Here is a 217,404-nt window from a genome sequence, read left to right on the forward strand (position 1 = left end):
CCCGCTTCCGTCTGGCGACTACTGGCTGAAGGCGACCTTTTCCCAGCTCAGGACGTCGGCGCCCTTGGCGCTGTTGGCCGCCACCGTGAAGCGGACGTAGTCCACGGCGTTGCTGGCGCCGTCCACCGTGATGCGCTGCAGGTTGTCCGCGGCGTCCGAGCCGTAGATGTCCAGCCAGGGCGAGCCCGCGGCAAGGGGCTGGTTCTCGGCGAAGACGTGGCTGTCGCCGTTGATCAGGTAGACGGGGGCGTCAAAGCTGTTGGTCTCCTCGACGATTGCCCGCACAATCGCGCGGAAGCCGGAGACAGCCGCGGGATCCGCGGTTGCTGCCTCGAGCAGCGAGGGATCGAACATGTCCGCCTGCTGCATGAGAACCACCGCGCGGTCGTTGCTGCGGCGGGCGTCCGCGAAGGTCTGGCGGATCTGGGCGATCACGGCGTCCGTTCGGTGCTCCACCTCGGCCAGCTGCTCCGGGGTGGCCGTGGTCTTGCCCAGGCCGGTCCACGGGAGGAGGGAGTTGTTGCTGCCTTGGATGTTCAGGACGGAGAAGGCAACGCGGTTCTGGGTGAAGCGGACATCCTCGGGGAGGCCCAGGTTTGCCTGGCTTTTGACGGGCATGGTGGCGCCAAGCGTCTTGCCGGGTTCGTTGAAGAAGACTTCCCGCAGCTTGTCCAGCCGCTCCAGCGGGTTGTAGGCGCCGTTGTTGGTGCGGTGGCAGTCCACCCACTCGTTGTCGCCGGGCGTGTAGACCAGCGGGTGCGAGAAGGTGTCGAACTGGTCGCGGATGTAGGAGAAGTACTCGTCGGAACAGACGGAGGAGCCGTTCTTGAAATCGCCCACGTGTGCTACAAACTTCAGGTCCTTGTCTGCGTTCAGGTCCTGAACGCGGGATGGGAACTTGGCGATCTCGGCGGCGCCGTAGGGGATGTCGCCGATGGCGGCGAACGTGAAGGCCTGGCTGCTGCCACTGCTGCTGTCGCGTGTGCCGTCTACGGCGGTTTCGGCGAAGGCGGGCTGGGACGCGAGGAGGCCCAACGCCAGGGTGAGCGCCGCCGTCGTACTTTTCACTGTCTTTGAAGGCATGGGGATGCTCTTTCCGGTGGGGTTAGGCGCCGCGGGCGGTGAGGAACTGCTGGAGGCCGGCGAGGTCGTCGGTGTTGATGTGGTCCACTCCGGCGTCGGCGAGTTCGGTCCACACCGCATCACGGGCGTCGCCGGGCTGGTCCGGGGTGGCCCAGAAGCGGACGCGGTAGCCGTTGGCGTGTGCGGTCTCGACGTATGCGTGCAGCTTGGCCCGCTCCAGCTCCGGCATGGGGCCGACGCCCTGCCAGGTGAAGAGCTTGGTCCAGTTGTTGCTGACCAGCGGCATCAGGCTGGCGGGCATCCCGGAGGTGAGGTCGCTGGCGCGTCCGTCGTAGAAGCTGAAGCGCTTGTCCTGCGCCTGCATGGTGGCCAGCGGGCGGTTGCCGCTGATGACGGCGGTGACGGGGCCGGTTTTGACGTTGCCGTTGGTATAGCGGCTCATGATGTCGTGGTGCTCCGCCAGTTCCTGTTCGATGGCGGCGTAGGTGGACTCGCCCTCGCTCTTGATGTCGATCAGGAGCTGCAGGCTGCCGTCCCACTGCGGGTAGACGCTGTGGCCGGGCTGGCTGCGGACCAGGTCCTCCAGCGGATCGAGGTAGAGGCTTTCCAGGGTGACGCCCTGCTTGGCGTCGGCGAGGTCGTGGGCCACGCGCAGTTCCCCGTCCACCAGCCACACATCCGCCTCGACGCTGGTGAAGCCGTGCTCCAGGGCGTCGAACAGCGGGCGGTCATGCTCGTAGTCGTTGTGGGCATGCGTCCCGGCAAGGGGCTGGCCGACGACGACGGGCGCCGGCGTGGGTGCCTCAGCCTGGGCTTGGGCGGGGACTGCTGCTGTCCCGGCCAAGGAGGCAAGAAGGGTGGCAACGGCGAGGGTGCTTTTTACGAACACGGAGTACTCCTGGTACCTCGGGGATTTCTTGCCCTGCCGTGGCGGCCGGGCGGAAGGGTGCGTGAAAAGACTGGTCGACCTGCAGAAACGGTTCGCGGCTTAGTGGTTGCTGGCTGGTAAACGAGAGGGAACAACCTCATGGGGCGCGAGTGAGTTCGGCCTGTTTACGGGTATGGCGGCTGGGGAGGGTCTACCGGCGCGCAGCGCAGCAGAACAGCGCAGCAGAACAACGGCGGACGCACGCCCAGGCTGCGTCCATGCCTCCCCTGAGCTGTAAGGCCTCCCCTGACATGAAATGGGGAAGCTGCATCCCTAACAGGCAATGAGGTAGTCCACGATCGCTGCTTCCAGAGGGCTGGTTTCTTCCGGCAGGCACCCCGGCGGCCAAAGTGTCGGTTCCCGGTCCAGCTGCTCGGCGTTGTACTTGCGGCCGGTGGGTGAGATCCAGGCGGGTGGCTCGTTTTTGGTGGCCGGCCCGGGCGTCCAGCCTGTTCGATGTTTGAGTCGATGGTGTTTGGGGCACAGCTGACCCAAGTTGCTGATCCCGGTGGATCCCCCGTGCTCCCAGGCGTTGAGATGGTCCGCTTCGTTGTCCTGGCTGTGGTTGCTGCAGCCGGGGAAAGTGCATTTTCCATCGCGCATCCGCAGCCACCGCTTCAACGATTCCGGGAGCCGGTAGCTGGTGCGGCCAATTTCCAGCGGCGCCCCGTCGCGGGGATCCACCAGAACCCGGTAGAACGAACCGGCACCGTCCGCGACAAGCTTGCGTGCCATCGACGCCGGGATCGGCCCGTAACCATCAAGCTCTGCGGGCTCCTCCGTGACGTCGAGGGCGGAAAAGACCGGGACCGTGACCAGCACATCCGCTTTGAGGGACGGCCCGGACCCGGCGGAGTGGCCGGCGTTCCCCAGCAGCCGCTCTGCCGCTACGTCCGCCTTGATCTGTGTCAGGGTCCGCGGCTCATCCGGGCTCTGCATCCCACGCGCCACGGCGGACGTCCTGTTCCAGATGGCACAGGCCTTATCCGCGGCCAGGTACAGCGAAACCCAAGCCATCCCGTTGCGGTCCGGCGAGTACTCCATCCGCCGGTCCTCAACCGACTTCGCGTGCCTGGCCTCAAGGGACTCCGGATGGTGGCGTTCCCGCCAGGCACGCACCTTCCGCCGGAAGCGGGCCGGCACCAACTCCCCCGGCGCGGCACCCCTGGCCGCGTTCGGCGCCTCCGGGTCCAGGAAGTGAGCCTCCAGCGCAGCGGCGCCGGCAATGCCCATCCCGGTGGTTTCATCGACGATGATCCGGGCGTGCTGCCAGGAAATCTTGCCGGCGTGCAGGGCATCCAGCGCCGCCGGCAAGGACGTGGTCAGCGCGTGCGCCTCCCCCAAAAGTGCGGACGCGGCACGTTCCCCGACGGTCAGAGCGCAGGCAACCTCCGCCACCAGGCTCATTTCGCGCGCTGACGACTCGTAGGCAGTTTTCGCCGGCGCCTCCAGCGCGTCCACTGCCTGTGCATAGTTCGCCAACAACCGGACTTTTGCTGCGGCAGTGACGGCTTCAATCCGGGCCACAACTGCCAGCCCGTCCAGGCATGAACCGGCAACAGCCCGCAACGGATCCGCATCAGCATTGCGGGCACCCCGCTCCGAGGCGTCCGGCGAACAGGCCAGGATGGCGGCAAGCTCGTCAGTCAGTCGGGCGAGGGATGTGACGGCAGCGGCCAACCCGGCCTTGCCTCCCGCTCCGACTACCGCTGTCGTCTCCATAACCAAACCCTGTCATGAGGGTCTGACATTGTGACTTCGGCTGCCCGCACTGGCCAATGCGGGCAGCCTTGGGCCCGCCATCCCCCCCGTGCAGTTTATTGGGCAGGCGAAGATCGATCCGGGCATTGGCGCGGTCATCAGGCTGCAGCCTGCGGCGCGGCCGGCCTTCAACATCAGCCCAGCCTGACCATGCTGCTGAAGGCCCCGCTGCTCAGGGCCAGCTACTGAAGAAGATCGGCTGGAACATCATGCCGGCGGACACCCAGGCAGAAAATCCAATCAGCCAGCGCTTCGGCTTTGAGCGCCAGACCGGCAGGACCGCCGCCGCATACCCGCGCGGAATGACATCACTCCTGGCGGAAGGCTGAAATGCCCGTGACCCGCTGGCCCAGGATCAGTGTATGGACCTCGTCCGTACCCTCATACGTTCGCACCGATTCAAGGTTGTTTGCATGCCGCAACGGCGAGTAGTCCAAGGTGATTCCGTTTCCCCCAAGGATGGTGCGCGCCTCACGGCAGATGGCAATGGCCTCCCGGACGTTGTTCAGCTTTCCTACGGAGATCTGCACCGGCTCAAGTGTCCCGGCGTCCTTCAGACGCCCTGTATGGAGCGCCAGCAGCGTTCCCTTATGGATTTCCAGCAGCATGTTCACCAGCTTTTCTTGTGTGAGCTGGTAACCGGCGAGGGGCTTGCCGAACTGGAGCCGGTCCTGGGCATAGGCGAGAGCGGTTTCGTACGAGTCCCTCGCGGCGCCCATGGCACCCCAGATGATTCCGTAGCGGGCTTCATTAAGGCACGAGAACGGGCCGCTGAGCCCGCGGGCGCCGGGCAGGAGTGCAGAGGACGGCAGCCGCACCTCATCCAGGGCGATGTCACATTGGATTGAGGCGCGCATGGACAGCTTGGAGTCGATGGGCGTCGCGGTGAAGCCGGGGGTGTCCGTCGGGACGATGAACCCGCGGATACCCTCAGCGGTGTTGGCCCAGATGACCGCAATCTGGGCCACGGAGGCAAGCCCGATCCAGCGCTTTGCCCCGTTGATGACCCAACCGCCGTCTCCGTCGGGTGCCGCAAATGTCGCCATGCTGGAAGGATCGGAGCCGGCTGTCGGCTCGGTAAGTCCGAAGCAGCCGATCTTCTCGCCCCGCGCCATCGCGGGCAGGTGCTCGTTCCGCTGCTCCTCGGACCCCCACTTGTGGATGGCACTCATGGCCAGGGAACCCTGGACGCTGACGAAGGTCCGAAGCCCAGAGTCGCCGGCTTCCAACTCCATGGCGGCGAGGCCGTACTCGACGGCGCTGCGGCCTGGGCACCCGTAACCCTTCAGGTGCATCCCGAGGACCCCCAACTTCCCAAGCTCGGGAACAAGCTCGAGCGGGAAGCGGGCGTCCTCGTACCAGCCGGCAATGTTGGGCCGGATTCGTTCATCCACAAAGTTACGGACAGTGCTGCGCAATTCCAGTTCCGCGGGGGTCAGGAGGCTGTCGAGGTTGAGCACGTCGTCGAAGACCAGGGCGGGTGCGGGTGCGGTTACGGTCACAGTGGTTCTCCTGGCAGGTCAAGGGGGCTGGCGTCGGAACGGGCGTGATATGCACCACCCGGTGACCTGAACCACTGTGCCAGTCCGATTGCCCTCCGATCCAATACCTAATAATGGTTCCGCTTATGCCCCATAAGCATCAATCAACGGTCAGTCCGGCGACGGAAGGACCTCTTCCGAGAGCCGAAGGACCTCGCGCAGCGCCGGGCTGGTGTTGTCCTTCCGCCAGACCAGCCGCAGTTGGATGGCGTCAGCCGGGTCTTCAAGGGGAAGGAACACGACACCCGGGTGGCTGAAGTTTTCCGGCACGGAGGAAACTGTCAGGGCGACACCAATCTCGGCTGCCACCAGCGCCATAAGCGTCTGGGAATCCGGCGCCACCTGGGCGATCTCCACGACGTATCCCGCGGCACTGGAGAGCCTCCGAAGGTGGTCATGGAGGATGGCGCCCGGGTGCTCCGGCAACGTGACGAAAGGCTGCCCCGCGAGGTCTGCCATGCGAAGCGAAGCTTGACCGCTGAGAGGGTGGCTTTCATACAGAGCTACGACAAGGCGCTCGTTGGCCACGATCCTCGAGTCGAGGACAGCAGGTATGAAATTCCAGCGGCCCAGGCCGATTTCCATGGCCCCGCCCATGACCTTGTCCATGGCCGGAAGGGCGAAGTTGGAGCTGGACAGCTCGAAGTCGATTCCGGGGTGTACTTCCCGGACCCGCTTGGCGAGCCTGCCAACCATCACATGCGAGGAAACCCCGGCAAAGGCGACCCGCACGCGCCCGGTTTCGCCGCGGCCCACTGAGGCAACCGCGAGGCGGCCGCGGCGGCACCCTTCCAGAATCTCGCGTGCTGGGCCGATAAGCGCCTCACCGGCGGCCGTCAACTGCACCGTCCGGGTGCTGCGAATGAACAGCGGCGCCTTCAGCTCATGCTCAAGCCGCTGGATGGACCGGCTCAGCGGCGGCTGAGCCATGTGGAGCCGACGCGCGGCCCTGCCGAAATGCAGTTCCTCGGCTACGGCGAGAAAGGCCCGGATCTGGTGTATCTCCACTCCCGCTCAGCTCCTGCCGGGGTAAACGTCGTTGTTCATAAGCCCAACATACAGAAGGGAGACCCAGCTGACATTGATGGCGTTGAGGTATCAGTCCGGCACCCAATGTGTATTGGACGCGAATCAGTCCGCTTGGGAGGGTAGGTGATGCAGACCACAAAGCGGAGGAAGCAGATGACACAACCGATCAACGAACCGGTTTCCAGCGGACATAGTCGTCCCGCTGGCGGTGACGACAATCCTGCAGGTGACGTCCTGGGCCGGGCCAGTGCGGGTCCCCTCGCCGGCGTTGTGGTGGCAGATTTCAGCAGGGTGCTGGCCGGCCCGTACGCCACCATGCTCCTGGCCGACATGGGAGCCACAGTGATCAAGGTCGAGGGACCTGAGGGTGACGACACCCGCACGTATATGCCCCCTGTACGGGACGGCGAGGCCACGTTCTTCCTCGCGGTTAACCGCAACAAGCATTCCATTGCCCTGGACCTGAAAGACCCGGAGGACCTCAACGTTGCGCGTTCGCTGATCGCCAGCGCTGATGTCATGATCGAGAATTTCAAGCCCGGCAATATGGCGCGGCTGGGCTTGGATTACGCGTCCGCGGCCGAACTGAACCCGGACATTATCTATGCTTCCATCACTGGGTTCGGTACCGGAGCGGGCGCACATATTCCGGGGTATGACCTGTTGGTACAGGCCGCTTCGGGGATGATGAGCCTTACCGGGGACCAGGACACCCAACCGTACCGGGCAGGCATCGCGCTGTTCGATGTCATCACAGGCCTGCACGCTGCCATCGGCATCCTGGGGGCACTACACCACAAGGACCGGACCGGCGAGGGTCAGCTGGTGGAACTGAACCTGCTGACCTCGGCCCTGTCCGGCATGGTGAACCAGTCTGCAGCCTACGTAACGGGCGGTGTAGTACCGACCAGGATGGGGAACGAACACCCCAGCATGTATCCATACGCTCCGATGCAGACCGAGGACGGCACCATCATCATCGCGACGGGAAATGATGCCCAGTTCGTCCGGCTGTGCGAGGCGCTGGGGATTCCCGCAGTCGCCCGTGATCCAAAGTTCGTCACAACGCTGCAGCGCAACGCCAACCGTAACGAGCTGCGCGGCATCCTTCACGCCCAGCTGGCTAGCCAGTCAGCCGACGAATGGTTCCGTGAGCTCTCCTCGGCAGGGCTGCCCTGCGCTCCGATCCAGGATGTCCGCGGCGGTGTGGAGCTCGCTGAACAGCTGGGGCTGAACCCGGTAGTGATGGCTGGCGACGGGCCCCGGAAGATACCCACGGTCCGCCATCCTGTCGAATATTCCCTTACGCCGGTGGACTATTCGCTCGCACCCCCGGGATTGAACGAAAGCTCCCGCTTGGTGCGGGACTGGCTACTCCATCGGAAAGCCTTGGTCGATGCCTGAAACCTACCGGACCCGAGTCTGCCCACGCTGGTCCGACCAGGACCTCAACGGGCACGTCAACCACGCCGCCGTCGTCACGCTCCTGGAGGAGTCAAGAATCAAATGGCGGTCTTCGATGCCGGGCATACGCCGAGCCGAGGCGACCCCCACGGTGGTAGCCAGCCTCGAAGTGAACTATCGGCGGCCAGTCCACCACGGCGCAGACCTGGAGGTTGAACTCGCTGTGACCAGGATCGGCACGAGTTCGTTCAGCCTGGAATTCAGGGGCAGCCAATACGGGGAGGTCGCCGTCGACGGCCGTACCGTGCTGGTTTCGGTCCAGCCGGACACTGGCAAGTCCCGGCCCCTGGCGGAACACGAGCGTCACTGGCTCACCCTTTTCCAGCCTTCACATGGAACTACAGACCCGCAGGGCAAACAGGTCCCCGATCACACACCACTGGAGCTCACTCAATGACACCCGAAACGGCCGCGAACGGCACCGATTTTTACCTCATGGACGATTTCCTCAGCGCTGAGGACCGGGCGCTCCGGCTCAAAGTCCGCGCCTTCGTCGACAAAGACCTGCTGCCGGTCATCAACGGCTATTGGGAACGTGCCGAGTTCCCCTTCGAACTTGTACCCAAACTTGCCGGGCTCGGCATCGTCGGAACAACCATTCAGGGCTACGGATGCCCTGGGCTAAGCCGGCTTGCCGCGGGGATTGTCGCCGCCGAGGTGTCCCGCGGCGACGGTTCCGTCAACACCTTCCTCGGCGTCCAGTCCGGACTGGCGATGGGAACCATCAACATGCTCGGCAGCGAGGAGCAAAAGCAGCGCTGGCTCCCTTCCATGGCCGCCCTTGGCAAGATCGGCGCCTTCGCCCTGACCGAACCCGAGCACGGGTCTGATTCGGTGGCGCTTGAAACCAGCGCCCGGCGGGACGGGGACAGCTACATCATCAACGGGCGGAAGCGCTGGATCGGCAACGCCAGCATGGCCGACGTCGTCATCATCTTTGCCCGCGACGAAGCGGATGCCAAGGTCAAGGCGTTCGTGATGGAGCGTAACGAGGACGGCAGCTTTCCAGAGGGGTATTCCACGGAAGTCATCACCGGCAAGATTGGCAAGCGGGCGATCCTCCAACCGGACATCACCCTCGAGAACCTTCGGGTCCCTGCATCCAACCGACTCACGGAATGCCATTCGTTCAAGGACGTCACCAGGGTCCTCACTTCCACACGCAGCGGCGCGTCCTGGGAGTCCTACGGCCACGCAATGGCCGCATACGAGATCGCAGTGGACTACGCGAAGACCCGCCAGCAGTTCGGTAAACCAATCGGCAGTTTCCAGCTGGTGCAGAACAAGCTGGCCAACATGCTTGCAGAACTGACAGCCATGCAGCTGATCTGCTTTCGCCTTGCCGTGCTGGCCGAGGACGGGCGTATGACTGGGCCCATGGCCTCCATGGCCAAGATGCACACGGCCCGGAAAGCCCGCTGGATCTGTTCAGAGGCACGGGACATGCTCGGCGGCAACGGCATGCTGCTGGAGAACCACGTGGCGAGGCACATGACCGACATGGAGGTCGTCTCCACCTATGAGGGCACGGACTCGATCCAATCCCTTCTCGTTGGCCGCGAGATCACCGGCCTCTCCGCCTTCAGCTAGCTCCCGGGCGGGCCCGACGCGGGCTTGCCAAAGCACGCTCCAAACACCAGCAAAGGAAATCTCATGAGCAATTTCACCAACCGGGTGGCAGTAGTCACTGGAGGGGCGCAGGGGATCGGCGCAGCCACCGCGCTGAAACTGGCCAGTGGGGGCGCCACTGTCGCCGTCCTGGACCTCAACGAGGACCGCGCCAAGGACACTGCACAGCGTATCTCGGACCACAAGGACGTCGTGGCGGCGGGCGGAAAGGCCGTTGCCGCCCGCTGCGACGTCACGGATGAGGCAGCCGTAGACCGGGTATTCGATGACATCCACCGGGAGTTCGGCCGGCTGGACATCCTGGTCAACAACGCCGGGATCACCCGCGACAACATGTTCTTCAAGATGGAGCGGCAGGATTGGGATTCGGTCCTGGCCACGAACCTCACCAGCGCCTACCTCTGCACGCGGGCTGCACAGCGCTACATGGTTCCGGCCAAGTACGGCAAGATCGTCTCGCTCAGCAGCCGCAGCGCGCTGGGCAACCGTGGCCAGGCCAACTATGCGGCTGCAAAGGCCGGCATCCAGGGCCTGACCGCGACGCTCGCCATCGAACTTGGTCCGTTCAACATCACGGTCAATGCGGTGGCGCCGGGATACATCGCCACCTCAATGACTGCCGCAACGGCAGAGCGGGTGGGGGCCAGCCCGGCCGAGCACCAGCAGGCGGTGGCGGAGCGAACCCCACTGGGACGTGTAGGCCAGCCGGAGGAAGTGGCAGGGGCCGTGGCTTTCTTCGCCGGTGACGACTCCTCTTACGTCTCCGGCCAGACCCTTTACATTAACGGCGGGGCCCGCTGATGCCCGAGGCATTCCTCGTCGGGGGCGTCCGCACCCCGGTGGGCCGTCACGGCGGCGTGCTCGCAACGGTCCGTCCCGACGACATGGCCGCGCTTGTGCTTCAAGCCGCAGTGGACAGGGCCGGCGTCGATCCTGCCACCGTTGACGAGGTCATCTTTGGCTGTGTTAACCAGGCCGGTGAGGACAACCGTAACGTTGCCCGGATGGCCGCACTGCTGGCCGGGTTCCCGCACGCCGTACCGGCCGTGACCGTCAACAGGCTCTGTGCCTCCGGGCTAACCGCCATCAGCATGGCGGCGCAGTCGGTGCGCAACGGTGACGCCGACCTTGTGGTGGCCGGCGGCGTAGAGTCCATGACCCGCGCGCCGTGGGTGATGGCAAAGCCGGAGAAGCCCTACTCCAAACCGGGTGAACTCGCGGACACCTCAATCGGTGCACGTTTTGTTAACCCGCGGATGGAGTCGGGGGCACTGTTTTCCATGCCCGAAACGGCAGAAGAGGTAGCGAAGCGGGAGGGGATTTCCCGTGCCGAGGCGGACAGCTTTGCACTTCGCTCGCACAACCTGGCGGTGGCGGCGATCGACGCCGGCCGTTTCAGCGACGAGATAGTCCCGGTTCCGGTCACGGGCCGGCGGGGCGAAGTCTCGCTGGTGGACACCGATGAGGGACCCAGGCGTGGGTCAACCGCTGATGCCCTGGCCGCCCTCCGGCCGATCGTGGCGCCCCGCGGAGTGGTCACCGCTGGCAACTCCAGTTCCCTCAACGACGGCGCATCAGCTGTATTGGTGGCCAGTGGCGAGGCCGTGGAGCGCTACGGGCTCACGCCCCGGGCCCGCATCGTGACCAGCCAAGCGGCCGGTGTCGCTCCGGACGTAATGGGCATCGGCCCGGTGCCTGCGACGCAAAAGGCCTTGGCCAAGGCGCGCTGGGACCTGGCCGAGGTGGGCGCCGTCGAACTCAACGAGGCGTTCGCAGCGCAGGCACTGGCCTGCATGCGGCTGCTCGGAATGGATGCGGGAATTGTCAACAACGACGGCGGTGCGATCGCCCTGGGCCATCCCCTGGGCTCCTCCGGATCACGGATCGTCGTCACGCTGCTGGGCCGGATGGAACGCGAAGACGCCAGCCGCGGCCTGGCCACCATGTGCGTGGGCCTGGGCCAGGGCGTCGCCATGCTGCTGGAGAGGGTTTAGATGAGACTGTTCAAGGACGCCGCCGAGTTGGCCAGTATGGCTGGCCAGGAAATCGGGGTGAGTGGATGGCATACCCTGGACCAATCCCAGATCCAGGCTTTCGCCGACGCCACCCTGGACCAACAGTGGATACACACGGACCCGGAGCGGGCAGCAGGCGGCCCCTTCGGGGCCACTGTAGCCCACGGCTACCTCAGCTTGTCGCTGCTGCCATACCTGGCCGGCCAGGTCTACCGGGTCGACGGGGCCGCGATGATCATCAACTACGGTCTGAACAAGGTAAGGTTCCCGGCGCCGGCCAGGGTCAACTCACGCATCAGGGACCGGCTGACGCTGGCCTCGGTGAGCGAGACAGCCAATGGGCGGCAGCTGCAGTTCAATCACCTGATCGAACTGGAAGGCTCGCAAAAGCCTGCCTGCATAGCGGAGACTGTCTCCCTGCTCCCGAACTGAACTGCCCTTGAAGACCTTGCACCACCATCCGAACAACGACGTTTGCCTCCGGGCCTGCCGACAGGCTCTACACAAGGGAGAAACCCCATGGTCACAGAAAACCCGAACCTGAAGTATGCCGCCGCCGACCCCCAGGGCCTGGCATCGGAGCTGCAGGTAACGCCGGCTGAACTGCGCCGCACCTCCATTTCGTCGTTCCTTGGTTCCGCCTTGGAATACATGGACTTTACGCTCTACACCCTGGCGGCAGCGCTGGTCTTCGGGCCGCTCTTCTTCCCCAACACGGACCCGGCGATGGCATTGATGGCGAGCTTTGCCGCGTTCGGTTCCGGGTTTCTCGTCCGGCCCCTGGGCGGAATCTACTTCGGCTACCTTGGGGACAAGTATGGGCGGAAATCCGTCCTAGTCATCACCGTGGGGATGATGGGTATCGCCACCTTGGGAATGGGTCTGTTGCCCACATTTGCCCAGATCGGGGTCGCGGCCCCAATCCTCCTGGTGCTCCTGCGGCTTATCCAGGGCTTCGGCGCGGGCGCGGAGCTATCCGGGGCCTCGCTGCTGCTGGTGGAATCCGCTCCTTCCGGTAAGCGCGGCTTTTACGGCGCCGTGGTGGCACTGGGAACGGCGACCGGCGTGCTCCTGGCCAGCGGACTGTGGCTGCTGCTCTCGCAGATGCCCAAGGACGAGTTCCTTGCCTGGGGATGGCGTATTCCCTTCCTGCTCAGCGTCGGTACCACCCTAGTGGCGCTCTACCTTCGTCGCAGCGTGAGCGAATCACCGGTCTTCGAGGCGGTCAAGGCGCGGCGTGCCGCGGCACGTCTGGAAGCCAGGCAGCAAAGCATCTGGCGTGACGCCGCGGACGCCAAAAAGGCCTTCCTCGTCTCCCTGGGTATCAAACTCGGCGAAAACGGTTCGGTCTACCTCGTCAAGGGCTTCCTGATCGGCTGGACGGTATCGGTGGTGAAAATGGACGCAAACCTCGTCACCACCGGTGTAACACTCGGCTCCGTCCTGGGCGTGGCCACAGTCCTGCTGACCGGGAAGCTCACTGACCGATTCGGCCGCCGCAGGGTCTGGCTCTGGCTCTCCGGGTTCCAGTTCGCCTTTACGATTCCCGCGATGCTGATGATCGAAACGCGTAACCCTGTGCTGGTGGCCCTGGTCTTCGTCATCTTCGTTGGCGGTCCACTGCCGAATCTGTATGGCGTGGAGTCAACCTGGCTGGTGGAAATGTTCGGGTCCAAACGCCGCTTTTCCTTCATGACCACGGTCAAGGAAATCGGCGCGGTCCTGTCCGGCGGTCTCGGCCCCATCATCGCAGCCAGCGTCGTTGCTGCGACCGGGCCGGGGTGGATTCCGGTAGCCGGAATCCTCATGGCCTACGCTGCGATCGGTATTGTGGCAGGGTTCTTTGCGCCGGAAACCAGGGGCCGGGACCTCAATGCGGAGGCCGACGCGTTCTAAGCCGCGCCCAGGAGCCGGCCGATGTGAAGCCGACCTCGTTCCCGTGTTACAGGCGGACGATGACGGGACCTCCCGCCGTCGTCCGCCTGTAAAGCGTCCATTCGCGTCAGGCCTCAAACCTCCGCCACAGGAGCCGCGAACTGGGCCTCGTACAGCCGGGCGTAGGCCCCGCCGGCAGCCAGCAGTGACGCGTGCGTCCCCTGCTCCACGATCTGCCCGTTCTCCATCACCAGGATGAGGTCGGCGTCGCGGATCGTGGACAGGCGGTGCGCGATCACAAATGAAGTCCGGTCGCTCCTCAAAGCACTCATGGCCTTTTGCACCAGCACCTCGGTCCGGGTATCCACCGAGGACGTTGCCTCGTCCAGGATCAGCACCGACGGCTGCGCCAGGAACGCCCTGGCAATCGTCAGCAGCTGCTTCTCACCCGCGGACACGTTGGACCCTTCATCGTCCAGCACGGTGTCGTACCCCTCGGGCAAGGATTTCACGAACCGGTCCACATACGTAGCCCGCGCGGCCTCCAGAACCTCCGAAGAAGTAGCAGTAGGCCGTCCGTAAGCGATGTTGTCGCGGATGGTCCCGCCGAACAGCCACGTATCCTGCAGCACCATGCCCATCCGCGAGCGCAGGTCGTGCCGGGTCATGGTGGTGATGTCCACCCCGTCCAGCGTGATCCGCCCGCCATCCAGCTCGTAGAACCGCATCATCAGGTTCACCAGCGTCGTCTTGCCCGCCCCGGTTGGCCCCACGATCGCCACCGTCTGCCCCGGCTCCGCAACGAGAGACAACCCAGTAATCAGCGGCTTGTCCGGCGAATACGAGAACGACACGTCCTCAAACACCAACCGCCCCCGCGCACGCCCGTCCGGACTCTGCAAAACAGGAGGATCCGCAGACTGCTCCTCCGTATCCAGCAACTCGAACACCCGCTCGGCGGACGCAACGCCGGACTGCAGCAGGTTAGCCATCGACCCCAGCTGCGCCAGCGGCTGCGTGAACTGCCGCGAGTACTGGATGAACGCCTGCACATCGCCCAGCTGCATCGCCCCGGATGCCACCTGCAGGCCGCCCACCACCGCAATCCCCACGTACACCAGGTTCCCGATGAACGTCATGGCCGGCATGATCAGCCCGGAAATGAACTGCGCCCCGAAGCTCGCCTCATACAGCTCGGCGTTCTTCTGCCGGAACCGGTCCCCCACCTCCCGCTGCCGGCCGAACACCTTCACCAGCGCATGCCCGGTGTAGGTCTCCTCGATCTGCCCGTTCAACTCGCCGGTGTTCTTCCACTGCTGCACGAACAGCTTCTGCGAGCGCTTGGCGATCAGGGCGGTGATCCCCAGCGTCAGCGGGATGGTCACCAGCGCGATCAGCGCCAGCGTGGGCGACAGGATGAACATCATCACCAGCACGCCCAGCACTGTCAGCACCGACGTCACGGCCTGCGAAATGGACTGCTGCAGGCTCTGCGAGATGTTGTCCACGTCGTTGGTCACCCGGCTGAGCAGCTCGCCGCGCTGGATCGTGTCGAAGTACCGCAGCGGAAGCCGGTTGATCTTGGCCTCAATCTGCTCGCGCAACCCGAACACCGTCCGCTGGACTACGCCGTTCAGCACATACGCCGTCCCCCACATGAACGCCGAGCCCAGCACATACAGCACCAGCGCCCACGTCAGCACGCCGGCGAGGGCAGCGAAGTCGATCCCCTGCCCCGGCGTCAGCGTCATGGCGCTGAGCATGTCCGCCTTCTGGTTCTCCCCCGACGCCCGCAGCATCGCAATCAGCTGCGCCTGCGACATCCCCGGCGGCAGCTGCTTGGACACCACCCCGGCGAAAATCAGGTTGGTGCCCTCGCCCAGCAGCCGCGGCCCGATCACCTGCAGCACCACGCCCGCGACGGCCATCAGCAGCACCAGCACCAGCCAGAACCGTTCCGGCCGCAGCGTGCCCAGCAGCCGCTTGGCGGACGCGCCGAAGTTCATCGCCTTCTCCGCCGGGACGTTCATCCCGGCAAACGGTCCGCCATGCCCGGGGCCGCCGCGCGGCCTGGGAATGCGTACGACGTCGGCCTGGCCGCTTCCGAAGGCAGGCGCACCTTTGGTGCCGCGCGCCTGAGTGGGTCCGTGACTCATACCGTCTCCTCCGCCGCCAGCTGGGACGACACAATCTCGCGGTACGTCTCCGATGTCTCCAGCAACTCATGGTGCGTTCCGTGCGCAACGATCCTGCCGTCGTCAAGCACCAAGATCTGGTCCGCATCCACGATGCTGGACACGCGCTGGGCGATGACCACCATCGTGGCCCCCGCGATGTTGCGCTTGAGGGCCTGCCGCAGCCGGGCATCGGTGCCGGTGTCCAGCGAGGAGAAGGAGTCGTCAAAAATGTAGAGCTCGGGCCTCTTCACCAGTGCCCGGGCGATGGCCAGCCGCTGCCGCTGGCCGCCGGAAACGTTCGTGCCGCCCTGCGAGATGGGCGCGTCCAGCCCCTCCTCCATCCGCTCCACGAAGTCCCGCGCCTGGGCGATCTCGAGTGCGGTCCACAGCTCGTCCTCCGTAGCGTCCGGGTTGCCGTACAGCAGGTTGCTGCGCACGGTGCCGGAGAAGAGGTAGGGCCGCTGCGGCACCAGGCCGATGTGCCCCCAGAGCAGGTCCGGGTCCAGGTCCCGGACGTCCACGCCATCCATCAGGACCGCCCCGGAGGTGACGTCGAAGAGCCGCGGCATCAGGTTCACCAGGGTGGTCTTGCCCGACCCCGTGCTGCCGATGATCGCCGTCGTCTCCCCCGCGCGGGCGGTGAAGCTGATCCCGGCCAGGACCGGATGCTCGGCACCCGGGTAGGCGAATCCGACGTCGCGCATTTCCAGCTCGCCGCGCCGCACCGCGCTGCTGACCGGGTTAGCCGGCGGCACCACGCTGGAGCTGGTGCCCAGCACCTCGCCGATGCGGTCCGCGGACACCGATGCGCGCGGGATCATCACCGCCATGAACGTGGCCATCATGACGGACATCAGGATCTGCATCAGGTAGCTCAGGAACGCGATCAAGGTGCCCACCTGCATGGACCCGTCCTCGATCCGGAACGCGCCGAACCAGATCACGGCCACGCTGGAGACGTTCAGGATCAGCATGACCGTGGGGAACATCAGCGCTATCAGCCGGCCGGCGCGGAGGGCAACGTCCGTGACGTCTGTGTTGGCCCCGGCGAACCGCTCCGTCTCCATGTCCTCGCGCACGAACGCCCGCACCACCCGGATGCCGGTGAGCTGCTCGCGCAGGACGCGGTTCACGGTATCGATCCGGGCCTGCATTTTGCGGAACAGCGGCACCATCCGCGTAACAATCAGGCCGACGGCGATCAGCAGCACCGGGACGCACACGGCAATGAGCCACGAGAGCTGGGCGTCCTGCCGGATGGCCATGATCACCCCGCCGATGCTGAGCATGGGTGCGGCCACCATCAGCGTGGCGGACATCAGCACCAGCTGCTGGACCTGCTGGACGTCGTTGGTGGAACGGGTGATCAGGCTGGGCGCGCCGAACCTGGTGACTTCCTGCTCCGAGAACCCGCCCACCCGTTCGAAGATGGCGCCGCGCAGGTCCCGGCCCAGGCCCATCGCGGCCTTCGCCCCGAAGTACACGGCAATCACCGCGCAGGCGATCTGGGCCAGCGTGATCAGCAGCATGACACTGCCGGTGGACAGGATGTAGCCGGTGTCGCCCCGGGCCACACCCTGGTCGATGATGTCCGCGTTCAGGGTGGGCAGGTACAGCGACGCGATGGACTGCGCCAATTGGAAAATGACGACGGCGACCAGCAGCGCGCGGTGCGGCCGCAGGTATTCGACAAGCAGCTTCCAGAGCATGGGCGGCTCCAACGTGACGGGGTGTCCACAAAACCTGTGCGAAGGTCAGTGTACGTCCGTGAGCTGGGGATTGACCGGGGCATTTCACCGGAAAACTGCCGGTTCGCTGGCGGCGTACGAGGGCAGGTGCAGCTACAGCCCCGGCGCGTCTCCCAGCTCCGCACGGAGCTGGGACAAGCGAGCGTAGGCGTCGTCGCGGTAAGCGAGGAGGGCTGCCTTTTCTGCGGGGTCGATGTCGAGGAAGCCGTGGCCGCTCTTCAGCCCGATATTGCCTTCGTTGACAGTGGCAACGAGGGCCTCCGGGGCGGCGAACCGTTCACCGTACGCCTTCTCCAGGGTGCGGTATGCGGACTCGTACACGTCCAGTCCTGCCATGTCGCCGATGGCGAAGGGGCCGAACAACGCCAGTCGGAATCCGAACGTATTGCTGACCACGGCATCGATCTGGTCTGGTTTCGCAACGCCTTCTTCAACGATCCGGGCCGCCTCCTTGTACAGCGCGAATTGAAGCCTGTTCGCGACGAACCCCGGTGTGTCCGCCACCCTGGCCGGCGCCTTGCCCAGGCTGCGGATGAGCTCTTCGGCGCGGTCGAGGACAGCCGGGTCGGTGTCCTGGCCGGGAATGAGTTCAACTCCGGGGATGAACGGCGCGGGATTCATCCAGTGGACGCCCAGGAACCGCGCCGGATGCGTCACTGACACCGCGAGGTCACCGATGGGGATGGCGGACGTGTTCGTTCCGATGATCGCGTGGGGCGGTGCGGCGGCCGAGACCCTGCGAAGGATCATGGCTTTAAGGTCCGGCTTTTCCGGGACTGCCTCAGCGATGTAGTCCGCCGCCGCTACTGCCTCCTCGATGCTCGCGGCCGCGACGAGGTTCCCCTCGATGATGTTCGAGGCCCCCTCAGGCAGGAGCCCGTTGGCCTCAAAGTCCCGCGCCTGCTGCACAAGCCGGACGCGGGCACCTTCTGCCGTTTCGCCGTCGACATCGCCCAGCATGACGTGGTAGCCGTGCAGGGCCAGCACCTGGGCCATTCCGCCGCCCATATAGCCGCACCCCACGACGGCGGTGGTTGAAATGGTGTCTCTGGTGGTCATGAACGTACTCCTCGGAAGTATTTGCTGGGCAGCGGAACGCAGAAGGGGCCTATCAGCGGATGGTGTAGCCGCCGTCGATGGCCAGGGTGTGTCCTGTGATCAGTGAAGCGCCATCGCTCAGGAGAAACGCCACAGCCCCTGCGATGTCCTCCGGTTCCCCGAAGCGGCCGATGGGGATCCTGGACAGGAGTTCGGCTGCCCAGTCGGGGCGGCTGAGGGTTGAAGCGGTCAGTTCCGTGCGCACGAAGGTGGGTGCGACGGCGTTGACGCGGATTCCGGCTTGGGCCCACTCCAGGGCAAGGATCTTGGTGAGGTGGATCAGGCCGGCCTTGCTGGTGCCGTAGGCAGCCCGTTCCTCGATTCCGACGATTCCCGCCTGCGACGCAACGTTGACGATCGCCCCCCGGGTTCCGTTTTCTATCCAGTGGCGGGCCAGCGCGGTGGTCAGGAAGAAGCTGCCTTTGAGGTTGGTATCAAAGACCGTGTCCCAGTCGTCCGTTGTGAGTTCGAGCGCGGGCTTGGGCACGTTGACGCCGGCGTTGTTGACGAGCAGGTCGATGCCACCGCTTTCCTGCATGAGGTCGTCGGCGAATTCGACGATTTGCGCGGGTTCCCTGACGTCAACGGGAAAGGCGGGAGTCCCGTAGCGTTCACTGATGAGGCGTGCGCTTTCAGCGTCACGGCTGGTTCCGTAGACAGTCGCGCCGGACTCGGCAAGGCCATCGGCGATGGCCTTGCCGAGCCCGCGGGCTGCTCCGGTGACCAGTGCTTTCTTGCCGTCCAGGCGGAAATCGGGCACCGGTTCTTCCTAGTTGCCGAAGGCGTGGTCCGACCAGGGCAGGGTGGTGCCGCGGTACTTCGCCGCACGGACGTCGCCGGACCGTGCATGTCCTTCGAACCGTTCCACGCGGGCGGCACGTCCGCAGAGTTCGCCGAAGAAGGCGCTCGATTCGGTGTTGGTCACTTCCTGGTAGGTGACGGTGCGCAGGTACTTACCGACCCAGAGGCCGCCGGTGTAGCGTGCGGCGCCGCGGGTAGGCAGCACGTGGTTGGTGCCGATGACCTTGTCGCCGTAGGAGACGCAGGTTCCCTCGCCGAGGAACAGCGCACCGTAGTCGTGCATCTTCTCCAGTGCTTCGCGGGGGTTCTCGGTAAGGATCTGTACGTGTTCGTAGGCGTACTCGTCCGCCAGGACGTAGGCGTCGTCCAGGGTTTCAACAACGTGGACGGCACCCCAGTCGCGCCATGCCGCACCGGCGTAGTCGCGCGTGGGCATGTCCACGAGGATCGTATCGATGTGCTCAATGACCTTCCGGCCCAGCTCTTCACTGGTGGTGATCAGGACTGCGGGCGAATCGGGCCCGTGTTCGGCCTGGGAGAGAAGGTCGACGGCGACGATGAACGGGTCTGCGTGCTCATCGGCAACAACCAGGACTTCAGTGGGGCCGGCGAAAAGGTCGATGCCGACTTCGCCGAAGAGCTGGCGCTTGGCTTCCGCGACGAAGGCGTTGCCGGGCCCGGCCAGCATGTTGACCGGCTTGATGGTCTCGGTGCCGATGGCGAGGGCCGCCACGGCCTGGATGCCGCCGAGCAGGTAGATCTCATCAGCGCCGGCAAGATACATGGCGGCGACCGTAGCGTCGGGGACCTCGCCCTGGATCAGCGGGGTGCAGGCGGCCACGCGTTCAACGCCGGCCACCTTGGCAGTAATGATGGTCATGTGTGCGCTGGCCAGCAGCGGGTACTTTCCGCCGGGAATGTAGGCGCCGGCAGCCTGAACGGGAACGTTCCTCTGGCCAAGGAATACGCCCGGAAGGGTTTCAATTTCGAAGTCGGTCAGTGACTCACGCTGCTTCTGCGCCATGACCCGGACCTGCTCCTGGACAAACTTGATGTCCTCGATGGTCTGTTCGGGAACGCGGGCCAGGATTTCCTCCAGCTGCTCCTTGGTGAGCAGGAATGACTCGGGTGCGTACTTGTCGAACTTCTCCGAGTATTCGCGGACTGCCGCGTCGCCACGTTCACGGATGTCCGCGATGACGCCTTCAACGGTGGCGCGCACCTCGGGCGTGCTGCCCCGGTTCACGCTGTTCTGGGCCGGCTCTTTCAACATCACGGAGTTAACGGCCGAGCTGGTTGCTGTTGTGACGGTCATGAGCAATACCTTCCATCTTCATCGATGGGCGACTTATGGAGCGCCCCGGACCAGGCCAGCAGGCCTGCATGGGAAATGAGTGTATACGTATGCATCGGTCACGGCAAGACGTTGTCTTGTTGTCATGTTTACGTATACACTCCATGGCACGAGGTAGCTGATGTGGCTGCCGTCACTGTCCGGTCGAAGACAAAGGAGTCTCATAATGAGCACCCCCACGACAACCGCAGCGCCACCCGCTATTGATCCGAAGATGCGCCGCAAGGCCCTGGTCTCATCAGTCCTGGGCAGCTGCATCGAGTGGTACGACTTTTACGTTTACGGCGTCGCAGCCGCCATCATCCTGAACAGCCAGTTCTTCCCGAACGCGAGCCCCTTCGTGGGCATCCTGCTGTCCTTCAGCACCTACGCCATCGGCTTCGCTGCCCGCCCCATCGGTGGCTTCATCTTTGCCCACTTCGGTGACCGCCTGGGCCGGAAGAAAATGCTCATGATGACGCTGGGCCTGATGGGCGGCGGCACCTTCCTTATCGGCTGCCTGCCCAACTTCGCCACCATCGGCATGGCCGCCCCGATCCTGCTGGTGCTCCTGCGCATCGTCCAGGGCATCGGCGTCGGCGGTGAATGGGGCGGAGCAGCCCTTATGGCAACCGAGTTCGCCCCTGCCAAGCGCCGAGGCTTCTTTGGCTCCTGGCCGCAGATCGGCGTACCGGCAGGAACACTGCTGGCCAACGGCGCCTTCTACGTCATGGGCTTCCTGATCTCGCCGGAGGCTTTCATTTCGTGGGGCTGGCGCATCCCGTTCCTCGTATCGATCCTGCTGGTAGTGCTCTCCTTCTACATCCGCAGCAAGGTGGACGAATCCCCGGCGTTCGAGGAAATCAAGCGCAAGGGTGAGATCGAGAAAATGCCCGTGGTCAAGGTCATCAAGACCCGGCCGCTGACCATCCTCAAGGTCATCATGATGCGCTTCGCCGAAAACGCGAACTACTACATCTACACAACCTTCCTCCTCGCCTACGGTCCCGCTGTCCTGCTGGAGAAGAACACCATCCTGCTGGCAACCATGATCATGGCCGGCCTGGGAGTCTTCTCCATCCCGTTCTGGGGCTGGGTATCAGACCGCTGGGGCCGCCGCTACACCGTCATCGCCGGTGCCGCCACGATGCTCCTGATGGCGTTCCCCTTCTTCTGGGCCGTCCAGACCGGTGACTTCTTCATGGTCCTGCTCGTCCTGGTCCTGACCTGCAACGTTGGACGCGACCTCTGCTACTCCGTTGAACCGGCCTACTTCACCGAACTCTTCGAACCCAAGCTCCGTTACTCCGGGGCATCGGTCGGCCCACAGGTGGCTGCCGTCTTCGCCGGTGGCTTCGCCCCACTGATCGCCACCGCGCTGATCGGTCCGGAGTTTGACCGCTACTGGCTCGTCGCCCTCTACATGGTGGTCACGTCGGTCATCACCATCGTTGGTGCTCTCTGGTCGCCGGAAACCGCTCCCCAGGTTCGGCTCCGCAAGGGACTCAGCGCAGAACACGATCCCACAACATCCCGCTAACGAACCGGTTCCGCCGGCGCCCTCTGCACCCGGCCTTGAGTCGGATGCAGAGGGTGCCGGCAGACGTGATTGGCTAGTCTGAAAGCCCGCACGAATGCCGCCAAACAAGAAAAGAGGACGGAAACAGATGGTGACGAGCCGCGACGTCGCAGAACTGGCTGGAGTCTCCCAGGCGACAGTCTCCCGGGTCATGTCCTCGTCCCCCAAGCTGTCCGCTGCCACCAGGGCCCGGGTGCAGGCCGCCATGGAGACCCTGGGCTATGTGCCCCATGCCGGGGCCCAGGCCATGAAAACCAGGCGCACGAACACCATCGGAGTCGTGGTGGCAGACCTTAATAACCCTTTCTACTCGGAGGCCCTGGACGAACTCACCCGGGAACTCGATACCTCCGGTTTCCGCGTAGTCATCTGGAACGCCGGGGGCGGCAGCCACAAGGACGCGCTGAAGGCCATCAGGGAACACGCGGTGGACGGCGTTATCTTTACAACGGCAACCGAGGACTCAATCGAGTTGCAGACAGCGATTGAAAAGAACAGCCCCATCGTCCTGATCAACCGGGTGGTGGAAGGGCTTGACTGCGACCAGGTCACCAGCAGCAATGCCGACGGCGGCGCGGCAGTCGCCGACTATCTGCTGGCCCACGCCAAAACACGGGTGGCCTTCATCGGCGGCCCGGAAAGCGCCAGCACCACGCGGGACCGTGGGCGGGGATTCCTGGACAGAATGGCCGACCAGGGACAGCCAGTGCCCGAACACCTCCGCTTCAACGGCCAGTTTTCCCATGACATCGCGGCACAGATCATGAACAGGCTGCTCACGCGGTCCGACCGTCCACAGGCTGTCTTCTGCGCCAATGACCTGATGGCTTTCGGCGCCCTGGACGCCCTGCGCGCCCATCAGATATCGGCGGAGCAGTGCTGGGTCATCGGTTACGACGACGTCGACATGGCGGCCTGGGATTCCTTCAGCCTCACCACCGTCCGCCAGCCAAGCCGTGAGATGGCGCGAATAGGAGCCCGCATGATGGTTGAACGGATCATCACCCCCGGGCAACCTGCGCGCCAAGTAGTTTTCCCCTGCGAACTGATTGTCCGCGGAAGCGCACGCCAGCTCTGAGGCAGCGGGGTGGCCACCATGCGCGGGCCCTCCTCCAGTCACGCCACGGCGGTGGTTCGCTGGCGGCGTAGGCGTGACTTGCGCTGTCACCGGTGCATGTTCAAATAGGAGGGTTGACCGGCTGCCCGAGTCCAACCGCGGCCTCGGCCCAACGGAAGGAAGAAGCACATGACCGATAGCCAAGACCACCCCCCGGTTCCCACGCCCGCAAGCGCACAGGGAGTAGACCAAAAGGCTGAGGGAGGGTGCCCGGTGGCCCATGGCGGTGCCACCGCCCACGGCAGCGAAAGCGAAAACCCGGCCATCGATTCACCGCAGCCCAAAGGACACCGGCCGCGGACCAACCAGGACTGGTGGCCCAACCAGCTGGACCTCTCCGTGCTCCACGTGCACGGCCAGGAAAGCAACCCCCTGGGCCCCGGCTTCAGCTACCGCGAGGAATTCCAGAAGCTCGACGTCGAGGCCCTCAAGCAGGACATCACCCAGGTCCTCACCACGTCCCAGGAATGGTGGCCGGCGGACTTCGGCCACTACGGCGGCCTGATGATCCGCCTGAGCTGGCACGCCGCCGGCACTTACCGCGTCCATGACGGCCGCGGCGGCGCAGGGGACGGCAGCCAGCGGTTCGCACCACTGAACAGCTGGCCGGACAACGCGAACCTGGACAAGGCCCGGCGCCTGCTGTGGCCGGTAAAGCAGAAGTACGGCCAGAAGGTCTCCTGGGCCGACCTTCTGGTCCTTGCGGGCAACGTTGCCCTCGAGTCCATGGGATTCAAGACATTCGGGTTCGCCTTCGGCCGCGAGGACGTGTGGGAGCCGGAACAGATCTTCTGGGGTCCCGAGGACGCCTGGCTTGGCGACGAGCGCTACGTTTCCGAGGGCAAGATGGCGGACGACGTCGGCGCCACCGAGATGGGCCTCATCTACGTCAACCCCGAAGGCCCCATGGGCAACCCGGACCCGGTGGCCGCTGCTGCGTTCATCCGCGAGACCTTCAAGCGGATGGCGATGAACGACGAAGAGACCTTCGCGCTGATTGCCGGCGGCCACACGTTCGGCAAGACCCACGGCGCTGCTCCCGCCGACGGGCACGTAGGTCCCGAGCCGGAAGCTGCGAATCTTGAGGCGCAGGGCCTGGGCTGGCTCAGCACCTATGGCAGCGGCAAGGGCGGCGACACCATCACCTCCGGTCTCGAGGTCACCTGGACGGACAAGCCCACGCAGTGGAGCAACCGCTTCCTCGAGATCCTGTTCGAATACGAGTGGGAACTGGTCAAGAGCCCCGGCGGCGCCAACCAGTGGGTGGCCAAGGACGCGCCCGAGATCATCCCGGACGCCCACGACCCCAACAAGAAGCACCGCCCCACGATGCTGACCACCGACCTGTCGCTGCGCTTCGACCCCACCTACGAGAAGATCGGCCGCCGCTTCCGGGAGAACCCGGACGAGTTTGCCCTGGCCTTCGCCAAGGCCTGGTACAAGCTGCTGCACCGCGACATGGGACCTGTGGGCCCGCACATGCTCGGCCCCTGGGTGCCCGAGGCGCAGCTGTGGCAGGACCCCGTCCCGGCCGTCGACCACGAACTGATCGACGAACAGGACATCGCCTCGCTGAAGGCAAAACTGCTGGACTCCGGCCTGACCATCCCGCAGCTCGCCGGCACAGCCTGGGCCTCGGCCGCCACCTACCGCAAAACCGACAAGCGCGGCGGCGCCAACGGTGCCCGGATCCGGCTGGAACCGCAGCGCAGCTGGGAGGCCCACGAGCCCGAGCAGCTCTCCAACGCGCTGCAGGTGCTTGAGCGGGTACAGGAGGAGTTCAACTCCGCGCAGGCGAACGGCAAGAAGGTCTCGCTCGCGGACCTGATCGTCCTCGGCGGCGCCGCCGCCGTGGAGAAGGCAGCGGCCGACGCCGGGTTCCCCGTCACCGTGCCGTTCCGTCCGGGCCGGACGGACGCCGCGCAGGAGCAGACCGACGTCGAATCCTTCCAGTACCTGCAGCCGCGCGCTGACGGGTTCCGCAACTACCTGCGCGCCGGGGAGAAGCTGCAGCCCGAAACCCTGTTGCTGGACAAGGCGTACATGCTGGACCTGTCGGCGCCGGAAATGACGGCACTGGTGGGCGGCATGCGCGCCCTTGGCACCAACGTGGGCGGCTCCAGCCACGGCGTCCTGACGGACAAGCCGCAGGTCCTGACGAACGACTTCTTCGTCAACCTGCTCTCGCCGGGCACCAAGTGGAAGGCCTCCGAGTCCGAGGAGAACGTCTACGAGATCACCGACGTCTCCACCGGTGAACTGAAGTGGACCGCAACCCCCGTGGACCTGGTCTTCGGCTCCAACTCGCAGCTGCGGGCCCTGGCCGAGGTCTACGCGAGCGAGGACGCCAGGGAGAAGTTCGTCAACGACTTCGTGGCTGCCTGGGCCAAGGTCATGGAGCTGGACCGCTTCGACCTGAACTGATCGGCAAGGTGATACCGGGCCGGCCGCACTCCTCCAGCCGGCCCGGTATTGCCGCACCGCGGAACCAAAGTCTTCACATACGATCTTTGGATGGCCCATCTCATCACTCCGGACCCTGCACTGCATTCCTCCTGGCTGCGGGGGACTGACGAATTCAAAGGGGCACATCTTGACGGCGCCGGCGCGGAAGGATGGCCGCTGGAAGACCTCAGGGACCCCCAGGTCTTTCGCCGCTTCGTCGAGGTCCTGCTCAAGGACGCCCTCCCGGAGACGGTGCGGAAGCCCGGCTACGTACCGTGCACCTATCTCTGGATCGTGGAGGACGACTCGTTCCTGGGTTCGCTGGCCATCAGGCACAGGCTGAATGACTACCTCCTTAACGAAGGTGGCCACATCGGTTACAGCGTCGTGCCCTCGGCACGGCGACGCGGCCATGCGGCAAAAGCGCTGGCAGACGCGCTTCCGCTGGCACGGGCATTAGGGATCGAGCGGGTTCTCCTGACCTGCGACGAGGACAATGCCGGCTCGCGCGCAACGATCGAAAAGAACGGCGGCCTTTACGAGGACAGCCGCAACGGTAAGCGCCGCTATTGGATCGATACAGCCGAGCGGGAAGCGCATACCGGATGATCACCGAACACGCGCTGCTTCCGGTCATCCCCGGCCAGGAAGGGGACTTCGAGACCGCGTTCAACCAGGCCCGGACCATCATCGCGTCGATGCCGGGCTTTATCTCGTTGCGGTTGTCCCGGTCCATCGAATCCCCCAACACGTACCTGCTGATCGTGGAATGGGAGACGTTGGAGGACCACACCATCGGATTCCGTTGCTCCCCGGAGTACCAGCGGTGGCGCGGGCTGCTGCACCACTTCTATGAACCGTTTCCGGTAGTGGAGCACTACCGCATGGTGAGCTCCACCGAGCTCTGAGGTGTCTGGGGATTGGGGCGAAGCCCCCACGCGAGTCATGCTCCAGCGCGGGGGCTTCTGTTGCTTCCGTGTTCGGGGGAACAAAGTGGAAACAGGAAAAACTTACCGGCCAGTAGGCCTGCGACATTTCCGTTTCGCCCCATCTTGGCCAATCTTGATCGAACCTTGAGGCAGCCGGGGAACGAAGGGGAACTGTTAAGCCCCCGGCCCTGCGGTGGCGTCAGGATCCTCTTCGGGTTCAAAGGTGTTGGGCTCGGCGCCATCGGAAATCCCGACGCCGTCCTTGCCGCCGGGGATCCCGCCGTCGGCCTTGCCTTTGCCGGATCCTTCGATGCCGGCCGCACCCTCCTGCGGCTCGTCCTCCGGCAGTGAGTCAGGTGAATTGATGGACATCGCTCCTCCTTCGTTGGCTGGGCCTCCACGCTAACAGCCCCCGAGGCAAAAGGCGCCGGAAGAGGCGGGGATTTTCCGTCCCCCACGTCAGCTAACTGCCGGCGGCCGCAGCCCGCTGCTGCCTTAGGATGTAGCGCTGCAGCTTTCCCGACGGCGTCTTGGGCAGGTCCGCCACGAAGTGGATGCGCCGCGGATAAGCGTGTGCAGCGAACTGCGTCTTGACCACGGCCTGCAGTTCGGCCACCAGGGCATCGCTGCCGATTATCCCGTCCGCCAGGACAACATACGCCTCAAGGACTTCTCCGCGCAGTTCGTCCGGAGCACCCACTACGGCGCTTTCCAGGACCGCCGGATGAGTGGACAGGACACTCTCCACATCGAACGGGCCAATCCGGTAGCCGGCCATGATGATCACGTCGTCATCGCGGGAGGAGAAGAAGTAGTAGCCGTCCGCGTCCACCATGCCGGCGTCACCGGTCAGGTACCACGTGCCGTCGTCATTGAATCTTTCTGCCGTCTTCTCGGGTGCATCCTGGTATCCCGTGAACCACATCATGGGACTTCCGGCCACGTTGACGGCTACGCGGCCCAGCTCACCCGGCGCGGCGGGCTCGTCGGCGTTGTCCTTGAGGACGGCGCAGCTCCATCCCGGCAGCGGCCGGCCCATGGAACCGGGCCTCAGCTCCGTCCGCACGTCGTCATGCCAGGCATTGATGATCATCATGCCGTGTTCTGTCTGTCCGTAGTGGTCCCGCACCGGAACGCCCAGCACCTCCCGGGCCCAGCTGATCACCTCCGGGGTCAGCGGTTCGCCGGCAGATGAGGCACGCCGAAGGTGGAAAGGGCCCGTTCCGGCATCGGCTTTCGCGCGCATGGTGCGGTACACCGTAGGAGCGGCCGCGAAGTTGGTGACGGAGAACGCCTCCAGCGCTTTGAAGCTCAGTTCCGGGGAGAAACCGGGGCGCAGCAGGAGGTTCCGCCGGCCGGCCGCCATGGGACCCAGGATCCCGTAGTACAGGCCGTACGCCCAGCCGGGATCTGCGGCATTCCAGAAGACATCGTCTTCGCTGACGTCCAGGCCCAGTTCGACGTACTGGCGGAACGCCGCCAGCGCCCGGACCGGCACCGGCACACCCTTGGGGGCGCCCGTGGTCCCGGACGTGAAGATCAGCACCAGGGCACCGTCCCCTCCCACGGTTTCGGACGCGATCCCGGGTTGCTGCCTGGCCAGCAGCGGCGTGAGCGCCAGGTCCGGCTGGGCGGCTTCTTCACCGGCAACGACGACGACGGCCCCGGTTTCCTGGATTTTCGCCCGCTGGTTGGCGTCGGTGATCACAGCCTTTGCGCCGGAGGCTGTGAGGCGGAGTTCAATGGCCGGCCACGCAAAGGCTGTAAACAATGGAACGTGGACCGCCCCGCGCCGCCAAATGGCCAGGAGCATGACCACCAGGTCCGCCGACTTTCCCATCAGGGTGGCCACTGCGTCTCCGGGACCAACCCCGAGCTCCGCCAGGGCAGCCGCGCCACGTTCGGAGCGCTCCCGGAGCTCGCCATAGGTGATGTCCTCCGCGGAGAGGTCGGCTTCAACCACGGTGAAGGCAACGGCGTCGGGATCGTGGCTGTCGCACAGGAGCTCGGCTGCGCAGGCGTCCGGAGCGCCGTAGGTGGCGAGAAGGGCATCGACGGCTGGAACCGGACGGGACATTCATTCTCCTTTGAACAGTTGGCTTGCGAACAGCGGCAGCTAAAAACAACGGCACCGAGGAACAGCGGCCTCCGCAAGCACAGTGGAACAAACCTACTGCAAGGCGATGGCCGTCACACGCCGCGTCCCGCCGTCGTGTGCCCACAGGTCACCCTTTGGCGCCCGGCGGCCGGATGATCCGCCGCTGGGTTGCCGCGGCTATGGCGGCCGTCCGGTTGTCCACGCCGAGCTTGCCGTAGATGTGCACCAGGTGGGTCTTGACGGTGGCTTCGGAAATGAAGACCTGTTTGGCGATGGCCCGGTTGGACAGCCCCGTGGCCAGCAGCTCCAGCAACTGCACTTCGCGCGGCGTCAACGACATGCCCGGGTTGCTGATCCGGTCCATCAACAACGCCGCCGCCCGCGGTGCCAAGACCGTCCCGCCCGCCGCGGCCTGCAGGACGGCCTGCCGGAGCTGTTCGGGCGGTGCGTCCTTCAACATGTAGCCGCTGGCCCCGGCTTCCACTGCCGCGAGGATGTCGGCATCGGTGTCGTAGGTGGTGAGGATCAGCACGCGGGGCGGAGCAGGGAGCTTCCGGATGCCGGCCGTAGCAGTGACGCCGTCCATCCCCTCCCCCATCTGCAGGTCCATGAGCACAACGTCCACCGGTTCGCCAAGCGCCGCCAGCCGCGCCAGCTCCTTCAGGGCCGCTTTCCCGTCGGCGGCCTCCGCGGCAATGGAAACCCCCTCGATCCCGGTCAGCATGGCGCGCAGGCCGGCGCGGACCACGGGATGGTCATCAACCAGCAGGACCCGGACCTCACGCATGGGGCCCGTCCAGCGGCAGCCGGATGCCCACCACCGTACCCTCACCAGGCGCGGATTCCACCGTCAGCGATCCGTTTAACGCGGCGACACGCTCCCGCACCGAGCGCAGCCCGAACCCGCTGCCGTCCGGAGCATGAGCGGCGCCATCCGCAGTGGAGGGATCAAAGCCCGTGCCGTCGTCGTAAATGTCTATAGTCACCCCGGTTCCCAGGAAGGCGAGGGTGACGACGGCGTTCGCGGCCCGGGCGTGTTCGCGGACGTTCGCGAGGCTCGCCTGGGCTGCGCGCAGCAGGGCGACGCGGAGAGGCTGCGGCATATCCCGGGCCTCGCCGTCCACCTCGAGGCGGCAGCGCAGCGGCAGCCCGGACGCGGCGGCACCGGTTTCCGTCGCCGCACACAGCCGGCGCAGGGCCTCCACCAGCGAGGTCCCCTCCAGCTGCGGCGAGGACAGGCCGCGGACAAAGCTGCGCGCTTCGGCCAGGTTGTCCGCCGCGGTCTGCTGCACCAGCTCCAGCCGCGACGACGCCGTGACGGTGTCCCCGTCGGCGAGGGACTGCCCGGCCGCCCTCCCCAGCAGCACAATGCTGGACAGCCCCTGGGCCAGGGTGTCGTGGATTTCGCGGGCAAGCCGCTCCCGCTCGGCCAGCATGCCGGCCTCGTGCTGGGAGCGGGCCAGTTCCTCCCTCGTGCGGCGCAGCTCGTCCGCCGCGCGCCGCTGGTTTTCGGCCTCCCGGTAGAGCGCGGCATAGGCAAGCCCTGTGATCACGGAGAAGATGGCTCCCAGCAGGGGGCCCACGACGGCGGCCGCGTGCGGGACCGGCATGCCGCTGACAGCCCACTGCGAGGCGATGACGGCGAGGGTCATCAGCGCGATCGTCAGCAGCGCGGCGCGCCGTGGCAGCAGGTGCAGGTGGAGGAAGAAGATGGGGAAGGCCAGCCAGGCGAAGTCGGCGCTCCCGGCAAGCAGGAAAACCCACAGTGCCGTGACCAGTGCAAGCCATAGGAGCCCGTAGCGGCGTGGGTTGAAGGCAACGCGGCCTTCCGCATGGCGCTTCTCCAGGACAGTCCCGGCCAGGTAGACAGCGGCAAGGACGACGGCGGCGCCGGCCCACACCCAGCGCAGCGGACCGCCGGCCATCAGCATCCGGACCAGGGCCACGGCCAGGAGTATGGCGAATCCGGTGTGCAGGGTGACCCGCAGGATGCGAAGGATCGCCGCCGAGGACGCATTTTCCAGGGCGTTCAGGGGCCCCTTCGCCGGAACGCCGGCGGCCGTCGTCAAGGGTGGCGGCGGGGGCGTGGCAGGCATTTCTTCAGCTTATGCCGCGATCGGTTCCCCGGGATCAACCGAATGGTTGACTCCCGGACCAACCGTTCCATTCCAGGGGATCAACCGTATCCGTGATGGAGCGCGGAGTACCTGCCGGGAGAGTGGAAGGACGAAAAGAATCCACCCCTGCTGAGAGAAGAACAACGTGTTCCTGGCAATCCGCGATATCCGCTTCGCCAAAGGCCGGTTCGCCATGATGGGCGGCGTCGTAGCCCTGATCACCCTCCTGCTCGTCATGCTGTCCGGCCTGACGGCTGGCCTGGCGGAGCAGTCGACATCCGCCATCGGCAAGCTGGGCGCAGCAGCCGACAAACCGGTGGACACCATCGCCTTCGGCGCCCCCGGAACCGGCACCCCCAAGGCGTCGTACACGGAAAGCTCCGTCACGGCCGCGCAGGTGGAGAGTTGGCGGAACCAGCCCGGCGTCCAGTCCGCCGACCCGCTGGGCATCACCCAGACCCGGGCGCAGACCCCGGATGGTTCGGGAACGGCGAACGTGGCGGTCTTTGGGGTGTCGCCCGGCAGCGCCCTGGCGCCGGTTGACGTGTCCGCGGGGACCGCCGTGCTGGGTGCCTCAGTGGCGGAGGCCCTGTCCGTGGGCCAGGGCGGCACCGTGTCCTTGGGCGGTGTAGAGGTTTCCGTCGCTGCCGTGGTGCCGGACCAGTGGTACGCCCACACCAGCGTCGTGTGGACAGCCCTGCCGGCATGGGCCAAGGCGGCACACGTGTCCGACGGCAGCCAGGTGGCCACCGTCGTTGCCGTCACCTACGCGGACGGGGCCACGGTGGACGGCGCCGCCGCGGACGTGGCGGCAAACACCGTGAGCGAGTCCCGCACCGGTTCCTTCCAGGCCCTCGGCTCCTTCAAGAGCGAAAACGGCTCCCTGACCCTGATGCAGGCCTTCCTGTACGGGATCTCCTCACTGGTGATCGTGGCGTTCCTGACCGTCTGGACCATCCAGCGCACCCGCGACATCGCCGTCCTGAAAGCCATGGGCGCCCCCGGCTCCTACATCCTCCGGGACGCCATCACCCAGGCCGCCATCGTTCTGGCAGCGGGCGCCTCCGTCGGCGGGGCCATTGGTGTGGCGGCCGGGTTCCTCGCCGCCGAAGCCGCCCCGTTCCAGCTGAACCTGGCCACCACGGTGCTTCCCGTCGTCGGGATTGTCGCCCTGGGACTCGCCGGCGCCGCCCTCGCCGTCCGCCGCGCCACCAAGGTCGACGCGCTCCTGGCGCTCGGCGGTAACTAGTACCCGCACCGTTGAAAGGAAACTTCCCGATGTCCGCCCCCGTTCCCCTGTCCCTGGTCAACGTCACCCTCGAATATCCGGACGGCGGCGGGACCACAACCGCCCTGGACCGGGTCAACCTCACGGCCCATGCAGGCAAGGTCGTCTCACTCGTGGGGCCTTCCGGCTCCGGAAAATCGAGCCTGCTGGCCGTTGCCGCCACGCTGGTCCGCCCCACCCGCGGGCAGGTCGTCATCGACGGCACCGATACCGCGGGCCTCAAGGAAAAGGAACTCGCGGCGCTGCGGCGGGAAAAGGTGGGCATCATCTTCCAGCAGCCCAACCTGCTGCCCTCGCTGACCGCCGTCGAGCAGCTCATCATCAGCGACCACCTGCGCAGGAAACCGGCCAGGACGGCCCGGGCGAAAGCAGACGAGCTGCTGGACATCGTGGGACTTTCCTCGAGCGCGCGGAAACTGCCGCACCAGCTTTCCGGCGGGCAGCGCCAGCGCGTGAACATTGCCCGGGCACTCATGGGCAGTCCCAAGGTGCTGCTGGTGGATGAGCCTACGGCGGCGCTGGACCACGACCGCAGCGCCGCCATTGTCGGCCTGCTCCGGCAGGTGACCAGCGAATTTTCGGTGGCAACCGTGTTGGTCACGCACGACACCGAGTTCGTGCCGCTCACTGATGCGGTGGCCACCATGCGGGACGGCCGGCTCGCCTCGCCGGTCCTGGCGGGGGCCTAATACCTGCGCGGGTCACCCCAAATGATGAACAGTGAACGCCGTCAGGAAGCCTACGGCCGCCGTCAGCCCGGTGAGGTTGTGGTGCTCCTCGAAGGCCTCCGGAATCATGGTGTCCGCCAGCATGGCCAGGATGCCGCCGGCGGCCACCGAGGTAATAAATGCCACCAGTTCTTCGGGCGCATCCTCCAGTGCCACGTATCCCAGCAGCGCCGCCAGCCCGCTGAGCAGCGCGATGCTCCCCCACAGGCCGAATACGTAGCCCACACTCCGTCCGGCCTTCTTCATGCCCGCCGTTCCCGAGAGCCCCTCCGGTACGTTCGAGATGAAGACGGCGGCCAGCATGGCGGGACTCACCGCTCCCCCCGCCAGCAGGCCGACGCCAAGGACCACGGATTCCGGGACACCGTCCAGCAGCGCCCCGACGGCGATTGCGGTGCCGCTGCCCGGGTTGTCCTGCTCCGAGGGCTGTTGGCCCCCGGACCGCTTGCGGTGCTTTGCGCCCGCCCGGGACAGCAGCATGTTGGCCCCCACGTACACCACCGCCCCGGCCAGGAAGCCGGCCACCGTGGGCCATAGGCCACCGCCCTTCACGGCCTCATCCACGAGTTCGAACGCAAGGGCCGAGATCAGCACCCCGGCGCCGAACGCCATGATGGTGGACACGACTTTGGAAGGGATCGACCACCGCCACGACACAGCGGATCCCAGGACCAGGGCCGCGCCGGCACCAGTGCCCCATACGAGTGACATTAACCAAGTAGGCATAAGCCTTCCGTCCCCAGCTCCGCAGGAATGAAACAACGGCCGGTCAGGTGGAGGCTGCCGACCCGTCAAGACGCCAGACTATTCCCGTCACGCCCCACGCGCAGAATTGATGGGATCTTGCGGCAAACCTTGCGGCACCTAGAACTTGCACGCGCACGCTGGAGCCATCAGACAAACCAGCTTGGGGAGCAGGAAGTCATGGGACACCAAACAGCCTTGGACAGCGAAGTCACAACCATCGGCGGCGTGCTGACGGACCAGCGGCCGCTGGATTTTCACACCTTGGGGCTGGCGGGCTGCATCGACCGGCTCACCGCGCCCCTGCGCCACCGAGGGACGTCGGTCCACTGGGATACTCCACACTGGGGCATCGAGATCCCGGCGGACTGCGCGTCCCTCCTCTACCAGTCCGCCCGCGAGGCACTCAGCAACGCCTACAAATACTCCGCCGCGTCCTCGCTTAACATCCAGCTGGCCGCCGTTGACCACGGCATCCGCCTTGTAGTGTCCGACGACGGCACGGGCTTTGACAGCCAGCGCGCCACGTGCGGGCGGCACCACGGCTACGGACTGCGCCTCATGTCGGTGGCCGTCCAGGAGGCCGGCGGTTCCGTGGACATCTCCTCCGCCCCGGGCAACGGCACCAGCGTCACGGTGACGCTGCCCCTGGACTGATCCCGGCCCCCTGGTCCACGAACCAGAGCCCACACACTCGGATGCCCGCCGTTGCTGGGACGGCGGGCATCCGTATGCCTACCGGGACAGTTTGGCCGAATCCGGCTGCAGGTCGCCGATGTGGCCCGGTGCGTTCGCAGCCAGGACACGCGCCACGAACGCCGCGTACTCCTCCATGTAGTGCCCCAGGAACTTGGCGGTGGACTCATCCTTGACCTCGCCGTCGTCCCCGAAAGCGGCGGGATCGTACTTGACGTACGCCTCCGGGGCATTCAACTGCGGGGCGTCCAGGAAGCTCAGGACAGCACGCATGGAGGACTGCATGACGGCCGTGCCGATGCTGCCCGGGGATGCCCCGATGATGCCCGTGGGCTTGCGCGCGAAGGAGTTGGTGCCCCACGGGCGCGAACCCCAGTCGATGGCATTCTTCAGCGCGCCGGGAATGGAACGGTTGTATTCGGGGGAAACGAACAGGATGCCGTCCGCGGCTGCGATGGCATCCTTGAGGGCGCGCCCCTCGGGCGGAAAATCGGCGTCGTAGTCGTAGCTGTACAACGGTAGGTCCGTGATGGGGATCTCGATGAACTCCAGTTCCTCCGGTGCGAGTTTGATCAAGGCGTTGGCCAGGACCCTGTTGATGGAGCCCTTCGCCAGGCTGCCCACGAAGTACCCGATCTTGTACGTTGCCATGCGTGTTCCTTTCCAACAGCCGGAGCACGCCGGCTGGCTGTACGGTGACTGGAAACAGCACCGCCCCTGAACGGGAGTGGTGCCCACTGCCTCCCCAGTCCAACACAGACAGCCGTCCCCGACCAGAGCAGGAGCAAAGGCGGGAAGTGCTTGACAGGCCACGCGCCTGGGCGCTGAATGATGGGTAGCGCAACTCCCCAGGCTCTTTAAGGAGCAGCCATGACCGAAGACCATTCACGGGACGACGACGACCGGGTCCACGCCGAATCACCCGCAGAAGGCGATCCCGATGCGGACCCGGCCGACATCCGGGTGCACAGCCAGGACCCCGCCGAAGGACCGGACGACGACGGGGCCGAAGCGAAAAGCTAGCTCCTCCGTTCAGTGCCGGCTTCGTTGCGTCCCAGCACGAAGCCGAGGACTATCATCGCCACGCCCAGTACGGCATGGAGCCAGTTGTCCGCAGTGTTGACCGGGATGAAGTTGGCCGCCGATGCCTGGTCGATCAACAGGCCGTAAAGCCAGATCACCAGGTACACGACGCCGCCGCCGAGCAGGAAGTACCGGGACTGGGCTGCGGTCCGGCCCATGATCAGGCCCGCCGCGCCGAAGAGCAGGTGGACAATGTTGTGCAGGATGGACACCTGGAAAACACCCAGCAGCAGGGCGCCGGAGGCGTTACCCGCGAAGGCCAGCTGCGAGTAGTTCGTAGTGACGCCGGGAATGAATCCCAGGATGCCCACAAGGGCGAAGACCCCGCCGGAAACAAGGGCAGTGAGTTCGATTGCAGTGCGGTGGTGGCTCGCGCCAACGCCGGGATGCGCTGATGACGCAGACATTTTTGCTTCCTCAATGTGGTGCGGTGCTGGTTATGCGTACTCGGCGGATGCCGAAATGCAGTTAGCCCCGTTCCTGCAGCATTGCCTCGTACAGTTCCAGCTTCAACTCCCGCACTGCGCGGACTAAGAGTCTTTGGTCCCGAGGTTTTCCTGTGCGGCCAATCTTCTGGTCCACCCTTGCGGCACCTCCGCCTGCGGACTATTTTGAAACGTATCAGAAAACGCTTTCAAACAGCGGGCACAAGACAACGGAGTTGAAGCACATGGCGGAAACGCTCATCAGGTGGATCGACGGCGGGGCACCGGCAGGGATCAGCGGCGGAACCACGTGGGGCATGCCCTTCGCGCGCGGAACAGTCAGCGGGTCAGGCAGCCTGGCGGTGCAGGATGCCGACGGCAAACCCGTCACCAGCCAGGCGTGGCCCTTGGCCACGTGGCCGGACGGGTCCCTGAAGTGGGCGGGCATTGCGCTCGGCGCCACGGACGCACCCTCCGGCAGCTACCACGTGACGTTCGACGGCGGCGCGGCACCTTCCGGAGCCAGCCAGCCGGCGTCGTCCACTGCCCGGGTCACCGTCACCGAAGGTGCCGGCGCCCTCACGGTGGACACCGGCACCCTGCAGATGGAGATCAACCGCAGCGGCAGCACCCTGTTCAGCAGCCTTTCCCGGGACGGCCGGGAAGTTGCCCGCGACGCCCGGCTGGTCAGCCTGCTGCAGGACGGCGTCCCCGAAGGAGCCGGGACTGCACGCCGGGACGCCTTCACCGGCGAGGTCACCCACGTCGCCGTCGAACAGGACGGGCCGGTCCGCGCCGTGGTCCGGCTGGAAGGCCGGCACCGCCCGGATGCGCCCGGCGGCGGGCGGGAGTGGCTGCCCTTCGTGGTCCGGTTCTACTTCTACGCCAACGCCCGCAGCGTACGGATGGTCCACTCCTTCATCTGGGACGGCGACGCGGAGCGCGACTTCCTGGCCGGCCTGGGCGTCCGCTTCACCGTCCCGCTCGAGGCCGACCTGCATGACCGGCACGTGCGCATCGCCGGGGCCCACGGCGGCTTCCTCACCGAAGCTGTCCGCGGCCTGACCGGACTGCGGCGCGATCCGGGCGGGGCGGTCCGCGAAGCGCAGATTGCCGGCAGGCCCACTCCCCCGCCGGAAACCTGGAACCCGGAGGTCTCCGAACGGCTGCACCTTATCCCCACCTGGGGCGACTACACCCTCGCCCAACTCACCGCGGACGGCTTCGAACTGCGCAAGCGGACGGCTCCAGGCCATGGCTGGGTGGGTATTTCCGGCGGGACCCGGTCGGCCGGGTTCTGCGCGCTGAGCGATACCCGCGGCGGGCTCGGCGTTGGCATCAGGGACTTCTGGCAGTCGCACCCCGGGCAGTTGGACATCCGTGGCGCGGCCGCCAGCGAGGCCACCCTCACCGCCTGGCTCTACTCCCCGGAAGCGCAGCCCATGGACCTGCGTTTCTACCACGACGGCCTGGGCCAGGACACGTTCGAGGAGCAGCTCGAAGGACTGGAAGTCACCTACGAGGACTACGAGCCGGGCTTCGGCACTCCAACAGGCATTGCCCGCACATCTGAGTTAACTCTCTTCGCCTACAACAGCACCCCGCCGACCGAAAGCCTCGCAGCCGATGCCGCAGCCGCCGCCACACCGGCCCTGCTGCAGGCCACGCCGGAGTACCTCCACTCCGCGGGCGTCTTCGGCGACTGGGATCCGGTGGACCGCAGCACTCCGGCCCGGGCCAGGCTGGAGGACCGGCTGGACTTCCTCTTCGATTTCTACGCCGGGCAGGTGGAACAGCGCCGGTGGTACGGGTTCTGGAACTACGGCGACGTGATGCACACCTACGACTTCGACCGGCATGTGTGGCGCTATGACGTGGGCGGCTATGCATGGGACAACTCGGAACTCTCCCCGGACCTATGGCTCTGGTACTCCTACCTGCGGTCCGGCCGGGCGGACATTTTCCGGTTCGCCGAGGCCATGACCCGGCACACCGGCGAGGTGGACGTCTACCACCTGGGGCCGTGGAAGGGCCTGGGGTCCCGGCATAATGTCCAGCATTGGGGCTGCAGCGCCAAGCAGCTGCGGATCAGCACGCCCGCTTACCGGCGCTTCTACTACTACCTGACGGCGGACGAACGCACAGGCGACCTCCTCGCCGAACTGGTGGACAGCGACCAGAACTTCCTGGGCCTGGACCCCGTGCGCAAGGTACGGCCCGACGCAGCCACCTACCGCCCGGACCGCGGCGCCCTGGGCGTGGGACTCGGCACGGACTGGGGTTCCCTCGCGGCAACCTGGCTCACCGACTGGGAGCGCACCGGCAACCCGCGGTCCCGCGACCGGCTGCTGGGCACCATGGCGGACATTGGCGCCCTCAAGTACGGCTTCCTCACCGGCGAAGCCCTGTATAGCCTGGACACGGGCCGCTTCGATACCCGGCGGGAGCAGATTTCGGTGTCGCACCTGAGCGCCGTGTTCGGGCTGGTGGAGATCTGCAGCGAGCTGGTGGACCTGGTGGATGACCCGGACTTCGAACGGGCCTGGCTGCAGTACTGCCGGCTGTTCCTGGCCACGCCCGAGGAGCAGATCGAGGCCGTGGGCCAGCCGCTGCCGGGCATCTACCTCACCCAGGCGCATAGCCGGCTCACCGCCTATGCCGCCGCCCGACTGGGGGATCCGGAGCTGGCCGGGCGGACGTGGGAAAGCTTCGCCGAGGGCGGGGAGCACCTGAACCACGACTCGGCCTTCACGCTGCGGAAGATCCGGGCGCCGCATGTGCTGTTGCCGGTGGACGAGGCCCCCACCGTCTCCACCAATGACACCGCCCAGTTCGGGCTCGCGGTCATCCAGAACCTGGCGTTGGTGGGCAAGCACCTGCGCTGACATCCCGCCCCGGCCCCAAGTACGTAGCAGTAAGTGTCGTTTTGAGGGTTCGCAACGACACTTACTGCTACCCAGTTGGGTCAGGAATCAGGGTGGCGGCAGGGGCGGCCAAAAGGTATGTTGGTAAGCATGCTGATGATTTTTACTGACTCATCGGCTTTCCGGTAACACTGCGAAGGAGACGTTATGAGCACGAAGGTGGAAAAACGCATTCTGGTGAACGTTCCGGTAAGCACGGCTTACAACCAGTGGACCCAGTTCGAGGAATTCCCGCACTTCATGGGCGGCGTCAAGAGCGTGACGCAACTCAGCGACGACCGGCTGGAGTGGGTGGCCGAGATCGGCGGCGTCCGCCGCCAGTGGGAAGCAAAGATCCTTGAACAGGTCCCGGACCGCAAGGTTGCCTGGGCCGCCACGGAAGGCGCCACGAACGCCGGCGCCGTGGAATTCGAGGACGTGGGTGGCGGCCAGACGTCGCTGCAGCTGACGCTCGAATACGAGCCCGAAGGTTTGATTGAGAAGGTGGGCGACAAGCTCAACGTCGTGGACCGGCAGGCCGAAGCCGACCTGCAGCGGTTCAAGGAGTTCATCGAGGACGAAGGCTACGCCAGCGGTGCATGGCGCGGCGCCGTCAACCCCGGCGCAACGGTTGGATCGCCCGGCGTGGAGCACGCAGGGGCATCCCTGGGTGACTCCGGCAAGGCCGGCGTTTCAGGCAAGATGGCCGCAGGCCTTGGTGTCGCGGCGGCGGCAGGTGCCGCGGCAGCTATGGCCGCCAGCGGCAACAAGGAAGAAACCCGCGACGTGACGGTCACGGAAGCCACCCCGGTGGAGCCCGTCGTTCCTGCCGAACCGCTGACCACGGGGGCCACCACCGGCGCAGCATGGACCGAATCGGAGACCCCGGCGGCAAGCACTGCGCCAGCATCGGGCTCGATCGGCGACCTGGACGACGGTCGGATCGGCCACCCGTTCGACCAGACCAACGGCTTGGTGGACGCCACGGGCGAGTCCGACGAAACCCTGGAAGGCGAGAACCTGAGCGCCGGCGAGCGGCGCGAGGACGACCGCCGGTCCGACGGCGGACTGCCGCCAGTGGGCGGCAACCTCGGCGGGCACTAAGCCGGCCGGAGCGACCCCGCCGGATCGGCCCCGGCTTTAGCCGGTGAATGCCAAAGCGCCGCCCGCCTCTCCCCCGAGGCGGGCGGCGCTTTCGCGTCAACGGGAATGAACTACTTCGCGTCACCCGCGTAGAACACGGACGGCATGGCCGGGGCCTGCATGTCATGGCCGATGAAGAAACTGGGGTGCGGCGGCTGGTTGTAGCCCACGGTCTCCCGGGCAACGCCCGTCCGGTACATGGGATCGTGCATCAGGGTGCGGAGCCGGACCTCGGTGGGCGAGGTGGTGGTGTAGATCCGCAGTTCGGTGCTGTCAGCCGACGGGAAGACCAGTTCCTCACGCCAGTCGCCGAGGAGGTCCGCCTGGAGTGACGGGTTGCCCTTGGTGTGGTTGTTGGTGCGGGCACCGGCGGCCGTCAGGAGCCGGTCGCTGGTCTGGGTTTCCCAGTTCCACTTGGAAATGGTGGGCACGCCCATGCCTGCCCCGGCATCGAAGTCGTGGTCCACGATTTCCCGGAGGAGGTCGCCGTCCCACCAGGCCATGAAGTTGGCCGCCGGGATCTTGTCCCCGATCCGCTCGCCCTTGGCGGACATGAGGTAGCCCACCGGCGAGTTCCACGCGGCGTCGCCGCCCACGGCCCAGCTCTCGGAGCCCGGGAAGCGCGGGTCGATGTCGCCGGTGGCGCCGCGGCCGGTGTCCTTGACGGCGGGGATGCTCCAGAGCACCTCGCCAGTGGCGGAGTCACGGAACGTGGCGCCGCGGTTGCCGCTGGCGGACATGCTCTCGTGCACCGCGAACGTCTCCAGCCCCGGGCGGGACGGGTCGAGGTCGCCGGTGTGGATGGCGTCGCCGTGGCCGAGCCTGGTGTTGTACAGGGGGGTTCCGTCGTCGTCGATGGTCATGGAGCCGAAGACGAACTCGTCCCTGCCGTCCTGGTCCACATCCGCCACGGACAGGTTGTGGTTGCCCTGCCCCTTATACTCGGCGCCCGCCGCGTCGGAGTCGAACTTCCAGCGCTTGGCCAGCTTGCCGTTCACCAGGTCGTAGGTAACCAGGACGGTGCGGGTGTAGTAGCCGCGGCTGAACATCATGGAGGGGTGCTCGCCGTCGAGGTAGGCCACGCCCGCGAGGAAGCGGTCCACCCGGTTGCCGTAGCTGTCGCCCCACGCGGACACGGTGCCGCGCGGCGGGTCATAGGGGACGGTGTCCATGATGGTGCCGCTGGCACCGTTGAAGACCGTGAGGAATTCCGGGCCGGACAGCACGTAGCCGGCGCTGGTGCGGTAGTCCGCTGCAGGATCCCCGATGACCGTGCCCGCCGCGTCGGTGGTGCCGTCCGCGGTCTTGAACGCCACCTCGGCCTTGCCGTCGCCGTCGAAGTCGTAGGCCAGCATCTGGGTGTAGTGGGCCCCGGCGCGGATGTTGCGGCCCAGGTCGATACGCCACAGCTTGGTGCCGTCCACCTTGTAGGCGTCCACGTAGACGTTGCCGGTGTAGCCGGACTTGGAGTTGTCCTGCGCGTTGGTGGGGTTCCAGAGCTGGATGATTTCGTAGGTGCCGTCGCCATCCAGGTCAGCGACACTGGAGTCGTTGGCGGTGTAGCTGTAGGCCTGCCCGGCGGGGGTGACGCCGTCAGCCGGCTTGTCCAGCTTGATGGGCAGGTAGTTCTGCGCCAACGGGCTGAATTCGGCGGTGAGTTTGTCCTGCCCGTTGCCGTTCCCCACTGTTTTGATGACGTACTTGGAGTCCGCCGTCCCTGCCGGATCCACGTAGGTGGTGGTGTTCCGGATGGGCTCGTCGGTGATCTGGACGCCGTCCCGGATGACGTGGAAGCCCACGCTGTCCCTGTCCAGGCCCAGCATCCGCCAGCCGAGGTTGACACCCTGGTCCGTCAGCACTGCGACGGGCGCCCGGTCCAGGTTTTCCACCTGGCGCTTGGGTTGCGACTGCGGCGCCACTCCGTTCGCAGCAGGATTGGGTTGATCGGGGTCGGCCGCAGCGAGGGGAACACCGGTGAACACCAGTGCTGCCGCCGTCAGCGTGGCTGCGGCCCCGGCGGGCGCAGCCTTCCATGCCCGGCCAGCGCGGTTTCTCAAGGAACATATTGAGGGGTTTGCCAAAAGAACATCTCCTTTGATGCGGCGGCAGCTGAGTCTGCCGCACGCGAGTTTGGAACGTTTCAACCGCGCAGCAGCAACTCCCCTGACGTGTGATTGACATGGGGTCCGCTGCGCTTAGAAAGCGCTTTCCGCCCTCTAGGTTTATCAGCGCATGACAATCCTGGTCAAGGGTTTGACCGAAGTGATTGGGAGAAATTGTTCAGTTACGTTTGCTTGTGCACACACCGAAAACCACCGCCCGCGCTACCTCGCCGCCACCGCCTGCAGCAGCGGCACAGTCCTGGCGGGCATCACTTCCACCAGGGACATCGCCGTACTGGTGCGGACGACGCCGGCAATCGCCAGCATCGCATTGGTCACCCGGTGCAGGTCGGCCGGGTCTTTCGCGGCCACCTTTGCGAGCAGGTCGGCATCGCCCGTGGTGGCGTGCATCTCGATGATTTCCGGAATGTCCTGCAGCGCGGCCACGGCGGCATCGCTGGAGGACTGGCTGATGGAGATCGAGATGAAAGCGGTCAACGGAAGGCCCAGGGCTGCGGTGCGGACGCGCTGGCTAAACGGGGCCAGGCTTCCGTCGTTCACCAGCCGGCGCAACCTGGCGTGGATGGTATTGCGCGCCACGCCCAGCGACCTCGACAGGGACAGGACGGTCGCCTGGGGGTCGCGGTCCAGTGTGAGGAGGATCTCTGCGTCTAGGGCATCAATGAGGTGCATACTGAGCATTTTGCCACCGGATTACTTCGATGTACCCGGATCTGTCCTGCTGGGGAAGGCCGTGTTGCGCAGACGTCCTGCGTTGCCCCACCATGCTGTGCATGACCACCACCCTTCCCGAAACCGCCGTACCCGAAGTGCGTGCCGCCGTCGCCCAGCTCCCCGCCTACGTGGCTGGCAGGAGCGCGCAGACTGAGCTGACCGCGGCCCTGGCCTCGAACGAAAGCCACTTCACTCCCCTGCCATCGGTGGTGGAGGCGATCACCGCCGAGGCCGGCCGCATCCACCGCTACCCCAGCATGGGTGCCGTGGAGGCACGGGAAGCAATCGCGCAGCATCACGGCGTCGACGCCGATGAAGTTGCCGCCGGGCCGGGAAGCTCCGGTGTGCTGCAGCAGATCATCTCAGCGGTGTGCGGACATGGCGACGAAGTGGTGTTCGCCTGGCGGTCCTTCGAGGCCTACCCCATCCTGGTGGCTGTGGCCGGTGCGGTCTCCGTCCGCGTGCCGCTGCTGGCGGACGAACACCACGACCTCGATGCCATGGCCGCGGCGATCACGGACCGGACGCGCCTCGTGATCCTGTGCTCGCCCAACAACCCCACCGGCGTGTCCATCAGCGGGGATGCGCTGGAGCGCTTCCTGCGGTCCGTGCCGCCGCGGGTGCTCGTGGTACTGGACGAGGCCTACATCGAATTCCAGCGCGGCCCGGGCGTGGACGCGCTGGACTTCTACCGCCGCTACCCCAACCTCTGCATCCTGCGTACCTTCTCGAAGGCCTACGGGCTGGCAGGACTGCGGGTCGGCTACGCCATCGCGCGGCCTGACATCGCCGAGGGCCTGCGCCGTACCGCCGTGCCGTTCGGCGTCAACAGGATGGCGCAGGCTGCCGCGGTTGCGTCGCTGGCCGCCGAAGAGGAAATCCGTGAGCGGACGGATGCGGTGGCTGCGGAACGGACACGGGTTCTCGAAGCCCTTCGCGGCTACGGCTGGGACGTGCCGGACAGCCAGGCGAACTTCTACTGGCTTCGCACTTCCGATGAGCTCCGGGAACGGCTCCTCGCCGCCCTCGGCGAGGCCGACATCCTGGCCCGCGGCTACGCCGTGGACGGTGTCCGGATCACGCTCGCCGACCCCGAGACCAACAACAGGGTCCTGGCTGTCCTGGCCGACCGCGGGCGGTTCGGGCTTGCATCAGGCGCAGGGCAATGAGCACCGCCGTTACACCCGTTGCAGAAACCACGACGGCGGCAGGCGCCGCGACGGCGGCAGGCGCCGCGCCGCCGTCGGCCGTCCGGCATTCCGTGGTGGAGGATGTCCTGGGCATCCTGACCGGCACGTTCGCCGCCTCACTGGGGCTGTTCCTGCTCAAGTCCAGCGCCGCCGTCACGGGTGGAACCGCCGGCCTGGCACTGCTGCTCAGCTACACCGTTCCACTGCCGTTCGGCGTCATCTTCTTCGGGGTGAACCTGCCGTTCTTCGGGCTGGCCATCTGGAAGAAGGGCTGGAACTTCGCCCTTCGGACCGGCGCCGCCATCGCCTTGGTCTCAGTAATGGCCAGCCTGCACCCCGCCGCGCTCGGGTCGCTGCACATTGACCCCCTGTACGGTGTGCTGGGCGGAAACCTGTTGGCCGGCGTCGGGCTGCTGATCCTGTTCCGGCACAAGTCCAGCCTGGGCGGCTTCAACATCCTTGCCCTGCTGCTGCAGGAGAAACTGAAGTGGCGGGCCGGCTACGTGCAGATGGTGCTGGATGTGGCCATAGTGCTGGCCGCGCTGGCCTTGGTTCCGCCACTGATGGTCCTGCTGTCCGCGGCCGGTGCCACCCTGCTGAACCTCATCCTCGCGCTGAACCACCGGCCCGGACGCTATCTGGGAAAGTAGCCGCACGAGGGCCGGTTTATTCCCCAAAAGTGCCTGAAATATCCGCGCGAAGGCCGCTGTTGCCGCCCATATGACAACAATCGGAATCATCGGTGCAGGACATATCGGAAGCCAGGTTGCCCGGAAGGCGGTGGAACTGGGCTATGACGTGGTCATCAGCAACTCCCGGGGGCCGGAAACCCTGACGGACCTGGTGGCGGAACTTGGCCCGAAGGCACGGGCGGCCACCGCCGCCGAAGCGGCAGCCGCAGGCGACTTCGCCGTGGTCACGGTGCCGCTGAAGAACTACAAGGACATTCCGGTGGAGCCCCTCGCCGGCAAGATCGTCATCGACACGAACAACTACTACTGGGAGCGGGACGGCCGCATCCCCGCCCTGGACAACGGCGAGGCCACCACGTCAGGGCTGCTGCAGGAGCACCTCCCCGATTCCAAGGTGGCCAAGGGCTTCAACCACATCATGGCCAGGGACATCACCACCGACGGAAGTCCCGCCGGGACCGAGGACCGGCGCGCGCTGGCCACCGCCAGCGACTACCCGGAAGCGGCCGAACTGGTAACCCGGCTGTACGACGAGTTCGGCTTCGATACCGTGGACGTCGGCCCGCTCTCCGAGAGTTGGCGTGTGGAGCGGGACCGCCCGGCCTACGTGAAGCGGCAGACCGCCGGGGAGCTGAAGGACAACCTGGCGAAGGCGACGCGCACCGTCTGACGCTGCCGCCCACCAAACTGGCCGGCAGTCCGTACTGCCGGCCAGTTTCGCCCTTAAAGGTCGGGGTCGTGCGCGGGAACCAGGACCACCTCGAACGGGCTCGGCGGCTGGTTGAACTGGGCGTTCACTGCGGCCAGTGTGTTCCCGAACCGGGCCACAGTGGTGGGCACGTTGAAGTCCGGGCTCTTAATGGTGTCCCTCAGGACACCCGAGGACAGGTCGCTGGTCAGGTCGATGCGGGCGATCTGGTTCAGCATGTTCTGGACCGCCCACACGTCATCGCCATGCACCAGGATGCCGTCCACGAACGGGACGCTGACACCCTTGATCACGGCGCTCTCGCCCGTCTTCGGATTGACCGTGTACAATGCTCCATTCGTGGAATGCGCAACGATGAGCGTCTTGCCGTTCCCGGTCGCGGCGATGCCGTTGAGGTTGAAGCCCTGCGTGAGTTCGGCGGCCGGGCCGCTCAGCTTGAGGGTCTGGACCTTGCCGAGTTTGCCGCCGTCACCCACGGGCAGGAAGTAGAGTTCGGCGGCCATCGAGTTGGTGAACCACGCCCCGTCCCCGGTCAGCGTGACGTCATTGATGAACCCCGACCCCAGTTTGACGTCCGCCACGGGCTTGCCGGTGTCCGTGTTGTAGACGAATGCCTTGCCGGTGCCTGCGCCCGCAACGAACAGTAGGTCGTTGCAGGTGTCGGCTTTCATGCCGGCGGCGGCACGGCCCGCGGGTGCGTCAATGAAGCGGCTGGCCGTGCCTTTGCGGATGTCTCCGCGGAAAATGTCGCCGGTGGTGAGCTCGCCCGCATAGAAAGTCTTCCCCTCGCCCGCTGCGATGCCCTCGGCGGAGGTGGCGCCGTCGAGCTCTATGACGCCGGAAGGCGGGTCCGCCAGGGCCGGAAGGGCCGTGGGGAGAAGCAAGGCAAAGCCGGCCACAAGTCCCGCTGCGGCCCGCCGTCGTATTGATCGGCGCATGCTGGTTCCTTAGTCTGGTGCTGATGCGCGCGGGGCCCATCTGCGGCAGCTCCGCACGATTGGTGTTGCCAGTTTAAGCTCTGCAGAAAGGCCCGCGAAGGCATGGGGCTACCTAATCTGCTTACAATCGGAACCTCTGACCACTACCGAGGGACCCATGAAGAAATTCGCCACAGCCCTGTTTGCCGCCGGCCTCGTAGCTTCCGCCACGGCCTGCTCCGCTTCCCATCAACTGACCACCGCTGAGACCTGCGAGCGGATCCAGGCCGTTGTGTCGAACCCCGCCAACAACGCCGGCAAGACGGGCATGAACAACCTCGCCAACCAGATCCGCCCCATCCACGCGGTGGCCTCGGACGACCTCAAGCCCGCCCTGGCGTCCATCCTTGCCTACACGGACGAGCAGGCCAAGGAAAACCCGGACAAGGAGAAGCTGGCCGACCTCCAGTCCGGTTACCAGGAAGCCGGCAGCACCTACACCAAGTTCTGCCAGGCCGCCGGCTAGGACCCTTCGTGAACGGACCGGGCGCTCTGCTTTGCGGGCGCCCGGTCCCTTTTCCGATGGCCTAGAGCGTTGCCGGGTCCGTGTTGGCGCCGCAGAGGATGACGGCAACGCGTTCATCCTCCGCCGGCACGTACACGCCTGACGTGAGCGCCGCGTAGGCTGCCGCGGCACCGTGCTCGACGACGATCCGGTAGTCGTTCCACAACGCGGAGCGCGCGGCGGTGATGTCCACGTCGGAGACCAGGACGCTTTCGACGCCGCAGCGGACCGCGACGGAGAAGCCGATGCCGCCTATGCGGCGGGCCCCCAGGGAGTCCGCGGCAACGCCCGCCACAGCGACGTCCACAGGCTCCCCTGCCGCCAGCGCGGCGTGCAAGGTGGGGGCCGATTCCGGTTCCACGGCCACCACTTTGGCGAAATCTTCGACCGCAGCGGCAACGCCTGCCATCAGCCCGCCACCGCCCACGGCCACAAGGATGGTGTCCACGTCCGGAACCTGTTCGAGCAACTCGGAGCCCACGGTTCCGGCACCGGCAGCAATCTCGGGCTGGTCATAGGCATGGCAGTAAACCGCCCCGCTTTCCTCGGCGTGCACAATGGCGGCCTGGTAGGCGGCGGCATATTCGGCGCCGCCCTGGACTACGGTGGCACCGATCGCCTTCAGCTTGGCAACTTTGACGGCCGGGGCCGCTTCGGGGACGAAGACGGTGGCCGGCACCCCGAGCTGCTTGGCTGCATAGGCGTTGGCGAGCCCTGCGTTGCCGCCCGATGCCACCACCACGCCCACGTCCGCCCTTAGTTCCCCGCGCTCCTTGCTCGCCAGGATCCGGTTCAGCGCGCCCCGGGCCTTGAATGTTCCGGTGTGCTGCATGAATTCGCATTTGAACCACACCTGTCCCGGTCCGGTCCCGCTGTCTGCCGCCAGCACCGGTGTCCTGCGGAGAAGGCTGGCGGTCCGCTGCGCGGCCTGGTCAATATCGGCGCGGGTGAGCATGGTCAGACTTCGTCATCCCAGGTTCCGGACTCCTCCACGGCCTCTTCGGGCTTGTGCTCCTGACCCGCTGCGCCGCCTCCAACATACGACGCCGGCACGGTGCCGGCTGCATGGGCCTGCTGTTCCTCGCGGATGTTCGCTGCACCGGGCTGCTCGGGGTGCTGGCCGGACTGCGGCGCCTTCCTGGCAGCGTCCTTCGCCTCGTCCGGGTCGCCGGGCCCGCGAAGGTCTGCGGCGTTCTGGGGATCGTCACTGGAAACGGTCATGGTCCTGCCTTTCACCTGGGAACTGCCTTGCATGGCCGGGCGTGCACCCGGTCCGCTTTCCACCCTACGGTCTACAGGTAATCCGCTGCCCGTTCCCGGGCGATTTCCAACAGGGTTGAGTGGAAGGCGACCTCGGCCGGGGCGTAGACCTTGTCCTGCCGCTGCGCCAGGAGCACCCGGCGCAGCGGGGCTGCCTCCCCCAGGCTGAGGATCCGTACGTCCGGGTGCTGGAGTGCCACAGCGGTCTTGGGAACCATGGCCACCCCCATTCCCACGCTGACCATGGCCTGGGCTTCCTGGTAGTCGTTGGCCTGGAAGGCAATGGCGGGTTCGAACCCGGCGTCGTGGGCCGACCGCTGCAGTACCTCCACCACAGGGTGCGCCTCCGCTCGGACGATCCACGATTCGTTGCGCAGGTCCGCCATGCTCACCTCTTCCCGTTCGGCGAGCCGGTGTCCGCGGGCCACAAGCACCACGGTGCTTTCACGGAACACTTCGGTGACCCGGATGGCGTCGTCATGGAAGGGGTTCCAGGGGTAGTCCCACAGCAGGCACAATCCGGTCACCCCGGACTCCAGGTCAGCCACAAGCTCATCGAACCGCGCGCTTCGCAGCGACAGGCCAATGGCGGGGTAGCGCTTCTTGAATGCCCGGATGACAAGCGGCAGGAAGGAACCGGCCAGGGTGGGGAACGTACCCACGGTGAGGGATCCCCGCTTGAGGCCGGCGAGTTGGTTCAGGTCGGCCTGGGCTGCCCGCATCTGCCGCACGATCTTCCGTGCATGGGCTGCGAGCATCTGGCCCGCCTCCGTGGGCACAACACCACGGGAGCGGCGGTTGAGCAGGGGTTGGCCCACTTCCTGCTCCAGCTTGCGCAGCTGTTGCGAGACTGCGGAGGGACTGTACAGGCGCAGGTCGGCGGCGGCGGTAATGGACCCCTGTTCCACCACCTCCATCAGCAGCGAGAGCCGCCTGATGTCAAACAAATAGTCGTCGTCTTCCTGAAGCATCGCTTAACCCTCCTGCTGGATTGTTGAATCACCTGCAGGATCAGTGCAAGGACCCGGGAAAACAGCCAAAAATCCGGGCAAGCGACCAGCATTTTTGCCTTCGCTCACCTTCTGCTGCAAGTGATTGAAGCAATCCTACAACCCTCCACAAGTATCGAACATTGTCTTAATTTGTGAGCTGGCTCATTCTCGATGTAGGCGCCCCAGAGGAAACCAGGCACAAGGAGATGTGGGACAACAATGAGGTTTGAAGCGGAATGGATGCGCGGCGGCACCAGCAAGTGCTGGGTGTTTGAGGCTGGGCACCTCCAGGAAGGCGGCGTCGGCCTGGACGTGTTGCTGCCCCGCCTGTTCGGGAGCCCCGACTCCCGCCAGATCGACGGGGTGGGCGGAGCGACCTCCACCACCAGCAAGGCAGTGATCCTGCACCGCCCGGCCGAGGACGGTGTGGACATCGAGTTCACCTTCGCCCAGGTGGGCATCGAAGAGGCCGCCGTGGACTGGGGCAGCAACTGCGGCAACTGCTCCGCGGTGGTGGGACTGTACGCCATCGAGAAGGGGTGGGTGGTTCCCACCGGGGACGTCACCCGGATTGTCACACGCAACACCAACACGGGCCAGATCATCGTGCAGCGCGTGGCCACGCCCAACGGCGGCCTGCCGGACTCCCCCGCCGCGGAGATGCCCGGAGTCCCCTTCCCGGGCCACCTCGTGGGGCTCGGCTTCCAGGATCCGGCCGGCAAGACCACCGGGGCGCTGCTGCCCACCGGTGCTTCAACGGATGTGATCACAGCCGGCGGGACGCGCTGGACAGTCTCCATGGTGGATGCAGGAGCTCCCGTTGTGATGGTCCAGGCCGGGGAACTGGGCCTTGACACGGGCCGCTACGACAGCTGGCAGGCGGGCGTGGAGCAACAACTCGGCACGCTGGAACAGATCCGCCGGCAGGCAGCGGTCCGGATGGGACTGGCTCCCACCACTGCGGCAGCGGCACGCGCCATCCCCAAGGTCGCCATCGTTGGCCCGCGGACCGACGCGGACCCGGCATGCGATATCAACGTCATGATGCTCTCGATGGGCAAGCCCCATCCCGCCTTGGCCATTACCGGCAGCATCGCACTGACACTGGCCGCCCGCACGCCCGGCACGGTGCTTAACGCCATGACCATTGACGCCACTGGAAGCACGCTGCGCCTCCGCACTCCCGCCGGGGTGATCGAGACCTGGAGCGAGGAGCACGCCGGAAGCCTGCTCGTCGGGGTCGACCGTACCGCCCGCACCATCGCCACCACCATCATCCATCTGCCCGAGGTGTCCGGCAGCGACGTCGCTGCTTCCCTCGCGGGCGCTACCCTTTGAGGAGCCCATCATGACTAAGACCCTTCTGACCAAGGATGCGGAGCGCACCGCTGCGCCCGTAAACGACACACTGGACGAGCGTCCCGCACGGACTTCCTCCCGGCGCCGTATCCTGCTGTGGACGGTGGCCGGCGTGGCCATCCTGGCTGTAGTTGCCCTGTTCTTCGGCGGCGGCATCTTCAACCAGGCTGCCGCCACGAGTTCGGAGCCGACCATGACAGCCACCCAGATCATTCCGCTGGTCATCCTTGTGGTGATGTTCGTCGTCGCCACCAAGTGGCCGCTGAACATTGGTGTGATGGGGCTCGTGGCCTCGTTCGGCGTCGGCTACTTCATGCTGGGGATGTCGGACAAGCAGATCCTCGAGGAATTCCCCGCCAGCATTGTCCTGACCATTATCGGTGTCACCTACTTCTTCAGCATGGCCCAGCGCAACGGCACCATCGACATCATCGTCAAGGGCTGCGTGCGCATGGTCCGCGGCAAGACGCTGTTGCTTCCGTGGGTGTTCTTCCTGATCGCCGCGGCACTGACCGCGCTGGGCACCTTCTCGCCGGCTGCCATCGCGCTGCTGGCTCCCGCGGCCATCGGGTTCGCCTACGAGTCCCGCATCCACCCGGTGGTCATGGGCGCCTTCATCATCAACGGTGCCCACGCCGGCGGCTTCTCCCCGCTGTCCGTGGCCGGCGTGCTGGTTCACAACATTGCCCTGAAGAACGACTTCCCGATCTCCCAGGGCGGCCTGTTCCTGGCCAGCTTCGCCCTGAACCTTATTCTCTCCGTGCTGACGATCATCGTGTTCGCCCTGATCGGCAAGCTGCGTGACGGCGCCAGCGGCGTGCACGTGGATATCGACACGTCCTCCGCCGGCCGCCCCCACGGCCAGCAGATCCTGACGCTGGCACTGATCGCCGCGATGCTGGTGTGCACCTTGGGCTTCCGCATGCCGATTGGCTTCGTTGCCCTTTCCGCCGGCCTGCTCCTTGCCTTCATCAACATCAAGGAGCACAAGACCTTCATTGGCGGCATCTCATGGTCCACTGTCCTGCTGGTTGCAGGCATGATCACCTACGTATCCCTGCTGGAGCACGTGGGCGTCATCGATACCCTCGCCGAGCAGGCCCTGGCCCTGGGTGCGCCGCTGCTGATCGCCCTGGTCCTGTGCTACGTGATCGGCGTCGGTTCCGCTTTCGCTTCGTCCACGGCCCTGCTGACCGCGTTCATTCCCCTCGCCGGCCCGCTGCTGGCCACGAGCTCCCTCAGCGCCTCCGGAACCGTTGCCGCGCTGGCCATCGCGGCCACCGTCGTCGACGTCTCCCCCTTCTCCACGGACGGTGCGCTGGTGGTGGCCAACGCCCGCGACGACGACCGGCAGCGCGTGTACAAGCAGCTCATGTTCTACGCAGGTGGCGTGGTCCTGGTGGCCCCGGCGCTGGCCTGGGCTCTGCTGGTTCCCACCGGCATCATGTAAAGCACCTGCCCAGCAGCGCGAATCGACGGCCCGTCGGCGAAAGCCGGCGGGCCGTCGCCGTGCCCGCGCGCTGTGCCGAAGCTGTGAATTGCAGCTCATCCGGGACGTTGGGACGGCCCGCGCCGTTAAACCCATCGGCGAAAGGAGGCCGGGTGATCATTGTCCTCACGGGAATCGACGGATCGGGAAAGTCCACTGCGGCCCGCACCCTGGTGTCAGCGGTGAACGCAGGGGGCGGGCACGCCCTGCTGCTCAGCAACCACGCGGGCAGGCGGAGCATGGCCAACCTCTCCGCCCGGCTGGGACTGGCATTGCCTGGCCGCCTGGCTGACGCCGTCGAAAGCTCCCTTCGCGTGTGGAACGTGCTGGCCTCGCACCTGCGCGCATGCCGCTTCGACGGGCTGGTGGTCATGGACCGGCACCTGTACTGCCAACTGGCGCTCCGGACCGCCAGGGGCATGCCCCGGGGGCGCTTCATGCCGTGGCTGCTGGCCCGCCTTCCGCGCCCGGACGCGGTTTTCCACCTGGAGCTCGACCCTGCCGAAGCGCACCGGCGGATCACAGCGCGCGGCACGGACCGGGAAAGCCTTGCGGATCTCACCGCTTTCCACGCCGCATACCGGGAACTGCCGGAGTACGCGGGCTTCACGAAGGTCGATGCGTCCGCCCCTGCGGCGCAGCTCGCGGAACAGTTGGCGGGGCTCGTGGGACTGTCCGCGCCAGTCACAAAACGTTCCTAGGCATTCCGTCATACGGAAATGGAATTCCCTCTTGCGGAATGAGTGTGACCGGGATTACGTTGGACTTAGCCCCGCAAACGGGTTGTTCCCAATTGATAGGCAAAGGTCAATGAAGATCCCAAACCCTGAGGCACTGAAGGCGAGTTCGGTGCCCGCGAAGAGGAAGCCGCTGTATAAGTCGCTCTTCTTCCAGATTCTGATCGCCGTCGTGGCAGGTGTCCTCATCGGGCATTTCTGGCCGGACCTCGGATCACAACTGAGGCCGCTCGGAGATGGCTTCATCAAACTCATCAAGATGATCATCGCGCCGCTGATCTTCCTGGTGATCGTTACCGGAATTTCGGCCGTTGGCGACGTCAAGGCGGTTGGAAGGGTTGGGGTCAAGGCCCTGCTCTACTTCACGGCGGCAACACTGTTCGCCCTGGTCTTCGGGCTGATCGTGGGCAACATCGTCCAGCCCGGCGCGGGCCTGCACATCGACCCCGCCACCCTGTCCCAGGCTGACCTGGATGCCAAGACCGGCTCGGGGGCCCCGAAGGATGCCGCGTCCTTCATCCTGGATGTCATTCCCGCCAGCGTCATCGGCGCGTTCGCCAGCAACAGCCTGCTCCAGGTCCTCTGTTTCTCCGTGTTCTTCGGCGCAGCCATCGTCGTGATCGGCCGCGAGCGCTGCATGCCTGTCATCAGCCTCATGGAGACCGTCCTGGAACTGGTCTTCAAGATCATGGCCTGGATCATGAAGGTCGCGCCCATCGGCGCGTTTGGAGCGATGGCATTCATCATCGGCCAGTACGGGCTGGACACACTGAGCACCTACGCGCTCCTCATCGCCGCCTGCTACGGCGCCGCGGTGGTATTCATCGGCCTGTTGTTCCTCGTTGCCTGGGGTTTCGCCCGCGTCCCGTTGTGGCATTTCCTGAAGTACACCCGCGAGGAATTCCTCCTGGCCCTCGGCACGGCTTCCACCGAGGCCGTCATGCCCAGAATCATGACGAAGCTGACCAACGCCGGCTGTTCCCGGGCCACCACCGGCCTGGTAGTCCCCACCGGCTACTCCTTCAACCTTGACGGCGCGGCAATCTACCTGTCCATCTCCCTGCTGTTCCTGGCGCAGGCCTTCGGCCACAACCTGGACCTGGGCCAACAGCTGGCCGCCCTCGGCGTGCTGCTGCTGACCTCCAAAGGCATGGCCGGCGTTCCCGGCTCCTCCTTCCTTGCCCTTTCGGCAACCGCCGCAGCACTGGGCATCTTCCCTGTTGCCGGCGTCGCGCTCCTCCTGGGCGCCGACCGGCTCATGGACTCCATGCGGGTGGTGGTCAACCTGCTCGGCAACTGCGTCGCCACGTTCATCGTCTCCAAGTGGGAGGGCCAGTTCGACCGCAACGTCATGCTGCGCGCCTTCAGGGGCGAGATCACCAACCACGATTCGGCGATCCTGCTGGGCAAGGAAGAGGATTTCGAGGGCCAGGAGCTCGAGCGGCTGAGTGCGGGACAGGATCCGTCGCCGAAGTTCCGCGGCGCACCCACCCCCGAGATGGTCACCGAGCTTCCCGTCGTCAACAGCAACCGCGTGGGACTCGGCAGCAAACCCGAGTAGGCACCCCACAACGCAGAAAGGGAGGGACAGGACCATAAGGTCCTGCCCCTCCCTTTCTTTGCGCCCGCTACCGGGAAGCGCTCGGAGACGGCGAAGTCCCCACTCCCGAGGACATCGTCGACGAAGCCGTGGCCGAAGCCGTGGACGTGGCACTCGGGGAGGATGTGCCCATTGAACCGCCGGAAGAGCTGGTGGCGGTGGAGGTTGCGCCGCCCCCTGCCTTCGCCAACACATCGTTGATGAGGTTCTCAAGCTCCTTCTGGTCCTTGTCACCCAGGTCGGTGCCGCTCTTGGTGGCAACCACGAGCAAGCGTCCCTGGGCGGCGGAAACCTGCATCAGCTTCTGCTGGTTGTCCCCGCTCCGGGTGCTGACGGTGCCGAACGTCTTGTCCGCGTCGGTCTCCGCCTTCAGTTCTTCGCTGGAAACGTCGTACTTCTGGCCGAGTGCAGACACCGAGAACTTTGCGCACTGGCCCATCTTGCCACTGATGTCCTCCAGGGTCTTCACCGCATCCGGGCCGCTGCCGCCGGACTGTGCGGAGAGCGTGCGGGGCTGGTTGCCCTGGGAGAGCGCGACGGCGACGTCACCGTTCTCCACTTTGTCCAGCAGGCCAGCGGTTGCGATGTCCTTGCACTCCTTCGGATCGATGGTTGCGGTACTCATCAGCAGGTTGGCGATGTTCCCGCCCTGGTCCACCTGCTCCTTCGAGTAGAGCTTCAGCTCGTTGCCGTCATCGTCCTTCATGCCCGAGATGAGGTTGCGGAGCTCGTCCTCGGAGTACACCTTGGCTTCGGCGGTCTTGCTGGCGGACGCAGACGCCGTCGCCGTACCGGAAGGGCTCGCGGAGCCGCCGCCACCTCCCGAGCAGCCGGCCAGGGCCAGCAGGGCCGCGGTCATCACGCCAAGCGCGGAAACTTTTCGCATCAGGTCAACCTCCAGAATTAGAAAGCATGCTTAGTGTTTCCACTGTAAAGGGTTACCGGGAAGACGCAAATAGCTGGGGAACCATATTTGGGCGCGCCCCGAAGGCGAAGGCGCATCACCAGCAGCCGCGATGGCGCATCTCCGGAACGGCCTCATGTGGAATAATCCGAGAAAGTGGTCCTAACCGGACCGCTCCAGACAAAGGAGAGGCTGGGATGTCCGCCACACCAGGGAGCACGGCGCAGGCGGCAACCGCGCCCATCAACAACTCACAGATCCCTAAGCACGAACAACTCCGCCTCATCATCCTTAAGCTCGCCAAGGAAGAACTGGAGCCCGGGGCCAGGCTGCCCAGCGAACGGACCCTCATGGACGCCTATGGCGTCAGCCGCATCACCGTCCGGGCCGCGATCGGCCGACTGGTCAACGAGGGGCACCTGGTGCGCGTCCCCGCCAAGGGCACTTTCGTGGCAGACTCGCCCGTCCAGTCCACCCTGCACCTTGCCTCGTTCACACAGGAGATGGAGGCGCTGGGCCACGTTCCCAGCACCGTGGTTCTGGTGGCCGAGCACGCCGCAGCCCCGGAGGACACAGCGGATGCGCTCAGCCTTGCTCCGGGCGCGGAAGCGTACCACCTTAAGCGCCTCCGCCTTGCGGACGGCCGGCCGGTAAGCGTGGACGACGCCTGGTACAACCCCCAGCATGCGCCAGGACTGCTGAATATCGATCTCACCGGCTCGGTCTACAAGGCCCTGGCCGCACAGTTTGGGCACCAGATCGACCGGGCACGCCAAAGCGTCCGGTCCGAGGGAGCCCCGGCTGATGTCGGGGCGCTCCTCGGAACGGGAACGGGGGCACCGGTGCTCGCGTTTGACCGCGTGTCCTACTCGGGCACCCTGGCCATCGAACATTCGCGCTCCTGGTACCGCTCGGACCGCTACTCACTCACCATGGAAGTCAGGCTGTAACCGGCGGCGTCAGCCGAGCGAAAACAGCAAAGCGCCCGTTGCCACCGCTCCGGCGGCCAGCAGGGTGGCGGCGTCCGGCTTTGTATCCAGGACGACGACGGGACTCACCATCGAGTAGCCCGCGGCCAGGGCGGCGGTGGGGTCGACATGCATGACAGGCTCACCCGCTGCAACGGTGTCACCTTGGGCCACCAAAAGCTTGAAGCCTTCACCCTTGAGCTTGACGGTGTCGATGCCCACGTGTGTAAGGACGCCCCTGCCGGACGACTCAACCACCACGAAGGCGTGGGGCAGGAGCTTGACCACTTTCCCCGCTACGGGGGAGACGACGTCGAACGCCACACCCGCCGGGGGTTCCACCGCCGCGCCGGAACCCACCATTTGGCTAGCGAACACGGGATCCGGCACGTCGGACAGCGGAACCACGGACCCGCCGATCGGGGCATGGACCATCAAGGACTGCGCCACTAGAGGAGGTCCTCGATGTCCTCGGCGAGGGTGTCTGCCTCGGGGCCAACAATCACCTGCACGGCAGTGCCGGCGGCCAGGACGCCATGGGCTCCGGCAGCCTTGAGGGATGCTTCATTCACCAGCGATGAATCTTTGACTTCAGTGCGAAGCCGCGTGATGCACGCCTCTACTTCCACGATGTTCCCGGCCCCACCCAGGCCTTCAATGATCTTTTCTGCTTTGGACATTGCTGCCCTTCCTGCCGGTGCCCGTACGGAGCACATCATCCAAAACCCCGGCCGGCGGCCTGGGGTACGACCAATGATGGCTTCATCTGCCGCCGGCCGGCTTGCCGTGGAAGGAATATCCGTTCCTTGACAGCGACCGTGGGATGAATCACACTGAACTGGTCATAACCAGACAGTACCGGCTGGAACCGCTCTTCCACAAGCCCCCACCCATACCCCGCAGAGGTGCAACCATGACAACTTCCGAGACCACAGCCCTGGCGCCAGAAAAGAAGCCAAACAGGGTCTTCGCCACACTCCAGCGGCTGGGCCGCTGCCTCATGCTCCCCATCGCCGTCCTTCCCGCCGCCGGCATCCTGCTGCGCATCGGCCAGGCCGACCTGCTCGGCGCGATCCCCGGCTTCGAAGGCGGCGCCGCCGTCATCTCCGCGGCCGGCAACGCAGTCTTCACCTGGCTGCCGCTCATCTTCGCAGTCGGTATCGCCGTTGGCTGGGCCAAGAAGGCCGACGGCTCCACCGCCCTCGCGGCAGTAGTGGGATACATGGTGATCGACGGGGTCTTCAAGGCCATGTCGCCGCTGGTCCTGGCCGGCCAGCTGGACCCTGCCGGCAAGCCGGCCATGATCAACTACGGCGTCCTCGCCGGAATCGTGGTCGGCCTGCTGTCGGCCGGGCTGTGGCAGCGGTTCTACCGCACCAAGCTGCCCGACTTCCTCGGTTTCTTCAGCGGCCGGCGCCTGGTGCCCATCCTGACGTCCGTGACCAGCCTGGTGGCCGGCGTCGTCCTGGCCCTCCTGTACCCGCTCTTCAACGCCGGCCTTTCCGCAGTCGGCCAGGCCGTGGCGGGCAACGCGGTGGTGGGTGGCGGTGTCTACGGCTTCGCCAACCGCATGCTGATCCCTGCCGGCCTCCACCACATCCTGAACTCCGGCGTCTGGTTCCTCATCGGCGACTACACCGATGCGTCCGGGCACCTTGTCCGCGGCGACCTGAACCGCTTCTTCGCCGGCGACCCCAGCGCGGGCATCTTCATGGCCGGATTCTTCCCCATCATGATGTTCGGCCTGCCCGCCGCGGCCCTGGCCATCTGGCGCCACGCCAAGCCCTCACAGAAGAAGATCGTTGGCGGCATCATGCTCTCCACCGCACTCACCGCCTTCTTCACCGGCATCACGGAACCGCTCGAGTACTCCTTCATGTTCGTTGCTTTCCCGCTCTACATCGTCCACGCCGCACTGACCGGCACCTCCATGGCCCTGGTGAACGCGCTGGGCATCCACCACGGCTTCACGTTCTCCGCCGGCCTGATCGACTTCGTCCTCAACTTCGGCAAAGCGCAAAACGCGTGGCTGCTGATTCCCATTGGCCTGGGATACGCCGTGGTGTACTACTTCCTCTTTTCCTTCGTCATCAAGCGCTGGAACCTGCGCACGCCGGGCCGTGAGGACGATGAAGTCACGGTGGAAACCGAAGCCGCGAAGTAACCCGCCCGGGCAACAGACCTCCAACCGAAAGCACATCCAGCATGGAAATCATCATCCTTCCCACCCCTGACGACGTGGCACGCACGGCCGCGGACGCCATCGAGGAGCAGGTCCGGCGCGGGCCGTCCGTCCTGGGACTGGCCACCGGTTCCACACCCCTGGGCACCTACCAGGAGCTCATCCGGCGGCACCAGGAAGACGGACTGAGCTTCGCCGCCGCGCAGGCCTTCCTGCTGGACGAGTACGTGGGCCTGCACGCGGCGCATCCGCAGTCCTACCACTCGTTCATCCGGAAGGAGTTCACCGAAAGCGTGGATTTCGGCGACGGTACAGTGCACGGACTGGACGGCCTGGCAGGCGATCCCGCGGCCGAGGCAGCCCGATACGAGGCCCGGATCGCGGCTGCAGGCGGCGTGGATATCCAGGTCCTGGGCATCGGCACGGATGGCCATGTGGGCTTCAACGAGCCCATGTCCTCGCTCGCCTCCCGCACGCGGATCAAGACCCTGACCCGGCAGACCCGCCAGGACAATGCCCGTTTCTTTGCTGCCCTGGAGGATGTCCCGGACCATGTGCTGACGCAGGGGCTGGGAACCATCCGGGAGGCACGGCACCTGCTGCTGCTCGCGATGGGCGAGGCCAAGGCAGAGGCGGTGGCTGCCGCCGTCGAAGGTCCCGTCGCGGCCGTGTGCCCGGCTTCTGCCCTGCAACTGCACCCGCACGTTTCCGTGCTCGTGGACGAGGCCGCGGCCTCGCGGCTCGCCCACCGCGGGTACTACCAGGACACGTTCGGCCGGAAGCCGGCATGGCAGGGACTCTGAGCGCCAGCCGGCTGCCCACGGCCACGGTCCCGCAGCTGGAGCTTGCGGTGGAAAACAGCGACGGAGTCCGGCTGGCCGCCGCCGTTGGCGCCGCCCGCGTGGAACTGTGCGCCGCGTTGGCAGAGACAGGGGGCATCACGCCGGGGACCGGCGCAGTGGAGCAGGCGTGCAGCCTGGGCTTTCCCATCCATGTCCTGGTGCGGCCACGGCCGGGAAACTTCACCTATTCCGCCCCCGAGCTGGAGGTGATTGAGCGGGACGCCACTGCCGTTGTGCGTGCCGGCGCTGCGGGCGTCGTGGTTGGTGTGTTGTCGCCCGACGGCGGCCCGGATGTTTCGGCCATCCGGCGCATCGTGCAGGCCGTGCGGTCGCTGCGGCCCGATGCCGAGGTCACCTTCCACCGCGCGTTCGATGCAGCCCTGGCGTCCGGCGCGGATCCGGCGGCGGCCCTGTCCCGGCTGGAGCAGGCCGGCGTGGACCGGGTCCTGACCAGCGGTGGCGGCCCCGACTGCGCTGCAGGCCTGGAGATGCTGCGCCGGCTTGTGGAAGAGGGACGCCGGCACGCGCCCACCGTACAGATCATGGCCGGCGGGGGTGTGACCCTGGGGCTGGTACCGTCGCTGCTTGAAGCGGGTGTCCATGCCGTGCACACTTCGGCGCGCCTCCGGCACAGTGGTGCTTCGGGCGGGGGCCGGGCCGGCGCAGCAGACCCCGGCCTGGCCGCACGGATGGCCGCCGCCGTCGCCGCTGGAGCATCGATGACGGGAGGGGTGTAGCAGTGGGCAATGAGCTGGCTCTTCGGGGACGGATCGTCTCAGCCTCGCTGGACATTGCGGACGGGGTCTTGGCGGTCGACGGCGGGCTGGTCACCTTCGCCGGGCCGGCGTCGGATTTTCCCGGGGTGCTTCCAGCGGAAGCACCGGCCGGCCGGGTCCTGGTCCCGGGGCTGGTGGACCTGCACTGCCATGGCGCTTACGGTTCGGACTTCTCGGAAGGCTCATTGGACGGTGCGAAGCGGGCGGCGCACTACCTGCACAGCCGGGGAACCACCACCCTGGTGGCCAGCCTGGTCACGGGAAAGCCAGCGGACCTGGTGCGGAACTTAACGATGTTGCGGGAGCTGACGGGCCTGGGGCTGGTTGCAGGATCCCACTTGGAGGGACCGTTCCTCTCCACGCTGCAGTGCGGCGCCCACGACCCCGGGCTCCTGCTGGAACCCGACATGGCAGTGGTGGCGGAACTGCTCGGCGCGGCGGGCCCGTCCCTCGCGTCCATGACGGTGGCGGCCGAACTTCCCGGCGCCGCCGGACTGGTGGAACTCCTCGTTTCCCGCGGAATCGTTCCGTCGCTGGGGCACACGGCGGCGGACCATACGACGGCGGCGGCGTTCCTTGCGAAGGCAGCCGCGGGCCTGGGTGCGCCAGGACATTCCGCCGGCAGGCACCGGCCCACGGTCACCCACCTGTTCAATGCGATGCCTCCCCTTCACCACCGCTCCCCCGGGCCGGTGTCGGCCAGCCTCGATGCGGCGCGGGCGGGAACGGCAGTAGTGGAACTGATCGGTGACGGCGTCCACCTGGCACCCGAGACCGTCAAGCTCGTGTTTGATCTGGTGGGGCCGGACAACATTGCCTTGGTCACCGACTCCATGGCTGCCACCGGCCTGGCCGACGGCAAGTACCGCCTGGGCTCCCTGGCGGTGACAGTGGACCAGGGGGTTGCCCGGGTGGATGGCACCGGTGCAATCGCCGGTGGAACCGCGACTCTGCTGGACGTTGTCCGGGCCACCGTTGCCGCCGGCGTTCCGCTTCGTGACGCCGTGGTGTCCGCGTCAGCAGTCCCAGCCTCCGTGCTGGGAGTCGCCGCGCGGGTGGGTGACCTGCGCGAAGGGATGCGGGCCGACGTCGTGGTCCTTGACCGGGACCTGAACCTGGCCGGAGTGCTGCGCGGGGGGAAATGGGCCGCCGCACCCTCCTGACCTCCGCCTCGTGGCAGGGCTCCTGCCGCACTTTGCCACATCAGCGCTCCTACGGCTGCAGGCCCCTCTTGGCCAGCAGCCCGACGAGCCTTTCCCATGCGGCCTTGGGCGCCCCCGCCCGCTGGCCCAGCCGTTTCCGTTGCCTCCGCCTCCCCGCAGCCAGCCCCCGCAACCGCGGAGCAACAGCTAGGGCCAGCGGCTGTCCATGACCTGGCGCCAGCAGGGCGGGGCCGAGGTTGGCGAGCGAAGCAATGGACTCCACCGCGGTCTTCCAGTTCCAGGTGGTGTAGCGCGGCGGACCCGCCAGGTCGGGCGTTCCCAGCAGGATCCCCTGGAGGGTGTTCAGGTTGACGGTCACCACCGCGTCGCCGGTAATCAGGACCCGGTCGCTGGAACGCCAGTAGGCAACATGGCCTGGGGTGTGTCCGGGTGCGGAGACGGCGACCCACCCAGGCATTCCCGGTACTTCGCCACGGGGGCCCAAGGGACGCACGACATCGGAAATGTCACCGGCAGCCTCGATCCCGCGCCGCCTCCGTGCAGGCAGCAGGCGCATCAGCGGCGCGGTGATCCATCGGTCCAGCGGCATCGAGAACTCGGGAAGATACTTCCCGGCGGCCATCGGCAGCTCCGCAGGATGGACGTACACCGGCACCTCCCACAATCGGGACAAGGCGCCTGCACCGCCGGAGTGGTCGGGATGGATGTGCGTCAGCGCTATCGCGACTGGTTTTGCATCGGGCCCGAGCAAACGCTCCACTGCCCGGCGTACCGGTTCCGCAGTGCCCGCCCATCCAGTGTCCACCAGCATACAAACGGGGCCGGAACGCACCAGGTACAGGTTCGAAGCCATCGGCCCCGTGCCTGCGGTGAGGAGAAAGACGCCGGGAGCGATCTCGCGGGGTTCGCTGACACGCATCATCGTGGTCCCGCTTCCCTTACGACGCCCATGGCTGGCCCTTTCCGTGGCCGCCCTTATCGGAATTCGAGGACTCGGACGGGGCCAATCCCGGCCGGACTGTTGATGGCGGCCGTCGCTGGAGCAGCGCGGAAGCAATCACAATCCAGATCAGCGGGGGGAAGTTGGCGATGACCACCGGCCCCCACCCGGCAGCGTTATAGAAACCCGCGGGTTCGGCCGGACCGGCATACATCGAAGGCACGGCCGCCGCACAGAGCAGCACTGCCCCGTAGGCCACCCATCGGGTCCATGATGGCAGGACGCGTGCAGCGGCTGTTCCGTATCCCGCGGAACCGATAAAGAGGGCGGTAATCACGAAGGCCACGGAGCTGTTGTAGATGAGGACGTAGCCCATGGTCAACGCCCTGTTGACGGAAGGGTCCGGTTCCGGCGCCTGGGCGTCAAGAGCGAGGCCGCCTTCGAAACCGTTGGCTACCAGCGTCACCCCCAGCCAGACCGACATGGAGGCCATCACCAGCGATGCTGCCCAGCCGTGGAGGGGATCCGCACGGCGGATCAGGTGCGCCAGTCCTGCGGCGAAAACCATACCCGATGCATACAGGAAAAGGTCCAGCAGCACCCGGGTGAAGATGACATTCCGCAACCGCAGCGCCTCTGCGGAGCCGGCTGCACCGTCATACATCCCAATCGATGGATCCTGCATGAGATAGAGCGGGAACTGGGCCAATGAAAAGGCCACCATTCCCAGGCCTGTCCATCCTGCAAGTCTTCGAACGCCCCCGTCTGTCATGACCTCCCACGTCCTCACTGGTGGCCGTGCAGTCACGCCACAGGGTGGCGGATCAGAGTCCGCAGCTTCTCCGGCGCGCTGCGGCGCGGGTCGCCCAGGTAGATCTCATGGTGCCGCCCCCTGACTTTGAGCCCCGCCGCTGTTATAGCCGCATCCAGCGTGGCGATCGTGGGACCTTCGTCGGCGTAGGGACCCACGTGCAGTGTCTGCGCGCAGCGGCCTTCTTCCCATCGTTCAAAGCCCAGCAGGTCCAGCGCCGGCAGTGCCTTGGGCCTGGAATCCTGCACCGCCCGCTCGAGCAACGCTTCGTCGATAGGCTCAGGCTGCACCATCATGGCCTGCCACCGCCACGATTCCCGCCCACCGGACATGCCCGCGAAGCCGGCAGCGACGGCTTCGACAGGCTCCCCCTGGGCCGGATCGTCAAACCACCACAGGGCCTCGAGGGGCATCATCTTCGTGACGGCGCCGGACTCCTTCTTCACGCGGAAGTGCGCCGCGTAACTGATGGTGAAGAGCGCCTGCAGAGCTTCGGCGAAGGCCGGCCCATTGGGGTCGCCCTCGCCGCGCACCACCGCGTAAAGGAGCAAGGGAACGTCAACGAAGTCAACGGATCCCTTGCGCGCCTTGTAGAGGTCTGCGGTGTCCTGCCGAAGATTGCTCACGGTGCATGCACTCCCTTGGACCCCGCCATGGACCCAGTGTGACGCGGCACCACCACAGCCAGTAGGGCCGAACGGCCTTTCTACCCGTCCGCGCCGGGAAGGCACACCTCGACGACGTCGCCGCGCACCCGCGTTTCGAAACGCGGCTGCCTGGCAGTCGCGGGTCCGGCCTTCACTTCGCCGGTGCGCAGCGAAAAGGTGCTCCGGTGCCAGGGGCAAACGACGCACGGGTCCCCGCCGTCGTCCTTGATCTTGCCTTCGTGCAGCGGCCCGGAAAGGTGGCTGCAGACGTCGGACAGCACGTCCACCGTGTCTCCGTCGCGGCGCACCAGCAGGGGGATCCCCGCCACGTCACGCTTCTGCAGCTCGCCCTGGGGCAGCTCCGACAGCGGCGCGAGAGGGTGCCAGCCGGACGGGAAGCGGTGCGGGATTTCCTCGCTGTGGTTCACGCCGGCCGCCTGCCGGTAGGTGAGGTGGCCGCCCAGGAATCCACCGGCACTCACTGTTGCCAGCCCCAGGTACGCCAGCACCTTCCCACTGCCCTGGCTTCCCCGGGCCCGCTGCACCAACGAGGCAACATACAGGCTGGTTGCCGTCACGTTGGCGGCGGCGTGCACCAGTCCAACCCGCTGCTGCTGCGGGTGCAGCTGCGACCAGTCGGTAAAGCCGGCCAGCGCGGCCGGCAACACGCTCGCGGTTCCCACGCCGATCAACAGCCCCGCAGCCTTTTCACCTCCCGGGACGGCGTCGAGCACGCCGGCGGAAACCCAAGCGCCGATCGGCACCTGGACCGCAAGCGGGTGCACGGGGTGACCAATGGGAACGCCGTGCAGGACATCGCGTGCCCAGCGGGCCGGAATGGCCATCTTGACGATCTTCCGGACGCTCTTGGCCAACGGGTCAAGCCATTCGGCGTCCTCGAAACGGGTGACGAGCTCAAGTGCAGGCAACGGTTTCATGTGCCTCCCTTACCCCGTTTGCCGCGATCCACTCGCACGCCGCAACAACCTAGCCCAGCAGCGAGGGCATGGCGTCGGCAATGGCAGCCCGCGTGCTGTCCAGTTGGAGGGCAAAGGTCAGGGGGACGGTCCGCGGCAGGGCGCCGACAACCCAGGGAAAGGCTAGCGGGCCACCGCCGGCCCCGCAGGTGCAGGCTCCGCCGGTGCGGCCTCCGAGGCCACGGCTCCATCCATTGCAGCTGCAGAGTCCCCCGCAAAGGCGCGGAGCATGGCGCTACGGTCGAACTGGCCTTCCCATTTGGCCACCACGAACGTGGCCACGCAGTTGCCCAGCAGGTTCACCACCACGCGCATGGAGTCCATCAGCCGGTCGGCACCCAGGAGCAGCGCGACGCCGGCCACCGGGAAGATGCCCAGGGCACCTGCGGTGGCGGACAGGGCGAGGAAGGCGGAGCCGGGTACCCCTGCCATGCCCTTGGAGGTCAGCATCAGCACGCCGAGGGCCGCGAGCTGCTGGCCCAGGTCGAGGTTGTAACCGAAGGCCTGGGCCAGGAAGAGCAGCGAGATGGAAAGGTACAGGGCGGCACCGTCCAGGTTGAAGGAGTACCCGGTGGGAACCACCAGGCCCGTGGTGGCGCGGGAGCAGCCGGCGTTGGTCAGCTTGGTCATGATCCGCGGCAGCACGGACTCCGTGGACGCCGTGCCGAGGGCCAGCAGGAATTCCTCCCGCGTGTACTTCATGAACTGCCAGAGCGGCACCCGCGGGTAAGCCCACGCCACCACGAACAGCAGCCCGATGAACACCACCGCGGCGCCGTAGCAGGCGGCGATCAGCAGAGCGTACGTGCCCAGGGAACCAAGCCCGTACTGGCCGATAATGAACGCCATGGCGCCGAACGCGCCGACCGGTGCCATCCGCATGACCCACCCCATGATCTTGTAGAACAGCTCAAGGACGGTCTCCAGCAAGGTGATCACCGGCAGGCAGCGTTCGCGTCCGACGACGACGATCGCGGCCCCGAAGAACACGGAGAAACAGAGGACCTGCAGGAGGCTGTTGCTGGCGAATGCGCCCACCACGCTGGTGGGGATGATCCCCAGCAGGAAGGTGCCGGCATCCTTGGGCGGGGCCGTGGAGGTTTTCGCGTTGAGGGCGTCCTGGGACAGGCTGGCGGGGTCGATATTAAGGCCCGCGCCCGGCTGCACCAGGTTTCCCACCACCAGGCCGAATACCAGCGCGAACATCGTCGCGGCGGTGAAATAGGCCAGGGCCTTGATACCCACCCGGCCGACGGCCTTGACGTCGCTGACAGCCGCGATGCCGGTGACGATCACCAGGAAGATCAGCGGGGCGATGATCATCTTGATCAGCTGGATGAACCCGTCACCAAGGGGGCGCAGTCCTGCGCCGAGATCCGGCCAGAGATGGCCGGTCACGATGCCGGCGATGACCGCCAGCATGATCTGGAAGAAAAGGGACTTGTACATCGGTTTCCTGCGCGCCGCGGGACCGGATTGCGGAGCGGGTGCTGTGGCTATGGTGTTCATGCCGGGGCCTGTTCGTTGAGGGACTGGCGGCACAGTAGTGCCGCAGGGTCGTGAGCAACAGTAGGAAGGCCATGTTTCCGGAAAGATAAATCCGCAATGCGGAACTATTAAGTTGACCGGGAGCGCTTTCCTGGAACCGGTGAGCGGGACTGATCCAGCAGGAACAGCAGGGCACCGCAAGTCTTGAAGAATACCCACAGGTAGGGTAGGCACCCCTCTGGCATCCCCCCAAATACAGTCGGATGATTAAACAACCGGATGCCCATAGATAAAGGGATCCGGGGCCGAAGCCGCCCCCTCTGCCGGGCGCGCCGTTTGAAATGGGACGGGCAGGCGGCGCCGCCGCACTGGTCTATCACAACACGCTCATCACTCGACCGCCTCAAGCCTGCCCGCAAAGGTATTCGCATCCTTTGAGGAGCAACAAAATGTCCAACACCCCAATGAACCGGTCAACCAGGGCAAAGATCACCCTGGTTCCAGTCCTTTCCCTGGGCCTGCTCGGGGCTTCCGTGGCAATGGCCGCGCCTGCCAGCGCCGAAACAAGCCGCTACGGCTGTACGGTGGACCCGCTGGATCCAAAGGACCTCCACGGCGACGACGTCGACTTCAGTATCAAGGTCGACTGCAACGGCGAAAAGACCGTCGAGATCCGCCAGCGCATCTACGAGGACGAGCGAGGTCATCACGACGACGACCTCCTCGCCAAACGGCTGGTCACCGTTGACTTTGATCGTCACGACGACGCAAGGACTCTTCACTACCGGGTCGATGTCGGCGACCATCACCGCAAGGGTGAAGAGGTCTACCAACTCGTGTCGTTCCGGGTGCAGAACCACGGCGGACACTGGTCGGACTGGACCGCATGGGAGAAAAGCGCCGTAGTGGAAGTGGACCATCACGGGCATTAGGCGTTTTACCCCGCGCAAAGTGGGAGCCAGTGGCACCGCCTCTGGCTCCCGCTTTGTCGTTGCTTCAGTCCGCGGCGGCACCCAGGCTTCCGGCATGCACGACGGCGCCACTCGCCGTCGTATCTTCATTCAGCATCCAGCCCACCCGCTTGACCGTCCGCAGCATCACCACACTCTCCACCAGTTCAATGCCCGGCACCTTCTGCTGCAGCGCCAACTCGGCGGTCATAACGTCCGACAAGGACTGCAGCCACATGATGATGACGAAGTTGGTGGGCCCGGTCGTGGAGGCACTGAGCCTGACGTTACTAATGGTGCGGAATGCCGCAGCGGCCTCTTCGTGCCGGCCAGCGGGAACGTTCGCGAACCATTGACAGGTAACCGGAAAGGATGAATAGCCCTGCGCGAGCTCGCAGCGGAAGAGCAGGATGCCGCTGGCCAGCACGCGGTTCAGCTGGCGCTGCGTCGTAGCGGGATGGCGCCCAAGGCCCCGGGCAATTTCCGCAGCCGTTGCCCGCCCATCCCGCGCCAGGTAGGGCAGCAGGTCCAGATGGCTTTGCGGAAGCGGCCCGGGGGCCGGCTGGTGCCGGTTCAGCCCCGGGATCCCGTGCCCCAGCGTTCGGAGGGTGGCGAGCTGGGTCTTGTCGAGGATATTCAGCCGCCATTCGTCGGCGCTGGTATGCAGCCTGGTGCACAGGGCCGTCTGGTACTTTGTCAGCCCTTCGATGGATTTGAGCCGCGACACCACCTTGGTGCTGAACTCCGCCAGCGACGTGGTGATGACCGTCAGCATCAGGTCCCGGTTGCTCGCCGCCTCCTCAACGGTGACGATCTCCGGAATGGCCGCCAACTCGCCTGTGACGCTGTCCCTCTTGCTCATCTCGCAGTCCACTGCCACAAAGGCGAGGAGCATTTGTCGCGGATCCCCGGCCAAGTGCGCCGTAACCCAGGCGGAGCCGCCGGATTTCAGCCGTTCCCAGCGGGCGGCAAGGGTGGTGGCGTGGACACCCAGCACCTTGGCCGCATCCGCCCATCCGATCCGCGGCGATGCCTGCAGGACCTGGATCAGGGCAAGATCCTCCTCAGCGAGCTCCAAAGCCGCCCCCACGATGTGCACGGATCCTGATCATGAGCCTGCTCTGCAGCATAATTCCTGCGCTTTCGCAGATTGTGAACCACACCACTTCAGAATAGTCCACAAGCCCTGATGCCAGCTGCCGAGGAGTACACGTGCCCATTGCCGACGATGCCAAAGACCTGCAGGAAGACCTCACCCGCCTGCGCCACGACCTGCACCGGCAGCCCGAAATCGGCCTCCACCTCCCCCGCACGCAGGAAAGGGTCCTGCAGGCGCTCGACGGCCTTCCGTATGAGATCACCCTGGGAAAGGAAACGACGTCGGTCACCGCGGTCCTGCGCGGAGGCAACCCGGGCGGCAATGCCCACGGCGACAGGAACGGCGCTGCCCCCGCCGTCCTGCTCCGTGCCGACATGGACGGGCTGCCCGTCCAGGAGAAGACTGGTGTCGACTTCACGTCCCAGGCGGACGGCGCCATGCACGCCTGCGGCCACGACCTGCACACCTCCATGCTTGCCGGAGCCGCCACCCTCCTGGCCGAGAAGAAGCACCTGCTGCAGGGCGACGTCGTCCTGATGTTCCAGCCCGGCGAGGAAGGGTTTGACGGCGCCAGCTACATGCTGCGCGAAGGCGTCCTCGACGCCGCCGGACCCCGCGTCCAGGCCGCCTACGGCATGCACGTCTTCTCCTCGCTGGAACCGCACGGCACCTTCTGCACCAAGCCCGGCGTCATGCTCAGCTCCTCCGACGGGCTCGAGGTCACGGTGCTCGGCGCCGGCGGCCACGGCTCCGCGCCGCACTCCGCCAAGGACCCCGTCACCGTTGCCGCAGAGATGGTGACTGCCTTGCAGGTCATGGTCACCCGGCAGTTCAACATGTTCGATCCCGTGGTCCTGTCCGTGGGGGTGCTGCACGCCGGTACCAAACGCAATGTCATCCCGGAGTCGGCCAGGATCGAGGCCACGATCCGGACATTCTCCGAAGCATCGCGGGTGAAGATGATGGAGGCCGTCCCGCGCCTGCTCAAGGGAATTGCCGCGGCGCACGGGGTGGAGGTAGCCGTCGACTACCTGCAGGAATACCCGCTCACCATTACCGACGAGGATGAAACGCACACCGCCGAAAAGGTGATTACGGAGCTCTTCGGCGAGCGCCGCCTCTCACGCTGGGCCACGCCGCTGAGCGGGTCCGAGGACTTTTCCCGGGTGCTGGCCGAGGTGCCCGGCACGTTCGTCGGGCTCAGCGCCGTCGCCCCGGGCGGGGACCCGGCCACATCGCCGTTCAACCACTCCCCGTACGCAACATTCGACGACGGCGTGCTGGCTGACGGGGCAGCACTCTACGCCGAACTCGCTGTTTCCCGGCTGGCCGCGCTTTCGCAGGCCTCCTGACCATGGGCAGCACACCGAAGGGCGGCAGCGCCGCCGCCCGTCCCACCCCAGACGAAACAACACCCAGGAAGAAGATCATGTCAGTCACAGCAACCACGCCACAGACTGGACGCATGTCCACTGCGAAGACCATCGTCGGCACCGGCATCGGAAACGCCGTTGAATGGTACGACTGGGCCATCTACGCCACGTTTACCCCGTTCATCGCCAGCCAGCTCTTCAGCAAGCAGGATCCGGCGTCGGCCGTGCTCTCCACCCTCGCGATTTTCGCCGTCGGTTTCGTGGCACGCCCCTTCGGCGGCTTCCTGTTTGGCTGGATCGGCGACCGGGTGGGCCGGAAAGCGTCGATGACCCTCGCCGTCGGGCTCGCCTCGCTGGGGAGCCTGATGATCGGCATCGCGCCTACGTTCGCCAGCGTTGGTGCGTTCGCCTCGCTGATGCTGCTGGTGGCCCGGCTTGTCCAGGGCCTGGCGCACGGCGGCGAACTGCCGTCGTCGCAGACATACCTCTCCGAAATGGCACCCAAGGAGCACCGCGGGTTCTGGGCCACCCTGATCTACACGTCGGGGACGGTGGGCATCCTGTTCGGCACATTGTTGGGCGCGGTCCTCAACATGGCCCTGAGCACCGAGGCAATGAACGCCTGGGGCTGGCGGATTCCGTTCCTGATCGGCGCCGCGATGGGGCTGTACGCGCTGATCATGCGGTCCCGCCTGCACGAGACGGAGGCCTTCGAGGGCGAGGCCCTGGCGGAGAAGCGCGCTCCCATCTGGCCGCAGATTGTCCGCCACCGCAAGCAGGCGCTGCAGGTGATCGGCCTGACCGTCGGCCTCACTGTCATCTACTACATCTGGGGCGTCGTGGCACCGAGCTACGCCACCACCGCACTGAAGATTGACCGCGGCGAGGCGCTGTGGGCCGGCGTCATCGCCAATATCGTGTTCATCGCCGCCCTGCCGGTGTGGGGCAAGCTGTCGGACCGGATCGGACGCAAGAAGGTGCTGTTGGCCGGCGCCATCGGCTCGGCGGTGTTCCACTTCCCCATGACCTTGCTGCTGAAGGATTCCGCCTGGCAGCTGGCGGTCTCCATGTCCGTGATGCTGGTCTTCATCGCCGCGAGCGCCGCCATTGTGCCGGCCGTCTATGCGGAGCTGTTCCCGACGTCGATCCGCACCGTGGGCGTGGGCGTGCCGTACTCCATCTGCGTGGCACTGTTCGGCGGGACCGCGCCGTACCTGCAGCAGTGGCTGGGCTCCTCGCTGGGGGCGCCGCAGGTGTTCAACGTGTACGCAGTGCTGCTGCTGGCGGTCAGCGCGGTCTTCGTGTTCACCATTCCCGAAACCAAGGGGAAGGACCTGCAGCACTAGGTTCTCCACAGCGACGACGGGCTCCGCACCTGGTCTGGTGCGGAGCCCGTCGTCGCTGTTCTTTTTTCATTCGCGCCCGGCGCTGGACCGCGGCTAGGAGGCCATGTCGCCGTCGTTCTTCGCCGGCGGCTGGGCGGCGGCGTGGCTGCCACCCTCCGCATGGCTGTCCTTCGCCTTGGCCTTGTTGGACGGCAGTGCCTTGAGCAACGGCGTCAGGACGGCCATGACGATGCCGCCCCAAAGAACCCCGAGCACCGCGGAGCAGAGGGTGTTGACGAGCCAGGCAAGGAAGCCGCCCGCCACGGGAATGCCGGCGAACGGGTGCTCGAGGGCGTGGACCAGGTCGTACGGCGCGTGCCAGCCGAGATCGTGCGATCCCTGCAGCATGATGTGGCCGCCCACCCAGAGCATGGCGATCGTCCCGATGAAGGTGATGGCGCCCAGCACGGCAGGCATTCCCCGCACCAGCATTTCGCCAAAGCGCTGGGAGCTTGCCGAGTCCTTGGCGGCAAGGTGCATGCCGACGTCGTCCATTTTCACGATGAGGGCGACGGCGCCGTAGACGGCCACGGTGATCACTATCGCCACGACGACCAGGATCAGCGCCCGGACCCACAGGGAGGCATCGGGAACCTCGTTCATGGCAATCACCATGATCTCGCAGGACAGAATGAAGTCGGTGGTGATGGCGCCCTTTACTACTTTGGATTCGGCGTCGGCGCCCCGGTCCACGGCAGGCGAGTCTTCGTCGGCCTCGTGGTGGCCGCGCAGTTTGTGCCAGACCTTCTCCGCGCCCTCGTAGCAGAGGTAGGTGCCGCCCAGCATGAGGATGAACGGGATGATCCAGGGGATGAAGGCGCTGATCAGCAGCAGTGCCGGCAGGATGATCAGCAGCTTGTTCCGCAGCGAGCCCCAAAAGATCTTCTTGATCATCGGCAGTTCGCGGGACGGGTCGGCCCCGGACACGTACTGGGGCGTGACCGCGGCGTCGTCAATCACCACGCCCGCCGCCTTGGTGCCGGCCTTGGCAGCTCCGGCGGCCACATCATCCACCGATGCGGCTGCGATGCGCGCCAAGGCGGCAATGTCGTCGAGCAAGGCTACGAGGCCGCCGCTCACTGGTCCGCTCCGCAGTGCCCGGAGGTTGATGGCGTCACTTGAAGGTCTCGGTCGAGGCGCATGATTGGCATGCTCGGAGTATATGTTGGCCGCCCGACCTGCCGCCCACCGGGCCGCGGCTCCGCCTGCCCTCCCCTTGACCGGGAACCCCTTTCGCGTTAGCCGCCGATTGCGGGCGTGGCCCTTAAGGCGTTGGCGGTCCTGTCCGCAATCACCTGCGCTTCCGTTCCCGAGTCGAGGATCGTGTTCCGGGCTGATGCGGGATCAACCACGACGACCACAACCGCAAGCCCTTCCGAAGCCCCGGTAGCCAGCAGGGCGTCCACCTGCGCCGAGAAACAGGAGTCGCTGGAGCTGGCGTGCACGTCCAGCGCCACCACATGGTTGTTGGAGACGAAGTTGCCTGTCCCTTCGGTCAAACGGATGATGACCGGTGTGGCACCTTCAGGACGGATGCTCTGTGAATCGATGACCTCCGAGAAGTGGTTTCCGATGACGGAGTTGTTGTTGCCATTGATGGTCAGAAGCCCGTGAAGGTCGTCCAGTCCATTGTCGACCTCCAGGAAGGGCGTCCAGGGCTCGTGGTCCCGCAGGAAGTGGTTGGTGGCCACGAGATTCTCGGAACTGTTGTCGGCCAGGATCACCATGCCGGGGTAGAACGAATGCAGGCGGTTGTTGCTGACGCTCGAGCGCGTGACCCCGCGCAGATAAACGCTGCTCGCACCGCGGGGGAAGACGTTGTTCGCTGTGATCAGTAGGCCGCCGTGGTTCTCGGCGTAGATCGAGTGGCCCTTGAAGCCTGCCCCTATCAGGTTGTCGGTGATCTTTGACGCCTGTCCCCAGCCGCGCAGCTCGATGCAGCTTCCGCATTCGGCGATGAAGTTGTCATGGATGGACAGCGCATCCGCATTGTGGATGGTGAGGGCGTTTTCCAGGTACACGAAACCCATGCCGTTGACGCGGAAGGAGTCGTTGGCGCTGGCCACATGAATGCCGGTCCTGCCGTTGACGTAGGTGTTTTCCGGATGCAGGGAGGAGCCGTCCGCTGTGAAGTGCAGCCCGTCTATGCAGAAGTCCGAGAATTCCACCGAGCTGATCCTCGGGCTGCCGCTGCGTTCAACGTAGAAGGCTGCTCCCTTGGCAGGGTCGTCCGCGGCGGGGGGAAGGTCAACGAGGATGCGGCTCCCTCCGGGCCACAGCTCATGCAGGTCGGGCCATTCGTCCTCGGGAACGTTGAAGCGGATGCTCGACGACGTGAAGCCGTGTCCCGAGCCCTGGATCCTGAGGAAGCTGATGTCGATCAGCACCTGCGTGCGAAGACGGTAGTCCCCTGGCGGGATGTAGATCACCGCTCCCGGCTTTCCGCCGCTGTCCACGTTGGTGTCGGTTTGCCGGTGCTTGATGTCGGCGATGATGCTGTTGATGACTTCGCCGACATCCTTGGACGCGTTGCCGACTGGCCATGCTGTCACGTCGTAGTAGTTGCTGCTTGGCATTGCTTCTTCCTTGTGGTGATGCATCATTGGGCCATCGTCTGGTGCTCAGGGAGATCGTCCTGCAGTTCCTCCAGAGTGGGCGGCTGGGCGCCCGGGCGGCGTACTGTGATGGCCGCCGCCTTGGATGCCATGCGGCCCAGCGACTCCAGCACCGAGGGCGCCAGACCGTCCGCTCCCCGCATAAGCAGGCCGTAAATCAGGGCAGACATGTACGAGTCGCCTGCCCCGATGGTGTCCACGACGGCAGACTTAACCGGGGGAACGCTGACCCGCGCGCCCGCAGTGGTGAGCAGTGATCCCTCCGCTCCCATGGTGACTGCGACCAGACCGGCCCCCAGTCCGAGAATCCGTTGGGAGACCTCGTCCGGGGACAGCCGCGGATAGAGCCACCGCGCGTCCTCATCGCTGAGCTTAACCGCATCCGTGAACGGGACCAGTACCTCGAAGAGGGTCTGTGCCTCATGGTGGCTGCCGAGCAGGGCGGGGCGGATGTTGGGATCGTAGGTGACCACGCAGCGCTTGTGCGATTGCCCGAGGAGTTCCCTCACCACTGCCGCTCCCGGTGCCAGGAAGGTGGCAATCGAGCCCGTGTGCAGCACTTTGGGCAGGATCGCCGGAGCAATCCGCGGAAGGTCCCAGCGGATGTCGAAGTCGTAGTGCGCCGAACCATCCGATGCAAGGACCGCGGTGGCTGTGGCGGTCGCGCCCAGGTTCCGGGAACCCGGAAGCAGGCGTACCCCTGCGCTTTGAAGGTGTTCCTCGATGGCGGTGGCACGGTGGTCGTTGCCGATCGAGGTCAGCAACGCAGTATCCGCGCCCAGCCGGCCGAGTCCGTAGGCTACGTTTGCGGGCGATCCGCCGGGGTGCTCCACCGTACCCTCGGGAGAGATAACGATGTCCACCAGGGCTTCACCGACAACAACCACGTCACTGCCTGGTTTGGCGTCAGCGCTGGGGTTTTGGGCTGTTGGCATTTTTCGTCCTTTCAGGTGAGCGTTGAGACGGTGAGCTTCTGTATTGTGCCTTGGCCACCCTCAACCGACAGCCAGTTCTCCCGGTTTTCGGCGTCGGGGAAGACAAGGTCGGTCATGACCACTTTGCCGCCTTGCGCGAACACCTCCACCGAGCAATGGTCGACGACGATCAGCAGTTTGAGCACGACGTCCTCAAGGACCAGCGGGGCTGACTCGGCCGAAGCGAACTTTGCATGGAAGCCGGTGCTTCCCGATTGCCTGCGGTCGAGGGTGAGTATGGCATCGGCCGGGTCATAGCTGAGGACAGCGCCCTCTCCGCCGTCGCTGCTGCCGAAGATCCTCAGGGCGACGCGTTCGGCGTTTCCTGGAAGTATCTCGGCCTCAATGACCTGGGCGCTTCCCGGCACCGCGTCCGGCAACCGGAAGGCCGTGTCCCGCAACTCAAAGCGGGCTGCGTTCATTTGCTCTGCGGCGCCTCCCGGCCCTTCTCCCCCGCAGAACCCGGCCAGTATGGGTTGCTGGACCAGCCGGGCGGACCCGTCGACGGCGGTGAGGCGCAGTTCGCGGGCCAGGGTCATCGAGGACCGCCAGGGCGCTGTGGGCAACTGGTTGGCGTAGTCCCAGTTGTTCATCCAGCCAATGATGATGCGCCGGCCATCCGGAGCGTCGCTGAAGGACACGGAGGCGTAGCAGTCGCGTCCCCAGTCCAGCCACAGGCACTGCTGCAAGGCTGCAGACGCCGCCGCGGGATCGCCCAGGGCGCTGACCCCCGCCGGCGCCGGAAGTGAGCAGGCGTCCGGAAGGAAGCGGACGCCGTCGAAAGTCCCCACGAAGTACTGGCCACCGGATCCGCCGGCCACGGCACCGGGGTTGACGTTGATGATCAGCACCCACTTGATGTTCTCCGGGTCCCCGTCCACCTCCAACGGAAAGAGGTCGGGGCACTCCCATTCGCCGGCATCGGCGTTGGCCGGGCCGAACTCGCTGAGGAATTCCCAGGATATGAGGTCTGCCGAACGGTAGAAGACCACTTTCTGGTGCTGGGCTTCGACGGCAACCATCACCCAGAAGCCGCCGGCATCCCCGTGGTAGCGGAAGACTTTGGGATCGCGGAAGTTCGGGGAGTCCCGGGTGAGGACGGGGTTTCCTTCGTATTTGTGCCAGGTCATCCCGTCGTCCGTGCTGTAGGCGAGGGACTGGGCCTGCGTGCCATGGTGTTCTGCAGCGGCTTTGTAGGCGCTCGTGTAGATGGCAATGAGCGCCGGTGAGTCCGCCGTACCGAACCCGGACGTGTTGCCGTGGTCCACCACCACGCTTCCGGAGAAAATGTCCTCTTCCTCGTCACAGGCGATGGCCACCGGATGCTCAGTCCAGTGCAGCAAGTCGCGGGAGGTGGCGTGGCCCCAGGACATGTTGCCCCAGACGTTGCCGAATGGGTTGTTCTGGAAGAAGAGATGGTAGAGGCCGTTGTGGAAGACCAGGCCGTTGGGATCGTTCAGCCAGGTGTCCCTTGCCGTGAAGTGGATGGCAGGCCGGAACCTGGAGGTTTCCGCCGGGGCTGTTTCCGGGCGTGCGGCATCAAGGCAGCTGGTCATGGTCAGGCGTTTCCTCTGGGGACGTGGGGTGGGCAGGGTGCCTACTGGCGGGGAGCCGTGATGGAATCACGGACCACCAGGGGGCAGCCCAGGATGGTCGGGTGGAGCGCCATGAGGGAAAGGTCGGTCTTCCCCTCCACGGCGTCAATCAGGTGCTCGGCGGCCCAGGCACCCATCTCGTAATGCGGCAGGGCCACGGTGGTCAGGGCCGGGTACAGGTTGGCGGCGATCAGTTCCTGGTCATCGAAGCCCACTATTGAAAGGTCATCCGGGATGCTGAGTCCCAGCTCGGCAGCGGCGCGGTAGGCGCCCATCGCCATCCGGTCGTTGTAGCAGAACAAGGCCGTTGGCATGTCGGCGCGGTCCTTCCGGGACAGCATCCGCCGGGCCGCTTCATAGCCGCCCTGCACCTCGGACGGCTCGGACTCGACGGGTGCGGCGTCGCCGTCGAGCCCTGCTTCGTTCAGTGTGGCCCGGAAGGCGCTGAGCCGCTGGCGGGTGGCGGGGACGTCGTCGGTGTTGTTGAGGAATCCGATCCGCCGGTGCCCGGCCGCGAGCAGGGCTTCCACCGCGGCGCGTGCACCGCCTTCCTCGTCCGGGATTACGGCCGTGATGTTTCCACCGGTGGCCACCGAGTCGACCAGGACGGAAGGGACGCTGCCGAGGTTGGCCGGGAGTTCCACATTCCGGTGGTACATCGTGGCGTACAGGATCCCATCCACCCGCCGGTCCAGGAGTGCCGCGATGTCGGCCTGCCGGGATTCAAGGCTCGCCGAGCCAGAGGTGTTGATCACGATCAGGTTGTACCCCCGGGCCTTGGCGGCCTCATCCGCGCCCAGGATGATCCGGCCGGCGTGCGGCGTGGTGGCGATGTCCTCGCTGACCAGGCCCAGCATGCCTGTCCGCTGGGTGCGAAGGGCCTGGGCAAGGCGGTTGGGACCGTAACCAAGCTCCTCCGCAACGGTCCTGACCTTGTCCCGGGTTTTGGGACTGATCCGGGCATAGGAAACCTCGTTGAGGACGTGGGAGACAGTGGTGACGGAGACGCCGGCGGCGACGGCCACGTCCTTGATATTGATGTTCTTGTTGCTCATCTGTCTCCCACGTCCTTATGGTCGGTGATGCCCCTGGGGGTTACCAGTAGGCTACTCGTTGGTGGTCTAACCCTTGCCGGCGCTAGCCCTTGACGGCGCCGAGCGTCATGCCGGCGACAATCCTGCGCTGCAGCAGCAGCGTGAGGAGGATGACCGGGATGGAATAGACCGCGGCCAGCGCCGTCATTGATCCCCAGTCCAGTCCGAACTGGGTCTGGAAGTTCGCGATCACCACGGGGGTGGTCTGCGAACGGATCGCCGTCATCAGGAGCGCGAAGAGGAATTCGTTCCAGGAGGCCAGGAAGGCGAAGATCGCTGTGACGGCGATGCCGCCGGAGACCACCGGGATCACGACCCGCCACAGGGCTCCAAGCCTGCTGCAGCCATCCACCGTGGCAGCCTCCTCCAGGTCTTTCGGCACCGCTTCGAAGAAGCTGGACATCAGCCAGATCGAAAGCGGCAGCGAGATGGTGGTGTGCGCGATGGACAGGGCAATGGGTGTGTCGGCCAGGCCCATTGATGCCATCATGGACGCCAGCGGGATGCCGATCGCCACCGGCGGCACCATGCGGGTGACCAGCGCGGCCATGATGAAGATCCGGCCGCTGAGGGTCTTGTACCGGGTGATGCCGTAGGCCGCCGGTACCGCCAGCACAAGGGAGAGCACGGTGCTGATGATGGCTGTCTGGATGCTGTTGATGAAGGAGGCCGGCACACCGCTGCGGCCCAGCGCGTTGGCGTAGTTCTCCAGCGTCCACTCCTTGGGCAGGATGGTCGGCGGTACCGCAATGGTGTCGATCGGCGTCTTGAAGGACGTGAACAGCAGGTACAGGAACGGGAAGCCGTAGAGCACCATCGCGGCTGCGAGCAGGACCCACAGCAGAGTCCGGGTGCTCCGGCGGCCGGCTTCCAGTCCCTCGCGGTTGGTGCCGCGGCGCCTTCGCAATGGAACGACGGCGGCCGGCACTGAAGGTACCGCCCCCGCCCTGGCCGGTGTGCCGGCGTCGTGCGTTGTTCTTTCCGCGACGCGCATCAGTTGTCCTTTCCTGGCCGCCAGATGGTGGCCACCGCGAAGAATGCGACGGCGAGCATCGCCAGCAGGTAGATGGTGCCCATGGCGCTGGCCAGCCCCGGATCGCCGAAGCGGATCATGGTGCGGTAGATGAGCAGGCTCATGGTCTCCGAGGCCGACTGCGGGCCGCCGTTGGTCTGGATGAGGATGGTGTCGAACGCCCTCGCCGCGTCGATTCCGCGAACCACCAGCGCCACGGCGATGACGGGGCGGAGCAGCGGCAGGATGATGCGGAACAGCAGGGCCGGTGCCCGCGCACCGTCCAGCCGGGCCGCCTCGATGAGGTCACCGGGGATGTTTTGCAGGCCGGCGAAGAGCACCAGGCACATGAAGGAAGTGGTCAGCCAGATGTCCGGGATGGCCACCGAGTACAGCACGATGCCGGGGTCCGACAGCCAGCCGATCTGGTTCGGGTTGGACAGGATGCCCGCCTGGTGCAGGAGGGTGCCGATCAGGCCGAAGTTGTCGATCATCAGGAACTTCCACAAGAGGCCTGCCACGATCGGCGCGATCATCAGCGGGTACATGAACACGGTCCGCCAAATCTGGGAGCTCCTGCCCAGCATGGTGAACAGCAGCGCCATGCCCAGGCCGAGCGCGAACTCGAGGGACACCACCACCAGGGTGTAGGCAAGAGTCCGCCAGCCAGCGCCCGTGAAGGCCTCGGAAGCGAAGGCCCGGAAGTAATTGTCCAGGCCCACGAAGTCCCGGGGTCCGCCGGCAATCGGCGAGATCTTGAAGAAACTGTCCGCCACCAGGCGGAACAGCGGGAAGGCAACAAACACTGCCAGGAACAGCGCCGCTGGGGTCATCAGGAACAATGCGAAGCGGCGATCGGAGATACGCACGGTTTTCTCTTCCGCTGGTTGGGGCCGCGGCCGGCGCCGGTCATACAGGCGCCGGCCGCGGTGGTCTTACTTAAGGAGGCCTTCGATCTGCTTCTTGGCGTCGGCGAGGAGGGTGGCGGAGTCACCACCGGCGACGGCCTTCTGCAGCATGGGAACCAGCACGGTGTCCACGATCTGCTGCCACTTCTCGGTGGCCGGGCGGGTTGCCGTGGCCTTGCCGTTGAGGGTTTCGATCAGCGGCTTGAAGCTCTCGTAGCCGGGCTGGTCCTGGTACTTCTCAAAGGCCGAGATGCGGGCTGCCAGGCCCAGGTTGGATTCGATGCCCTTGTCGTTGTAGTCGTAGGCACACTTGACGAACTTCTTGGCGGCGTCCGCGTTCTTGGTGGCCTTGGGAACGGTGAGGTACCAAGGCCCGGGAACGCCTCCGACGCCGGCGGAACCGGCGATCATAGGAGCAGTTCCCACCTTGCCTGCCACGGCGGAGTCCTTGGGGATCTGGCGGTAGGCGTGCGCCCAGAAGCGGGTCATAGCCGTCTTGCCCTGGTTGAAGAGGTTCTGCGCGGCGGCCCAGTCCACCTGGGCGGCGCCGGCGGGGGCGTCCTTGACCAGGCTGGTGTAGAAGTCCAGGGCTTCCTTGTGGGCGGCGTTGTCGATGACCACGTTGTTCTTGTCATCCAGGACCATGGGCGAGCCGGCCTGCAGGACGTGGGCCAGCCATTCGGTTTCCACGCCGCCCTTCACGTCGGTTCCATACATCCCGTCCTTGGTGAAGAATTGGGAAATGTCCTGGTACTGCTTCCACGTGGTGGGGGCTGCGAGGGCGTAGCCGTACTTGGCCTGGAAGTCGGCCTTGTTCTTGGCATCCTCGAAGAGGTCCTTGCGGTAGAGGATGATTTCGGCGTTTGTCCAGGCAGGCATGCCGATGAAGTGGCCGTTGACGTTGGCTTCCTTGACCAGGGCCGGGAAGATGTCCTTCTTGGCCTCATCGGTGAAGAGTTCGTCGATGGGCTGGACGGCGTCCTTGAAGCTGGGCAGCCACACAGAGTCGAGGGCGGCGACGTCGAACGAGACGTTGCCGGAGGAGAATTCGCTGGAGAGGCGGTTGAACATGCCGTCGTAGGGCAGTTCGACGAAGTTCACGTCGACGCCGGTGTCCTTCTTGCACTGTTCGGCGACGCCCGTGAGTTCGGCGTGGCCGCCGGCTTCGACCAGGACGTTCACAGTGCTGGTGCCGGCGCTCCCGGACGACGATGCCGGGCCCCCCGCGCCGCACCCGGAGGCGGCCAGTGCTACGGCGGTGCAGATGCCGCCGATGGTGGCGAGCCTGGTGATGGTCTTACGAGTGGACATCTCTGTCGACTCACTTTCTCTCGAACGGAAATGGCGAGACTGGCTATGGGGTGAAAAATCGTTTTGCTAAAACGACTTGGCAACAAGATAGGCCGCCTTAGAGCCGAGTGTCAAGGGTCACACCTTCACGAATATGAACTATTGACGGTTGGGGCCCTGGCGTCCTAACGTGAAGGGGAGCTGGAAGATAAATCGTTTTGTCACATGTGGCAATCCGCCGTTAGGATTCACATCTTCGGAGGCCAGCAGCCACCTGGAAAGGGAGGCTCCCCAGGCTCCGGGCCACCGGCACCTCATTGGGGTTCTTTGACCGGCCCCCAGCCCGCTCCACCGATCAGCTACGCACTCCCCCGTCGAAGTATTTGCACAGGACGGCTTGGCGACACTGACCGACCAGGTGTTCCCGGCAGCCGGCGCCAACGCCCTTGCGGTCTTCGCAGAGGGCGGAACCGCCAGGCTCGAAAGCCTGTCGGTCACGCCCCTCAGCAACGCAATGTGGTAGCCGCGGCGGCGGGTGAGCGATCACAAAGGCAAGGGTCCCGTGCGCAGAAGCGCGCGGGACCCATTGCCTTTTAACCCGACTCCGGTACAGCCCGGCGCCCACCGCGCCCACAGCCTGCCCTCCCCTTGACTCCCCCACCCCACGTTCCCTACACTTTTCATAAAGCAGAATCTAAATTCCACAAAGCGGAAACGGTGAAGATGCCGGAAGCAAGGGAAGATAGATCAAAGCCCCTCCCTCGGAAGGACCTACGATGACGTACACAGTGAACTGCTCGATCCTCCTCACGGAGCTGCCCCTGCTCGAGCGTCCCGCCGCAGCCAAGGCAGCAGGCTTCGACGCCGTCGAGTTCTGGTGGCCCTTCGAAACCTCGGTCCCCGCGGACAGCGAAATCACCAAGTTCGAGAACGCCATCACGGACGCCGGCGTCCAGCTCACCGGCCTGAACTTCAACGCGGGCAACATGCCCGGCGGTGACCGCGGCCTGGTCTCCTGGAAGGGCCGCTGCTCCGAGTTCAAGGACAACATCGACGTGGTGGCCGGCATCGGTGAACGCCTGGGCTGCAAGGCCTTCAACGCCCTCTATGGCAACCGGCAGGACGACGTCACCCCCGAAGAGCAGGACGAACTCGCCGCCAAGAACCTTGCGGCAGCTGCCGAAGGCGTCGCCCGCATCGGCGGCACCGTCCTCCTCGAACCCGTCAGCGGCGCACCCAAGTATCCGCTCCTGACCGCCGACGACGCACTCAAGGTCATCGCCCGCGTCAAGGCCGAGGCCGGCGTCGGCAACATCAAGCTCCTCGCCGACTTCTACCACCTGGCAGTCAACGGCGACGACGTTGAAGCCGTCATCGAAAACCATGCCAAGGACTTCGGCCATATCCAGATCGCCGACAACCCCGGCCGCGGCGCCCCCGGCACCGGCACCCTCCCGCTCGGCGAATGGATCGCCCGCAGCCGCGAACTCGGCTACGAAGGCTACATCGGCCTCGAATACAAGGAACCGCAGGAGACGGCCTTCAGCTGGGCCATCCGCGAGCGCATCAGCCGCTGAAAACGGCCACCAACGCCCCCACAGACTTTCCAGAAAGAAGAACCATCATGAGCAACGTTGCAGTTATTGGCCTCGGAATCATGGGCCTGCCCATGGCCATCAACCTGGTCAAGGCCGGCCACACCGTCACCGGCTTCAACCGCAGCCAGGACAAGATCGACAAGCTGGTCTCCGAAGGCGGCAAGGGCGCCTCCAGCATCGCTGACGCGGTCAAGGATGCCGACGTCGTCATCACCATGGTGCCGGACTCCCCCGACGTCGAGGGCGTAGTCAGCGGCAAGGACGGCGTCTTCGCCAACGCCAAGCAGGGCACCCTGTGGATCGACGCCTCCAGCATCCGCCCCGACGTCGCAAAGCGCCTCTCCGACGAAGCCCGCGAAGCCGGCATCCGCCCCCTCGACGCCCCGGTCTCCGGCGGTGAACAGGGCGCCATCGACGCCGTCCTCTCCATCATGGTCGGCGGCGACAAGGCGGACTTCGACGACGCCCAGGACGTCCTGAACGCCGTGGGCAAGACCATCGTCCACGTGGGCCCCTCCGGCTCCGGCCAGACCGTCAAGGCTGCCAACCAGCTGATCGTCGCCGTCAACATTGAGGTCCTCGGCGAAGCCATCGCCTTCCTTGAAGCCTACGGCGTGGACACCGACGCAGCCCTCAAGGTCCTCGGCGGCGGCCTGGCCGGCTCCAAGGTCCTGGACCAGAAGGGCCAGAAGATGCTGGACCGCAACTTCGACCCCGGCTTCCGCCTTGCCCTGCACCACAAGGACCTGGGCATTGTCACCTCCGCCGCCCGCGAAGCCAACGTCGCTATCCCCCTCGGCGCCGTCGTCGCACAGCTCGTCGCCGCCACTGTCAACCAGGGCGACGGCGCACTGGACCACTCCGGACTCTTCAAGCAGGTCCTCCAGCTCAGCGGCAGGAAGTAGGAGCAGCCCCGCCAAAACGGGGCACTTCGACACAGACACGCGGGCCGCCGTCGTCAATTACGACGGCGGCCACCCCCAAAGTGCCCCACCACAAGTCGTGGGGGTACTTCAGCACACCCAAAAACACCCAGACTTCGCCCCCAAAGGGGCACAACAAGGAGCACCCCATGAGCAAGATGCGTACCGTTGATGCAGCGGTGGCCATCCTGGAAAAGGAAGGCGCCATCGAGGCGTTCGGCCTGCCAGGCGCCGCCATCAACCCCTTCTACTCCGCAATGCGCGCCCACGGCGGCATCCGCCACACCCTGGCCCGCCACGTTGAAGGCGCCAGCCACATGGCCGACGGCTTCAGCCGCGCCAAGGACGGAAACATCGGCATCTGCATCGGCACCTCCGGCCCGGCCGGCACCGACATGATCACCGGCCTGTACGCCGCCTGGGCAGATTCCATCCCCATGCTTTGCATCACCGGCCAGGCTCCAGTTGCCAAGCTGCACAAGGAAGACTTCCAGGCCGTGGACATCGAGTCCATCGCCAAGCCCGTCACCAAGATGGCCATGACCATCCTGGAGCCCGGCCAGGTTCCCGGCGCCTTCCAGAAGGCCTTCCAGCTGATGCGCTCCGGCCGCCCCGGCCCCGTACTGCTGGACCTGCCCATCGACGTGCAGATGGCCGAGATCGAATTCGACATCGACACCTACGAGCCCCTGCCCATCGAAAAGCCCAAGGCCTCCCGCAAGCAGCTGGAGAAGGCCCTGGACATGCTCCTGGCCGCCAAGCACCCGCTGATCGTGGCCGGCGGCGGCATCATCAACGCCGGCGCCTCCGCGCAGCTGGTGGAACTCGCCGAGACCCTGAACGTACCGGTCATCCCCACCCTGATGGGCTGGGGCACCATCCCGGACGACCACCAGCTCATGGCCGGCATGGTGGGCCTGCAGACCTCCCACCGCTACGGCAACGAAAACTACCTGCAGTCCGACTTCGTGATCGGCATCGGCAACCGCTGGGCCAACCGCCACACCGGCGGCCTGGAAACCTACACCGCCGGCCGCAAGTTCGTGCACATCGACATCGAGCCCACCCAGATCGGCCGCGTGTTCTCCCCGGACCTGGGCATCGCGTCCGACGCCGGTGCGGCGCTGGCCGGGCTGGTGGAGCTCGCCAAGGAACGGGCTGCTGCCGGGTCCCTGCCGGACTACAGCGCCTGGGTTGCCGAATGCCAGGACCGCAAGGCCTCCCTGCACCGCAAGACGCACTTCGAGAACATCCCCATCAAGCCGCAGCGCGTGTACGAGGAGATGAACAAGTCCTTCGGACGCGACACCACCTACGTGTCCACCATCGGCCTGTCCCAGATCGCCGGCGCGCAGATGCTGCACGTTTTCGGCCCGCGCAAGTGGATCAACGCCGGCCAGGCAGGCCCCCTGGGCTGGACCGCCCCGGCAGCCCTCGGCGTGGCACGGTCCAACCCTGACCAGACCGTGGTGGCCCTCTCCGGCGACTACGACTTCCAGTTCATGATCGAGGAACTGGCCGTGGGCGCGCAGTTCAACCTGCCGTACATCCACGTGGTGGTGAACAACTCCTACCTCGGCCTGATCCGCCAGTCCCAGCGCGGGTTCAACATGGAACAGAACGTGTCCCTGGCCTTCGAGAACATCAACAGCTCCCACCTGTCCGAGGACACCCGCGGCTACGGCGTGGACCACCTGAAGGTGGCCGAGGGACTGGGCTGCAAGGCCGTCCGCGTGGAGGACCCCAACGACCTCGCCGCCGCGTTCGACAAGGCCAAGGCCCTGATGGGCGAATTCCAGGTTCCCGTGGTGGTCGAAGTGATCCTGGAAAAGGTCACCAACATCTCCATGGGCGTGGAAATCAACGCCGTGAACGAGTTCGAGGAACTGGCCGAAACCGCCGCCGACGCCCCCACCGCCATCCTGGCACTGCAGGGCTAACCATGCGGATCGTGATTGCTCCGGATAAGTTCAAGGGATCGCTGTCCGCCCCGGAGGTGTGCAGCCACCTGGAAAAGGGCCTGCAGCGCGCGGCCGGTACGGCACACAACAGCAACCTTGAGGTGGTCCGGATTCCGGTGGCCGACGGCGGCGAGGGCACCCTTGACGCCGCCGTCGGCTCCGGCTTCACCCGGCGCACGGCAACGGTGACCGGCCCGACGGGTGAACCCGTCGAGGCCGAGTTCGCCGTACGCGGCCATGAGGCTGTCATCGAGATGGCGACGGCGTCGGGGCTTGCCCTGGTGCCAAGCGTCAGGAAGGGCAGCCGCCCGGACTCCGCAGACGCCGCAGCCGCCTCCAGCCTGGGCACCGGGCAGCTCATCCGGGCTGCGCTCGATGCCGGCTGCCGGCGGATCGTGCTCGGCGTTGGCGGCAGTGCCAATACCGACGGCGGCGCGGGGCTCCTCCAGGGGCTCGGCGCCAGGTTCCTGGACGCCCGGAACAACGAACTGCCACCCGGCGGAGCGGCGCTGGCTAACCTGCACAGCATTGACTTCACCGACTTTGAACCCCGCCTGGTGGACACCCGCTTCGTGCTGGCATCCGACGTCGACAACCCCCTGCTGGGCGCACAGGGCGCCGCGGCGGTTTTCGGCCCGCAGAAGGGTGCCACCCCACAAGACGTCGGCATGCTCGACGCCGCCCTGGCCAGGTTTGTCGAAGTCCTGGCCAGGGAAATCGGATTCCGCGCCGTCAAGGCCGCGGAGGCTCCCGGAGCCGGCGCGGCCGGCGGCGTGGGCTACGCCGCCATCGCTGTCCTGGCCGCAACACGGCGGCCGGGAATCGACGTCGTCCTCGAATTCACCGGGCTGGCCGACCGCCTGGCCGGCGCAGACCTCGTGGTCACCGGCGAAGGCAGCCTCGATGAGCAAAGCCTGCTCGGAAAGACCCCGATGGGTGTTGCCCGGGCAGCCGCCGCGCAGGGCGTCCCGGTGGTCGCCGTCTGCGGCCGGACCACCCTCGGGCAAAGCCAGGCAGCGGCCGCCGGATTCGAAGACGTCTACGCTTTGACCGAACTCGAAAGCGATGTAAACAGGTGCATAGCAGAGGCCGGACAGCTTCTGGAACAGCTCGGCACCCAGATCAGCGGGAGGTTGGCAGCCAACAGGCTGTCCCGCACCCCAAGCACCAAGGAGGACCTCCGTGTCTGAAGAACGTTTTGACCTCGTCATCCGGGGCCGGCGCATCCTGACCACCGCCGGCATCGCCCCGCGTGAAGTGGGAGTCCGCAACGGCAAGATCGTGGCCATCGAACCGCTGGGCAATGGCCTGGCCGGTGCCGAAATCATCGAACTCGCCGACGACGAGACGCTGCTTCCCGGCCTGGTGGACACCCACGTCCACGTCAACGAGCCCGGCCGCACCGAGTGGGAGGGCTTCGCGTCCGCCACCCGTGCCGCGGCAGCCGGCGGTGTCACCACCATCATCGACATGCCGCTGAACTCCGTCCCGCCCACCACCACCGTGGAAAACCTCAAGCTCAAGCGCGAGGTGGCCGAGGACCAGGCGTTCATCGACGTCGGATTCTGGGGCGGTGCCATCCCCGGCAACAAGGCGGACCTCCGCCCCCTGCACGATGAAGGCGTGTTCGGCTTCAAGTGCTTCCTCCTGCACTCCGGCGTGGACGAGTTCCCGCACCTGGACGCGGACGAGATGGAAGAGGACATGGCCGAGCTGAAGTCCTTCGACTCGCTCATGATCGTCCATGCAGAGGACTCCCACGCCATCGACCGCGCCCCGCACCCGGGCGGCGACCACTACTCCACCTTCCTGGCCTCCCGCCCCCGCGGCGCCGAGAACAAGGCCATCGCCGAGGTCATCGAGCGGGCCCGCTGGACCGGCGCACGTGCGCACATCCTGCACCTGTCGTCGTCGGACGCCCTGCCCATGATCGCCTCCGCAAAGCGCGACGGCGTCAAGCTCACCGTGGAGACCTGCCCGCACTACCTGACGCTGATGGCCGAGGAAATCCCGGACGGCGCCACCGCCTACAAGTGCTGCCCGCCCATCCGCGAGGCCTCCAACCGGGAACTGCTGTGGCAGGGCCTGCTGGACGGCACCATCGACTGCATCGTCTCGGACCACTCCCCCTCCACGCTGGACCTGAAGGACCTGGAGAACGGCGACTTCGCCGTGGCCTGGGGCGGCGTTTCCTCGCTGCAGCTGGGCCTGTCCCTGATCTGGAGCGAGGCACGGCAGCGCGGTATCCCGCTGGAGCAGGTGGTGTCCTGGATGGCCGAAAAGCCGGCCAACCTGGCCCGCCTCACCAACAAGGGCCAGCTGGCGCTGGGCTATGACGCCGATTTCGCCGTCTTCGCCCCGGACGAGGCCTTCGTGGTGGATGTCTCCAAGCTCAAGCACAAGAACCCCATCACCCCGTACGACGGCAAGACCCTGGCGGGCGTGGTCCGCAAGACTTTCCTGCGCGGCGCCGTGGTGGACGGCCAGACCCCAACGGGCAAGCTGATCCGCCGCGGCGGCGTATAGGACGCGCCATGGCTGTGGAAGCCCATCACCCCAGGGGCGTGCACCGGAGTCCTGTGCACGCCAAACGGGCAGCGGCACGGGGCCTGGCACTGTGGGTTGTTCCAGCCGAAGGAACCAGCCCCGAAGTCCTGCGCCACGCCGCCCAAATGGTCCTTGCGAGGGCCCTCGAAACTGCTCCGGAGGCGGAAGTCCACTGGCCTGCCGCCGGAGCCCCCACGGCCGGGTTCTCCGCCACGGAAGGAGCCGCAGCCGACTCCTCTCGCGCTTCTTCCATCGCGGAGAACCCCGGCGCAACTGATGCCGACGGCGGCACCCACCTGCCGCCGTCGGCCGGCCCCGTCAGCACCATGGCCGTGGACCTGGCCGCCGAGATGGTCCTGCTCGACGGCCAGCCGGTGCCCCTGACCGGCGTCGAGTACAAGGTGCTCCGCTACCTGGTGACCCACCTGTCCCGTACCGTTGCACGCGAGGAACTGCAGGAGTTCCTCGAGTCGCTGGATTTCCCGGGCGCAACCGCCCGGGCCATCGACGTCTACGTAGGGCGGGTCCGCCGGAAGCTGGGCAACGCCCGGCACGCCGTTGCCACCGTCCGCGGCGGCGGCTACCAGTTTGTCCCCGGGCCCCACGCGGTTGTCCGGGGACCGGCGGAATACTGCATATGACGCGGGAGTTGTATCTCTAAGCGGCAACCCGCTTCACTAGATGTTTGGCCATCACTGACCGAGTCTTTCAAAGGAACGCCATGAGCCCCACCCTGACCACCAAACTCCAGCCCGGCACCCCGGCTCCTGAGTTCACCCTCCGGGACGCCCAGGGCCGGGAAACCTCCTTGGCCGATTACCGTGGCAAGAACGTCATCGTGTACTTCTACCCGAAGGCCGCCACCCCCGGGTGCACCACCGAGGCCTGCGACTTCCGCGATAGCCTGGCCTCCCTGCAGGGCAAGGGCTACGAAGTTGTCGGCATCTCTCCCGACGCCCCCGAGGCCCTGGCCGGTTTCACGGACGACTTTTCCCTGACCTTCCCGCTGCTCTCCGACCCCGACCACGCGGTCGCCCTGGCCTACGGCGCCTGGGGCGAGAAGCTGGTCAACGGCGAAATCCATGAAGGGATCGTACGCTCCACGGTTGTGGTGGACCCCGACGGCAACGTCACCCTGGCCCAGTACCAGGTCCAGGCCGACGGCCACGTCGCCGTCCTGAAGGAAGCCCTGGGACTCTAACGCTCCATTACATCCTGCAGCGTTTTCCCGGATGCCCCAGCACATATTGCTGGGGCATCCGGCGTTTAACCTGCGGCCTTGGCCTCTGCCGGCGCCTCCGCATATGAAGCGGAAACCCGGCGGTAGACCGGGGTCAGGAAAGCCAGCAGGGCGGCGGCAATCATGATGATCCCCGCCACCAGGAACACCAGGGCGATTCCGCGGGAGGTGCCTTCCCCCAGCAGCGGCGCCAGGACGGCCGACCCCTCCGCGGAGCGGGCGTACGGGATGATCCAGAACTGGGCAATCGGCGCAATGAGGAACGCCGTGACTGGCGCCGCGGCGGACTCGAATGCCATGGCGAAGCCAAACACGCGGCCCTGTTTCGGCAGCGGCACCACCCGCTGGATCACGGTTTGCTCGGCCGCCTCCACAAACGGGACCAGCACCAGGTACAGCCAGATCCCGAGGATGTAGAGCCACGCCCACTCCCGCAGCGTAAAGACCGCTCCGAGGACCCCCATGGCCGCCACCGCAAGGAGCAGGGTGCGCAGGGGGTTGGCGCCCAGCCCGAATTTGCCGATCAGGGCACCACCGATGATGAACCCGGTGGATCCGACCGCAAAGACGGCGCCCCACATTTCCACGGAGAACATCTCCAACCCGTACGGATCCATCAGTGCCATGTAGACGCCGCCGATGAAGTTGTTGAACGTCGAAAACAGGATCAGCGCGAACAGCCCGGAAATGGCCAGCACTGCCGTGAACGAGCCCCGCAGGTCGAATCCGCCGTGGGCGTCCGTTGCCGCCACGCGTACTTCCTCGGGCATCCGGAGGGTGAGCAGGTGCGCGAAGGCCGCGGCCGTGAGGACCAGCGCGACGACGATGGTCCAGCCCATTCCCAGCAACCCTACCGACAGTCCGGACAGCAGGGAGGTCACGATGAACATCAGCCCCTGCACCATCCCCACCAGCCCGTTGGCGTTGGCGCGGCGGTCCGGCTCGATGAGGATGGTGACGGTTGTCGACAAGGCGATGTTCCGCATGTTCTCCACTACTGCGCCGACAAGGATGACCAACGTGAAACTCCAGAACCAGGGACGCCCCAGGTCCAGCAACGACGCCGCAGGCGTGAGCAGGAACATGACCCCGGACAGCGCGAACATCACCAGGCTGAAGCCGGCCGCGAAGCGCATCACGGCCAGCTTGCGGCAGCGGTCCACGAAGGTGCCGAAACTGACGCTCGACAGGGCAATCAGGAGCATGTAGGCGCCGCCCACCACCCCGGTGGCGATCACGTTGCGTGTCTCCAGGTAAAGCCAGAAAGTCAGTGCGAACCACAGGTAGCTGGTGGTGATGTTGGCCAGGGCGGTGTTCACCAGGATGCTGGTGAAGGTGCGTGAACGCTCGGCCGGGGTACGTGGCAAGGTGCCGGCAGTATCGGGATCCGCAGCGGTCCTGCCCGGTTCCTGCTGGGTCATGGGTCCCAGTGTAGTGAGGCACAACCTGGGCCAACAGGGTGGAAACTGGACTGACCGGCTTGCACTGTTACCAGGAGAAAGGGAAGCCATGTCGGATGAAACGTGGGACAACGGGACCGACCCGCGCCTCCTGCTGCTGTTGACCTCGGTCTTAGGAACCGGCCCCGATGCCACCATGGAGCTCACCGTGGTGGTTGACGGGACGGTCATTTCCGGCTCGGTGGTGTCGGAGCGGGCGTGGACGCAGCGGCAGAACGACCAGGTGCGGATCGGCAGCTGGGCCATCGCCGGCACCCTCGACGCCTGGGACTCCAGGGCGGTCGAACAGAGGGCGGATGACGCCGGTCCGCTGACCGGGGAACAGCACCGGTACATCCATTTCCTGGGGCCTGTGCTGCTTTCGGGTGGAACCAGGGTGCCGCTGCAGGCAACCAGGGTTGATCTCCGCAAGGTTGCCGCATGGAGCATCGGCCGGGTCCCAGAGGATTAGGAGTGCAGCATGGCGATTGAGGTGCGCCCGGCAACGGCCTTCGAGGACGTAGCCACGATGGTGGGCCCGAAGCGCCCCGACGCCACCGTATGCTGGTGCCTGAGCTACCGGATACCCTCCAAGCTGAACGTCTCCCTGCGCGGGGCCGAGCGCGGGGAACTGGTGAGGCAGCTGGTTGCGCAGGATCCGCCGCCCGGGGTTTTGGCGTACGACGGCGGCGAAGTAGTTGGGTGGGCAGCGGTCCACCCGCGTGCGGACACCAGTTTCGCCCGGAACCGCAGGATTCCCCACGTGGACGGGCAGGATGCCTGGTCCGTGTGGTGCCTGCGGGTCCGCCCCGGCCACCGCGGCAAGGGCATCTCGCACAGGCTGCTGGCGGGGGCCGTCGAGTTTGCCCGCTCCTACGGTGCGCCGGCCATCGAGGGCTACCCGGTGGACAACCGCGGCAGCAAGGTGGACCTCACCATGGCCTACGTGGGCACCCGCAAGCTCTTCGAGGACGCAGGCTTCACCAAGGCTGCCGACACCGAATCCGTATTGAATGGTTTTCCCCGCGTGCTGATGCGGCTGGACCTCCAACAGCGGCCTGAGCTGGGCTAGCATCGGACCCATGGCAATCCAACGCATGGACCACGTGGGCATCGTGGTGACTGACATGGCTGCCGCAACAGCCTTCTTCGTGGAGCTCGGCCTCACGCCGGTGGGCAGCGGAGAAGTGGAGGGCGCCTGGGTGGACCGCATCATTGGGGTCGCCGGGGTCCGGTCCGAAATCGCCATGCTGGAGACCCCGGATGGCCGGTCACGGCTTGAGCTCAGCAGCTTCCACACGCCGCCAACTCCCGACGGCGACCCGCAGGCCCCCGCCAACGTCCCGGGCCTGCGCCATGTCTGCTTCGCCGTGGACGACGTCGAGGACACCGTCACCCGGCTGAAAGCGCACGGCGGCGAGCTGGTGGGCAGCATCGAACGGTACGGGGACGTCTTCAGGCTCTGCTACGTCCGCGGCCCGGAGGGCATCATCGTCGAACTCGCCGAAGAAATCGGCTGATTCAGCACCAGGAGGAGAGGGCTCACTTCCGGCGCCAGTACTTGCCCCAGTCAACTTCCATGGCCCACAGCGCAAGGAGCAGCGCGTCCATGGTCATCAGCCCCGCCAAAAGGTACGCCCAACCTGCCAAAGAACCCACTGCAATCTCCTGACCTGGTATCCCCCAGCCAATCGATTGCTGCTAAGTGTGGCACTTAAACCGCCGGTACGGAACGCCTTCCGGCAGCAGTGTGGAAAAGATCCTCGAGCCTGTGGTGCGCCTCGGTCTCCAGCTTGAGCCGGCGGGTCAGCTTTTCCACCTGCCGCGACATTTCCTCCCCTACCGGGAGCCTGTCTCCGGGCCAGCTGGACAACTCCCGCGATTCCGCGAGTGCGTGCTCCAGGTCCCTGGCCGCTGCGCGGACCTTCCGGGAATGGAAGTAGAGGCGCAGCAGCGCCCTGGCTTTCTCCACTCCGGTCCTCTTGAGTTGTTCCATCGCCTCCCCGCCTTCCGCAAGCAGTGCAGCTTCCGGTGCGGTCGTCGTCGAGCCCTGCCTGGAAGCCGTTCGCTTCCCTTCGAGTGTCCCCGCAGTTCCTCAACGTCCTGGCAAGCAGGTGCAAAGGTTTCCACAAGATATTCGGAGCAGTGAATGGCCAGGTTTCCCAGTTTTGGCGGCCCGGCCTGGTGCGGGCCAGGGCCGGTTACCTGCTGTACGCTCTTGACACGGGCCGAGGCCCTGTTCTTGAATATTACGTATGCTGAAATAACAGTTCCATGATGCGGAAGCCTGCCGCCCTTTGCCGGTTCAGGCGCCGAGTCTCCCGGCCTCCGCATAGCCGTCACCATGGATGCCAGCAGACCGAGGAATGAGCCAGCATGCAGCTTGCCGAATTCAACGCGGCAGATCCCGCCGCGGCCAGGGCCACCCTGCGCCCATGCATTGATATCACCAGGTGGGTGGATGCCGTGGCAGAGGCCCGGCCTTTCGCAAACCGGAACGAACTCCTGGAGTTCGCGGCCAACGCCGCCAATCCCTTCACGTCCGCCGAGGTGGAAGCTGCCATGGCACACCATCCCCGGATTGGGGAGCGTCCGACGGCGGCAAGCACCGAGGCGTCCATGTCGCGTTCGGAGCAGGCCGGGGTGGACCCGGCAGATGCCGCAGCGGCCGACGCCCTGGCCCGGGGCAACCGGGAGTACGAGGAGAAGTTCGGCCGGGTCTTTTTGATCCGCGCCGCCGGCCGCACCGCGCCGGAGATCCTGGAGGCCCTGGATACCCGGCTCTCCAATTCCCCTGAAGACGAAGACACCATCGTGGCGCAGCAGCTGCGTGAGATTGCCGTACTGCGGCTCGAAGGACTGATCAGCGAATGAGCGTTTCACACGTCACCACCCATGTCCTCGACACCGGTGCCGGGCGCCCGGCGGCGGGTGTCGCCGTCGTGCTTTCAACAAACGACGGCGGCACCTGGCGTGAGCTGGCAGCGTCCACCACGGACTCGGACGGGCGGGCGAAGGACCTGGGTCCGGAGCGGCTGGAACCGGGCCACTACAAACTGAGCTTCGCCACCGGCAGCTACTACGCCGGCCTGCAGACTCAGACGTTCTTCCCCGAAGTGGACCTGGTCTTCGAAGTCACCGGCCCCGAGCACTACCACGTACCGCTGCTTTTGAGCCCCTTTGCCTACTCCACCTACCGGGGGAGTTAGCAGGCCCTTCAGGCCGGTTGAAAACCACCCGGGTTAACGCAATGTCACCGCCGTCACAGTTCCCGGCATAGGATCAGGAAGTATGGCTCCTAAAAATGAACCGGAATCCGATACCGACAGCGAAGGCGGCCAGTCCGGCGGCGTGCAGTCCGTGGAGCGTGCCCTCACCGTCCTGGAAATCCTGGCAAGGGAGGGGCATGCCGGCGTCAGCGAAATTGCCGAGGAGATGGGGATCCACAAATCCACCGTCTCGAGGCTGATGGGGTCCTTGGTGACCCGGGAGATGGTCCACCAGAACAGCGAGCGCGGCAAGTACCAGCTTGGCTTTGGGATCCTGCGTCTCGCCAGCTCCATTCCCGGCCGGCTCAGCCTGGTCCACGAAGCCCGGCCGGTACTGGAAAGCCTGGCCGAGGAGTTCAAGGAAACCGTCAACCTGGCTGTCCTGCGCTCGAACTACGCCGTGAACGTGGACCAGGCGATGGGACCTTCCACGCTGGCCACCTACGACTGGGTGGGAAGCCTGACACCGCTGCACGCCACGTCCAGCGGAAAGGTCCTCCTGGCGGCGCTGGAAGCAGACGAGCGTGAGCGCATCCTGAAGGAAACCGGCTTGCCCTCCCGCACCTCGCGCACCATCACCAGCCGGAAGGAACTGGATGCCCAACTCCTCGAGATTGGCGCCAAGGGCTACGCCGTGGTGCGTGAGGAGTTCGAAATCGGCCTGAATGCCGTGGCCGTGCCCGTATACAACCACCAGGGCAACGTGATCGGCGCCCTCAGCATCTCCGGGCCCGCATTCCGATTCGACCCGGAAAAGATTCCGGGCCTGCTGGAATCACTGAAGGAAGCCGGGCTCCAAGCCAGCGCCAACATGGGCTACACCGTCAAGTAATAACGCAGATGACCCCCGGGCCGGACCCGGGGGTCATCTGCGCTCATCAGTGCTTCAGTTCGCTGCGGCCACCGCGGGCTCATTGCGCTCGACCGTGACGGCCCGCTCCTCCAGCGGCGGGGTGTCGGCGGTGATGCCCAGCCGGACATCGCCGGACAACGGCGCGTCGCCCACCTTCTCCTGCACCCAGTCGTGGAAAGCCCCAATGTGGTGCTCGCTGGGGACCAGCACACCACCCTTGGCGTAGGTCTTCGAGGCCATTCCCGGCTGGCAGCGTTCGCAGGCGTCGAAGTCCTGCATGTTGACGCGGTGGAACAGCTCAACAGAGGCAGAGACGTCCTTTCCGCTTTCGACGACGGACGGCAGGTACAGCCAGTCGCACTCGACAATGGTGTGGTCCGCCGCCAGCGGGAACATGCGGTGGATGATCACATGGTCCGGGACGAGGTTCACGAACACGGTGGGTTTGATGGTGATGGCGTAGTAGCGGCGGTCCTGGTCCTCGCCCACGCCGGGGATGATGTCCAGGCCCTCGGACCCGTCCACCGTGAAGCCCTTGATGTCCTCGCCGAACTCGGCGCCGTGGCCCACGAAGTACTGTGCCGCCAGGCCGTCGGCGAACTCGGGCAGGACCTCGGTCAGTTCCGGGTGGATGGTGGCGCAGTGGTAGCACTCCATGAAGTTCTCGATGATGAGCTTCCAGTTGGCCTTCACGTCGTACTTGATCCGCCGGCCCAGGCTCAGGTTGGCCACGTCGTAGCCCTCGATGGCTTTGAGGTCGCCGAGGCGCTCCTCGATGGCGCCCATGACGTCCTCTTCGAACGACGGCGGCTCCCCCGCCAGGCACACCCAGACGTAGCCCAGGTACTCGCGGACGTGGACCTTGGCCAGGCCGTACTCGTCACGGTCGATGTCCGGCATCTTGGTCAGGTTCGGCGCCGCGATGAGCTTGCCCTCGAAGTCGTAGGTCCAGGCGTGGTACGGGCACTGGAACGAGCGGGCTGCTTCGCCTTGCTCTTCCATGCAGAGCTTCACGCCGCGGTGGCGGCAGATGTTGTAGAAGGCTCGGATCTCGCCCTTGCGGGTGCGGCTGATCAGGACGCTTTCGCGGCCGATCTGGACGGTCCGCCAGGCCCCGGCCTTGTCCAGGTCCGAGGAACGGATGGCGCAGAACCACATCTGTTCGAAGATCCGCTCCTGTTCGGCCCGGAACAACCCCTCATCCACGTACGTCGATCCCGGCAGCGTGGGGATCAGGCTTGGGGTGGTTACTTCTATGGTCAACGTTCCTCCTCAAAAACCCATGCGCCAGTGCATGGGAACGTCTGGTATTTCGAAACTCTGGAAACCGCGGCAGCGGCCTCAGGAAGCTGTTGCCAGCAGCGGTGCCGGCTTCGTGGCCGCGGCCGAGAGGCTGCGGCGCCACTTGGTGAACAGGCGGGGCTGGTCCATGCCGAGGACCGCCACGGGCGTTTCGCCCCTGTAATAGACCGCCAGGAAGTTGTGTTCCTCCGGGTCCCCGGCTTCGATGACCAGCCGGTCGTACCCTGCGGAATGGCCTGCGAACTGGATCTTCACGCCGTGCTGCTCAGACCAGAAGTAGGGCGGCTTGACCGGCTGCTCCGGAGCGTCGGCGTCGGCGTCGAGCAGAGCCTGGACCGCAACGGCGGGGCGCTCCAGTGCGCCCGTCCAGTGCTCCACCCGGCGGTGCTCACCCAGGGTGAGTTCGAACCAGTTCGCGCAGTCACCGACCGCGACGATGCCCGGCGCCGTGGTGCGCCCCATGGCGTCGCACAGCACGCCGTTGCGCAGTTCGACGCCGGAGCCCTCCAGCCACTCGACGTTGGGCTGGGCGCCGATCCCGACAAGGACGACGTCGGCCGGGAGGTTGCGCCCGTCAGCGAGCCGCAGGGCGGTGGCATGGCCGTCTTCGATGGCGAAGGATTCGATCTCCGCACCGCAGATCAGGTCGACCTTCCTGGCGGTGTGGAGCTTTGCCACCGTAGCACCCATGTCCTCGCCCAGTTGCGGAGCAAACGGAACCCGGGCGTAGTCGACCATGGTGACGTCCATGCCGCGCGAGGCAGCCACCGAGGCAGCCTCGGCGCCGATGAATCCGGCGCCGATGATGACCATCCTGTTCCCTGCGACAAGTTTTGGTGCCAGGCCTTCGGCGTCGGCGATGGTCCGCAGGTAGGAGACGTTGTCCAGCCCTTCGAGGGCCGGCAGTTTACGGGAGCGGGCACCTGTGGCAATAACGATGCCGTCGGCGGCCAGGCTCCGCCCGTCCGAGAGCGTGATGGTGCGACCGGCAGCATCCAGGCCCACCGCGCTGACGCCGAGGATCCATTCTGCATCGAGTCCGTCGTCAGGTGTTTCCAGGAACAGGTCCTCCGCGGTGATGGCACCGAGGAGGAAATCTTTGGACAAAGGGGGCCTGTCGTACGGACGGTGCTGTTCATCGCCGATGATGACCAGCCGCCCGCCAAAGCCCTGGGCGCGGGCAGCCCGGGCGGCCGAAAGTCCGGCCAGGGAGGCTCCCACGATCGCAAGCGTCTGCATAGTTTCCCTTCAAAATCTCTCTTTGCGCAACAGAGAGCGCAATATGCAACAGCGTGGTGGACCACTTGAGGTGTGTCAAGAGGTTCGGGCCCTATGACACCCTTGACTTTCAAAGTGACGTACCGCACTCTTGTTGCTTAGCGCGAACTCTGTTGATCTTTGCGGAACACCTCCCCCATAGGGCTCACGACCCTGCCCCGCTGGCAAAACGGCTTGGCGGCAATTCATCCCCGGATTGCGCTGCCCGACGCCCAGCACTAAACGCAAGCCCATGGACTAGCCAAAGGACCCGCTTTCATGGCCATCAATAGTGAACTGACCTCCCCGAAGCCCAAGGTGCCGCCGTCAGACGGCGTTCCCCCCGAGCCGCTGGACACCGATCAAGGGGAAGCGACGGCGGCCCTTCCCGCCGCCAACGAACACGAGCAGATCCTGGAGGAACTGCGGCTGAGTAACAGGGAACAGGCCCTTACCCAGCGCCGCAACCTGAAACTGACGCTCGACAAAGCAACATTCGGCATCACGGGTGTCATCGCCCTGGCCTTCGTGGTGTGGGGGTTCGCCGACAAGGACGGCCTGGCCACCACTTCCAAGGACGCCTTGGCCTGGGTGATGGAATACACCGGCTGGCTCTTCATGGTCCTCGCCTCGCTGTTCGTCGTCTTCGTCCTGTGGCTGGCGCTGGGCAAATTCGGCAATATTCCGCTGGGCAAGGACGGCGAAAAGCCCGAATTCCGCACGGTTTCATGGATCGCCATGATGTTTGCCGCCGGAATGGGCATCGGCCTGATGTTCTACGGCGTGGCCGAGCCGCTGTACCACTTCGTCTCTCCCCCGCCGGGAACCGTTGACGGCCGCACCCCCGCAGCCATCCAAACGGCCATGGCCACGTCCATCTTCCACTGGACCCTGCACCCCTGGGCCATGTACGCCGTCGTAGGCATCGCCATGGCATACGGCACCTACCGGCTGGGCCGCCGACAGCTGATCTCGGCCGCCTTCACGTCATTGTTCGGAATCAGGACGGTTGAGGGGCCGGTGGGCAAGGTCATCAATATTCTGGCCATTTTCGCTACGCTCTTCGGCACCGCCGCCTCCCTTGGCCTGGGTGCCCTGCAGATCGGCAGCGGCTTCACCTCCAACGGCTGGACAGGCGAGATCGGCACCCCGGTTCTGGTGGGCATCGTTGCAATTCTGACAGCATGCTTCATCGCGTCCGCGGTGTCCGGCATCAGCCGCGGCATCCAGTGGCTGTCCAACGTCAACATGGTCCTCGCCGTCGTCCTGGCCGCCATCGTCTTCGTGGCAGGGCCCACCCTCTTCATCCTCAACCTCATCCCCTCGGCGGTGGGCGACTACCTGAGGGACCTGGCCGAAATGTCCTCCCGGACCGAAGCGGTGGGCGATGAAGCCCTCCGCACCTGGATGTCGGGCTGGACCATCTTCTACTGGGCCTGGTGGATTTCATGGACGCCCTTCGTCGGCATGTTCATCGCCCGGATCAGCCGCGGCCGGACCATCCGCCAGTTCGTCACCGGCGTCCTGCTGGTCCCGAGCATCGTCAGCGTGATCTGGTTCGGCATCTTCGGCGGCACGGCCTTCCACATCCAGCAGGAAGCGGACAAAGCGGGCACACCGGGCCTGATGACCGTCACCGACGGCAAGGCCACCATCGATTTCGACGGCGCCCTGTTCAACCTGGTGAAGAACCTCCCCCTGCCCGGGTGGATGATTGCGGCCGTGATCGTCCTGGCCATGGTGCTGGTGGCCATCTTCTTCATCACCGGCGCCGACTCCGCCTCCCTGATCATGGCGTCGCTGAGCTCCAACGGCAGCTCCGACCCCAAGCGGGCCCTGGTGATCTTCTGGGGTGCACTGACCGGCGCAGTGGCCGCCGTCATGCTCCTCGCCGGCGGCGACGAGCCGTCCGAGGCCCTGTCCGGCCTGCAACGGATCACCATCGTGGCAGCCCTGCCGTTCGTCATCGTCATGCTCCTGCTCTGCTTCGCCCTTGCCAAGGACCTTCGGCGCGATCCGCTGTCCCTGCGCCGCCGGCTGGCGGATTCCGTGGTGGAGCGGGCCATCCGCACGGGAGTTGAGCAGCACCGCGGGGTCCAGTTTGACCTCGTGACCAAGCACGAGTGCGCTGACGGATGCCCCGACGGGACGCCCTGCCCGGGCGCAGGCCCGGACCTGGAGAAGGGCGCGGCACGGTAGCGCAACTTTCAGGCAAAGCTTTGGCCCCCGGCGCGTCTGCCCGGGGGCCAAAGCCGTTAAGGTGCGCCTAAACCGCGGCGAGGCATTCCTGCAGCGGGTTGGGGGCAACAGGTTCCGGGGACGCTGCCACCGGCGCCTCAATCCGCACGCGTCCGACGGCGGCGAGCACCTCCCCGAACACCGGATCCGGATCGAGGCGGCTAAGTTCTTCCGCGAGGCAGTCACGCAGGCTGGGGCGGGGAAGGGAGATCCGCTGGGCCCTCTGCCCGGGCAGGCTCAGTTCCGTGACCGCCAGCCCCGGGCGGACAAGCCGGATTTCGCCCTCACGCAGGATGAGCCGGACGCAGCGAAGGCCGGTGCCGGTTGGGCCCTCCCGCCTGGCAACGGGAACATCCAGGGCGGCGCCAAGCCAGGCAGCCATGAGCAGCGGGCTGGGTGAATCAGGGGCCCCCTCGACCTCAGCGGCGAGCACGGAGGACGCGTCCACCTGGTCCAGTGCGGCTGCGAGTTGGATGCGCCAGTTGGTCAGGCGTGTCCAGGCGAGGTCGGTGTCGCCGGCCTTGTAGGTCCGGTGGATGCGCTCGAGGGCTGCCTGGGGGTCGGGCTCGTTCGCGGAGTCGGTGATCCGGCGGTGCGCGATCGCGCCGATGGTGGTTTCGCAGGCGTTCTGCGGGGCGCGGTGCGGCCACCAGGCGACGATGGGTGCGTCGGGGAGCAGCAGGGCGGCGACGAGGGATTCGGATTCGTGCGCGAGTTGGCCGTAGCCGCGCAGCACGATCACCTCGGACGCGCCGGCGTCCCCGCCGACCCGGATCTGGGCGTCGAGCCGGTCCGCGTGGTCCTTCCCGGCGTGGGCGAGGACGATGATCCGGCAGGGGTGTTCACGGGAGGCGTCGTTCGCGGCCTCGATCGCTTCTTCCTCCAGCCCCGACTTCGTGACCACGACCAGGGTCAGGACCCGGCCCAGGGCGGTCACGCCGCCCTGCTCGCGCAGGGCCATCAGTTCCTTGGAGACCTTCGAGGTGGTGGTATCGGGCAGATTAACGATCATGGCGACCTTCCTGCTGCGGCTGCAGCGTATGGCTTGAGTACGCGGAACGCGCAACAGCGGCCCCACCTGTAGAGGTGGAGCCGCCGTCCCGTTGCGAGGAGGGTAAGGGGGTCAGTTGATGGCGGCCTGGAGTTCCTTGGCTGCCAATGCAGGGTCGGAAGCCCCGTAGATGGCGCCGCCGGCCACGGCAACATCAGCTCCTGCAGCCTGGACTGCTGCGATGGTGCTGACGTTCACGCCGCCTGCCACGGAGAAGGGCACCTGCGATTCTTCGCCCGCGCGGAGGAGTCCGTTAAGGTCGAAGCCGGGCTTTGCCTGCTCGTCCAGGCCTGCGTGCATCTCCACGAACTTGGCGCCCAGGGCGCGGACTTCCTTGGCGCGGGAGGCCTTGTCGGCAACGCCGATCAGGTCCACGACGATGCCCTTGCTGTGCGCCTTTGCGGCCTTGACGGCGCCTGCGATCGTGGAGTCATCCGCGGATCCGAGCACGGTGACCAGGTCGGCTCCGGCCTTGAAGGCGATGTCGGCTTCGAGTTCGCCGGCGTCCATGGTCTTCATGTCGGCGAAGACCAGCTTGTCCGGGTGGGCCTCCTTGATTGCGGTAATGGCTGAGAGCCCCTCGGCCTTGATCAGCGGGGTGCCCAGTTCGATGATGTCGACGTATTCGGCCACCTTGCCGGCCAGCTCGAGGGCGTCCTCAACGGTGAGGAGGTCGATGGCTACCTGGAGTTTCATGGTTCTTCTTTCTATTGGGTTTGTCCGAAGGACGGGAAATTGCTGGAAAGGCCTATTCGAGGTTGGCGTGGCGCAGCCACAACTGTTCGGCCGGGATGTCGGCGTTGTCCCACAGTGTCTGGAACACCGCTTCCGTTGCCACGAAGAGCACCTGCTCGAACAGGCTCCCGGAGTACTGGCGGGAGACGCCGGAGCCGTGGTCGGTCTTTTGCTGGGCGGGGAGCACCACGACGGCGTCAGCCAGGCCCGCAAGCACGGAGCCGGGGTTGGCGGTGAAGGCTACGATCCTTGCCTCCGCCCTTGCGGCGGTCTCTGCGGCCTTCACGACCCCCGCGGTGCTGCCGGAGCCCGACGCCACGAGCAGAAGGTCGCCCTTCCGGATGGCAGGCGTAGTGGTGTCTCCGGCCACGTGGACCACAAGGCCCAGGTGCATCAGCCGCATCGCGGCCATCCTCAACACCAGGCCGCTTCGGCCCGCCCCCGCCACGAAGACGCGGTCGGCGTTCTCCAGCATTGCGGCGGCCTGGCGCAGCCTGTCCGGGCTGATGTTGGCCGCGGTGTCCGCGATCTCCCCCAAAACCAGGGAGATATTGCCCGTGATGGCTTCGCCGGTTGCTTCCTCGCCGGGAGCGGTCAGAACGGTTGAGTCCATGTCTCCTCCTTGTTCTTGTTCCTGGCATCCATCGTCCCGAAACCGCGGGGTAGGTGAAACGCCAATTCGGGATGGTTTTCAACCACCCATTCGGGTAGGTGAGGAGTCAACCTTCGCGTATCCTGTTCGGCATGACTGAGAGCACCCCGCCCGTTCGGCTGGTTCACGAGTTCCCCGGGCCCGCCCTCCCCTGGCCCCTGCTCCGCGCGGTGGCCCGGATCGCGGATGCGCCGCTGTCCGCCATTGCCGAACGGCTGCGCGAAGCCGTCCTCCCCTACACCGGGGGCGATGCGCTGGTGATCTTCACTGAGGAGTGCACCGGGCGCCCGCAGAAGAAGGCAGGCGACGAAGAGGTGGTGGCCCGGGTATCGATCGGCGAACTCCAGCAGCTGCGCGGCCTGGTGGCCGGTGACGGGCCCTGGACGGGAACGGCACAGATCGCAGGCACGCAACGGCAGGCCTTCGCCCTGAAGTACGCGCCCAGCAATGCCCTGCTCGTCATTACCTACTCCGTGACGGCCATCGGACGGCAGCAGGCCGTGGACGTGGAGCTCATGGACCTGGCGCTCGTCTCATATCTCTGGGAGATGGCAGCACGCCGCATCCAGGAGAAGGTGAAGGATGCGCCGCCGTCCTACCTGCTGGAGTCACGGGCAGCCTCCGCGGAGCGGATCAGGGTCACCAGCGAGCTCGTGGATCTGCATTCGACAACCCTTGAAACCATTCTGGCGGCAGCACGGTCCGGCTCCCTGGATGACGCAACGGCACGGGCCACGGTCAGTGACGCGGCCGCCAAGGCGCTGGTGGAGCTGCGCACGCACAACGACCAGACAGCGGAACTGGTGCAGGAACCGGTGGCCACCGCTTTCGAGCGGCTGCGCGAGGACCTGCGTCCGCTGACGCGGTTAAGCGGAATCGACGTGCAGTTCATCGAGCCCCCCTTGAACGGCAGGGCGCTGCCCGGGGAAGTGGCCATCGCGGCGCGCGCCATTGTGCGCGGGCTGCTGCTGGCCATGATGGAGCAGCCGGAGGTCCGGCGGGTGCGCACGCAGTGGGACTGCGACGGCGAGAACCTGCTGATCAACGTCCGGGATGACGGGCGGGGCGGGCTGTCGGCGGACGCCCCGAACATGGAACGGCTGCAGCGAAGGGTGCAGGCACTGGATGGCCGCATGGAAGTCGACCTCATGCCGGGGTGGGGTGCGGACATTTCCGTCACACTGCCCCTGGATCCGCCCGCTTCCCCGGTGGACGTCTCGGGTTGGAACCTCGCGGCGCGGGAACTTGAGGTGCTCCAGCTGCTCGCCGGCGGCCAGCGCAACCGGAGCATAGCCGCCGCGCTGAACATCAGCGAGAACACGGTCAAGTTCCACGTAAGAAACGTGTTCAGGAAGCTGGGCGTGGCCTCCAGGACCGAAGCCATAGCGCTGGCCCACACCCACGGACTGCGCTAGGTGTACTGCCCAGGCAGGTTGGTTAAGCGGCTGATGGGCGCGTGGCCTCCGATTGCGGTGTGGGGCCTGTGGTGATTGTAGTGGTGCAGCCATGCCGGTAGGGCGTTTCTGCGGGCTGATTCGGTAGCGTAGAAGCGCTTGAATGCCCACCCATCGGCGAGGGTCCGGTGGAAGCGTTCGATCTTTCCGTTGGTTTGCGGGCGGTAGGGCCGGGTCTTCTTTGCCTTTATGTCCAGCTCGCGGCAGGTGTCTCGCCAGAGGTGGGATTTGTAGGCCGATCCGTTGTCGGAGAGAACCCGCTCGACGGTGACGCCTCGGGCGGCGAACCAGGACACTGCACGCCTGAGCACGCCAACTGCGGTGACCGCCGTTTCGTCGCCGTGGATCTCTGCATAGGCGACCCGTGAGTGGTCGTCAATGACGGTGTGGACATAGGCGGTCCCGATCAGCGGGTTATGGTGCCTGCTGCGCGACTTTGGCAGGGTTCCTGCCCGGTTCTGTTTGCCTTGCTGCCGGCCGACGTAGCGCCAGCCGCCGCCGTCGGGGATGTTGCCGAGTTTCTTTACATCGACGTGGATCATCGCTCCGGGAGTCTCGTGCTCGTAGCGGCGGATGACTTCTCCGGTGCGCTTGTCCACGTGATGAAGGCGGTTCAGCCGGCACCGGACCAGGACCGCGTGCACGGTCGAGGCCGGCATGGCCAGCTTGGCTCCGATCGCGACCGGACCCAGCCGCTGCTTCCAGCGCAGGTGCACAACCTTGCGCACCAGCTGCTGCGGCGTTCGGTTGGCCACCCTGTGCGGGCACGAGGACCTATCAGCCATACCCGCCTCACCCATCGCGGCGTAACGGGCCGCCCACCGTTTCGCAGTCGGCCAGGAGCAGTTGAACTGCTCGGCAGCCCGGGATACCGGCCAGCCGTGGTCCACGACCAGACGCGCTACGCGTAAACGTTGGCGTGGAGTCAAAGCGGCATTAGCGTGGGACATGAGGACCTCCTGGTCGCTGCAGCGGTTGTCTAAGCAACTCCACTGTGCAACCGGAGGTCCTCACCTTTGGCTCAACGACTCCAGCGAGTCATCACATTCACCGAACCAACGTCCCTGGGCAGTACATCTAGGACGCCACTGCGTTGCTGGCGAAGGGACGGGTCATACCCAGATCTGGTAGCCCGACGACTTGTCGAAGACGCGTCGAGTGCTGATGCCCTCGGCCGCTATCCAGAGCACGGAATCGTCCTCAGTCGCCTGGTCGACTACCCCGCTGGCCACATGCTCTCCAAGCAGCCACACCTCGACGGTGTGGCCGGGGAGGCGGCCCCAGTCGCCCCGCAGGCCGAGGGTCTTCTTCGTGTTGCGGCCGCCCGTGCTGACCTCTCCGAGGTCGCTGGCAGCACGCGGGGCATCAAGGGTTGCCTGTGAATCCACTGGTCTCTCCGTTCGCCGGCTCCATCGCCGCTTAATCCATCACTGATATTTGATTGATATATCAATATGGCTTTCGAGTATGAGCCAGGTCACACCACGTGTCAACAGCAGGATGGGAAAGCGGCCGCAGCCTAGGCATTGAAGAGCGCCCCGCGCACCGCGTGCTCGAATCCGCTCACGTGGGCCTTGGCCAGCTCCGCAGCCCGCTCCTCGTCCCCGTCGATAACGGCGCGGAGCAGGTCGAGGTGTTCGCGGACGTGGTGGGACAAGTCCGGCAGCCGGTCGATGACCATGCACCAGATCCGCGTGGCGAGGTTGTCGTAGCGGATCAGGATGTCCTCGAGGTGGGGGTTGGCGGCGGCGGCGTAGATGCCCTGGTGTACCCGGGCGTCCAGCTGCAGCGTCTCGGTTACCGTTGCAGCCGCGACATCGAATGCCTCGACCTTCTCGAGCGTGGCACGCAGCTCCGCCCTCACCGCCGGGGAGGCCACGCGGGCCGCGCGTGCGGCCGCGAGGGGCTCCAGCTGCGCCCTGATTTCGGAGATGAAGGAGAGGTCGGTGACGTCAACCCGCGTGGCGAACGTGCCCCGCCGCGGGTAGGTCTTCACCAGGCGGTCCAGCTCCAGGCGCTTCAGTGCTTCACGCACCGGCGTCCGCCCCACGCCCAGGTTCTTCGCGAGGAGCTCATCATTCAGCAGCTCGCCGGGCTTTATTTCAAGCGTCAGCAACCAGTCACGGATGCTTTCGTAGGCGACGTCCGCCAGCGACTTCCTGCCCGCGTCGTCCGCCACTGCCAAAGCTTCGAATGCCATATGGAGCCCCTTTCTTCGCAAACCAGAAAAAACTATTGACCTCGCCTGTGGACCAGTATACGCTGGCACCCAATCTAATATATCAGTTCGGTGCTTTCGAATATATCTAGAAGGAGGAGGGACATGACCCTCATCGAAGCAGCTTCAGCAACCACCACCCTGCCGGTGCTCAAGGAAGAGCAGGCGCAGAAGTTCGTGCTGACCCTGTCCTGCAAGGAGCAGGCAGGCATCATGCAGGCCGTGACCACGTTCCTCTTCGAGCGTGGCTTCAACATCGACGAACACCAGCAGTTCGACGACAGCCTCCGCGAAACCCTGCACCTGCGCACCGCGTTCTCCGGCTCCCCCAACTACACCCCGGCCATGCTGGAAGAAGAATTCGCGTCCATCGCCAGCCGGTTCGACATGAAGTTCAGCTTCCACGACCAGACCCAGCAGCGCGTTTTGGTCATGGTCTCCAAGTTCGGCCACTGCCTCAACGACCTCATCTTCCGCTGGCGCGGCGGCACCCTCGGCGGCGAGCTGGTCCTGGTGGTCTCCAACCACGAGACCCACCGCGCCATGGCCGAGGCCGCCGGATTGCCCTTCATCCACATCCCGGTGACTGCGGACACCAAGGCGGACGCCGAGCGCCGGCTGCTGGAATTGGTGGAGGAGTACAACGTGGACCTCGTGGTCCTGGCCCGCTACATGCAGGTGCTCTCCGACGACCTCTGCCGCTCACTGGAAGGACGGGCCATCAACATCCACCACTCCTTCCTTCCCGGGTTCAAGGGCGCACGCCCCTACCACCAGGCCTATGACCGGGGCGTCAAGCTCGTAGGTGCCACAGCCCACTACGTCACCGCCGACCTGGACGAGGGCCCGATCATCGAACAGGAAGTCATCCGCGTGGACCACAGCTACGGCCCCACAGCGCTGTCCACCGTGGGCCAGGACGCCGAGGCACTCGCCCTCTCCCGCGCCGTCCGCTGGCACTGCCAGCACCGCGTGCTTTTGGACCAGACCAGCACCGTGGTGTTCCGGTAAACCGCCCGCCCGTAGCAGACACAACACGTAAAGCAGCAGGAGATACCCACATGGAATCGTCGCCACGCATTGTCATCATCGGAGCCGGGATCGTCGGTACGAACCTGGCGGATGAACTCGTCACCCGGGGCTGGAACAACGTCACGGTCCTGGACCAGGGCCCCCTCAACATGCCCGGGGGTTCCACGTCCCACGCCCCCGGCCTGGTCTTCCAGACCAACCCCTCCAAGTCCATGGCGCTCTTTGCCAAGTACACCGTGGAGAAGCTGCTGTCCCTGACTGAGGACGGCGTCAGCTGCTTCAACCAGGTGGGCGGCCTGGAGGTTGCCACCACCGAAACCCGCCTCGCCGACCTCAAGCGCAAGCTCGGCTACGCGTCCTCGTGGGGCATCGAGGGCTCCATCCTCTCCGCCGCAGAGTGCAAGGAGCTCTACCCCCTTATTAACGAGGACGGGATCCTCGGCGGCCTGCACGTCCCCAGCGACGGGCTCGCCAGCGCCGCCCGCGCCGTCCAGCTGCTGATCAAGCGCACCGAGGCCGCCGGCGTCAAGTACATCGGCAACACCGAGGTCACCGGAATCGAGCAGTCCGGCCGCCGCGTCACCGGCGTCCAGACGCCCGACGGCGTGATCCCGGCAGACATCGTTGTCTCCTGCGCCGGCTTCTGGGGCGCCAAGGTCGGTGAACTGATCGGCATGTCCGTGCCGCTCCTGCCGCTGGCGCACCAGTACGTCAAGACCACCCCGGTTCCGGCGCAGCAGGGCAAGAATGAACTGCCCAACGGTGCGCAGCTGCCCATCCTCCGCCACCAGGACCAGGACCTCTACTACCGCGAGCACGGCGACCGCTACGGCATCGGCTCCTACGCCCACAAGCCGATGCCCGTGGACCTGGACGAACTCGGCAGCTTCAAGCCGAACGAGATCAGCGAGCACAACATGCCGTCCCGGCTGGACTTCACGGTGGAGGACTTCCTCCCGGCATGGGAAGCCACCAAGCAGTTGCTCCCGGCCCTGCGCGAAAGCGAGATTGAGGACGGCTTCAACGGCATCTTCTCCTTCACCCCGGATGGCGGCTCACTGGTTGGCGAGTCCAAGGAACTGGACGGCTTCTTCGTGGCTGAGGCAGTCTGGGTCACCCACTCCGCCGGCATCGCCCGCGCCGTGGCCGAGCTCCTCGTGGACGGCAAGTCCAGCATCGACCTGGGCGACTGCGACATCCACCGCTTCGAGGATGTCCAGCTGACGCCCGAATACGTCAGTGAGACCTCGCAGCAGAACTTCGTGGAGATCTACGACGTCCTGCACCCGCTGCAGCCCAAGCTCTCCCCGCGAAACCTCCGCGTTTCACCCTTCCACGCCCGGCACAAGGAACTGGGCGGCTACTTCCTGGAAGGCGCCGGCTGGGAACGGCCCTACTGGTTCGAGGCGAACGCTGACCTGCTCAAGGAGATGCCCGCCGAATGGCAGCCACCAGCCCGTGATGCCTGGTCCGGCATGTTCAGTTCCCCCATCGCCGCGGCCGAGGCCTGGAAGACGCGTACCGCCGTCGCCATGTACGACATGACCCCGCTCAAGCGCCTCGAAATCTCCGGACCCGGCGCACTGAAGCTCCTGCAGGAACTCACCACGGCCGACCTGAACAAGAAGCCGGGCGCCGTTACCTACACGCTGCTGCTGGACTACGCCGGTGGTGTCCGAAGCGACATCACCGTGGCCCGCCTGGATGAGCAGACCTTCCAGCTGGGCGCCAACGGCAACATCGACACCGCCTACTTCGAACGCGCCGCCCGGCACCAGACCGAAAGCGGCAGCGCCGGCGACTGGGTCCAGGTCCGCGATACCACCGGCGGCACGTGCTGCATCGGCCTGTGGGGCCCGCTAGCCCGCGACCTCGTCAGCACCGTCAGCAGTGACGACTTCTCCAACGACGGCCTGAAGTACTTCCGTTCCAAGAAGGTGGTCATCGGCGGAGTCCCGGTCACCGCCATGCGCCTGTCCTACGTTGGCGAGCTCGGCTGGGAACTGTACACCAGCGCCGACAACGGCCAGCGCCTTTGGGATGCGTTGTGGAAGGCCGGCCAGCCGTTCGGCGTCATCGCCGCTGGCCGTGCGGCATTCAGCTCGCTCCGCCTGGAGAAGGGCTACCGTTCCTGGGGTACGGACATGACCACCGAGCACGACCCCTTCGAGGCAGGCCTGGGCTTCGCAGTCAAGATGGCCAAGGACAACTTCGTCGGGAAGGCGGCCCTGGAAGGCCGCACCGAGGAGAACTCGGCACGCCGCCTGCGCTGCCTGACGGTCGACGACGGCCGCAGCCTGGTGCTGGGCAAGGAACCGGTGTTCTACAAGGACCAGGCGGTCGGCTACGTCACCAGCGCAGCGTACGGCTACACGGTCAAGAAGCCCATCGCCTACTCCTACCTGCCCGCCGAGGTGTCTATCGGTGACTCCGTGGAGATCGAGTACTTCGGGCGCCGGATCGTGGCCACGGTCACCCAGGACCCCCTGTACGACCCCACCATGACCAGGCTCCGCGGGTAGAGGGCCATGATCAGCTCAGAAACAATCGCAAGCTACCTCGCCCGGCTGGCCGCCAAGCAGCCGACGCCGGGCGGCGGGGCCGCCGCCGCGCTCCATGCCGCCCAGGGCGCCGCCCTGGTGGCAATGGTGGCGCGCTACACCACGGGCAACAAGTACGAACAGCACGCCCCGCTGGTGCAGCGCATCACCCAGGCCGCCGACGACCTCGTCGTTGAGGCACTCCGCCTGGCTGACGCGGACGAACACGCCTTCCAGGCAGTCATCGACTCCTACAAGCTCCCCTCCGACACGGAGGAGCTCAAGGCCGCCCGCGCCGCCGGAATCCAGTCCGCGCTCACCCAGGCGGCACGGACCCCGGCGGAACTCATCACCGTCGCCGGGTCGGTAGTGGATCTCGCGACGGAACTGTTCGACGTTGCCAACGCCAACGTCATCAGCGACGTCGCCGCAGCAGCCGATGCCGCGCGCGCAGCCGCAACCACGGCACGCGTCAACATCGACATCAACGTGGTGGCCATCAAAGACCCCGAAGCCCGCAGCCTGCTGGCCGGGCAGACCGACGGCATTGAGGAAAAAGTGGTCATGGCGGCAGACGCCCTCTCGGCCCGCGTCCGGGAAAGGATCCTTGGTTGAACACCGCAGTGCTTTCCGGAAAACCCCTGGCCGGCCTGTTCCAACAGGAGGTCCAGGAGCAGGTCCGGTCGCTTGAACTGGACGGCGTCCGGCCAGTCGTGGCCGTGGTCATGGCCACCGCCGACGAGTCAACGCACTGGTACGTCCGCTCCATTGAGCGGGCAGCGGAGCGCGCCGGGGTCGGCTGCCGGATCATCGACCTGGGCCATGACGCCACGGAGCCGGTGCTGGCCAGCGTGCTGCGGGACCTCAGCGCCGAACCGTCAGTGAACGGCATCATCCTGCAAACTCCGCTGCCACCGGGCGTCCGGACCGACAGCCTGGTGGGCCTTATAGCCCCGGAAAAGGACATCGATGGCGCCAATCCCCTGAGCCTGGGACGCCTCGCCGTCGGGCAGCCGGCCTTCGCGCCTGCCACGGCCCGCGCCGTCGTCGAAATCCTGGACCATTACCAGGTGCCCGTGGCAGGGAAAAGCGTGGTGGTCGTTGGACGCTCCGCCGTGGTGGGCAAGCCGCTGTCCCTCCTGCTGCTGGGGCGCGACGCCGCGGTGACGGTCTGCCATTCCAGGTCGGGCCCCTTGGAGCGGTACACGAAGGACGCCGACGTCGTGGTGGTGGCCGCGGGGCGTGCCGGGCTGCTGACCGGCGGACACGTCTCCTCCGGGACAGTGGTGGTCGACGTCGGCACGAACGTCCTTCCCGACGGTTCACTCGTGGGTGATGTGGATGAAGCCAGCGTCACCGGCACCGCAGCAGCGCTCACCCCGGTGCCCGGCGGCGTCGGCTCCGTCACGACGGCGCTGCTGCTCCTGCACACCGTGGAGGCTGCCCGCCGCCAATCGTCTTCCCTGCCGGTGCAGGCGCAGCCTGTGGGATCCGGTGCCCTCGAGGCCCAGGTCCTGGAAGCCGCGGGCTAGGGAAGGCACAGCGTTAGCAACGGGTGTCCCGTCTTCCGTGAAAGGTGCTTCGATGGGCCTAAGACCTGGGGAGGTATTCCTCATCGAAGCACCGTTTTCGGAAAACGGGGCCCCGCGGCCGGCAGCATGCCGGCGAATCGACAAGGAGGGGCCCGGATGCCTGCCAATGGACTGACAGCCACCGCTTCCACGAGCGCAGCCGGACCGGATCCCGTCCGGGAACGGGGCTGCGTCCCGTGGTCCGAAGCGCGCCACATAGCCTTCGGCTCCGCCGGTCCGCTCCCGCCCGTCGCCGTCCCGCTCGCGGAAGCCGTGGGACGGACCTTGACCCGGGATGTCACGGCGCGCCAGGACCTGCCGCACTATGCCTCGTCTGCCATGGACGGCTGGGCCGTGAACGGGCCGGGCCCGTGGCTGCTGGCCGGACCCGGCCAGCATGTGCCCCCGCCCACCGCAGCCGACCGGTTCCTGCCCGCGAACAGTGCCGCCGTGATTGCCACCGGCGGCCTGGTGCCGCACGGCGCCGATGCCGTCCTCCGGAAGGAAAGCGGCCTGGCCACACGGGACCCCAACGGCAACCATGTCCTCACGCTCCGCCCGGATGCGAAGCCCGGAGAGCCGGGCGCCGGCCAGCACATCCGGCCCGCCGGGCAGGAAGCCCGCTCCGGCGAGGTGCTCCTGCCGGCGGGAACCGTCCTCAACCCGGCCCACGTGGCCCTGGCTGCTGCGGCGGGGCACGACACCTTGGAGTTACGCGCCCGGGCCGCTGTCGCCGTCGTACTGACCGGGGCTGAAGTGGTCACACAGGGCCTTCCTGTGCCCGGACAGGTCCGGGACACGTTTGGTCCCCAGCTCGGCAACGTGGTGTCCCTGCTGGGCGGTGTTGCCGGCAGCCCGCAACGGATCGGCGACTCCTTCGGCGAGTGGCTGGACGCCCTGGACGGCACGGCGACGTCGCAGGGTGGGTGCGCGGATGTCATCATCACCACGGGCGGCACCGGGAAGTCCGGTACCGACCATTTCCGTACCGCGGTCGACGCCCTGGGCGGGCAGCTGCTGGTGGACGGCATCGCGATGCGTCCCGGCCATCCGGCGGTGCTCGCCGGACTTCCCGACGGCCGGTTCGTGATCGGCCTGCCCGGGAATCCCCTGGCAGCCATGATGGCGATGCTCACCCTCGGGGCACCCCTGCTGGCATCGCTTGGGGGCGGAGACCTGCCTCCGATGCACCTGGTGATGTCCGGCTGCGACATCGAAGGGGACAAAGGAAGGACACGCCTGCTCCCCTGCCGGTTCCTGTCCGGCCTTGCGTTCCCGGTCCAGCACGCCGGCCCCGGCATGATGCGGGGCCTTGCGTGGGCGGACGCCGTGATGGCCGTCCCTCCGCAGGGCGTCGAATCGGGTGAACCCATTACCGTGCTGCCCCTTCCCTGGACCACGCGGGCAGAAACCATAACTATGCCCCCAGGGCAAGGACGGAACACCGAATGATCCAACGCCGGAAGATCCACCGCTTCCGTCTCGATGACACCGGCACCGAGTATCCGGTCAGGTTCAAGGAGGACGTGCTCGCCGCGGAAGAGCCCCTCGAGATCCGTATTAACGGCAACCCCTTCGCCGTGACCATGCGGACGCCGGGAGAGGACTTCGACCTGGTTGCGGGTTTCCTTGTCTCCGAGGGCGTGGTCCGCCACGCGTCCGAGCTAACCTCCCTGCGCTTCTGCGCCGGCACCCGGGAGGGCGAGCAGACGTTCAATGTCGTCGACGCCCAGCTCCGTCCGGACGTGGCCCTCCCCGATACCAAGCGGAACGTATACACCTCGAGTTCCTGCGGTATTTGCGGCACGGAATCCATTGACGCCGTCCGGAAGACGCAGCACTTCGACCCGTCGCAGGATGCCGTCCAGATACCCCTTGATGCCCTTGCCGGGCTCCCGGAACGGCTCAGGGAGGCCCAGGCGGTGTTCGACAAGACGGGCGGGGTGCACGCGGCCGGCCTGTTCCGGGTGGACGGGCCGGGACCGGAACTGTTGTGCCTGCGCGAGGACGTGGGCCGGCATAATGCCGTGGACAAGGTGGTGGGCTGGGCGCTCAGGGAGGGGCTGCTGCCGCTGCGCGGCACGGTCCTGCAAGTTTCGGGCAGGGCCTCGTTCGAACTTGTCCAGAAGGCGGCGTTGGCCGGAATCCCGGTCCTCTCCGCAGTCAGCGCCCCCTCAAGCCTCGCGGCCGACCTCGCCGCCGAAACCGGCGTGACGCTGGTGGGCTTCAACCGGGGCCACAGCCTCAATGTCTACGCGGGCCGGGAACGGCTCGCCAGGCCACGCCCGGCGGTCTCCATCCCCGCCTAAAGCACACGTGTCAAAGCCACGGACCCGTCGCGCGCAGCGACAGATTTTGGCCGTCTCCCTATCCGAACGGGTAGGGCTTCCGGCATGCCCTGGACCTGAAAGCAAGGACGCTTACATACTTCCTCGGCAGGAGGTCATGTTCTTGACTTTGGGTGTGAGCTGGCGCACGATTTTGTTGCATAAAGCGAACGCTGTTGATCATCACGGAACGAGGTTCACCCGCGACAAGCTCCTCTCGTCCCCCCGGACTTTCGCAGTGATGATTCCCGGAACATACGAACGAATTCACCCATGGCCGAGCCGAAGGGGAGCCCTTGTTCGCGCATTGGCCGTACGGCGTTGCCAGCATGCATGCTGCGGCGTTAAATCACTAAAGGAAACTGTTTATGACAATCAAAGGTGGCAGCACCATCGATCAAAGCAGTGGGGAGCGCCGGAACCTGGGAGCGACGACGAAGTCATCTCCCAACGCCCACGAGGCCTCAGAAGAGACCAGCTCCACGTTCAAACGCCGCTTCATGGTGCGGCTTGTTGCTGTCTTCATCGGCGGGATGTTCCTCGATGGTTACATCCTCGGAATCATCGGCCCCGTCACCGGATCCATGCGGTCAGATCTCCAGCTCGACGCACTATCGCTGGGCATGATCGCTGCAGGCCCGCTGGCAGGTATCTTCGTCGGCTCCCCGCTGGCCGGCTGGGCTACTGACAAGTTCGGACGCAAGCCCATGTTCCTCGTGGACATGGGCCTGTTCCTGGCCGCCTCAGCAGCCCAGTTCTTCGTAACCTCTGGAGACGGCGCCGTGATCCAGCTGGCCATCATCCGATTCATGATGGGCGTCGCGATCGGCGGTGAGTACTCAATCGGTGGGCCACTGCTGTCAGAGTTCTCCCCGCCCAAGCTCCGCGGGCGGTTGCTCGGGCTGACCCTGATCGCCTGGTACGTCGGTTTCATGATGGCATTCATCATCGGCACGCTCCTGCACGACGCCGGCACCCCATGGCGCCTGGTACTCGGCACGAGCACGATACTGGCATTCGTTCTGTTCCTCGCCCGCATAGGCCTCCCCGAATCGCCGAGCTGGCTCATTACGAAGGGACGGCACAAGGAAGCACTCGCGATCGCACGCAGATACGTCGAATCGCCCCAGATGCACGACAGCATCACCGGGGAGATGGATCTGAGGATGATCCAGGAGGCCCAAGCCGCGGAGAGTGGGACCAAAATCAAGAACGCCTCCTTCGGAATGCTGTTCTCGACGCAGTACTGGCGGCCCACCCTCTTCACTGCAGGTTTTTGGTTCTGCGCGGTCACTCCGTACTTCGCGATCGCGACCTTCGCCGACGAGGTGCTCAACCAATTCGGCTTCGGCGGCGGCTGGGCCGGTGGCGTCGGCCTGTCCGCACTTGCGGTCGCGGGCGTTGTCACCAGCGTGCTTCTGATTGACAGGCTCGGCCGCCGAATCCTCACTGTGCCCGGGCAGTGGCTCTGCGCGGGCATCCTGCTGGTCATCGGAGTATGGGGGAACGCACCAGCGATCCTCGTACTCGTCCTGTTTCTCGCCTTCTCCTTCTTCAATGCCGGCTACACCACGATGACCCAGGTCTATCCGGCCGAGGTATTCCCCGGCCACCTGCGCGGCGTCGGCATGGGCTTCGCCGCGTCCTTCAGCCGCATCGGGGCCGCACTCGGCACCTTCGCCCTGCCATGGGCGATCGCCAACATCGGCATGGGCGCAACCATGGTCGTAGCCGCCGCCGTCGCATTACTCGGCGCAGGCCTTTCGCAGTGGCTCGCGCCTGAGACGAAGGGGCGCACCCTCGCCGAGATCTCGGCGGACTTCTCCCACTGACACCATGGCTGCATAGTCACGTCGACTCAGAGCCACGCACCTAGAGGAGGCCTTCACCGCAACAGCGGCGGAGGCCTCCTCTGCGTCCAGCACGTCTGCGCCGGACCCAGAACGCGCTGAAACAGTAACGGCAGCTGACGCAACAATGCAGGAAAGCCTTGACATCTGATGTGAGCTACGCCACCGTGTTGCATATAGTGATGCGCGTTGCTCATAGCGAAGCAAACGAAAGCACCAAAAAAGACGCACCCGCTCAGAAAACTTGAGGTACTCCCAATGCACGAGGCCTGCCCGCTCAGTGAACTGGCACCAGGTGAAGCCCTGAGGCTCAACACCTCCCCGCCGATCGCGGTATTCCACACCGAAGAGGGCGAACTCTTCGCCCTCGACGACACCTGCACGCACCAGGACGCCTCCCTGGCCGACGGCTGGGTTGAGGACTGCTGGGTGGAGTGCCCCCTGCACGCGTCCAAGTTCAACCTTCGGGATGGAAGCGTTGACTCACCGCCCGCCAAACTGCCGGTCCGCTCCCACGAGGTCACCGTCGTCAACGGCATGATCATGGTCAACGAGTCCACCGACGCGCCCAACCTGCCGCCCGGCCTGACCGTCCACGGACACGTCTAGCCCAGAAACTTCCGTACAGCCGGATCCCAGCAGCCAACCAGGAGAACCAAGAACCATGAGCGCATCACCCCGCGTCGTCATCATCGGAGCCGGCATCGTCGGCACCAACCTCGCCGACGAGCTTTCCAGCCGCGGCTGGACCAACATCACCGTGGTCGAACAAGGGCCGCTGGAACTTGCCGGCGGGTCCACCTCGCACGCGCCCGGCCTGGTGTTCCAGACCAACCCGTCCAAGACCATGACGGAGTTCGCAACCTACACCGTGAACAAGCTGCTCTCCCTCAGCGCGGAGGGAGTCTCCTGCTTCAACCAGCTTGGCGGCCTGGAACTGGCAACCACCGAGACCCGGCTCGAGGACCTGAAGCGCAAGCTGGGTTACGCCACCTCCTGGGGTGTTGAGGGCCGGCTGATCGACGCGGACGAATGCGAAAAGCTCTGGCCGCTGCTCAACCCGGGCTCCCTGGCGGACGGCCGCAGCATCCTGGGCGGACTCTACGTCCCCTCGGACGGCCTGGCCTCAGCGGCACGCGCGGTTCAGCTCCTCATCAGCAAGGCCAAGGCAGCCGGCGTGACTTTCCGCGGCTCCACGGCGGTGACGGGCATCGAGCAGGCCGGCGGCAAGGTCACTGGTGTGCAAACGTCCGACGGCGTGATCCCGGCTGACATCGTGGTGTCCTGCGCCGGGTTCTGGGGCCGCGAGCTGGGCAAGATGATCGGGCTCAGCGTGCCGCTGCTGCCGCTGGCGCACCAGTACGCCAAGACCACTCCGGTGGAGGCACTGCGCGGCGTCAACGAACTGCCCAACGGGGCCAGCAAGCCCATCCTGCGCTACCAGGACCGGGACCTGTACTTCCGTGAGCACGGCAACCGGATCGGCATCGGCAGCTACGCCCACCGCCCCCTGCCCGTGGATATGGACAGGCTGCCCCGGGTAGGCGCTGCCGAGATGTCCGACCAGAACATGCCGTCCCGGCTGGACTTCACCCTGGAAGACTTCGCTCCTGCCTGGGAGGACTGCCAGGACCTGCTCCCGGCGCTGCATTCAACCCAGATCAACGACGCGTTCAACGGCATCTTCTCCTTCACCCCGGACGGCGGCCCGCTGATGGGAGAGGCGCCGGACCTTGAGGGCTTCTTCGTGGCCGAGGCTGTCTGGGTAACGCACTCCGCCGGCGTTGCAAAAGCCATGGCTGAACTCCTCATCGACGGCCAGCCGCAGACCGACCTGCACGGCTGCGAGCTGACCCGTTTCGAGAAGGTGCAGACCTCAGACTCCTACGTCAGCGAGACCTCGCAGCAGAACTTCGTGGAGATCTACGACGTGATGCACCCGCTGCAGCCCAGGGAATCCCCGCGGGACCTGCGCGTGAGCCCATTCAATGTCCGCCAGAAGGAGCTCGGCGCGTTCTTCCTGGAATCGGCGGCCTGGGAGCGTCCGCACTGGTTCGAAGCCAACCGCGGGCTCCTTGCGGAACTGCCGGCCGAGTGGCAGGCGCCGGAGCGGGACGAGTGGTCCGCCATGTTCCACTCCCCCATATCCGCCGCCGAAGCGTGGAAGACGCGTACCGCCGTCGGACTTTTCGACATGACGCCGCTGAAGCGGCTGTCCGTGGTGGGCCCCGGAGCGCAGGCCCTGCTGCACCGGCTCAGCACGGGCAACATCGCCAAGAAGCCAGGCGCCGTGACGTACTGCCTGCTCCTCGAGCACGACGGCGGCATCCGCAGTGACGTGACCGTCGCACGGCTGGCGGAGGAAGACTTCCAGCTGGGCGTCAACAGCAATGTGGACTTCGACTACCTGCGGGTCGAGGCCCGGAAGCAGTCCGCTGCCGATCCCGCCCAGTGGGTGCATGTCACCGACATCACCGGCAGCACCTGCTGCATCGGCCTGTGGGGCCCGCTGGCCCGCGAGGTCATCGGCAAGGTCAGCACCGACGACCTGAGCAACGACGGTCTGAAGTACTTCCGGACCAAGGAAATCACGGTGGGCGGCATTCCCGTCACGGCCATGCGGCTCTCCTACGTGGGCGAACTCGGCTGGGAGCTGTACACCACCGCCGAGTACGGGCTGAAACTGTGGGACCTGCTGTTCGAGGCGGGCCAGGAGCACGGCATCATCGCGGCCGGCCGCGGCGCGTTCAACAGCATGCGGCTTGAGAAGGGCTACCGGCTGTGGGGCACGGACATGACGTCCGAGCACCACCCGTACGAGTGTGGCCTGGGCTTCTCCGTGGCCAAGGACAAGACCGGGTTCGTTGGTTCTGAGGCCTTGGCGAAGCGCAAGGAGCAGGCCGCCGCGCGTGCGCTGCGCTGTCTGACGGTCGACGACGGCACGTCAGTCGTGCTGGGCAAGGAACCCGTGTACGTGAACGGCTCGGCTGCCGGGTACGTGACGAGTGCCGCTTACGGCTACACCGTGCGCAAGCCGATCGCCTACGCCTGGCTGCCGTCCGCCGTCGAGATCGGGGACTCTGTGGAGATCGAGTACTTCGGGCGCCGCGTGGCGGCGACTGTGACCGCCGAACCGCTCGTGGATCCCGGCATGGAGCGCCTCCGCGGCTGACCTGCCCCGGGGTTGAACCCGTCAAAACCTGGGTGGTTGGGCCTGCTTGAGACCGGCAGGCCCAACCACCCTTTTTGGTGTCTGCGGAATGGCGACGAGTTGGTGTGGAAACCGCCGACATAGACTCCCGTCAGTAACTACGGCACTGGGGGATGCATGATGTTCGGCAGGAAGCGCATGTGCGGGGAAACTATGGCGGGGCACGACAGGGATGTCCGGTTCCGTTTACCGGATCCCGTGTTGGAGAGCCCTGAACAGCACCGCGCCGAGGACAGCTGGCTCAGCGACCCGGACCCCAACAAGGCCACGCTCATGCAGATTCCGAACATCAGTCCGTTCGTCCGAGCCCTGCTTCCCATCAAGCTGCAGGGTGGGCACGAGTTCCGGTTCGGGGTTTGGGTTGCCATCCACCCCAATGACCTCCAGCACGCCTGCCGAGTGTGGAACGCGCCCGAGTACGCCAACCTGAAACTTACCGGGTACCTGGCCAACAGGATCGAGCCATGGGGCCTGTTCGCGGTGCCGGTGAATTTGGCTGTCCTCAACGTGGACCAGACGCCATATTGTGTGTCCAGCCCGAACGAGGAGTTGGACGACGTGCTGACCAGGGTGTGGCCACATGACATTCTGGCGTCGCTGCCGTGAACCAGCAGCATCCGGGCCGCCGCCCTTGGACGTTCGCCGCGGTCTGCGTGATGGTGACCTCGCTGACTCTCCTGTTGTTCGGCCCGTCCCTGGGTCCTCCCGCTCCTGGGTCAGTGATCCAGCTGCTGCCCTGGTATGTTGCGGCGTACCTGCTGATCGGGGCGTGCATCTTCGGGCCGCCCGGAAAGGTGCCGTCCCTCCGGCAAGCGGTGGTGTTCCTGCTGCCAGGCGCCCTGCTTGCGCCGCTGGCACTGCTGAACGCCGGCTTCTGGGCAGGCGGCTGGCTCCTGGGGCTTCCGGCGTGGGGGCTGCTGTTGAGCCGGTGGACGCCGGAGAACCGGCTCCGCGCCCTGGACCTGCTGAAGTTCCTGGGCCTGCTGGTGCTGGGCCTGGCAATCTTCACGTTCAACGTGATCTACCCGGTCTTCAGCCTCGGCTTGTTCCTGCTCCCGATCATTCCCCTGGTCCGGCTGGCCTATCCCGGGTACCAGGCGAGGCGGCTGCAGGCGGCTGTGGAGGTCATCCTGGCCATGGCCGCCGTCGTGGTTGCCTTTGCCGTTCCCACCCCCGAAGGGTCCTGGTCCTCGCCGTCGACATATGCGGGAGGGGCAGCGACGGCAGGACTCATGATTGCGTACTGGGCCTGGCGCCTCCCCCGCCGTTCCCGCCGGGTGCAGCGCCCTGACGGAGCCGTCGTTTAGCTCCGATCTCCCCTGCCGGTGAAAGGTCCGGCCGCTCCTCTTAATGTCAGACCCTCCCCCGATGATTAGTTCATGGGGAAAGCAGCGGTGGCCAAGGCATATGCGGATATCCGTGCTGCCCTTGCTGTGCTTCATGCCGAGGTGGAGCGGCACGGTCCCGAGCCGTTTTCGGCGTCTGATCCCTTGGCGGGGCTCGCCGATGGTTGCCTGGATATTCTTGCCCGGGCCCGTCAGGTGGAGGCAGGGTTCGCGGCGTTGAAGGCGAAGGCCGCTGTGACGTACGCGGACAGCGCCCACGCTGTTGCCGGGCCGGATGTGCCGGTGCAGGCGCAGGAGATGGCGGTCGCGGCCGAGATCGGGTGTGTGCTGGCCCTGGGGCCGCGGGCCGCGTCATCGTTCCTGGCCGCCTCCCACCCTCGCCACCACGCTGCCCAGGACCCTTGCGGCCCTGGACGCCGGGGCCCTGTCCTGGCAGCACGCTCTGGCCATGGTCGACGAGACAGCGAGTCTGGATGCCGCCGGTGCTGCGGCCTTGGAGGCGCATTTCCTGGACCCGGGCGCCCCGGACCCGGCAAGGGGCTGCCCGGCCGGGCAGATGCCCGCGCACCGGTTCAGGGCCAAGGCCTGGACCTGGCGGGAACGCCACCATGCCGAGAGTATCGAAAAACGCCACGCCAAGTCCGTGGCGGACCGGCGGGTGGAATTCCGGCCGGACCAGGACGGCATGGCGTGGTTGTCGGCGTGCCTGCCGGCTGCTCAGGCGTTGGCGGGGTGGAACCGGCTGACCGCCCTCGCCCGGAGCATGCAGGGCCCCGACGAGCCCCGCACCATGACCCAGCTCCGGGCCGATACCTTCGCCGACGCGATCCTCGGCAGCGGCACCGCAACCGGGGATGTTGAAGACGGTGAAGCAGCACATGTCCCATCGCCACGGATCCAAGCGCAGGTGCTGGTCACGGTGCCGGTGTTCTCGCTGATGGGCTGGACTGACGAGCCGGCAATGTTGGACGGCTACGGTCCCGTTCCGCCGTCGATGGCCAGGGACCTGGTGGCGAACGGGGCGGGGTCGTTTTATCGGGTGTTGGTGGATCCGCGGGACGGGGCGCCGCTGGAGATCGGGCGGAAGAGTTACCGTGTGACCGGTGCGATGCGGGCCTGGCTGCGGCTGCGGGACGGAAAATGCCCTTTCCCGGGGTGCAGCAACAACTCCCTGGACAACGACGCCGACCAGATCCTCGCCTGGGCCAACGGCGGCACTACCGGGATCTCCAACCTGGGACAGCCCTGCCGAAAACACCACAAACTCCGGCACAGCACAGGCTGGACACCCACCCCGGCCACCAGGAACGAACCACCCGGCTGGACCTCACCCACAGGCCGCCACTACACGTCCGAACACCAGGACTGGGAACCACCACGATGGCCTGCCTTACAGGCCCGGGACCACGCGCCGGGGGAACGTCCTCCTGTCGCTGTTCCCGATCTGGTCCACTCCAGGCTTTCCCCGGCGGAAGATTGGCTGGAGTGGGTCCTGCACGGCCCATCCGCTTGACACTGCACCGGTAGCACAGCGCTGCCGCAGGCCTTGCAGGATCTCTGTTGCCGGTGTTTGGCTGTTGGCATGGCTGATGAAGAGGTATCCAAGAACGTTCCTTCCGACGAGCATCTGCGGCAGGATGTCGCACCCGGGTCGGAGGGGGAAGCCCAGGACCCACAGGACGGGCAGTTTGCCCCCGGTCAAACGAACGCCGGCCAGCAGGTGTCGGGGCTTGCCTCGGCCAGCGGTTATGGCAAGGACCTGGATCCGGAGGCCGAGCCCCACGGAAACAACCCTGTTTAGGCCGTAACGACGGAAGAGCGCCCCCGCCTCCCCGCTGCTATCCAGCCGGGGACGCAGGGGCGCTCTGTCGCGCCATCTACACGCTGGCCTGCAGCAATCCTGCCTCTTCGGCCACCGCTTCCCCGCCCTTGTGGGGTTCGAAGCGGACGAACATGGCTTTGAAGCCGGGGGTGTTGGAGATGCGGGCCACGTTCTCCTTGTGGACCAGGGCGTTGGCCTCGGGAAAGTACGCCGCGGCGCAGCCCTTGGCAGTCGGGTAGGCCACCAGCCGGAACTTGTCTGCACGGCGGTCCACGCCCTGGAAGGTGCTGACCACGTCCACGAGCTCCCGGTCCTGGTAGCCGGATTCGGCAAGGTCCTCGGGGTGGATCAGGATGACGCGGCGGCCGTCCGAGATGCCGCGGTAGCGGTCGTCCAGGCCGTAGAACGTGGTGTTGTACTGGTCGTGGCTGCGGATGGTCTGCAGCACCAGGTGCCCGGGCGGCGGGGTCAGGTACTCCAGCGGGCTGACAGTGAACCGACCGCGGCCGATGTCCGTGGCGAAGGACCGGGTGTCGCGCGGGGGGTTGGGCAGCACGAAGCCGTTCTTGGTCCGGACGCGGGCGTTGAAGTCCTCGAAGCCGGGCAGGACGCGGGCGATGTGGTCGCGGATCACGTCGTAGTCCTCGGCCATGCCGCGCCAGTCCACCGGATGCTCGGGACCGAAGGTGGCCTCGGCCATCCGCGCCACGATCACGGGCTCGGCGAGCAGGTGCTCGGAGACCGGGGTCAGCCGCCCCTGCGTGGAGTGGACCACGGACATGGAGTCCTCCACGGACAGGAACTGTGCGCCCTTGGGGTGTTTGTCGTCCTTGTCCGTCCGGCCCAGGGTGGGCAGGATCAGCGACGTCCGGCCATGCACCACATGCGAGCGGTTGGGCTTGGTGCTGATGTGCACGGTCAGCCCGATCCGCTGCATCCCGGCCTCCAAAGCCTCGGTGTCCGAGCAGGCGAGCGAGAAGTTGCCGCCCATCGAGACGAACACGTCCACCTCGTCGCGCTCGAACGCCTCCATCGACTCCACCGCGTCAAACCCGTGGTGGCGCGGGGAGGTGATGCCGAATTCGTTGTCCAGAGCCGTGAGGAGCCATTCCTTCGGCTTTTCCCAGATGCCCATGGTCCGGTCGCCCTGCACGTTCGAGTGCCCGCGCACTGGGCACGCGCCGGCACCGGGCTTGCCGAAGTTGCCTTGCAGCAGCAGGACGTTGACCATCTCCTTGATGGTGTCCACTGAGTGCGGCTGCTGGGTCACGCCCAGGGCCCAGCAGAAGATGGACGCCTTGGACGCCACCAGCATCCCGGCCACTTTCTCGATCTGTGCCCTCGTCAGGCCGGTTGCCTTTTCCGTCTCGTCCCAGTCCAAGGTGCGGCGGGCCTCGCGGTAGGCATCGAACCCGTCCGTCTGGGCGGCGATGAAGGAATGGTCGACGACGGTCCCCGGGTTTTGTTCCTCGGCTTCGAGCAGCAGGTGGCCGAGTGCCTGGAACAGTGCCAGGTCGCCGCCGACCTTGATCTGCAGGTACTCATCTGCCAGCGGCGTTCCGCCACCCACCACGCCGGAGAGGGTCTGGGGGTCCCGGAAGTTGAACAGCCCGGCCTCGGGCAGCGGGTTCACGGCCACCACCTTGCCGCCCTTGTCCTTGCACTCCTTCAGCGCCGAAAGCATGCGGGGGTGGTTCGTGCCGGGGTTCTGGCCCACGACGAAGATGAGTTCGGCGTCGTGGATGTCGTCCAGGGACACCGTGCCCTTGCCGATTCCGATGGTCGGGTTCAGTGCCGAGCCAGAGGACTCGTGGCACATGTTGGAGCAGTCCGGCAGGTTGTTGGTGCCCAGCGACCGGGCGAACAGCTGGTACAGGAAGGCGGTCTCGTTGGCAGTGCGGCCAGACGTGTAGAAGACGCACCGGTCAGGGGTGCTGGCTCGGATGTGCTCGCCGATCAGCTCGAACGCGTCATTCCAGGAAATGGGCGAGTAGTGCGTCTCGCCCTCCCGGATCACCACCGGTTCGGAAAGGCGGCCCTGGTTGCCGAGCCAGTACTCCGTCTTCGTGGACAGCTCGGCGATCGAGTGCTTGGCCCAGAACTCGGCGCCCACGGTGCGCAGGGTGTTCTCCTCCGCCACCGCCTTGGCGCCGTTTTCGCAGAACTCGGCGGTCTTGCGCTTCTTGTCCGATTCCGGCCAGGCGCAGCCCGGGCAGTCGAACCCGCCACGCTGGTTGAGGCGGAGCAACGAATGGGCCGTGCGGGCCACTCCTGCCTGGGCCACAGCGCGCTCCAGGGCCACCATGACGGCCTTGACACCCGCGGCCTCGGTTTTGGGCTTGTGGACCTCGAGCTTGTCCTCGTTGATGTCCGCAACGGGTGCGGGCTGCTTACCGAACTTCATCGTTCCAACTTCCTTACGGGCATGGATTTCTTCAATCGGCAGGAAGGGCGCGCCAGGCCGTCCCGGCGCGCCCCTCCCGGCACACTCTGATGCTGTGGTTTGGCTACTGCGGGACCTTCGCCAGCGTTTCCTGCTCTGCAGCGATAGTGGTGCTGTCGCCGTGGCCGGTACGGACCACCGTTTCCGCAGGCAGCGTCAGGAGCCGCTCGCGGATGGAGGCAAGGATAGTGGGGTAGTCGCTGTACGACCGGCCGGTGGCTCCCGGGCCGCCGTTGAACAGGGTGTCCCCGGTGAAGACCGTTCCTTCGCTTTCCAGGTAGAAGCACGTGGATCCGGGGGAGTGCCCGGGCGTGTGGATGGCGCGCAGCGTTGCCCCGCCCACTTCGAACACGTCGCCGTCCGAGTGGTAGCGGTCCGGCTTGGCATCCGGGTAGACCTGCTCCCACAGGACCAGGTCCTCCTCGTTCAGGTGGATTGGAGCACCCAGGGCGTCGGCGACCTCGCGGGCGGCGCCGATGTGGTCATTGTGCGCGTGCGTGAGCAGGATGGCTTGGACCTTGCGGCCTCTGACCTGGTTGATGATCGCGGCGGCGTCGTGGGGCGCGTCGATGACCACGCATTCTTCGTCGTTGCCAACGATCCAGACGTTGTTGTCCACGTCCCAGGTGCCGCCGTCGAGCGAAAACGTTCCCGAGGTGACCAGGTTCTCGATGGTGACCGCCATTAGATCTCCACCGGGCTGACTTCAACAACTGAGCGCAGGACCTTGCCCTCGTGCATCCTGTCGAAGGCCTCCTCCACCTGGTCGATGGTGATGCGTTCGGAAACGAACGCGTCCAGGTCCAGGTTGCCCTGCTTGTAGTGGGACACCAGCATGGGGAAGTCGCGGGACGGCAGGCAGTCGCCGTACCAGGAAGACTTCAGGGAGCCGCCGCGGCCAAAGACGTCCAGCAGCGGCAGTTCCAGCTTCATCTCCGGCGTCGGGACACCGACCAGGACCACGCGGCCGGCAAGGTCGCGGGCGTAGAAAGCCTGCTGGTACGTCTCGGGACGGCCGACGGCGTCAATCACCACGTCGGCGCCAAAGCCTCCGGTGAGGGCGCGGATGGCTTCCACCGCGTCCTCCTGCTTGGAGTTGATCCCGTGGGTGGCGCCCAGGGACTTGGCCATCCCGATCTTGTTGTCATCGATGTCCACGGCGATGATCGTCGTCGCGCCCGCCAGCCTGGCACCTGCGATCGCGGCAATGCCCACGCCGCCGCAGCCGATCACTGCCACCGACTCACCGCGCTTGACCTCACCGGTGTTGATCGCGGCACCGATGCCGGCCATCACGCCGCAGCCCAGCAAGCCCACGGCGGCAGCATCAACATCCGGGTCCACCTTGGTGCACTGTCCGGCGGCTACCAGGGTCTTCTCCGCGAACGCACCGATGCCCAGCGCCGGGGAAAGCTCCGTGCCGTCCTCGAGGGTCATTTTCTGGGTGGCGTTGTGGGTGTTGAAGCAGTACTGCGGCTGGCCCTTGGCGCAGGCGCGGCACTGCCCGCACACCGCGCGCCAGTTCAGGATGACCCGGTCACCGGGCGCCACGGAGGTAACGTCCGGGCCGACGGAGCTGACAACGCCGGTGGCCTCGTGGCCCAGCAGGTAGGGGAAGTCGTCGCCGATGCCGCCCTGCTTGTAGTGCAGGTCCGTGTGGCAGACGCCGCAGGTCAGGATGTCCACCAGCGCCTCCCCCGGACCCGGATCCGGAACCAGGATGGTCTCCAGTGAAACCGGGGCGTTCTTCTCCCGGACGATGACTGCTTGAACCTTATGAACCATTGTTCTGTGTTCCTTTCCTGGACCTTGGCAGCCCGATGAGTCGGCAATCCGTGCCAATCTAGCTGACGCACCTGTTCGACGCTGCCGCAGTCCAGACATGACGATCAGCCCAATTGCGCATTACACAACACGATGCGCATGGTGCTACTTGAAAATATGTCAGCGGCCACACTCGATGTCAATAGATATATCAGTTGCAGGCCAGTGAGGCGTTGGACTCCGCTGCCGTGTCCGGTGGCAGTAGGCTGGATGGCATGGCTTTTGAAGAACACCCTGCCGAGCGGCGCGAGGTTAGCGTCCGCCGGGCGCCCAAATACGTCCCGTTCCTTATCCTGGGTGGTTTGGTGGGTGTGGTGGCTGCGGCCATAGTGGCCTACGCGCTGCCGGGCGACGCAAGTTTCGACCCCGGCGCAGTCTTCGGTTTCTTCATGGTGATGTTCGCCGCCGGCGGGGCGATCCTGGGTGCCGTGCTTGCCCTGGTCCTGGACCGCCGCAGCGTCAAGCGGCAGCAGCGCGCCGTGGTGGAAGCGGTTCCCGATTCGGAGCCGGACACCGATCCCCAGGCTTAGCGGGTCACAAACCGGCGGCCGCAAAAGGCATACCGCATGTCGTGAGATAATCGACCAGTGGCACGCGGCGATGGAAAACTTTCCCATGATCTTCTCCCCGGCGAAAAAGGCCCGCAGGACGCTTGCGGCGTCTTCGGCGTCTGGGCACCGGGCGAAGAAGTAGCAAAACTTACCTATTACGGGCTGTATGCTCTGCAGCACCGTGGTCAGGAGTCGGCTGGTATAGCTACCAGCGACGGCAAGCGGATCAACGTCTACAAGGACATGGGACTCGTATCCCAGGTCTTCGACGAGACCACGCTGAACACCCTGACCGGGCACCTGGCCGTGGGCCACTGCCGGTATTCCACCACCGGCGCCAGCCACTGGGCCAACGCCCAGCCCACGCTGGGCGCCACCGCAACGGGAACCGTGGCCCTGGCCCACAACGGCAACCTCACCAACACCGCCGAACTGAACGCGATGATCCAGGAGCGCAACGGCGGCAACCTGACCGGTGAGATGAAGCAGGGCAACACCTCGGACACCGCCCTGGTCACGGCACTGCTGGAGGGCGAGCCGGGCAAGACCCTCGAAGAGACCGCCACCGAACTGCTGCCCAAGATCAAGGGCGGGTTCTGCTTCGTCTTCATGGACGAAGGCACCCTCTACGCCGCACGCGACACCTTCGGCATCCGCCCGCTGGTCCTGGGGCGGCTGGAGCGGGGCTGGGTTGTCGCCTCGGAGCAGTCCGCACTCGCCACCGTCGGCGCCAGCTTCATCCGCGAGATCGAGCCCGGCGAATTCATTGCCATCGACGAAGAGGGCGTTCGCACCAAGCGCTTCGCGGACCCGACGCCGGCCGGCTGCGTCTTCGAGTACGTCTACCTGGCGCGGCCGGACGCAGCCATTGCGGGCCGCTCCGTGTACGAGTCCCGTGTGGAGATGGGCCGCCAGTTGGCCCGGGAAAACACCCAGGCGGCGGACATCGTCATTCCCGTCCCGGAATCCGGAACTCCCGCAGCGGTGGGTTATGCCGAGGAATCCGGCATCCCCTTCGCCCACGGCTTCGTCAAGAACTCGTACGTGGGCCGCACGTTCATCCAGCCGTCGCAGACCCTGCGCCAGCTGGGCATCCGGCTCAAGCTCAACGCGCTGGAGTCCGTGATCCGCGGCAAGCGCGTGGTGGTCGTGGACGATTCCATCGTCCGCGGCAACACCCAGCGCGCCATCGTCCGCATGCTCCGCGAAGCGGGCGCCGCCGCCGTCCACGTCAAGATTTCCTCCCCGCCCGTCCAGTGGCCGTGCTTCTACGGCATCGACTTCGCCTCCCGGGCTGAGCTCATCGCCAACGGTGCCACCATCGAGGAGATCTCGCAGGCGATCGGCGCCGACTCGCTGGCCTACATTTCCGAGGACGGCATGATCGGCGCCACCCGGCAGCCGCGGGAGCGACTCTGCACCGCCTGCTTCACGGGCAAATACCCCATCAAGCTCCCGGACGCCGACAAGCTGGGCAAGAACCTGCTGGAGCGCACCGACTCTGTCGGAAAGGCCGCCGGCCTGAAGCCCTCGCCCTCCGCGCTCCCCGGCGAGACCGCCGCCCTGGCCGTTGACGCCACGGAGGATCCGGCAGAAAAAGCCGGCGCCACCGGCTGCGATCCCGGGCCGGATTCCGAATTCGAGAACCTGCTGACCGAAGCCGACCTCGTGCCCGACGTACACGCCGCCACCAGCGCCGACAAGAAGGACTCCGTATGACTTCCGCTACCCCCGCCGCAGAGAACTCCGGCATCACCTACGCCTCCGCAGGCGTGGACGTTGAAGCCGGGGACCGCGCCGTCGAGCTCATGAAGGATGCCGTCAAGGCAACCCACAACTCCTCGGTGATCGGCGGGGTGGGCGGCTTCGCCGGCCTCTACGACGTCTCCAAGCTGCTGACGTACAAGAGGCCCCTGCTGGCCACGTCCACGGACGGTGTCGGCACGAAGGTGGCCATTGCCCAGGCCATGGACATCCACGACACCATCGGCTTCGACCTGGTGGGCATGGTGGTGGACGACATTGTGGTGGTGGGCGCCGAGCCGCTGTACATGACTGACTACATTGCCTGCGGCAAGGTAGTGCCCGAGCGCATCGCCGGCATTGTCCGCGGCATCGCCTCGGCCTGCTCCGTCGCCGGCACGGCACTGGTGGGCGGTGAAACCGCCGAGCACCCCGGCCTGCTGGGCGAGCACGAATACGACGTTGCCGGTGCCGCCACCGGCGTGGTGGAAGCCGACGCCCTGCTGGGTCCGGACCGCGTCCGCGCCGGCGACGTGGTGATCGGCATGGCCTCCTCCGGCCTGCACTCCAACGGCTACTCCCTGGTCCGCCGCGTGATCAACCACGCCGGCTGGGCACTGGACCGCCAGGTCTCCGAGCTGGGCCGCACCCTGGGTGAGGAACTCCTGGAGCCCACCCGCGTCTACGCGGCCGACTGCCTGGACCTCGCCCGCACCTTCCCGGTGAACTCCGGGGCTGCCGTCCACGGCTTCAGCCATGTCACCGGCGGCGGGCTTGCGGCCAACCTGGCACGCGTCCTCCCGCAGGGCCTGGTGGCCACCGTGGACCGCGCCACCTGGGAGCTGCCGGCCATCTTCAAGCTGGTGTCCGAACTGGGCAACGTTCCGCTGGCGGACCTCGAACGCACCCTGAACCTCGGGGTGGGCATGGTGGCCATCGTGTCCCCCGAAGCCGCTGATGCCGCCGTCGCGCGTTTGAACGAACGCGGGCTGCCGTCCTGGATCATGGGCACGGTCACCGAGGATTCAGACTCCATCCTGAAGTCCGGCCCGGATTACGTGCAGGGTGCCAAGGGCGTGGATGGCGGCGCCGTCCGCCTGGTCAACGCCTACGCGTAAAGCCTTAAGTGCGTCGGGTCCCCGCCGTTTGGCGGGGCCCGACCTCTTTAAGCGACCTGGATGAGGCTGAGGACACCGCCCTGCGGATCCCGGATGGTGGCCAGTGAGCCGTCAGCCGGCTGCTCGTCCGGCTCCACGATGACTTCGCCCCCGGCCTGGATGGCGGCGTCAGCTGCGCTGCGGACATCGGCAACGCCGAAGTAGATCTGCCAGCCGGCTTCGTCGCCCTCTTCGGCAGGAACAACGCCGGCCACCTCGCCGCCGTTGATGAGCAGCGTGCTGTAGCTGCCGCCGTCATCCTGCGGATACTCGGTGACCTCGTGCCCGAACAGCTGCTGGAAGAAGCCGACGGCGGCCTGCGGCTCGGGCGTCAAAAGTTCCGCCCAGGCCAGCGCACCGGGCTCGTTGAAAAGTTGGCTTCCGCGGTGCGTTCCGGCCTGCCAGATGCCGGTGGTCCCGCCGCCGGGCGGGGCGAGGAAGGCCAGCACGCCGGTGTCGCCCACCTGCTCCGGCCCGAACTGGACCTCGCCGCCGGTGTGGACGGCATCCTCCAGCAGGGCCGCCGCATCCGTGGCCGCGAAGTAGACGTTCCACTGGGCAGGCGTTCCAGCCCGCTGCAGGGGACCCTGGGGAGCGATGGTGGCAACCAGCCGGCCATCCGTGAACGCCTGCGCATAACGGCGGCCGTCCGGGGTGGGAAAGTCCTCGTAGGTCCAACCGAACAGCCGGCCATAAAAGTGTTTCGCGGCGGCAACGTCAGGAGCCTGCAGGTCAGCCCAGCAGGGCTCGCCGTGGCGGTATCCCTCAACTTTTGGCATGGCACAACGCTACACGGCCTTGAGCAGCAACGGGTGTCGGCGCACAATGGCGATAAGCGGATCTGCTGGCCCCACCCCCACGGGGCCTGTCACCAACGGTCGACCCTCAACGGGAGAGCACATGGCTGGCCTCAGGGACATTGACGGACATCCGACCTGGGTTGAAGACCGGGGTGGTCGGGGCGCTCCGCTGCTGCTGCTGCACGGCGGCCTTAGCAACAGTGATGCGCTTCTCGACAGCATTGGACCAGGGCTTTCGGACCAATATCGGGTTATCGCCTTCGACCGTCGCGGCCACGGTTACACCGCAGACACGGAGGCGGAATTCCACTACGACGACATGGCCCGCGAGGCGGTTCGCGTCATTGAGCAAGTGTCCGGTTTTCCCGCGTATCTCGTCGGGTGGAGCGATGGCGGCATCATCGCCCTCCTAGTGGCCCTCGCACGGCCGGAACTCGTGGCAAAACTGGTCGTCATCGGTGCGAACTACCATGTGGACGGCATCGCGCCGGTGGAGATGGATCCAGGGACTCCAGCCTTGCAGGAGCTTGGCCGGTCTTATGCCGAACGCTCCCCCGATGGGCCAGCGCACTTTGAAGAAGTAGTGCGAAAGTACCTGCGACTCATGAGCAGTGAGCCCACGCTGACCACGGCCGACGTGGCGCGCATCCAGCAGCCGGTGCTGGTGATGGCAGGGGACGACGATCTGGTGACACTGCCGCACACGATCTCGTTGTATCAGGCCTTACCTAACGGGCAGCTGGCCGTGGTCCCGGGCGCATCCCATGGACTGCCGCTGGAACAACCGGCCATGGTGAGCAGTATTATCCTTCAGTTCCTGGCCGCCGAAGGACCACCCCGGACCCTCATGCCAATTCGGCGTGCCCATGCTGCGGACACGATTGGCCTGTAAGCTGCACGGCGAAGAGGCCCTTAGCGACACGCCGCAAAGAGGGCATGATCGAACGTGCCCCATGACCGAGGTCAGCACACCACCTATTATGCGACGGTGGTGCTGAAAGGAGGGTGTGACGAAGACATCGGGCCCGGCTCGATGCGGTTCCCGGTCAACGACTAACCGATGCGACGGTGGTCTACCTCGTCGTCATCGTCATCCAAATCATCCGCGTACTTGTCCACGTAAGCCGAATAGTCCGGTTCAACCGGTTCATTCGAGTAACGGCTCGTTGAACGACTGCCCGGGCCCGTCAGCTCACGCTGAAGTGCCGAGTAGTCAGTGTTCGGGGAGTAGTACTTGATATCCCGAGCCTGCTTGGTAGCTTTTGCCTTTTGACGGCCGCGCCCCATGGCGTGACCCCCTTTTGTACTTGGACCGGAGGTGGTCACCTTGGCGATCGGTGAGGCCCCGGAATGTTTGGTCAATTTGTCGTACACCTAGATTACATGCTTTCGGCGGCCCCCGCTTGCCAGCACGGGGCCCGGGCGGCGCCGTGGGGTACCATGACGCACCTCCGCCCGCGGGATTCCGGCTTTTTTCTTCGGTAGAGTCACTTAAGAACTGCCGATTTTGGCCGGCTTTCCGGCGAGCCGCGGAACGAAACCAGGAGATCCACGCCCGTGAACCACCAGGACATCCCGCCAAAGCCCGCGTCCCCGCCAACGGGAGGCATGCCCCGGGTCCACGGCGCGGGCGACGGACCGGTGCCGGCGCCCGCGTCGGTCACCTGGTCCCAGCCGCACCCCGACCCCGGGCAGCCCCAGCCCGCACACAGGGGGCCCGCACTCTGGAAGGCGCTGTTCGCCGTCGTCATCCTGGCCGTTGTTGCCGGGCTGGTGTGGCTGGCCCTGTGGCTGAACGCGGACTCCGGCCAGGACCTGGCGGCGCCAGAGGCGTCCGGAGTGCTGCAGACCACCGCCACCCCGGCCGCCACTCCCCTGCCCCTGCCGCGGGACGGCGTGGCGCCTGCGCAGTACGCCCTGGGCGACTGCTTCAAGGACTTCGATCCCGAAGCCCTGGCGTCCTCCCTGGTGCCGTGCGACACGGGCCACTCGGCGCAGTTGGTGGCCGTGTTCCACTACCCCGGGGAGGCCGCGTACCCCGGGGCGGAAGCCTTGAAGGCCAAGGCGCTGGAGGCCTGCCAGGCGGCCAGGCTGGGCCCCGCGGCCAACCAGTACCAGCTCAACTTCCAGCGCAGCTTTCCCAGCAGCACCAGCTGGGAATCGGGCGACCGCCGCGTGGACTGCTACGTCACGGCCGATGGCGGCAACGTCATTAACGCAAGCGTGCTGCCCTGACGGCCATCCCGCCGGGGCAGCACTCCTGCATTAGGTGACGCGTTAGTCCTTCCGCCGCACCGACAGGCCCGAGGTGGGGGTACCCGTCAGGGCGTCGACGTTGCCATTGGTCAGCTCGTCCAGGTCGGCTGCGGTATCAACCAGGACGGTGTCGCCGTCGCTGATCTCGCCGGCCAGGATGCCCTTGGCCAGCCGGTCGCCGATCTCCCGCTGCACCAGGCGGCGCAGCGGCCGGGCGCCGTAGGCCGGGTCGTAGCCGGACAGTGCCAGCCACGCCTTCGCCCCGTCCGTGACCTCCAGGCTGAGGCGCCGTTCGCGCAGCCGCCGGCCCAGCTCGGCCACGTGCAGCTCCACGATATGCCCCAGTTCCTCCATGGACAGCGCATCGAACAGCACTACCTCATCGAGCCGGTTAAGGAACTCCGGCTTGAAGGACGCGTTCACGGTGGCCATAACGGCGCTCCGCTTGGCCTCGGCGTCCAGGGTCTGGTCCACCAGGAACTGGCTGCCCAGGTTCGAGGTGAGCACCAGGATCACGTTGCGGAAGTCCACGGTGCGGCCCTGCCCGTCGGTGAGCCGGCCGTCGTCGAGCACCTGCAGGAGGATGTCGAAGACCTCGGGGTGGGCCTTTTCCACCTCGTCCAGCAGCACCACGGAGTACGGGCGGCGGCGGACGGCCTCGGTCAGCTGGCCGCCCTCCTCGTACCCGACGTATCCCGGGGGCGCACCGACCAGCCGGGCCACGGAGTGCTTCTCGCCGTACTCGGACATGTCGATGCGCACCATGGCGCGTTCATCGTCGAACAGGAAGTCCGCCAGCGCCTTGGCCAGCTCGGTCTTGCCGACGCCGGTGGGGCCCAGGAACAGGAACGAACCTGTGGGCCGGTTGGGGTCGCTGATGCCTGCCCGCGCACGGCGGACGGCATCGGAGACAGCAGCCACGGCCTTGGACTGGCCGATGAGCCGCCTGCCCAGCTCCTCCTCCATGTGCAGCAGCTTCTGGCTTTCGCCCTGCAGCATCCGGCCGGCGGGGATTCCGGTCCAGGCGGAAATCACCTCGGCGATATCCTCCGCCGTCACTTCCTCGGCCACCATCTGGGCCGGCTTCTCCCCCACCGCCGCCTCGGCTTCGGCAGCGGCGTTCAGCTCACGCTCAAGGGCGGGGATTTCGCCGTAGAGGATCCGGGAGGCAGTCTCTAGGTCGCCCTCACGCTGCGCCTTGTCCGCGGCGGAGCGCAGCTCATCCAGTTTCGCCTTCAGGTCGCCCACCCGGTTAAGGCCTGCCTTTTCGGCCTCCCAGCGCGCGTTCAGCGCCGAGAGCTCCTCTTCCTTGTCAGCCTTGTCGGCACGCAGTGCAGCCAGCCGCTCCACCGACGCGGGGTCGGATTCCCCGGACAGGGCCAGCTCCTCCATGGTGAGCCGGTCCACCTGCCGGCGCAGCTGGTCGATCTCTTCCGGGGCGGAGTCGATCTCCATGCGCAGCCGGGAGGCGGCCTCGTCCACCAGGTCGATCGCCTTGTCCGGCAGCTGGCGGCCGGAAATGTAGCGGTTGGAGAGAGTTGCGGCGGCCACCAGGGCGGAGTCCGCGATGGACACCTTGTGGTGCGCCTCGTAGCGCTCCTTGAGGCCGCGGAGGATGCCGATGGTGTCCTCCACGCTGGGCTCGCCGACGTAGACCTGCTGGAAGCGGCGTTCCAGGGCTGCGTCCTTTTCGATGTTTTCGCGGTATTCGTCCAGCGTGGTGGCACCGATCAACCGGAGTTCGCCGCGGGCCAGCATTGGCTTGAGCATATTGCCGGCGTCCATGGAGGAGTCCCCGGTGGCGCCGGCACCGACCACGGTGTGGATCTCGTCGATGAAGGTGACGATCTGGCCTTCCGAGCCCTTGATCTCCTCAAGGACCGCTTTCAGCCGCTCCTCGAACTCACCGCGGTACTTCGCGCCCGCAACCATGGAGCCGAGGTCCAGGGAGATCAGCGTCTTGCCGCGCAGGCTTTCGGGGACGTCGCCCGCCACCATCCGCTGCGCGAGCCCTTCCACGACGGCGGTCTTGCCCACGCCCGGTTCGCCGATCAGTACCGGATTGTTCTTGGTGCGCCGGGACAGGACCTGGACGACGCGCCTGATTTCGGAGTCACGGCCGATCACGGGGTCAAGCTTGCCCGAGCGCGCCATCGCGGTGAGGTCCGTGCCGTACTTCTCAAGCGCCTGGAAAGTGTTCTCGGGGTCGGGACTGTCCACCTTGCGGTCGCCGCGGACACCGGGGAGCGCGGCGAGCAGCGCCTCGCGCGAGGCACCGGCATCGCGCAGCAGGCGTGCAGCGGCCTCGTTGCCGGCCGAGATGCCAATCAGGAGAACCTCGGTGGACACGAAGCTGTCCCCCAGCCGGTCCGCCTCTTCCTTCGCGTGCTGGATGGCCTGGAGGGCAGGGCGGGACAGCTGCGCCTGCTGGCTGGAGCCGCCGGAGGTGGCAGGCAGGGCCTTGATGGCGCTGCTGGCCTGGACGCTGACCGCGTCGGGATCGGCCCCGGTGGCGCGGAGCAGTGCGACGGCGACGCCCTCCCGCTGGTCCATCAGCGCCTTGAGGAGGTGGGCCGGTTCCACCTGGGGGTTGCCCGCCGTCGAGGCGTTCATCGCCGCGGCAGAAAGAGCCTCCTGGCTCTTGGTGGTGAATTTGACGTCCAAAGAGAGCTCCTTTCGGGGACTTGTTGACTAAGTTGAGTGTACTACGCTCAACTTTGCCGGACGAGGTTCACTAGCCATGTTTGCCCACGGCGAAACAGCTGTCCAGAGCCGGAAGTCCCGCCGGGGTTCCCCGCACCTGCATGGATGCCGTGCCGCCAGCTTCGCCTACGTCCCGTACACGGACACGGCGGCCGCCTTGACCACGAAGTGCACGGTCATTCCAGGGACCAGCGCGAGGTCCGCGGAAGCGGCAGGCGTGATGTCGGCAGCGAGGCCGCCGGCCCGGACGCGGACCTGGTCGCCGTGCGGCTCAAGGTCTGTGATGGTCACCGGGAAGGAATTGCGCGGGCTGCCGTGCGCGTCGTCCAGGAAGACAGATACGGCCGACGGCGGGAAGACGGCGACGCCGGGGCTGCCCGGCGTCGGCGGCAGGTCGGGTTCGCCGGGGCCAGGTTCCAGCTCTTCGGCATGTCCCGAGATCTCCAGGCCGCCGGCGGTCCGCACGCCGGCAGCGTCCAGGACCCCGGGCACGAAATTCAGACCGGCCAGGCCGGCGGCGAACCGGCTGCGGGGACGCTCCAGCACCTCCCGGGTGGGACCCTCCTCGGCGACTTTCCCGTCTTCCAGGATGACCACCCTGTCGGCGAGCATCAGCGCGTCCAGGACGTCATGGGTAACGATGATGGCCTGCCTTCCCGCGAGGACGCGCTTGAAGAGGCGGCGCAGCAGCGGGGCCGAGTGGATGTCCAATGCTGCGAGGGGTTCATCGAGCAGGAGGAGTGCGGGATCTGCGGCGAGCGCCCGGGCCACGGCCACGCGCTGGGCCTGGCCGCCGGAGAGTTGGGCAGGGCGGCGCCCGGCGAGGTCTTCGACGCCCACTTCCGCCAGCCAGCGCACGGCCCGCTCCTTGGCGGCATGCTTGCCGGTGCCGGTGCTGCGGGGCCCGAACGCCACGTTGTCCGCGGCGTTCAAGTGCGGGAAGAGCAACGGTTCCTGGGCCAGCAGGGCGGTGCCGCGAAGGTGCGGGGGCGTCCAGGCCTGCTTGCCGCCGCCTGCTTCATGGCCAAGACGGAACAGGGTCCTGCCGTTGAGTTCGGCCCGGCCGCTGTCCGGCCGCAGCAGGCCGGCAATGCTGGACAACAGGGTGGACTTGCCCGCGCCGTTGGGTCCCATGACCGCCACGGTTTCCCCCGGCCGCACCGTCAGCGCCACGTCGAAACCCCGCCCGGCCACGACTGCCTGGTAGGACAACGTCACGTGACGTTCCCTCCTGCCGGCGCCGCCGCCGTCGTCCGTCCTGAGCCGGTGCGGGCTGCGGCAGGGCGGCGGTAAGCGAGGGCAACCACCGCAACGGCGACGGCCACCAGCACCAGGGACAGCGCGACGGCGGCGTCCGGGTCTGTTTCGCGCTGCAGGTAGATCTCCAGCGGCAGGGTCCGGGTGACCCCCTGCAGGCTGCCGGCGAAGGTCAGCGTGGCGCCGAACTCGCCGAGGCTGCGGGCGAAGGACAGGACCGCGCCGGACGCCAGGCCCGGCAGGACAAGCGGAAGCGTGACGCGCCGGAACACGATGCCCGGCGGCGCGCCCAGGGTAGCCGCAACCGCCTCATAGCGGGATCCGGACGTCCGCAGCGCTCCTTCCAGGCTCACCACCAGGAACGGCAGCGCAACAAAGGTCTGCGCCAGCACAACCGCAGTGGTGGAGAAGGCGATCTGCAGGCCGAGCACGTCCAGGGTCCGGCCCAGCAGCCCCTGCCGGCCAAACGTATAGAGCAGTGCGATGCCGCCCACCACCGGCGGAAGGACCAGCGGCAGGAGCACCAGCGAGCGCAGCAGGCCCTGCAGCCGGAACGTGTCCCGGGCAAGGACCACGGCCAGCGGCACGCCGAGCACGATGCACAGGACGGTGCTGGCCGCAGAGGTCCGCAGGCTCAGCGCCAGCGCCGTCAGCGACGATTCGGACGTCACGAGCGGGACGAAGTGTGTCCAGTCCACCCGCAGGACCATGGCCAGCAGCGGGAGGACCACCACGACGGCGGCAACGACCGCCAAAGCCCGGACCCAGCCCGGGATCGCGGTATAGGCGTGCGGGGTGCTGCCGGGTGGCATCATTTGCCCTGGCCGGACGCGTCCGCCGGGCCGAATCCGGCCGCCGCCAGGACTTTTTGGCCTTCCGCGCCGGTGACCAGGTCCAGGAAGGCCTGCGCGGTTGCCTTGTTCCGGCTCGTGGTGGTCGCAACAATCGGGTAGGTGTTGACGGCGCCCTGCGACTCCGCGAAACCGATACCAGCGACCTTGCCTCCGGCGGCGTTGATGTCCGTGGCGTAGACCAGGCCGGCATCTGCCTCGGCGGAAGTGACCTTGCCCAGCACGTCGGTGACCGCGTTTTCCTCACTCACGGGCCTGAGTTCCAGGCCGGCCGCTTCCGCCACCTTGGCCGCTGCGGCCCCGCATGGAACCTGCCTGGCGCAGGTGACGAGCTTGACGCCCGGGCGCGCCAGGTCCTTCAGCGATCCGATGCCGGCGGGGTTGCCGGGCGGCATGGCGATGGCGAGGGTGTTGGTGGCGAAATTCCGCGGTGTGCCGTCGGCAAGGCCGGCGTCCTGCAGCTTCTGCATGTTGGCCGCGTCGGCCGACGCGAAGACGTCCGCAGGGGCGCCCTGGCTGATCTGGCCCACGAGGTCCGAGGATCCTGCAAAGCTCAAAGTGACGGAGCTTCCCGGGTTGGCAGCCTCGAAGGCATGCGCGAGTTCGGTGAAGGTGCCTTTGAGGGACGCGGCCGCAAAGACGGTGATGGTGCCGGCCGGCCTCGCGCCAGTGCGCTCATCCGCACCCGCCGTGGTGCCGCCCGCCGGGGCGCACCCGGTGAGCACGGCCGGCAGGAGTGCGCCTGCGGCAAGGACGGCAGCAAGTGCCCTGGCCCTGGCGGTGGGGATGGGCAGCCTTGTCATGCGCGGCCGCATCATGCCCGGCCCTTGGGCGATTCGATGATGACCGTTGTCGCCTTGACCACGGCGGTGGCCACCGAGCCCGGTTCCAGCCCAAGGTCGCGCACCGCTTCGCTGCTCATCAGCGATACAACGCGGAAGGGGCCGCACTGCAGTTCCACCTGCGCCATGACCTTGTCCGCGACGACGTTGGTGACAAGGCCGACGAACCGGTTGCGCGCCGAGCTGCCGCCACGTTGCGGGTCCTCGGGCAATTGCGCGAGCTTCCGGGCATGGTTGGCCAGCTCAAGGCCGTCCACGGCCAGCCTGCCGGACTCGTCGCGCCGGGGTGCCAGGGTTCCCTGGTCCGTCCACCGGCGCACGGTATCGTCACTGACGCCCAGGAAACGGGCGGCTTCGGAAACGCGGATCAGGGCCATGCTGGGATCCTAACCCGCAGATGCGGAAAAGAACCAGCACTTTACGCCGTAAACGAGGAACCCCACACCCTGCCGGTGGTTGCCGGGGATACGGCACTAGACTTCCTTCCGTGGCCATCTACATCGATCCCCCGCTGTGGCCCGCCCACGGAACGCACTTTTCGCACATGGTCTCAGACAGCTCCCTCGAGGAACTGCACGCCTTCGCTGCGGCCGCGGGAATTCCTGGGCGGGCATTCGACGGCGACCATTACGACGTACCGGAACGCCGCCTCGGCGAGCTCGTGGCGGCCGGGGCAATTGCCGTAGAAGGCAGGGTCCTGGTCCGCAAACTGATCGCGAGCGGACTGCGGATCCCGGCCCGGCGGCGGAACAAGTCGCTGAAGGTTCCCCTGCTGAACCGCTGGGAGGCCCTCATCCCCGGCCACGACGCCCTGTTCCTGGACCTGCTGGACCGGTGGAGCGAACCACACCGCCACTACCACGGCTGCACGCACCTGCTTTCGGTCTTGGAGGCCCTGGACCTGCTCACCGAACCTGCCGAACCGCCGCGGACCGTGCTGCTGGCGGCGTGGTTCCACGACGCCGTGTACCGCGGCGCCGCCGGCCAGGACGAGGAGGAATCTGCCCGCCTGGCGGAAGAACGCCTGGCGCAAGCCGGGTTGCCGGAGGCAGAGGTGTCCGAAGTGGCCCGGCTGGTCCGCCTCACCTCCGACCACCGGCCGGAAGCGGGTGACGACGACGGAGCCCTCCTCTGCGATGCCGACCTTTCCGTCCTCGGCGGCGAACCGGAGGAATACGCCCGCTACGTTGCCGCCGTCCGGAAGGACTACGCGCACATTGGCGACGCCGACTTCGCTGCCGGCCGGGCCGCCGTCGTCCGCCACCTGCTGGAACTGGACCCGCTCTTCCACCATCCGCGTGCCAGGGAGCTCTGGACGGACGCGGCCCGCCGCAACCTGGAAGGCGAACTGTCGTGAACGCACCACAATCCAACCCGCGCCACACGTATTCGGCGAACGCCGCGCACCGGCAGCTGCCCTTCGAGGTCCGGCTGGACTGGGGGCTGGAGGGTGCCCGGACCATTGCACCGGGCGCGGACATCGCGGTGGTGGTGGATGTCCTGTCCTTCGGAACCTGTGTCAGCGTGGCCCTCGACCAGGGCGTCGAGGTCTTCCCGTACCCCTGGAGGGACACCAGCGCTGAAGACTTCGCCGCGCACCACCATGCACAACTCGCCGGGCCGCGGGACGGCGGCGGCCTCAGCCTCTCGCCGGCGAGCATCCGGGGCGCCGGACCGCTGGAACGGCTGGTCCTGCCTTCCCCGAACGGGGCGGAGCTGTGCCGCGCGCTGGCAGACGAAGTGCCGTTGGTAGCCGTGGCTTGCCTGCGCAACGCGGCCGCAACGGCGGACTGGGTGGCCGCGAACCTTCCGGGCGACGCCGTGGTGGCGGTGGTCGCCGCCGGGGAGCGGTGGCCGGACCGCACGCTGCGCCCCGCGGTCGAGGACCAGATCGGCGCGGGGGCGGTCATCGCCGGGCTGGTGGCGGCGGGCAAGGGCGGCTATGAGGCTGAGGACGGCAGGCACGGGTACGCTCCCGAGGCGGTGGCAGCCATGGCTGTTTTCGAGGCCTCCGAGCCGCGGTTGCGTGAACTTCTGCACCACTGTTCCAGCGGCCGGGAACTGTCAGGCGGGGGTTATGCGGCTGATGTGGACATAGCCGCCGAACTGGATGACAGCGATTCGGTGGCCATCCTTCGGAGCGGGGCATTCCGTCCTGTAGCTTTCGCTTCCGGGGCGGAGCCGGCCGGCTCCTAGCGGTAGCTCCTGACCGGGTAGTTGCTGGCAAACGGGGTGCTGGTGGGTACGATCTGCTTGCCCAGCGGCATCAGGGACACCGGAATCAGCTTGAGGTTGGCGATGGCCAGCGGGATGCCAATGATGGTCACCGCCATGGCAAACGCCGTCAGGACGTGCCCGATGGCGATCCAGATGCCCGCGACCAGCAGCCAGATCACGTTGCCCAGCAGGGAGAAGACACCGCTGCCGCCGGGTTTGTCCACCACCATCCGGCCGAAGGGCCACAGCGTGTAGGCAGCGATCCGGAACGAGGCGATGCCCCACGGAATGGTCACGATCAGCAGGCAGCAGACCACGCCCGCGAGGAAATAGCCCAGGGCCAGCCAGAAGCCGCCGAAAACCAGCCAGATGATGTTCAGGAGTGTCTTCATGGAGCCATTCTGCCCCCAGCCACCGACAAAACACGTCCCCTGGCCAAAAGATGGGGGACTTCCCTGATCCTGCCCTGGCTTGACCCTGGGCTGGGAGGCACCTTGGGGGCGCCGCCGGGCTAAACGGTGGCGGCCGCCTTCGCTGCTTCCACGAACGCCCGGATCTTTGCCAGGTCCTTGACCCCGCGGGAAGCCTCCACGCCGGAGGAGACATCCACGCCCCAGGCGTGGGCCGCTGCCGACGCCTGGCCCACGTTCCCCGGCTCCAGGCCGCCCGCAAGCAGCCACTTCCGGCCCTGGAGGACAGGCAGGGAGGCCACTGAGGCGTAGTCCCAGGATTCCCCCGACCCCGGGACAGCCGCGTCAATCAGGAGCAGGTCCTCGCCCCAGTCCTGGAACTCCTCCGGAGCGGCACCCATGGTGACCGCCCTGATCAGCTTCATGCCGGCGTCGTGCACTGTTGCCACGTCCGCCCGGGACCGTTGCCCGTGCAGTTGGATCCACTCCAGGCCCGCGGCGCGGGCGATGGCGACGGCGTCCACCACCGGCTCGTCGCGGAACACGCCGATCGGCAAAACATCTTCGGGCACCCCTGCCAGCAGGGCGGCGGCCTGCGACGGCGAAACCACGCGCGGGCTGGCGGTGAGGACGAACCCCACGGCATCCGCCCCGGCGTCCACCGCTTCGCGGACTGATTCGGGCGTGCTGAGACCACACACTTTGACGAACATTCCCGGGCTCCTTCAGGCTGTTTTCGTGTTGACCCCCCGCAGGAGAGTAGCAGGGACCGGGCTGAACCTGCGACGCCGGACCACAGCCGGGGAACTAGGCTGGCCAGATGCAGATCATCCGTTTCGCAGAGCTCAAGGCAGAACCGTGGCGCAACGGCGGGGGCGTGACCAGGGAGATTGCCCAGCAGGGTTCGGCGGACGGCGGCTGGGACTGGCGGGTGAGCATCGCGGATGTGACGAAGGCGGGCGACTTTTCGCCGTTCCCGGGGATGGAGCGGGTGCTGACCGTCGTCGAGGGCGATTTGCTGCTGCTCACCGTGGACGGTTCCGAGCGGCCGGTGGAAAAGTTCCGTCCCTACAGATTCGACGGCGGCGCGGCCACCTCGGCGAAGCTCCCCACTGGGGACGTCAGGGACCTTAACGTCATCACGCGAAAGGGTGCCTTCAAGGGCTTCACCTCCATCATCGAGCTGTCCAGGAAACGCGCGCACCCTGTCTTCGAAGGGCAGCTGGGAGTGCTGCTGCAGGGACAGGCGACGGCCAGCGAAGGGGACGCGGACCCCGTGGAGCTGGAGCGCTACGACGCCGTGGCCGGTTCGGATCAGCGCTCCCCCGAAATCCTGGGCCGCGGCTTCCTGGCCGTGGTGTCCATCGACGCGGTCATGCCGGAGGACTGAAGGGCCGCACCGGCACCACGGCACCGCTCCGGCGTGCCTCCTCGGCCGCGAAAACAACCGCGTGGCTGACGAGGGATTCCTCCAGCCCGGAGACGATACCGGACCAGTCCCCGGTTCCCAGGGCGGCCACCCAGGCCTCCACGAGTCCCCGGTCGCCGCCTTCGTGCTTCTCGCCCTTGACGCTGGGCTCAGTTGTGGGCACCTCGTGCACGGTAGTTGTCCCGGTCAGGAAGTCGTAAACGGAGATGGTCCCCGCCTCGATGGAGATCTCGCCGTGGCTGCCGAAGATCCTGGTCCGGCGCGGCCCGGCGGCGGTGAACGCGGTGGCAGTCAAGGCGGCCGTCGTCCCGTCCTCGTATTCGATGTTCACCACCTGGTGGTCCACCACGTCGTTGTCCGAGGAGTAGACACAGCGGCCGTAGGGACCCGTGGCCAGTGCGTGCCACAGCGATTCCCGGTTCCCGCCGGGGTCCACCACGTCGGCAAAATATGCCCGTGCCGGATCGGTCTCGGTGTTGCCTTCGGGGCGGCCGGGGCCGTAGATCCTGACGGCCGAGTAGGGGCAACCGGGTTCCGCTGGACAGTCGGTGCAGCGCCCGGACGCGCCCTCCGGCGCCTCGCCGGGCCGGAAGTGGGTCAGCCGGCCGAACGAGGACACCCGGGCCGGCCTGCTGCCGATGATGAACGAGAGCCAGTCGACGTCGTGCGTGCATTTTGCCAGCAGGAAGGGGCTGGATTGGTCCTCCCGGCGCCAGTTTCCCCGGACGTAGGAATGCGCGAAGTGCCAGAATCCCACCGGTTCCAGGTGCTGGACGGAGATGATCCGCCCCACCGCACCCCCGGAAAGGAGCTGCCGCAGCAGCTCAGTCAGCCGCGTGTACCGCAGGACGTGGCAGACCACGGCGCTGGCCCCGGACCTGCGGGCCAGGCGTTCGAGCTCCCCGCAGCCGGCAGGATCGACGGCGACGGGTTTCTCAAGGAGGATGGGGTAACCGTGGGCGGCGGCGGCAGCGAAGGGCGCCAGGTGCTCGCGGTCAGGTGTGGCGATGATGATGCCGTCAGCGGGAAGGCCCGCAGCCAGCATCGCCTGCCAGTCCTCGAAAGTCCCGTCCGCCGGAACCCCGAGCTCGGCTGCGAGACCTTCACGCAACGGGCGCCGCGGCTCGGCCAGGCCCACCACCACGGCCCGGCCGGTGGCGGCGGCAAGACGCGCATACGCAGAACCCCGCGCTCCCGCTCCGGCGATAAGGAGCCGCACGGGACGTCCGGAGGCAGCGGGCGGCGGCACACCACCCACCGGCCTAGCCGTCCCCGGAATCCGCGAGCCACTCCAGTGCGACGGCCGCCGTCCAGGACTGGTCCATGCTGCCGAGCGGCTCGCCGGTGAAGGGCTCGTAGTATTCCGCGTAGTGGCCTTCCATCAGCTGCGCCAGGGAGGCCTCCCGCAGCCGCCGGTACCGCTCCTCATCGCCGCGCCGCCGCAGGCAGCTGGCAAGGTACCAGTTCATGACGGGCCACACGGGTCCGCGCCAGTACTGCCGGGGCTTCAGCCCTTCATAGGTGGTGGACGTGGAGGCCGGCAGCGGGAAGGCGAGGCGCGGGTCCCCGGTCCAGTCCGGGCCCTCGAAGAGCTCCAGCTGCCGCTCCAGCAGGGGGCCGCCGGCAGTGGAGATGAGCGGTGCAAACCCTGCCATGGTGGGCAGCCCGATCCATTCCCCCGTCAGTACGTCCCGGTCGCGCGCCAGCCCGGTGCGGGGGTCAACGGTGGAATCCACTCCTTCGCGGAACTCCGTGGCCCACTGCCGCAACCGGGATGCCTCTTCCGGCTGGCCGAATTGCTCCGCCAGCACCGCGAGGTCCTCGTTGGCGGCGGCGAAAATGGCGGACATGAAGACGTCCTTGACCTGGAATGCCATGACTTCGGGCAACCGGGCATCGTCGAAACGGACCTCGGCCATTTGCTGGACCAGCCAAAGGTACCGGCTGTATTCCTCATCGCTGGGCCGCTGGCTGGTGTCCGTGACCTTGAGGGTGTCGGTGCGTACGAACGGCTCCATCTCCCCTGGGTGCACCCGGGAATAGGGGCCGTCGAAGCGCGGGGAGTTGTCCATCCCGGATTCCCAGCCGTGATAGATGGTCAGCAGGCCCGAGCCGTCGCCGCCGCGGCTGCTCCGCAACCAGGCGTGCCACCGGATCCAGTGGGGCAGGGTCCGGCGCACGAAGCCGTCCGCAAGCCGGGCGTCTTCGCCGCCCGCCGCCGTCGCGCGTTCCACGATGCGCCGCAGCATGGTGGCATGCACGGGTGGCTGGCAGATGCCGCTTGACTGCACCCCTTCGGGTGAGGCGCCCCGGGTTCCCCAGCGTTCGACGTCGGGAAAGTAGCCGGGGACGTCGGAGAACACGATATGCGGGATCATCCCGCTCTCCCACTGCGCGGCGAGGAGGTAATCGAGTTCCTGCAGCGCCCGGGCCACGCTCACAGTCGACAGGCCGGTGGCCACGAAGGCGGCGTCCCAGCTCCACATGTGGGGGTAGAGGTTGGGCGCGGCGGTAACCATCGTGCCGAGGTCATTGGCGGCGAGGACGTCCCTGGCCCTGCGGCCAAGGTCCTCAAGGTCCGGAACCGGGTAGGCCTCTTCGCGGGCCGGGGTCATGCCGTCAGCCCCAGCTGCGTCTCCGTGTCGAAGAAGCGAAGGGCGGCGGGGTCGAACCGCAGCCCGACCTTGTCCCCCGAGGAAACCCGCACCGTCGACGGGACCTGTACCTTGACTGTCTGCCCGCCCAGGTCCACGGTCAGCAGCGTTGCGTGCCCAAGTGGTTCCACCACCTCCACCACGGCGTCCAGGGAACCTTCGGTGCCGCGTTCGGCAATGGCTATGTTCTCCGCCCGGATGCCCACCATCACCGGGCTCCCGCCGGTGCGGGCCGCCGCCCGCGCCAGGAATTCCGGGGCTTCGGTGTTCTGGCCGGCCACTTCAAGGGCGCCCTGCTGTGTGATCCGGCCGTCCAGGAAGTTCATCGGCGGTGAGCCGATGAACCCGCCCACGAACCGGTCCGCCGGCTCTTCGTAGACCGTAAGGGGGCTGCCCAGCTGGGCGATCTGCCCCTTCTTCATGACGGCGACCCGGTCCGAGAGGCTCATGGCCTCCACCTGGTCGTGGGTGACGTACAGCGTGGTGGACCCCAGCTGCTGGACGATCTTCTTCAGTTCGGCCCTGAAGTCCAGTCGAAGGAGGGCATCGAGGTTGGACAGGGGTTCGTCCATGAGCAGCACGTCGGCATCCATGACGATGGCCCTGGCCACGGCGACGCGCTGCCGCTGCCCGCCCGAAAGCTGCGCCGGGTACCGGTCCAGGTAGGGGCTCAGCTGCAGGAGGTCCGCTGCCCACCTCACTTTCCGCTCTATCTCCTCCCGCGGGACCTTCTTCATCATCAGCCCGAAGGCGATGTTGGTCCGGACCATGCGGTGCGGAAACACGGCATACGACTGGAACACCATGGAAAGGTTCCGGTCCTGCGGAGGCAGGTAGGTCACGTCCCTGCCCCCGATGGAGATGCTGCCTTCATCGGGGAAGTCCAGCCCTGCCACCATCCGAAGGAGCGTGGTCTTCCCGCAGCCCGAAGGCCCCAGCAGCACCATGAACTCGCCCTCGGCCACGTCGAGGGAGACATTGTTCGTGGCCAGCTCCGTGCTGCCCGGGTAGGTCTTGTGCAGGCCCTTGATGGAGATGTCAGCCATGGGACACCCTCTCTTGGAAAGCGGTCAGCGGATGGTGGAGCCCCACATGTTGGTGAGGTAGCGGCGCATGAAGAAGATGAAGACCAGCGCCGGAAGGACCAGCAGGAAGCCGCCGGCGAACCGGTAGGCCAGCGGCGATTCGGCGAGCGAACTGAGGACCTGGGCCGGCAGGGTGCGCTGGTTCAGGGTGAGGATCGAAGCCCCCAGGACCTCGTTCCAGGACATCACGAACGTGAAGATGGACGCTGCGGCGATGCCCGGGACGGCCATGGGCATCACCACTTTGAGGAATGCCTGCAGGGGGCTGCAGCCGAAGATGCGTGCCGCCTCCTCGACGTCCCGTGGAACTCCCAGGAACACCGAGGCGGTGATCAGGATGGTGGTGGGCAGGGCCAGGGCCGTGTGGAGCAGGACGACGGCGAGGACGCTGTCGTACAGTCCGGTCTGCAGGAACAGCTGCGCCAGCGGGACGGACAGCACCACGATGGGCAGGGCCCGGGTGAAGAGCAGGAAAAGCTGGTAGGGATCCCTGCCGCGGAAGGCGAAGCGCGCCACCGCATATCCGGCGGGGACACCGACGATCAGCGACAGCACCAGGGTGAAGACGCCCACCTGGACCGAGTTGATCAAGCCGCCCAGGATGCCGGTGGACTGCAGGAACGTCTGCATTGTCTCGGTGGAAAAGTTGTCCGGAATGAAGCTGAGCGGGAACTTCTGCAGGGACTGCCGGCTGGACATGGCGGCCAGCGCGATGAGGTAGATGGGCAGCGCCATGAACAGGGTGATCAGGATGCACGCCGCCTGCAGCAGGATCCTGTTGCGGCGCCGGCGTGCCAGCGGCCGGCGGTCCACCTCCGGCCCGGGCCGTGCAGCAGGCTCCGTGGCTTGGGACGTTGTTGCGTGGCTCATCGCGGCGCCTCCGACTGGTCGCGGAGAAGTTTCAGGTAGCCCACCGCGGTCACCATGGACACGGCCATGACCACCAGGGCCAGCGCCGACGCCACGTTGGGATCCTGCAGTCCCGTGTACCAGCGGTACGTCTCGCCAACCACCAGCGGGAAGTTCTGGCCGGTGAGGGCCAGCGCAACGGCGAAGGTCTGGAAAGCAAGGATGGTGCGCAGGATCAGGGCGGTCTGGAGGCTGGGACGCAGCAGCGGCAGGGTCACATGCCAGAGCCGGCTCCAGAAGTTGGCGCCAAAAACGCCCGCTGCCTCCTCATAATCCTTCGGGATGGACTGGAGCCCCGCCACCACGATCACGAATACCAGCGAGGTGGCACGCCAGACCTCCGCGATCAGCACGGCGCCGAACATTGACGGGTAGTTGTCGTAGGCGAGCCAGGAAACCGGGTCCAGCCCGAACGAAGCCAGGAGGGAGTTGAGGTAGCCCCGGTCGGTGAACACCGTCAGCCATACCAGGCCGGCGGCAAGGTCGCTGACTGCCAGGGGGATGGCCCAGATGTAGAAGTAGGCCGAGGATCCCCGCGGCTTGGCCCGGATCAGCAGCGCCATGGCAAGTGCCAGGACGAACTGGATGGGGATCATCACCACGATCAGCAGCAGCGTGTTTCCCACGGAGGACCAGAAGTAGGGGTCCTGCACCATCCGGGAGAAGTTCGCCGTGGTCAGCCCCTCCGGACCGCCGAAGGCCTGGAGGATGCCGCTGACCATGGGCCAGCCGAAGAGGAGCGTCATGAACACGATGGACGGGGCAATCAGCAGCAGTGCCGCGGAGTTTCCACTCCGCCGGGGTGGCCGGCCTTTGGGACGGGCAGGGGGCAGCTGGGGCCTGGCGGCCGCAGGGGCGTCCGGGGCGGCCATCACGCGACCTTACATTGCGCCGCTTTGGGGTCTGGCGGCCAGCAGGGGACGTTGAGGGAGTCCATGATCTTCGCCAGTTCCGCACCCTGGCGGTCCAGGGTGGTTTTGACGTCGGCGTTGTTCAGGCAGATCTCCTGGAAGCAGTTCTTGAACAGCTGGGACACCTGGGGGTCCTTGTCTCCAAGGCCCACCGGCGGCAGGGCCAGCAGCGCATCGGAGGCCTCTTCCTGCGCCTTGACCGCTTTTGCCTCCAGGGCGATGCCGCCGGGGAGGTCGCTGCCGATGTCCGCCTTCACCACCGGGAAGAACGCGTTGGACTTCAAGGTTTCGATCTGCGCCTCCGGCTTGGACAGGGCCTTGATCAGCTGGAACGCCTTGTCCTTTTCCGGGGAGCCCTGCGGGACGGCCATGCCGCCGACAATCAGCAGGTAGCCCTTGCCCTTGGGCCCGGACGGTGCCGGAACCATCTGCCAGTCGTCCGGCTTGTCCTTGACCGCTGTGATCAGGCGTGCCACGTGGTCCCACGCCACCATGACCTCGCCGTTGGCCAGGGGCTCCTGCATGAAGTCGTAGTTGGTGGAGGCCGGGTTGGTGTTGGCCCACAGCTCACGCATATACGTCCATGCAGTAACCGCATCCGCGTTGCGGAATGTGGTGACCTGCCCGCCGGTGAAGCTGGGCAGGAGGAAACCCTGGTAGAAGCGGTGGTGGAGGCCCTTGGGCCCCGCAGGGATACCGAACACAGGCCGGCCGTTGGCGGCTTTGGCAGCTTTGGCCCACTCCAGGTACTGGTCGTAGGTGAGCTTGTTAACATCCGCTCCGGAGGGCAGCCAGGCGAGGGCCTTCTTGTTGATGGCCAGCACGTAGGTGGCCTGGATCCAGGGGATGTAGCGGGGAACATCGGTGCCGAGCTTGGCCAGTTCCTTCACGTCGTCCGAGTAGCCCGCGGAGGAGAGGTCATTCATGAGCGAACTGAGGTCCTCCAACTGCGAGGCGAAGGGGACCAGGTCGCCGTGGAGTCCGCCTGCGATGCCCACTTCGACTTTCCCGGCGGAGAGCTGGGACTTGAGGGTGGTGTTGAAAACGCCCGTATCAACAGGGTTGTACGCGACGCTGATGTCGCCGGCGAACTTCTTCAGCGTTGCCTCGTACTTTTGCCGCTCCTCCACCGGGGAGAACTGCGTGGAGAGGAAGCTGACCGAGCCGGCTCCCCCGCTCCCGCTGGTGTTCACGCCGCAGGCTGCAAGCAGGGGTCCCGCGGCCAGGGCAGTGAGGCCTCCCTTCAGCACGGCCCGCCGGGTGACGCCGTCAAACGCAAGATCGGACATGGTGCCTCCTGCTGGCAAGGGCTGTAATGTTTTTGTCTGATGATCGATCATAATTGTGTGATCTGGAACACGTCAATGATCCGGCTCCGCAGCGGACCGCCTGAAGCCGGAAGGGAGCCGCCCGCATGACCGAGCAGAGAACACTGGTGGGCGGCTCAGGCCAGCCCCCTGCAGGTCTCGCGACCAGGGCCGGCGACCTGCTCCAGTTGCTGCGGTCCAACGCGGCAGGCTACAGCCGCGCGGACCTCCTCGAGTTCACCGGCATGGCGCGGTCCACCCTCTATGAGCGGCTGGACGCGCTTTTCGCCGCAGGCCTCGTCTACGAATCCACCCCGCTGCGCTCGCAGCGGGGCAGGCCGCCCCGGGCCCTGCGCTTCGACGACCGCAACAAGCTGGTGGTGTGCATCGAAATCGGGCACACCCATGCCGGCATCCATCTGCTGTCGCTCGGCCGGGAGATCGTTGCCGCCGCCCGGGTGTCCGTGGACATCAGGGAATCCCAGGAGGCCGTGGCCGGCCAGGCCATCGAGGTGGCCCTTCGCCTGCTCGACGGCCGGCAGGCGGTAGGAGCCGGGGTGGGCCTGCCCGCGCCCGTGGACCCCCTGCACCGCCTGGGACTTGAGCGCACCGTCCTGGCCCACTGGGACCTGCAGCGCCTTCAGGAAGCCATGGAAGCGATGCTCGACTGCCCTGTCCTGCTGGAGAATGATGCGCGCTCCATGGCCGTCGGGGAGGTCCGGAACCCCCTTGAATCCCTCGTTGCCGTGAAGGTCAGCACCGGCATCGGTTCCGGAATCATCGTCCGGGGTGCCCTGGTCCGGGGCGCCCACGGCGCCGCAGGGGATATCGGCCATGTCCGCATTCCGGAAGCGTCCGGGCACCGCTGCCGCTGCGGCAGGGACGGCTGCCTCGCAGCAGTGGCATCAGGGCGGGCACTGCTGGCAGCCCCGCAGCTGGCGAAATACCGGACGCTGCGGCAACTCGTTGACGCCTGCGGCAGCGATCCGGCCGTTGGTGCCGCCGTCACGGAAGCTGGACGGCTGCTGGGCCGTGCGCTGGCGGCCACGGTGAGCACCCTCAACCCTGGACGGCTGGCCGTTGGCGGCCTCGTGGGCGTGCTGCCGGACTTCCTTGCCGCGTGCCGGCGGCAAATCCTGGACGACGCCTTCGAACCGTCCCTGGTGGACCTTGAAATCGTCCCGGCGGACAGCCGGACAGCCACTGCTGTTGGGCTCTGCCGGCTCGTGGAGGAGAGCCTGTACGCGCCCGAGCGGATTGAACAGTTGCTGTCGCAGCGAACCGCCTAATGCGCCCGCTGGAGTCCCTGGTGACCTTGGGCACCACCGGTGGCCGCCCGCCGTCGTGCGTTGCTACGCTGGAATCCAAGGCTCCGCACCCGAGCCTCCGGACGACGGTTCAGTACCCGGCACGCGACAAGACTGGCCAAAGGAACTCGTCATGCCGTGGATCATCCTCCTTCTCTCCGGAGCGCTGGAAGCCGTCTGGGCTGCAGCGCTGCACCGGACCGCCCGGGTTACGGGCCGCCGCCGGCTCGCGCCCGCAGCCCTGTTCCTCGTGGCGGTCGCCGCCAGCACCGGCGGCCTCGCCTTCGCCATGCGGACTATTCCCACCGGGACCGCCTACGCGGTGTGGGTGGGGGTCGGCGTGGTCCTGACCTCCGCCTACGCGATGGCTTCCAGGGTGGAACGCCCGACGGCGGCGCGGCTGCTGTTGCTGTCCGGCATCGCCGCGTGCGTGGTTGGCCTGAAGGTGGTGGCGTGATGCGTGCAGTTTCCTGGCTGGTGCTCCTGGCCTCGGCCGTCCTCGAGGCAGTCTGGGCCACCGCCCTTGGCCTGTCAGACGGCTTAACCCGACCCCTGCCCACCGTGGTGTTTGCCGTCACCGCAGCGCTGAGCATGCTGGGCCTGGGCCTGGCCATCCGCAGCATTCCCCTGGGCACGGCGTACGCCGTGTGGGTGGGCATCGGCGCCGCGCTGACCGTGGGATGGGCCATGGCCACCGGAACCGAGCCTTTCAGCGTGGTCAAGCTGCTGTTCATCGCCGGAATCGTGGGCTGCGCGGCAGGCCTGAAGGCGCTCCCGGCGGGAAAGGCCGGCCGGGAGCCCCACGCGACAACGGATACGGTCCGGACCGGCGCACACTAGGCTTTTGCCATGGACTCCCCCGAGATCACCCAGGCGATGGCCGCGCTCCGGAGCAGGGTCATGCCCGGGACCCGCACCATCCTGGGCATCGCCGGCGCCCCCGGGTCCGGCAAGTCCACCTTCGCGGCCTGGATCCAGCAGCAGTTCACCCCGGGAACTTCCGTGGTGGTCCCGATGGACGGCTTCCACCTGGGCAATGCGGTCATCGAGGGCACCCCGCTGCGGCAACGCAAAGGCGCCATCGACACGTTCGACGGCGGCGGCTACCTTTCGCTGCTGCGGCGGCTGGCCGCGCGGGACGAGGCGGTGGTGTACGCCCCGGAGTTCCGGCGCACCCTGGACGAACCGGTGGCCGCCTCCATCGCTGTCCCGGCTGACGTGCCGCTGGTGATCACGGAGGGCAACTACCTGCTGGCGGACCAGGAGCCCTGGAAAGAGGTGCGGGCGCAGCTGGACGAAGTCTGGTTCCTCGAAACGCCGCCCGAACTCCGCCTGAAGCGGCTGGTGGACCGCCACGTATCCTTCGGAATGGACCGGGAGGCAGCCCAGGCCTGGGCCACCGGCCCCGACGAAGCCAACGCCGTACTGATCCAGGCCACGCGCCCGGGCGCGGACCGCGTCATCCCCTGGCGATAGACCATCTTTTGCAGGAGCAGGAAACGAACAGGAGCACCTATGGCAAACGCACCAACTGACCACGGCCACACTGTCCATCTCGGTGACGGGCTGGCAGTCAGCCCCCTGGGCTTCGGCGGCATGGCCCTCACCCCTGTCTACGGCGAGGTGGACCCCGCGGAGGCGCTCCGGACACTGCATCACGCCGTCGACGCCGGCGTCAGCTTCATCGACACCGCGGACATCTACGGCGGGGGCAGCAACGAGGAACTGATCTCCCAGCTCCTCAAGCAGCGCCGCGGCGAGGTCCAGCTGGCCACCAAGTTCGCGCTGGTGGGCACGCCAACGGACGGCTACACGGACATCCGCGGCGACGCCGCCTACGTCCGGGAGGCGGTGGACCGGAGCCTGCAGCGGCTGGGCACCGACGTGATCGATCTGTACTACATGCACCGCCGCGACGTCCGGGTCCCCATCGAGGAGACCGTGGGGGCCATGGCGGAGCTGGTGCAGCAGGGCAAGGTCAAGCACCTGGGCCTGTCCGAAGTGACCGCCCGGGAGCTTCAGGACGCGGCAGCGGTCCACCCGATCGCCGCGGTCCAGAGCGAATGGTCCATCTGGAGCCGGGACGTGGAACGCAACGTAGTTCCCGCGGCCAAGAGCCTCGGCGTGGGATTTGTCCCGTACTCCCCCCTGGGCCGCGGCTTCCTCACCGGCACCGTTGACACCGCGAGCCTGGGCGAGAAGGACTTCCGGCGGAATATCCCCCGCTTCGCCCCCGATGCCGCCAGCGCCAACCAGGCGGTGGTGGACGCCATCAAATCCGTGTCGGACCAGCTGCAGGCGACGCCCGCGCAGGTGGCCCTGGCGTGGCTGCTGGCCCAGGGCAGGCGGCTCGGCCTGCCGGTCGTCCCCATCCCCGGCACGCGCAAAGCGTCCCGGATCGACGAAAACCTGGGTGCCCTGGCTTTGCACCTGACCCCGGCGCACCTGGAGGCGCTCGACGCAGCCTCGGACGCCGTCGTCGGCTCCCGCTCCGCCGACCCCAGCTGGGTGTCGCAGGGACGGGAATAAGCCTTCTGTCCAAGACCCCACCCCTCAACAACGCCAAGGAGAGCCCCATGCCTGCCATCGTCCACTTCGAAGTCCAGATCGACCCCGCCCGCTGCGACGACGCGGCCAAGTACCTGTCCGAAACCCTCGCCGCCACCCGTGCCTGGCCCGGCAACCAGGGCATCGAAGCGCTCGTTGACGACGCCGATCCCTGCCACATCCTGGTGGTGGAAACCTGGGCCACCGCGCAGGACCACGACGACTATGCCGCCTGGCGCAAGACCCCGGAGGGGCAGAACAGGCTGCGCGACATCCTGGCCGAACCGCCGTCCAAGCAGGTGTACTCCACCACCATGCCCCTCGACCTGCAGCCGTCCCAGGGCTAGGCCATGGACTCACTTCTCTACGACCTGCCGGCCATCACCATCCGCAGCATTTCCGTCAGCGAAATGGACAACAACGTGTACCTGCTGACGGCCAAGGAGAGCGGCGCCCAGCTGCTGATCGACGCCGCCGACGACCTGCCAGCCATCAAGCAGTTGCTCACGGACGGGGCTGGCGACACCGGCGCCCAGGCGCACCTCGCCGTGATCGCCACCACCCACCAGCACTGGGACCACGTGCGGGCCCTGAAGGAACTGGTGGCGGCAACCGGGGCGCAGACCGCTGCCGGAGCGGACGACGCCGATGCGCTGCCGGTCCCGGTGGACGCGCGGCTTGGGCACGGGGAGAAGGTAGCCGTGGACGGCTTTGAGCTCACTGCGGTCCACCTGCGCGGCCACACACCGGGCTCGATCGCGTTCGTATACCAGGACGCGGACGGGCCTGCGCACATTTTCTCCGGAGACTCGCTGTTCCCGGGCGGGGTGGGCAACACCCAGAAGGACCCGGAGCGGTTCGCCCAGCTCCTGTCCGACGTGACCGGGCGGCTGTTCGGCACGTACCCGGATACCGCCGTCGTGCATCCCGGGCACGGCAAGCCCACGACGCTGGGTGCCGAGCGGCCGCACCTGGAGGAGTGGCGTGCCCGCGGCTGGTAGCAGCTGAAAGCACAAAAAGGCGGGCTCAACCGTGTGGTTGAGCCCGCCTTTTTAGTGGCTAGCGGCCGCGGCGCTCGTTTGACGCCGGGGCGGATGCGCGGCGGGGGCCGCTGCGCGCGGGACGGCCGGAGCCGTTGCCAGAACCGCCGCTGCCCGAGCCGTAGGAGCCACCCGAGGTTCCGCCGGTGTTGGAGGACCAGACAGCCTTCGAACCGCCGGTGGCACCTGCAGCTGCACGCTGCCCGGTGGCCGGGCGGCCGCTGCGCTGGCCACTGCCTGAGGCGGGGCGGCCGCTCGACGCCGGGCGGCCGGTTCCGCCGCGGGGGGCGGCGCTGCGGGTGATGCGGGAGTCGCCGCGACCCTCTGCTGCACGTCCGTCCGATCCGCGGCCAGCCGATGAGCGGCCACCTGCCGCGGGGACGTCGTTCCGGTGGGTGCCGGCGGCGGTTCCCCGGCCGCGGGCGTTGCGGCGGGCAGCAGCTGCTGCCACAGCACGGTCCTCGTTCTGCTCCGCATTGCGGTCGAATGCTGCCCGGGCTTCCGTGCGGCCCTCGAAGGCGACAGCCCGGCGCTCGGCGCGGGGGACATCGGTGCGGGCGGGTTCGGCCGAAACCTTGCCGCGTCCGCCACGTCCACCACGACCTCCGGCTGACGGTGCAGCCTGGCGGCGTGCACGCTTGCGCTCGGCGTTGGCACCGGTGGAGGTGCCGCCGCCCTGCTTGGGGCCCTTGGCGGCCAGCAGCGCGGCGCGGGTGCGGGGGTCGACCTTTTCGGCAATGTCACCGACGAGTTCGGCCACGATGGGCGAGCTGGCCGTGACGCGTTCGAAGCTGACGTCAACACCGGCGGCCTTCATGAGCTTCTTGACGTCGGTCTGCTGCTCCGGCAGGGTCAGCGTGACCACGGTGCCGTCGGAGCCGGCACGCGCGGTGCGGCCGGAACGGTGCAGGTAGGCCTTGTGCTCGGTGGGCGGATCCACGTGGATGACCAGCTCGACGTCGTCAACGTGCACACCGCGGGCGGCGACGTCGGTGGCCACCAGGACGCGGACGTCGCCGTTGGAGAACTCGGCGAGGTTGCGGTCGCGGGCGTTCTGCGACAGGTTGCCGTGCAGGTCAACGGCGGGGATGCCGGCGTCGGTGAGGGTCTTGGCCAGCTTGCGGGCGTGGTGCTTGGTCCGCATGAAGAGGACGCGGCGGCCGGCACCGGAGGCGAGCTCCACGATCAGCTGCTTCTTGACGGTCTGGTCGTTCACCACGAGCACGTGGTGTTCCATGGTGGTCACCGCGGCCTGCGGGTCATCCACGGAGTGCGTCAACGGGTTGGACAGGTAGCGCTGGACGATCTTGTCCACGCCGTTGTCCAGGGTGGCGGAGAAGAGCAGGCGCTGGCCCTGGCTGGGGGTCATGTCCATGAGCTTCTTGACCACCGGCAGGAAGCCGAGGTCCGCCATGTGGTCCGCTTCGTCAAGGACCGTGATCTCCACGGCCTCCAGGGTGAGGATGCGCTGGCGGATGAGGTCCTCCAGCCGGCCGGGGCAGGCAATGACAATGTCGACGCCGGCACGCAGCGCCTTTTCCTGCCGCGCCTGGGAGATGCCGCCGTAGATCACGATGGTGTTCAGCCCGGCGGCCTTTGCGAGCGGCTCGATGGTGGCGTTGATCTGCGTGGCCAGTTCACGGGTGGGTGCCAGGACCAGGCCCATGGGGCGGCCGGGCTTGCGGAAGTACTTGGCTTCCCGCTCAGCGAGTCTTGCTACAAGCGGGATAGCGAAAGCAATGGTTTTGCCGGATCCGGTCCGGCCGCGGCCCAGGACGTCACGACCGGAGAGCGTGTCCGGAAGGGTCTTCACCTGGATGGGAAACGGTTCAACGATTCCCTGCGCGGAAAGGGTGTCTGCAAGGGCCTTGGGAGTACCGAGGGCAGCAAAAGTAGTCATGTAGTTTTTACGGTCTTTCTGGCGGTATCCGGGCGGATATCGGCCCCCGATGCCGGTTGGACCAGGGGTTTCGCCGAAGAAAAGTCAGGTGGTCAACCGTGCCGCTGCAAATAAGGACAGCCGGCAGGGACCAAATGGAACGCGTTCATCGACGCAGGATGTGCCTCTCACATGAAGAAAGCCCACTCCCTGGAAAGGATCTCCAGATCAGGAGCAGGCGGCATCACTGCACATCAAGTTCCTCCAGTCTAGCATCCCGGCGCCGCTGCCCCCTCCTTCAGCTCCCGGCCGTTGCCTTCGGCAGTGCCGCGGGGCAGGCTGGACGCATGAGCGAAGAAGCGGCGCACCAGCATGCCATGCACGACGACGGCCCCTCACCTGACGGAGGAAATGGCGGCATCAGCGCCGCTTCCGCCTGGGACGAGCGGTACCGCACCAAGCCCCGGCTGTGGAGCGGCAAACCAAACCCGCAGCTGGTGCGGGAGGCGGGCGGCCTGAGGCCGGGCAAGGCGCTGGAACTTGGCTGCGGCGAAGGTGCGGACGCGATCTGGCTGGCGCAGCAGGGCTGGACGGTCACCGCCGTCGACGTTTCCGCGGTGGCGCTGGACCGGGCCCGGTCCCATGAGCTGGCCGAGCTGGCGCGCGAGAGCGTGCTGGCGTCGGAGGACAATATCGAAAGCCGGATCTCCTGGCAGCAGGCCGACCTGGAGCAGTGGCGGCCGGAGGGAACCTACGAGCTGGTGACCTCCCAGTTCCTGCACTCGCAGGAGCTCGACTGGCGGATTCCGCTGCGGACCGCGGCGGCGGCGGTCAAGCCCGGCGGCACCCTGCTGGTGGTGGGCCACCATCCGGACCGGTTGCCGCCGTGGGGCGCCGGGCACATGCACGGGGACATGTTCTATACCGGCGATGACCTGGTGCGGGAGCTGGGGCTGGGCGGCCCCGAATGGCAGCTGGAAGTCCTCACCACCCGTGAACGGCCCGTGACGGGTCCCGAAGGGCAGGAGGCCACCATCGCCGACGTCGTGCTGCGGGCCACGCGTCTTCCCTAGCTGCGGGTGGTGACCCGCGGCGCGACCAGCACCGCGGCGGCGCCTATCACCGCGGTAAGCCCGAAGACGCCCGCGAAGGACTGGACCGACGTCGTAAATGCCGCGAAGACGATGCCGGTGGCGGCCAGTGAAAGCGCCCCGCCCAGGGAGTCGGAGATGGACATCGCGGAGCTGTTGAAGCCTTCGTCCTCCTTGCTGGAGAGGGCCAGCGTCATCACGCTCAGGCGCGGGTAGAGCAGGCCCATCCCGCCGCCGGCGAGGGCCCAGCCGGCGATCGCCAGTGCGGCCGGCCAGTGCAGCGCCGTGGTGGCCAGGGCCAGCAGGACGGCGGCCAGGACCATCACGGATCCGGTCCGCACTGCAGACTGGTGCGGCAGCCTGGTGCCCAGCCGCCCCTGCACCGCGGCGGCGCCGGCCCAGGCCAGTGCCCCGCCCGTGAGGGTCAGGCCTGCCAGGGACGGCGGAAAGGCGTACTGGTCGATCAGCAGGTAGGGCAGGTAGACCTCGGCACCGAAGAAGGACGCCGACGCAAGCCCGCGGGCCAGGATCACGCTCGGCAGGCCGCGCCGGGCCGCGAGGGTCCCTGCGGGCACGAGCGGGCGGACCGCCAGCAGGGCCAGGACGACGGCGGCGACAGCCAGGACGGCGGTGGCGGCCGGGACCGCCGGAACGCGCACCTCGGCCGAGAGGTTCAGTCCCAGGACGGCGAGCGCTGCCAGGACGGCCCAGCCGAGCCGGTCCAGGGCCCACGGGACGGCGGGTGCGCTGGCCCGCTCCATCCCGCGCAGCAGCGGCACAATCATGGCCAGGGCGGGGACCACCAGCCCCACGACGCCCAGGAAAACCCAGTGCCAGCTGAAGACCTGCGCCACCAGGCCGGCGGCGAATGGCCCCACCAGCGACGGGACCACCCAGGCGGCCGAGAAGGCGGCGAAGATCCTGGGATGCAGCGGCCCCGGGTAGAAGCGCGCCACCAGAACGTACAGCGCCACGGTGAGGGCGCCGCCGCCAAGCCCCTGCACCAGCCGGCCGGCGACGAGCACCGGCATGGACACGGCGGTGCCGGCGATCAGCAGGCCCAGCGCGAAGAGGCCCACCGAGACGTACAGCGGTTTGGCCGGCCCTCGACGGTCGGACCAGTTGCCGGCCCCCACCATTCCGATCACGCCGGTGGCCAGCGGCCCCGCGAAGGCAAGCGCGTAGAGGCTCCCGCCGTTCAACTCCCGGCTGACCAGCGGCATGATGGTGGTAACGGCGAGGGATTCAAAGGCAGCCAGGAACACCAGGGCGCAGGTACCAACGGTCACCCAGAGGTACGGCGCCCGGAAGATCCCTGCGGCGGGATGGGTGGCTGGAAGGGTGGAGTCCCGCACTCCGGCTCCTAGTCCACGTACCGGGCGCGGCCGGAGCGGTAGCCGAACACGGCGGCCAGCAGGCCCACCACCGTGAACAGGATTCCGGCCGGCACGAACGATCCGGTGGCCTGGTGCAGTTGCCCCACCATCAAGGTCCCCGCGGAGCCCACTCCGTAGCCCACGCCCTGCATCATGCCCGAGAGGTGCGCGGCCGTGTGGCCGTCACGCGTGCGCAGCATGATCAGTGTCAGGGCGGCGGCAGTGAGGCTTCCCTGGCCCAGTCCCAGCAGCCCGGCCCACACCCACACCAGGTCCAGGGGTCCCAGGATGCTCAGCACGAAACCGCTGCCGGTCATCAGGGCCACCACGGTGTTGATGGCCCGCTGGTCCCGGAACCTGGCCGCCAGCGCCGGCGCGAACAGTGAGCCCAGCATCTGCAGCACGATGCAGACGGCCACGATGAGCCCGGCCGTCGCACCGTCCACGCCGCGTTCGCGCAGGATCGGCGCCAGCCACGCGAAACCGCTGAACGACATCATGGCCTGCAGCACCATGAAGATGGTCACCTGCCAGGCCACGGACGACCGCCACACATTCACGCCGTCCCTGACCGCCTGGTGCCGGATGCTTCCCTGGCGTACAGCCACGGGCAGGAAAAGGAGAAGCACGACGCCGGCAGGAACCGCCCACATCCACAGCGCTGCCGTCCACTCCCCCGTCGCCGTGTAGACCGGGTAGGTGAAGCCGGCACCCAGCGCGGCGGACGCACAGATGGCAGTCGTGTACAGCCCGCCCATCAGGCCGAGCCGGTGGGGGAAGTCGCGCTTCACCAGGCCCGGGAGGAGGACGTTGCACAGGGCGATGGCGGCACCGCAGGCTGCCGTGCCCGCGAGGAGCGCAGGCAGGTGCCCGGCACCTCCGCCCATCGCTGCCCCGAAGTCCACCGGACGCAGCAGCAGTCCAGATGTCAGCAATGCCATGGCGCCCAGCAGCACCCGCTCTGCGCCGAACCGGCGGGCCAGGACCGGGGCCAGCGGGGCGAACACGCCCAGGAGCGTCACTGGCACGGTAGTCAGCACCACCACGGACCAGCCCGGCAGCCCGGCCTGGGAGGCCACCTCCGGCAGGACAGCGGAGAAACTGGAAAAGACGCTGCGCAGGTTCAGCCCGATCAGGACCAGGCACACGCCCAGGTAAGTGAGGGCCCGCCGGCTGCCGACGCGGGTGGGTCCAGCGGGGGGAAGCTCATCAATTTCGGCATCCACCAGCGTGCTGGGATCCACCAGGCTGCTGCCCGTCCGGGCCCGGCCCTGGCCGTCTTCGAAGACAGCCCCCCGCCGTTGGTTCCCTGGCCCGGCATTCGTTGCGTCCATCATCCCCACATTCTCGCAGGCGAGCGCAGGCGGGGTTTTCCACATACGGCAGGACGTACCTTCTGGTGCCTGGCCACGCTCCCTACGTTGGAACCAGCCGCGGTTGCCCGGACCGCCGCACCGATCGAAGGAGCGCCATGGAAACCACCCCGCCGCAGGAACCCCGCCCCGCACCCCTGGGGGACTTTCGGGAGGCGCCCGGGCAGCAGCAGGAGGGTGCGCCCGCGAACAAGGGACCAACCAGCCTGGTCCTGGCGATCCTTGCCCCGTTAAGCATGTTCCTCACCGGGCCGTTCGCGGGGCTGGCTATGCTGCTGACCCACGGGGACGATGGGTACTCCCGGACACCATGGGTGGCTCCCCTCGTGCTGTTCAGCCTCCCCCTCCTCTTTGGCACGCTCGCCCTCCGGCTGGCCTTGCCCGCCTTGAAAGGATCACCGCGGAACTCCGGCAACTGGTCCGCCGCGGCAGTTTCCCTGTGCATTTGCGGCCTGGTGTTTGTCCTCGCCTTGGGCCCTGCGCTCAGCCTCACGGGCCTTTTCTAACCCGGCACCGCGCCTCGAACCGACGCACGCCCGAACCTGGCATAACACCGGAGCGGATTAAACAAATATGCACGGATCCCGGCCCGGCTTTTGCTCCGGCCGGCTCGAGCGCCGGCCCCGCTGCCTGCCTGGCCTTCAGCGGCGCTATTCTGGAAAGGATGAGCGAATCCCCGGAAAACCCCCAGCAGCCGCATGTCCCGAGGCCCGTCACGCCCGGGACCCAGGCTTCCTTCGGCACCTACGGCGGGCGGCCGGTCAGCTTCGTGCGCCGCGGCACCCGGCTGCAGGGACGCCGGCAGGCAGCCTGGGCCGAACACGCCGAGCGCTGGGCGGTCGACGTTCCGCGGCACGTGGCCAACACCTCCGTCCACCCCGACTACACATTCGACGCCGCGGCCGAGTTTGGCCGCGAGGCACCGCTCATCGTGGAGATCGGTTCCGGCCTGGGCGACGCCATCTGCCACGCCGCCGAGCAGAACCCCGACACCAACTTCCTGGCCGTCGAGGTGTACACCCCCGGACTGGCCAACACCATCATCAAGATCAACAACCGCGGCCTGGACAACGTGCGGGTTGTCGAGGCCAACGCCCCCGAAGTCCTGGCCACCATGCTGCCGGAGGGCTCGGTCACCGAACTCTGGGTGTTCTTCCCGGACCCCTGGCACAAGTCCCGGCACCACAAGCGCCGCCTCATCCAGCCCGAATTCGTCCAGCTGGCCGCACGCGTGCTGAAGCCGGGCGGACTGTTCCGGATCGCCACGGACTGGTCCAATTACGCCATCCACGTCCGCGATGTCATGACCGGCTCCGCGGAGTTTGAGAACCTGCACACCGGCGAGCGCCGCGGCCCGGAAAGCCCGCTGACCCACGTGTGGCAGTCCGGCGTTGAATCGGTCGTGGGCGGCGCGCCGGTACGCGAGGGCCGTGCACCGGTCAGCACCGGGCATACAGGACCCAACGAAGGGGTGGACGAGACCGGCGGCTGGGCTCCCCGGTTCGAAGGCAGGATCCGGACCAGCTTTGAGGCCAAGGCCCACGAGGCCGGGCGCCTGATCTTCGACCTCTGCTACCGCCGCAGCTGACGTCGCTGCCCTGCCGGGTCGGCCGGTCCCGCTGGGCCGGCGGTCCAGGGGGCCGGCGGTTCAGGGGACGGCCCAGAAGGCTGTTCAGCCGACGCTGATGCCCGCGACGATCTCTTTGAGCATGCCCAGCCGCGGCTCGGCTTCGGCGTCCAGGTATGGCCAGATGACCACCACGCCGATGAAGCGCCCGCTTTCCCACACACCAACGGTGGCCGCCACCTTCGCCGCCCCGTCGCCGTCGTCATATCCCACCACCACGGCGTACGCGGCTTTGCCGGGCAGGTCCAGCTCGCCCTCGGCCAGGAGGGTGCCCGCGCGCTCCTCGAGGTAGAAGCCGGACATCAGGTGCGCCCAGCCGTTGGCCTGCGGCGCATCCTGCACCGAGGTGTCGTCCTTGATGACGGTGACCAGGACACCGCCCAGCAGCCCGTACTGTTCGCTGTTGGGCCCGGCCGTGGAGTCTTCCAGGACCTGCGTGTGCTCGGGGAAATCGGCGGTGAAGCCCAGCGGGGATTCGATGTGCACTGACATTGGTTCAGAGCCTCTCGAGCTTGGTGTCGTTGGGGACTTTATAGTACGTGGACACGTTGGTGGTGGCCTGGTTCTCGGTCTTGACGTCCACCTCGCCGACCTTCACGTCGAACCCGGCCTCATTGGTGGCGGTCACCACGGAATTGACCTGGACGGTGGCGGACCCTGCCTCGTACAGCCTGGCCGCGTCGCGGGCGGCGCCGGCCTCGTTCCCCAGCGCAACATTGCGCAGGTAGCTGTCGATGACCGGCTGGTTCCCGGGCGAGTAGTCGATGTCGATCCTGACCGTGCCCTGGGTCCCGGCCGTAACCGTGGAATCGAACTTGGCGGCCTCGGTCTTCACGCCGGACGTGACGCCCTGGGCCACCGTCCCGTCCATGGACACGGAGACGGAGTCGATGTTGTTGCCCTTGTCCAGGTTGACCTGCAGCCCGCCCTTGCCGGAAGCCTCGAAGACCCGGCCGTCCAGGTTGAGCTTGCCCTGGGCGGAGACCTCGCCGCTGGCGGTGGACGTGCCGTCCGTCAGGTTCCGTTCGTAGGCCAGGTCAAGCTTCGCCCCGCCGGACGCCGTCCCGGCCTCGCCGGAGGCTTCCAGCGAGAAGGTTCCCTTGGCCTTGTCCGTCTGCCCGGTGGAACCGTTGTCGTTCGCGGCATCATTGATGGTGTCCAGGATGTACCCGGGCGGGTTGCCGGCCACGTCCTTGATCTCGCCGATGCTGTCCGGCGGGAGGTCCCGGTACATCTGCTCCCGGGCAGCCATGGCTTCCTCCACGCTGGCGAACTGGTACTCGCGCGAGACCTCTCCGGTGAGGGTAGCCCCCGCCGTGCCGGTGGTGTCGTTGACGCCCAGGCCCATGTTTCCGTAGACCTTCATGGTTGCGGATCCGTCAGCGTTTTCCACCACCTCGGTTCCCACTTCGGCCCCGCCGTGGACCCAGGCCACCCGGGCTTCAATGGACGCTTTGCCGGTCTCGGTATAGACCGGGATGTCTGCCCGGGCCAACTCCTGGAGGTGCTCTTTGGCGAGCCGCTGCGCGGCGGCGGGGATGCCGCCGTCCATCCGCATGAGGCCTTCGGCGAAGGGGCCGTCGCTGCCCTCGCCCTCAATCAGGTACTTCCGGTCCGCGGCCGACAGGCTGTCCCACCATTTGGCCTGCTCCTCGGGGCTGGCATGCAGCATCCGGTCCAGGCCGGTTTCCAGTTCCTTCCGGTGCTCGGCCGCCTCCTGCGCGGCCTCGGCCTTCTCCTGCAGCCACTCCCTGGCCTGGGACGCCAGCGAGGTGAGCCGGTCCCAGGTGCTGCTTGGGGAACTTCCGGAATTGGCGGCGGAGGCCTTTTCCTGCTCGTCGGCGTGCTTCAGGAGGATCTTCGAGTTCTGCCGCAGGCTGGCGACCACCTTGTCCAGGCTGGGCCTGTGGCTCCCGGTCCATTCCTGCCGGAAGAGGTCACCGTCGCGTCCCTTCCACGGTGCCGACTGGATCTGGCTTTGCAGGGAACCTGCACGGCTGCTCAGCAGGGCCGCTGCCTGCTCGGCCGCCTTGGCCAGCGCCCGCAACTGGCTGGTGTCAGCGCCGTAAAAAGTCATGGTGTCCCCCGGAGAAGTGTGCGGTGCGTTTCGATCACTGGTCTTTATGGTGGCATAGGCACCATGAGGCGGCGATGGGGAACCCTCCCCATGCTGTCCCGGCGCAGGTGCCCGTGGCACGATTACCTGTATAACAAGGGCACGCACTCCAGCGCAGCCGCGCATGTCCAAAAGGAAATGACGATCAAAAAGGAATTGAAACAGGTCGTTGACACGGCCGAGGACCTCACGAATTCCCGCACCCTCGAGGTTCTGGCCAGGACCGGTTTTGCGGTCAGCGGCATCCTGCACCTGCTCGTGGGTGCCATATCCATCCGGCTGGCAGCGGGTGGCACGGGCAGCGCGGATTTCAGCGGTGCGGTGGCCGAACTGGCCACCATGCCCGTTGGTCCGTTCCTGCTGTGGGGCAGCTTCGGCGCCTGCGCCGCGCTGTCGCTCTGGCAGGCCGGTGATGCGATCTTCGACTTCAACCACCAAGCGACCAAGACAAAGATCAAGAACAAAGCAAAGGCCAGCCTGCAGGCGATCGTGTACGGCGTCCTTGCCCTGACCCTGTGGCACTTCGCCACAGGCACCGGGACGGGCGGAGACAACCGCAAGGCCACCAGCGACTTCACCGTCTCCATGATGGAAGCGCCCGGCGGGGTGGCGCTGCTGGTCCTGGTCGGCCTTGCCGTCGCCGTTACGGGCGTGGCCTACGGCATGCGGGGGCCAAGGAAGTCATTCGAGAAACAGCTGCGGATGCCGGAGCGCGGTGCGGCCCGGGTGGCGGTGACGAGTCTTGGCGTGGCCGGTTACCTGGCGAAAGGGATGGTCCTGCTGCTGACCGGCCTGCTGATCGTCATCGCCACGATCAAAGAGCATCCGGAGGATTCCACGGGACTGGACGGGGGCCTTCGGGCCCTCCGCGACCAGCCACTGGGTCCATATCTCCTCGCAGCAGTGGGGGCCGGGCTGGTCTGCTATGGCGCCTACATGATCATGCGCGCCCGGCTGGCCAGAATGACCAAGTAACCGCCTGCGCGGTGGCTAGGGTGGGAACATGCCCCAGGTACGTGCCGAACGCCTCATCCGGATCGACCCGGAGACAGCCTTCGCCCTTTCCCAGACCACAGGCGGTTTCCGGCTTAAGTGGGACCCCTTCATCTCCGCGCAGGGCTTCCTGGACGGGGCGGAAGCGGCGGGCAAGGGCGTCCGCACCCGGACCAGGTCGCGGCTGGGCCTAATCATGGTCAGCGAGTATGTTTCCTATGCCCCGCCTCGGAATGTGGGCATGACCATGGTGGCCGGGCCGTGGTTCTTCGCCAACTTCGGCGGCGGCTGGCGTTTCACGGCGGACGACGGCGGCACGCGGGCAGTCTGGAAGTACACCTTTTCGTGCCGGCCGGCTTTGCTGCGGCCTGTGATGGAGTGGATCGGTGCCCGGCTGCTGGGGCATGAGATCGAACGGCGGATCGAGGCGTTCGCCCGCGCATGCGAGGACGACGCCCTGCTGGCGGAGTTCCGGGCGCTCAACTCCTAGGACCACCCGGCGGCTAGGGAACGGCGATCACGGCCACCGCGCGCTGGGTGCCGTCCCGCAGTTCGACGCTCGAGATGCTGGCGAGCTGGATGGGCGTTGCCCCGGTGATCTTGACCTTTCCGCTGGGGGTGGCTGTCCAGGCGCAGGCACGGTCCTCGCCGCCGGCCCGGTCCCGGACCCACAGCGACAACGTGCCCTGGGACGGCAGGCTGCTCCCGCTGACCGCCAGTTCGGTGCCCCAGGTCTTCCTGGCCATGTCGATATTGACCTGCAGCCCGCTGCCGGCAGCCACGGAGTAGGTGGCATCCGGCTGCGGCGGACGGACGAGCAACGGGCCCACGGCAAGGCCCACTGCCAGGCACGCAGCGGCGACGGCCCCCGCCAGCGCCGCCCACCGCCGTCGTACTTTCCGGCGCCGGCGTGCCAGTTCATCGAAAAGCTGCACGGGGACGCTGGCCGGGACTGCCCCGCTGCCGCCGGAAGCGGCAGTGAGGGCCACGGCGTCCGGCACGGGAAGGGCGTCCAGCAGCATGGGAACTTTCTCCAGCACCGCCAGTTCCTTCCGGCAGGCAGCACAAGCCTGCAGGTGCGATTCGAACAGGGCGGCGTCTGCCGCGTCCAGGCCACCCAGCACGTAGGCACCCATCAGGTAGTGCGGGTCTGCCGTGTTCACCGTTCCACCCCCATCTCGTCCAGGACGGTGCGCAGTGCCCGCAGGGCGTAGAACGCCCGGGACTTGACCGTTCCGGCGGGAATGTTGAGCTGGACCGCGGCCTCGTTAACGGTAAAGCGGCGGTAGTGCAGGGCCACCAGGACCTCGCGGTGCTCCCTGCTCAAACGCAGCAGTGCCTCCTCCATCAGGACCCGGTTGAGCAGCTCGTCGGCGCGCTCCACCACATCGGCGGGGTCGGTGAGGCCGCTTTCCAGCGCCTCGTGCGGGCGGCGCTGGCTCCGCCGGTAATTGTCGATCATGATGTTCCTGGCCGTTCGGTACAGATAGCTGCGGAAGCTGCCAGTGATGTCCGGGGCATGCTGCCAGACCCGCAGGACGGTTTCCTGCACCACGTCCTCGGCTATCTGGGGGTCGCGGGTGGCGCCCAGCACAAAGCGGCGCAGGGCATCGCCGTGCTCGCGGTAGATGGCCTCCACCACGTTCTCGTCGAGTGGCATGCCACTCCTCCCGTTCCCGTGCCTGCGTCCTGTGCTGTTAGACGCCGGACAGCCCGAAATGGTTCACCGTGGCAGGCTTCCACTGACCGGGGCCGCACTGAACCATTCTTCACCCGGGAGCGTCGTATGGGTTAGCGTCCGGCGATCCGACGCCGGGCCCCAGCCCAGGAGCACACCATGAAGAAAACCATCGGGGCAGGATTTGCCGTCCTGGCCCTGGCGGCGGCCCTGGCCGCCTGCGGCAGCAACAGCGGAAGCACCACGGCCAGCAGCCCGGCCACCAGTACCGCGGCAGCCAGCGGCACTGCCTCCCCGACAGCAGCGGCGTCCGGGTCCGGATCGGCGCAAGCCAGCGCAGCGGCTGAGCTGATGACGGCGTCCTCGTCAGCGGGCACCATCGTGGTGGATGCGAAGGGTATGAGCGTCTACTTCTTCACGAAGGATACGAAGGGTTCCGGGACGAGTGCCTGCACGGGCGCGTGCCTGGTGCAGTGGCCTCCTGTGACCACCACGTCCGCAACACCCAGCGCGTCGGGGGTGACCGGAACCTTGGGCACCATCACGACTCCTGACGGCAAGAAGCAGGTGACCCTCAACGGCATGCCGCTGTACTACTTCGCCAAGGACACCAAGGCGGGCGACGTCCTGGGCCAGGGCGTCAACAACGTCTGGTACCTCGCGAATCCTTCCGGTGACATGATCAAGCCGGCAGGCGGCCAGACCTACTGACGCTGCCTTCGGGCAGCGGCACTACCGCAGCGGAACGTCCGGGATCTTGCTGGGCAGCGGCATCTCCGTCGGGGCGGGAACGGGCAGCTTCGGGGCCTCATCGAGGCCCTTCCTGACGTCCTCCGCGACGGAGCCCGGCGTTGTCGGCTGCGCGGGGTTCTTCCCGCCCGGTTGTCCGTGCGTGGGAGCATTGCCCGGCCGGCCCGGCGCGGTCGACGGCGTCCCGGCAGCGGGGGCCGGCGCGGTTGCCGCGGCGGTGGGGACGGCGTCCGGGCTCGTTGACGGTGCCGGGGCAGCCGGACGGGGAGCCGGCACATCGCCGCCGGTGCTTCCCGTGGGCGCTGCGGAAGTCCCGGTCACGAACGACGTGACGGCCTGGTTCAGCTGGGCGAAGGAGTCGCGGAGGCCCTGGTCGGAGGCGACGGCGACCGCACCGCCGGCGGCGAGCGAGGCAGCCACCGACAACGTGGTCAGCGTGATGCGGCGCTTCGCCCTGCGGCGGGCCGCCAGCTCGTCGGCCGGGCGCCCGGCATGGCGCATGGCGGCGGGTTGGGCGGTGGCCGGTTCCACGACCTGCAGGTCGACGGCGGTCAGCGTTGCCGTTGCCGGGCTGGCGGCGCGGGCAGTGCCGGCACCGGCCATCAGCGCGGCGACGTCGGCAGACGGCGCGGGCGCCTGCGCTGCCAGCGCACGCAGCTGGAGCAGGGCGGGACGAAGCTGGCCGTCGTCGTCCAGGTCCGCTTCGAGCAGGAGCTGGTCAACGAACCGGTCGTTGCGGGAGCCTGCGGTGTCACTCATTGTTCGCCTGGTTTCTTTTGAGCGTTTGTGCCTTGAGGTTTTGGAGGGCCCTGCGCTGGAGCTGCTTGACGGCTCCGGCACTCTTGCCCATGATGGCGGCCACCTGGTCGATGGACAGGTCGGCCACGACGCGAAGGGCCAGGACCTCCTGGTGTTCCTCGCTGAGTCCTTCCAGCATGGCTTCCGCGCCGCTGGCCAGTTCGACGGCATGGTCCTCCGCGGAGGGCGTGGTCCGGCCGTCCGTCAGGGGGTCATACGGGGTGAGCTGCGGCCGGCGTTCCAGCCGGCGGTAGTGATCCACCATGCGGGCGTGGGCAATCGAGAAGAGCAGCGATTTGGCGCCCTGCACCCCGCCGGTGAGGCTGCCGATCCTGGGGTAAAAAGCCAGGAAAACGTCCTGGGTGACGGCCTCGGGATCATCGAGCCCGCGCGCCTTGAGGTACCCCTGTACCGGGCCGGCGAAGGTGCGGTAGGCAACGTCGAACAACACGGCCGGATCCGTCCCGGCCGTGTCGTCGAATATGTCAATCTCGTCCTGGGCCAAAGTGTCCAGCACCAGCGGCTCCTCCATCGCGGGGGGCGCATGCCACTCCCGGTTTCCGGCGCGGACTGCCCGCCCCCATGGTTTTCCGGCTGCCTCGTTGCGGGTCTTTCCGGGCTGCTGCCCGGCTGCCTGGACTGCGGCTGCAGCCGCAGTCCAGACTAGGCCAACTGTCTTAGCGGACAGAAACCGACGGAGCGTGGACCGCGTTGCCCCCGGCCGGAACAGCAGGCACGGCAGGAACGGCGGGCTCGCCGTCGACGCCCGGAACGGCAGGAACAGCCGGAACCGCGGGGGCGGACGGAACAGCCGGAACCTCGGGACGCTCAACCTTTGCGGAGGCGGAGCCCTTCGCTTCGGCGCTGCCCTTGGCGGCGGCCTCAGCCTTGGCTACGACATCGGTGCAGTAGCTCTCGATGTTCGCGTCACCCTTGGCGGCGATGGACAGCGAGGAAAACGCCTTCGAGGAAGCGTCCAGGCCGCCGTTGGTGTACGCGGTGCAGAGGCCCAGGGCGGCGGGACCGGCGGCGTCCACTGCGGTGTTGGCGTCAGCGGAGGCCGAGGTGCTGGCGGTGGCCCCGCTTTCGGAAGCCTCCGCCGTGGCGCCGGTCTCTGCTTCAGCAGTCGCGGTGGCGGTTGCGGTTGCGGTTGCGTCCGCTGCGGCCTCGGCTGCCTGCTTCGGGGCCGGGGCACCAAAGAGTTCGTGGGCGGTCTGCTGGGCTTCGGTGGGGAGGACACCCGAGACAGCGGCGGCACCGGTGCCTCCTACAGCCAGGGTTCCTGCTGCCAGGACTCCAGCGGCAACTTTGCTGGTGGCGAGAACGGTGAACACAGACATCTTTACTTCTCCAAACCTTGACGACACGTCCTACTGGATCCGGCTGGCGGACCCATCACCTGCTATATCGCCCCGGACCCCGCAAAGGTTACGGCCGGCAGGGATTCAGTCGATGAACGCGTCCGCAAGCAGGTCCGCGACCACCCTGGCCCGGCGCTCCTCCAGGTCCGGGATCCGGGCGGCCAGGTGCTGGATGTAGGCGCCCACTTCTTCGTCGTCGAGGACCAGCAGGTCCGCCTGCCGGCACAACCAGGCCGCGTTGAGCGCGGTGATGTTTTCACGTTCCAGCAGTTCCTCGAACTCGCCGTCGAGCTCCTCCATCCGGAGGACGCCGTCGGGAATGTCTCCCCGCTCGTCCGGTGTGCCGTCCAGGTAGTGCACGGCATCTTCGTCGGACAGGCTGTCGTACGCCTCGACCGTGCGGTTGAAGAGGTCCAGGTGGGCGGCCGCCCCCATGCCCGCCATGCCTTCCCGGATCAGGGTGTCCGTCTCCGCGCGGTCCCCTGCGGTGAAGACGTACTGCGCGAACCCGCCCTCCAGTGCCTGGCTGAGGTAGAAATCCACGTAGTAGCTGCGGACTGCTGCCGGGGACATCTCCTCCAGGTGCAGGAGGGCGGCATGCATGGCGTCCACCACGCTGACGTTGGCCGCCACCGCTTCCTCGCTGCCGGCTTCGACGCTGCTGCTGGTCAGGACGACGGGCTGCTGGCTGGTGATCATGGGAATCCTTACTGCTGGTACTGGTGGCGCTGTGGACGCCTTCACGGTACGGCCGCCAGTTCACGCCAGTGCTGGAGAAAAAATGAACGCCAGGCGAAGTTTCCGGGTCTGTTGGGGAACCTCCGGCGGCAGGCGGCGCGGCCATGGGCTGCCGCCCGGCGAACTAAGATGGATCAGATAACCACCCACCGGACCCGGCTCCGCCGTGGCCTGCTGAAAGTAGCGTTCCATGCCAACCCAACCGGACGAAAGTGCGGCCCTGGCAATACAGACTCCCGCGATCAACGACCGCTCCCTCGCGGCCGGGCTGGCCTATGCCATGGCCAGCCGCGTCTCGGGGATATCGTTCGACGCCGGGACGGGGCTGATGCTGGGCAAGGTCCGGGGAGGCGCGGACGTTCCGTACTCCACCACGGCCAAGCTGGTCCGGCGCGGGGGCGGCTGGAGCTGCACCGTAGGCGTGTGCAGCTGCCCGGTCCGCAAGGACTGCAAACACGTGGCGGCACTGCTCTTCGCGGCGGAGGACAACCCGGCCATCCGCGTCCAGTTGCTAACTCCGTCGGCGTCAACCCAAGTGTCCCACGCGCCCTCCGCAGCCCTTTCGGACTGGGAACAGGCACTGAGCCCGCTGATCTCCCAGCCCGGTACCACGCCCTCGGCCGCCGGCGTTCCCCTGGCGCTGCAGTTCGAGATTGAAGAACCGCCGCCGCACTTTTCCTACACCGGCCGCCGGGATCCGGTCCGCGGCGTCCGCCAGCTCAAGGTCCGGCCCGTCATCATGGGCGCCAAGGGCAAGTGGATCCGCGGCGACGTTTCCTGGAACACCCTGAGTTACCTGAACTTCCGGCGCGAATCGAACCAGGCGCATGTTGAGTGGCTGCAGGAGTTCCTGGCCGGCCATTCCTCCTCCGCCAGCCGGATCCACAACTCCGCCGGACTGTGGCTGGGCCTGAACTCCTACGCGGGGAAGAACCTCTGGGGCCTGCTGTCCGATGCCAAAAAGATCGGACTCGCCCTGGTCCACTCGCGCGGCAGCGAACCGGTCCGGCTCGCGGAGGCCCCCGCCGCCGTCGGGCTTTCCCTGAGCCGGTACGGCACGCCCGTGGCCGAACCGGGCAGCGCTGAAGGCGGTGCCGCGGCGCCCTCCCCGGAAAAGTCCGACGGCGGGCTCGAGCTGGCGCCGACCATCACCGTTGAGGGCGAAGAGGTTGATCCGGCATCCGTGGGGACGATCGGCCGCCCGGCCCACGGCATCTTCTTCACCACAGGTGAGGCCTCGCTCCCCGGGGTGCCCGACCCCGACGGCCTCATCACCCTGGCGCCGCTGGAGAGCGGGCTCAGTGCGGAGCTGCTGGCGTTCGTCACGGCCGGGAGCCACCTGCATATTCCGGCCAAGGACGAGACGCGCTTCCTCACTAATTTCTATCCCAAGCTCAAGCAGACCGCCCGGGTCAGCGCGCGGGACGAGTCCGTGGAGCTGCCGGAGCTGGCTGTTCCCACCCTGTCCCTGCTGGCCAACTACGGGGCCGACCACCGGGTCCGGCTGCATTGGGAGTGGCACTACCGGACCGGCAAGCTGGTCACGGCGCAGCCCCTGTGGCGGCACCCCGGCGATGCCGGCTACCGCGACGACACTGCGGAATCCCGCATCCTGGAAGGCGTCGGCCAGCCGTGGGAGGTGGTGGCCGCCCTGGGCGAATCCGCCACCGGCGGCTGGGGTACGCCCCGGCTGGCGGCATCGGCCGAGCTGACGGGCCTGGACACGCTGGCGTTCACCGAGGAAGTGCTGCCGCGCCTGCGCGAGGCTCCGGACGTCGAGGTGGAGACGGCGGGTGACATCGCCGACTACCGGGAGGCCGGGGAAGCCCCCGTGGTCTCCATCTCCACCAAGGCCACCGAGCAGCGGGACTGGTTCGACCTCGGCATCCAGATTTCCCTGGAAGGCCAGCCGGTCTCCTTCGCCGCGGTGTTTTCCGCCCTCGCCGCCGGCCAGACCAAGATGCTGCTGCCCAGCGGCGCCTACTTTTCACTGGACCTGCCGGAACTGCATCAGCTGCGGGCCCTGATCGAGGAGGCCCGCTCGCTGCAGGACACCAAGGACGCGCCGCTGCAGATCAGCCGCTTCCAGGCAGGGCTGTGGGACGAATTGGCGCAGCTGGGCATCGTCGACCAGCAGGCGGCAGCGTGGCGGTCGACGGTGGGCGGGCTCCTGGAAGGCGGCACCGACGGGCTGCCACTGCCATCGTCCCTGAACGCCGAGCTGCGCCCGTACCAGCTGGAGGGCTACAACTGGCTCTCCTTCCTCTATAAGCACGGCCTGGGCGGCGTCCTCGCGGACGACATGGGCCTCGGCAAGACTGTCCAGGCGCTGGCACTGATGTGCGCGGCGAAGGAACTGGCCGTTGAAACTGCCGCGGCGGCCGCGCCACGGGACCACGCGTCCGAAGACCACGCCGACGGCGGTGCTGCCGCCACGTCCGCAGGCCGGCCCGCCGCCGTCGCGCCTTTCCTGGTGGTGGCGCCCACCAGCGTGGTGGGCAACTGGGCCCTCGAAGCCGCCCGGTTCGCCCCCGGCCTCACCGTCCGGACTGTCGGTGAGACGTTCGGCAAGAGCGGGCTGGACCCGGTGGAGTCCTTGGGCGGGGCCGACGTCGTCATCACCTCCTATGCCCTGTTCCGCATCGACTACGACTCCTATGCCTCCCTGCGCTGGGCGGGCCTGGTCCTGGACGAGGCGCAGTTCGTGAAGAACCACCAGTCCAAGGCCTACCAGTGCGCGCGGAAGCTGCCGGCCGGGTTCAAGCTGGCTATCACCGGCACGCCGCTGGAGAACAACCTCATGGAGTTCTGGGCGCTCACGTCCATCGTGGCTCCCGGACTGTTCTCCAGCCCCAAACGGTTCGCGGAGTACTACCAGAAGCCGGTGGAGAAGAACGGCGACAAGGGGAAGCTGGAGAAGCTGCGGCGCCGGGTCCGGCCGCTGATGATGCGGCGCACCAAGGACCAGGTGATCAAGGACCTGCCGCCCAAGCAGGAGCAGGTGCTGGAAGTGGTGCTGAACCCGCGCCACCAGAAGGTCTACCAGACGCACCTGCAGCGCGAGCGGCAAAAAATCCTGGGCCTGATCGAGGACGTCAACAAGAACCGGTTCACGATTTTCCAGTCGCTGACGCTGCTGCGGCAGCTCAGCCTGGACGTCTCGCTGGTGGACCCCGCGCTGTCCGCCGTCCGGTCCAGCAAGCTGGACGTCCTGTTCGAGCAGCTCGAGGACCTGGTGGCCGAGGGGCACCGGGCGCTGATCTTCAGCCAGTTCACCGGTTTTTTGGGGAAGGTGCGCGAGCGGCTGGACGAGGAGCAGATCGAATACTGCTACCTCGACGGCGGCACGCGGAACCGTGCCGACGTGGTCAGCGAGTTCAAGAACGGCAGCGCGCCGGTGTTCCTCATTTCGCTGAAGGCCGGCGGTTTTGGGCTCAACCTCACGGAGGCCGACTACGTCTTCCTGCTCGATCCGTGGTGGAACCCTGCCTCCGAGGCGCAGGCGGTGGACCGGACGCACCGGATCGGCCAGGCGCGCAACGTGATGGTGTACCGGCTGGTCGCGAAGGACACCATTGAGGAAAAGGTCATGGCACTGAAGACCCGGAAGTCGCAGCTCTTCGCGGACGTCATGGAAGGCGACGCCCTGGCCGGCGGAGCCATCACGGCCGAGGACCTTGCCGGGCTGTTCAAGGAGTAGGGTCCCGGCAGCCTATGCTGGTCCCCAACGCAAAACTACAACGTTGGAGACCCCCATGCCCCAGCAGCAGTCCGCCCAGGAAACCCCGGCGTTGCCGGCACTGGCTCCCCTGCGCCCGGACGCCTTCACAGTCCCGTACCGCGATCCGGCCTGGGACGGACCCACCGACCCGGTCCTGGTCGCCGACCACCTGAAGGGCGAGTGGGTCCTGTTCTACACCCAGCGCCGCGCCACGCAGCCGGGGCTCAGCGGCGTCGAATGGGTGCACGGGACCGGCATCGGCGTCGCGAGATCTTCCGACGGCGGCGCAACCTGGCGCTATCAAGGCACCGTGGACGGACTCGTCCCGCCCGGAACGGAACTGCCGGCAACCCTCTGGGCGCCCGACGTCGTCCGCATTGGGGACCAATGGATCATGTACCTCACGGTCCTGGGCGGCAGGCGGACCGACTGGACCGGCAGCGCCGGGATCGTCCAGTTCGCGAGCCGGGACCTGGAGACGTGGGAGTACCTGGGCCGCATCGACCTGGACTCGCCGCGGGTGATCGACGCCGCCGTGGCCCGGTGCGGGGACGGCCGGTACCGGCTCTGGTACAAGGACGAGTCCCGCGGCTCCAACACCTGCAGCGCGGTGAGCGATACCCCGGAGGACCCGTCGTCGTGGACTTTGGAAGGCGTGGCCATCCCGGGCCGCCCGCACGAAGGGCCCAAGGTCTTCCGGCTCGGCGGCAGCTACTGGATGGTCGTGGACGAATGGCGCGGCCAGGCCGTGTACCGTTCGGACGACGGTGCAGGAGGCTGGACCCGGCAGGACCATCTGGACGGGCTGATCCTCACGGCGCCGGAGAGCGTGGACGGAAGGCCCGTCGTCGGGCGCCATGCGGACGTGGTGCCCCTTGCGGACACTCGAACGTCCGACGACGGTACGCAGCGTGCGCTGCTGGTCTACTTCACGCACCCCTACTGGGGCGGCGAGGAGATCGACAGGATGGCGCCGGATCCGCGGACCCGCCTCAGCCATGTCCGTGCAGCGGTGCTGGAGGTGCGGGACGGCATCCTGGTGTGCGTCGAGCACTGAGAAAAGTGGAGCACTGAGTGCCGGGGCGGAATGTCGTCGGGCACAACGAAGGGCCAAACCCTGGAACTATAAGCCGGCGGCTGCCGGCACCGGTCCAAGGTCTGGCCCTGACTCGTGTGCTGGGACCCTGGTGTGCACCCCAGGCTCGTGCACCGGGCGCCGCCCCCAGCAGGCGGGCGCCCGGCGGCTTGGAGGGTCTAGATCCGCTGCGGTGAGCCCAGTTCCACCGGGTCCTCGTCCGTCAGGTAGGCCAGCTCGGAGTGCGCTGCGAGGTCGATGCCGCGCAGTTCGTCCTCGGGCTTGATGCGCAGGCCAATGGTCTTGTCCAGGATCTTGGCCAGGACCCAGGTGATGCCGAAGGAGTAGACCAGCACCGTGACGGTGGCGAGGGACTGCACGCCCAGCAGTTCGAAACCGCCGCCGTAGAACAGGCCGCTGACGGCATTGGGTGCTGCGTCCGTGGCGAAGAGCCCGATCAGCAGGGTGCCCAGGATGCCTCCCACCAGGTGGACACCGACGACGTCGAGCGAGTCATCAAAGCCGAGCCGGAACTTCAGCTCGATGGCGAGCGAGCAGACAGCACCGGCGATGGCGCCGATGGCCAGGGCACCGAGCGGGCTGACCGCGCCACAGGCGGGGGTAATGGCCACCAGGGCGGAGATCAGGCCGGACGCGGCACCCATGCTGGTGGCTGCGCCATGGCGCACCCGCTCCACGAGGGCCCACGCAAGGAGGCCTGCGGAAGCTGCCACCGCGGTGTTCAGGAAGACCACCGACGCCGACTGGCCGGCGGAGAGCGCGGAGCCGGCGTTGAAGCCAAACCAGCCCACCCACAGCAGGCCTGCGCCCACCAGTACCAGCGGCCGGCTGTGCGGCTTGGCGTGCTCCACCTTGGGCCAGCCGGAGCTCTTGCCCAGGACCAGCGCCAGGGCCAGGGCTGCGGCGCCGGCGTTCATGTGCACCGCGGTGCCGCCGGCGAAGTCGATGGCCTTGATGCCGTTGGCAATCCAGCCCCCCACCGAGCTGCCGTCCGCCGAGTTGAAAGCGAACACCCAGTGCGCAATGGGGAAGTAGACAATGGTGGCCCAGATGCCTGCGAACAGCATCCAGGCGCCGAACTTCATGCGTCCGGCAGCGGCTCCGGCTACCAGCGCCGTGGTAACGCAGGCGAAGAACAGCTGGAACGCGGCAAACAGAATGACCGGGATGGACGCCCCCTCGTCCGCGGCCAGCAGCTGCCCCATGCCGGGGAACTCGGTGACGTCACCGATGAGTCCCAGGCCGCCCACGGAGTTGCCGAAGGCCATGGAGTAACCGAACAGCGCCCAAAGCACTGCAACGAGGCTGGCGCCGCCGAAGCACATCATCATCATGTTGAGGATGCGGCGCGAGCCCACCATGCCCCCATAAAACAGGGCCAGGGCGGGGATCATCATGCAGACCAGCGCCGAGCTGGCCAAAATCCAAGCGACATTTCCCGAATCCATGGGAAACCCCTTTCAAGATGCGAAGAGAGAACGGTAAGTTGCCGCCAGGGCCGCTCCGTGGAGGGACGTGGACGGAGGGGCCACGTTCAGCGGAGGGGCGGCTGTTGCCGTCTGCTTCCAACTGTATGGCGGCCATTTTTGGGTGGGTTTCGGCTGTGTTAAATGGTGGTTTCAGTCATCCACACGCCAGTCCCAGGCGCCCCGCGGGACGCTTGCCGGACAGCCTTCTTCGGCGGCCCGGACCCGGGCATTGGACTGCGCGCCACGGCGGGGCCAAAGGATGCTCCGCTGGCGGCCACGCTCTTGCCCGGCGGACGGCCGCTAAGCTGAAACCGCCCAGCGAAACGGGGCAGCTACGGCCACCGGCCGCGGAAGGATAAAGGGAAATGGCGCGAGCGACAGTCCAGGACGTTGCCAGAACGGCGGGCGTGTCCGTCGGTACCGTCTCCCGGGTCCTGAACGGCAGCCCGGCAGTGAGTGCGTCGAGCAAGGAAAAAGTCACCGCGGCCGTGCGGCAGCTCAACTACCGCCCCCTGGCCTCGGCACGCGACCTGCGCCGCGACCGCACCATGCGCATCCTGGCGCTTGCCAAGAACCTGAACTCGCCGGTCATCAGCGAAGCCTTCCGGGGGGTCAGCGACGCTGCCGCGCTTTCCGGGTATGTCAGCCTCATCGCCCCTACGGCCGGTGACCCGGAACGTGAACAGCAGCTGGTGGACATGCTCCGGAACGGGTCCGTGGACGGCCTGGTGATGTTCTCCCCCACGATGCCGGACGAGGACATTGCGGACATGGCCGAACAGCAGAGCGTTGTCCAGGTCTGCGAGATTGCCAACGCCGACGCCGCCTTCGGGGTTGCCATCGACGACCGGCAGGCTGCCGTGGACATCACCCGGCACCTAATCCGGACCGGCGCCCGGCGCCTGGCAATGATCGGCAACCGGGCGGCCCGCTCCGGGCGGCTGCGTGAGGAAGGCTTCCGCCAGGCAGCCGCTGAGGCGGGCCTGCCGCCCGACCAGATCCTGTTTTTCGAAGGAGATTTCGATTTCCGCACCGGCCGGGCCCAGGCCACGGACCTCCTGAAGGCGGATCCGCTTCCCGACGCCGTGTTCTGCGGCAGCGATACCGTGGCCGCGGGTTGCGTGCGGGCAATTACCGACGCCGGGCTGCGGGTCCCTGACGACATCGCCGTGGTGGGGTTTGACGATTCCGTGCAGGCGGAGATGTGCGTGCCGGAGCTGACCACCATCAGGCAGCCGGCCTACGAGATGGGCCGCCTCGCCTTCGAGGCACTCCTGGCCCGGATGACCACGCCGGGGCCGCACCGCAGGGGCAGGATGTTCCTCCCCCACAAACTGGTGATCAGGGACTCCACCAACAACTGATGGAGGGTTGACAGGCCAACGTGGCCCCTGTCACACTTCTGTGGAATCGATTCCAAAGTTACCGCGATGACGTTGAGCATCATTTTTGGAATCGATTCCACCGTCATCGAAAGAAGCCAGCCAGGCAAAGAAGCCGCGCTTAGGGCCTGCGGTCAGTACTGCACCGCCGCGCCCTTGCGCTTCCCCACAGACCCCCAAAGGAGCCACTTGTGGATTTGATTCGACGTTCTTCCGCGTTCCAGGAGGACACCGCACCGCTTGCAACCGGGACTGCTCCCGGCGCCGGTAACCAGCGACGCGCACGCACCGCCGCTGCCGTGGCCGCAGCCGTCGCCGTGGGCCTGCTGCTCAGCGGATGCGGCGGCGGCGCGGCCCCGCAGGGGGCGGACCAGCCGGCGGCCGCCGATCCGGCGTCCGCGGACTCCGCCGCCGGGAACCTCACCGTCTGCGGCGGAAAAGACGCCTCCGGCATTTACAAGGGCACCACGGAGGCGTTCACCGCGGCGAACGGCAAGGTCACCGCCAAGTACACCGAGATCGGGGCGACCACCGACGAAGCCCGCACCCAGGCCGTGCAGAGGCTCGAGGGCAAGTCCACCGAATGCGATATCTTTCTCACCGACGTCATTTGGACGTCCGAATTCGCGTCCCAGGGCTGGCTCCTGGACCAGACCAAACTCGTCGAGGCCAACAAGGAACGTCTCATCCCCTCAACCGTCGAGACCACCAAGTACGAGGACAAGTACTGGGCCTCGCCGTTCTTCACCAACGCAGGGCTCATCTACTACCAGAAGGACAAGGTAGCCAAGCCCGAAACATGGCAGCAGCTCTACAGCGAGGCGGCCAGGGCACCGGGCAACAGCTTCGTCTACCAGGGCAAGCAGTACGAGGGCCTCACCGTGAACTTCCTCGAGATGCTCTACAGCGCCGGCGGAGAAGTGCTGGACGACAAGGGAGAAGTCCGGATCGACTCGCCGGAAAGCCGGAAGGTGCTGGACTTCATGGTGAAGGGCCTCAAGGAGGGCTCGGCAGACCGCGCGGTGCTGACCTACAACGAGGACCCGGCACGCCTGGCCTATGAGTCTGGCAACTTCGGCTACCAGCGCAACTGGCCCCACGTCTACCGCCTCCTCAACGCCACCCCGCTGGCCGGCACCTTCGGAGTGGCTCCGCTTCCGGCCTGGGAAGGCGGCAAGGCGTCCGGCGTCCTTGGCGGGTGGAACCTCGCCATCTCGGCGCACTCCACCAACAAGGCCGCCGCCGTGGCCTTCATCAACTTCGCCACCACCCCGGACTGGCAGAAGCACGTGGCCATGGACTTCTCACAGGCCCCGGTCAACGAGGACGCCTACTCCGACGCGGGCGTCCTGGCGAAGATGCCATTTGCCACCGAACTGCTGGCTTCGGTCAAGGGTGCCAAGCCGCGCCCGATCTCCCCGGTCTACCCGCAGATTTCCCAGGCGATCTACAAGAACGTCTACGCCGTCCTGTCCGGTACTGCCTCCACGGAGGACGCGGTTAAGGCGATGGCCGGGGAGATCAAGGCCGCAAAGGCGAGCTTCTGACCATGGCTGTCAAGTTCCTTTCCCCGGGCAGCGGGGTGTCCGGTCGCGGCGTGAACGGCCGCGACCGGGCGGAGCGGCGCCTCGCCGTCCGGATGGCCGCCCCGTCCCTGGTCCTGATGGCGCTGGTGGCTGCGGTTCCCATCGGATATGCGCTCTGGCTGTCGCTGAACCAGTACAGCGTCCGCACCGCCGGCCTGTCGCGTTTCGTCGGCCTGGAGAACTACGTCAGCGCCCTGACCGGCCCGCACTGGTGGGCAGCCTTCGGACAGACGTTCCTGTTCGCAGGGCTCTCGGTCTCGCTGGAGTTGGTGCTCGGCACGGCCATGGCCCTGCTGCTGAACCTCGCTTTCCGGGGCCGGGCGCTGCTGCGCACCGTGGTGCTCCTGCCGTACGCCGTCGTGACCGTGGTCAGCGCGATCACCTGGGAAACGATGTTCCAACCCAACCTGGGCCTGGTCACCAACGTCCTCTCCATGCTGGGCCTGCCCGGCGGTGACGTGGTGTGGCTGGGTGAGCGCGGTTATGCGATGGCCGTGATCGTCCTTGCCGATATCTGGAAGACCACGCCGTTCGCGGCGCTGATCATCCTGGCCGGCCTGCAGGTCATCCCGGCCGAGACCTACGAGGCCGCGGAACTCGATGGTGCCAGCAAGTGGCAGGCGTTCATCGGCATCACCCTGCCCCTCCTGCGGCCGGCAATTGTGCTCGCGGCGATCTTCCGCACCATGGACGCACTGCGCGTCTTCGACCTTCCGTTCGTGCTGACCCGGGGCGCCAACGGCACCGAGTCCATGTCGATGCTGGCCTACACCCAACTGCGCGAAAACCGGCTGGTGGGCGAAGGGTCTGCGCTGTCCATCCTGACATTCCTTACCGTCATGGCCGTGTCGGTGGTCTACATCCGCTTCGCCGGAGGGAACATCCGGGACGTCGCCAAGGAGGAACAATGAGCATCCTGACCGCACAACGGACGACGACGGCACAGGCCCCTCTGCGTAAGGCACCGAAAAGGCGGCTCCGCGGAGAAGCAAAACTGCACCCGGTGGTCTGGGTCTTCGTGGTGGCCGTGATGGGCTTCTCGCTCATCCCCTTCTACTGGCTGGTCAACACCTCGCTCAAGACCGGCCCCAGCCTGTCCAAGGGCGAACTCTTCCCGAGCCAGCCCACCATCGGGAACTACCTGGCGGTGTTCCAGAACCCGGAATTCCTCCTGGCCCTGCGCAACTCGGTGATCATCGCCGTCGTCACCACCACCGTGGCGCTGGTGTTCGCGTCCTTCGCCGCCTATGCCCTCGCCAGGCTCAAGATGCGCCGCAAGGCGCTGATCCTGACCCTGATCCTCTCGGTGACCACGTTCCCGGCCATCGCCATCGCGGCCCCGATCTTCTCGATCTGGCGCGAGATCGGGCTGTACGACACCCTGTTGGGCCTCATCATCCCGAAGCTGACCTTCGCCTTGCCGCTGGCCATCTACACCCTGACCTCCTTCTTCAGGGAGATCCCGCGCGAGCTTGAGGAATCGGCCTACATGGACGGGGCCACGCCGTTCATGGCCTTCCGGAAAGTCATTTTGCCCCTGGCTGTCCCGGGCCTGGCGACCACAGCAATCCTCGTGTTCATCTCGGTATGGAATGAATTCCTGCTGGCCGTCACCCTGACCACGTCGCCCGAGGCCCGACCCGTTCCCGTGGCGATCGCATTCTTCAGCGGCACCAGCGAGTTCGACCAGCCGCTGGGCACCATCAGTGCGGCATCGGTGATCATCACCGTCCCGCTGGTCATCCTTGTGCTCCTTTGCCAAAGGCGTATCGTGTCCGGCATGACTGCCGGTGCCGTCAAAGGCTGAGGAAAACCCGCACCCACATACCAGTACCACCACACAAGAAAAGGAATATGCGTGAACAACGAGCAGTCCCCCAGCCAGCGGCCGGCCACTCCAGGAGAAGCCCCGTCCCGGGAGTTGAGGGTGGGCGTGGTCGGCATCGGCTGGGCCGGCCAGCAGCACCTGAAGGCCTACCACGACCTTGACGGGGTCCGGATCGTGTCGCTGGCAGGCATGGAGCAGGAACTCCGGGACAGCCTGCAGGCGGAATACTCCATTCCGAATGCCTTCGCCGACTGGAACGACATGCTGGACCACGGCGGCCTGGACGCCATCAGCGTGGCAGTGCCCACCTTCCTGCACGCCCCCATCGCCATTGCGGCACTCGAACGGGGAATTCATGTGCTGAGCGAAAAGCCCATCGCCCGCAACGCCATCGAAGGCCAGGCCATGGTGGACGCGGCACGCAAGGCCGGCCGCGTCCTGGACGTCGCGTTCAACCACCGCCGCCGCGGCGACATCCAGGCCCTCAAGGAAGTCATCGACGACGGCGGCCTGGGCCGGCCGTACTACGCCAAGGCATCCTGGCTCCGCCGCTCGGGCATTCCCACCCTGGGAAGCTGGTTCACCAACCCGGAGCTTGCCGGCGGCGGACCGCTGGCGGACATCGGCGTCCACGCACTGGACTACGCCCTGCACCTGCTCGGCGAACCGAAGGTGCTGGCTGTCTCCGCCGCCACCCACTCGGAGCTCGGCCCGCAGGGCAGGGGCGGCGGAAGCCGCTACACGGCGCAGGCCACCAGCCACGCCTTCGAGGTCGAGGACTTTGCCTCTGCATTCCTCCGGCTCGAAGGCGGCCGGACCCTGCTCCTGGAGGCGGCCTGGGCAACGTACCGGGAAACGGACGACCTGCTCGATTTCACGATTTACGGCACCGACGGCGGCGCCGAGCTGAAGGTGCAGGGCGCTCCGTTCCCGCCGGTTGGCCAGCTCCGGGTGTTCACGGACAAGGACGGCGAATCCGCCGACTACGTGCCTACCGTGCTGCCAGGCCGCGCCCACGACGCGGTGGTGGAAGACTTCGTGACCGCAGTGCGCGGCGGCGCGCAGGAATGGGCCAGGCATGACGGCTCCCTGGCGCTTTACCGCGCACAGATCATCGACGCGTGCTACCAGTCCGCGCTGGAGCAGAGGGAGGTTCGACTCTAATGAACGGCAAACTGAGGATCCGGGTCTGGAATGAAGGCCGCCACGAAGCCATCAACGAACCGTCCCACATCGGCGAGATCTACCCTGACGGCATCCACGGCGCCATCGCCGCGGGACTGCGTTCCCACCTTCCGGACGCGGACATCACGACGGCGGTCCTCGCCACGGACGAGGAACACGGACTGGCCGAGGAGGTGCTCGCCGACACGGACGTCCTGCTCTGGTGGGGCCACATGGCGCACGCCGAGGTGAGCGACGCCGTCGTCGAACGCGTCCACCGGCACGTGCTCGGCGGCATGGGGCTGATCGTGCTCCACTCGGGGCACTTCGCGAAGATCTTCACCAAACTGCTGGGCACCAGCTGCTCGCTGGCCTGGCGGAACGAAGGCGAACGGGAGCTGGTGTGGACCGTGAAGCCGTCGCACCCCATCGCCGAGGGCGTGGACAGCCCCATCGTCATCCCCGAGCAGGAAATGTACGGTGAGCTGTTCGACATCCCGGACCCCGACGACCTGATCTTCATCAGCTCCTTCGCAGGCGGCGAGGTGTTCCGGTCCGGCGTCACCTTCACCCGCGGCAAGGGCCGCATCTTCTACTTCAGCCCCGGGGACCAGGAGTACCCCGTGTACCACCACCCGCAGGTGCAGCGGGTCCTGGCCAACGGCGTGAAGTGGGCCGCGCAGCCCGGGCTGGACCGCTCGGCCCCCGCCGTGACGAACCCTGCCCGGGAGTGGTTCCAGGAGTAACAGCATCATTGACATCGGTTGCCGGTAAGCGCACATTGGGATCGTTGCCACGCAAGGTCCGGCAGGCTCTGGACGGGCACATCCCGCCCTGCCGGACCATTCCCGGAGCGGCTCAGCGCGCTTGGGTATGAATTTCATAACCACTCCCTCTTGAGGAGCCAGAAATGCCTGCAGTAACGGTCAAGGAACTTGCATCGAAGTCCTTCAACGAGCCCGACGAAAAGCGCCGCCCGCCCATGACCCAGGTCGACGTCGTCACGCTGGGCGGCACCACGCTGGGCCGGTTCACCTTCGAGCCCGGCTGGCGCTGGTCGGAAACAGTCAAGACGGTGGTCCATACGGACAGCTGCCAGGTCAACCACCTGGGCTTCTGCACCGCCGGGACCCTGACCGTGCAGCTTGGGGACGGGAGCCAGATGACTATCCGTGCCGGCGACGCCTATTCGATTCCGGCAGGCCATGATGCGTGGGTGGAGAACGACGAAACGTTCGTCGGCTACGAGATCATGAGCGCGGCCGAGTTCGCCAAGCCCGCCTGAGCCGCAAGAGAAAGCCAGGCCGCATCAGGAAAGGGAGGCCCTCAAAGCCTCCCTTTCCTGCTGCCGCGGCCCTACCGTTGAGGAGAACACAACGATCGGAGAGCAATGAAAGTCACCGTCATCGGCGGCAGCGGCCACATCGGTTCGTTCCTGGTTCCCCGGCTGGTCCGGGCCGGCCATGAGATCACCAACATCAGCCGCGGCTCCCATAAGCCCTACGCCGATGCCCCTGAATGGCAGCAGGTGCACCAGGTCACGGCAGACCGGCAGCAGGAAGACCAGGACGGGACGTTCGCGGACCGGGTGGCCGGACTGAAAGCGGAGGCCGTGGTGGACCTTGTCTGTTTCACCCTCGACTCGGCAACATCGCTGGTGCACCGGCTCCGCGGCGAGGTGGGGCACCTGCTGCACTGCGGCTCCATCTGGCGGTACGGGCAAAGCCTGAAGCTGCCCATCAGGGAAGGATCGGGATCGGCAGCGGAGCCCTTTGGCGAGTACGGCGTCCAGAAGAACAGGATCGCCCTGATGCTCCAGGAGGAAACTGCCGGCGGCGGGCTGGCCACGACTTCGCTGCATCCCGGCCACATCGTAGGCCCCGGCTGGCACCCCATCGGCCCGCTGGGCAACCTCGACCCTGCCGTCTGGCAGACCCTCTCCTCCGGCCAGCCGCTGCGGATACCGGGCAGCGGCGCCGAACTGATGCACCACGTGCATGCCGATGATGTTGCCCAGGCTTTCGAGAAGGCCATCGCCCGGCGGGAGGAGGCGTCCGGCGAGGACTTCAACATCGTCGCCCCGACGGCGCTGACGGTCCGCGGCTATGCTGACATCGCCGCCGCCTGGTTCGGGCACGCGGCGATCCTGGAATCGGTTCCGTGGGACCGGTTCCGCGAAAACACCTCACGGGAGTATGCGGAGTCCTCCTGGGGCCACCTCTACCGCAGCCACTGCTTCAGCATCGACAAGGCAGCGTCCGTGCTGGGCTACGCGCCCCGCTATGAGCCCGAGCAGGCCATCTTCGAGTCCATCCAGTGGCTGCTGGACCACGACCAGCTGCACGTCGCCCGCCCTCTCGGCGTCGCCGCAGGCTAAGTCAGGTCCGGGCAGTGGCAGGCCGCCGCAGCCGGGCCACCAGCGTGGCGGCGAACAACGCGGTCGCCAGTTCCAGGGCGAGGACCAGCAGCAGTTGGGTGCTGCCGGCGCCAGCAACAGCGGACGACGGCGGCGCCCCGCCGTGGGTGTGTCCAGCACCGCCCGCGCTGAGCAGCAGGACCGCGTGCAGGGCGGCCATGGCCAGGGCAGCAGCGGTCACCTGATGCAGCGCGGCCACCCCGCTGTGCCGCCAGACATGGACGGCGCAGGGGAAGCAGATCGAGGCGAGCGCCACCATCAGGACGCCCAGCCAGAGGCCGTGGTGTCCTGAAACGGCCAGCCACAGGTGCGCCGTGCAGGACACGGCGGTGACCACGGCGACCACCCGCGCGTGCAGGACGGGACCGCCCGCGCGGACCCGTCCTGCCGCCGTCGTACTCTGTACCGGGAAACTCTGTGCCGGGACAGGGGCGGCGCTAGTGGCAGCCACCGCTGCCGCCCTCGCTGTGGCAGGAGGACGCCTGCTGGTTCGGGTTGGCCGGGACGTCCAGGACGGGGCTGCGGTCGAAGAAACCCTCGGGCCGGAGCTTGAAGCCAACGGTGTCCACCGGCATGATCGGCCAGTCCTCCACCCGCGGGAAGTGCGTCAGGCCGAAGGTGTGCCACACGACGATGTCCTGGCCGTCAATGTCCCGGTCCTGCGCCACGTATGCCGGCAGGCCGGCGCCGCCCGCGTGCTGGTTCACGAAGTCCCCCGTGGGGTAGCGCTCCTCCTCCGCGAACCGGGTGACCCACAGATCCTTGGTGGCAAAGGCTGCGCGGCGGGCGATGGACGAGTCCGGGTCCGCCAGCAGCGTGGGCTGGTTGTGGGAGTGCAGCTTGTAGCCCACGGGCTCGCCCAGCCGGTTGCGGGATTCAGGGTTGGAGATGATCCAGGTGCGGCCTGCGCGGGCATCGGCTTCCCGGACCCCCTCGGATTCGCGCGCCAGGACAGTCCGTCTCCGGGTAAAGGCGTTGCCGCGCTCGTTGCCGGGGCCCATGGCCTGCCGGACCACGTCCTCCTCTTCCACGCGGTTGGCGAACCCGTCGATGGCCATGTCCAGCCGGGCGCTGAAAAGGTGCTGGTGGAAGGGTGCGCCCAGTCCCGGGGCGAGCTGGGAGATGTTGTCCGAGCCGCCCTCCGGGAACGCCGAGGTGAACACGATGCCGGTGGCCTTGGCTTCGAATTCGATGGTGCCGTCCAGGTAGAGGTACCAGTAGAAGCCGTAGTCGTAGTTGCCGATGGTGGTGAAGAAGGAGATCACCAGGCGGCGGTTGCGGCGGGTGTAGGTGACGCCGCTCCACAGGTCGGAGTGCTTGGAGAGGATGCTCCAGTCCTCCTCGTGCATGCAGATGCCGTTGCGGATTTCGCGCGGGTTGCCGAAGGCGTCGCTGACGACGGGGCTGAGGTAGGTGATCTCGCCCAGGCAGTCGCAGCCGAGCTCCAGCGAGTTGGCATACTGGCCCACCAGGTATTCACCGGTGTCGAAGTAGTTCTGCCAGGAGCGGACCGGCGACGGGTCGCCGTACGGGACCACCATTTCGGCGATCGAGGCGCGGTTGATGATGGGCCGCTTCCGCCCGCCGTCCTCGAACGCGAGGTTGTGCAGGACGACGCCTTCGCGCACATCGAAGCCGACGTCCACGCTCCACTTTTCCCACTCGACGTGGTTCCCGCCCGTGACGGTGAAGCTGGGGCCTTCAGGCTGGGTGATGCTGATCGGCTTCTGGGTGGTGCGGACCGGGCCGGCCAGGTCCGGGTCCGTGTAGTTGCCGTGCTCGGCGGGGATGGGCATGGCGCCGAGGTCGATCACCTGGGTGACTTCCTTGCTGACCACGTCCACGTACGCGACGAGGCCGTCCACCGGGTGAGCCCAGGCGCTGTCCTCCGGGGACTCCTGGACGAAGGCCAGTCCGCGCAGGATGCGGCGGCCCTTCTCCTCGCCGTACTCGAAAACGCCGGCGGACAGGGGCGCCACGCGGACCTTTTCCACGTCCAGGTTCCGCTCTGCGAGCGCCGTGAGCCAGCGCCCATCGGTGGCCAGGAGTGACTCCACCACCTCGAACTCCTCCTCCAGGACCGGCAGCTCGCCGGTCACCGCGGTGTCGAGTACGACGGCGGAGTCCACCTTCCGGCGTGCCACGGAGACGACGACGTCACGCGGCGCTGCCCCGGAGACGTCGTGGATGAAGACGCGGAAGCGGCGGTCCGTGTCCTCCGGAGCCGTGCCGCGGGCCGGGTCCAGCAGGCCCAGGTAGGCGATCCGATGCTGCGGGCCAAGGTGGCCTTCCTCCTGCAGGATGGAGCGCACCTCATGGATCTCGGCGGCCGTGGCAAGGCTGAAGGCGGAGGCGGTGCCGGTGCCGGTGCCGGTGCCGCTGGGAGCGTCAGTTGGAGCAAGCGTCATGGGAGAACCTTTGTCCGGACCGTTTCCGGCCACTGGGTTTATTTTCTATAGTTGTAGAGAATAAACGTCCGTAACATGGCTCACAAGAGTCTGAGCGAAAATATTTCCGGGGAGTGGCCAGCGGTGCCGAAAATAGTTGACCATGACGAGCGGCGCCTGGAGCTGGTGGATGCCACGTGGCGCATCATCGCCCGGAACGGCCTCGAGGGCGCCACCCTGCGGGAGATCGCCATGGAGGCCGGGTTCGCCAATGGCGCGTTGAAGCCCTACTTTCCCACCAAGGACACGCTTCTGGAATTCGCCTTCGGCCACGTGTTCAACCGGACCAACCAGCGGATTGCCGAGGTCACGCGGGGCAAATCCGGCATGGACGCCCTTCGCGCCTTTTGCCTGGAGGTCCTGCCGTTGGACGAGGAGCGCATCAACGAGGCCCGGATCGTCATCCCCTTCTGGCAGAAGGGGGTCAACGATCCCCAAAAGGCCGAAATACACCGGCAGTCCATGGAGGAGTGGCTGGCCGCCATCCGCGGCCACCTCGCCGAGGCGCGGGACGCAGGCGAGGTGCTTGCCGCCGTCGACGATTTCCTCCTGGCGGGCCAGCTGCTGAACATGATGCTTGGCGCGCAGATTGAGGCGGCCCTCGCCCCGGCCGGCCAGACCAACTTTGGCCACGACGCCCAGCTGGAGGGGTACCTCGCCCTCCTGGCGCGCCCCTGACCCCTCGGAATTTCGGGCAGACACACAGGCTTCAGAGACCCCGAAGCCCGCCTGCGGCCCAAAAATTCCGCCGAAGTGGGGCACATAAACAGAAAGCATGCTTAGTATGGAGGGGTCAGGCTCTGGCTTTGGCCAGGGAGAGCACCACTACAAGGAGCAGCTCCATGGGTTTGGATGACAAGATCGAAAACACCGCAGAGAAGCTCGGCGGCAAGGGCAAGGAAGCCGCCGGTGCGGCATCGGGCGACGAGAGCCTGAGGGCCGAGGGTCAGACCGACCAGTCCAAAGCGGACCTGAAGCAGGCTGGCGAAAAGGTCAAGGACGCGTTCAAGCGCGACTGATTGGCCAACGCTTGATGGGCGCAGACCCCGTGGGGGCTGCGCCCATCGGCGTGTTCAGGGGTGGTTGTCGGTTGCTTCTTCGGGGCCGCGGCGTTTCACCGTGGCACGCAATTCCTGCAGCAGCTGCAGCTGCTCTGCGTTGATGTTCATCAGCATTTCGATGTGGGCAGCGGCCCGCACATCCGTTTCGTAGTCGTGTTGCGCCATTGCCGACGCAATCGCGTCCTGCCGCTTGGCGGCGATAAGCAGGATGGCGCCCTGCAGGCCTGCCAGCATGGACAGGAAGAGGTTCAGCAGGATGTACGGGTAGGGGTCCCACGCGTTTGCGGCCAGGACGAAGGAATTCACCGCCGCCCACAACCCCATAAAGCCCACAAAGATGCCCACGAACGGCCAGCTGCCCATCCCGTTCCGCAACGTGTCCGCCGCCCGGTCGCCCGCGCTGAGCCCGGCCTTGTGCCGGTGGTGCCAGTTAACTTTGATCTCCGCCATGGGCCCAGAATAAGTCCTGGAGGTTAGTGGATCAGTCCCGAAACCAGGTTGATGGTGGTGGCCAGGACGATCGCGCCCAGCAGATACGACAGCAGGGCCTGCCGCAGGACCGTTCCGCGGATTGCCCTGGTTTTGAGGTCGGTGTCCGAGACTTGGAACGTCATGCCCACCGTGAAGGCCAGGTAGGCGAAATCGGCGTAGCGCGGAGGCGCGTCCTCGTTGAAATCCACGCCTGTCCGGTCCCGGTAGTAGATGGCGGCGTAGCGCAGGGTGAAGAGCGTGTGGACCAGGAACCAGGACAGGGCAATACTGCCCAGGGCCATCGCAACAATGACGTCCTTCCTGGACCCCTGGGCGCCGGACGCCTCACCCAGGATCAGCGCGACTCCGGCGAAGCTGGCCACCGTGGCGGTGAGGACAAGGACATCCGAGAATACCCGGCCAGGGTCTTCCCGCCGTGCATGCGCCGCGGTTGCCGCCGGATCAAGCGGGGCAATAACGCTCCACACCCAGACCAGGTAGGTGGCCGAGGCGGCGGCCCAGCCGGCGGCGGGCGCATAAACCCAGTTGCCAAGGGTGCCCACCAGCGCCGCGGCCAGCAGGCCGACACCGAGCATCACCAGCAACCGCAGGATGGAACGGTGCGTGCGGGAGTCAAAGTCGTGGCGGCGGTCTTCGGAGGCCGCGCTGGGGTTCATTGGCGGAGCATGGCACGGCAAGCTTGGGCTTGGCTGGGAGGAAGACGAATTCTTTTTTCGCCAAGTGTTGAAAAAAGACCGCCGGCGTCCTACCCTGAATGGACTGTGTCCGGGGACACAGTCGGGGGAACGTCACGTGGCAACCCAGCGCGAGGAACATCGATGGCAGCATCAGTCTTATCCGGGGCAACGGCCCCGCACACCACGCAGGAACTCACCACCAGCATTGCTGCGTCCTTTGACCACTGGAAGCACCTGGTGGCCGAGTCGTTTGTGCCCCTTGCTGCGCGGACGGAGGACGTGGACGGGTTCCGGGGCCGGATGCGCGCCCGGGTGCTGGACCGGATGTCCATCGTGGAAGTCACCGCCACCTCGCACGAAGTCCACCGCACGCCGGCGCTCATCGCCCAGGCCCACGAGCGCTATTTCAAGCTGAACCTGCAACTGGAGGGGACCGGGCTGCTCATCCAGGACAATCGGGAGGCCGTCCTCCGGCCCGGCGATCTCGCCATCTACGACACCAGCCGGCCCTACACCCTCGCGTTCGAGGACAGCACCCGGATCATGGTGCTCATGTTCCCCTGCGAGGCGCTTTCCCTGCCCACCGAGTACGTGGGCCAACTCGCGGCAGTGCGCATGGCCGGAAGCGGGGGCCTGAGCGGAATCGTCGGCCAGTTCATCCGGCAGCTGTCCGGAGACCTGGACATCCTGAAGGGCCCCAGCGGCTCCCGGCTGGCAGCCAATGCCCTGGACCTGGTGTCCACCATGCTGCATGCGGAAATGGACATCAGCCCTGACCGGATGAAGCCCCAGGCGCTGCTGGCCGTCTCCATCCGCGAATACATTGAAGCCAACCTCTCCGATCCCCTGCTCTCGCCAGCCGGCATCGCCGCGGCCCACTTCATCTCCACGCGCCACCTCCACAACGTCTTCCACGAATCCGGGAGCACGGTGGCCAGCTGGATCCGGACCCAGCGGCTGGAGGGCGCCCGCCGGGAACTCCGGGACCCCCTGCACGCCGGAAAGTCCGTGGGTGCGGTAGCAGCCCGCTGGGGAATCCTGGACGCAGCGCACTTCAGCCGCACCTTCCGGGACGCCTTCGGCGTATCACCGAGCGAATGGCGCCGGGGCGCCTGACCCGGGCCGGACAGCCGGTGACACGGACCGGTCCCGCCAGACCAAGCCCTGTCAGATCAGGCCCTGTCAGACCAAGCGCTGTCAGATCAGGCCCTGCGCCAGCATGGCATCTGCCACCTTCACGAACCCGCCAATGTTCGCCCCCAGGACATAGTTGCCCGGCTCGCCGTACTCCTCGGCGGTGGCAGCACAGCGGCGGTGGATCCCCACCATAATGTCGGTGAGCCGTTCCTCCGTGTGCTCGAAGGACCATGAATCGCGGCTGGCGTTCTGCTGCATCTCCAGTGCGGAGGTGGCCACTCCGCCGGCGTTGGCTGCCTTGCCGGGCCCGAACAGCACGCCCGCCTCCTGGAACACGGCCACGGCGTCCCGGGTGGCGGGCATGTTCGCCCCTTCGCCGACCGCGAGCAGGCCGTTGCGCACCAACCTGGCGGCAGCATCGCCGTCGAGCTCGTTCTGCGTGGCGCACGGCAACGCAACGGCCGCGTCGACGTCCCATACGGAACCGCCGTCCACGTAGGCGACACCGGCACGCCGCTCGGCATAGTCCTTCAGGCGGCCCCGCTCCACTTCCTTCACCTCCCGGAGGAGCCCGACGTCGATCCCTGCTTCATCCACCACGTAGCCTGACGAGTCGGAGCACGCCACCACCGTGGCGCCAAGGGTTTGCGCCTTGGCGATGGCATTGATGGCTACGTTGCCGGAGCCGGAAACAACGACGCGCCGGCCGTCGAAGGAGGCGCCGCGCGTTTTCAGCATTTCCTCGGTGAAGATGACGGCGCCAAAGCCGGTGGCCTCGGGACGGACCAGCGATCCGCCCCAAGAGATGCCCTTGCCCGTCAGCACCCCGGATTCGTACCGGTTGGTGATGCGCTTGTACTGGCCGAAGAGGTAGCCGATTTCGCGGCCGCCCACACCGATGTCCCCCGCCGGCACGTCGGTGTATTCGCCGATGTGCCGGTACAGCTCAGTCATGAAGGACTGGCAGAACCGCATCACATCGGCGTCGCTGCGGCCGCGGGGGTCGAAGTCGGAGCCACCCTTGCCGCCGCCGATGGGCATGCCGGTGAGGGCGTTCTTGAAGATCTGCTCGAAGCCGAGGAACTTGACGATGCCCAGATAGACGGAGGGGTGGAAGCGCAGGCCACCCTTGTAGGGCCCCAGTGCGGAGTTGAACTCCACGCGGAAGCCGCGGTTGATCTGGACGCGGCCGGCGTCGTCGGTCCACGGGACCCGGAAAATGATCTGGCGCTCAGGCTCGCAGAGCCGCTCGAGTATGGCGGCCTCCAGGAATTCGGGGTGCCGGTCATGGACGGGTCCCAGGCTTTCGAAGACCTCCACCACTGCCTGGTGGAACTCTGCCTCACCGGGGTTCCGTGCGAGGACCGTATCCCTGATGGCTTCGAGCCGCGCGTCCATAACTGTTCCTTACCTCTGGGCTGGACCAGGGGCAGGCGCCGCAAAGGCCCCGTTGCCCCGATTGGTTTACTCTTCAACCTATCGGATTACGACCGGCCAGCAATAAGTACGGCCGTCGCTATCCCGCTAATATCCGTATTATGACAGAGAAATTCCACCTCGCGAGAACCCGTGTTGGTTGCCCGGCCCGGCAGAGGACCCGCTGATGGCCTACATCTGCCTTTTGCTCTCCGGCGCCGCGCTGCTGGTCAACGGGCTCGCCACCCTGGGGCGCCTCCCCCGCCGCGACGCCGCCGTGTGCAGCCTTGTGGTCGGCGGCACCCAACTGGTGCTCGGCGTCGTCCATCTCTCCTCCGGCACTGCCGCCACGGCCGCACTGCTCACCGCCGCCGGCATGTTCCTGTTCGGACTGACGTACCTCTATGCCGGGCTGGACGTCCTGCTGGGGCTGGGCTCCCGGGGCCTCGGCTGGTTCTGCGGGATGGTGGCGCTGTTCGGGCTGCTGCTCGCAGGGGCCTGGTCCGCAACCGACCCGCTGCTCGCCATGCTGTGGGTGGGCTGGTCGGTCCTGTGGGCGCTGCTCTTCGCGTCCATGGCCCTTGGCGTCCACCGCCTGGAGCCCTTCACCGGCTGGGCGGTGGTCCTCGCCAGCCCGGTCACCGCGACCGTTCCGGCGTTCCTGGGGCTCGCTGGAATCTGGCCCCGCGCGGTGGAGGCGGCAGGGCTGGCTGCCGTGTTACTGGCGGGCATGTTCCTGGCAGCACGCGCGCTGGCCCGGCGCGGAGGTGGTGTTCCGCGCCGGGCCAGTCCGGCCCTGCCGGGGGCAGGGGAAGCAGTCACGCCTAGCTGAGCACGTGGCCCAGGGCGGCGGCATGGTGCCGGCGCTCGACCCCGGACTCCACCAGCACACCGGCCACGAAGACCACCGGCACGGCTGCCAGCAGGGCGGTGGCCGTCTCCGCGCTGCCGCCGATCAGGGCGGTGAAGTTGCTGACCACCAGGAACAGGACCCACGCGAGGAGCGCCGCCGCCATTACGGGTGCAATCCTGGTCTGCCAGAGCTGGGCGCCGGCACGTTCGCGGCGGAAGAAGCTGACCACGGCCGCCGAGCACAGCATGTACAGCACCAGCAGTGCCGCCACGGCGAGCCCGCTGAACCAGGAAAAGAGTGTCAGGACCGGGTCCAGGGCAAGGATGGCAAAAGGAAGCACCAGTACGACGGCGGCAGCGGACTGGATCCAGGCGGCCACGGCGGGTGCGCGGTGCCGGTTGGTCCGGGCCAGGACGGCGGGCATGGAACCCTGCAGGGCCAGGGAGTGCAGGTAGCGGTTGATGCCGTTATGGAACGCGATGATGCCCGCCAGCAGTGACGTGACCAGCAGGATGCCCGCCACGACGCCGGCCCAGGGTCCGAACAGTTCCACCAGGGGTCCGATCACGAACGAGGTGGCGTCGCCCGATTCGAGGGCTGCGCCGGCGGCACCCATCACCTGGGACGGGCCGTAGTAGCTGACCAGCATCCAGGAGATGAAGGCAAAGAAGACGGAAATCACGCCGACGGAGAGGTAGGTGGCGCGGGCCACCGTCCGCTGCGGGTCCTTCGCTTCGGCGGAATAGATGGCGGTGGATTCGAACCCGAACATCGAGGCCACGGCAAACATGATGGCAACCCCGGGCGCGCCGGCGCCGATGGCCTCCGGCGAGAAGGAGCCGGCAACGCTGATGCCCTCGGGACCGCCGCCGCTGAACAGGACGGTGAAACCGAACAGCAGCAGGATGGCCACCTCGAGTCCCACCAGCAGGGCCAGGACGCGGGCACCGAGTTCGATGTTCAGCGAGCCGAGCACCTGGACGCCTGCCATGGTGGCAAGGGCAAGGAGCCACCACGGCACCTCCAGGCCGGCGGATGCCAGCAGCCCGGAAAATGCTGCTCCATACAGTCCGTACATGGCGGCCTGGACCGTGTTGTAGGCGAGCAGCGCCAGCCACGCGGCGCCCGCGCCGGTCTTCCTGCCGAACGCCGCCGTGACGTAGGCATAGAAGGCACCGTTGGCCTGGATCCTGCGGCTCATGGCCACAAAACCCACGGCGAAGATCGCAATGACCACGCCCACGATCAGGTAGGCGCCGGGCGCACCGGCCCCGTTGCCGAGCGCTGCCGCCAGCGGCGAGGCGCCCACAATCCCCGTCAGGGGCGCCTGGGCCGAGAGGACGAAGAAGAGGATGCCCAGCACGCCGACGCTGCCGGCGCGGAGGGCGGTTGAATGCTCCTTGGCCGGAGCGTCAGTGGTCCGGGGCTCGGAATTCGAAATACTCATTTGATCCTTCTTAACGGTCATGAGTTGGGGAAAATTGCCGTGAATCCACCTTCGCAGCGGGGCGGCGGCGCGCTTTGTCCACCAGCGCGCAGTTGTTGTCGGTCAGCGCAGGGGAGATTGTTGCGGCGCGGCTTCCCGGGTGGCGGGGGTGAGAAGTGATGCGGCGTCCAAGGCCGCTTCCATGCCGCTTTCAATGGCGCCGTCGATGAATCCGCCCCAGCCGTTGGCAAGGTCTGAGCCGGCAAAGAGGACGTTGCCGTGCGCTGACTGCAGCGCGGCCAGATGGTTGGTAAGGAACCCGGTCCGGTGCATCGGCCAGGTCTCCCCCGCCAGCGGGTCCGCCACCCAGTCGTGCGTTGCGACGTCCACAACCTCCACCCCGGGCAGCAGCCGGGCCAACTGCGCCTGCACTGCCGCTGCGTCCGACGCGTCGATTTTTGTTGCGTCCGGGCCGAAGCCGACGACGATGGTGTCGCCGTCGAGCGTGTATTCGGTTTGGAAGAAGTTCAGCGGCCAGTCCGCATGGCCCAGCGCAACAAAGGGCGCGTGCTGGCCGCGAAGCCGAATCCACACCTTGACGCCCCTGGAGACCTGGCCCCGCCGCGCCCCCTCAGCCTTGGCGGACGGCAGCGGCGGTTCGAAAGCGACGCGCTCCAGGACGTGGAGGGGAACGGTGACAATGGCTGTCTTTGCGCTCAGCCTCCGTCCGTCGGTGCCGCGGACGCTGACCGTGCCGCCGTCGTCCGCTATGCCCGCCACGGTGAAACCAAAGTCAATGGCGGCACCGGCGTCCTTGAGCATGGCCTCCGCGAGCGCTGCGGTTCCCCCGTGGATCTTGTAGGTGGCACATGCCTCGAAATTGACGGCCCAGTCGCCATTCGTCAATGCCACCCAACGGAGGGCCTGGGTCAGCGCCGCGTCCTCGAGGGGACCGTTGAAGTTCAGGGCCCAAAACGATTCGAGGATGTCGCGGGCCGTCCCGGCCGGGAATTGATCCCGGATCCGGTCCTGCACGGAGACATGGTCGATTTCCTTGAAGGCATCGGTGGCCAAAGGCCGGAACGGCTGGGGGAAGAAGGCGCGCGACTCCTTGACGAACTGCCCGTTGAATTCGCCGATGAGATCCAGCAGGGTTCCCGGCGCACCTTCCCGACGCCCGCCGTCGGCCCACCAGAAGGCGCGTTCCGGCTCAGGGCTGGCCACGGTGCCAATGCCGTAGCGCTTCAACTCGGCCCAGACATACGGCTGCGTCCAGTGGACCCATGTACCGCCGATCTCCAACTCACGGCCCAGCCGGTGGTCCAACCAGGTCCGGCCGCCGATCCGGTCACGGGCTTCGACGATGCGGACCGCCAGGCCCTGGCGGATGAGCTCACGGGCAGCGGTAAGGCCGGCGAATCCGGCGCCCACGATGACGACGTCAAGGTTCTGCTCCCTGGCGCTGTTTTCCTGTTCCATGGCGCTGTTTTCCTGTTCCATCGGGCAGTGCCCTACGAGTAGACGAAGAATTCGACGGTGGGGGCGAGGACGGTCCACCAGGTGCGGGCGCCCTTGTTGAAGGACGCGGCGCCTCCGGCCGTGAGGTCGTAGATGTCCCCGCCGTCCACCTCGACGCGAAGGTGGCCTTCGATGATGTGGATGGTTTCATCGGCCTCGATCAGCAGGTCGAAAGGCTCGGGCGCTTGGGCGGGACTGACGTGCCAGTAGCCGCAGGCCAACGCGGGACGGTCTCCTTCCCCGAAGCGGCGGACCCACTGGACCTGGCCAAGCTCAAAAGGTTCATTCCTGGCCGGATCAAGGGAGGAGGACGTGGTGAAGGGAGGCGTCATTGCCATGGGTGGCTCCAGGTGGGAAGGGCCGGCGGCTGCCGGGATTGAATGATGATGGCGCCGGGCCTGTGATCGGCATCACGACGTGAAAGACATCTAAGCAATTGCTTAGTTTAAGTCAAGAGGCCCGGTCCGGTGCATCTCCGCTGGCTAGAATCGTCGTCATGACGCCTTCCGCCGCCCGCAGCGCTTCCTCCTCGAAATACGGCACAGGCAGGGAAGCGCTCCTGCGGGCCGTGGTGGACGTTGTGGCGCAGAAGGGTCTGCGGGGACTCACGTTCCGTGCCGTCGCAGAGGCTGCCGGGGTCAACAACAGCTTGGTGGCGCACCATTTCGGGACGCGGGATTCCCTGATCGCCGCAGCACTGCAATGGTCCTCCGAGCAATCAATCGCCGCCTCACGGCTGCGGGATGCGGCGGAGAACGGAGGCACTTTCACCGAGGCGCGGCTGGAACTGCTGCTTGAGGATCCCGGGCTTCAGGCATTCCAGTACGAGATGATCCTCGAGGCACGCCGCCGGCCCGAACTGGCCGGCCCGGTGGCCCAGCTGTACGAGAGCTACGTGGAGGCCCTGTCCGAGGGGCTGCAGGCCTTTGGCGTCAAGGGAGACGTGCGGGTGGTTGCCCGCACACTGTTCGCCGCACTGGACGGACTGGTCCTGCAGTATCTTGCCGGGGTGGGACGGGACGAGATCGCCGCCGCACTGGAGGAAGTGCATCAGGTGGTGCTCCTCCGGCGGGAGGGCAGCGGGAGCACAGCGGCCGGATAGCCCCGGCTGGCAGGCACAACAAAAGCGCGGCCGGCTGCCCGCAAGGGCAACCGGCCGCGCTGTGATATGAAGTTTGTTCCCTACCGGAGCACCACGGTGCGGTTGCCCTGCAGGATGACCCGGCCTTCGCAGTGCCACTTCACGGCGTTGGACAGGGCCTTGCATTCGGTGTCGCGGCCGGCCGCCACCAGGTCCTCGGGGCCGTAGGTGTGGTCCACGTCCACCACCTGCTGGGAGATGATGGGCCCCTCGTCCAGCTCCGCGTTGACGTAGTGCGCGGTGGCGCCCACGGTCTTGACGCCACGGGCATACGCCTGGTGGTAGGGCTTGGCGCCCTTGAAGCTGGGCAGGAAGGAGTGGTGGATGTTGATGGCCCGGCCGTCCAGCTTCCGGGTCAGGTCGTCACTGAGCACCTGCATGTAGCGGGCCAGCACCACCAGCTCCACGTCCAGCCCATCCACCAGTTCCATCAGTTTGGCCTCTGCCTCAGGCTTGGTGGCCGCCGTGACCGGGATGTGGTGGAAGGGGATGCCGTGCCACTCCACCAGGGCCTGGTGGTCCGTGTGGTTGGACACCACCGCCACTACGTCCACCGGCAACTCCCCGATCCGGGCCCGGAAGAGCAGGTCGTTGAGGCAGTGCCCGAACTTGGACACCATGATCAGCACGCGGCGCTTGGAGCCGTGCCGTTCCAGCTGCCACCGCATGCCGAACTTGCCGGCAACGGGGGCGAAGGATGAACGGAGCGTCTCCAGCGTGGACTCGTCCCCCTCGGAGACGAAGTGCACGCGCATGAAGAAGTGGCCCTCGGTGCGCTCACCGAACTGCTTGTTGTCGATGATGTCGCAACCGTGCTCCAGCAGGAAGCCGGAGACGGCATGGACAATGCCCGGCCCTTCCGGACAGTCCAGGGTCAGGACGTGCTCCACGGTGGTCGGCACCTTCGCTGCAGGGGTATCAGTTTCAGTAACAGTCATGGCTTCAGCACTCGATCACGTTCACGGCGAGGCCTCCTCGGGAGGTTTCCTTGTACTTGGTCTTCATGTCGGCTCCGGTGTCGCGCATGGTCTTGATGGCCTTGTCCAGCGAGACCTTGTGGCTGCCGTCCCCGTGCAGGGCCAGCCGGGCCGCGTTGATCGCCTTCACGCTGGCGATCGCGTTCCGCTCGATGCAGGGAATCTGCACCAGCCCGCCCACGGGATCGCAGGTCAGGCCGAGGTTGTGCTCGATCCCCACCTCCGCGGCGTTCTCCACCTGCGCGGGCGTTCCGCCGAGCACCTCGCAGAGCCCGGCAGCGGCCATCGAACAGGCCGAACCAACCTCGCCCTGGCAGCCCACTTCGGCGCCGGAGATGGAGGCGTTCGTTTTGAAGAGGATTCCGACGGCGGCCGCCGCCAGCAGGAAGCGGACCACGCCGTCGTCGTCGGCTCCCGGAACGAACTTCATGTAGTAGTGCAGGACGGCCGGCACGATCCCGGCAGCCCCGTTGGTGGGGGCGGTGACGATCCGGCCGCCGGCCGCGTTCTCCTCGTTCACGGCCAGCGCGAAGAGGTTGACCCATTCCATGGCATGGAGCGCGTCGGTGCCGGCGGAGTCCTGGGAAAGGGTTTTGTAGAGAGCCGGCGCGCGCCTGGGCACTTTCAGGCCGCCGGGCAGGATGCCTTCGGCGTTGCAGCCGTTCTGCACGCACTCCTTCATCACCGCCCACAGCCCCAGCAGTTGCTCGCGGAGTTCGGCCTCGCTGCGCCAGGTCAACTCGTTGGCGAGCATGACGTCGGAGATGGACATGCCTTCACGGCTGCAGATCTGCAGGAGTTCGTCCGCCGTGGAGAAGGCGTAGGGCAGCTCGGTGTCGTCGGCCACGACCTTGTCCGCGCCCCGGGCCTCGCCGTCCACCACGAAGCCGCCGCCGATCGAGTAGAAGCTCCGCTCGCTCAGGACGGCCCCGGTGTGGTCGAACGCCCGGAAGGTCATGCCGTTGGGGTGCGCGGGAAGGGACTTGCGGCGGTGGAGCACCACGTCCTCTTCCCAGTTGAAGCCCACCCGGTGCGTGCCTGCGATATGCAGCTCGGCGTCCAGGGCGGCGGCGGCCACCTGGTCATCGGCCGTGAACGTGTTGACGGTTTCCGGTTCCAGGCCCTGCAGTCCCAGGACCACGGCCTTGTCGGAGCCGTGGCCGCGTCCGGTCGCGCCGAGGGAGCCGAAAAGTTCCGACTGGACACGCACGGTGGAGGCCAGCTGCCCGTCGCCCTTCAGCCCGTCGGCGAAGAGCTTGGCCGCCCGCATCGGGCCCACCGTGTGTGACGACGAGGGCCCGATGCCAACAGAGAACAGGTCAAGGACGCTGAGCGCCATCAGGGGACCTCTGGCGAGGCGTACTCCCGCATGGCGTCCAGCAGCCACCGGCCCAGGAATTCGGCGAAGGATGCCCGGGGGAAGATCCGGAAGCTCTCTTCGCCGGTCTTCCACAGGACGGCCGGGATGTTCGCGATCTCCGTGGAGAAAGCGGTGCCGGCCTTGAACACCCGGGGGTGCAGGTCCAGCGAGCAGCCCTTTTCCAGGACGGCGCGGGCCCGGGGGCCGGTGAGTTCGAACGTGGTGCGGTTGGCGGAGAGGTCCACCACCTGGCCGGCGTCGCCGCCGAGCGCATCCCGGAGCGCCTGGATGAGGTCGCCGCCCAGGGACTCGTGGGCCTCGGTGGGTGCCACCACCAGGAACTCGGAGGGGCCCAGCCACAGGACGGACGTGTCGCCGTTGCCGACGACGCCCCCGCACTGTGCGGGCAGGCCGCCGGTGACGCCGGCCAGCCGCGCTGCCGCGTCCGAGCCTGCGTCCGCCCGGAGCCCCACCATGGTCAGGAAGGGAACTTCGGCGATCTCAACGGCGCCGGCCAGGGAGCCTGCAGCGAATGCTTCCGCCAGCTGCCTGGCGGGGCTGACGCGGGCTGCGAGGTTCTTGTCTGCCGGGGTCTTTGCGGCGGCGGGGGAAGCTGCTGTCTCAGCCATCTTTGCGGGTCCCTTCGGGGTCAAAAAGCACTGTCTCTGCCACAACCACGTCCACCAGCTGGTCGCCGGCGGCTGCCACCAGCGTTTCGCCGATGCGGTTGCGTCCGTTCTTGATCAGGGCCAGGCCGAACGACCGGCCGAGCGCTGCACTGTGGTAGCTGGAGGTCACGAAGCCTTCCATCGGCACCGGACCGTAGGCCGGGTTGGTGGAGCGGCCCTTTTCCACGAGCTGGGTGCCTTCGGGCAGCCGGAGCGTGCCGTCCACGGGGAGGACGCTGACCAGATGCTTGCGGTCCTCCCGCTGCGCGTCCACCCGGGAGTAGGAGCGCTTGCCGATGAAGTCCTTGGCCTTGGAGACGATCCACTCCATGCCGGCGTCCTGCGGGGTGACGGTGCCGTCGGTGTCCTGACCTACGATCGGGTAGCCCTTCTCGGCGCGGAGCACGTGCATGGTTTCGGTGCCGTACGGGGTGATGTTGAATTCGGCACCGGCAGCCGCCACGGCTTCCCAGGTGTTGAGCCCGTACCAGGCCGGGACGTTGATTTCGTAGGCGAGTTCACCGGAGAACGAGATCCGGCAGATCCGGGCCCGCACGCCGGAGGCGAGGGTGGTTTCGCGGAAGGTCATGAACGGGAAGGCTTCGGCGTCCAGGCCGCCGTTGGCTGCCAGTTCCGGCGCCACCTTGGCGATGACCTCGCGGGACTTGGGCCCGACGACGGCAATGGTGCTCCACTGCTCGGTCACCGAGGTGCACTTCACGTCCAGTTCCGGCCACTCGGTCTGCAGCCATTCCTCCAGCCAGTCCAGCACCTTGGCGGCACCGCCGGTGGTGGTGGTCATGAAGAAGGTCTCGTCGTCCAGGCGGAGGGTCACGCCGTCGTCGAAGATCATGCCGTCCGGGCTGCACATGACGCCGTAGCGTGCCGAGCCGGGGGCGAGCTTCTTGAACGCGTTGGTGTACATCCGGTTCAGGAACTCGCCCGCGTCCTTGCCGCGGATCTCGATCTTGCCGAGGGTGGTGGCGTCCATGAAGCCCACGGACTCGCGGACGGCGGCGCATTCGCGCAGCACGGCAGCGTCCATGTCCTCCCCGTCCTGGGGGTAGTACCAGGGCCGCTTCCACTGTCCTACGTCCTCGAACAGCGCGCCCTTGGCGACGTGCCAGGGGTGGATCGAGGTGATGCGCGCGGGGTCGAACAGTTCGCCGCGCTGGCGTCCGGCCAGTGCCGCGAAGGCCACCGGGGTGAATGGTGCGCGGTAGGTGGTGGTGCCGATGTCGCCGATGCCCCGGGACGCTTCGCCGGCCGTCCGCAGGGCGGCGGCGATCACGCCGATGGCGTTGACGCCGGAGGTCTTGCCCTGGTCGTTGGCGGTGCTGATGGAGGTGTACCGCTTCACGTGCTCCACGGAGCGCATGCCGGCGCCGGTGGAGCGCAGCACATCCGCTACCGACTGGTCGCGCTGGAAGTCGACGAAGTGGTGGTGCCAGTCGTCCGGGGTCCCGTTCTCGCCCGGCACCAGCCACAGCTGGCGGGTGGGTGCGGAAGCCTTCGGTTCGGCCAGCGCTGAGGGCTCGACGGCGGAAGTGAAGCCGGCTGCGATGGCCGCCCTTGCGCCGGCGGAGATGCCCTCTGCGAGGCAGTCTTCGGTGGCGAAGGAACCCCGGCCGGAGCCGATGGTCTGCTGGCTGGGCACTTCGGTGCTGGGCACGAAGGCGGCCAGGTCCTCGTCCCAGCGCAGCTTGCCCTGCCGCTGGGAGTGCAGGTGGACCAGCGGGCTCCAGCCGCCGGACACTGCCAGCAGGTCGCAGGCGATCTGCTCCACGCCCGAGGTGAGCTCGCCGTCGTCGTTGATGCTGCGGACGGTGACGCCGTCCAGCCGGCCGTCGTTGCCTGCAGAGGTGTTGGCCACCGCGCTGCCGATCAGCACCCGGAGGCCGGATTCGACGGCGGCGGTCGCCACGGCGGTGAGCTGCGGACGGGCGTCCACGACGGCTGCGACCTTGACGCCGGCGGCGGCGAGGTCTGCAGCGACGGCGTAGGCGCTGTCGTTGGTGGTGCTGATGACCACGCGCTTGCCCGCGGCCACGGCGTACCGGTTGAGGTAGGTGCGTACGGCCGAGGCGAGCATGATGCCCGGACGGTCGTTGTTCTCGAACACCAGGGGACGCTCGTGCGCGCCGGGCGCCAACACCACCTGGTTGGCACGGATGTGCCAAATCCGCTGGCGGGAGACGCCGGGAGCTGCGGGGCTGGAGAGGTGGTCGGTGCGGTTCTGGACGGCAATGACGTAGTTGGCGTCGTAGGCGCCGAACGCGGTGGTGCGGTTCAAGACGGTGGATTCCGCGCCGGACACCAGCTCGGCTTCGACATCGGCGACCCACTCGAGGGCGGGCTTGCCCTCGATGGTCTCGGCCAGGCCGGGAGCCGTGGAACCGGAAAGCAGGGAGCCGCCGAGTTCGGGCTGGTCGTCCAGGAGCATGACGCGGGCGCCGGTGCGGACGGCTTCGCGGGCTGCGGCGAGGCCTGCGGGGCCACCGCCGATCACCAGGACGTCGGTGTGGACGTACTTCTTGTCGTACTCGGCGCGGTCGTCGGCGGGGTCGAGCTTGCCCAGGCCGTTGAGCTGGGTGGCCTTCAGGCCGTCCACGAGCGAGACGGTGGTGGACGGGAGCATGGATTCGGCGACATGGCCGGGGAAGCGGGCTTCCACGCGGACCAGGGCGTTGGCTTCTTCCACACCGGCGGACATGATGCCGCGGGCGCGGTCCTCGTAGAGCGAGTTGCCGGCGGCGATGTGGCCGTTGGCGAGCAGGGCCGAGGCCAGCGTGTCACCGGGGTGGCCGGTGAATTCCTCGCCGTCCACCGTGAAGCGCCAGGAAATGGTGCGGTCGATGCGGCCGCCGGTAGCCAGGCGGGCGTTCTGGGAAGTCACTTGGTCGCTCCTTCCGGGGCGGTGGTGGTCAAGGTGCTTGTGGTGGAAGTGCTGGGTCCAGCGGTTCCCGTGGTGGTGCTGTCAGGAGCCGTGCTGGCGGTTCCGGTTGCGGGCGTGGCCCTGGAGGAACTGTCGGGCCGCGGCGTCCCCATCGGGTAGATGGCCTGGATGTCGTAGCTGACGGTGTCGCGGAGCATGTTGAACCACTGGCGGCAGCCGGTGCTGTGGACCCAGCGCTCGGCGAAGATGCCCTTGGGGTTCTCGCGGTAGAAGAGGTAGCGGGACCACTCCGTGTCGCTCAGCTCGTTCGGGTTCTCCGGGTAGGGGACGTGGGCCTGTCCGCCGTAGTGGAATTCGGTTTCGTCCCGCGGGCCGCAGTTGGGGCATGGGATCAGCAGCATGTGCGTTAGTCCTTTTCTGGTGGCGGGCGGCTAGTGGGCCACGGCGGCGGCGCCGTGTTCGTCGATGAGGGCGCCGGTTTCGAAGCGTTCCAGCGAGAACGGCTCGTTCAGCTTGTGCGGGGCGCCGGTGGCGATGGTGTGCGCGAAGGTCATACCGGCGGCGGGCGTGCCCTTGAACCCGCCGGTACCCCAGCCGCAGTTCACGAACATGTTCTCCACCGGAGTGGTGCCCACGATCGGCGAAGCGTCCATGGTGGTGTCCACGATGCCGCCCCAGGTCCGGAGCACGTGGGCCCGGGCAAAGATGGGGAAGAGTTCGACGGCGGCCGCCATCTGCTGCTCGATCACGTGGAAGGAGCCGCGCTGGCCGTAGCCGTTGTAGGAGTCCACGCCGGCACCCATGACCAGTTCGCCCTTGTGCGCCTGCGAGACGTAGACGTGGACGTGGTTGGACATGACCACGGTGGGGTGGACGGGCTCGTGCAGTTCGGACACCAGTGCCTGCAGCGGGTGGGACTGGATGGGCAGCTGGAAGCCTGCCATCTCCGCCAGGACCGAGCTGTGGCCGGCGGCGGCCAGGCCCACCTTTTCGGTGTGGATGGTGCCGCGGTTGGTCTTCACGCCCACCACGCGGTTGCCGTCCTTGAGGAAGCCGGTCACCTCGCAGTTCTGGATGATGTCCACGCCCATTTCGTCGCACTTGCGGGCGAAGGCCCACGCCACGTGGTCGTGCTTGGCGATGCCGGCGCGGGGCTGGTAGGTGGCGCCCATGACCGGGTAGCGGATGTCGTCGCGGATGTTGAGGATGGGGCAGAGTTCCTTGACCTGCTGGGGGTCCAGCCATTCGGCGTCCACGCCGTTGAGCTTGTTGGCGCCCACGCGGCGGATGCTTTCGCGGACGTCGCCCAGGGTGTGGGCCAGGTTCATCACGCCGCGCTGGCTGAACAGGAAGTCGTATTCGAGTTCCTCGGGCAGGATCTCCCACAGCTTCAGGGCGTGCTCGTAGATGGCTGCGCTCTCGTCCCAGAGGTAGTTGGAGCGGATGATGGTGGTGTTGCGGGCCATGTTGCCCCCGGCGAGCCAGCCCTTTTCCAGGATGGCGATGTTGGTCATCCCGTGGTTCTTGGCCAGGAAGTAGGCCGTGGCCAGGCCGTGCCCGCCGCCGCCGACGATCACGGCGTCGTAGGAGGACTTGGGTTCCGGGTTGCGCCAGAGGAAATCCGGGTGCTCGGGGAGGAGGTCTGCGCTCACTGGGCTGCTCCAATCAGGTCTGCCTCGGCTTCGGCCAGGCTGGCATCGGCGGTGAGGTGCGGGTAGAGGGGGAACTTTTCGGCCAGGGCCGTCACGCGTGCGCGGAGTTCGACGGCGGTGTCCCCGGGCAGTGTGCCGGTGGACGCCGAGGCAATGAGCGCCGTCGCGATGATGTCCGCGACCTCGGTGAACTCGGCGGCACCGAAGCCGCGGGCGGCCAGGGCGGGGGTGCCGATCCGCAGGCCCGAGGAAACCATCGGCGGGCGGGGATCGAACGGGACGGCGTTGCGGTTGACCGTGATGCCGATCTTGTGCAGGGCGTCCTCGCCCTGCTGGCCGTCGAGTTCGGAGTTGCGCAGGTCAACCAGGACCAGGTGGACATCGGTGCCGCCGTTGACCACGGAGATGCCGGCGGCCTGGACGTCGTCCTGCAGGAGCCGCTCAGCCAGCAGCTGCGCACCCTGCAGGACACGCTCCTGGCGTTCCTTGAATTCGGGGGCGGCGGCGAGCTTGAACGCCACGGCCTTGGCGGCGACCACGTGCTCCAGCGGCCCGCCCTGCTGGCCGGGGAACACGGCGCTGTTGATCTTCTTGGCGTATTCCTCCTTCGCCAGGATCACGCCGCCACGGGGGCCGCCGAGGGTTTTGTGGGTGGTGGTGGTGACCACGTCGGCGTAGGGGACGGGGTTGGGGTGCAGGCCGGCTGCAACGAGGCCGGCGAAGTGGGCCATGTCCACCATCAGGTAGGCGCCCACGAGGTCGGCGATGCGGCGGAACTCGGCGAAGTCCAGCTGGCGGGAGTAGGCCGACCAGCCGGCCACGATCAGCTTGGGCTTGTGCTCCAGGGCCAGGGCTTCCACCTCTGCCATGTCGATGCGGAGGTCCTCCTCGCGGACGTGGTACGGGACCACGTTGTAGAGCTTGCCGGAGAAGTTGATCTTCATGCCGTGGGTGAGGTGGCCGCCGTGGGCCAGGGACAGGCCCAGGATGGTGTCGCCCGGGTTCAGCAGGGCGAACATGGCGGCGGCGTTGGCCTGCGCGCCGGAGTGCGGCTGGACGTTGGCGAATTCGGCGCCGAAGAGGGCCTTCACGCGGTCGATGGCCAGCTGTTCGATGACGTCCACATGCTCGCAGCCGCCGTAGTAGCGCTTGCCCGGGTAGCCCTCGGCGTACTTGTTGGTCAGGACCGAGCCCTGGGCCTCCATCACTGCCGACGGAGCGAAGTTCTCCGAGGCAATCATTTCCAGCGTGGACTGCTGGCGGTGCAGTTCCTGTGCAACGGCGGCGGCGACGTCGGCGTCCACCGTGGCGAGCGAGGCGTTCAGTACGTCCTGCATTGTTCTCCTTCAAAGCCCTTCGGAGTTACTGATCCATAACTGATCTGTAACTGATATATTAGAACTGACGTAATAGTATGTTGCAGATCACGTCGCAGTCAATAGCTACCTTGGGAGCCCTCGAAATGAGCGTCACACTCGAGAACCACCTCGTCGGGGACGGGGACCTTTCGCTCGCCGAGCAGGCCTACCGGCACCTTCGGGACCGCCTCATCATGCTCGACATCCGGCCGGGTGAGGCGATCAACGACGGCAAGATCGCCACGGACCTCGGCATCGGCCGCACGCCGGTGCGCGAAGCGCTCAAGCGCCTGGAAAGCGACCACCTCGTGGTCTCGTACCCAAGGCGCGGAACCTTTGCCACCGTCGTCGACATCACCGAACTCGCGGACGTCTCGGAACTGCGCGAATCCCTGGAACCCCTTGCCGCGCGGCGTGCGGCCAAGCTGGCGACGCCGGCGCTGCGGGCCGAGATCCGGGCGACGGCCAAGGCGATTGCCGGCATGGACCCGGGCGATGACCCCTACGACCTGATGCGCTACGACATCAAGGTGCACCGCCTGATCTACCGGGCGGCGGCAAATGCCCACCTCGAGGACGTCCTGATCCGCTACGACAACCTGGCCACGCGCATCTGGTGCATGGTGCTGGAGAAGGTGCCTTCCGTGGCAGAGCACATCGCCGAGCACGTGGAACTGCTGGAGGCCGTGGCCGACGGCGATTCCGAGCGGGCGGGCAAGCTGGCCCTGGAGCACGTCAGCAGCTTCGAGCAGGCCATCCGCAACGTCCTCTAGCCCACCGGCGCGCCAGCCCCCCCCGCACCCAGGAGTCAGGAACGCGCGGCCCGGGGGAGGAACGCCATGGGCTCACGCCTGATCCGCATGAGCGCGGACTCGATGGCCCCCTGGACCACCACCTCCGCCCCGAGCGTGCTCGCAACCAGGGACGGGAGGGGCAGTCCGGAGTCCGTGGGGAGCAGACTGCGCGCATGCTCCAGGACGGGCCCGATGGCGCTTGAGATCCCGCCCGCGATGACCACCCGCTCAATGTCGAGCAAACTGGAGAGCACCACGGCGATCCGGGCCAGGCGTGCGCCCAGCCGGTCAATAATGTCCCCTGCCAGCGGATCCCCCTCGCGGGCCGCCTGGAACACGTCCTCCGCCTGGATCCCCTCCTCGGGAAGGCGGCGCAGCGAGGTGGTTCCGCCGTAGGAATGGATGCCTTTGCGTGCCCACTTGCGCGCAAGCGCCCCCAGCCCGTCCGAGCCTCCTTCGTCGGGTACGAGCTTGCTGTCGAACACATCCAGGAACCGCATTTCGCCGGCGCCGCCCTGGCGCCCCCGCAGCAGGCGTCCGTCCACGATCAGGCCGGCGCCAAACCGCTCCCCCGACAAGAGGGTTGCCACGTTGGCGGACGGTTCCTGCGCCTGCTCCGCAATGGCGGCGAGGTTGGCGTCATTCTCGACGATGACAGTGCCGGGAAGGGCAGGGGCGAAACCGGAATTCATCAGCTGCCAGAATTCGCCTCCCTCCGGGGACATGCCCTCGGCGTCCACCGGCGCGGGCACGCCGACCACCGTGAGCAGGACGTCATCGTCCCCGCACCCCGCATCCGCCAGCGCCTGGCCGATCAACTCCCGTGCGCTTGCAACACGCCCGGCACGTCCCAGCGCATGCGAGTCGATGCTTTTGCGGCGCTTGCCAAGCCCGCGGCCGCGCAGGTCCGTAACGAGGGTGGTGAGATAGCCTTCGCCGGCATCCAGCCCCACAACCACGCCTGCAGCTTCGCGCAGTTGGTAGCGGCGCGCCGGCCGGCCTTTGGGCGCAGGCCCGGCGTCGCCGCCGTCGCTTACTTCCTCAAGCCATCCCGCGCCAACAAGGCCGTCGCAAACGCCCAGCACCGTCGCGCGCGTCAGCCCGGTCGCGGCCATGGCCTCCCCCGCCGTGAACACTTGCTCCTGGAGGGCGAAGCGCAGCAGTGCCTCCGAGTTGATCTGCCGTAACAGTTGGGTCGAGCTCGCCGTAGTTCCGTCCACCCCTTGACGATAGCCCCTGCGTCCCCCATCCTCGTATAGGACCTAAATATAAGATCCAAATAAATTCTCTTTCGAAAGCCCTTAGGAGCCGATGTTGCCACCTTTGACGCCTGCAGGGACGCGAGTCTCCCGACGCACTTTCCTCGCCGCTGCCGGGGGTGCGCTGGCCGCTTTCGGCCTGGCCGGGTGCTCCCCGGCAGGCACCAGGCCAACCATTACGTTCCACCAGTCCAAACCTGAAGCGGTTCCGTATTTCCGCGACCTGGCGGCCAAATTCACCGAATCCCAGGACCGGTTCCGCGTCCTGCACGATATGGCAACCAACCTCTCCGCCAGCTTCGTCCGCAGCAGTCCCCCCGATCTTGGCTGCCTCAACTACAACCTGGAGATGGCCCGGTTCATGGAGCGCGGGGCGCTCTCGGACCTTTCCGACCTCCCCGAAGCAGCCTCCATCCGGGACGACGTGCTGGACCTGACAAACTGGTATCCCACCTACGCCGGCCGGACAAGCGTCATCCCCTATTCGGTCATGGCGGCCTCGGTCATCTACAACCGCCGCATCTTTGCAGAGCACGGCCTCACTGTCCCCACCACCTGGGACGAACTCATCGAGGTGTGTGAGCGGTTGAAGGCAGCCGGCGTAACTCCGATCTACGGGACCTTCCGCGATCCATGGACAGTGGCGCAGGGCCTGTTCGACTACACCGTGGGCGGCATGGTCGACGTACGCGGCTTCTACAAGAAGATGCACGAAATTGGCGAGGACGTCGGGCCGGAGTCCGAAGTGTCATTCCAGAAGACCATGCTGGAACCGGTGCAGCGCATGGTCCAGTTGACGAAGTACGTAAACCCCGATGCCTCCAGCCGGGGCTACGGTGATGGCAACACCGCCATGGCGCAGGGACAGGCGGCCATGTACTTCCAAGGGCCGTGGGCCTTCGGGGAAATCGAAAAGGCAGGCACTGACCTGGACCTCGGCACCTTCCCCCTGCCCATGACCGCCGACCCCGCCGACCTGAAGGTCCGCGTGAACATCGACCTCTCGCTCTGGGTCCCCGAGGTCTCGAACGGCCAGGAAGGGGCGCGCGCCTTCCTGCAGTACCTTTTGCAGCCGGAGGTCCAGAACCCCTACAACGCCAAGTTCCTGGGGTTCGGTACGGTCAAGGACGCTCCCCCGGTCACCGACCCGCGGATCGTCGAGATGCAGAAGTACTACGACGAGGGCCGTTTCTACATGGGCGCCTCCCAGTTCATCCCGAACACTATCCCGGCCGCCAACTACATCCAGTCGATCATCGGGGGCGCCGACCCCGAGGGCACGCTGCGCCGGATGGACGCCGACTGGGCGCGCCTGGCCTTCCGGGCGTAACCGCACTTCCGATCTGATGCACGAAACGAGGACCCACCCATGTCATCAATGACGAAACCTTCCACCATAACGGTGGTGCCCCCCGAGGCAGCGCCCAAAGCGGCAACGGCCCGCAAGAGCCGGGTCGACCCGCTGTACTACTTCTTCCTGTTCCCTTCGCTGGCGATTTTCACGCTGGCCGTGACGCTTCCGGCCGTGCTCGGATTCGTCTACAGCTTTACCAACTCCGTGGGCTTCGGCGACTTCGAGTTCATTGGCATCCGCAACTTCATCGCGGTTTTCCGTGACGAAGGAATCCTCGGCGCCTACGGATTCACGCTCGCCTTTTCGCTCGTGACCGTCGTCGTCGTGAATATCCTGGCTTTCCTGCTGGCCCTGGGACTGACCTCCCGGGTCCGCTTCCGCACTGCGCTGCGCACGGTGTTCGTGATCCCGATGGTGATCTCGGGCATCGTCATCGCCTTTGTCTTCCAGTATCTCTTCTCGAACTCGCTGCCCCTGCTGGGCAAGGGCATGGGAATCGAACCGCTCGCCTCAAGCATCCTTGCCAACCCCGACCTCGCCTGGCTGGCGATCGTCTTCGTCACGGCGTGGCAGTCGATTCCGAGTGCCATGCTGATCTACATTGCCGGGCTCCTCACGGTCCCGGCGGAGGTCTACGAGGCGAGCTCCATCGACGGTGCAACGCCCTGGCACAACCTGCGGCACATCACCCTGCCGCTCGTTGCCGGGTACGCCGTGATCAACACGGTGCTCGGTTTCAAGAACTACCTCAACGCCTACGACATCATCGTGGGCCTGACCGACGGCGGCCCCGGCGTTGCCACCCGCAGCGTCGCCATGGCGATCTTCCGCGGCTTCGAAGGCGGCGACTACGCCTACCAGATGGCCAATGCCGTGGTCTTCTTCCTCATCAGCATTGCCATCGCACTCATCCAGCTCCGCTTCACCCGTGGCAAAGGAGGGATCGCATGAGCAACGCGACCCGCACCGTCCCCGCAGAACCAACTACCTCAGGACCAATCACCGCAGGACCGGCCGCCGGAAAGCGCCGGATCCGCACGGGACAGGAACGCACGAACTGGCCGGCAACAGCCATCCTGGCCGCCTGTACGCTCGCCGTGCTCGTCCCGCTGTACGTCACCATCAGCATGGCGTTCAAGACCACCGGCCAGGCGGTCGACGGCAACGCGTTCTCCTTGCCGAGCCCCCTGAGCTTCGACAGTTTCGTCCAGGCCTGGACACTGACCAACTTCCCCCGGGGCTTCGCGATCTCGGTGTTCGTGTCTGTAACCGCAGTCATCGGGGAGATCGTCGTCTCGGCGCTGGCAGCCTACGCGATCGTCCGCAACTGGGACCGCCGGCTCTTCCGCTGGTCGTTCTTCTACCTGCTCGCGGCCATGTTCATTCCGTTCCCGGTGGTGGCGCTCCCGCAAATCCAACTCACGGGGCTCGTGGGGCTTGATAATCCGCTCGGCGTGGCGATCCTGCATATCGTCTTTGCCCTGGCGTTCAACACGATGCTGTTTACCGCGTTCCTGCGCTCCATCCCCCTGGAGCTGGAGGAAAGCATGCGCATGGACGGCGCCGGCACCTGGCAGGTGTTTTGGCGGCTCATCTTCCCGTTGCTCGGACCCATGAGCGCAACGGTCGGCATCTTTGCCTTCATCGCCTCCTGGAACGACTTCATGATGCCCTCGCTCATCATTTCCGACCCGGAAATGCAGACCATCCCGGTGCTGCAAAAGATCTTCCAGACGCAGTTCAGCAACAGCTACAACGTCGCCTTTGCCTCTTACCTCATGGCGATGGCGCCGGCCATCGTCGTCTACCTGTTTACCCAGCGCTGGGTGATGTCCGGCCTCACCCAGGGGGCCGTCAAGTAGTGACCCCGCGCCCAGCCCTCGCCCTGCACCAAGAACCGAAGGAACCAATCTTGCCCACCACCGCCACCATGGCAACCCGCACCGACGCACTCCGGATGGACGATCCCACCTGGTGGCGCCAGGCGTCCGTGTACCAGATCTACCCCCGCAGCTTCGCGGATTCCAACGGCGATGGAATGGGAGATATCAACGGCATCACCGCAAAGGTCCCCTATCTGAGGGAACTGGGCATCGACGCCGTCTGGCTGAGCCCCTTCTACCCCTCCGCCCTGGCCGACGGCGGCTACGACGTGGACGACTACCGCAACGTGGACCCGCGGCTGGGCACGCTGGAGGACTTCGATGCGATGGCCAAGGCCCTGCATGATGCGGGCATCAAGCTGATCGTGGACATCGTGCCCAACCACTCCTCGGACCGCCACGAATGGTTCCGCGAAGCCCTCGCCGCGCCCAGGGGCTCCGCCGCCCGTGACCGCTACGTCTTCCGTGACGGGCTGGGCGAAAACGGTGAACTGCCGCCGTCGGACTGGGTCTCGGTGTTCGGCGGCCCGGCGTGGGAGCGCATTACCGAACCGGACGGCACCCCCGGCCAGTGGTACATGCATATTTTCGCCAAGGAACAGCCCGACTTTAACTGGGACAACCGGGAGGTCCGGGAGGACTTCCTGTCGACGCTGCGCTTCTGGTCTGACCGCGGCGTGGACGGCTTCCGCATCGACGTCGCCCACGCACTGACCAAGAACCTCGAAGAAACCCTGCCCACCACGGCAGACCTCGAGGCCCAGGGCGAGGCGCTGTACCTCGAGGGCCGGCACCCCTACTGGGACCGTGACGAAGTCCACGAGATCTATGCCGAGTGGCGCAGGCTGTTCAACGAATACACCCCACCGCGGACCGCCGTCGCCGAAGCCTGGGTGCACGCGGACCGCCGCGCCCGCTACGCGAGCCCGGAGGGACTGGGCCAGGCCTTCAACTTCGACCTGCTGCAGGCTGACTTCGACGCCGCCCAGTTCCGGACGATCATCACCAAGAACCTCGCCGAGGCTGAAGCGTCGGGTGCTTCGTCCACCTGGGTGTTCTCCAACCACGACGTCGTCCGGCATGCCACCCGCTATGGGCTTCCTGCGTCCGAAGATTCGGCCGAGGGCATCATGGCGGGGCAGGCGGGCAAGCAGTGGCTGCTGGCCGGGGGCAGGCAGGAGGACGTCGACGTCGAACTCGGCCTGCGCCGGGCCCGCGCCGCGTCCCTGCTGATGTTCGCCCTGCCCGGCTCCGCGTACCTGTACCAGGGCGAGGAACTGGGCCTGCAGGAAGTAGGCTGCGAAATCCCCGATTCCGAGCGCCAGGACCCGGCCTTCTTCCGGAACAAGGGCGTGGACATCGGCCGCGACGGCTGCCGCGTCCCGCTGCCCTGGACCTCCGGCGGCGCATCCTTCGGCTTCGGGGCCGGCGCCTCCCACCTGCCCCAGCCGGCATGGTTTACGGGCAGCTCGGTGGAGGCCCAGGAAGGACAGGTGGGCTCCACCCTGTCCCTCTACCGGCGGGCAATGGCCCTGCGGTCGCAGCTGCAGACAGCTGAAGCGCTGGAGTGGCTGGATACCGGCCGTGATGACGTCGTGGCCTTCCGCCGTCCCAACGGCTGGACTTCCGTGACGAACTTCGGCACCGAAGCCTTCGAACTTCCCGCCGGTGAGGTGCTGGTCTCCAGTTCACCGCTGGAGGCAGGCAGCCTGCCAGGCGCTGCCACCGCGTGGCTCCGGTGACCGCCAGCCCCGAAGCCGCGGCGGGACCGGGTTTCCGGGTCGGGATCGATGTTGGCGGGACGTGGATCAAGGGCGCACTCGTCGACCTTGCCGGCGGCGCCCCTGCCGGGCCAGTCCGCCGCCTCCAGACACCGCCCGGCGGCAGCGTGGAGGCCGTTGCAGACACCATGGACCGGCTCGTCGCTGAGCTCGAAGCCGAGAGCCCTGGCGCTGCGGACGGTGCTGTGGGCATCGCCATCCCCTCGATTGTCCAGCGGGGAGTGGCGAGGTCAGCGGCAAACATGGACCGCGGCTGGATCGGGCTCGACGTCCAGTCCTACCTGCGGTCCCGGCTTGGGCGGCCCGTCTGCGTCGTGAATGACGCCGACGCCGCCGGCATGGCCGAAGCCCATTACGGCGCCGGCGCAGCCAAGCAGGGCGTTGTCCTGGTCCTGACCCTGGGAACGGGCATCGGGTCTGCACTGATCGTCGACGGCAGGCTGGTACCCAACTTCGAGCTGGGCCACTTGGAAGTGGGCGGCTCCAAGGCGGAATCCCGGGCATCAGCCGTCGTCCGTGAAAACGAAGGGCTCGACTGGGTGGAGTACGCGGACCGGCTGCAGCAGTACCTCTCGCATGTGGAGTTCCTGTTCTCGCCGGACCTCATCATCATCGGCGGGGGAATTTCAGCCTGCAGCATCGAATACCTGCCCCGCCTGTCACTGCGCACCAGGGTCGTTCCGGCGAGCCTGGAAAACTCGGCGGGCGTGGTGGGCGCGGCCCTGCAGGCAACCGCCGGCTGGACATAATTCATTCAAAACCCCTGAAGTGTGACGTGGAATACTTCAGTACAAGTGCCGCCGGACGCGCCGGCGGCGGCCGGAAGGGGCTGTGGCATGCAGGGAACCGTTAACGAGGACGAAGAAGCGCGCCAGCATGTGCTGTCCGCGTTGGCAGGGGAACGCGGCCTCGGCCTCGCAGCGGATCCGGACTTTGACCGGCGCCTGGCGGAACACTTTCCCACCCTCCGCAGCCTCTTCCATTCGCTGTACGGCGACCGGACGGACTGGCTGGAGCAGCTGTCCGCCCTGGTGGTCCAGAGCGCGCGGTCCTGGCAGGAGCGCCCGCAGGAGCTGAAGGCCCTGGACGCCGAGCGGGAAGGCAACCCGGACTGGTTCCAGTCCAACGGCATGCTGGGCGGGGTCTGCTACGTGGACCGCTATGCCGAAAGCCTGGAAGGAGTGCGGGCGCGGATCCCTTACTTCAAGGAACTCGGCCTCACCTACCTGCACCTGATGCCCCTGTTCCTGGCACCCGAGCCGCACTCCGACGGCGGCTACGCGGTATCCAGCTACCGGCAGGTCAACCCCAAGCTGGGGACCATGGACCAGCTGCGGTCGCTGGCCGCGGAACTGCGCAGCAACGGCATCAGCCTGGTGGTGGACTTCATCTTCAACCACACCTCGGACGAGCACGAGTGGGCGCGGAAGGCTGCTGCAGGAGACCCGGAGTACAGCGACTACTACTGGATCTTCCCGGACCGCACCATGCCGGATGCCTTTGAAGGGAACGTCCGGGAGATCTTCCCCGAAAACCACCCGGGGTCCTTCATCCAGATGGCGGACGGCCGCTGGGTCTGGGCCACGTTCCACACCTACCAGTGGGACCTGAACTACTCCAACCCGGACGTCTTCCGGGCCATGGCGGGCGAGATGCTGTTCCTGGCCAACCAGGGCGTGGACATCCTGCGCATGGACGCCGTGGCCTTCATCTGGAAGCAGCTGGGCACTCCCTGCGAGAACCTGCCGCAGGCCCACACGCTGCTGCGGGCCTTCAACGCCGTGTGCAGGCTTGCGGCGCCGTCGCTGCTGTTCAAGTCCGAAGCCATCGTGCATCCGGATGAGGTGGCCCTCTACATCGACCCCGCCGAATGCCAGCTTTCCTACAACCCGCTGCAGATGGCGCTGATCTGGGAGTCCCTGGCCACCCGGGACGTCTCCCTCCTGGCCCAGGCGCTGGAACGCCGGCACAACATCCCGGACGGCACGGCCTGGGTGAACTATGTGCGCAGCCACGACGACATCGGCTGGACCTTCGCGGACGAGGACGCCGCCGAGCTGGGGATCAACGGCTTCGACCACCGGCGGTTCCTGAACTCTTTCTACGTGAACCGCTTCCCCGGCAGCTTCGCCCGTGGGGTGCCCTTCCAGGACAATCCCAAGACAGGTGACTGCAGGATTTCAGGCACGACGGCGTCGCTGTGCGGCATGGAGGTCAACCCGGCGGAGGCGGTGGAACGGATCCTCCTGGCCCATTCGGTGCCGTTCAGCACCGGCGGCGTCCCGCTGCTGTACCTGGGCGACGAGGTGGGCCAGGTCAATGACTACGCCTACGCCTCCGAACCGGGGCACGAGGCTGACAGCAGGTGGGTGCACCGGCCGCACTTCCCCGCCGAACAGTACGCCCGCCGCGACGACCCCGCCACACCGGAAGGCGCGGTGTACGCGGGCCTGAAGCGGATGATCGAGGTCCGGGCCAACACCCCGGAACTGGCCGGGACCACGCTGGTGGACTTCGCCACGAACAACAGCTCGGTGCTCGGGTACCAGCGGCCAGGGGACCCGGCCGGCGTCGACAGCACCATCCTGGCCCTGGCCAACTTCGGCGACTCGCCCCAGACCCTGCCCCCGGAAACCTTCGGCGGGTACTCGCCTGCCGCCGTCGACCTTCTCTCCGAAGCGGCCCTTGACCTGGCCGACGGCGTCACGCTGCTCCCCCGCCAGTACCTCTGGCTGCGCGTCACGCCCAACTAAGCAGCGCCAAGTGTCGTTTTGACGGCTCATAACGACACTTGGCGCCACCCAGTTGGGCCACCGGGGGCGGCGCGTGAAACCATACGGACCATGGCCTCCAAGATTGCGTACCAGGGTGAGCCCGGCGCCAACTCCAATATCGCGTGTCAGCAGATGTTCCCGGACATGGACAGCGTCCCGTGCGCCAGCTTCGAGGACGCGTTCGAGCTGGTAAGCAGCGGCGAGGCGGACCTGGCCATGATCCCGATCGAGAACTCCATTGCCGGGCGGGTGGCGGACATCCACATCCTGCTCCCGCAGTCCAACCTGCAGATCGTGGGTGAATACTTCCTGCCCATCCACTTCGACCTGCTGGGCATTCCTGGCAGCACCATCGAAGGCGCCACCGAAGTCCACAGCCATATCCACGCGCTGGGCCAGTGCCGGAAGCTCATCCGCGACCACGGCCTCAAGCCGGTGATTGCCGGTGACACCGCTGGATCTGCCCGTGAAGTGGCCGAGTGGAACGATCCGCGCAAGCTCTCCCTCGCTCCGCCGCTCGCCGCGCAGATCTACGGCCTGGAGGTCCTTGCGTCCCGGGTTGAGGACGATCCCTCCAACACCACCCGCTTCGTGGTCCTGGCCCGGGAAACGGCGCTGCCGACCCGGGAGGAACTTCCCGGACCGGCAGTCACCAGCTTTGTGTTCCGCGTCCGCAACGTCCCCTCCGCCCTGTACAAGGCGCTCGGTGGTTTCGCCACCAACGGCGTGAACATGACGCGGCTGGAGAGCTACATGGTGGGCAACGAATTTGCCGCCACCATGTTCATGGCGGATGTGGAAGGCCACCCCGAGGACCTGCCGCTGAAGCTGGCCCTCGAGGAACTGGACTTCTTCACCACCGAGGTGCGGATCCTCGGCGTCTACCCGGCGGCGGACTACCGGGCGGCGGCCGCCACGGCCTGACGCGGCTGCGCGGGTGCGGCCTTCAGCAGCGGCCCGAAGAACGCACCGAGCTCCGCGGTTGCCGTCAGCGGCAGGACGTTGGCCACGTACTGGTCCGGGCGGACCACCACCACAACGCCGTTCCGGTCCAGGCCCCGCAGGTCGAAAATATCGGCCTTGGGGTCGGTGGCGTACACCTTTTCGTAGTCGGTGAGCTTGAACGGGCCCACCTGCGGTTTGAAGACGGCGGGCACGGCGCCGATGTCGACGCCGGTATGCGGCTGCTGGTAGATGACTTTCAGGTCGAACCACGCGTCCAGGTCCGCGCTGGCAGGGGTGGCGGCCAGCGGGGACTCAGGCGACTTGGCAAACCACTCGGCGAGCATATCGGTGGCCGAGTTGGTGCCGGGCAGGGCGGGGTCCGCGAAGACGTAGATCCGCCAGCGGCCGTCAGCCGTTGCGTGATGGCCCAGGTGGATGGGGTTGGTGTCGCCCACGCGGACCACAGGCGCGGACTTGAAGCGTTTGCCCACGGGGAACCCGGCGGCCAGGTCCTGGTGCCCGGCGCTGCCGACGATCAGGGACGGGGCGTACTGGGTCATGAATCCGGCAGGGAACTCCGCGGTGCGCACGTAGAAGTCTTCGAGGTCCGAGGGGTGCTCGAAGTCCTCCGGCTTCTTGGCCATCATGGTTGACCACTCCTTGTCGAAGTCGATCAGGTTCTTGGCCACCACCTGCCGCTCTTCGGAGTAGGTCGTCAGCAGGCTTTCCGGGCTGCGGCCCTCCAGGACGTGCCCCAGCTTCCAGGCGATGTTGAACCCGTCCTGCATGGAGACGTTCATGCCCTGGCCGGCCTTGGCGCTGTGCGTGTGGCAGGCGTCGCCGGTGATGAAGACGCGCGGGGTGCGGGTTCCGCGGTCCTGCGGCAGCACATCGTCGAACCTGTCCGTGAGCCGGTGGCCCACCTCGTAGACGCTGTGCCAGGCTACGTTGCGGACGTCCAGGGTGTACGGGTGGAGGATCTCATTGGCCTTGGCGATGATTTCCTCGATGCTGGTGTTCCGGACGGCGTGGTGGGTGGCCGGATCCACCTCGCCCAGGTCCACGTACATGCGGAACAGGTGGCCGCCCTCGCGGGGGATCAGCAGGATGCTGCCTTTTTCACCTTGGATGGCGCACTTGGTGCGGATGTCGGGGAAGTCGGTGACGGCGAGGGTGTCCATCACGCCCCAGGCGTGGTTGGCCTGGTCGCCGGCAAGCGTGCAGCCGATCGCCTGGCGCACCTTGCTGCGGGCGCCGTCTGCGCCGACCACATACTTGGCCCGGACAATGCGCTCCTGCCCCTCCTTCGGGCCCGCGGTGTGCCGGAGCGTCACGGTCACCGGGTACTCGCCCGCGCCGGTAACCTCGAGGCCTTCGAAATCGTAGCCATAGTCGGGCTTCAGGCGGGTTGGCGAGTTGGCCGCAAACTCCGCGAAGTAGTCCAGCACGCGGGCCTGGTTGACGATCAGGTGCGGGAATTCGCTGATGCCTGTCTCATCGTCCACGGCACGGGCAGCCCTGACGATGTTCGCGCGGTTGGCGGGGTCCGGCTTCCAGAAGGCCATCTCGGTGATCCGGTAGGCCTCTGCGATGATCCGCTCCGCGAAGCCGAAGGCCTGGAAGGTCTCGACGCTGCGGGCCTGGATGCCGTCGGCCTGGCCGATGGCCAGGCGGCCGGGGCGGCGCTCGATGATGCGGGTGGTCACGCTGGGAAACATGGACAGCTGCGCGGCGGCAAGCATCCCCGCCGGGCCGCTGCCCACGATGAGCACGTCCACTTCCTCCGGAAGCTCCTCGGGGCGGTCAAGGCCGACGCCGGCGGCCGGAAGGACGCGGGGGTCACCGGATACATATCCGTGGTGGTGGAACTGCACGGGTTTTCCTCACTTCGTTGTGGATGACTAAGCAATGTGTTCTATATCAGAACACTTGATTCGATAATCGAAAACTGGAAACTTGATTTCCACTGTACGCCGGATGTGACGCGTGCGACAAGTGGCTCCTCCCCCATCGGAAAACTCCGGAAAATCAGGGGGTTGACGGATGCCGCGAATCTGGGGATAGTGATCGTATACGATTTCGTACCTGATGAGGAGATGCTTTGGAGCAGGTCAACGGCGACACCCTGGCAGCAGCGCGCAAGGTGATCGCGGTGCACATCAACTACCCCAGCCGGGCTGCCCAGCGCGGCCGCACCCCGGCCCAGCCGTCCTACTTCCTCAAGCCTTCCAGCTCGTTGGCAATCAGCGGAAGCCCCGTTGAGCGGCCGGCCGGCTGCGAACTCCTCGGCTACGAGG

Annotated in this window: 203 protein-coding genes, 2 pseudogenes and 1 riboswitch; of the genes and pseudogenes, 108 read left to right on the forward strand and 97 right to left on the reverse strand. The window is 66.7% G+C overall.

All coding sequences use genetic code 11. The features are described 5' to 3' along the window. Nucleotides 1-18: 18 nt before the first annotated feature. From K4G53_RS00530 to K4G53_RS00550, 5 genes are all read right to left on the reverse strand, one after another. Nucleotides 19-1,083 carry a metallophosphoesterase gene (locus K4G53_RS00530; protein ID WP_221383543.1) on the reverse strand — a complete coding sequence of 355 codons (1,065 nt, stop codon included), beginning with the start codon at nucleotides 1,081-1,083 and terminating at the stop codon, nucleotides 19-21. A gap of 22 nt (nucleotides 1,084-1,105) precedes the next feature. Then, nucleotides 1,106-1,972 (reverse strand): phosphatidylinositol-specific phospholipase C/glycerophosphodiester phosphodiesterase family protein, encoded by an 867-nt coding sequence (locus K4G53_RS00535; RefSeq protein WP_221383544.1) that lies wholly within the window; start codon nucleotides 1,970-1,972, stop codon nucleotides 1,106-1,108. 312 nt (nucleotides 1,973-2,284) lie between these two features. Continuing rightward, a complete protein-coding gene (locus K4G53_RS00540) occupies nucleotides 2,285-3,733 on the reverse strand; it encodes an HNH endonuclease signature motif containing protein (RefSeq protein WP_221383545.1) in 1,449 nt (482 codons plus the stop codon). Nucleotides 3,734-4,080: 347 nt separating this feature from the next. Continuing rightward, nucleotides 4,081-5,274 carry an acyl-CoA dehydrogenase family protein gene (locus K4G53_RS00545; RefSeq protein ID WP_221383546.1) on the reverse strand — a complete coding sequence of 398 codons (1,194 nt, stop codon included), beginning with the start codon at nucleotides 5,272-5,274 and terminating at the stop codon, nucleotides 4,081-4,083. A gap of 150 nt (nucleotides 5,275-5,424) precedes the next feature. Then, nucleotides 5,425-6,321, reverse strand: coding sequence for a LysR substrate-binding domain-containing protein (locus tag K4G53_RS00550; protein ID WP_221383547.1), 897 nt, complete (start codon nucleotides 6,319-6,321; stop codon nucleotides 5,425-5,427). Between the two features lie 174 nt (nucleotides 6,322-6,495). Between K4G53_RS00550 and K4G53_RS00555 the strand changes: the two genes are divergently transcribed. From K4G53_RS00555 to K4G53_RS00585, 7 genes are all read left to right on the forward strand, one after another. Continuing rightward, nucleotides 6,496-7,746, forward strand: a complete 1,251-nt coding sequence (locus K4G53_RS00555; protein WP_221383548.1) for a CaiB/BaiF CoA-transferase family protein — start codon at nucleotides 6,496-6,498, stop codon at nucleotides 7,744-7,746. After that, the gene (locus tag K4G53_RS00560) at nucleotides 7,739-8,203 is read left to right on the forward strand and encodes a thioesterase family protein (protein ID WP_221383549.1); all 465 of its coding nucleotides are present in this window, start codon (nucleotides 7,739-7,741) and stop codon (nucleotides 8,201-8,203) included. The genes K4G53_RS00555 and K4G53_RS00560 overlap by 8 nt, the downstream gene beginning before the upstream one ends. Next, entirely contained in the window at nucleotides 8,200-9,396 is a 1,197-nt protein-coding gene (locus K4G53_RS00565) for an acyl-CoA dehydrogenase family protein (protein ID WP_221383550.1), read from the forward strand. Before K4G53_RS00560 ends, K4G53_RS00565 begins: the two co-directional genes overlap by 4 nt. Nucleotides 9,397-9,459: 63 nt before the next feature. Then, nucleotides 9,460-10,236, forward strand: a complete 777-nt coding sequence (gene fabG, locus K4G53_RS00570) for a 3-oxoacyl-ACP reductase FabG (protein WP_221383551.1) — start codon at nucleotides 9,460-9,462, stop codon at nucleotides 10,234-10,236. Further along, entirely contained in the window at nucleotides 10,236-11,429 is a 1,194-nt protein-coding gene (locus K4G53_RS00575; RefSeq protein WP_221383552.1) for an acetyl-CoA C-acyltransferase, read from the forward strand. Before fabG ends, K4G53_RS00575 begins: the two co-directional genes overlap by 1 nt. Continuing rightward, entirely contained in the window at nucleotides 11,430-11,882 is a 453-nt protein-coding gene (locus tag K4G53_RS00580) for a MaoC family dehydratase (protein ID WP_221383553.1), read from the forward strand. Between the two features lie 87 nt (nucleotides 11,883-11,969). After that, nucleotides 11,970-13,346 carry an MFS transporter gene (locus tag K4G53_RS00585; RefSeq protein WP_221383554.1) on the forward strand — a complete coding sequence of 459 codons (1,377 nt, stop codon included), beginning with the start codon at nucleotides 11,970-11,972 and terminating at the stop codon, nucleotides 13,344-13,346. A 113-nt stretch (nucleotides 13,347-13,459) separates the two neighbouring features. Here the strand turns inward: K4G53_RS00585 and K4G53_RS00590 are convergent, their stop codons facing one another. From K4G53_RS00590 to hisD, 5 genes are all read right to left on the reverse strand, one after another. Beyond that, nucleotides 13,460-15,481 (reverse strand): ABC transporter ATP-binding protein, encoded by a 2,022-nt coding sequence (locus tag K4G53_RS00590; RefSeq protein ID WP_308287790.1) that lies wholly within the window; start codon nucleotides 15,479-15,481, stop codon nucleotides 13,460-13,462. Continuing rightward, the gene (locus K4G53_RS00595) at nucleotides 15,478-17,211 is read right to left on the reverse strand and encodes an ABC transporter ATP-binding protein (protein ID WP_221383555.1); all 1,734 of its coding nucleotides are present in this window, start codon (nucleotides 17,209-17,211) and stop codon (nucleotides 15,478-15,480) included. Before K4G53_RS00595 ends, K4G53_RS00590 begins: the two co-directional genes overlap by 4 nt. A gap of 132 nt (nucleotides 17,212-17,343) precedes the next feature. Continuing rightward, nucleotides 17,344-18,309, reverse strand: coding sequence for a 3-hydroxyacyl-CoA dehydrogenase family protein (locus K4G53_RS00600; RefSeq protein WP_221383556.1), 966 nt, complete (start codon nucleotides 18,307-18,309; stop codon nucleotides 17,344-17,346). A gap of 52 nt (nucleotides 18,310-18,361) precedes the next feature. Then, entirely contained in the window at nucleotides 18,362-19,108 is a 747-nt protein-coding gene (locus K4G53_RS00605; protein WP_221383557.1) for an SDR family NAD(P)-dependent oxidoreductase, read from the reverse strand. Nucleotides 19,109-19,117: 9 nt separating this feature from the next. After that, a complete protein-coding gene (gene hisD / locus K4G53_RS00610; RefSeq protein ID WP_260322963.1) occupies nucleotides 19,118-20,464 on the reverse strand; it encodes a histidinol dehydrogenase in 1,347 nt (448 codons plus the stop codon). A 205-nt stretch (nucleotides 20,465-20,669) separates the two neighbouring features. Here hisD and K4G53_RS00615 point away from each other — a divergent pair, with 205 nt between their 5' ends. From K4G53_RS00615 to K4G53_RS00635, 5 genes are all read left to right on the forward strand, one after another. Next, on the forward strand, nucleotides 20,670-22,022 hold the full coding sequence (locus K4G53_RS00615) for an MFS transporter (RefSeq protein ID WP_221383558.1): 1,353 nt from the start codon (nucleotides 20,670-20,672) through the stop codon (nucleotides 22,020-22,022). A gap of 127 nt (nucleotides 22,023-22,149) precedes the next feature. Then, complete coding sequence (locus tag K4G53_RS00620; protein ID WP_221383559.1) at nucleotides 22,150-23,139, forward strand: LacI family DNA-binding transcriptional regulator; 990 nt, start codon at nucleotides 22,150-22,152, stop codon at nucleotides 23,137-23,139. A gap of 168 nt (nucleotides 23,140-23,307) precedes the next feature. Then, nucleotides 23,308-25,602: a catalase/peroxidase HPI gene (katG, locus tag K4G53_RS00625; RefSeq protein WP_221383560.1), complete on the forward strand. Its 2,295-nt coding sequence runs from the start codon at nucleotides 23,308-23,310 to the stop codon at nucleotides 25,600-25,602. A gap of 90 nt (nucleotides 25,603-25,692) precedes the next feature. Then, nucleotides 25,693-26,232: a GNAT family N-acetyltransferase gene (locus K4G53_RS00630; RefSeq protein ID WP_221383561.1), complete on the forward strand. Its 540-nt coding sequence runs from the start codon at nucleotides 25,693-25,695 to the stop codon at nucleotides 26,230-26,232. Then, nucleotides 26,229-26,531, forward strand: a complete 303-nt coding sequence (locus K4G53_RS00635; protein ID WP_221383562.1) for an antibiotic biosynthesis monooxygenase — start codon at nucleotides 26,229-26,231, stop codon at nucleotides 26,529-26,531. The genes K4G53_RS00630 and K4G53_RS00635 overlap by 4 nt, the downstream gene beginning before the upstream one ends. 195 nt (nucleotides 26,532-26,726) lie before the next feature. Here the strand turns inward: K4G53_RS00635 and K4G53_RS00640 are convergent, their stop codons facing one another. The 4 genes from K4G53_RS00640 to K4G53_RS00655 form a co-directional block, all read right to left on the reverse strand. Next, nucleotides 26,727-26,924: a hypothetical protein gene (locus tag K4G53_RS00640; protein WP_221383563.1), complete on the reverse strand. Its 198-nt coding sequence runs from the start codon at nucleotides 26,922-26,924 to the stop codon at nucleotides 26,727-26,729. A 91-nt stretch (nucleotides 26,925-27,015) separates the two neighbouring features. Further along, a complete protein-coding gene (locus K4G53_RS00645; protein ID WP_221383564.1) occupies nucleotides 27,016-28,629 on the reverse strand; it encodes an AMP-binding protein in 1,614 nt (537 codons plus the stop codon). Nucleotides 28,630-28,777: 148 nt separating this feature from the next. Next, the gene (locus K4G53_RS00650) at nucleotides 28,778-29,437 is read right to left on the reverse strand and encodes a response regulator transcription factor (protein WP_221383565.1); all 660 of its coding nucleotides are present in this window, start codon (nucleotides 29,435-29,437) and stop codon (nucleotides 28,778-28,780) included. Continuing rightward, a complete protein-coding gene (locus K4G53_RS00655; protein ID WP_221383566.1) occupies nucleotides 29,430-30,746 on the reverse strand; it encodes a sensor histidine kinase in 1,317 nt (438 codons plus the stop codon). Before K4G53_RS00655 ends, K4G53_RS00650 begins: the two co-directional genes overlap by 8 nt. A gap of 166 nt (nucleotides 30,747-30,912) precedes the next feature. Between K4G53_RS00655 and K4G53_RS00660 the strand changes: the two genes are divergently transcribed. Together K4G53_RS00660 and K4G53_RS00665 are read left to right on the forward strand one after the other, a co-directional pair. After that, nucleotides 30,913-32,016: an ABC transporter permease gene (locus tag K4G53_RS00660; protein WP_221383567.1), complete on the forward strand. Its 1,104-nt coding sequence runs from the start codon at nucleotides 30,913-30,915 to the stop codon at nucleotides 32,014-32,016. Between the two features lie 29 nt (nucleotides 32,017-32,045). Beyond that, a complete protein-coding gene (locus tag K4G53_RS00665) occupies nucleotides 32,046-32,744 on the forward strand; it encodes an ABC transporter ATP-binding protein (RefSeq protein ID WP_221383568.1) in 699 nt (232 codons plus the stop codon). 12 nt (nucleotides 32,745-32,756) lie between these two features. Here the strand turns inward: K4G53_RS00665 and K4G53_RS00670 are convergent, their stop codons facing one another. Further along, nucleotides 32,757-33,509 (reverse strand): ZIP family metal transporter, encoded by a 753-nt coding sequence (locus tag K4G53_RS00670; protein WP_221383569.1) that lies wholly within the window; start codon nucleotides 33,507-33,509, stop codon nucleotides 32,757-32,759. A 198-nt stretch (nucleotides 33,510-33,707) separates the two neighbouring features. On the opposite strand from K4G53_RS00670, the gene K4G53_RS00675 reads away from it, so the two are divergent. After that, a complete protein-coding gene (locus K4G53_RS00675) occupies nucleotides 33,708-34,184 on the forward strand; it encodes a sensor histidine kinase (protein WP_221383570.1) in 477 nt (158 codons plus the stop codon). A gap of 78 nt (nucleotides 34,185-34,262) precedes the next feature. On the opposite strand, the gene K4G53_RS00680 is transcribed toward K4G53_RS00675, so the two are convergent. Beyond that, entirely contained in the window at nucleotides 34,263-34,874 is a 612-nt protein-coding gene (locus tag K4G53_RS00680; protein WP_221383571.1) for an NADPH-dependent FMN reductase, read from the reverse strand. A gap of 219 nt (nucleotides 34,875-35,093) precedes the next feature. Here K4G53_RS00680 and K4G53_RS00685 point away from each other — a divergent pair, with 219 nt between their 5' ends. After that, nucleotides 35,094-35,246: a hypothetical protein gene (locus K4G53_RS00685; RefSeq protein WP_221383572.1), complete on the forward strand. Its 153-nt coding sequence runs from the start codon at nucleotides 35,094-35,096 to the stop codon at nucleotides 35,244-35,246. On the opposite strand, the gene K4G53_RS00690 is transcribed toward K4G53_RS00685, so the two are convergent. Continuing rightward, nucleotides 35,243-35,713 (reverse strand): DUF4383 domain-containing protein, encoded by a 471-nt coding sequence (locus tag K4G53_RS00690; protein WP_221383573.1) that lies wholly within the window; start codon nucleotides 35,711-35,713, stop codon nucleotides 35,243-35,245. The genes K4G53_RS00685 and K4G53_RS00690 overlap by 4 nt on opposite strands. Nucleotides 35,714-35,976: 263 nt before the next feature. Here K4G53_RS00690 and K4G53_RS00695 point away from each other — a divergent pair, with 263 nt between their 5' ends. Then, nucleotides 35,977-38,616 carry a Tat pathway signal sequence domain protein gene (locus K4G53_RS00695; protein WP_221383574.1) on the forward strand — a complete coding sequence of 880 codons (2,640 nt, stop codon included), beginning with the start codon at nucleotides 35,977-35,979 and terminating at the stop codon, nucleotides 38,614-38,616. A gap of 186 nt (nucleotides 38,617-38,802) precedes the next feature. Next, a complete protein-coding gene (locus tag K4G53_RS00700) occupies nucleotides 38,803-39,738 on the forward strand; it encodes an SRPBCC family protein (RefSeq protein WP_221383575.1) in 936 nt (311 codons plus the stop codon). A 110-nt stretch (nucleotides 39,739-39,848) separates the two neighbouring features. Here K4G53_RS00700 and K4G53_RS00705 read toward each other — a convergent pair whose 3' ends face one another. After that, nucleotides 39,849-41,858, reverse strand: a complete 2,010-nt coding sequence (locus K4G53_RS00705; protein ID WP_260322964.1) for a rhamnogalacturonan lyase — start codon at nucleotides 41,856-41,858, stop codon at nucleotides 39,849-39,851. A 243-nt stretch (nucleotides 41,859-42,101) separates the two neighbouring features. Then, the gene (locus K4G53_RS00710) at nucleotides 42,102-42,581 is read right to left on the reverse strand and encodes an Lrp/AsnC family transcriptional regulator (protein WP_221383576.1); all 480 of its coding nucleotides are present in this window, start codon (nucleotides 42,579-42,581) and stop codon (nucleotides 42,102-42,104) included. Nucleotides 42,582-42,664: 83 nt separating this feature from the next. On the opposite strand from K4G53_RS00710, the gene hisC reads away from it, so the two are divergent. The 3 genes from hisC (at nucleotide 42,665) to K4G53_RS00725 (ending at nucleotide 45,166) form a co-directional block, all read left to right on the forward strand. Then, on the forward strand, nucleotides 42,665-43,783 hold the full coding sequence (hisC, locus tag K4G53_RS00715; protein WP_221383577.1) for a histidinol-phosphate transaminase: 1,119 nt from the start codon (nucleotides 42,665-42,667) through the stop codon (nucleotides 43,781-43,783). Then, on the forward strand, nucleotides 43,780-44,454 hold the full coding sequence (locus K4G53_RS00720; RefSeq protein ID WP_221383578.1) for a YitT family protein: 675 nt from the start codon (nucleotides 43,780-43,782) through the stop codon (nucleotides 44,452-44,454). Before hisC ends, K4G53_RS00720 begins: the two co-directional genes overlap by 4 nt. A 70-nt stretch (nucleotides 44,455-44,524) precedes the next feature. Next, nucleotides 44,525-45,166, forward strand: a complete 642-nt coding sequence (locus K4G53_RS00725) for an NADPH-dependent F420 reductase (protein WP_221383579.1) — start codon at nucleotides 44,525-44,527, stop codon at nucleotides 45,164-45,166. 53 nt (nucleotides 45,167-45,219) lie between these two features. On the opposite strand, the gene K4G53_RS00730 is transcribed toward K4G53_RS00725, so the two are convergent. Continuing rightward, complete coding sequence (locus K4G53_RS00730) at nucleotides 45,220-46,143, reverse strand: YncE family protein (protein ID WP_221383580.1); 924 nt, start codon at nucleotides 46,141-46,143, stop codon at nucleotides 45,220-45,222. A 157-nt stretch (nucleotides 46,144-46,300) separates the two neighbouring features. Here K4G53_RS00730 and K4G53_RS00735 point away from each other — a divergent pair, with 157 nt between their 5' ends. Further along, nucleotides 46,301-46,648, forward strand: coding sequence for a hypothetical protein (locus K4G53_RS00735; RefSeq protein ID WP_221383581.1), 348 nt, complete (start codon nucleotides 46,301-46,303; stop codon nucleotides 46,646-46,648). 61 nt (nucleotides 46,649-46,709) lie between these two features. On the opposite strand, the gene K4G53_RS00740 is transcribed toward K4G53_RS00735, so the two are convergent. The 3 genes from K4G53_RS00740 to K4G53_RS00750 form a co-directional block, all read right to left on the reverse strand. Continuing rightward, the gene (locus tag K4G53_RS00740) at nucleotides 46,710-47,642 is read right to left on the reverse strand and encodes a threonine/serine dehydratase (RefSeq protein WP_221383582.1); all 933 of its coding nucleotides are present in this window, start codon (nucleotides 47,640-47,642) and stop codon (nucleotides 46,710-46,712) included. A gap of 2 nt (nucleotides 47,643-47,644) precedes the next feature. Then, complete coding sequence (locus tag K4G53_RS00745) at nucleotides 47,645-47,908, reverse strand: hypothetical protein (protein WP_221383583.1); 264 nt, start codon at nucleotides 47,906-47,908, stop codon at nucleotides 47,645-47,647. Nucleotides 47,909-47,979: 71 nt separating this feature from the next. Next, nucleotides 47,980-48,918, reverse strand: coding sequence for a LysR family transcriptional regulator (locus tag K4G53_RS00750; RefSeq protein ID WP_221383584.1), 939 nt, complete (start codon nucleotides 48,916-48,918; stop codon nucleotides 47,980-47,982). Nucleotides 48,919-49,158: 240 nt separating this feature from the next. Between K4G53_RS00750 and K4G53_RS00755 the strand changes: the two genes are divergently transcribed. From K4G53_RS00755 to K4G53_RS00770, 4 genes are all read left to right on the forward strand, one after another. Next, the gene (locus tag K4G53_RS00755; protein ID WP_221383585.1) at nucleotides 49,159-50,277 is read left to right on the forward strand and encodes a PrpF domain-containing protein; all 1,119 of its coding nucleotides are present in this window, start codon (nucleotides 49,159-49,161) and stop codon (nucleotides 50,275-50,277) included. 214 nt (nucleotides 50,278-50,491) lie between these two features. Next, entirely contained in the window at nucleotides 50,492-51,748 is a 1,257-nt protein-coding gene (locus K4G53_RS00760) for an SLC13 family permease (RefSeq protein WP_374226132.1), read from the forward strand. 152 nt (nucleotides 51,749-51,900) lie between these two features. Further along, a complete protein-coding gene (locus tag K4G53_RS00765; RefSeq protein ID WP_221383587.1) occupies nucleotides 51,901-52,488 on the forward strand; it encodes an AAA family ATPase in 588 nt (195 codons plus the stop codon). A gap of 109 nt (nucleotides 52,489-52,597) precedes the next feature. Then, entirely contained in the window at nucleotides 52,598-54,085 is a 1,488-nt protein-coding gene (locus tag K4G53_RS00770; RefSeq protein ID WP_221383588.1) for a cation:dicarboxylate symporter family transporter, read from the forward strand. 67 nt (nucleotides 54,086-54,152) lie between these two features. Here K4G53_RS00770 and K4G53_RS00775 read toward each other — a convergent pair whose 3' ends face one another. After that, entirely contained in the window at nucleotides 54,153-55,010 is an 858-nt protein-coding gene (locus K4G53_RS00775) for a hypothetical protein (protein WP_260322966.1), read from the reverse strand. Nucleotides 55,011-55,225: 215 nt separating this feature from the next. On the opposite strand from K4G53_RS00775, the gene K4G53_RS00780 reads away from it, so the two are divergent. Beyond that, on the forward strand, nucleotides 55,226-55,978 hold the full coding sequence (locus tag K4G53_RS00780; RefSeq protein WP_221383589.1) for a GntR family transcriptional regulator: 753 nt from the start codon (nucleotides 55,226-55,228) through the stop codon (nucleotides 55,976-55,978). Nucleotides 55,979-55,987: 9 nt separating this feature from the next. On the opposite strand, the gene K4G53_RS00785 is transcribed toward K4G53_RS00780, so the two are convergent. Together K4G53_RS00785 and K4G53_RS00790 are read right to left on the reverse strand one after the other, a co-directional pair. Further along, nucleotides 55,988-56,446, reverse strand: a complete 459-nt coding sequence (locus K4G53_RS00785) for a glucose PTS transporter subunit IIA (RefSeq protein WP_221383590.1) — start codon at nucleotides 56,444-56,446, stop codon at nucleotides 55,988-55,990. Further along, nucleotides 56,446-56,676: a glucose PTS transporter subunit EIIB gene (locus K4G53_RS00790; RefSeq protein ID WP_018760887.1), complete on the reverse strand. Its 231-nt coding sequence runs from the start codon at nucleotides 56,674-56,676 to the stop codon at nucleotides 56,446-56,448. Before K4G53_RS00790 ends, K4G53_RS00785 begins: the two co-directional genes overlap by 1 nt. A 233-nt stretch (nucleotides 56,677-56,909) precedes the next feature. Between K4G53_RS00790 and K4G53_RS00795 the strand changes: the two genes are divergently transcribed. From K4G53_RS00795 to K4G53_RS00810, 4 genes are read left to right on the forward strand one after another with little or no spacing between them, the layout of a single operon-like run. Next, complete coding sequence (locus K4G53_RS00795) at nucleotides 56,910-58,160, forward strand: PTS transporter subunit EIIC (protein ID WP_221383591.1); 1,251 nt, start codon at nucleotides 56,910-56,912, stop codon at nucleotides 58,158-58,160. 41 nt (nucleotides 58,161-58,201) lie between these two features. Next, nucleotides 58,202-58,981, forward strand: a complete 780-nt coding sequence (nagB, locus tag K4G53_RS00800) for a glucosamine-6-phosphate deaminase (protein WP_221383592.1) — start codon at nucleotides 58,202-58,204, stop codon at nucleotides 58,979-58,981. Beyond that, nucleotides 58,966-59,757 (forward strand): copper homeostasis protein CutC, encoded by a 792-nt coding sequence (locus K4G53_RS00805; protein ID WP_221383593.1) that lies wholly within the window; start codon nucleotides 58,966-58,968, stop codon nucleotides 59,755-59,757. Before nagB ends, K4G53_RS00805 begins: the two co-directional genes overlap by 16 nt. A 2-nt stretch (nucleotides 59,758-59,759) precedes the next feature. Beyond that, entirely contained in the window at nucleotides 59,760-60,959 is a 1,200-nt protein-coding gene (locus tag K4G53_RS00810; protein ID WP_221383594.1) for an N-acetylglucosamine-6-phosphate deacetylase, read from the forward strand. Between the two features lie 49 nt (nucleotides 60,960-61,008). Here K4G53_RS00810 and K4G53_RS00815 read toward each other — a convergent pair whose 3' ends face one another. From K4G53_RS00815 to K4G53_RS00835, 5 genes are all read right to left on the reverse strand, one after another. Further along, the gene (locus K4G53_RS00815) at nucleotides 61,009-61,881 is read right to left on the reverse strand and encodes an MBL fold metallo-hydrolase (RefSeq protein WP_260322972.1); all 873 of its coding nucleotides are present in this window, start codon (nucleotides 61,879-61,881) and stop codon (nucleotides 61,009-61,011) included. A 16-nt stretch (nucleotides 61,882-61,897) separates the two neighbouring features. Continuing rightward, a complete protein-coding gene (locus K4G53_RS00820; protein ID WP_221383595.1) occupies nucleotides 61,898-62,563 on the reverse strand; it encodes a hypothetical protein in 666 nt (221 codons plus the stop codon). Between the two features lie 140 nt (nucleotides 62,564-62,703). Then, nucleotides 62,704-63,336 carry a GyrI-like domain-containing protein gene (locus K4G53_RS00825; RefSeq protein WP_221383596.1) on the reverse strand — a complete coding sequence of 211 codons (633 nt, stop codon included), beginning with the start codon at nucleotides 63,334-63,336 and terminating at the stop codon, nucleotides 62,704-62,706. A gap of 80 nt (nucleotides 63,337-63,416) precedes the next feature. Next, entirely contained in the window at nucleotides 63,417-64,295 is an 879-nt protein-coding gene (locus K4G53_RS00830; RefSeq protein WP_221383597.1) for a Rieske 2Fe-2S domain-containing protein, read from the reverse strand. Between the two features lie 162 nt (nucleotides 64,296-64,457). Continuing rightward, a complete protein-coding gene (locus K4G53_RS00835; protein ID WP_260322976.1) occupies nucleotides 64,458-65,783 on the reverse strand; it encodes a cation:dicarboxylate symporter family transporter in 1,326 nt (441 codons plus the stop codon). 488 nt (nucleotides 65,784-66,271) lie between these two features. Here K4G53_RS00835 and K4G53_RS00840 point away from each other — a divergent pair, with 488 nt between their 5' ends. After that, the gene (locus tag K4G53_RS00840) at nucleotides 66,272-66,754 is read left to right on the forward strand and encodes a hypothetical protein (protein ID WP_221383598.1); all 483 of its coding nucleotides are present in this window, start codon (nucleotides 66,272-66,274) and stop codon (nucleotides 66,752-66,754) included. 64 nt (nucleotides 66,755-66,818) lie between these two features. Here K4G53_RS00840 and K4G53_RS00845 read toward each other — a convergent pair whose 3' ends face one another. Continuing rightward, nucleotides 66,819-67,850, reverse strand: a complete 1,032-nt coding sequence (locus tag K4G53_RS00845) for an Lrp/AsnC family transcriptional regulator (RefSeq protein ID WP_221383738.1) — start codon at nucleotides 67,848-67,850, stop codon at nucleotides 66,819-66,821. A gap of 134 nt (nucleotides 67,851-67,984) precedes the next feature. Between K4G53_RS00845 and K4G53_RS00850 the strand changes: the two genes are divergently transcribed. Continuing rightward, nucleotides 67,985-69,223: a M20 family metallopeptidase gene (locus tag K4G53_RS00850; protein WP_221383599.1), complete on the forward strand. Its 1,239-nt coding sequence runs from the start codon at nucleotides 67,985-67,987 to the stop codon at nucleotides 69,221-69,223. A gap of 77 nt (nucleotides 69,224-69,300) precedes the next feature. Next, entirely contained in the window at nucleotides 69,301-70,590 is a 1,290-nt protein-coding gene (locus K4G53_RS00855; RefSeq protein ID WP_221383600.1) for an MFS transporter, read from the forward strand. A gap of 93 nt (nucleotides 70,591-70,683) precedes the next feature. Here the strand turns inward: K4G53_RS00855 and K4G53_RS00860 are convergent, their stop codons facing one another. The 8 genes from K4G53_RS00860 to K4G53_RS00895 all read right to left on the reverse strand — a co-directional run bounded on the left by K4G53_RS00860 (nucleotide 70,684) and on the right by K4G53_RS00895 (nucleotide 80,138). Next, nucleotides 70,684-71,709 (reverse strand): DUF808 domain-containing protein, encoded by a 1,026-nt coding sequence (locus K4G53_RS00860; protein WP_221383601.1) that lies wholly within the window; start codon nucleotides 71,707-71,709, stop codon nucleotides 70,684-70,686. Between the two features lie 158 nt (nucleotides 71,710-71,867). Beyond that, a complete protein-coding gene (locus K4G53_RS00865; protein ID WP_221383602.1) occupies nucleotides 71,868-73,205 on the reverse strand; it encodes a right-handed parallel beta-helix repeat-containing protein in 1,338 nt (445 codons plus the stop codon). A gap of 23 nt (nucleotides 73,206-73,228) precedes the next feature. Next, a complete protein-coding gene (locus K4G53_RS00870) occupies nucleotides 73,229-74,179 on the reverse strand; it encodes a carbohydrate kinase (protein WP_221383603.1) in 951 nt (316 codons plus the stop codon). 11 nt (nucleotides 74,180-74,190) lie between these two features. Continuing rightward, nucleotides 74,191-75,774: a glycoside hydrolase family 32 protein gene (locus K4G53_RS00875; protein ID WP_221383604.1), complete on the reverse strand. Its 1,584-nt coding sequence runs from the start codon at nucleotides 75,772-75,774 to the stop codon at nucleotides 74,191-74,193. A gap of 41 nt (nucleotides 75,775-75,815) precedes the next feature. Further along, nucleotides 75,816-76,868 carry a LacI family DNA-binding transcriptional regulator gene (locus K4G53_RS00880; RefSeq protein ID WP_221383605.1) on the reverse strand — a complete coding sequence of 351 codons (1,053 nt, stop codon included), beginning with the start codon at nucleotides 76,866-76,868 and terminating at the stop codon, nucleotides 75,816-75,818. A gap of 82 nt (nucleotides 76,869-76,950) precedes the next feature. Beyond that, nucleotides 76,951-77,901, reverse strand: coding sequence for a carbohydrate ABC transporter permease (locus tag K4G53_RS00885; RefSeq protein ID WP_221383606.1), 951 nt, complete (start codon nucleotides 77,899-77,901; stop codon nucleotides 76,951-76,953). After that, nucleotides 77,901-78,788 (reverse strand): carbohydrate ABC transporter permease, encoded by an 888-nt coding sequence (locus K4G53_RS00890; RefSeq protein WP_221383607.1) that lies wholly within the window; start codon nucleotides 78,786-78,788, stop codon nucleotides 77,901-77,903. The genes K4G53_RS00885 and K4G53_RS00890 overlap by 1 nt, the downstream gene beginning before the upstream one ends. 66 nt (nucleotides 78,789-78,854) lie before the next feature. After that, nucleotides 78,855-80,138, reverse strand: coding sequence for a sugar ABC transporter substrate-binding protein (locus K4G53_RS00895; protein ID WP_221383608.1), 1,284 nt, complete (start codon nucleotides 80,136-80,138; stop codon nucleotides 78,855-78,857). A 355-nt stretch (nucleotides 80,139-80,493) separates the two neighbouring features. Between K4G53_RS00895 and K4G53_RS00900 the strand changes: the two are divergent. From K4G53_RS00900 to bcp, 8 genes and pseudogenes are all read left to right on the forward strand, one after another. Continuing rightward, nucleotides 80,494-80,640 (forward strand): annotated as a pseudogene (locus tag K4G53_RS00900) (GH32 C-terminal domain-containing protein); the annotation flags it as partial. 253 nt (nucleotides 80,641-80,893) lie between these two features. After that, complete coding sequence (locus K4G53_RS00905) at nucleotides 80,894-81,694, forward strand: hydroxypyruvate isomerase family protein (RefSeq protein WP_221383610.1); 801 nt, start codon at nucleotides 80,894-80,896, stop codon at nucleotides 81,692-81,694. Beyond that, entirely contained in the window at nucleotides 81,583-82,620 is a 1,038-nt protein-coding gene (locus K4G53_RS00910) for a 2-hydroxy-3-oxopropionate reductase (RefSeq protein WP_374226131.1), read from the forward strand. Before K4G53_RS00905 ends, K4G53_RS00910 begins: the two co-directional genes overlap by 112 nt. Before the next feature lie 167 nt (nucleotides 82,621-82,787). Further along, a complete protein-coding gene (gene gcl / locus K4G53_RS00915) occupies nucleotides 82,788-84,578 on the forward strand; it encodes a glyoxylate carboligase (protein WP_221383611.1) in 1,791 nt (596 codons plus the stop codon). Between the two features lie 2 nt (nucleotides 84,579-84,580). After that, nucleotides 84,581-85,789, forward strand: coding sequence for a glycerate kinase (locus K4G53_RS00920; RefSeq protein WP_221383612.1), 1,209 nt, complete (start codon nucleotides 84,581-84,583; stop codon nucleotides 85,787-85,789). Continuing rightward, nucleotides 85,782-87,125, forward strand: coding sequence for an allantoinase AllB (allB, locus tag K4G53_RS00925; RefSeq protein ID WP_221383613.1), 1,344 nt, complete (start codon nucleotides 85,782-85,784; stop codon nucleotides 87,123-87,125). The genes K4G53_RS00920 and allB overlap by 8 nt, the downstream gene beginning before the upstream one ends. An 8-nt stretch (nucleotides 87,126-87,133) precedes the next feature. Next, nucleotides 87,134-87,787: a winged helix-turn-helix domain-containing protein gene (locus K4G53_RS00930; RefSeq protein WP_221383614.1), complete on the forward strand. Its 654-nt coding sequence runs from the start codon at nucleotides 87,134-87,136 to the stop codon at nucleotides 87,785-87,787. Between the two features lie 80 nt (nucleotides 87,788-87,867). Beyond that, complete coding sequence (gene bcp / locus K4G53_RS00935; protein WP_221383615.1) at nucleotides 87,868-88,347, forward strand: thioredoxin-dependent thiol peroxidase; 480 nt, start codon at nucleotides 87,868-87,870, stop codon at nucleotides 88,345-88,347. A gap of 65 nt (nucleotides 88,348-88,412) precedes the next feature. Here the strand turns inward: bcp and K4G53_RS00940 are convergent, their stop codons facing one another. Beyond that, nucleotides 88,413-89,807 (reverse strand): MFS transporter, encoded by a 1,395-nt coding sequence (locus K4G53_RS00940; RefSeq protein WP_221383616.1) that lies wholly within the window; start codon nucleotides 89,805-89,807, stop codon nucleotides 88,413-88,415. Nucleotides 89,808-89,895: 88 nt separating this feature from the next. Here K4G53_RS00940 and K4G53_RS00945 point away from each other — a divergent pair, with 88 nt between their 5' ends. Genes K4G53_RS00945 through K4G53_RS00955 form a run of 3 tightly spaced genes read left to right on the forward strand, consistent with a single transcriptional unit; the run spans nucleotide 89,896 to nucleotide 91,345 of the window. Further along, the gene (locus K4G53_RS00945) at nucleotides 89,896-90,297 is read left to right on the forward strand and encodes a hypothetical protein (protein ID WP_221383617.1); all 402 of its coding nucleotides are present in this window, start codon (nucleotides 89,896-89,898) and stop codon (nucleotides 90,295-90,297) included. A gap of 9 nt (nucleotides 90,298-90,306) precedes the next feature. Further along, complete coding sequence (locus K4G53_RS00950) at nucleotides 90,307-90,897, forward strand: GNAT family N-acetyltransferase (RefSeq protein ID WP_221383618.1); 591 nt, start codon at nucleotides 90,307-90,309, stop codon at nucleotides 90,895-90,897. Between the two features lie 10 nt (nucleotides 90,898-90,907). After that, the gene (locus tag K4G53_RS00955) at nucleotides 90,908-91,345 is read left to right on the forward strand and encodes a VOC family protein (RefSeq protein ID WP_221383619.1); all 438 of its coding nucleotides are present in this window, start codon (nucleotides 90,908-90,910) and stop codon (nucleotides 91,343-91,345) included. Between the two features lie 194 nt (nucleotides 91,346-91,539). On the opposite strand, the gene K4G53_RS00960 is transcribed toward K4G53_RS00955, so the two are convergent. Next, nucleotides 91,540-91,821, reverse strand: a complete 282-nt coding sequence (locus K4G53_RS00960) for a hypothetical protein (RefSeq protein ID WP_221383620.1) — start codon at nucleotides 91,819-91,821, stop codon at nucleotides 91,540-91,542. A gap of 380 nt (nucleotides 91,822-92,201) precedes the next feature. Between K4G53_RS00960 and uraD the strand changes: the two genes are divergently transcribed. The 3 genes from uraD to K4G53_RS00975 all read left to right on the forward strand — a co-directional run bounded on the left by uraD (nucleotide 92,202) and on the right by K4G53_RS00975 (nucleotide 93,926). Continuing rightward, nucleotides 92,202-92,699, forward strand: a complete 498-nt coding sequence (gene uraD / locus K4G53_RS00965; RefSeq protein ID WP_221383621.1) for a 2-oxo-4-hydroxy-4-carboxy-5-ureidoimidazoline decarboxylase — start codon at nucleotides 92,202-92,204, stop codon at nucleotides 92,697-92,699. Further along, nucleotides 92,696-93,034, forward strand: a complete 339-nt coding sequence (gene uraH, locus K4G53_RS00970) for a hydroxyisourate hydrolase (protein ID WP_221383622.1) — start codon at nucleotides 92,696-92,698, stop codon at nucleotides 93,032-93,034. Before uraD ends, uraH begins: the two co-directional genes overlap by 4 nt. 82 nt (nucleotides 93,035-93,116) lie before the next feature. Then, nucleotides 93,117-93,926 carry an IclR family transcriptional regulator gene (locus K4G53_RS00975; RefSeq protein ID WP_221383623.1) on the forward strand — a complete coding sequence of 270 codons (810 nt, stop codon included), beginning with the start codon at nucleotides 93,117-93,119 and terminating at the stop codon, nucleotides 93,924-93,926. 54 nt (nucleotides 93,927-93,980) lie between these two features. On the opposite strand, the gene K4G53_RS00980 is transcribed toward K4G53_RS00975, so the two are convergent. Together K4G53_RS00980 and K4G53_RS00985 are read right to left on the reverse strand one after the other, a co-directional pair. Next, nucleotides 93,981-95,210 carry an aromatic ring-hydroxylating dioxygenase subunit alpha gene (locus K4G53_RS00980; protein ID WP_221383624.1) on the reverse strand — a complete coding sequence of 410 codons (1,230 nt, stop codon included), beginning with the start codon at nucleotides 95,208-95,210 and terminating at the stop codon, nucleotides 93,981-93,983. Nucleotides 95,211-95,288: 78 nt separating this feature from the next. Further along, nucleotides 95,289-96,488 carry an NAD(P)/FAD-dependent oxidoreductase gene (locus K4G53_RS00985; RefSeq protein WP_221383625.1) on the reverse strand — a complete coding sequence of 400 codons (1,200 nt, stop codon included), beginning with the start codon at nucleotides 96,486-96,488 and terminating at the stop codon, nucleotides 95,289-95,291. Nucleotides 96,489-96,785: 297 nt separating this feature from the next. Between K4G53_RS00985 and K4G53_RS00990 the strand changes: the two genes are divergently transcribed. Next, a complete protein-coding gene (locus K4G53_RS00990; RefSeq protein WP_221383626.1) occupies nucleotides 96,786-98,705 on the forward strand; it encodes a BCCT family transporter in 1,920 nt (639 codons plus the stop codon). Nucleotides 98,706-98,772: 67 nt separating this feature from the next. On the opposite strand, the gene K4G53_RS00995 is transcribed toward K4G53_RS00990, so the two are convergent. The 3 genes from K4G53_RS00995 to hxlB all read right to left on the reverse strand — a co-directional run bounded on the left by K4G53_RS00995 (nucleotide 98,773) and on the right by hxlB (nucleotide 101,143). After that, nucleotides 98,773-99,756, reverse strand: a complete 984-nt coding sequence (locus tag K4G53_RS00995; protein WP_221383627.1) for a glucose-6-phosphate dehydrogenase assembly protein OpcA — start codon at nucleotides 99,754-99,756, stop codon at nucleotides 98,773-98,775. 111 nt (nucleotides 99,757-99,867) lie between these two features. Continuing rightward, nucleotides 99,868-100,491 (reverse strand): 3-hexulose-6-phosphate synthase, encoded by a 624-nt coding sequence (hxlA, locus tag K4G53_RS01000; RefSeq protein WP_221383628.1) that lies wholly within the window; start codon nucleotides 100,489-100,491, stop codon nucleotides 99,868-99,870. Between the two features lie 52 nt (nucleotides 100,492-100,543). Further along, the gene (hxlB, locus tag K4G53_RS01005) at nucleotides 100,544-101,143 is read right to left on the reverse strand and encodes a 6-phospho-3-hexuloisomerase (RefSeq protein WP_221383629.1); all 600 of its coding nucleotides are present in this window, start codon (nucleotides 101,141-101,143) and stop codon (nucleotides 100,544-100,546) included. A gap of 131 nt (nucleotides 101,144-101,274) precedes the next feature. On the opposite strand from hxlB, the gene K4G53_RS01010 reads away from it, so the two are divergent. Continuing rightward, the gene (locus K4G53_RS01010; RefSeq protein WP_221383630.1) at nucleotides 101,275-102,597 is read left to right on the forward strand and encodes a response regulator transcription factor family protein; all 1,323 of its coding nucleotides are present in this window, start codon (nucleotides 101,275-101,277) and stop codon (nucleotides 102,595-102,597) included. Here the strand turns inward: K4G53_RS01010 and K4G53_RS01015 are convergent. From K4G53_RS01015 to K4G53_RS01025, 3 genes are all read right to left on the reverse strand, one after another. Continuing rightward, the gene (locus K4G53_RS01015; protein WP_221383631.1) at nucleotides 102,594-103,586 is read right to left on the reverse strand and encodes an IS481 family transposase; all 993 of its coding nucleotides are present in this window, start codon (nucleotides 103,584-103,586) and stop codon (nucleotides 102,594-102,596) included. The genes K4G53_RS01010 and K4G53_RS01015 overlap by 4 nt on opposite strands. Nucleotides 103,587-103,748: 162 nt before the next feature. Continuing rightward, complete coding sequence (locus K4G53_RS01020; protein WP_260322978.1) at nucleotides 103,749-104,024, reverse strand: hypothetical protein; 276 nt, start codon at nucleotides 104,022-104,024, stop codon at nucleotides 103,749-103,751. 131 nt (nucleotides 104,025-104,155) lie between these two features. Next, nucleotides 104,156-104,836, reverse strand: coding sequence for a GntR family transcriptional regulator (locus K4G53_RS01025; protein ID WP_221383632.1), 681 nt, complete (start codon nucleotides 104,834-104,836; stop codon nucleotides 104,156-104,158). Between the two features lie 123 nt (nucleotides 104,837-104,959). Between K4G53_RS01025 and purU (K4G53_RS01030) the strand changes: the two genes are divergently transcribed. The 13 genes and pseudogenes from purU (K4G53_RS01030) to K4G53_RS01090 all read left to right on the forward strand — a co-directional run bounded on the left by purU (K4G53_RS01030) (nucleotide 104,960) and on the right by K4G53_RS01090 (nucleotide 120,532). Further along, nucleotides 104,960-105,865: a formyltetrahydrofolate deformylase gene (gene purU / locus K4G53_RS01030; RefSeq protein ID WP_221383633.1), complete on the forward strand. Its 906-nt coding sequence runs from the start codon at nucleotides 104,960-104,962 to the stop codon at nucleotides 105,863-105,865. A gap of 50 nt (nucleotides 105,866-105,915) precedes the next feature. Beyond that, a complete protein-coding gene (locus K4G53_RS01035) occupies nucleotides 105,916-108,408 on the forward strand; it encodes an FAD-dependent oxidoreductase (RefSeq protein ID WP_221383634.1) in 2,493 nt (830 codons plus the stop codon). A 6-nt stretch (nucleotides 108,409-108,414) separates the two neighbouring features. Beyond that, the gene (locus K4G53_RS01040; RefSeq protein WP_221383635.1) at nucleotides 108,415-109,041 is read left to right on the forward strand and encodes a cyclodeaminase/cyclohydrolase family protein; all 627 of its coding nucleotides are present in this window, start codon (nucleotides 108,415-108,417) and stop codon (nucleotides 109,039-109,041) included. Next, nucleotides 109,038-109,958 (forward strand): bifunctional 5,10-methylenetetrahydrofolate dehydrogenase/5,10-methenyltetrahydrofolate cyclohydrolase, encoded by a 921-nt coding sequence (locus K4G53_RS01045; protein ID WP_221383636.1) that lies wholly within the window; start codon nucleotides 109,038-109,040, stop codon nucleotides 109,956-109,958. The genes K4G53_RS01040 and K4G53_RS01045 overlap by 4 nt, the downstream gene beginning before the upstream one ends. Before the next feature lie 156 nt (nucleotides 109,959-110,114). Continuing rightward, nucleotides 110,115-111,449, forward strand: coding sequence for a molybdopterin molybdotransferase MoeA (locus K4G53_RS01050; protein WP_221383637.1), 1,335 nt, complete (start codon nucleotides 110,115-110,117; stop codon nucleotides 111,447-111,449). Beyond that, on the forward strand, nucleotides 111,446-112,306 hold the full coding sequence (gene fdhD, locus K4G53_RS01055) for a formate dehydrogenase accessory sulfurtransferase FdhD (RefSeq protein WP_221383638.1): 861 nt from the start codon (nucleotides 111,446-111,448) through the stop codon (nucleotides 112,304-112,306). Before K4G53_RS01050 ends, fdhD begins: the two co-directional genes overlap by 4 nt. 386 nt (nucleotides 112,307-112,692) lie before the next feature. Continuing rightward, on the forward strand, nucleotides 112,693-114,156 hold the full coding sequence (locus K4G53_RS01060; protein ID WP_221383639.1) for an MFS transporter: 1,464 nt from the start codon (nucleotides 112,693-112,695) through the stop codon (nucleotides 114,154-114,156). A 276-nt stretch (nucleotides 114,157-114,432) separates the two neighbouring features. Next, a complete protein-coding gene (locus tag K4G53_RS01065) occupies nucleotides 114,433-114,783 on the forward strand; it encodes a bifunctional 3-phenylpropionate/cinnamic acid dioxygenase ferredoxin subunit (protein ID WP_221383640.1) in 351 nt (116 codons plus the stop codon). Between the two features lie 55 nt (nucleotides 114,784-114,838). Further along, complete coding sequence (locus K4G53_RS01070; RefSeq protein ID WP_221383641.1) at nucleotides 114,839-117,346, forward strand: FAD-dependent oxidoreductase; 2,508 nt, start codon at nucleotides 114,839-114,841, stop codon at nucleotides 117,344-117,346. Between the two features lie 177 nt (nucleotides 117,347-117,523). Then, nucleotides 117,524-117,991: a DUF2199 domain-containing protein gene (locus tag K4G53_RS01075; protein ID WP_221383642.1), complete on the forward strand. Its 468-nt coding sequence runs from the start codon at nucleotides 117,524-117,526 to the stop codon at nucleotides 117,989-117,991. Next, a complete protein-coding gene (locus tag K4G53_RS01080; RefSeq protein WP_221383643.1) occupies nucleotides 117,988-118,692 on the forward strand; it encodes a hypothetical protein in 705 nt (234 codons plus the stop codon). The genes K4G53_RS01075 and K4G53_RS01080 overlap by 4 nt, the downstream gene beginning before the upstream one ends. 72 nt (nucleotides 118,693-118,764) lie before the next feature. Continuing rightward, nucleotides 118,765-120,244, forward strand: a pseudogene (locus K4G53_RS01085) (DUF222 domain-containing protein). 69 nt (nucleotides 120,245-120,313) lie between these two features. Further along, nucleotides 120,314-120,532 (forward strand): hypothetical protein, encoded by a 219-nt coding sequence (locus K4G53_RS01090; protein WP_056391747.1) that lies wholly within the window; start codon nucleotides 120,314-120,316, stop codon nucleotides 120,530-120,532. A 76-nt stretch (nucleotides 120,533-120,608) separates the two neighbouring features. Here the strand turns inward: K4G53_RS01090 and K4G53_RS01095 are convergent, their stop codons facing one another. From K4G53_RS01095 to K4G53_RS01105, 3 genes are all read right to left on the reverse strand, one after another. Further along, nucleotides 120,609-122,957 (reverse strand): FdhF/YdeP family oxidoreductase, encoded by a 2,349-nt coding sequence (locus tag K4G53_RS01095; protein WP_221383644.1) that lies wholly within the window; start codon nucleotides 122,955-122,957, stop codon nucleotides 120,609-120,611. Nucleotides 122,958-123,060: 103 nt separating this feature from the next. After that, nucleotides 123,061-123,681: an MBL fold metallo-hydrolase gene (locus K4G53_RS01100; RefSeq protein ID WP_221383645.1), complete on the reverse strand. Its 621-nt coding sequence runs from the start codon at nucleotides 123,679-123,681 to the stop codon at nucleotides 123,061-123,063. Next, nucleotides 123,681-124,781 carry an S-(hydroxymethyl)mycothiol dehydrogenase gene (locus K4G53_RS01105; protein WP_221383646.1) on the reverse strand — a complete coding sequence of 367 codons (1,101 nt, stop codon included), beginning with the start codon at nucleotides 124,779-124,781 and terminating at the stop codon, nucleotides 123,681-123,683. Before K4G53_RS01105 ends, K4G53_RS01100 begins: the two co-directional genes overlap by 1 nt. 254 nt (nucleotides 124,782-125,035) lie before the next feature. Between K4G53_RS01105 and K4G53_RS01110 the strand changes: the two genes are divergently transcribed. From K4G53_RS01110 to purM, 3 genes are read left to right on the forward strand one after another with little or no spacing between them, the layout of a single operon-like run. Beyond that, nucleotides 125,036-125,350 carry a hypothetical protein gene (locus K4G53_RS01110; RefSeq protein ID WP_221383647.1) on the forward strand — a complete coding sequence of 105 codons (315 nt, stop codon included), beginning with the start codon at nucleotides 125,036-125,038 and terminating at the stop codon, nucleotides 125,348-125,350. Between the two features lie 57 nt (nucleotides 125,351-125,407). Beyond that, entirely contained in the window at nucleotides 125,408-127,090 is a 1,683-nt protein-coding gene (purF, locus tag K4G53_RS01115) for an amidophosphoribosyltransferase (RefSeq protein ID WP_221383648.1), read from the forward strand. After that, nucleotides 127,087-128,232 (forward strand): phosphoribosylformylglycinamidine cyclo-ligase, encoded by a 1,146-nt coding sequence (gene purM, locus K4G53_RS01120; RefSeq protein ID WP_221383649.1) that lies wholly within the window; start codon nucleotides 127,087-127,089, stop codon nucleotides 128,230-128,232. The genes purF and purM overlap by 4 nt, the downstream gene beginning before the upstream one ends. A gap of 47 nt (nucleotides 128,233-128,279) precedes the next feature. Here purM and K4G53_RS01125 read toward each other — a convergent pair whose 3' ends face one another. Beyond that, nucleotides 128,280-129,050, reverse strand: a complete 771-nt coding sequence (locus K4G53_RS01125) for a VOC family protein (protein ID WP_221383650.1) — start codon at nucleotides 129,048-129,050, stop codon at nucleotides 128,280-128,282. Nucleotides 129,051-129,171: 121 nt separating this feature from the next. Between K4G53_RS01125 and K4G53_RS01130 the strand changes: the two genes are divergently transcribed. Beyond that, entirely contained in the window at nucleotides 129,172-129,963 is a 792-nt protein-coding gene (locus tag K4G53_RS01130; protein WP_221383651.1) for an alpha/beta fold hydrolase, read from the forward strand. Between the two features lie 161 nt (nucleotides 129,964-130,124). Here the strand turns inward: K4G53_RS01130 and K4G53_RS01135 are convergent, their stop codons facing one another. Next, on the reverse strand, nucleotides 130,125-130,358 hold the full coding sequence (locus tag K4G53_RS01135; RefSeq protein ID WP_221383741.1) for a DUF3073 domain-containing protein: 234 nt from the start codon (nucleotides 130,356-130,358) through the stop codon (nucleotides 130,125-130,127). 270 nt (nucleotides 130,359-130,628) lie between these two features. Between K4G53_RS01135 and K4G53_RS01140 the strand changes: the two genes are divergently transcribed. Further along, on the forward strand, nucleotides 130,629-131,306 hold the full coding sequence (locus K4G53_RS01140; protein WP_221383652.1) for a septum formation family protein: 678 nt from the start codon (nucleotides 130,629-130,631) through the stop codon (nucleotides 131,304-131,306). A gap of 42 nt (nucleotides 131,307-131,348) precedes the next feature. Here the strand turns inward: K4G53_RS01140 and clpB are convergent, their stop codons facing one another. The 5 genes from clpB to K4G53_RS01165 all read right to left on the reverse strand — a co-directional run bounded on the left by clpB (nucleotide 131,349) and on the right by K4G53_RS01165 (nucleotide 137,357). Beyond that, nucleotides 131,349-133,991, reverse strand: coding sequence for an ATP-dependent chaperone ClpB (gene clpB / locus K4G53_RS01145; RefSeq protein WP_221383653.1), 2,643 nt, complete (start codon nucleotides 133,989-133,991; stop codon nucleotides 131,349-131,351). A 165-nt stretch (nucleotides 133,992-134,156) separates the two neighbouring features. Then, nucleotides 134,157-135,248 (reverse strand): sulfate/molybdate ABC transporter ATP-binding protein, encoded by a 1,092-nt coding sequence (locus K4G53_RS01150; RefSeq protein WP_221383654.1) that lies wholly within the window; start codon nucleotides 135,246-135,248, stop codon nucleotides 134,157-134,159. Then, nucleotides 135,245-136,099, reverse strand: a complete 855-nt coding sequence (locus K4G53_RS01155; protein ID WP_221383655.1) for an ABC transporter permease — start codon at nucleotides 136,097-136,099, stop codon at nucleotides 135,245-135,247. The genes K4G53_RS01150 and K4G53_RS01155 overlap by 4 nt, the downstream gene beginning before the upstream one ends. Then, nucleotides 136,099-136,941 (reverse strand): molybdate ABC transporter substrate-binding protein, encoded by an 843-nt coding sequence (gene modA / locus K4G53_RS01160; protein WP_221383656.1) that lies wholly within the window; start codon nucleotides 136,939-136,941, stop codon nucleotides 136,099-136,101. Before modA ends, K4G53_RS01155 begins: the two co-directional genes overlap by 1 nt. 11 nt (nucleotides 136,942-136,952) lie before the next feature. After that, the gene (locus tag K4G53_RS01165; protein ID WP_221383657.1) at nucleotides 136,953-137,357 is read right to left on the reverse strand and encodes a molybdopterin-binding protein; all 405 of its coding nucleotides are present in this window, start codon (nucleotides 137,355-137,357) and stop codon (nucleotides 136,953-136,955) included. Nucleotides 137,358-137,467: 110 nt separating this feature from the next. On the opposite strand from K4G53_RS01165, the gene K4G53_RS01170 reads away from it, so the two are divergent. Then, complete coding sequence (locus K4G53_RS01170; protein ID WP_221383658.1) at nucleotides 137,468-138,337, forward strand: DUF4031 domain-containing protein; 870 nt, start codon at nucleotides 137,468-137,470, stop codon at nucleotides 138,335-138,337. Continuing rightward, complete coding sequence (locus K4G53_RS01175) at nucleotides 138,334-139,176, forward strand: 2-phosphosulfolactate phosphatase (RefSeq protein WP_221383659.1); 843 nt, start codon at nucleotides 138,334-138,336, stop codon at nucleotides 139,174-139,176. Before K4G53_RS01170 ends, K4G53_RS01175 begins: the two co-directional genes overlap by 4 nt. On the opposite strand, the gene K4G53_RS01180 is transcribed toward K4G53_RS01175, so the two are convergent. Together K4G53_RS01180 and K4G53_RS01185 are read right to left on the reverse strand one after the other, a co-directional pair. After that, the gene (locus tag K4G53_RS01180; protein ID WP_221383660.1) at nucleotides 139,173-139,589 is read right to left on the reverse strand and encodes a YccF domain-containing protein; all 417 of its coding nucleotides are present in this window, start codon (nucleotides 139,587-139,589) and stop codon (nucleotides 139,173-139,175) included. The genes K4G53_RS01175 and K4G53_RS01180 overlap by 4 nt on opposite strands. A gap of 119 nt (nucleotides 139,590-139,708) precedes the next feature. Beyond that, nucleotides 139,709-140,320, reverse strand: a complete 612-nt coding sequence (locus K4G53_RS01185; protein ID WP_221383661.1) for a phosphoribosylanthranilate isomerase — start codon at nucleotides 140,318-140,320, stop codon at nucleotides 139,709-139,711. Between the two features lie 107 nt (nucleotides 140,321-140,427). On the opposite strand from K4G53_RS01185, the gene K4G53_RS01190 reads away from it, so the two are divergent. Then, nucleotides 140,428-140,997 carry a HutD family protein gene (locus K4G53_RS01190; protein ID WP_221383662.1) on the forward strand — a complete coding sequence of 190 codons (570 nt, stop codon included), beginning with the start codon at nucleotides 140,428-140,430 and terminating at the stop codon, nucleotides 140,995-140,997. Here K4G53_RS01190 and K4G53_RS01195 read toward each other — a convergent pair. The 6 genes from K4G53_RS01195 to K4G53_RS01220 are packed head-to-tail and all read right to left on the reverse strand — an operon-like array spanning nucleotide 140,981 to nucleotide 147,884. Beyond that, a complete protein-coding gene (locus K4G53_RS01195; RefSeq protein WP_221383663.1) occupies nucleotides 140,981-142,255 on the reverse strand; it encodes a Gfo/Idh/MocA family protein in 1,275 nt (424 codons plus the stop codon). The genes K4G53_RS01190 and K4G53_RS01195 overlap by 17 nt on opposite strands. A gap of 43 nt (nucleotides 142,256-142,298) precedes the next feature. Next, on the reverse strand, nucleotides 142,299-143,651 hold the full coding sequence (locus tag K4G53_RS01200; RefSeq protein ID WP_221383664.1) for a glycogen debranching protein: 1,353 nt from the start codon (nucleotides 143,649-143,651) through the stop codon (nucleotides 142,299-142,301). Continuing rightward, entirely contained in the window at nucleotides 143,648-144,736 is a 1,089-nt protein-coding gene (locus tag K4G53_RS01205) for an ABC transporter ATP-binding protein (RefSeq protein ID WP_221383665.1), read from the reverse strand. The genes K4G53_RS01200 and K4G53_RS01205 overlap by 4 nt, the downstream gene beginning before the upstream one ends. A gap of 24 nt (nucleotides 144,737-144,760) precedes the next feature. Then, a complete protein-coding gene (locus K4G53_RS01210) occupies nucleotides 144,761-145,645 on the reverse strand; it encodes a carbohydrate ABC transporter permease (RefSeq protein WP_221383666.1) in 885 nt (294 codons plus the stop codon). Further along, the gene (locus K4G53_RS01215; RefSeq protein ID WP_221383667.1) at nucleotides 145,642-146,556 is read right to left on the reverse strand and encodes a carbohydrate ABC transporter permease; all 915 of its coding nucleotides are present in this window, start codon (nucleotides 146,554-146,556) and stop codon (nucleotides 145,642-145,644) included. The genes K4G53_RS01210 and K4G53_RS01215 overlap by 4 nt, the downstream gene beginning before the upstream one ends. Then, nucleotides 146,556-147,884: an ABC transporter substrate-binding protein gene (locus K4G53_RS01220; RefSeq protein WP_221383668.1), complete on the reverse strand. Its 1,329-nt coding sequence runs from the start codon at nucleotides 147,882-147,884 to the stop codon at nucleotides 146,556-146,558. Before K4G53_RS01220 ends, K4G53_RS01215 begins: the two co-directional genes overlap by 1 nt. A gap of 125 nt (nucleotides 147,885-148,009) precedes the next feature. Here K4G53_RS01220 and K4G53_RS01225 point away from each other — a divergent pair, with 125 nt between their 5' ends. The 7 genes from K4G53_RS01225 to K4G53_RS01255 all read left to right on the forward strand — a co-directional run bounded on the left by K4G53_RS01225 (nucleotide 148,010) and on the right by K4G53_RS01255 (nucleotide 152,757). Continuing rightward, nucleotides 148,010-149,191 (forward strand): ROK family protein, encoded by a 1,182-nt coding sequence (locus tag K4G53_RS01225; protein WP_221383669.1) that lies wholly within the window; start codon nucleotides 148,010-148,012, stop codon nucleotides 149,189-149,191. Between the two features lie 75 nt (nucleotides 149,192-149,266). Continuing rightward, a riboswitch (guanidine-III (ykkC-III) riboswitch) is annotated at nucleotides 149,267-149,332 on the forward strand. A 10-nt stretch (nucleotides 149,333-149,342) separates the two neighbouring features. Beyond that, nucleotides 149,343-149,666, forward strand: coding sequence for a multidrug efflux SMR transporter (locus K4G53_RS01230; protein WP_221383670.1), 324 nt, complete (start codon nucleotides 149,343-149,345; stop codon nucleotides 149,664-149,666). After that, a complete protein-coding gene (locus tag K4G53_RS01235; RefSeq protein WP_221383742.1) occupies nucleotides 149,666-150,049 on the forward strand; it encodes a multidrug efflux SMR transporter in 384 nt (127 codons plus the stop codon). The genes K4G53_RS01230 and K4G53_RS01235 overlap by 1 nt, the downstream gene beginning before the upstream one ends. Before the next feature lie 9 nt (nucleotides 150,050-150,058). Continuing rightward, nucleotides 150,059-150,685 carry a nucleoside/nucleotide kinase family protein gene (locus K4G53_RS01240; RefSeq protein WP_221383671.1) on the forward strand — a complete coding sequence of 209 codons (627 nt, stop codon included), beginning with the start codon at nucleotides 150,059-150,061 and terminating at the stop codon, nucleotides 150,683-150,685. Nucleotides 150,686-150,724: 39 nt separating this feature from the next. After that, complete coding sequence (locus K4G53_RS01245) at nucleotides 150,725-151,738, forward strand: aldo/keto reductase (protein ID WP_221383672.1); 1,014 nt, start codon at nucleotides 150,725-150,727, stop codon at nucleotides 151,736-151,738. A 47-nt stretch (nucleotides 151,739-151,785) separates the two neighbouring features. After that, nucleotides 151,786-152,103 (forward strand): putative quinol monooxygenase, encoded by a 318-nt coding sequence (locus tag K4G53_RS01250; protein ID WP_221383673.1) that lies wholly within the window; start codon nucleotides 151,786-151,788, stop codon nucleotides 152,101-152,103. A 3-nt stretch (nucleotides 152,104-152,106) separates the two neighbouring features. Beyond that, nucleotides 152,107-152,757 carry an MBL fold metallo-hydrolase gene (locus K4G53_RS01255; RefSeq protein WP_221383674.1) on the forward strand — a complete coding sequence of 217 codons (651 nt, stop codon included), beginning with the start codon at nucleotides 152,107-152,109 and terminating at the stop codon, nucleotides 152,755-152,757. A 58-nt stretch (nucleotides 152,758-152,815) separates the two neighbouring features. Here the strand turns inward: K4G53_RS01255 and K4G53_RS01260 are convergent, their stop codons facing one another. Then, nucleotides 152,816-154,696 (reverse strand): DEAD/DEAH box helicase, encoded by a 1,881-nt coding sequence (locus K4G53_RS01260; RefSeq protein ID WP_221383675.1) that lies wholly within the window; start codon nucleotides 154,694-154,696, stop codon nucleotides 152,816-152,818. A 326-nt stretch (nucleotides 154,697-155,022) separates the two neighbouring features. On the opposite strand from K4G53_RS01260, the gene K4G53_RS01265 reads away from it, so the two are divergent. Beyond that, nucleotides 155,023-155,748: a cyclopropane-fatty-acyl-phospholipid synthase family protein gene (locus K4G53_RS01265; RefSeq protein ID WP_221383676.1), complete on the forward strand. Its 726-nt coding sequence runs from the start codon at nucleotides 155,023-155,025 to the stop codon at nucleotides 155,746-155,748. On the opposite strand, the gene K4G53_RS01270 is transcribed toward K4G53_RS01265, so the two are convergent. Together K4G53_RS01270 and K4G53_RS01275 are read right to left on the reverse strand one after the other, a co-directional pair. Next, nucleotides 155,745-157,121: an MFS transporter gene (locus K4G53_RS01270; protein WP_221383677.1), complete on the reverse strand. Its 1,377-nt coding sequence runs from the start codon at nucleotides 157,119-157,121 to the stop codon at nucleotides 155,745-155,747. The two genes, K4G53_RS01265 and K4G53_RS01270, sit on opposite strands and share 4 nt — an antisense overlap. A gap of 8 nt (nucleotides 157,122-157,129) precedes the next feature. After that, on the reverse strand, nucleotides 157,130-158,479 hold the full coding sequence (locus K4G53_RS01275) for an MFS transporter (protein ID WP_260322981.1): 1,350 nt from the start codon (nucleotides 158,477-158,479) through the stop codon (nucleotides 157,130-157,132). 134 nt (nucleotides 158,480-158,613) lie between these two features. Here K4G53_RS01275 and K4G53_RS01280 point away from each other — a divergent pair, with 134 nt between their 5' ends. Beyond that, nucleotides 158,614-159,021 carry a hypothetical protein gene (locus K4G53_RS01280; protein ID WP_221383678.1) on the forward strand — a complete coding sequence of 136 codons (408 nt, stop codon included), beginning with the start codon at nucleotides 158,614-158,616 and terminating at the stop codon, nucleotides 159,019-159,021. A 158-nt stretch (nucleotides 159,022-159,179) separates the two neighbouring features. Further along, entirely contained in the window at nucleotides 159,180-160,103 is a 924-nt protein-coding gene (trmB, locus tag K4G53_RS01285) for a tRNA (guanosine(46)-N7)-methyltransferase TrmB (RefSeq protein WP_221383679.1), read from the forward strand. A gap of 84 nt (nucleotides 160,104-160,187) precedes the next feature. On the opposite strand, the gene K4G53_RS01290 is transcribed toward trmB, so the two are convergent. Together K4G53_RS01290 and K4G53_RS01295 are read right to left on the reverse strand one after the other, a co-directional pair. Continuing rightward, nucleotides 160,188-160,634, reverse strand: coding sequence for a hypothetical protein (locus tag K4G53_RS01290; RefSeq protein WP_221383680.1), 447 nt, complete (start codon nucleotides 160,632-160,634; stop codon nucleotides 160,188-160,190). A 4-nt stretch (nucleotides 160,635-160,638) separates the two neighbouring features. Continuing rightward, the gene (locus K4G53_RS01295) at nucleotides 160,639-162,219 is read right to left on the reverse strand and encodes a hypothetical protein (RefSeq protein WP_221383681.1); all 1,581 of its coding nucleotides are present in this window, start codon (nucleotides 162,217-162,219) and stop codon (nucleotides 160,639-160,641) included. Between the two features lie 177 nt (nucleotides 162,220-162,396). Here K4G53_RS01295 and K4G53_RS01300 point away from each other — a divergent pair, with 177 nt between their 5' ends. Both K4G53_RS01300 and K4G53_RS01305 read left to right on the forward strand, forming a co-directional pair. After that, nucleotides 162,397-163,233, forward strand: coding sequence for a DUF1206 domain-containing protein (locus tag K4G53_RS01300; protein WP_221383682.1), 837 nt, complete (start codon nucleotides 162,397-162,399; stop codon nucleotides 163,231-163,233). 28 nt (nucleotides 163,234-163,261) lie between these two features. Then, a complete protein-coding gene (locus K4G53_RS01305) occupies nucleotides 163,262-163,741 on the forward strand; it encodes an SRPBCC family protein (protein WP_221383683.1) in 480 nt (159 codons plus the stop codon). A 13-nt stretch (nucleotides 163,742-163,754) separates the two neighbouring features. Here the strand turns inward: K4G53_RS01305 and K4G53_RS01310 are convergent, their stop codons facing one another. Next, nucleotides 163,755-164,414 (reverse strand): zf-HC2 domain-containing protein, encoded by a 660-nt coding sequence (locus K4G53_RS01310; protein ID WP_308287792.1) that lies wholly within the window; start codon nucleotides 164,412-164,414, stop codon nucleotides 163,755-163,757. Continuing rightward, on the reverse strand, nucleotides 164,411-164,911 hold the full coding sequence (locus K4G53_RS01315; protein WP_221383684.1) for a sigma-70 family RNA polymerase sigma factor: 501 nt from the start codon (nucleotides 164,909-164,911) through the stop codon (nucleotides 164,411-164,413). The genes K4G53_RS01310 and K4G53_RS01315 overlap by 4 nt, the downstream gene beginning before the upstream one ends. 177 nt (nucleotides 164,912-165,088) lie before the next feature. Here K4G53_RS01315 and K4G53_RS01320 point away from each other — a divergent pair, with 177 nt between their 5' ends. Further along, nucleotides 165,089-165,640: a hypothetical protein gene (locus K4G53_RS01320; RefSeq protein WP_221383685.1), complete on the forward strand. Its 552-nt coding sequence runs from the start codon at nucleotides 165,089-165,091 to the stop codon at nucleotides 165,638-165,640. A 21-nt stretch (nucleotides 165,641-165,661) separates the two neighbouring features. Here K4G53_RS01320 and K4G53_RS01325 read toward each other — a convergent pair whose 3' ends face one another. The 4 genes from K4G53_RS01325 to K4G53_RS01340 form a co-directional block, all read right to left on the reverse strand. Then, nucleotides 165,662-166,438 (reverse strand): hypothetical protein, encoded by a 777-nt coding sequence (locus tag K4G53_RS01325; RefSeq protein WP_221383686.1) that lies wholly within the window; start codon nucleotides 166,436-166,438, stop codon nucleotides 165,662-165,664. Further along, entirely contained in the window at nucleotides 166,431-167,009 is a 579-nt protein-coding gene (locus K4G53_RS01330; RefSeq protein ID WP_221383687.1) for an RNA polymerase sigma factor, read from the reverse strand. The genes K4G53_RS01325 and K4G53_RS01330 overlap by 8 nt, the downstream gene beginning before the upstream one ends. A 145-nt stretch (nucleotides 167,010-167,154) precedes the next feature. Further along, nucleotides 167,155-167,817, reverse strand: coding sequence for a protein tyrosine phosphatase (locus K4G53_RS01335; protein WP_221383688.1), 663 nt, complete (start codon nucleotides 167,815-167,817; stop codon nucleotides 167,155-167,157). 105 nt (nucleotides 167,818-167,922) lie between these two features. Next, complete coding sequence (locus K4G53_RS01340) at nucleotides 167,923-168,537, reverse strand: hypothetical protein (RefSeq protein ID WP_260322983.1); 615 nt, start codon at nucleotides 168,535-168,537, stop codon at nucleotides 167,923-167,925. A 229-nt stretch (nucleotides 168,538-168,766) separates the two neighbouring features. Here K4G53_RS01340 and K4G53_RS01345 point away from each other — a divergent pair, with 229 nt between their 5' ends. Together K4G53_RS01345 and K4G53_RS01350 are read left to right on the forward strand one after the other, a co-directional pair. Then, nucleotides 168,767-172,276 carry a DEAD/DEAH box helicase gene (locus tag K4G53_RS01345; RefSeq protein ID WP_221383689.1) on the forward strand — a complete coding sequence of 1,170 codons (3,510 nt, stop codon included), beginning with the start codon at nucleotides 168,767-168,769 and terminating at the stop codon, nucleotides 172,274-172,276. Nucleotides 172,277-172,331: 55 nt separating this feature from the next. After that, a complete protein-coding gene (locus K4G53_RS01350; protein WP_221383690.1) occupies nucleotides 172,332-173,354 on the forward strand; it encodes a glycoside hydrolase in 1,023 nt (340 codons plus the stop codon). A gap of 197 nt (nucleotides 173,355-173,551) precedes the next feature. On the opposite strand, the gene K4G53_RS01355 is transcribed toward K4G53_RS01350, so the two are convergent. Next, the gene (locus tag K4G53_RS01355) at nucleotides 173,552-174,841 is read right to left on the reverse strand and encodes an ammonium transporter (RefSeq protein WP_221383691.1); all 1,290 of its coding nucleotides are present in this window, start codon (nucleotides 174,839-174,841) and stop codon (nucleotides 173,552-173,554) included. 386 nt (nucleotides 174,842-175,227) lie between these two features. On the opposite strand from K4G53_RS01355, the gene K4G53_RS01360 reads away from it, so the two are divergent. The 8 genes from K4G53_RS01360 (at nucleotide 175,228) to K4G53_RS01395 (ending at nucleotide 183,199) form a co-directional block, all read left to right on the forward strand. After that, a complete protein-coding gene (locus K4G53_RS01360; protein WP_221383692.1) occupies nucleotides 175,228-176,226 on the forward strand; it encodes a LacI family DNA-binding transcriptional regulator in 999 nt (332 codons plus the stop codon). A 209-nt stretch (nucleotides 176,227-176,435) separates the two neighbouring features. Continuing rightward, nucleotides 176,436-177,791: an ABC transporter substrate-binding protein gene (locus K4G53_RS01365; protein ID WP_308287793.1), complete on the forward strand. Its 1,356-nt coding sequence runs from the start codon at nucleotides 176,436-176,438 to the stop codon at nucleotides 177,789-177,791. 2 nt (nucleotides 177,792-177,793) lie between these two features. After that, entirely contained in the window at nucleotides 177,794-178,741 is a 948-nt protein-coding gene (locus K4G53_RS01370) for a carbohydrate ABC transporter permease (protein WP_221383693.1), read from the forward strand. Continuing rightward, nucleotides 178,738-179,637, forward strand: coding sequence for a carbohydrate ABC transporter permease (locus tag K4G53_RS01375; protein ID WP_221383694.1), 900 nt, complete (start codon nucleotides 178,738-178,740; stop codon nucleotides 179,635-179,637). Before K4G53_RS01370 ends, K4G53_RS01375 begins: the two co-directional genes overlap by 4 nt. Before the next feature lie 51 nt (nucleotides 179,638-179,688). Then, nucleotides 179,689-180,822, forward strand: a complete 1,134-nt coding sequence (locus tag K4G53_RS01380) for a Gfo/Idh/MocA family protein (protein ID WP_221383695.1) — start codon at nucleotides 179,689-179,691, stop codon at nucleotides 180,820-180,822. Further along, nucleotides 180,822-181,568, forward strand: a complete 747-nt coding sequence (locus tag K4G53_RS01385) for a ThuA domain-containing protein (protein ID WP_221383696.1) — start codon at nucleotides 180,822-180,824, stop codon at nucleotides 181,566-181,568. The genes K4G53_RS01380 and K4G53_RS01385 overlap by 1 nt, the downstream gene beginning before the upstream one ends. A 164-nt stretch (nucleotides 181,569-181,732) precedes the next feature. Continuing rightward, nucleotides 181,733-182,107: a cupin domain-containing protein gene (locus K4G53_RS01390; RefSeq protein WP_221383697.1), complete on the forward strand. Its 375-nt coding sequence runs from the start codon at nucleotides 181,733-181,735 to the stop codon at nucleotides 182,105-182,107. Between the two features lie 105 nt (nucleotides 182,108-182,212). Continuing rightward, on the forward strand, nucleotides 182,213-183,199 hold the full coding sequence (locus K4G53_RS01395; RefSeq protein WP_221383698.1) for an NAD(P)-dependent oxidoreductase: 987 nt from the start codon (nucleotides 182,213-182,215) through the stop codon (nucleotides 183,197-183,199). A 1-nt stretch (nucleotide 183,200) separates the two neighbouring features. Here K4G53_RS01395 and K4G53_RS01400 read toward each other — a convergent pair whose 3' ends face one another. Further along, nucleotides 183,201-183,689 carry a hypothetical protein gene (locus K4G53_RS01400; protein ID WP_221383699.1) on the reverse strand — a complete coding sequence of 163 codons (489 nt, stop codon included), beginning with the start codon at nucleotides 183,687-183,689 and terminating at the stop codon, nucleotides 183,201-183,203. Beyond that, nucleotides 183,676-185,646, reverse strand: a complete 1,971-nt coding sequence (locus K4G53_RS01405; protein WP_221383700.1) for a primary-amine oxidase — start codon at nucleotides 185,644-185,646, stop codon at nucleotides 183,676-183,678. The genes K4G53_RS01400 and K4G53_RS01405 overlap by 14 nt, the downstream gene beginning before the upstream one ends. Before the next feature lie 123 nt (nucleotides 185,647-185,769). On the opposite strand from K4G53_RS01405, the gene K4G53_RS01410 reads away from it, so the two are divergent. Further along, nucleotides 185,770-186,363, forward strand: a complete 594-nt coding sequence (locus tag K4G53_RS01410; RefSeq protein ID WP_221383746.1) for a TetR/AcrR family transcriptional regulator — start codon at nucleotides 185,770-185,772, stop codon at nucleotides 186,361-186,363. Nucleotides 186,364-186,527: 164 nt separating this feature from the next. Further along, entirely contained in the window at nucleotides 186,528-186,704 is a 177-nt protein-coding gene (locus K4G53_RS01415) for a CsbD family protein (RefSeq protein WP_221383701.1), read from the forward strand. A 54-nt stretch (nucleotides 186,705-186,758) separates the two neighbouring features. Here the strand turns inward: K4G53_RS01415 and K4G53_RS01420 are convergent, their stop codons facing one another. Both K4G53_RS01420 and K4G53_RS01425 read right to left on the reverse strand, forming a co-directional pair. Then, the gene (locus K4G53_RS01420; protein WP_221383702.1) at nucleotides 186,759-187,196 is read right to left on the reverse strand and encodes a DUF1003 domain-containing protein; all 438 of its coding nucleotides are present in this window, start codon (nucleotides 187,194-187,196) and stop codon (nucleotides 186,759-186,761) included. Between the two features lie 23 nt (nucleotides 187,197-187,219). Beyond that, nucleotides 187,220-187,894, reverse strand: a complete 675-nt coding sequence (locus K4G53_RS01425; RefSeq protein WP_221383703.1) for a DUF1345 domain-containing protein — start codon at nucleotides 187,892-187,894, stop codon at nucleotides 187,220-187,222. 162 nt (nucleotides 187,895-188,056) lie between these two features. Here K4G53_RS01425 and K4G53_RS01430 point away from each other — a divergent pair, with 162 nt between their 5' ends. Next, nucleotides 188,057-189,031 carry a helix-turn-helix domain-containing protein gene (locus K4G53_RS01430; RefSeq protein WP_221383704.1) on the forward strand — a complete coding sequence of 325 codons (975 nt, stop codon included), beginning with the start codon at nucleotides 188,057-188,059 and terminating at the stop codon, nucleotides 189,029-189,031. A gap of 81 nt (nucleotides 189,032-189,112) precedes the next feature. Here the strand turns inward: K4G53_RS01430 and gdhA are convergent, their stop codons facing one another. Further along, on the reverse strand, nucleotides 189,113-190,450 hold the full coding sequence (gene gdhA / locus K4G53_RS01435; RefSeq protein WP_221383705.1) for an NADP-specific glutamate dehydrogenase: 1,338 nt from the start codon (nucleotides 190,448-190,450) through the stop codon (nucleotides 189,113-189,115). Between the two features lie 205 nt (nucleotides 190,451-190,655). Here gdhA and K4G53_RS01440 point away from each other — a divergent pair, with 205 nt between their 5' ends. Beyond that, nucleotides 190,656-191,300 carry an AmiS/UreI family transporter gene (locus K4G53_RS01440; protein WP_221383706.1) on the forward strand — a complete coding sequence of 215 codons (645 nt, stop codon included), beginning with the start codon at nucleotides 190,656-190,658 and terminating at the stop codon, nucleotides 191,298-191,300. Here K4G53_RS01440 and K4G53_RS01445 read toward each other — a convergent pair. The 3 genes from K4G53_RS01445 to K4G53_RS01455 form a co-directional block, all read right to left on the reverse strand. After that, the gene (locus K4G53_RS01445; protein ID WP_221383707.1) at nucleotides 191,293-192,768 is read right to left on the reverse strand and encodes an APC family permease; all 1,476 of its coding nucleotides are present in this window, start codon (nucleotides 192,766-192,768) and stop codon (nucleotides 191,293-191,295) included. The genes K4G53_RS01440 and K4G53_RS01445 overlap by 8 nt on opposite strands. A 102-nt stretch (nucleotides 192,769-192,870) precedes the next feature. Then, nucleotides 192,871-194,226, reverse strand: coding sequence for an NAD(P)/FAD-dependent oxidoreductase (locus tag K4G53_RS01450; RefSeq protein ID WP_221383708.1), 1,356 nt, complete (start codon nucleotides 194,224-194,226; stop codon nucleotides 192,871-192,873). Nucleotides 194,227-194,258: 32 nt separating this feature from the next. Further along, nucleotides 194,259-194,603 (reverse strand): cupin domain-containing protein, encoded by a 345-nt coding sequence (locus tag K4G53_RS01455; protein ID WP_221383709.1) that lies wholly within the window; start codon nucleotides 194,601-194,603, stop codon nucleotides 194,259-194,261. Nucleotides 194,604-194,761: 158 nt separating this feature from the next. Here K4G53_RS01455 and K4G53_RS01460 point away from each other — a divergent pair, with 158 nt between their 5' ends. Next, entirely contained in the window at nucleotides 194,762-195,367 is a 606-nt protein-coding gene (locus tag K4G53_RS01460) for a TetR/AcrR family transcriptional regulator (RefSeq protein WP_221383710.1), read from the forward strand. A gap of 80 nt (nucleotides 195,368-195,447) precedes the next feature. Here K4G53_RS01460 and purU (K4G53_RS01465) read toward each other — a convergent pair whose 3' ends face one another. The 7 genes from purU (K4G53_RS01465) to glyA are packed head-to-tail and all read right to left on the reverse strand — an operon-like array spanning nucleotide 195,448 to nucleotide 204,296. Then, entirely contained in the window at nucleotides 195,448-196,344 is an 897-nt protein-coding gene (gene purU / locus K4G53_RS01465; protein ID WP_221383711.1) for a formyltetrahydrofolate deformylase, read from the reverse strand. Between the two features lie 4 nt (nucleotides 196,345-196,348). Further along, complete coding sequence (locus K4G53_RS01470) at nucleotides 196,349-197,722, reverse strand: L-serine ammonia-lyase (RefSeq protein WP_221383712.1); 1,374 nt, start codon at nucleotides 197,720-197,722, stop codon at nucleotides 196,349-196,351. Continuing rightward, entirely contained in the window at nucleotides 197,722-198,372 is a 651-nt protein-coding gene (locus tag K4G53_RS01475) for a sarcosine oxidase subunit gamma (RefSeq protein ID WP_221383713.1), read from the reverse strand. Before K4G53_RS01475 ends, K4G53_RS01470 begins: the two co-directional genes overlap by 1 nt. Continuing rightward, nucleotides 198,365-201,307 (reverse strand): sarcosine oxidase subunit alpha family protein, encoded by a 2,943-nt coding sequence (locus K4G53_RS01480; protein WP_221383714.1) that lies wholly within the window; start codon nucleotides 201,305-201,307, stop codon nucleotides 198,365-198,367. The genes K4G53_RS01475 and K4G53_RS01480 overlap by 8 nt, the downstream gene beginning before the upstream one ends. Further along, a complete protein-coding gene (locus tag K4G53_RS01485) occupies nucleotides 201,304-201,708 on the reverse strand; it encodes a sarcosine oxidase subunit delta (RefSeq protein ID WP_221383715.1) in 405 nt (134 codons plus the stop codon). The genes K4G53_RS01480 and K4G53_RS01485 overlap by 4 nt, the downstream gene beginning before the upstream one ends. Before the next feature lie 30 nt (nucleotides 201,709-201,738). Continuing rightward, complete coding sequence (locus K4G53_RS01490; protein ID WP_221383716.1) at nucleotides 201,739-202,959, reverse strand: sarcosine oxidase subunit beta family protein; 1,221 nt, start codon at nucleotides 202,957-202,959, stop codon at nucleotides 201,739-201,741. Beyond that, nucleotides 202,956-204,296 (reverse strand): serine hydroxymethyltransferase, encoded by a 1,341-nt coding sequence (glyA, locus tag K4G53_RS01495; protein ID WP_221383717.1) that lies wholly within the window; start codon nucleotides 204,294-204,296, stop codon nucleotides 202,956-202,958. Before glyA ends, K4G53_RS01490 begins: the two co-directional genes overlap by 4 nt. Before the next feature lie 125 nt (nucleotides 204,297-204,421). Here glyA and K4G53_RS01500 point away from each other — a divergent pair, with 125 nt between their 5' ends. Continuing rightward, nucleotides 204,422-205,090, forward strand: coding sequence for a GntR family transcriptional regulator (locus K4G53_RS01500; protein WP_221383718.1), 669 nt, complete (start codon nucleotides 204,422-204,424; stop codon nucleotides 205,088-205,090). A 35-nt stretch (nucleotides 205,091-205,125) separates the two neighbouring features. Here K4G53_RS01500 and K4G53_RS01505 read toward each other — a convergent pair whose 3' ends face one another. After that, complete coding sequence (locus K4G53_RS01505) at nucleotides 205,126-206,331, reverse strand: ROK family transcriptional regulator (protein ID WP_221383719.1); 1,206 nt, start codon at nucleotides 206,329-206,331, stop codon at nucleotides 205,126-205,128. Between the two features lie 91 nt (nucleotides 206,332-206,422). Between K4G53_RS01505 and K4G53_RS01510 the strand changes: the two genes are divergently transcribed. From K4G53_RS01510 to K4G53_RS01540, 7 genes are all read left to right on the forward strand, one after another. Next, a complete protein-coding gene (locus tag K4G53_RS01510; protein ID WP_221383720.1) occupies nucleotides 206,423-207,700 on the forward strand; it encodes an ABC transporter substrate-binding protein in 1,278 nt (425 codons plus the stop codon). A gap of 39 nt (nucleotides 207,701-207,739) precedes the next feature. After that, nucleotides 207,740-208,675, forward strand: coding sequence for a carbohydrate ABC transporter permease (locus K4G53_RS01515; RefSeq protein WP_221383721.1), 936 nt, complete (start codon nucleotides 207,740-207,742; stop codon nucleotides 208,673-208,675). Next, nucleotides 208,672-209,586, forward strand: a complete 915-nt coding sequence (locus K4G53_RS01520) for a carbohydrate ABC transporter permease (RefSeq protein WP_221383722.1) — start codon at nucleotides 208,672-208,674, stop codon at nucleotides 209,584-209,586. Before K4G53_RS01515 ends, K4G53_RS01520 begins: the two co-directional genes overlap by 4 nt. Nucleotides 209,587-209,636: 50 nt before the next feature. Then, nucleotides 209,637-211,349 (forward strand): alpha-amylase family glycosyl hydrolase, encoded by a 1,713-nt coding sequence (locus K4G53_RS01525; protein ID WP_221383723.1) that lies wholly within the window; start codon nucleotides 209,637-209,639, stop codon nucleotides 211,347-211,349. Next, on the forward strand, nucleotides 211,346-212,137 hold the full coding sequence (gene ppgK, locus K4G53_RS01530) for a polyphosphate--glucose phosphotransferase (protein ID WP_374226133.1): 792 nt from the start codon (nucleotides 211,346-211,348) through the stop codon (nucleotides 212,135-212,137). The genes K4G53_RS01525 and ppgK overlap by 4 nt, the downstream gene beginning before the upstream one ends. A gap of 87 nt (nucleotides 212,138-212,224) precedes the next feature. Then, nucleotides 212,225-214,141 (forward strand): amylosucrase, encoded by a 1,917-nt coding sequence (locus K4G53_RS01535; RefSeq protein WP_221383725.1) that lies wholly within the window; start codon nucleotides 212,225-212,227, stop codon nucleotides 214,139-214,141. A 90-nt stretch (nucleotides 214,142-214,231) separates the two neighbouring features. Beyond that, a complete protein-coding gene (locus K4G53_RS01540) occupies nucleotides 214,232-215,086 on the forward strand; it encodes a prephenate dehydratase (protein WP_221383726.1) in 855 nt (284 codons plus the stop codon). Here the strand turns inward: K4G53_RS01540 and K4G53_RS01545 are convergent. Beyond that, complete coding sequence (locus K4G53_RS01545; protein ID WP_221383727.1) at nucleotides 215,059-216,981, reverse strand: FAD-binding monooxygenase; 1,923 nt, start codon at nucleotides 216,979-216,981, stop codon at nucleotides 215,059-215,061. The two genes, K4G53_RS01540 and K4G53_RS01545, sit on opposite strands and share 28 nt — an antisense overlap. A 227-nt stretch (nucleotides 216,982-217,208) precedes the next feature. Here K4G53_RS01545 and K4G53_RS01550 point away from each other — a divergent pair. Continuing rightward, the coding region (locus tag K4G53_RS01550) for a fumarylacetoacetate hydrolase family protein (RefSeq protein WP_221383728.1) at nucleotides 217,209-217,404 on the forward strand (196 nt) is incomplete at its 3' end.

Origin of the sequence: Arthrobacter sp. MAHUQ-56, from assembly GCF_019710585.1 — a bacterium.
Lineage (GTDB): Bacteria > Actinomycetota > Actinomycetes > Actinomycetales > Micrococcaceae > Arthrobacter.

Excerpts from the sequence above, each read along its gene's own strand:
- purU (WP_221383633.1), top strand. The coding sequence starts at position 104,960 with ATGACCCTCATCGAAGCAGCTTCAGCAACCACCACCCTGCCGGTGCTC.
- modA (WP_221383656.1), bottom strand. The coding sequence starts at position 136,941 with ATGACAAGGCTGCCCATCCCCACCGCCAGGGCCAGGGCACTTGCTGCC.
- K4G53_RS00875 (WP_221383604.1), bottom strand. The coding sequence starts at position 75,774 with ATGACCAGCTGCCTTGATGCCGCACGCCCGGAAACAGCCCCGGCGGAA.
- K4G53_RS01335 (WP_221383688.1), bottom strand. The coding sequence starts at position 167,817 with ATGTCTGTGTTCACCGTTCTCGCCACCAGCAAAGTTGCCGCTGGAGTC.
- K4G53_RS01215 (WP_221383667.1), bottom strand. The coding sequence starts at position 146,556 with ATGGCCGCCCCGGACGCCCCTGCGGCCGCCAGGCCCCAGCTGCCCCCT.
- K4G53_RS00725 (WP_221383579.1), top strand. The coding sequence starts at position 44,525 with ATGACAACAATCGGAATCATCGGTGCAGGACATATCGGAAGCCAGGTT.
- uraD (WP_221383621.1), top strand. The coding sequence starts at position 92,202 with ATGCAGCTTGCCGAATTCAACGCGGCAGATCCCGCCGCGGCCAGGGCC.
- K4G53_RS01385 (WP_221383696.1), top strand. The coding sequence starts at position 180,822 with ATGAACGGCAAACTGAGGATCCGGGTCTGGAATGAAGGCCGCCACGAA.
- K4G53_RS00740 (WP_221383582.1), bottom strand. The coding sequence starts at position 47,642 with ATGCTCACCCGCGCCGATATTGACCAGGCCGCGCAGCGGACCGCCAGC.
- K4G53_RS01015 (WP_221383631.1), bottom strand. The coding sequence starts at position 103,586 with ATGTCCCACGCTAATGCCGCTTTGACTCCACGCCAACGTTTACGCGTA.
- bcp (WP_221383615.1), top strand. The coding sequence starts at position 87,868 with ATGAGCCCCACCCTGACCACCAAACTCCAGCCCGGCACCCCGGCTCCT.
- K4G53_RS01255 (WP_221383674.1), top strand. The coding sequence starts at position 152,107 with ATGGACTCACTTCTCTACGACCTGCCGGCCATCACCATCCGCAGCATT.
- K4G53_RS01315 (WP_221383684.1), bottom strand. The coding sequence starts at position 164,911 with ATGCCACTCGACGAGAACGTGGTGGAGGCCATCTACCGCGAGCACGGC.
- K4G53_RS01180 (WP_221383660.1), bottom strand. The coding sequence starts at position 139,589 with ATGAAGACACTCCTGAACATCATCTGGCTGGTTTTCGGCGGCTTCTGG.
- hxlA (WP_221383628.1), bottom strand. The coding sequence starts at position 100,491 with ATGAAACTCCAGGTAGCCATCGACCTCCTCACCGTTGAGGACGCCCTC.
- K4G53_RS00615 (WP_221383558.1), top strand. The coding sequence starts at position 20,670 with ATGAGCACCCCCACGACAACCGCAGCGCCACCCGCTATTGATCCGAAG.
- K4G53_RS00975 (WP_221383623.1), top strand. The coding sequence starts at position 93,117 with ATGGCTCCTAAAAATGAACCGGAATCCGATACCGACAGCGAAGGCGGC.
- K4G53_RS00895 (WP_221383608.1), bottom strand. The coding sequence starts at position 80,138 with ATGTCCACTCGTAAGACCATCACCAGGCTCGCCACCATCGGCGGCATC.
- hxlB (WP_221383629.1), bottom strand. The coding sequence starts at position 101,143 with ATGGACTCAACCGTTCTGACCGCTCCCGGCGAGGAAGCAACCGGCGAA.
- K4G53_RS00930 (WP_221383614.1), top strand. The coding sequence starts at position 87,134 with ATGGCTGTGGAAGCCCATCACCCCAGGGGCGTGCACCGGAGTCCTGTG.
- hisC (WP_221383577.1), top strand. The coding sequence starts at position 42,665 with ATGCTGTGCATGACCACCACCCTTCCCGAAACCGCCGTACCCGAAGTG.
- K4G53_RS01515 (WP_221383721.1), top strand. The coding sequence starts at position 207,740 with ATGTCATCAATGACGAAACCTTCCACCATAACGGTGGTGCCCCCCGAG.
- K4G53_RS00680 (WP_221383571.1), bottom strand. The coding sequence starts at position 34,874 with ATGGCAACGTACAAGATCGGGTACTTCGTGGGCAGCCTGGCGAAGGGC.
- K4G53_RS01155 (WP_221383655.1), bottom strand. The coding sequence starts at position 136,099 with ATGCCACCCGGCAGCACCCCGCACGCCTATACCGCGATCCCGGGCTGG.
- K4G53_RS00780 (WP_221383589.1), top strand. The coding sequence starts at position 55,226 with ATGTCCGCCACACCAGGGAGCACGGCGCAGGCGGCAACCGCGCCCATC.
- K4G53_RS01295 (WP_221383681.1), bottom strand. The coding sequence starts at position 162,219 with ATGACTTTTTACGGCGCTGACACCAGCCAGTTGCGGGCGCTGGCCAAG.
- K4G53_RS01420 (WP_221383702.1), bottom strand. The coding sequence starts at position 187,196 with ATGGCGGAGATCAAAGTTAACTGGCACCACCGGCACAAGGCCGGGCTC.
- K4G53_RS00750 (WP_221383584.1), bottom strand. The coding sequence starts at position 48,918 with ATGCTTCAGGAAGACGACGACTATTTGTTTGACATCAGGCGGCTCTCG.
- K4G53_RS00940 (WP_221383616.1), bottom strand. The coding sequence starts at position 89,807 with ATGACCCAGCAGGAACCGGGCAGGACCGCTGCGGATCCCGATACTGCC.
- K4G53_RS00830 (WP_221383597.1), bottom strand. The coding sequence starts at position 64,295 with ATGAAACCGTTGCCTGCACTTGAGCTCGTCACCCGTTTCGAGGACGCC.
- K4G53_RS00665 (WP_221383568.1), top strand. The coding sequence starts at position 32,046 with ATGTCCGCCCCCGTTCCCCTGTCCCTGGTCAACGTCACCCTCGAATAT.
- K4G53_RS01485 (WP_221383715.1), bottom strand. The coding sequence starts at position 201,708 with ATGCTGCTGATCCCATGCCCCAACTGCGGCCCGCGGGACGAAACCGAA.
- purU (WP_221383711.1), bottom strand. The coding sequence starts at position 196,344 with ATGACTGTTACTGAAACTGATACCCCTGCAGCGAAGGTGCCGACCACC.
- K4G53_RS01355 (WP_221383691.1), bottom strand. The coding sequence starts at position 174,841 with ATGGATTCGGGAAATGTCGCTTGGATTTTGGCCAGCTCGGCGCTGGTC.
- K4G53_RS01025 (WP_221383632.1), bottom strand. The coding sequence starts at position 104,836 with ATGGCATTCGAAGCTTTGGCAGTGGCGGACGACGCGGGCAGGAAGTCG.
- K4G53_RS01345 (WP_221383689.1), top strand. The coding sequence starts at position 168,767 with ATGCCAACCCAACCGGACGAAAGTGCGGCCCTGGCAATACAGACTCCC.
- K4G53_RS01290 (WP_221383680.1), bottom strand. The coding sequence starts at position 160,634 with ATGTCAGTGCACATCGAATCCCCGCTGGGCTTCACCGCCGATTTCCCC.
- K4G53_RS00790 (WP_018760887.1), bottom strand. The coding sequence starts at position 56,676 with ATGTCCAAAGCAGAAAAGATCATTGAAGGCCTGGGTGGGGCCGGGAAC.
- K4G53_RS00760 (WP_374226132.1), top strand. The coding sequence starts at position 50,492 with ATGACAGCCACCCAGATCATTCCGCTGGTCATCCTTGTGGTGATGTTC.
- K4G53_RS01360 (WP_221383692.1), top strand. The coding sequence starts at position 175,228 with ATGGCGCGAGCGACAGTCCAGGACGTTGCCAGAACGGCGGGCGTGTCC.
- K4G53_RS01035 (WP_221383634.1), top strand. The coding sequence starts at position 105,916 with ATGGAATCGTCGCCACGCATTGTCATCATCGGAGCCGGGATCGTCGGT.
- K4G53_RS01130 (WP_221383651.1), top strand. The coding sequence starts at position 129,172 with ATGGCTGGCCTCAGGGACATTGACGGACATCCGACCTGGGTTGAAGAC.
- K4G53_RS01190 (WP_221383662.1), top strand. The coding sequence starts at position 140,428 with ATGCAGATCATCCGTTTCGCAGAGCTCAAGGCAGAACCGTGGCGCAAC.
- K4G53_RS01070 (WP_221383641.1), top strand. The coding sequence starts at position 114,839 with ATGAGCGCATCACCCCGCGTCGTCATCATCGGAGCCGGCATCGTCGGC.
- K4G53_RS01065 (WP_221383640.1), top strand. The coding sequence starts at position 114,433 with ATGCACGAGGCCTGCCCGCTCAGTGAACTGGCACCAGGTGAAGCCCTG.
- K4G53_RS00990 (WP_221383626.1), top strand. The coding sequence starts at position 96,786 with ATGGCCATCAATAGTGAACTGACCTCCCCGAAGCCCAAGGTGCCGCCG.
- K4G53_RS01350 (WP_221383690.1), top strand. The coding sequence starts at position 172,332 with ATGCCCCAGCAGCAGTCCGCCCAGGAAACCCCGGCGTTGCCGGCACTG.
- fabG (WP_221383551.1), top strand. The coding sequence starts at position 9,460 with ATGAGCAATTTCACCAACCGGGTGGCAGTAGTCACTGGAGGGGCGCAG.
- K4G53_RS00630 (WP_221383561.1), top strand. The coding sequence starts at position 25,693 with ATGGCCCATCTCATCACTCCGGACCCTGCACTGCATTCCTCCTGGCTG.
- K4G53_RS01245 (WP_221383672.1), top strand. The coding sequence starts at position 150,725 with ATGGCAAACGCACCAACTGACCACGGCCACACTGTCCATCTCGGTGAC.
- K4G53_RS00645 (WP_221383564.1), bottom strand. The coding sequence starts at position 28,629 with ATGTCCCGTCCGGTTCCAGCCGTCGATGCCCTTCTCGCCACCTACGGC.
- K4G53_RS01440 (WP_221383706.1), top strand. The coding sequence starts at position 190,656 with ATGGCCTACATCTGCCTTTTGCTCTCCGGCGCCGCGCTGCTGGTCAAC.
- K4G53_RS01220 (WP_221383668.1), bottom strand. The coding sequence starts at position 147,884 with ATGTCCGATCTTGCGTTTGACGGCGTCACCCGGCGGGCCGTGCTGAAG.
- K4G53_RS00730 (WP_221383580.1), bottom strand. The coding sequence starts at position 46,143 with ATGCGCCGATCAATACGACGGCGGGCCGCAGCGGGACTTGTGGCCGGC.
- K4G53_RS00820 (WP_221383595.1), bottom strand. The coding sequence starts at position 62,563 with ATGTATGACGGTGCAGCCGGCTCCGCAGAGGCGCTGCGGTTGCGGAAT.
- K4G53_RS00700 (WP_221383575.1), top strand. The coding sequence starts at position 38,803 with ATGAGCACGAAGGTGGAAAAACGCATTCTGGTGAACGTTCCGGTAAGC.
- K4G53_RS01535 (WP_221383725.1), top strand. The coding sequence starts at position 212,225 with ATGCAGGGAACCGTTAACGAGGACGAAGAAGCGCGCCAGCATGTGCTG.
- K4G53_RS00735 (WP_221383581.1), top strand. The coding sequence starts at position 46,301 with ATGAAGAAATTCGCCACAGCCCTGTTTGCCGCCGGCCTCGTAGCTTCC.
- K4G53_RS00950 (WP_221383618.1), top strand. The coding sequence starts at position 90,307 with ATGGCGATTGAGGTGCGCCCGGCAACGGCCTTCGAGGACGTAGCCACG.
- K4G53_RS01050 (WP_221383637.1), top strand. The coding sequence starts at position 110,115 with ATGCCTGCCAATGGACTGACAGCCACCGCTTCCACGAGCGCAGCCGGA.
- K4G53_RS00770 (WP_221383588.1), top strand. The coding sequence starts at position 52,598 with ATGAAGATCCCAAACCCTGAGGCACTGAAGGCGAGTTCGGTGCCCGCG.
- K4G53_RS01275 (WP_260322981.1), bottom strand. The coding sequence starts at position 158,479 with ATGATGGACGCAACGAATGCCGGGCCAGGGAACCAACGGCGGGGGGCT.
- K4G53_RS01390 (WP_221383697.1), top strand. The coding sequence starts at position 181,733 with ATGCCTGCAGTAACGGTCAAGGAACTTGCATCGAAGTCCTTCAACGAG.
- K4G53_RS00635 (WP_221383562.1), top strand. The coding sequence starts at position 26,229 with ATGATCACCGAACACGCGCTGCTTCCGGTCATCCCCGGCCAGGAAGGG.
- K4G53_RS00865 (WP_221383602.1), bottom strand. The coding sequence starts at position 73,205 with ATGCCAAGCAGCAACTACTACGACGTGACAGCATGGCCAGTCGGCAAC.
- K4G53_RS00530 (WP_221383543.1), bottom strand. The coding sequence starts at position 1,083 with ATGCCTTCAAAGACAGTGAAAAGTACGACGGCGGCGCTCACCCTGGCG.
- trmB (WP_221383679.1), top strand. The coding sequence starts at position 159,180 with ATGAGCGAATCCCCGGAAAACCCCCAGCAGCCGCATGTCCCGAGGCCC.
- K4G53_RS00695 (WP_221383574.1), top strand. The coding sequence starts at position 35,977 with ATGGCGGAAACGCTCATCAGGTGGATCGACGGCGGGGCACCGGCAGGG.
- K4G53_RS01200 (WP_221383664.1), bottom strand. The coding sequence starts at position 143,651 with ATGACCCCGGCCCGCGAAGAGGCCTACCCGGTTCCGGACCTTGAGGAC.
- fdhD (WP_221383638.1), top strand. The coding sequence starts at position 111,446 with ATGATCCAACGCCGGAAGATCCACCGCTTCCGTCTCGATGACACCGGC.
- K4G53_RS00675 (WP_221383570.1), top strand. The coding sequence starts at position 33,708 with ATGGGACACCAAACAGCCTTGGACAGCGAAGTCACAACCATCGGCGGC.
- K4G53_RS00960 (WP_221383620.1), bottom strand. The coding sequence starts at position 91,821 with ATGGAACAACTCAAGAGGACCGGAGTGGAGAAAGCCAGGGCGCTGCTG.
- K4G53_RS00595 (WP_221383555.1), bottom strand. The coding sequence starts at position 17,211 with ATGCTCTGGAAGCTGCTTGTCGAATACCTGCGGCCGCACCGCGCGCTG.
- K4G53_RS01100 (WP_221383645.1), bottom strand. The coding sequence starts at position 123,681 with ATGGCGGTCACCATCGAGAACCTGGTCACCTCGGGAACGTTTTCGCTC.
- K4G53_RS00870 (WP_221383603.1), bottom strand. The coding sequence starts at position 74,179 with ATGCCAACAGCCCAAAACCCCAGCGCTGACGCCAAACCAGGCAGTGAC.
- K4G53_RS01265 (WP_221383676.1), top strand. The coding sequence starts at position 155,023 with ATGAGCGAAGAAGCGGCGCACCAGCATGCCATGCACGACGACGGCCCC.
- K4G53_RS01395 (WP_221383698.1), top strand. The coding sequence starts at position 182,213 with ATGAAAGTCACCGTCATCGGCGGCAGCGGCCACATCGGTTCGTTCCTG.
- K4G53_RS00745 (WP_221383583.1), bottom strand. The coding sequence starts at position 47,908 with ATGACCGTTTCCAGTGACGATCCCCAGAACGCCGCAGACCTTCGCGGG.
- K4G53_RS00590 (WP_308287790.1), bottom strand. The coding sequence starts at position 15,481 with ATGAGTCACGGACCCACTCAGGCGCGCGGCACCAAAGGTGCGCCTGCC.
- K4G53_RS01405 (WP_221383700.1), bottom strand. The coding sequence starts at position 185,646 with ATGACGCTTGCTCCAACTGACGCTCCCAGCGGCACCGGCACCGGCACC.
- K4G53_RS01340 (WP_260322983.1), bottom strand. The coding sequence starts at position 168,537 with ATGATCACCAGCCAGCAGCCCGTCGTCCTGACCAGCAGCAGCGTCGAA.
- K4G53_RS00795 (WP_221383591.1), top strand. The coding sequence starts at position 56,910 with ATGACAACTTCCGAGACCACAGCCCTGGCGCCAGAAAAGAAGCCAAAC.
- K4G53_RS01260 (WP_221383675.1), bottom strand. The coding sequence starts at position 154,696 with ATGACTACTTTTGCTGCCCTCGGTACTCCCAAGGCCCTTGCAGACACC.
- K4G53_RS00685 (WP_221383572.1), top strand. The coding sequence starts at position 35,094 with ATGACCGAAGACCATTCACGGGACGACGACGACCGGGTCCACGCCGAA.
- K4G53_RS01320 (WP_221383685.1), top strand. The coding sequence starts at position 165,089 with ATGAAGAAAACCATCGGGGCAGGATTTGCCGTCCTGGCCCTGGCGGCG.
- K4G53_RS00555 (WP_221383548.1), top strand. The coding sequence starts at position 6,496 with ATGACACAACCGATCAACGAACCGGTTTCCAGCGGACATAGTCGTCCC.
- K4G53_RS01010 (WP_221383630.1), top strand. The coding sequence starts at position 101,275 with ATGACTGAGAGCACCCCGCCCGTTCGGCTGGTTCACGAGTTCCCCGGG.
- K4G53_RS01325 (WP_221383686.1), bottom strand. The coding sequence starts at position 166,438 with ATGAGTGACACCGCAGGCTCCCGCAACGACCGGTTCGTTGACCAGCTC.
- purM (WP_221383649.1), top strand. The coding sequence starts at position 127,087 with ATGACTTCCGCTACCCCCGCCGCAGAGAACTCCGGCATCACCTACGCC.
- K4G53_RS00565 (WP_221383550.1), top strand. The coding sequence starts at position 8,200 with ATGACACCCGAAACGGCCGCGAACGGCACCGATTTTTACCTCATGGAC.
- K4G53_RS00945 (WP_221383617.1), top strand. The coding sequence starts at position 89,896 with ATGTCGGATGAAACGTGGGACAACGGGACCGACCCGCGCCTCCTGCTG.
- K4G53_RS00840 (WP_221383598.1), top strand. The coding sequence starts at position 66,272 with ATGTCCAACACCCCAATGAACCGGTCAACCAGGGCAAAGATCACCCTG.
- K4G53_RS00640 (WP_221383563.1), bottom strand. The coding sequence starts at position 26,924 with ATGTCCATCAATTCACCTGACTCACTGCCGGAGGACGAGCCGCAGGAG.
- K4G53_RS00805 (WP_221383593.1), top strand. The coding sequence starts at position 58,966 with ATGGCAGGGACTCTGAGCGCCAGCCGGCTGCCCACGGCCACGGTCCCG.
- K4G53_RS01250 (WP_221383673.1), top strand. The coding sequence starts at position 151,786 with ATGCCTGCCATCGTCCACTTCGAAGTCCAGATCGACCCCGCCCGCTGC.
- K4G53_RS01040 (WP_221383635.1), top strand. The coding sequence starts at position 108,415 with ATGATCAGCTCAGAAACAATCGCAAGCTACCTCGCCCGGCTGGCCGCC.
- K4G53_RS00755 (WP_221383585.1), top strand. The coding sequence starts at position 49,159 with ATGAGGTTTGAAGCGGAATGGATGCGCGGCGGCACCAGCAAGTGCTGG.
- gdhA (WP_221383705.1), bottom strand. The coding sequence starts at position 190,450 with ATGGACGCGCGGCTCGAAGCCATCAGGGATACGGTCCTCGCACGGAAC.
- K4G53_RS01425 (WP_221383703.1), bottom strand. The coding sequence starts at position 187,894 with ATGAACCCCAGCGCGGCCTCCGAAGACCGCCGCCACGACTTTGACTCC.
- K4G53_RS01235 (WP_221383742.1), top strand. The coding sequence starts at position 149,666 with ATGCGTGCAGTTTCCTGGCTGGTGCTCCTGGCCTCGGCCGTCCTCGAG.
- K4G53_RS00905 (WP_221383610.1), top strand. The coding sequence starts at position 80,894 with ATGACGTACACAGTGAACTGCTCGATCCTCCTCACGGAGCTGCCCCTG.
- nagB (WP_221383592.1), top strand. The coding sequence starts at position 58,202 with ATGGAAATCATCATCCTTCCCACCCCTGACGACGTGGCACGCACGGCC.
- K4G53_RS00580 (WP_221383553.1), top strand. The coding sequence starts at position 11,430 with ATGAGACTGTTCAAGGACGCCGCCGAGTTGGCCAGTATGGCTGGCCAG.
- K4G53_RS01305 (WP_221383683.1), top strand. The coding sequence starts at position 163,262 with ATGCCCCAGGTACGTGCCGAACGCCTCATCCGGATCGACCCGGAGACA.
- K4G53_RS00575 (WP_221383552.1), top strand. The coding sequence starts at position 10,236 with ATGCCCGAGGCATTCCTCGTCGGGGGCGTCCGCACCCCGGTGGGCCGT.
- K4G53_RS00670 (WP_221383569.1), bottom strand. The coding sequence starts at position 33,509 with ATGCCTACTTGGTTAATGTCACTCGTATGGGGCACTGGTGCCGGCGCG.
- K4G53_RS01375 (WP_221383694.1), top strand. The coding sequence starts at position 178,738 with ATGAGCATCCTGACCGCACAACGGACGACGACGGCACAGGCCCCTCTG.
- K4G53_RS01460 (WP_221383710.1), top strand. The coding sequence starts at position 194,762 with ATGACGCCTTCCGCCGCCCGCAGCGCTTCCTCCTCGAAATACGGCACA.
- hisD (WP_260322963.1), bottom strand. The coding sequence starts at position 20,464 with ATGACCGTCACAACAGCAACCAGCTCGGCCGTTAACTCCGTGATGTTG.
- K4G53_RS00620 (WP_221383559.1), top strand. The coding sequence starts at position 22,150 with ATGGTGACGAGCCGCGACGTCGCAGAACTGGCTGGAGTCTCCCAGGCG.
- K4G53_RS01205 (WP_221383665.1), bottom strand. The coding sequence starts at position 144,736 with ATGGCTGACATCTCCATCAAGGGCCTGCACAAGACCTACCCGGGCAGC.
- K4G53_RS00885 (WP_221383606.1), bottom strand. The coding sequence starts at position 77,901 with ATGCGCGTCGCGGAAAGAACAACGCACGACGCCGGCACACCGGCCAGG.
- K4G53_RS01090 (WP_056391747.1), top strand. The coding sequence starts at position 120,314 with ATGGCTGATGAAGAGGTATCCAAGAACGTTCCTTCCGACGAGCATCTG.
- K4G53_RS01110 (WP_221383647.1), top strand. The coding sequence starts at position 125,036 with ATGGCTTTTGAAGAACACCCTGCCGAGCGGCGCGAGGTTAGCGTCCGC.
- K4G53_RS01060 (WP_221383639.1), top strand. The coding sequence starts at position 112,693 with ATGACAATCAAAGGTGGCAGCACCATCGATCAAAGCAGTGGGGAGCGC.
- K4G53_RS00920 (WP_221383612.1), top strand. The coding sequence starts at position 84,581 with ATGCGGATCGTGATTGCTCCGGATAAGTTCAAGGGATCGCTGTCCGCC.
- K4G53_RS01210 (WP_221383666.1), bottom strand. The coding sequence starts at position 145,645 with ATGAGCCACGCAACAACGTCCCAAGCCACGGAGCCTGCTGCACGGCCC.
- K4G53_RS00995 (WP_221383627.1), bottom strand. The coding sequence starts at position 99,756 with ATGATCGTTAATCTGCCCGATACCACCACCTCGAAGGTCTCCAAGGAA.
- K4G53_RS01300 (WP_221383682.1), top strand. The coding sequence starts at position 162,397 with ATGACGATCAAAAAGGAATTGAAACAGGTCGTTGACACGGCCGAGGAC.
- K4G53_RS01445 (WP_221383707.1), bottom strand. The coding sequence starts at position 192,768 with ATGAGTATTTCGAATTCCGAGCCCCGGACCACTGACGCTCCGGCCAAG.
- K4G53_RS01455 (WP_221383709.1), bottom strand. The coding sequence starts at position 194,603 with ATGGCAATGACGCCTCCCTTCACCACGTCCTCCTCCCTTGATCCGGCC.
- glyA (WP_221383717.1), bottom strand. The coding sequence starts at position 204,296 with ATGCAGGACGTACTGAACGCCTCGCTCGCCACGGTGGACGCCGACGTC.
- K4G53_RS00720 (WP_221383578.1), top strand. The coding sequence starts at position 43,780 with ATGAGCACCGCCGTTACACCCGTTGCAGAAACCACGACGGCGGCAGGC.
- K4G53_RS00650 (WP_221383565.1), bottom strand. The coding sequence starts at position 29,437 with ATGCGTGAGGTCCGGGTCCTGCTGGTTGATGACCATCCCGTGGTCCGC.
- K4G53_RS00855 (WP_221383600.1), top strand. The coding sequence starts at position 69,301 with ATGTCAGTCACAGCAACCACGCCACAGACTGGACGCATGTCCACTGCG.
- K4G53_RS00560 (WP_221383549.1), top strand. The coding sequence starts at position 7,739 with ATGCCTGAAACCTACCGGACCCGAGTCTGCCCACGCTGGTCCGACCAG.
- K4G53_RS01185 (WP_221383661.1), bottom strand. The coding sequence starts at position 140,320 with ATGTTCGTCAAAGTGTGTGGTCTCAGCACGCCCGAATCAGTCCGCGAA.
- K4G53_RS00600 (WP_221383556.1), bottom strand. The coding sequence starts at position 18,309 with ATGACCACCAGAGACACCATTTCAACCACCGCCGTCGTGGGGTGCGGC.
- K4G53_RS00585 (WP_221383554.1), top strand. The coding sequence starts at position 11,970 with ATGGTCACAGAAAACCCGAACCTGAAGTATGCCGCCGCCGACCCCCAG.
- K4G53_RS01415 (WP_221383701.1), top strand. The coding sequence starts at position 186,528 with ATGGGTTTGGATGACAAGATCGAAAACACCGCAGAGAAGCTCGGCGGC.
- K4G53_RS01540 (WP_221383726.1), top strand. The coding sequence starts at position 214,232 with ATGGCCTCCAAGATTGCGTACCAGGGTGAGCCCGGCGCCAACTCCAAT.
- K4G53_RS01510 (WP_221383720.1), top strand. The coding sequence starts at position 206,423 with ATGTTGCCACCTTTGACGCCTGCAGGGACGCGAGTCTCCCGACGCACT.
- K4G53_RS00955 (WP_221383619.1), top strand. The coding sequence starts at position 90,908 with ATGGCAATCCAACGCATGGACCACGTGGGCATCGTGGTGACTGACATG.
- K4G53_RS01135 (WP_221383741.1), bottom strand. The coding sequence starts at position 130,358 with ATGGGGCGCGGCCGTCAAAAGGCAAAAGCTACCAAGCAGGCTCGGGAT.
- K4G53_RS01105 (WP_221383646.1), bottom strand. The coding sequence starts at position 124,781 with ATGGTTCATAAGGTTCAAGCAGTCATCGTCCGGGAGAAGAACGCCCCG.
- K4G53_RS01075 (WP_221383642.1), top strand. The coding sequence starts at position 117,524 with ATGTGCGGGGAAACTATGGCGGGGCACGACAGGGATGTCCGGTTCCGT.
- K4G53_RS01165 (WP_221383657.1), bottom strand. The coding sequence starts at position 137,357 with ATGGCCCTGATCCGCGTTTCCGAAGCCGCCCGTTTCCTGGGCGTCAGT.
- K4G53_RS00540 (WP_221383545.1), bottom strand. The coding sequence starts at position 3,733 with ATGGAGACGACAGCGGTAGTCGGAGCGGGAGGCAAGGCCGGGTTGGCC.
- K4G53_RS01475 (WP_221383713.1), bottom strand. The coding sequence starts at position 198,372 with ATGGCTGAGACAGCAGCTTCCCCCGCCGCCGCAAAGACCCCGGCAGAC.
- K4G53_RS01280 (WP_221383678.1), top strand. The coding sequence starts at position 158,614 with ATGGAAACCACCCCGCCGCAGGAACCCCGCCCCGCACCCCTGGGGGAC.
- uraH (WP_221383622.1), top strand. The coding sequence starts at position 92,696 with ATGAGCGTTTCACACGTCACCACCCATGTCCTCGACACCGGTGCCGGG.
- K4G53_RS00835 (WP_260322976.1), bottom strand. The coding sequence starts at position 65,783 with ATGTACAAGTCCCTTTTCTTCCAGATCATGCTGGCGGTCATCGCCGGC.
- K4G53_RS01240 (WP_221383671.1), top strand. The coding sequence starts at position 150,059 with ATGGACTCCCCCGAGATCACCCAGGCGATGGCCGCGCTCCGGAGCAGG.
- K4G53_RS00815 (WP_260322972.1), bottom strand. The coding sequence starts at position 61,881 with ATGATGCGTGTCAGCGAACCCCGCGAGATCGCTCCCGGCGTCTTTCTC.
- K4G53_RS00690 (WP_221383573.1), bottom strand. The coding sequence starts at position 35,713 with ATGTCTGCGTCATCAGCGCATCCCGGCGTTGGCGCGAGCCACCACCGC.
- K4G53_RS01225 (WP_221383669.1), top strand. The coding sequence starts at position 148,010 with ATGACCGAGCAGAGAACACTGGTGGGCGGCTCAGGCCAGCCCCCTGCA.
- K4G53_RS01520 (WP_221383722.1), top strand. The coding sequence starts at position 208,672 with ATGAGCAACGCGACCCGCACCGTCCCCGCAGAACCAACTACCTCAGGA.
- K4G53_RS01095 (WP_221383644.1), bottom strand. The coding sequence starts at position 122,957 with ATGAAGTTCGGTAAGCAGCCCGCACCCGTTGCGGACATCAACGAGGAC.
- K4G53_RS00910 (WP_374226131.1), top strand. The coding sequence starts at position 81,583 with ATGGATCGCCCGCAGCCGCGAACTCGGCTACGAAGGCTACATCGGCCT.
- K4G53_RS01470 (WP_221383712.1), bottom strand. The coding sequence starts at position 197,722 with ATGGCGCTCAGCGTCCTTGACCTGTTCTCTGTTGGCATCGGGCCCTCG.
- K4G53_RS00775 (WP_260322966.1), bottom strand. The coding sequence starts at position 55,010 with ATGCGAAAAGTTTCCGCGCTTGGCGTGATGACCGCGGCCCTGCTGGCC.
- K4G53_RS01430 (WP_221383704.1), top strand. The coding sequence starts at position 188,057 with ATGGCAGCATCAGTCTTATCCGGGGCAACGGCCCCGCACACCACGCAG.
- K4G53_RS01370 (WP_221383693.1), top strand. The coding sequence starts at position 177,794 with ATGGCTGTCAAGTTCCTTTCCCCGGGCAGCGGGGTGTCCGGTCGCGGC.
- K4G53_RS00710 (WP_221383576.1), bottom strand. The coding sequence starts at position 42,581 with ATGCTCAGTATGCACCTCATTGATGCCCTAGACGCAGAGATCCTCCTC.
- K4G53_RS00985 (WP_221383625.1), bottom strand. The coding sequence starts at position 96,488 with ATGCAGACGCTTGCGATCGTGGGAGCCTCCCTGGCCGGACTTTCGGCC.
- katG (WP_221383560.1), top strand. The coding sequence starts at position 23,308 with ATGACCGATAGCCAAGACCACCCCCCGGTTCCCACGCCCGCAAGCGCA.
- K4G53_RS01500 (WP_221383718.1), top strand. The coding sequence starts at position 204,422 with ATGAGCGTCACACTCGAGAACCACCTCGTCGGGGACGGGGACCTTTCG.
- K4G53_RS01330 (WP_221383687.1), bottom strand. The coding sequence starts at position 167,009 with ATGGAGGAGCCGCTGGTGCTGGACACTTTGGCCCAGGACGAGATTGAC.
- K4G53_RS00880 (WP_221383605.1), bottom strand. The coding sequence starts at position 76,868 with ATGAGCAACAAGAACATCAATATCAAGGACGTGGCCGTCGCCGCCGGC.
- K4G53_RS01230 (WP_221383670.1), top strand. The coding sequence starts at position 149,343 with ATGCCGTGGATCATCCTCCTTCTCTCCGGAGCGCTGGAAGCCGTCTGG.
- K4G53_RS01450 (WP_221383708.1), bottom strand. The coding sequence starts at position 194,226 with ATGGAACAGGAAAACAGCGCCAGGGAGCAGAACCTTGACGTCGTCATC.
- gcl (WP_221383611.1), top strand. The coding sequence starts at position 82,788 with ATGAGCAAGATGCGTACCGTTGATGCAGCGGTGGCCATCCTGGAAAAG.
- K4G53_RS01125 (WP_221383650.1), bottom strand. The coding sequence starts at position 129,050 with ATGCCAAAAGTTGAGGGATACCGCCACGGCGAGCCCTGCTGGGCTGAC.
- K4G53_RS00655 (WP_221383566.1), bottom strand. The coding sequence starts at position 30,746 with ATGCCTGCCACGCCCCCGCCGCCACCCTTGACGACGGCCGCCGGCGTT.